At 64.7% G+C, this 230,686-nt stretch carries 194 protein-coding genes and 1 tRNA gene; 81 read left to right on the top strand and 114 right to left on the bottom strand.

Translation table 11 applies throughout. The features are described from left to right. Window positions 1–238: 238 nt before the first annotated feature. The 13 genes from KUW00_RS07715 to KUW00_RS07655 form a co-directional block, all read right to left on the bottom strand. On the bottom strand, window positions 239–1,576 hold the full coding sequence (locus KUW00_RS07715; RefSeq protein WP_222568729.1) for a VOC family protein: 1,338 nt from the start codon (window positions 1,574–1,576) through the stop codon (window positions 239–241). Between the two features lie 283 nt (window positions 1,577–1,859). After that, complete coding sequence (locus KUW00_RS07710; RefSeq protein WP_045993549.1) at window positions 1,860–2,588, bottom strand: amino acid ABC transporter ATP-binding protein; 729 nt, start codon at window positions 2,586–2,588, stop codon at window positions 1,860–1,862. A gap of 77 nt (window positions 2,589–2,665) precedes the next feature. Then, window positions 2,666–3,742, bottom strand: coding sequence for an amino acid ABC transporter permease (locus KUW00_RS07705; RefSeq protein WP_213229428.1), 1,077 nt, complete (start codon window positions 3,740–3,742; stop codon window positions 2,666–2,668). A gap of 159 nt (window positions 3,743–3,901) precedes the next feature. Then, on the bottom strand, window positions 3,902–5,077 hold the full coding sequence (locus tag KUW00_RS07700) for an amino acid ABC transporter permease (protein WP_222516371.1): 1,176 nt from the start codon (window positions 5,075–5,077) through the stop codon (window positions 3,902–3,904). Between the two features lie 155 nt (window positions 5,078–5,232). Continuing rightward, window positions 5,233–6,270 carry an amino acid ABC transporter substrate-binding protein gene (locus KUW00_RS07695; RefSeq protein ID WP_045993511.1) on the bottom strand — a complete coding sequence of 346 codons (1,038 nt, stop codon included), beginning with the start codon at window positions 6,268–6,270 and terminating at the stop codon, window positions 5,233–5,235. Window positions 6,271–6,710: 440 nt separating this feature from the next. After that, entirely contained in the window at window positions 6,711–8,306 is a 1,596-nt protein-coding gene (locus tag KUW00_RS07690; protein ID WP_222568728.1) for a nitrite reductase, read from the bottom strand. Beyond that, window positions 8,303–9,106 (bottom strand): uroporphyrinogen-III C-methyltransferase, encoded by an 804-nt coding sequence (gene cobA / locus KUW00_RS07685; protein ID WP_222568727.1) that lies wholly within the window; start codon window positions 9,104–9,106, stop codon window positions 8,303–8,305. Before cobA ends, KUW00_RS07690 begins: the two co-directional genes overlap by 4 nt. Window positions 9,107–9,119: 13 nt before the next feature. Beyond that, on the bottom strand, window positions 9,120–10,298 hold the full coding sequence (nirJ, locus tag KUW00_RS07680; RefSeq protein WP_108132131.1) for a heme d1 biosynthesis radical SAM protein NirJ: 1,179 nt from the start codon (window positions 10,296–10,298) through the stop codon (window positions 9,120–9,122). Next, window positions 10,286–10,834 (bottom strand): AsnC family transcriptional regulator, encoded by a 549-nt coding sequence (locus KUW00_RS07675; protein ID WP_222568726.1) that lies wholly within the window; start codon window positions 10,832–10,834, stop codon window positions 10,286–10,288. The genes nirJ and KUW00_RS07675 overlap by 13 nt, the downstream gene beginning before the upstream one ends. Further along, complete coding sequence (locus KUW00_RS07670) at window positions 10,809–11,345, bottom strand: Lrp/AsnC family transcriptional regulator (protein WP_222568725.1); 537 nt, start codon at window positions 11,343–11,345, stop codon at window positions 10,809–10,811. Before KUW00_RS07670 ends, KUW00_RS07675 begins: the two co-directional genes overlap by 26 nt. 16 nt (window positions 11,346–11,361) lie before the next feature. After that, entirely contained in the window at window positions 11,362–11,898 is a 537-nt protein-coding gene (locus KUW00_RS07665) for an Lrp/AsnC family transcriptional regulator (RefSeq protein ID WP_222568724.1), read from the bottom strand. After that, window positions 11,895–12,386 (bottom strand): Lrp/AsnC family transcriptional regulator, encoded by a 492-nt coding sequence (locus tag KUW00_RS07660; protein WP_222568723.1) that lies wholly within the window; start codon window positions 12,384–12,386, stop codon window positions 11,895–11,897. The genes KUW00_RS07665 and KUW00_RS07660 overlap by 4 nt, the downstream gene beginning before the upstream one ends. 62 nt (window positions 12,387–12,448) lie before the next feature. Continuing rightward, entirely contained in the window at window positions 12,449–14,173 is a 1,725-nt protein-coding gene (locus KUW00_RS07655; protein ID WP_083970485.1) for a nitrite reductase, read from the bottom strand. A 570-nt stretch (window positions 14,174–14,743) separates the two neighbouring features. Between KUW00_RS07655 and KUW00_RS07650 the strand changes: the two genes are divergently transcribed. From KUW00_RS07650 to KUW00_RS07625, 6 genes are all read left to right on the top strand, one after another. Further along, entirely contained in the window at window positions 14,744–15,214 is a 471-nt protein-coding gene (locus tag KUW00_RS07650) for a cytochrome c (RefSeq protein WP_315901114.1), read from the top strand. Then, entirely contained in the window at window positions 15,211–16,536 is a 1,326-nt protein-coding gene (locus KUW00_RS07645; RefSeq protein WP_315901113.1) for a cytochrome D1 domain-containing protein, read from the top strand. The genes KUW00_RS07650 and KUW00_RS07645 overlap by 4 nt, the downstream gene beginning before the upstream one ends. Before the next feature lie 16 nt (window positions 16,537–16,552). Beyond that, window positions 16,553–17,023, top strand: coding sequence for a hypothetical protein (locus tag KUW00_RS07640; RefSeq protein ID WP_222568722.1), 471 nt, complete (start codon window positions 16,553–16,555; stop codon window positions 17,021–17,023). 83 nt (window positions 17,024–17,106) lie between these two features. Continuing rightward, entirely contained in the window at window positions 17,107–17,673 is a 567-nt protein-coding gene (locus KUW00_RS07635; protein ID WP_261392034.1) for a cytochrome c oxidase subunit 3, read from the top strand. Between the two features lie 5 nt (window positions 17,674–17,678). Then, window positions 17,679–18,098, top strand: a complete 420-nt coding sequence (locus KUW00_RS07630; RefSeq protein WP_222568721.1) for a hypothetical protein — start codon at window positions 17,679–17,681, stop codon at window positions 18,096–18,098. After that, window positions 18,095–18,442, top strand: coding sequence for a hypothetical protein (locus tag KUW00_RS07625; RefSeq protein WP_222568720.1), 348 nt, complete (start codon window positions 18,095–18,097; stop codon window positions 18,440–18,442). The genes KUW00_RS07630 and KUW00_RS07625 overlap by 4 nt, the downstream gene beginning before the upstream one ends. A gap of 40 nt (window positions 18,443–18,482) precedes the next feature. On the opposite strand, the gene KUW00_RS07620 is transcribed toward KUW00_RS07625, so the two are convergent. The 8 genes from KUW00_RS07620 to norR form a co-directional block, all read right to left on the bottom strand. Beyond that, window positions 18,483–18,683 (bottom strand): hypothetical protein, encoded by a 201-nt coding sequence (locus KUW00_RS07620; protein ID WP_222568719.1) that lies wholly within the window; start codon window positions 18,681–18,683, stop codon window positions 18,483–18,485. Window positions 18,684–18,688: 5 nt separating this feature from the next. Next, window positions 18,689–20,674: a nitric oxide reductase activation protein NorD gene (locus KUW00_RS07615; RefSeq protein ID WP_222568718.1), complete on the bottom strand. Its 1,986-nt coding sequence runs from the start codon at window positions 20,672–20,674 to the stop codon at window positions 18,689–18,691. 8 nt (window positions 20,675–20,682) lie between these two features. Next, window positions 20,683–21,510, bottom strand: a complete 828-nt coding sequence (locus KUW00_RS07610; RefSeq protein ID WP_213229271.1) for a CbbQ/NirQ/NorQ/GpvN family protein — start codon at window positions 21,508–21,510, stop codon at window positions 20,683–20,685. A gap of 52 nt (window positions 21,511–21,562) precedes the next feature. After that, complete coding sequence (locus tag KUW00_RS07605) at window positions 21,563–22,903, bottom strand: cbb3-type cytochrome c oxidase subunit I (protein WP_222568717.1); 1,341 nt, start codon at window positions 22,901–22,903, stop codon at window positions 21,563–21,565. Between the two features lie 82 nt (window positions 22,904–22,985). Continuing rightward, window positions 22,986–23,438: a c-type cytochrome gene (locus KUW00_RS07600; RefSeq protein ID WP_045993522.1), complete on the bottom strand. Its 453-nt coding sequence runs from the start codon at window positions 23,436–23,438 to the stop codon at window positions 22,986–22,988. A 286-nt stretch (window positions 23,439–23,724) separates the two neighbouring features. Further along, window positions 23,725–24,114, bottom strand: coding sequence for a SirB2 family protein (locus KUW00_RS07595; protein WP_222568716.1), 390 nt, complete (start codon window positions 24,112–24,114; stop codon window positions 23,725–23,727). A 6-nt stretch (window positions 24,115–24,120) separates the two neighbouring features. Further along, the gene (locus tag KUW00_RS07590; RefSeq protein WP_222568715.1) at window positions 24,121–25,305 is read right to left on the bottom strand and encodes an NnrS family protein; all 1,185 of its coding nucleotides are present in this window, start codon (window positions 25,303–25,305) and stop codon (window positions 24,121–24,123) included. Between the two features lie 186 nt (window positions 25,306–25,491). Then, window positions 25,492–27,081 (bottom strand): nitric oxide reductase transcriptional regulator NorR, encoded by a 1,590-nt coding sequence (gene norR, locus KUW00_RS07585; protein ID WP_222568714.1) that lies wholly within the window; start codon window positions 27,079–27,081, stop codon window positions 25,492–25,494. A gap of 489 nt (window positions 27,082–27,570) precedes the next feature. Here norR and hmpA point away from each other — a divergent pair, with 489 nt between their 5' ends. Further along, the gene (hmpA, locus tag KUW00_RS07580) at window positions 27,571–28,755 is read left to right on the top strand and encodes an NO-inducible flavohemoprotein (RefSeq protein ID WP_222568713.1); all 1,185 of its coding nucleotides are present in this window, start codon (window positions 27,571–27,573) and stop codon (window positions 28,753–28,755) included. Window positions 28,756–28,959: 204 nt separating this feature from the next. On the opposite strand, the gene KUW00_RS07575 is transcribed toward hmpA, so the two are convergent. The 11 genes from KUW00_RS07575 to KUW00_RS07525 all read right to left on the bottom strand — a co-directional run bounded on the left by KUW00_RS07575 (window position 28,960) and on the right by KUW00_RS07525 (window position 40,741). Continuing rightward, the gene (locus tag KUW00_RS07575; protein ID WP_045993526.1) at window positions 28,960–30,474 is read right to left on the bottom strand and encodes a tripartite tricarboxylate transporter permease; all 1,515 of its coding nucleotides are present in this window, start codon (window positions 30,472–30,474) and stop codon (window positions 28,960–28,962) included. 3 nt (window positions 30,475–30,477) lie between these two features. After that, on the bottom strand, window positions 30,478–31,017 hold the full coding sequence (locus KUW00_RS07570) for a tripartite tricarboxylate transporter TctB family protein (protein ID WP_222568712.1): 540 nt from the start codon (window positions 31,015–31,017) through the stop codon (window positions 30,478–30,480). Between the two features lie 46 nt (window positions 31,018–31,063). Beyond that, window positions 31,064–32,035: a Bug family tripartite tricarboxylate transporter substrate binding protein gene (locus KUW00_RS07565; RefSeq protein ID WP_222568711.1), complete on the bottom strand. Its 972-nt coding sequence runs from the start codon at window positions 32,033–32,035 to the stop codon at window positions 31,064–31,066. A gap of 472 nt (window positions 32,036–32,507) precedes the next feature. After that, on the bottom strand, window positions 32,508–33,947 hold the full coding sequence (locus KUW00_RS07560) for an amidase (RefSeq protein ID WP_222568710.1): 1,440 nt from the start codon (window positions 33,945–33,947) through the stop codon (window positions 32,508–32,510). Next, a complete protein-coding gene (locus KUW00_RS07555; protein ID WP_222568709.1) occupies window positions 33,944–35,236 on the bottom strand; it encodes a Zn-dependent hydrolase in 1,293 nt (430 codons plus the stop codon). The genes KUW00_RS07560 and KUW00_RS07555 overlap by 4 nt, the downstream gene beginning before the upstream one ends. Before the next feature lie 27 nt (window positions 35,237–35,263). Further along, a complete protein-coding gene (locus KUW00_RS07550; protein ID WP_108132114.1) occupies window positions 35,264–35,959 on the bottom strand; it encodes an ABC transporter ATP-binding protein in 696 nt (231 codons plus the stop codon). Continuing rightward, window positions 35,959–36,711 carry an ABC transporter ATP-binding protein gene (locus tag KUW00_RS07545; RefSeq protein WP_108132113.1) on the bottom strand — a complete coding sequence of 251 codons (753 nt, stop codon included), beginning with the start codon at window positions 36,709–36,711 and terminating at the stop codon, window positions 35,959–35,961. The genes KUW00_RS07550 and KUW00_RS07545 overlap by 1 nt, the downstream gene beginning before the upstream one ends. Beyond that, a complete protein-coding gene (locus KUW00_RS07540; RefSeq protein WP_231498583.1) occupies window positions 36,704–37,738 on the bottom strand; it encodes a branched-chain amino acid ABC transporter permease in 1,035 nt (344 codons plus the stop codon). The genes KUW00_RS07545 and KUW00_RS07540 overlap by 8 nt, the downstream gene beginning before the upstream one ends. A gap of 1 nt (window position 37,739) precedes the next feature. Continuing rightward, complete coding sequence (locus tag KUW00_RS07535; RefSeq protein ID WP_108132112.1) at window positions 37,740–38,600, bottom strand: branched-chain amino acid ABC transporter permease; 861 nt, start codon at window positions 38,598–38,600, stop codon at window positions 37,740–37,742. 59 nt (window positions 38,601–38,659) lie between these two features. Beyond that, window positions 38,660–39,853 (bottom strand): ABC transporter substrate-binding protein, encoded by a 1,194-nt coding sequence (locus KUW00_RS07530; protein ID WP_261392032.1) that lies wholly within the window; start codon window positions 39,851–39,853, stop codon window positions 38,660–38,662. A 108-nt stretch (window positions 39,854–39,961) separates the two neighbouring features. Beyond that, the gene (locus KUW00_RS07525) at window positions 39,962–40,741 is read right to left on the bottom strand and encodes a FadR/GntR family transcriptional regulator (RefSeq protein WP_231498582.1); all 780 of its coding nucleotides are present in this window, start codon (window positions 40,739–40,741) and stop codon (window positions 39,962–39,964) included. 277 nt (window positions 40,742–41,018) lie between these two features. Between KUW00_RS07525 and KUW00_RS07520 the strand changes: the two genes are divergently transcribed. The 4 genes from KUW00_RS07520 (at window position 41,019) to KUW00_RS07505 (ending at window position 46,261) form a co-directional block, all read left to right on the top strand. After that, window positions 41,019–42,299, top strand: coding sequence for an aminotransferase class III-fold pyridoxal phosphate-dependent enzyme (locus KUW00_RS07520; RefSeq protein ID WP_261392047.1), 1,281 nt, complete (start codon window positions 41,019–41,021; stop codon window positions 42,297–42,299). Window positions 42,300–42,469: 170 nt separating this feature from the next. Next, window positions 42,470–43,966 carry a CoA-acylating methylmalonate-semialdehyde dehydrogenase gene (locus KUW00_RS07515; RefSeq protein WP_222568707.1) on the top strand — a complete coding sequence of 499 codons (1,497 nt, stop codon included), beginning with the start codon at window positions 42,470–42,472 and terminating at the stop codon, window positions 43,964–43,966. Window positions 43,967–44,336: 370 nt separating this feature from the next. Continuing rightward, a complete protein-coding gene (locus KUW00_RS07510; protein WP_222568706.1) occupies window positions 44,337–45,332 on the top strand; it encodes a peptidase U32 family protein in 996 nt (331 codons plus the stop codon). An 11-nt stretch (window positions 45,333–45,343) separates the two neighbouring features. After that, window positions 45,344–46,261, top strand: coding sequence for a U32 family peptidase (locus KUW00_RS07505; protein WP_222568705.1), 918 nt, complete (start codon window positions 45,344–45,346; stop codon window positions 46,259–46,261). A gap of 100 nt (window positions 46,262–46,361) precedes the next feature. On the opposite strand, the gene KUW00_RS07500 is transcribed toward KUW00_RS07505, so the two are convergent. The 4 genes from KUW00_RS07500 to hemN form a co-directional block, all read right to left on the bottom strand. Then, window positions 46,362–46,922, bottom strand: a complete 561-nt coding sequence (locus tag KUW00_RS07500; protein WP_261392031.1) for an SCP2 domain-containing protein — start codon at window positions 46,920–46,922, stop codon at window positions 46,362–46,364. A 213-nt stretch (window positions 46,923–47,135) separates the two neighbouring features. After that, complete coding sequence (locus KUW00_RS07495) at window positions 47,136–47,912, bottom strand: ribonucleoside-diphosphate reductase (RefSeq protein WP_108132105.1); 777 nt, start codon at window positions 47,910–47,912, stop codon at window positions 47,136–47,138. A gap of 93 nt (window positions 47,913–48,005) precedes the next feature. Continuing rightward, window positions 48,006–50,117, bottom strand: a complete 2,112-nt coding sequence (locus KUW00_RS07490) for an adenosylcobalamin-dependent ribonucleoside-diphosphate reductase (protein WP_222568704.1) — start codon at window positions 50,115–50,117, stop codon at window positions 48,006–48,008. A gap of 234 nt (window positions 50,118–50,351) precedes the next feature. Then, the gene (hemN, locus tag KUW00_RS07485; RefSeq protein WP_222568703.1) at window positions 50,352–51,737 is read right to left on the bottom strand and encodes an oxygen-independent coproporphyrinogen III oxidase; all 1,386 of its coding nucleotides are present in this window, start codon (window positions 51,735–51,737) and stop codon (window positions 50,352–50,354) included. A gap of 399 nt (window positions 51,738–52,136) precedes the next feature. Here hemN and KUW00_RS07480 point away from each other — a divergent pair, with 399 nt between their 5' ends. From KUW00_RS07480 to KUW00_RS07440, 9 genes are all read left to right on the top strand, one after another. Further along, entirely contained in the window at window positions 52,137–52,454 is a 318-nt protein-coding gene (locus KUW00_RS07480) for a c-type cytochrome (protein WP_222568702.1), read from the top strand. A 55-nt stretch (window positions 52,455–52,509) separates the two neighbouring features. Next, the gene (locus KUW00_RS07475; protein WP_261392030.1) at window positions 52,510–54,729 is read left to right on the top strand and encodes a NosR/NirI family protein; all 2,220 of its coding nucleotides are present in this window, start codon (window positions 52,510–52,512) and stop codon (window positions 54,727–54,729) included. Window position 54,730: 1 nt separating this feature from the next. Next, window positions 54,731–56,617: a TAT-dependent nitrous-oxide reductase gene (gene nosZ / locus KUW00_RS07470; RefSeq protein ID WP_253554425.1), complete on the top strand. Its 1,887-nt coding sequence runs from the start codon at window positions 54,731–54,733 to the stop codon at window positions 56,615–56,617. Window positions 56,618–56,728: 111 nt separating this feature from the next. Then, entirely contained in the window at window positions 56,729–58,045 is a 1,317-nt protein-coding gene (locus KUW00_RS07465) for a nitrous oxide reductase family maturation protein NosD (RefSeq protein ID WP_222568701.1), read from the top strand. Beyond that, window positions 58,042–59,091 carry an ABC transporter ATP-binding protein gene (locus KUW00_RS07460; RefSeq protein ID WP_222568700.1) on the top strand — a complete coding sequence of 350 codons (1,050 nt, stop codon included), beginning with the start codon at window positions 58,042–58,044 and terminating at the stop codon, window positions 59,089–59,091. Before KUW00_RS07465 ends, KUW00_RS07460 begins: the two co-directional genes overlap by 4 nt. Continuing rightward, the gene (locus KUW00_RS07455) at window positions 59,091–59,912 is read left to right on the top strand and encodes an ABC transporter permease (RefSeq protein ID WP_222568699.1); all 822 of its coding nucleotides are present in this window, start codon (window positions 59,091–59,093) and stop codon (window positions 59,910–59,912) included. The genes KUW00_RS07460 and KUW00_RS07455 overlap by 1 nt, the downstream gene beginning before the upstream one ends. A 142-nt stretch (window positions 59,913–60,054) precedes the next feature. Beyond that, the gene (locus KUW00_RS07450) at window positions 60,055–60,558 is read left to right on the top strand and encodes a nitrous oxide reductase accessory protein NosL (RefSeq protein WP_222568698.1); all 504 of its coding nucleotides are present in this window, start codon (window positions 60,055–60,057) and stop codon (window positions 60,556–60,558) included. 303 nt (window positions 60,559–60,861) lie between these two features. Further along, window positions 60,862–61,329, top strand: a complete 468-nt coding sequence (locus KUW00_RS07445) for an Rrf2 family transcriptional regulator (RefSeq protein ID WP_222568697.1) — start codon at window positions 60,862–60,864, stop codon at window positions 61,327–61,329. Window positions 61,330–61,422: 93 nt separating this feature from the next. Next, window positions 61,423–62,016, top strand: a complete 594-nt coding sequence (locus tag KUW00_RS07440) for a hypothetical protein (protein WP_124804642.1) — start codon at window positions 61,423–61,425, stop codon at window positions 62,014–62,016. A 186-nt stretch (window positions 62,017–62,202) separates the two neighbouring features. On the opposite strand, the gene KUW00_RS07435 is transcribed toward KUW00_RS07440, so the two are convergent. The 5 genes from KUW00_RS07435 to phnD form a co-directional block, all read right to left on the bottom strand. Further along, complete coding sequence (locus KUW00_RS07435; protein WP_222516345.1) at window positions 62,203–65,088, bottom strand: EAL domain-containing protein; 2,886 nt, start codon at window positions 65,086–65,088, stop codon at window positions 62,203–62,205. A gap of 413 nt (window positions 65,089–65,501) precedes the next feature. Further along, window positions 65,502–66,305 (bottom strand): phosphonate ABC transporter, permease protein PhnE, encoded by an 804-nt coding sequence (gene phnE / locus KUW00_RS07430; RefSeq protein ID WP_045994838.1) that lies wholly within the window; start codon window positions 66,303–66,305, stop codon window positions 65,502–65,504. After that, on the bottom strand, window positions 66,299–67,096 hold the full coding sequence (gene phnE, locus KUW00_RS07425; protein ID WP_045994839.1) for a phosphonate ABC transporter, permease protein PhnE: 798 nt from the start codon (window positions 67,094–67,096) through the stop codon (window positions 66,299–66,301). The genes phnE (KUW00_RS07430) and phnE (KUW00_RS07425) overlap by 7 nt, the downstream gene beginning before the upstream one ends. Continuing rightward, complete coding sequence (gene phnC, locus KUW00_RS07420; RefSeq protein WP_222568696.1) at window positions 67,096–67,881, bottom strand: phosphonate ABC transporter ATP-binding protein; 786 nt, start codon at window positions 67,879–67,881, stop codon at window positions 67,096–67,098. Before phnC ends, phnE (KUW00_RS07425) begins: the two co-directional genes overlap by 1 nt. Before the next feature lie 70 nt (window positions 67,882–67,951). Next, window positions 67,952–68,938, bottom strand: a complete 987-nt coding sequence (phnD, locus tag KUW00_RS07415) for a phosphate/phosphite/phosphonate ABC transporter substrate-binding protein (RefSeq protein ID WP_083970649.1) — start codon at window positions 68,936–68,938, stop codon at window positions 67,952–67,954. A gap of 317 nt (window positions 68,939–69,255) precedes the next feature. Between phnD and KUW00_RS07410 the strand changes: the two genes are divergently transcribed. The 5 genes from KUW00_RS07410 (at window position 69,256) to KUW00_RS07390 (ending at window position 82,092) form a co-directional block, all read left to right on the top strand. After that, window positions 69,256–69,855, top strand: coding sequence for a histidine phosphatase family protein (locus KUW00_RS07410; RefSeq protein WP_231498578.1), 600 nt, complete (start codon window positions 69,256–69,258; stop codon window positions 69,853–69,855). A 415-nt stretch (window positions 69,856–70,270) separates the two neighbouring features. Further along, window positions 70,271–71,533 (top strand): capsule biosynthesis protein, encoded by a 1,263-nt coding sequence (locus KUW00_RS07405; RefSeq protein ID WP_222516344.1) that lies wholly within the window; start codon window positions 70,271–70,273, stop codon window positions 71,531–71,533. A gap of 103 nt (window positions 71,534–71,636) precedes the next feature. After that, the gene (locus tag KUW00_RS07400; RefSeq protein ID WP_222568695.1) at window positions 71,637–73,250 is read left to right on the top strand and encodes an LTA synthase family protein; all 1,614 of its coding nucleotides are present in this window, start codon (window positions 71,637–71,639) and stop codon (window positions 73,248–73,250) included. Beyond that, window positions 73,247–80,752: a type I polyketide synthase gene (locus tag KUW00_RS07395; RefSeq protein ID WP_222568694.1), complete on the top strand. Its 7,506-nt coding sequence runs from the start codon at window positions 73,247–73,249 to the stop codon at window positions 80,750–80,752. The genes KUW00_RS07400 and KUW00_RS07395 overlap by 4 nt, the downstream gene beginning before the upstream one ends. Then, window positions 80,749–82,092, top strand: a complete 1,344-nt coding sequence (locus tag KUW00_RS07390; RefSeq protein WP_222516341.1) for an aminotransferase class I/II-fold pyridoxal phosphate-dependent enzyme — start codon at window positions 80,749–80,751, stop codon at window positions 82,090–82,092. Before KUW00_RS07395 ends, KUW00_RS07390 begins: the two co-directional genes overlap by 4 nt. A gap of 280 nt (window positions 82,093–82,372) precedes the next feature. On the opposite strand, the gene KUW00_RS07385 is transcribed toward KUW00_RS07390, so the two are convergent. From KUW00_RS07385 to fliE, 20 genes are all read right to left on the bottom strand, one after another. Next, complete coding sequence (locus KUW00_RS07385; protein ID WP_222568693.1) at window positions 82,373–83,425, bottom strand: glycosyltransferase; 1,053 nt, start codon at window positions 83,423–83,425, stop codon at window positions 82,373–82,375. A gap of 12 nt (window positions 83,426–83,437) precedes the next feature. Then, the gene (locus KUW00_RS07380; RefSeq protein ID WP_261392029.1) at window positions 83,438–85,765 is read right to left on the bottom strand and encodes a glycosyltransferase family 2 protein; all 2,328 of its coding nucleotides are present in this window, start codon (window positions 85,763–85,765) and stop codon (window positions 83,438–83,440) included. 216 nt (window positions 85,766–85,981) lie between these two features. Next, window positions 85,982–86,947 (bottom strand): sulfotransferase family 2 domain-containing protein, encoded by a 966-nt coding sequence (locus tag KUW00_RS07375; protein WP_045992418.1) that lies wholly within the window; start codon window positions 86,945–86,947, stop codon window positions 85,982–85,984. 118 nt (window positions 86,948–87,065) lie between these two features. Next, window positions 87,066–88,256, bottom strand: coding sequence for a glycosyltransferase family 2 protein (locus KUW00_RS07370; RefSeq protein ID WP_124804635.1), 1,191 nt, complete (start codon window positions 88,254–88,256; stop codon window positions 87,066–87,068). Between the two features lie 2 nt (window positions 88,257–88,258). Further along, window positions 88,259–89,185: a sulfotransferase gene (locus tag KUW00_RS07365; RefSeq protein WP_124804634.1), complete on the bottom strand. Its 927-nt coding sequence runs from the start codon at window positions 89,183–89,185 to the stop codon at window positions 88,259–88,261. A gap of 55 nt (window positions 89,186–89,240) precedes the next feature. After that, window positions 89,241–92,045: a glycosyltransferase family 2 protein gene (locus KUW00_RS07360; RefSeq protein ID WP_222568692.1), complete on the bottom strand. Its 2,805-nt coding sequence runs from the start codon at window positions 92,043–92,045 to the stop codon at window positions 89,241–89,243. A gap of 108 nt (window positions 92,046–92,153) precedes the next feature. Continuing rightward, window positions 92,154–92,696, bottom strand: coding sequence for a dTDP-4-dehydrorhamnose 3,5-epimerase (gene rfbC / locus KUW00_RS07355; protein WP_108132204.1), 543 nt, complete (start codon window positions 92,694–92,696; stop codon window positions 92,154–92,156). A 30-nt stretch (window positions 92,697–92,726) separates the two neighbouring features. Further along, on the bottom strand, window positions 92,727–93,614 hold the full coding sequence (gene rfbA / locus KUW00_RS07350; protein ID WP_108132084.1) for a glucose-1-phosphate thymidylyltransferase RfbA: 888 nt from the start codon (window positions 93,612–93,614) through the stop codon (window positions 92,727–92,729). 44 nt (window positions 93,615–93,658) lie between these two features. Next, on the bottom strand, window positions 93,659–94,540 hold the full coding sequence (gene rfbD, locus KUW00_RS07345) for a dTDP-4-dehydrorhamnose reductase (RefSeq protein ID WP_222568691.1): 882 nt from the start codon (window positions 94,538–94,540) through the stop codon (window positions 93,659–93,661). Next, window positions 94,537–95,604 (bottom strand): dTDP-glucose 4,6-dehydratase, encoded by a 1,068-nt coding sequence (gene rfbB / locus KUW00_RS07340; protein WP_261392028.1) that lies wholly within the window; start codon window positions 95,602–95,604, stop codon window positions 94,537–94,539. Before rfbB ends, rfbD begins: the two co-directional genes overlap by 4 nt. Before the next feature lie 181 nt (window positions 95,605–95,785). Further along, window positions 95,786–96,868, bottom strand: a complete 1,083-nt coding sequence (locus KUW00_RS07335) for a chain-length determining protein (RefSeq protein WP_045992425.1) — start codon at window positions 96,866–96,868, stop codon at window positions 95,786–95,788. Between the two features lie 113 nt (window positions 96,869–96,981). Then, window positions 96,982–98,028 carry an ABC transporter ATP-binding protein gene (locus tag KUW00_RS07330; protein WP_222568690.1) on the bottom strand — a complete coding sequence of 349 codons (1,047 nt, stop codon included), beginning with the start codon at window positions 98,026–98,028 and terminating at the stop codon, window positions 96,982–96,984. Next, complete coding sequence (locus tag KUW00_RS07325; RefSeq protein WP_261392027.1) at window positions 98,025–98,765, bottom strand: ABC transporter permease; 741 nt, start codon at window positions 98,763–98,765, stop codon at window positions 98,025–98,027. Before KUW00_RS07325 ends, KUW00_RS07330 begins: the two co-directional genes overlap by 4 nt. A gap of 77 nt (window positions 98,766–98,842) precedes the next feature. Then, complete coding sequence (locus tag KUW00_RS07320; protein WP_375038063.1) at window positions 98,843–100,489, bottom strand: polysaccharide biosynthesis/export family protein; 1,647 nt, start codon at window positions 100,487–100,489, stop codon at window positions 98,843–98,845. Between the two features lie 92 nt (window positions 100,490–100,581). Next, window positions 100,582–100,869 (bottom strand): DVU3141 family protein, encoded by a 288-nt coding sequence (locus tag KUW00_RS22635; protein WP_222568687.1) that lies wholly within the window; start codon window positions 100,867–100,869, stop codon window positions 100,582–100,584. Window positions 100,870–101,105: 236 nt separating this feature from the next. Further along, window positions 101,106–103,019, bottom strand: coding sequence for a sulfate adenylyltransferase subunit CysN (gene cysN, locus KUW00_RS07310; protein WP_222568686.1), 1,914 nt, complete (start codon window positions 103,017–103,019; stop codon window positions 101,106–101,108). Between the two features lie 242 nt (window positions 103,020–103,261). After that, on the bottom strand, window positions 103,262–104,176 hold the full coding sequence (gene cysD, locus KUW00_RS07305) for a sulfate adenylyltransferase subunit CysD (RefSeq protein WP_045992429.1): 915 nt from the start codon (window positions 104,174–104,176) through the stop codon (window positions 103,262–103,264). Between the two features lie 1,393 nt (window positions 104,177–105,569). After that, entirely contained in the window at window positions 105,570–107,438 is a 1,869-nt protein-coding gene (locus KUW00_RS07300) for a methyl-accepting chemotaxis protein (RefSeq protein WP_222568685.1), read from the bottom strand. Window positions 107,439–107,636: 198 nt separating this feature from the next. Next, the gene (locus tag KUW00_RS07295; RefSeq protein WP_222568684.1) at window positions 107,637–109,292 is read right to left on the bottom strand and encodes a methyl-accepting chemotaxis protein; all 1,656 of its coding nucleotides are present in this window, start codon (window positions 109,290–109,292) and stop codon (window positions 107,637–107,639) included. A 125-nt stretch (window positions 109,293–109,417) separates the two neighbouring features. Continuing rightward, on the bottom strand, window positions 109,418–109,753 hold the full coding sequence (fliE, locus tag KUW00_RS07290; RefSeq protein WP_045992432.1) for a flagellar hook-basal body complex protein FliE: 336 nt from the start codon (window positions 109,751–109,753) through the stop codon (window positions 109,418–109,420). 254 nt (window positions 109,754–110,007) lie between these two features. On the opposite strand from fliE, the gene fliF reads away from it, so the two are divergent. The 16 genes from fliF (at window position 110,008) to KUW00_RS07210 (ending at window position 126,301) form a co-directional block, all read left to right on the top strand. After that, complete coding sequence (gene fliF / locus KUW00_RS07285; protein ID WP_222568683.1) at window positions 110,008–111,732, top strand: flagellar basal-body MS-ring/collar protein FliF; 1,725 nt, start codon at window positions 110,008–110,010, stop codon at window positions 111,730–111,732. Beyond that, window positions 111,725–112,729: a flagellar motor switch protein FliG gene (gene fliG, locus KUW00_RS07280; RefSeq protein WP_045992434.1), complete on the top strand. Its 1,005-nt coding sequence runs from the start codon at window positions 111,725–111,727 to the stop codon at window positions 112,727–112,729. Before fliF ends, fliG begins: the two co-directional genes overlap by 8 nt. 48 nt (window positions 112,730–112,777) lie before the next feature. Next, window positions 112,778–113,527: a flagellar assembly protein FliH gene (gene fliH / locus KUW00_RS07275; protein WP_045992435.1), complete on the top strand. Its 750-nt coding sequence runs from the start codon at window positions 112,778–112,780 to the stop codon at window positions 113,525–113,527. Next, complete coding sequence (gene fliI, locus KUW00_RS07270) at window positions 113,524–114,921, top strand: flagellar protein export ATPase FliI (RefSeq protein WP_045992436.1); 1,398 nt, start codon at window positions 113,524–113,526, stop codon at window positions 114,919–114,921. Before fliH ends, fliI begins: the two co-directional genes overlap by 4 nt. After that, window positions 114,918–115,370: a flagellar export protein FliJ gene (fliJ, locus tag KUW00_RS07265; protein WP_108132071.1), complete on the top strand. Its 453-nt coding sequence runs from the start codon at window positions 114,918–114,920 to the stop codon at window positions 115,368–115,370. The genes fliI and fliJ overlap by 4 nt, the downstream gene beginning before the upstream one ends. A gap of 17 nt (window positions 115,371–115,387) precedes the next feature. Continuing rightward, complete coding sequence (locus tag KUW00_RS07260; RefSeq protein ID WP_222568682.1) at window positions 115,388–116,833, top strand: flagellar hook-length control protein FliK; 1,446 nt, start codon at window positions 115,388–115,390, stop codon at window positions 116,831–116,833. A gap of 237 nt (window positions 116,834–117,070) precedes the next feature. Then, window positions 117,071–117,559: a flagellar basal body-associated protein FliL gene (fliL, locus tag KUW00_RS07255; RefSeq protein ID WP_222568681.1), complete on the top strand. Its 489-nt coding sequence runs from the start codon at window positions 117,071–117,073 to the stop codon at window positions 117,557–117,559. Between the two features lie 9 nt (window positions 117,560–117,568). Further along, window positions 117,569–118,615, top strand: a complete 1,047-nt coding sequence (fliM, locus tag KUW00_RS07250) for a flagellar motor switch protein FliM (protein WP_045992439.1) — start codon at window positions 117,569–117,571, stop codon at window positions 118,613–118,615. Then, the gene (gene fliN, locus KUW00_RS07245; RefSeq protein ID WP_108132069.1) at window positions 118,608–119,120 is read left to right on the top strand and encodes a flagellar motor switch protein FliN; all 513 of its coding nucleotides are present in this window, start codon (window positions 118,608–118,610) and stop codon (window positions 119,118–119,120) included. The genes fliM and fliN overlap by 8 nt, the downstream gene beginning before the upstream one ends. After that, on the top strand, window positions 119,117–119,530 hold the full coding sequence (fliO, locus tag KUW00_RS07240) for a flagellar biosynthetic protein FliO (RefSeq protein ID WP_045992441.1): 414 nt from the start codon (window positions 119,117–119,119) through the stop codon (window positions 119,528–119,530). The genes fliN and fliO overlap by 4 nt, the downstream gene beginning before the upstream one ends. Continuing rightward, window positions 119,530–120,324 (top strand): flagellar type III secretion system pore protein FliP, encoded by a 795-nt coding sequence (gene fliP / locus KUW00_RS07235; protein ID WP_108132068.1) that lies wholly within the window; start codon window positions 119,530–119,532, stop codon window positions 120,322–120,324. Before fliO ends, fliP begins: the two co-directional genes overlap by 1 nt. Window positions 120,325–120,394: 70 nt before the next feature. Then, window positions 120,395–120,664: a flagellar biosynthesis protein FliQ gene (gene fliQ, locus KUW00_RS07230; protein ID WP_045992443.1), complete on the top strand. Its 270-nt coding sequence runs from the start codon at window positions 120,395–120,397 to the stop codon at window positions 120,662–120,664. Between the two features lie 55 nt (window positions 120,665–120,719). Continuing rightward, the gene (gene fliR, locus KUW00_RS07225) at window positions 120,720–121,514 is read left to right on the top strand and encodes a flagellar biosynthetic protein FliR (RefSeq protein WP_108132067.1); all 795 of its coding nucleotides are present in this window, start codon (window positions 120,720–120,722) and stop codon (window positions 121,512–121,514) included. Between the two features lie 214 nt (window positions 121,515–121,728). Next, window positions 121,729–123,861 carry a capsular polysaccharide biosynthesis protein gene (locus KUW00_RS07220; RefSeq protein WP_222568680.1) on the top strand — a complete coding sequence of 711 codons (2,133 nt, stop codon included), beginning with the start codon at window positions 121,729–121,731 and terminating at the stop codon, window positions 123,859–123,861. A gap of 56 nt (window positions 123,862–123,917) precedes the next feature. After that, window positions 123,918–124,685, top strand: coding sequence for an SDR family NAD(P)-dependent oxidoreductase (locus KUW00_RS07215; RefSeq protein ID WP_222568679.1), 768 nt, complete (start codon window positions 123,918–123,920; stop codon window positions 124,683–124,685). Window positions 124,686–124,993: 308 nt separating this feature from the next. Next, window positions 124,994–126,301: an autotransporter outer membrane beta-barrel domain-containing protein gene (locus KUW00_RS07210; protein WP_222568678.1), complete on the top strand. Its 1,308-nt coding sequence runs from the start codon at window positions 124,994–124,996 to the stop codon at window positions 126,299–126,301. A 48-nt stretch (window positions 126,302–126,349) separates the two neighbouring features. Here the strand turns inward: KUW00_RS07210 and KUW00_RS07205 are convergent, their stop codons facing one another. The 22 genes from KUW00_RS07205 to flgB form a co-directional block, all read right to left on the bottom strand. Beyond that, on the bottom strand, window positions 126,350–127,411 hold the full coding sequence (locus tag KUW00_RS07205; RefSeq protein WP_222568677.1) for a glycosyl hydrolase family 8: 1,062 nt from the start codon (window positions 127,409–127,411) through the stop codon (window positions 126,350–126,352). Beyond that, window positions 127,383–127,880: a cellulose biosynthesis protein BcsD gene (gene bcsD / locus KUW00_RS07200; protein WP_108132064.1), complete on the bottom strand. Its 498-nt coding sequence runs from the start codon at window positions 127,878–127,880 to the stop codon at window positions 127,383–127,385. The genes KUW00_RS07205 and bcsD overlap by 29 nt, the downstream gene beginning before the upstream one ends. Then, complete coding sequence (locus KUW00_RS07195) at window positions 127,873–131,775, bottom strand: cellulose biosynthesis protein BcsC (RefSeq protein WP_222568676.1); 3,903 nt, start codon at window positions 131,773–131,775, stop codon at window positions 127,873–127,875. The genes bcsD and KUW00_RS07195 overlap by 8 nt, the downstream gene beginning before the upstream one ends. Further along, complete coding sequence (bcsA, locus tag KUW00_RS07190; RefSeq protein ID WP_222568675.1) at window positions 131,772–136,403, bottom strand: UDP-forming cellulose synthase catalytic subunit; 4,632 nt, start codon at window positions 136,401–136,403, stop codon at window positions 131,772–131,774. The genes KUW00_RS07195 and bcsA overlap by 4 nt, the downstream gene beginning before the upstream one ends. A 7-nt stretch (window positions 136,404–136,410) precedes the next feature. After that, window positions 136,411–137,187, bottom strand: a complete 777-nt coding sequence (bcsQ, locus tag KUW00_RS07185) for a cellulose biosynthesis protein BcsQ (RefSeq protein WP_222568674.1) — start codon at window positions 137,185–137,187, stop codon at window positions 136,411–136,413. Next, window positions 137,184–137,726 carry a hypothetical protein gene (locus tag KUW00_RS07180; protein WP_222568673.1) on the bottom strand — a complete coding sequence of 181 codons (543 nt, stop codon included), beginning with the start codon at window positions 137,724–137,726 and terminating at the stop codon, window positions 137,184–137,186. Before KUW00_RS07180 ends, bcsQ begins: the two co-directional genes overlap by 4 nt. A gap of 438 nt (window positions 137,727–138,164) precedes the next feature. After that, window positions 138,165–138,992 carry a 3'(2'),5'-bisphosphate nucleotidase CysQ gene (cysQ, locus tag KUW00_RS07175; protein ID WP_287163878.1) on the bottom strand — a complete coding sequence of 276 codons (828 nt, stop codon included), beginning with the start codon at window positions 138,990–138,992 and terminating at the stop codon, window positions 138,165–138,167. Window positions 138,993–139,156: 164 nt separating this feature from the next. Beyond that, the gene (locus tag KUW00_RS07170; RefSeq protein ID WP_108132060.1) at window positions 139,157–140,464 is read right to left on the bottom strand and encodes an arsenic transporter; all 1,308 of its coding nucleotides are present in this window, start codon (window positions 140,462–140,464) and stop codon (window positions 139,157–139,159) included. A 13-nt stretch (window positions 140,465–140,477) separates the two neighbouring features. After that, a complete protein-coding gene (arsH, locus tag KUW00_RS07165; protein WP_222568672.1) occupies window positions 140,478–141,206 on the bottom strand; it encodes an arsenical resistance protein ArsH in 729 nt (242 codons plus the stop codon). Next, on the bottom strand, window positions 141,203–141,628 hold the full coding sequence (gene arsC, locus KUW00_RS07160; protein ID WP_222568671.1) for an arsenate reductase (glutaredoxin): 426 nt from the start codon (window positions 141,626–141,628) through the stop codon (window positions 141,203–141,205). Before arsC ends, arsH begins: the two co-directional genes overlap by 4 nt. Before the next feature lie 61 nt (window positions 141,629–141,689). Then, window positions 141,690–142,052, bottom strand: a complete 363-nt coding sequence (locus KUW00_RS07155; protein WP_222568670.1) for an ArsR/SmtB family transcription factor — start codon at window positions 142,050–142,052, stop codon at window positions 141,690–141,692. 196 nt (window positions 142,053–142,248) lie between these two features. Next, window positions 142,249–143,481 (bottom strand): flagellar hook-associated protein FlgL, encoded by a 1,233-nt coding sequence (gene flgL / locus KUW00_RS07150; RefSeq protein ID WP_222516315.1) that lies wholly within the window; start codon window positions 143,479–143,481, stop codon window positions 142,249–142,251. A 12-nt stretch (window positions 143,482–143,493) separates the two neighbouring features. Next, a complete protein-coding gene (gene flgK, locus KUW00_RS07145; protein WP_222568669.1) occupies window positions 143,494–145,137 on the bottom strand; it encodes a flagellar hook-associated protein FlgK in 1,644 nt (547 codons plus the stop codon). Window positions 145,138–145,374: 237 nt separating this feature from the next. Continuing rightward, window positions 145,375–146,475: a flagellar assembly peptidoglycan hydrolase FlgJ gene (gene flgJ / locus KUW00_RS07140; RefSeq protein ID WP_239452540.1), complete on the bottom strand. Its 1,101-nt coding sequence runs from the start codon at window positions 146,473–146,475 to the stop codon at window positions 145,375–145,377. Window positions 146,476–146,633: 158 nt separating this feature from the next. Further along, complete coding sequence (locus tag KUW00_RS07135) at window positions 146,634–147,725, bottom strand: flagellar basal body P-ring protein FlgI (RefSeq protein ID WP_274601887.1); 1,092 nt, start codon at window positions 147,723–147,725, stop codon at window positions 146,634–146,636. 58 nt (window positions 147,726–147,783) lie between these two features. Continuing rightward, on the bottom strand, window positions 147,784–148,506 hold the full coding sequence (locus tag KUW00_RS07130) for a flagellar basal body L-ring protein FlgH (RefSeq protein ID WP_108132052.1): 723 nt from the start codon (window positions 148,504–148,506) through the stop codon (window positions 147,784–147,786). A 96-nt stretch (window positions 148,507–148,602) separates the two neighbouring features. Next, the gene (flgG, locus tag KUW00_RS07125; RefSeq protein WP_045992588.1) at window positions 148,603–149,385 is read right to left on the bottom strand and encodes a flagellar basal-body rod protein FlgG; all 783 of its coding nucleotides are present in this window, start codon (window positions 149,383–149,385) and stop codon (window positions 148,603–148,605) included. A gap of 73 nt (window positions 149,386–149,458) precedes the next feature. Further along, window positions 149,459–150,214, bottom strand: coding sequence for a flagellar basal-body rod protein FlgF (flgF, locus tag KUW00_RS07120; RefSeq protein WP_045992587.1), 756 nt, complete (start codon window positions 150,212–150,214; stop codon window positions 149,459–149,461). Window positions 150,215–150,273: 59 nt separating this feature from the next. Then, complete coding sequence (gene flgE / locus KUW00_RS07115; RefSeq protein ID WP_222568668.1) at window positions 150,274–151,524, bottom strand: flagellar hook protein FlgE; 1,251 nt, start codon at window positions 151,522–151,524, stop codon at window positions 150,274–150,276. 56 nt (window positions 151,525–151,580) lie between these two features. After that, on the bottom strand, window positions 151,581–152,276 hold the full coding sequence (gene flgD, locus KUW00_RS07110; protein WP_045992585.1) for a flagellar hook assembly protein FlgD: 696 nt from the start codon (window positions 152,274–152,276) through the stop codon (window positions 151,581–151,583). 4 nt (window positions 152,277–152,280) lie between these two features. Beyond that, window positions 152,281–152,685, bottom strand: coding sequence for a flagellar basal body rod protein FlgC (gene flgC, locus KUW00_RS07105; RefSeq protein WP_045992584.1), 405 nt, complete (start codon window positions 152,683–152,685; stop codon window positions 152,281–152,283). A gap of 39 nt (window positions 152,686–152,724) precedes the next feature. Further along, a complete protein-coding gene (gene flgB, locus KUW00_RS07100) occupies window positions 152,725–153,141 on the bottom strand; it encodes a flagellar basal body rod protein FlgB (protein WP_108132049.1) in 417 nt (138 codons plus the stop codon). Window positions 153,142–153,371: 230 nt separating this feature from the next. Here flgB and flgA point away from each other — a divergent pair, with 230 nt between their 5' ends. The 3 genes from flgA (at window position 153,372) to flgN (ending at window position 155,226) form a co-directional block, all read left to right on the top strand. Beyond that, window positions 153,372–154,145: a flagellar basal body P-ring formation chaperone FlgA gene (flgA, locus tag KUW00_RS07095; RefSeq protein ID WP_213230209.1), complete on the top strand. Its 774-nt coding sequence runs from the start codon at window positions 153,372–153,374 to the stop codon at window positions 154,143–154,145. A 329-nt stretch (window positions 154,146–154,474) separates the two neighbouring features. Then, window positions 154,475–154,780, top strand: coding sequence for a flagellar biosynthesis anti-sigma factor FlgM (gene flgM, locus KUW00_RS07090; RefSeq protein ID WP_222516307.1), 306 nt, complete (start codon window positions 154,475–154,477; stop codon window positions 154,778–154,780). Next, complete coding sequence (gene flgN, locus KUW00_RS07085) at window positions 154,777–155,226, top strand: flagellar protein FlgN (RefSeq protein ID WP_045994752.1); 450 nt, start codon at window positions 154,777–154,779, stop codon at window positions 155,224–155,226. The genes flgM and flgN overlap by 4 nt, the downstream gene beginning before the upstream one ends. Before the next feature lie 141 nt (window positions 155,227–155,367). Here the strand turns inward: flgN and KUW00_RS07080 are convergent, their stop codons facing one another. The 7 genes from KUW00_RS07080 to KUW00_RS07050 all read right to left on the bottom strand — a co-directional run bounded on the left by KUW00_RS07080 (window position 155,368) and on the right by KUW00_RS07050 (window position 162,456). Continuing rightward, complete coding sequence (locus KUW00_RS07080; protein ID WP_222516306.1) at window positions 155,368–157,185, bottom strand: EAL domain-containing protein; 1,818 nt, start codon at window positions 157,183–157,185, stop codon at window positions 155,368–155,370. 133 nt (window positions 157,186–157,318) lie between these two features. Next, entirely contained in the window at window positions 157,319–158,065 is a 747-nt protein-coding gene (locus KUW00_RS07075) for an SDR family NAD(P)-dependent oxidoreductase (protein ID WP_108132045.1), read from the bottom strand. Between the two features lie 3 nt (window positions 158,066–158,068). Beyond that, a complete protein-coding gene (locus KUW00_RS07070; protein ID WP_108132044.1) occupies window positions 158,069–158,920 on the bottom strand; it encodes a fumarylacetoacetate hydrolase family protein in 852 nt (283 codons plus the stop codon). Beyond that, a complete protein-coding gene (locus KUW00_RS07065; RefSeq protein ID WP_222568667.1) occupies window positions 158,917–159,915 on the bottom strand; it encodes an aldo/keto reductase in 999 nt (332 codons plus the stop codon). Before KUW00_RS07065 ends, KUW00_RS07070 begins: the two co-directional genes overlap by 4 nt. Further along, on the bottom strand, window positions 159,912–160,703 hold the full coding sequence (locus KUW00_RS07060) for an amidohydrolase family protein (protein WP_222568666.1): 792 nt from the start codon (window positions 160,701–160,703) through the stop codon (window positions 159,912–159,914). The genes KUW00_RS07065 and KUW00_RS07060 overlap by 4 nt, the downstream gene beginning before the upstream one ends. Continuing rightward, a complete protein-coding gene (locus KUW00_RS07055) occupies window positions 160,703–161,137 on the bottom strand; it encodes an RbsD/FucU family protein (RefSeq protein WP_222568665.1) in 435 nt (144 codons plus the stop codon). Before KUW00_RS07055 ends, KUW00_RS07060 begins: the two co-directional genes overlap by 1 nt. Continuing rightward, window positions 161,134–162,456 (bottom strand): L-fuconate dehydratase, encoded by a 1,323-nt coding sequence (locus KUW00_RS07050; protein ID WP_222568664.1) that lies wholly within the window; start codon window positions 162,454–162,456, stop codon window positions 161,134–161,136. Before KUW00_RS07050 ends, KUW00_RS07055 begins: the two co-directional genes overlap by 4 nt. A gap of 98 nt (window positions 162,457–162,554) precedes the next feature. Between KUW00_RS07050 and KUW00_RS07045 the strand changes: the two genes are divergently transcribed. After that, window positions 162,555–163,283: a FadR/GntR family transcriptional regulator gene (locus KUW00_RS07045; RefSeq protein WP_222568663.1), complete on the top strand. Its 729-nt coding sequence runs from the start codon at window positions 162,555–162,557 to the stop codon at window positions 163,281–163,283. A gap of 27 nt (window positions 163,284–163,310) precedes the next feature. Here the strand turns inward: KUW00_RS07045 and fucP are convergent, their stop codons facing one another. From fucP to KUW00_RS07005, 8 genes are all read right to left on the bottom strand, one after another. Continuing rightward, entirely contained in the window at window positions 163,311–164,657 is a 1,347-nt protein-coding gene (gene fucP, locus KUW00_RS07040; protein ID WP_222568662.1) for an L-fucose:H+ symporter permease, read from the bottom strand. A gap of 342 nt (window positions 164,658–164,999) precedes the next feature. Continuing rightward, the gene (locus KUW00_RS07035) at window positions 165,000–165,503 is read right to left on the bottom strand and encodes an IS30 family transposase (RefSeq protein WP_222568661.1); all 504 of its coding nucleotides are present in this window, start codon (window positions 165,501–165,503) and stop codon (window positions 165,000–165,002) included. Continuing rightward, window positions 165,412–165,774: a hypothetical protein gene (locus tag KUW00_RS07030; RefSeq protein WP_222568778.1), complete on the bottom strand. Its 363-nt coding sequence runs from the start codon at window positions 165,772–165,774 to the stop codon at window positions 165,412–165,414. The genes KUW00_RS07035 and KUW00_RS07030 overlap by 92 nt, the downstream gene beginning before the upstream one ends. A gap of 27 nt (window positions 165,775–165,801) precedes the next feature. Further along, window positions 165,802–165,993 (bottom strand): helix-turn-helix domain-containing protein, encoded by a 192-nt coding sequence (locus tag KUW00_RS22630; protein WP_222568660.1) that lies wholly within the window; start codon window positions 165,991–165,993, stop codon window positions 165,802–165,804. 312 nt (window positions 165,994–166,305) lie between these two features. After that, on the bottom strand, window positions 166,306–166,503 hold the full coding sequence (locus KUW00_RS07020) for a hypothetical protein (RefSeq protein ID WP_222568659.1): 198 nt from the start codon (window positions 166,501–166,503) through the stop codon (window positions 166,306–166,308). A 53-nt stretch (window positions 166,504–166,556) separates the two neighbouring features. Continuing rightward, complete coding sequence (locus tag KUW00_RS07015; protein WP_222568658.1) at window positions 166,557–166,841, bottom strand: hypothetical protein; 285 nt, start codon at window positions 166,839–166,841, stop codon at window positions 166,557–166,559. A gap of 241 nt (window positions 166,842–167,082) precedes the next feature. Next, window positions 167,083–167,463: a hypothetical protein gene (locus tag KUW00_RS07010; RefSeq protein ID WP_222568657.1), complete on the bottom strand. Its 381-nt coding sequence runs from the start codon at window positions 167,461–167,463 to the stop codon at window positions 167,083–167,085. An 86-nt stretch (window positions 167,464–167,549) separates the two neighbouring features. Further along, complete coding sequence (locus tag KUW00_RS07005; RefSeq protein WP_222568656.1) at window positions 167,550–168,719, bottom strand: FliC/FljB family flagellin; 1,170 nt, start codon at window positions 168,717–168,719, stop codon at window positions 167,550–167,552. A gap of 717 nt (window positions 168,720–169,436) precedes the next feature. Here KUW00_RS07005 and KUW00_RS22535 point away from each other — a divergent pair. From KUW00_RS22535 to ahpF, 26 genes are all read left to right on the top strand, one after another. Then, window positions 169,437–173,429, top strand: coding sequence for an EAL domain-containing protein (locus KUW00_RS22535; protein ID WP_222568655.1), 3,993 nt, complete (start codon window positions 169,437–169,439; stop codon window positions 173,427–173,429). A gap of 128 nt (window positions 173,430–173,557) precedes the next feature. After that, window positions 173,558–175,309 carry a PilZ domain-containing protein gene (locus tag KUW00_RS06995; protein WP_222568654.1) on the top strand — a complete coding sequence of 584 codons (1,752 nt, stop codon included), beginning with the start codon at window positions 173,558–173,560 and terminating at the stop codon, window positions 175,307–175,309. Window positions 175,310–175,427: 118 nt separating this feature from the next. Continuing rightward, complete coding sequence (fliD, locus tag KUW00_RS06990) at window positions 175,428–176,831, top strand: flagellar filament capping protein FliD (protein WP_222568653.1); 1,404 nt, start codon at window positions 175,428–175,430, stop codon at window positions 176,829–176,831. Window positions 176,832–176,867: 36 nt separating this feature from the next. Next, window positions 176,868–177,278: a flagellar export chaperone FliS gene (fliS, locus tag KUW00_RS06985; RefSeq protein ID WP_222568652.1), complete on the top strand. Its 411-nt coding sequence runs from the start codon at window positions 176,868–176,870 to the stop codon at window positions 177,276–177,278. Window positions 177,279–177,294: 16 nt separating this feature from the next. Continuing rightward, window positions 177,295–177,738, top strand: coding sequence for a flagellar protein FliT (fliT, locus tag KUW00_RS06980; protein ID WP_045994765.1), 444 nt, complete (start codon window positions 177,295–177,297; stop codon window positions 177,736–177,738). Then, on the top strand, window positions 177,735–179,075 hold the full coding sequence (locus KUW00_RS22530) for a flagellar hook-length control protein FliK (RefSeq protein ID WP_222568651.1): 1,341 nt from the start codon (window positions 177,735–177,737) through the stop codon (window positions 179,073–179,075). The genes fliT and KUW00_RS22530 overlap by 4 nt, the downstream gene beginning before the upstream one ends. Continuing rightward, window positions 179,072–179,362 (top strand): EscU/YscU/HrcU family type III secretion system export apparatus switch protein, encoded by a 291-nt coding sequence (locus tag KUW00_RS06970; protein WP_045994767.1) that lies wholly within the window; start codon window positions 179,072–179,074, stop codon window positions 179,360–179,362. The genes KUW00_RS22530 and KUW00_RS06970 overlap by 4 nt, the downstream gene beginning before the upstream one ends. Window positions 179,363–179,651: 289 nt before the next feature. Continuing rightward, window positions 179,652–179,978, top strand: a complete 327-nt coding sequence (locus KUW00_RS06965; protein ID WP_045994768.1) for a flagellar transcriptional regulator FlhD — start codon at window positions 179,652–179,654, stop codon at window positions 179,976–179,978. Beyond that, window positions 179,975–180,562 carry a flagellar transcriptional regulator FlhC gene (gene flhC / locus KUW00_RS06960; RefSeq protein WP_045994769.1) on the top strand — a complete coding sequence of 196 codons (588 nt, stop codon included), beginning with the start codon at window positions 179,975–179,977 and terminating at the stop codon, window positions 180,560–180,562. Before KUW00_RS06965 ends, flhC begins: the two co-directional genes overlap by 4 nt. 333 nt (window positions 180,563–180,895) lie before the next feature. Further along, on the top strand, window positions 180,896–181,768 hold the full coding sequence (gene motA, locus KUW00_RS06955) for a flagellar motor stator protein MotA (RefSeq protein WP_045994770.1): 873 nt from the start codon (window positions 180,896–180,898) through the stop codon (window positions 181,766–181,768). Further along, entirely contained in the window at window positions 181,765–182,736 is a 972-nt protein-coding gene (gene motB, locus KUW00_RS06950) for a flagellar motor protein MotB (RefSeq protein ID WP_083970640.1), read from the top strand. The genes motA and motB overlap by 4 nt, the downstream gene beginning before the upstream one ends. Window positions 182,737–182,759: 23 nt before the next feature. After that, window positions 182,760–184,994 (top strand): chemotaxis protein CheA, encoded by a 2,235-nt coding sequence (cheA, locus tag KUW00_RS06945; protein ID WP_222568650.1) that lies wholly within the window; start codon window positions 182,760–182,762, stop codon window positions 184,992–184,994. Further along, window positions 184,991–185,494 carry a chemotaxis protein CheW gene (locus KUW00_RS06940; protein ID WP_045992359.1) on the top strand — a complete coding sequence of 168 codons (504 nt, stop codon included), beginning with the start codon at window positions 184,991–184,993 and terminating at the stop codon, window positions 185,492–185,494. The genes cheA and KUW00_RS06940 overlap by 4 nt, the downstream gene beginning before the upstream one ends. Window positions 185,495–185,559: 65 nt before the next feature. Continuing rightward, entirely contained in the window at window positions 185,560–187,320 is a 1,761-nt protein-coding gene (locus tag KUW00_RS06935; RefSeq protein ID WP_315901112.1) for a methyl-accepting chemotaxis protein, read from the top strand. 92 nt (window positions 187,321–187,412) lie between these two features. Beyond that, the gene (locus tag KUW00_RS06930; RefSeq protein WP_222568649.1) at window positions 187,413–189,560 is read left to right on the top strand and encodes a methyl-accepting chemotaxis protein; all 2,148 of its coding nucleotides are present in this window, start codon (window positions 187,413–187,415) and stop codon (window positions 189,558–189,560) included. After that, window positions 189,557–190,429, top strand: a complete 873-nt coding sequence (locus KUW00_RS06925; RefSeq protein ID WP_222516297.1) for a CheR family methyltransferase — start codon at window positions 189,557–189,559, stop codon at window positions 190,427–190,429. Before KUW00_RS06930 ends, KUW00_RS06925 begins: the two co-directional genes overlap by 4 nt. Window positions 190,430–190,498: 69 nt before the next feature. Then, window positions 190,499–191,557 (top strand): chemotaxis response regulator protein-glutamate methylesterase, encoded by a 1,059-nt coding sequence (locus KUW00_RS06920; protein WP_222568648.1) that lies wholly within the window; start codon window positions 190,499–190,501, stop codon window positions 191,555–191,557. Between the two features lie 41 nt (window positions 191,558–191,598). Then, a complete protein-coding gene (locus tag KUW00_RS06915) occupies window positions 191,599–193,365 on the top strand; it encodes a methyl-accepting chemotaxis protein (protein WP_222568647.1) in 1,767 nt (588 codons plus the stop codon). Window positions 193,366–193,406: 41 nt separating this feature from the next. After that, a complete protein-coding gene (gene cheY / locus KUW00_RS06910; RefSeq protein ID WP_045992353.1) occupies window positions 193,407–193,796 on the top strand; it encodes a chemotaxis response regulator CheY in 390 nt (129 codons plus the stop codon). A 26-nt stretch (window positions 193,797–193,822) separates the two neighbouring features. Continuing rightward, a complete protein-coding gene (gene cheZ, locus KUW00_RS06905; RefSeq protein WP_213231734.1) occupies window positions 193,823–194,485 on the top strand; it encodes a protein phosphatase CheZ in 663 nt (220 codons plus the stop codon). 161 nt (window positions 194,486–194,646) lie between these two features. Next, window positions 194,647–195,825: a flagellar biosynthesis protein FlhB gene (gene flhB, locus KUW00_RS06900; protein WP_222568646.1), complete on the top strand. Its 1,179-nt coding sequence runs from the start codon at window positions 194,647–194,649 to the stop codon at window positions 195,823–195,825. A 79-nt stretch (window positions 195,826–195,904) separates the two neighbouring features. Continuing rightward, window positions 195,905–197,986, top strand: a complete 2,082-nt coding sequence (flhA, locus tag KUW00_RS06895) for a flagellar biosynthesis protein FlhA (RefSeq protein WP_222568645.1) — start codon at window positions 195,905–195,907, stop codon at window positions 197,984–197,986. 2 nt (window positions 197,987–197,988) lie between these two features. Beyond that, window positions 197,989–198,423 carry a flagellar protein FlhE gene (locus KUW00_RS06890; RefSeq protein ID WP_222568644.1) on the top strand — a complete coding sequence of 145 codons (435 nt, stop codon included), beginning with the start codon at window positions 197,989–197,991 and terminating at the stop codon, window positions 198,421–198,423. Between the two features lie 22 nt (window positions 198,424–198,445). Continuing rightward, the gene (locus KUW00_RS06885; RefSeq protein WP_108132021.1) at window positions 198,446–199,147 is read left to right on the top strand and encodes an RNA polymerase sigma factor FliA; all 702 of its coding nucleotides are present in this window, start codon (window positions 198,446–198,448) and stop codon (window positions 199,145–199,147) included. 221 nt (window positions 199,148–199,368) lie between these two features. Next, the gene (gene ahpC, locus KUW00_RS06880) at window positions 199,369–199,932 is read left to right on the top strand and encodes an alkyl hydroperoxide reductase subunit C (RefSeq protein WP_045992348.1); all 564 of its coding nucleotides are present in this window, start codon (window positions 199,369–199,371) and stop codon (window positions 199,930–199,932) included. 336 nt (window positions 199,933–200,268) lie between these two features. Further along, complete coding sequence (ahpF, locus tag KUW00_RS06875) at window positions 200,269–201,825, top strand: alkyl hydroperoxide reductase subunit F (RefSeq protein ID WP_045992347.1); 1,557 nt, start codon at window positions 200,269–200,271, stop codon at window positions 201,823–201,825. A gap of 242 nt (window positions 201,826–202,067) precedes the next feature. Here the strand turns inward: ahpF and KUW00_RS06870 are convergent, their stop codons facing one another. The 4 genes from KUW00_RS06870 to dctP are packed head-to-tail and all read right to left on the bottom strand — an operon-like array spanning window position 202,068 to window position 205,601. Further along, window positions 202,068–202,739 carry an RraA family protein gene (locus tag KUW00_RS06870; protein ID WP_315901111.1) on the bottom strand — a complete coding sequence of 224 codons (672 nt, stop codon included), beginning with the start codon at window positions 202,737–202,739 and terminating at the stop codon, window positions 202,068–202,070. Between the two features lie 11 nt (window positions 202,740–202,750). Then, complete coding sequence (locus KUW00_RS06865; protein ID WP_108132012.1) at window positions 202,751–204,055, bottom strand: TRAP transporter large permease subunit; 1,305 nt, start codon at window positions 204,053–204,055, stop codon at window positions 202,751–202,753. Between the two features lie 3 nt (window positions 204,056–204,058). Then, window positions 204,059–204,574: a TRAP transporter small permease gene (locus KUW00_RS06860; RefSeq protein WP_045992344.1), complete on the bottom strand. Its 516-nt coding sequence runs from the start codon at window positions 204,572–204,574 to the stop codon at window positions 204,059–204,061. A gap of 13 nt (window positions 204,575–204,587) precedes the next feature. Beyond that, a complete protein-coding gene (gene dctP, locus KUW00_RS06855) occupies window positions 204,588–205,601 on the bottom strand; it encodes a TRAP transporter substrate-binding protein DctP (RefSeq protein WP_222568643.1) in 1,014 nt (337 codons plus the stop codon). 638 nt (window positions 205,602–206,239) lie between these two features. Here dctP and KUW00_RS06850 point away from each other — a divergent pair. Further along, window positions 206,240–207,235: a LysR family transcriptional regulator gene (locus KUW00_RS06850; RefSeq protein ID WP_045992342.1), complete on the top strand. Its 996-nt coding sequence runs from the start codon at window positions 206,240–206,242 to the stop codon at window positions 207,233–207,235. 10 nt (window positions 207,236–207,245) lie between these two features. Here KUW00_RS06850 and KUW00_RS06845 read toward each other — a convergent pair whose 3' ends face one another. The 5 genes from KUW00_RS06845 to KUW00_RS06825 are packed head-to-tail and all read right to left on the bottom strand — an operon-like array spanning window position 207,246 to window position 212,514. Further along, window positions 207,246–208,964, bottom strand: coding sequence for a thiamine pyrophosphate-binding protein (locus KUW00_RS06845; protein WP_222568642.1), 1,719 nt, complete (start codon window positions 208,962–208,964; stop codon window positions 207,246–207,248). 39 nt (window positions 208,965–209,003) lie between these two features. Then, a complete protein-coding gene (locus KUW00_RS06840; protein WP_222568641.1) occupies window positions 209,004–209,747 on the bottom strand; it encodes an HpcH/HpaI aldolase/citrate lyase family protein in 744 nt (247 codons plus the stop codon). Between the two features lie 3 nt (window positions 209,748–209,750). Further along, window positions 209,751–211,034: a TRAP transporter large permease gene (locus KUW00_RS06835; protein ID WP_222568640.1), complete on the bottom strand. Its 1,284-nt coding sequence runs from the start codon at window positions 211,032–211,034 to the stop codon at window positions 209,751–209,753. Then, entirely contained in the window at window positions 211,031–211,531 is a 501-nt protein-coding gene (locus tag KUW00_RS06830; protein ID WP_261392038.1) for a TRAP transporter small permease, read from the bottom strand. Before KUW00_RS06830 ends, KUW00_RS06835 begins: the two co-directional genes overlap by 4 nt. 5 nt (window positions 211,532–211,536) lie before the next feature. After that, the gene (locus tag KUW00_RS06825) at window positions 211,537–212,514 is read right to left on the bottom strand and encodes a DctP family TRAP transporter solute-binding subunit (protein WP_222516291.1); all 978 of its coding nucleotides are present in this window, start codon (window positions 212,512–212,514) and stop codon (window positions 211,537–211,539) included. Window positions 212,515–212,912: 398 nt separating this feature from the next. On the opposite strand from KUW00_RS06825, the gene KUW00_RS06820 reads away from it, so the two are divergent. Continuing rightward, window positions 212,913–214,121 carry a M24 family metallopeptidase gene (locus tag KUW00_RS06820; RefSeq protein ID WP_222568639.1) on the top strand — a complete coding sequence of 403 codons (1,209 nt, stop codon included), beginning with the start codon at window positions 212,913–212,915 and terminating at the stop codon, window positions 214,119–214,121. 13 nt (window positions 214,122–214,134) lie between these two features. Here KUW00_RS06820 and KUW00_RS06815 read toward each other — a convergent pair whose 3' ends face one another. Further along, complete coding sequence (locus tag KUW00_RS06815; RefSeq protein ID WP_222516290.1) at window positions 214,135–215,031, bottom strand: LysR family transcriptional regulator; 897 nt, start codon at window positions 215,029–215,031, stop codon at window positions 214,135–214,137. A gap of 270 nt (window positions 215,032–215,301) precedes the next feature. On the opposite strand from KUW00_RS06815, the gene KUW00_RS06810 reads away from it, so the two are divergent. The 3 genes from KUW00_RS06810 to KUW00_RS06800 all read left to right on the top strand — a co-directional run bounded on the left by KUW00_RS06810 (window position 215,302) and on the right by KUW00_RS06800 (window position 220,407). Then, window positions 215,302–216,783 carry a sodium:solute symporter gene (locus tag KUW00_RS06810; protein WP_222568638.1) on the top strand — a complete coding sequence of 494 codons (1,482 nt, stop codon included), beginning with the start codon at window positions 215,302–215,304 and terminating at the stop codon, window positions 216,781–216,783. A gap of 335 nt (window positions 216,784–217,118) precedes the next feature. After that, window positions 217,119–219,110 carry a methyl-accepting chemotaxis protein gene (locus tag KUW00_RS06805; RefSeq protein ID WP_222568637.1) on the top strand — a complete coding sequence of 664 codons (1,992 nt, stop codon included), beginning with the start codon at window positions 217,119–217,121 and terminating at the stop codon, window positions 219,108–219,110. 166 nt (window positions 219,111–219,276) lie between these two features. Next, complete coding sequence (locus KUW00_RS06800) at window positions 219,277–220,407, top strand: polysaccharide lyase family 7 protein (RefSeq protein ID WP_222568636.1); 1,131 nt, start codon at window positions 219,277–219,279, stop codon at window positions 220,405–220,407. Window positions 220,408–220,740: 333 nt separating this feature from the next. On the opposite strand, the gene KUW00_RS06795 is transcribed toward KUW00_RS06800, so the two are convergent. After that, window positions 220,741–220,817, bottom strand: a tRNA-Arg gene (locus tag KUW00_RS06795). A 242-nt stretch (window positions 220,818–221,059) separates the two neighbouring features. Between KUW00_RS06795 and KUW00_RS06790 the strand changes: the two genes are divergently transcribed. Beyond that, complete coding sequence (locus tag KUW00_RS06790; protein WP_315901110.1) at window positions 221,060–221,914, top strand: c-type cytochrome; 855 nt, start codon at window positions 221,060–221,062, stop codon at window positions 221,912–221,914. Between the two features lie 152 nt (window positions 221,915–222,066). On the opposite strand, the gene rep is transcribed toward KUW00_RS06790, so the two are convergent. The 3 genes from rep to pyrE all read right to left on the bottom strand — a co-directional run bounded on the left by rep (window position 222,067) and on the right by pyrE (window position 225,418). After that, window positions 222,067–224,133, bottom strand: a complete 2,067-nt coding sequence (rep, locus tag KUW00_RS06785; protein ID WP_222568635.1) for a DNA helicase Rep — start codon at window positions 224,131–224,133, stop codon at window positions 222,067–222,069. Then, window positions 224,130–224,630 carry a tRNA (uridine(34)/cytosine(34)/5-carboxymethylaminomethyluridine(34)-2'-O)-methyltransferase TrmL gene (gene trmL / locus KUW00_RS06780; protein WP_222568634.1) on the bottom strand — a complete coding sequence of 167 codons (501 nt, stop codon included), beginning with the start codon at window positions 224,628–224,630 and terminating at the stop codon, window positions 224,130–224,132. Before trmL ends, rep begins: the two co-directional genes overlap by 4 nt. Before the next feature lie 98 nt (window positions 224,631–224,728). Further along, window positions 224,729–225,418 (bottom strand): orotate phosphoribosyltransferase, encoded by a 690-nt coding sequence (gene pyrE, locus KUW00_RS06775; protein ID WP_222568763.1) that lies wholly within the window; start codon window positions 225,416–225,418, stop codon window positions 224,729–224,731. A 118-nt stretch (window positions 225,419–225,536) separates the two neighbouring features. Here pyrE and KUW00_RS06770 point away from each other — a divergent pair, with 118 nt between their 5' ends. Continuing rightward, window positions 225,537–226,304, top strand: coding sequence for an exodeoxyribonuclease III (locus KUW00_RS06770; RefSeq protein WP_222568633.1), 768 nt, complete (start codon window positions 225,537–225,539; stop codon window positions 226,302–226,304). Between the two features lie 109 nt (window positions 226,305–226,413). Here the strand turns inward: KUW00_RS06770 and rph are convergent, their stop codons facing one another. After that, the gene (gene rph, locus KUW00_RS06765; protein ID WP_045992108.1) at window positions 226,414–227,151 is read right to left on the bottom strand and encodes a ribonuclease PH; all 738 of its coding nucleotides are present in this window, start codon (window positions 227,149–227,151) and stop codon (window positions 226,414–226,416) included. A gap of 212 nt (window positions 227,152–227,363) precedes the next feature. On the opposite strand from rph, the gene KUW00_RS06760 reads away from it, so the two are divergent. The 3 genes from KUW00_RS06760 (at window position 227,364) to KUW00_RS06750 (ending at window position 230,069) form a co-directional block, all read left to right on the top strand. Next, a complete protein-coding gene (locus KUW00_RS06760; protein WP_222568632.1) occupies window positions 227,364–228,227 on the top strand; it encodes a YicC/YloC family endoribonuclease in 864 nt (287 codons plus the stop codon). Window positions 228,228–228,601: 374 nt separating this feature from the next. Continuing rightward, the gene (locus KUW00_RS06755) at window positions 228,602–229,822 is read left to right on the top strand and encodes a tyrosine-type recombinase/integrase (RefSeq protein WP_035414229.1); all 1,221 of its coding nucleotides are present in this window, start codon (window positions 228,602–228,604) and stop codon (window positions 229,820–229,822) included. Window positions 229,823–229,883: 61 nt separating this feature from the next. Then, the gene (locus KUW00_RS06750) at window positions 229,884–230,069 is read left to right on the top strand and encodes a helix-turn-helix transcriptional regulator (RefSeq protein WP_035414227.1); all 186 of its coding nucleotides are present in this window, start codon (window positions 229,884–229,886) and stop codon (window positions 230,067–230,069) included. A gap of 164 nt (window positions 230,070–230,233) precedes the next feature. Here KUW00_RS06750 and KUW00_RS06745 read toward each other — a convergent pair. After that, the coding region (locus KUW00_RS06745; RefSeq protein ID WP_222568631.1) for an IS30 family transposase at window positions 230,234–230,686 on the bottom strand (453 nt) is incomplete at its 5' end.

Below are 230,686 nucleotides of genomic sequence, written 5' to 3'. Positions count from 1 at the left end.
CAAACTCCTGAGACAAGAAAAGCCAGAAGCTTACCTTTGTGTGCCATGGCTCGCACCCGCTGAGGACCCGCCCGTCAACATCGCCTCGCTACCCGCAACGCCAACGCCGATCGATCTTCCGGGCGGAAGATCGATCGGCGCGGGTACTTTCCGTGAAGGCAAGAGCCGTGACGACAGGATCAGCGATGGGCACATTCAGCGGCTGATACAGAGACCAGGCTCAGGCCAATCATCAGGATCAGCGTTTCAGGCCAAGCGCCGCCAGGGATTCGCGCTCGCGGCGGGCGTAGAGCTCGAGTTCATCGCGCACCGAGGCCCCCAGCGCCGCCTCGAAGGCGTCACGGTTGGCGTTGCCCTGCCCCACCGCACTCTCCTCACCGCCCAGGTTGGACTGGAAGATGCCCGCCGCCGACACCGGCAGGAAGTCCTCGTAGGTCAGCGGCTCGGCCACCACCTTGCCGGCGGCGATCTGTGCCTCCACAGAGGCGTCACCGTCGAACTCGTCTACCGCACGGTAGACGAAGTAGGCCAGACCCTCGCGGCGCAGGGTGGTCTCGTCATCGGGGAAGTCGGCGAAGACCTCGGCCAGGCGTGCCTGATGGGCGGCGTTGTCCAGCCCCTGGGTCGCCTTGCGGGCCTCGCCCAGCAAGCGGTCATAGAGCGCCCGGCCCTTGGGGGTCAGGGCCACGCCACGCTGCTCGATCTCGCCGAAGCGGGCGGTATGGCTGCCCTCGGCGTCACCGACGAAACGGGTGGTCTCTTCCAGCGCCTTGAAGCTGGTCTGACGCAGCAGGATCGGACAGGCGCGCCGGGGCGGGCCCTCGATCACCGCCTTGGGCGTCATGCCATGCTCGGGCATCCGGCGCTGGGCCTCGTCGATGTCCAGGGTACGCGGGGTCAGATGGTTGATGTGCGGGCCACGGAAGCACACCACATCGGCGATCAAACGGTGGGCCGAGTGCAGCCGCTCGTAGGTGGCGCGGTCCACGGTGGCGTCCTGGTGCCAGCGGAAGGTCTCCAGGGCTTCGGCGACGAAGCGCTCGGCCTGTTCCTCGGTGAGGCCACCCTGCTGCTCGAAGGTGGCGATCAGTTCACGCACCCCCGGAGTGAAGATGTCGCGCTTGGCCAGGATCTCGCTGGCCAGGGTGCGCAGCTCGACGTCCTCGATCAGCTCGAGGCGCAGCAGCGAGGTAAACAGGCGGAAGGGATTGCGTGCCAGGGCCTCGTCGGTGACCGGGCGAAAGGCGGTGGAGTGCACCGGCACCCCGGCCTCGGACAGGTCGTAGTAGCCCACAGGGAACATCCCCATCACCGCAAACAGGCGCCTCAGGGTGGCGAGTTCCTCGGCCGTGCCCACCCGGATCGCACCGTGACGCTCGACGCCCAGGCGAGCGTGCTCGCCGCTGGCCTCGAGCCGCTCGGCCAGCGCCGGATCAGCCTCGAGGGTCTGCCGATTCACCTGCTCGACCAGTGACAGCAGGGTGCCGTACTGGGGCACCTCGGCCTGGTACATGGCCGACATGGCAGAGGCAAAGCGGTCACGAATCTCGTCGGCGGTCACAAAGTCGGAAGACATCCGGGCTCCTATCGGTTGGCAGGCGGTGATGCCACCGATAAGACCAGAGCGGGGAGGCGGCGACAAACGAAAATTATCGCTGGTTGTATTCCTTCAAGGAATGCCACGGCGGTGGTCGCCGCCATCGCTCTCGACACTCCGCGCCTTTATCGGCGCAGTCTTTCTCGCAGCGACGCCATGGGAGCCACCCCGCGCTACCAGTCCTCCAGCTTATGTGCCCCGCTGCTGTCGCCCCCGTCCGCCTTGCCGCGCTCTGCGCGAGCAAGCGCGCGGCCAGGGCGCCTCAGTGCCCCAGGATCTGACTCAGGAACAGCTGGGTACGCTCCGAGCGCGGGTTGTTGAAGAACTCCTGGGGCGGCGCCTGCTCGATGATCTGGCCCTGATCCATGAAGATCACCCGGTCGGCCACGGTCTTGGCGAAGCCCATCTCGTGGGTCACGCAGAGCATGGTCATGCCTTCCCGGGCCAGCTCGATCATCACGTCCAGCACCTCCTTGATCATCTCCGGGTCCAGCGCCGAGGTGGGCTCGTCGAACAGCATCACCTCCGGGCGCAGACACAGCGCGCGCGCGATGGCCACGCGCTGCTGCTGGCCGCCGGACAGCTGGCCCGGGTACTTGTGGGCCTGGTCGGCGATCTGCACCCGCTCGAGAAACTCCATGGCGGTGGCCTCGGCCTCGCGCCGGGGTTTCTTCTGTACCCAGGTCTGGGCGATGCAGCAGTTGTCGAGCACCGACAGGTGAGGGAACAGATTGAAGTGCTGGAACACCATGCCGACGTGCCGGCGGATCTGTTCGATGCGCTTGACGTCCTGGGTCATGTGCACCCCGCCCACGGTGATGCGGCCCTGCTGGTGTTCCTCCAGGTGATTGATGCAGCGGATCAGGGTGGATTTGCCGGACCCCGAGGGCCCGCACACCACGATGCGCTCCCCTGGCTGCACGGTCAGGTCGATGTCGCGCAGCACGTGGAAGTCCCCGTACCACTTGTTGAGGCCGTCGATCTCGATCATCGGCGTGTTCGAATCCGCCGTGGTCGCCGCTTGAGCAGACATGGCTGCCTCCCGATCAAATTTGTTGTTGTGGGCCGTCAATGGCCGGTATGTAGACGCCGTTCGATATATTGGCTGTAACGTGACATGCCGAAGCAGAAGATCCAGAACATCAGCGCGGCGAACACGTAGCCCTCGGTGGCGAAGCCCAGCCAGTTGGTGTCGGTGAGCCCGGCACGGATGATCGCCAGCAGGTCGAACAGGCCGATGATCAGCACCAGTGAGGTGTCCTTGAACAGCGCGATGAAGGTGTTGACGATGCCCGGGATCACCAGCTTGAGCGCCTGGGGCAGGATGATCAGGCCCATCCGCCGCCAGTAGCCCAGGCCCAGCGCCTTGGCGGCCTCTTCCTGGCCTCTGGGGATCGCCTGCAGGCCGCCACGCACCACCTCGGCCATATAGGCGCTCCAGAAGAACATGATGCCGATCAGTGCGCGCAGCAGCTTGTCGAACTCGACCTCGCTGGGCACGAACAGCGGCAGCATCACCGAGGCCATGAACAGCACCGTGATCAAGGGCACGCCGCGCCAGAACTCGATGAACACCACCGACAGGCTGCGCACCAGTGGCATCTGCGAGCGCCGGCCCAGCGCCAGGATCACCCCCAGCGGCAGCGAGCCGACGATACCGACGATGGCCACGGTCAGGGTCAGCATCAGCCCGCCCCACTCACGGGTGGGCACCGCCGGCAGGCCGAAGTGGCCTCCCAGCAGCAACAGCCAGGCGATCACCGGAAAGCCGACCAGGGCGAAGATCACCACCCAGCGCTTGGCCGGCAACCGGGGAATCATCAGCCAGGCGATGGTGGCCACCAGCAGCGCCAGGGTGATATCGACGCGGTAGCGTTCGGCCTCGGGGTAAAAGCCGTAGACGATGGTCTCGAAGCGGGCGCTGATGAACACCCAGCAGGCGCCCTCGCCGGTGCAGGCTTCGCGGGTGGTGCCGATCCAGTCGGCGTCGATCAGCGCCCACTGCACCAGCGGGGACAGCGCCCATACCAGCACCGCCAGGGTGATCAGCGAGACCACCGAATTGAGCGGGGTCGAGAACAGCCGACTGCGCAGCCAGCCGGTGACGCCATGGCGCGCCACCGGCGCCGGGCGGGCGGCAATCATGGAATGCTCGGTGGACGCGGCAGCCGGCGCCACCTCGGGCTCACTCGGGGGCTGCACCGGGGACTGTGAAGGAGGTGTGGGACGCTCGGTCATGGCAGCAGTCCTCCAACGAAGACAGGCAAGCGGCTCATGGCAGAGCGCATGGTTGGCAGACTCATCTCAGCGCTCCTTGAGCAGGGTCCGGGCGTTGTAGACGTTCATCAACGCCGACACCACCAGACTGATGGTCAGATAGACCGCCATGGTCATGGCGATGATCTCTATCGCCTGGCCGGTCTGGTTGAGGCTGGTACCGGCGAACACCGCCACCAGGTCGGGATAGCCGATGGCGGTCGCCAGCGACGAGTTCTTGATCAGGTTCAGGTACTGACTGGTGAGCTGCGGCACGATCACTCGCATCGCCTGGGGGATGACCACCTTGCGCAAAGTGATGTTGCCCGGCAGGCCGATCGCCCGGGACGCCTCGATCTGTCCCTTGGGCACCGACTGGATCCCTGAACGCACGATCTCGGCGATAAAGGAGGCGGTGTAGATCGACAGCGCCAGCCACAGTGCCATCAGCTCCGGGATCACGGTGATACCGCCGGAGAAGTTGAAGCCCTTGAGCGACGGCACGTCCCAGGCAAGCGGGCTGCCGCTGGCCACGAACACCAGCAGCGGCAGGCCGATGATCAGGGCGCTACCGAGCCAGTACACCGGCAGCGCCTTGCCGGTACGCTGCTGCAGCCGTCTGGCGTAGATACCAAGGGCCACCACCGCCAGGATCGCTACCACCAGCGCCAGCTGGGTCAGGCCGAAGCCTGGCTCGGGCACTGGCGCCGGCACGATCAGCCCGCGCACGTTGAGAAAGAACGCCTCGAGCAGCGACATGCTCTGGCGCGGACTGGGCAGGGCCTGGAGCACGGCGAAGTACCAGAACAGGATCTGCACCAGCAGCGGAATATTGCGGAAGGTCTCGACGAAGGCCGCCGCCAGGCGAGCCAGCAGCCAGTTGGGCGACAGCCGGGCGATACCCACGGCGAAGCCGATCAGGGTGGCGGCCAGAATGCCGAGCCCGGACACCAGCAGGGTATTGAGCAGCCCCACCACGAAGGTGCGGGCGTAACTGCTGTCGCCGGAGTAGTCGATCAGGGTCTGGGGGATCGAGAACCCGGCGCGCTCACCGAGGAAGTCGAAACCGGTGGTAATGCCCCTGGCCTCGAGATTGGTCAGGGCATTGCCGATCATCATCGCGATCAGCGCGGCGAGGCCTGCCAGCAGCAGCGCCTGGATGATCAGCGCACGAAAGGCAGGACGCCGCCATAGCGGCGTCCGTTCGATAGGGGGCGTGGACATGGGCGAGCCTCTTGCTGGACGACGCTTGCCTCCGGCCCGTCTCGCGGCCGTGGGTATTCACCCGCGAACGGCAAGTGGGCCGGCGCGCGACGTCGTCGCTCTATCCGTCATGGGTCGGACGACCCCGGCCATGGCCGGGGTCGCAGCGGACAGTATCAGCGGATCGGCGGGGCGTAGAGGATGCCGCCTTCGTTCCACAGGGCGTTCATGCCACGACTGATGCCCAGCGGTGAGTTCTCGCCCACGGTATCGGCGAACACCTCACCGTAGTTGCCCACCTGGGAGACGATGTTGTAGGCCCAGTCGTTGGTCAGACCGAGCTGCTCGCCGTAGGTGCCGTCGACACCCAAAAGGCGCGCCACCTGGGGATTGGGCGGATCATTCTTCATCTGCTCGGCGTTGTCGCTGGTGATGCCCAGTTCCTCGGCATTGACCATGGCGAAGACCGTCCACTTGACGATGTCGAACCACTGGTCGTCACCCTGGGCAACCACCGGGCCCAGCGGCTCCTTGGAGATCAGCTCGGTGAGGATCTCGACGCTGTCCGGTTCCGGCAGCTGCAGGCGCAGGGCGCTGAGCTGGGAGGTGTCCGAGGTGAGCACGTCACAGCGCCCGCTGGCGAAGCCCGAGGCGGTCTGGTCCGGGGTATCGAAGGTCACGGTGTTGATGTCGATGCCCTTGGCCGGGAAGTAGTCCGCCAGGTTGAGCTCGTGGGTGGTGCCGGACTGGATACAGATGGAGGCGCCGTTCAGGTCCTCGAGGCTCTCGATGCCGAGATCCTTGGCCACCATGAAGCCCTGACCATCGTAGAAGGTGGTCGTCGTGAAATTGAGGCCCAGGGAGTTGTCCCGGGTGGCGGTCCAGGTGGTGTTGCGCGAGAGCACGTCGATCTCACCGGACTGCAGCGCGGTAAAGCGCTCCTTGGCGGTCAGCGGGGTGAACACCACCTTGTCGGCGTCACCGAAGATCGCCGCCGAGATGGCGCGACAGGTTTCCACATCGAGTCCCTGCCAGTTGCCGTTCTCGTCCGGCGAGGAAAAACCGGACAGGCCGACGTTGACACCGCATTGGAGTTCGCCGCGGGAGGTGACTTCGTCCAGGGTGGCGGCCGAAGCACTGCTCGTCACGCCCAGCGCCGCTGTGGATAGCGCGGCGAGGGAGAGGGTCAGCAACGTCTTGTTATTGTGTCGCATGGATTCAACTCCAGTAATGGATGAGCGTTGTACGCCCATTCACTATCCGAGCCTCGGCCGGCGTGGTCAATGCTGGTGTCGACGTTTGTTTTAAACGATGGATTGAAGATCGATGGCAGCCCCCATCGAAAAGAGGCCCAGGAGGAGCGTACCCGCTGGCACGCCCCCTCCGGGCAAGACGCACTGATCTCCACCACAAGCACGCCTTGTATCAGGACAGCGCCACGCCCTCGGGCGTTGTCCGTAAAGCCGCCGAGCGCAGGCGCTTTTCACATAGGCCTCTAGGCGCTGTTCGAAAAGTCGACGAGCGAAGGTTAGACAAGGCAAAAATCGTTGAGAAAGCGCAGTTTACGGGGTGTAAATGAGCATTTTGACCGGGCTGGCGCACCAGCCGATTTTTAACGCCGTATTACCGAGCGCAGGCACTTTTCAGACAAGCCCTAGTGCGAGGTGCCCTCTTCATAGTGGGTCTTGTTCCACACGTTGTACTTGCCTGACGGCTTGTCCATCGGCACCCGGGTGATCTCCTCGAGGCTATCGGCGTCGTAGGCGATCACCGCGCCGTCGCGCTCCCACAGGCTCAGCAGCAGGGTCTCGCCGTCACGGTCGAATTCCACGTGGGCAGACGTCTTGCCCGGCTCCGGGATCAGGGTGCGCACGATCTCGAGGCTGTCCTTGTCGATCACGTGGACACGATCACGGTTGGGCCCGAAGAACACGTCGGTCCAGGCGTAGCGGGAGTTTTCGTGGCTGCGCATGAAGAAGCCCGGGCCGTCGGTATGCAGCGTCTTGATCAGCGAATAGTCGTCCATGTCGATGATCGAGACTTCCGGCTTGGCCAGGTGGGGAATCGCCATCACCCGACGTCCGCCGGTCTCCCAGGTGATGCCGGAACCCAGATGGGGCATGCCCGACAACGGCAGGTCGGCCAGCTTGTCGCCGCTGTCCAGGTCGATGACCATGGCGCCATCGCCACCGCGGGAGGCGCCGATGACGCGGCGGTACTCGGGGTCGAAGAAGAAGTCGTCGAGGTAGTCCGGCACCGGCAGACGCCGGACCTCGAAGCTCTCGCCCCTGGCCTCCAGAGCCTTGCGCGCGGGATCCAGCGGCTCGTCCATATGCCCCGTGGCCACCACCGCTTCAGGCGTCACCGGCCAGGGGATCTCCCACAGCTCCTTGACGTCCTTGAGCGCGGCGATAAAGCTCGAGCGCGGCGGCGCGGCGTAGACGGCGCTGACCCGGGAGCCGTTGCCTTCGGCGTCGGCGGCGGGATAGACCCGCATGGGATCGAGCCGGTGGGCGTCGAACAGCACCAGGTTGCCGGGCAGGGTGTTGGCGGCCATCACGTAGCGGCCATCGGCGGACACCGCGATATTGCGCATATTGATGCCGGCGCGGACCTCGGCCACCACGGCGAAGTGATAGAGATCGAACTTGGTGATCCAGCCGTCGCGGGAGCCGAAATAGACGTAGCGGCCATCCGGGCTGTACTTGGGCCCACCATGCAGGGCAAAGCGAGTGGGGAAGCGCGCCAGGCGCTCGAAGGTATCGCCGTCGAGCACGCTGGAGTGGTGATCGCCGGTCTCTACCACCACGAACAGATTCTGCGGATCGGCGACGAACTCGGGCGTGTCGCCAAGACTGCCGGGGGGATGCGACACCACCTGGCTTGCGCGGATATCGTCTAGCGTCCAGTCGGGGCTCACCGGCGGGTCACTCAGCACCCAGTCGCTCAGGGCATCGACCTCGGGCCCGGTCAGCGTGCCGGCGAAGCCTGGCATCTGGGTCGCGGGGCGGCCATCGGCGATCACCCGACGAACCTCTTCGGGCTTGATGCGCCCGAGGTTCTGGGGCAGCAGCGCCGGTCCCATGGCGCCCAGACGATCGGCGCCGTGGCAGCTGGCACAGTGATCCTGGTAGAGCTGCGGCGGCGCCGAATTTGCCGTTATCGCCTCCTCCTGAGCCCCAGCCAGCGCTGGCATCAGGGATGGCATCAGCCCGATCAGGGCCGCGCCCAGCAGTCTTGCCGTGCTCATGCCACCGCCTCCGTCATGGCGTCCATATCGAGCCGCCCGGCCAGGGACACCACCTCGCCCACCACGATCAGCGTCGGCGGCTTGAGCCCCTCGGCCTGGATGGTCTCCGGCAACTGGCCCAGCCGGGTGATCACCCGGCGCTGTTCCCGGGTGGTGCCGCGTTCGATCAGCGCCACCGGCTGGTCGGCGGGCAGGCCGTTGGCGAGCAGTTCGCGGCGAATCAGCTCGGCGTTGGTCAGCCCCATGTAGAACACCAGGGTGTGGCGGCGACTGGCCAGCGAGCGCCAGTCAAGATCGAGGCTGCCGTCGGCACGGGCGTGGCCGGTGACGAAGGTCACCCCCTGGGCGTGGTCGCGATGGGTCAGCGGAAAGCCAGCGTAGGCGCTGCAGCCCTGGGCCGAGGTGATTCCCGGCACCACGCGAAAGGGCACCTGGTTGTCCACCAGCATCTCGGCCTCTTCGCCGCCGCGCCCGAAGATGAAGGGGTCGCCGCCCTTGAGGCGCACCACCCGCTTGCCGGTCACCGCCAGGCGTACCAGCAACTGGTTGGTTTCCTCCTGGGTCAGGGCGTGGCAGCGCGCCGCCTTGCCCACGTCGAAACGCTGGGCCGCCTTGGGCGCCAGCGCGAGCACCTCCGGTGACACCAGGCGATCATAGACCAGGCAGTCCGCCTGGCTGAGCAGGTACAGCGCGCGCAGGGTCAGAAGGCCGGGGTCACCGGGGCCGGCGCCGACGATGGCCACCTCGCCGGAGGCGAGCGGCGCTTCGCCGAGCTGGTCGTAGAGGGCTTGCAAGGACATGGTGATCTCCCGTTCAACCGGTCGTCAGAATCATCTTGGGCGAGACGGCTTCGGTCAGGCCGATCTCGTCATCGTCGAGGTAGCAGCCCGGGTCCTCGGCCCAGGGATCGCCCAGGGTCTTGAAGGCACGCACCCGGGTATTGCCGTTGCAGATCGGCAGGTAACGACAGGCGCCGCAGCGTCCCTTGAGCGGCCGCGGACGACTGCGAAAGCCCTGCATCAGATCGTCGTCGGCCTCGCACCAGATCTCCGAGAAGGGCCGCTCACGCACATTGCCGAGGTGGTGGTCCCACCAGAAGGAGTCCGGGTGGACATTGCCCAGGTTGTCGATATTGGCGATGTACTCGCCGCTGGCGTTGCCGCCCCAGGCGAGCAGACGCGCCTCGAGATCGGCGACCCGCTCGGGGAAGTGGCGCCTGGCCCAGTGCAGCAGGAAGGGGCCGTCGGCGTCGTTGTTGCCGGTGACGTACTCGCGCCGGATACCCGCCTCGAGCTCGGCGCGACAGCGGTCGAACAGCCGGGTCATGGCGTCGCGGGTCATCTCGTGCCAGGCGTCGTGCTTACGGTGACGATGACCGCGTCCGCCATAGTTGAGGTGTGACAGGTAGAACTTGTCGACGTCGTGCTCGGCGGTCAGCGCCAGGATGTCGTCGAACTGGGCGTAGTTGTCCCGGGTCAGGGTGAAGCGCAGCCCTACCTTGATGCCTCGTTCCTTGCACAGCCGGACTGCGGCCATGGACTCGCGAAAGGCGCCACGACGCTGGCGGATCTGGTCATGGGTCTCCTCGAGGCCGTCGATGCTGATGCCGACGTAGTCGTAACCGGCATCGGCGATGGCGTCGATGTTGTCCTCGGTGATCAGGGTGCCGTTGGTGGAAAGCCCGGTGTACAGCCCGAGTTCCTTGGCCCGGTGCGACAGTTCGAAGATGTCGGGGCGCATCAGCGGCTCGCCACCGGACAGGATCAGCGCCGGTACCCGGAAGGCCTTGAGGTCCTCGAGCACCCTCAGCGCCTCCTCGGTGGACAGCTCACCGGCGAAGTCGACGTCGGCCGACACCGTGTAGCAGTGCCGACAGGTCAGGTTGCAGCGGCGAATCAGATTCCAGATCACCACCGGGCCTGGCGGGGTGCGGGCAGGCGCCAGTGGCGTCGGCTCGAGCAGGCTGTCGATGTAGCGGGTCACTCGGAACATGGCGAGGCTCCCTTGGCGGTGGCGAGCCGTAACCCGGTCTTCTTGAGGATGCGGCTGCTGTAGAGAATACGGTGGTCGCGGCAGGCGTCGCCCAGCCATTCACGCAGCCGCTCGGCTTGGGCCTCGACTTCGTCACGGTGGTGGCCGTGCAGCATCACGAACAGGTTGTAGGGCCAGTCCGGCAAGCGGCGGGGCCGCCGGTAGCAGTGACTGACGCCCGGCCAGTCGGCCAGCTGCCGGCCGAGTTCATCGATGCGCTGATCATCGACGTCCCACACGGTCATGCCGTTGGCCAGGTAGCCCAGGCGATAGTGGTTGGGTACCGCGGCGACGCGGCGCACGACGCCGGTCAGGCGCAGGCGCTGAAAGCGTGCTAGCACCTCCTCGCCGCTCATGCCGATGGCCGCGCCCACCGCCGCCCAGGGGTCGGCCACCAGCGGCAGGCCCGCCTGGGTGGCCTCGATCAGGGCGCGGTCGCCGTCGTCCAGCACAGAGACATCGTTGCGGTCCCTAGACGGGCAGGTGGAGATGGACATGGAACTCCTCCTCCTTGGGTAGGTTGATCACCTCGAGCCCGGTGACCTCGGTGATGGCCTCGATCACCGAGGCGACGCGGCCGGGGCGATCACAGGCGATGACGAACCACATGTTGTAGTGGTGCTCGCGGCGATAGTTGTGGGCCACCTCGGGGAAGGCGTTGACGACCTCGGCGACGCGCTCGAAGTCGGCTTCCGGCACCGCCAGGGCGGCCAGCGTCAGGGCACCGCCGAGACGCTCGGCCTGGAACATCGGGCCAAAGCGACTGAGGATTCCTCGCTCGAGCAGCGACGACAGGGCGTCGAGCAACTCGCGCACCCCGAGCCCCAGCTCCAAGGCCAGGTCGCCGTAGGGGTCCGGGGTCAAGGGCACACCCAACTGCAGGCGGTTGATGATCCGACGCTCTACCTCAGACAGCGCAGCCACCGCGTCATGGCGAGCGGTGGCAGCGTCGTGTGGATGGCGGTCGGGGTCGCCGGGGAAACCCCGGGACGGTGTTTCTGAGCTCATGGCTCCTCCGGGGGTGTCATGGTTCCTCGGGCGTGTAGCGTCCGCCGCGCTGGCGATAGGCCTGGCGGCTGAACAGCACCTGGTGGTCGACGTCTTCGAGGCCATGGCGCTGGATCAGCGCACGGATCTGGGCCTCGACACGCACTCGCCGGACGCCGTGGATCATGCAGAACAGGTTGTAGGGCCAGCCGAGGCGACGCACCCGCTGGTAGCACAGGGTGACCTCGGGCTCAGCGGCCAGACGCCGGCCTACCTCGTCGACGCGATCATCGGGCAGGTTCCACACCACCATGGCGTTGGCGGCGAGGCCCAGGCGGCGATGGCGGACCACCAGGCCGAAGCGTTTGATGAAACCGCTGTGCTGCCAGTGCCCGATCCAGGTGCGGACCTCCTCGACGCTCAGGCCGGTCTGCTCGGCCAGCACCTTGAACGGCTCAGGCACCAGCGGCAGCCCTTGTTCCAGACAGGCCCTCAGCCTGATAAGGCGGCGATCCTGGGCCTGCAGCGGGCTCGCCGGACGGCGCCCGGCGGTGGACGTGACGGCCTCGATCATGCTTCCTCCAGCTCCGCCCAGGGCAGGGCGAAGGCCAGGTCGATGTGATAGCTCTGGACCATGGGCAGGCGCAGCAACGGGGTGGCCAGTTCGGTCTCCAGCCGCGTCAGGCGCAGTTCCAGGCTGGTGCTGTCCGGCGCCGTCACCACGAACCACAGGTTGTAGCGGTGCTCGCGCCAGTAGTTGTGGTTGACCCCGGGGCAGGCGTTGATGATCTGTGCCACCGCCTCCCGGCGATGGTCCGGCACGGCCACCGCCACCAGCTCGCTGGCGCCGGCCTGGCGGTGATCGAACACCGCGCCGACGCGGCCCACCACGCCCAGGTCACACAGACGCTGCAGGCGCTCGATCAACGCCTGTTCATCCAGTCCGAGCTCTTCGGCCATGGCCGCAAAGGGACGCTCCACCAACGGCAGCGATCGCTGATAGCGATCGATCAGACGCCGGTCGATGCGGTCCAGGTCGTCGACCACCTTGTCGGTTGCCATGGCCATCTCCCGAAAAGCGAAAAATTGGGGCGGGCCGCCCGTGCGAGCGGCCCGCGAGGACGTCAGTAGACGTCGTGCTGGGTGTTGTAGACGTTGAACTTGCCGGTCGGCGTGACCAGTCGCTCGTCCTTGATCACCGCTTCCAGCTGCAGCGTCTCGTCGTCGACCACCACCAGCGCGGAAGACTGATCGGCGGTGTTCCACACCGAGAACCAGACCTCGTCGCCGGCACGGTTGTACTCCGGCTGCACCACCCGCTTGGGTCCTTCGCCAAGATCCGCCCAGTCGGCGATCGGCAGCACCTGGAAGCCCTCTTCCAGGTCGTTGACGTCATACACGGCAACGCTCTGGCTGATGGCCTCGTCGGGATTCAGCGCGGTGTCCACGTAGAGGTGCTCGGACTCGGGGTGGGTCTTGATGAACAGCGAGCCGCCGCCCTGACCTTCCAGGGTGCGCACCACCGTCCAGGCCTGGTCCGGATGACCTTCCGGGTCGGTACCGATCAGCGAGATGGTGTTGTCGCCCAGATGGCTGGTGGCCCACACCGGCCCGAACTCGGGGTCGACGAAGTTGGCGCCACGTCCCGGGTGCGGGGTCTTGCCCACGTCGATGATCGCCTCGAGCTCACGCTCCTTGGCATCGATGACGACGATCTGGTTGGACTGGTTGGCGGCGGTCATGAAGTAGCGACCGCTGCTGTCCCAGCCACCGTCGTGCAGGAAGCGGGAGGTGTCGATCTCGACGCTGGACAGGGCGTCTAGGTTCTCGTAGTTGACCAGACGGACCTTGCCGGTTTCCTTGACGTTGACGATGAACTCCGGGTGCTGATGGGACGCCACGATGGCCGCCACACGGGGCTCCGGATGGTACTCCTGGGTGCCCACCGTCATGCCGCGGGTGCTGACGATCTTCTTCGGCTCCAGGGTCTCGCCGTCCATGATCACGAACTGCGGCGGCCAGTAGGTGCCGGCGACCGCGTAGGTGTCCTCGTAGCCCTCGAACTTGGAGGTCTCCACCGAACGCGCCTCGAGACCCACCTTGATCTCGGCCACGGTGGTCGGCTCTTCCATCCACAGGTCGATCATGTCGACCTTGGCGTCGCGGCCGATGACGAACAGGTAGCGCCCGGAAGCGGACATCCGCGAGATGTGCACCGCGTAACCGGTATCGATGACCTTGACGATCTCCTTGCTGTCGCCGTCGATCAGGGCGATCTGGCCGGCGTCACGCAGGGTCACCGAGAACAGGTTCTCCAGGTTCAGGTCGTTCATCTGCTCGGTAGGGCGATCTTCCGGCGCCACGAACACGGTCCAGCTGTCCTTCATGTCGGCAAGGCCGAACTCCGGGGGTACCGGTGGCTCATGCATGACGTAGTTCGCCATCATCTCGATCTCGTCATCGGTCAGCTGGCCGGAGGTACCCCAGTTGGGCATGCCCGCCGGTGAGCCGTAGGTGATGAAAGTCTTGAGATAGTCCATGCCGCGTTCACGGGTGATGTCGGTGGTCAGCGGCTTGCCGGTGGCCCCCTTGCGCAGCACGCCATGACAGCCGGCACAGCGTTCGAAGTAGATCTCCTTGGCGTGATCGAACTCTTCCCGCGTCATCGCAGGGGCGCCCTCTTCATCGGGCATCATCACCGCCGCCGGGTCGACGCCGGACGGATTGCTCTGGTAGGCCGCCTCTTCCGGAGACAGGTTCTTCTCGGCGCCATGGGCGCTTCCCAGGCCTGCAATCACGATGGCTATCGCTGCGGCAAGGGGCTTGAGAGTCGTGACGCTTCTGGTCATCTTTTCACCTCGAGTCATGATCCACGTGTCTTTCATCCTGTCGCCAATGTCGTGCCACAAGATGAAAATGTCGCCAGGTTTTCCGCTTTCTCTTGAGCGAGTTATTTCCCTTGGTACGGCAATCCCTTCCCTGGATAAGCGACACATCTTCCTTCCAGATGAAGGCCGCGAAGACGCCCGCTCTCTTCGCGTTTGCCCTGCCTACCATGGAAGCGCGCATTCCCGACGATTTCACTGGGTCTCTTGCCGACTCTTGACCCCTATCAACAATCACTCCTCCGCGCACCAGCGGAAATTTTTCCCCTTTAATTTCTTAAGCTTAATGACCAAATAAGACTTTCGGAGCTACCTCGAAAGGAGCATTTCAGTACTTTTTGATCAAGACGTTGACGCGCATCATCCAATGGCTCCAGCCGCTATCGACAGCAGGACGAAACTCGACTACTGCTTGCCACTTCAAGAAACACCAACACCTTCGGGATAAAACGACGACCCATATCAATAAATATTTTCGATGAATCAAGGACACTGTCGGGTCCTACAGGGACCTTCGCCGGGGGACACTTGTCGATGGCAACACCTATTTCCCAGCACCCTTTCAGGTGCCATGCGTGCTCAGTGCTTTTGCCACGATGGCGTGCCGCCCTCGCCTGCCTTCTGCTGATGGGAGCATGGGCTGCCGATACATCGGCGGCGCCTGCGCCCAGCGCCTCGGCGACACACAAGACCAGCGCCTCGGCGACGCAAACGACCAGCGCTTCAGCGACAGATTCGAACGGCGCAGCAGTCGACCCGGAGGCGCTCGGCAACCTGCTCCTTCAGGACTGCGGTTCCTGTCACGGCATGACCCTCAAGGGGGGGCTCGGCCCTGCTCTCACCCAGGAGCGCCTGGCGGTCTACGACGTCGACACCCTGACCACCATCATCCTCGAAGGCCTGCCCGGCACCGCCATGCCGCCCTGGCGCGATCTGCTGAGCGCCGAAGAGGCCCGCTGGATCGCCGAGACGCTCAAGCACACCGACGCTCAGGAGCTCCCATGAGGCACCGTTCTGCATTGCCCCATCCCCCCGCAGCCAAGGGTCTTCGGCACTTTCACGCCCCGGGCTTCATGCTTGGCCTGGCACTGGCCTGCGGCCTGATCGCCTGGGGTCAGAGCCCGCACGGCTCAGCCGCCGTTGCCCACAGCACCGACGCCGGCACGCCCGAGGCCAGCTGCGCCAACCTCGCCACCGGCGGACTCGGGGTCGTGGTTGAACGCGCCGATGGACGCCTGGCCCTGGTCGACCGCCGCCAGCATCGCGTGATCACTCGTGTCGAGGGACTGGGCGATCTGTCCCACGCTTCGGTGAAGTTCTCCAGCGACGAGCGCTTCGCCTACGTGTTCGGCCGCGACGGCGGTCTGACCAAGGTGGATCTGGTGTGCGCCACCATCGACAAGAGAGTGCTGCAGTCCGGCAACAGCATCGGCGGGGCCATCTCCCAGGACGGCCGCATCATCGCGGTGGCCAACTACGAGCCGGGCGGCGTGAAGCTGTTCGACGCCGACAGCCTCGAGCTGTTGGCCGAGGTACCGGCGCGCTACACCCAAGATGACGGCAGTCAGGCGCTGTCCAAGGTGGTCGGCCTGGTCGACGCCCCGGGCAACCGCTTCGTCTACAGCCTGTGGGACGCCAACGAGATCCAGGTGCTCGACGCCTCGACGCTCATCGCGGACGAACAAGGTGCCAGCGAGCTTCCCGCCATCACCCGCTTTTCCGATATCGGCGAGAAACCCTACGACGCCCTGATCGATCCCATCGGGCGCTTCTACGTGGCCGGCCTGTTCGGCGAGGACCACCTGGCGCGGCTCGATCTGTGGCACCCGGAGAAAGGGGTCGAGCCGGTCCTGTCCGGCTATCGTCAGGGCGACGACAAGCTGCCGGTGTACAAGATGCCCCACCTGGAGGGCTGGACCATCGCCAACGACCACGCCTGGTGGCCGGCGGTGGGTCGCCACGAGGTGCTGATGGCGAACCTCGACGACTGGCGCCTGGAGCGACGGATTGCGGTGCACGGGCAGCCGGTGTTCGTGATGAGCCGGCCGGACCAGCGCCAGCTGTGGGTCAACTTCGCCCACCCCGACAACGATGTGGTCCAGGTCATCGACAGTGAAAGCGGCGAGATCATCCGCACCCTGACCCCCGGCCAGGCGGTACTGCACATGGAGTTCAGCCCGCGCGGCGAGGAGGTCTGGATCTCGGCGCGGGACTCCGACCAGGTGGTGGTCTACGACACCGCCACCTTCGAGCGCCTGGCGACCCTGGAGGCCGAGTCGCCCAGTGGCATCTTCTTCACCGATCGAGCCCATCGCATCGGCCTGTAGGCCGCGGGAGAACGCCATGCACCCTGCTTCGCTGGAAACTCGCCAGTCGCAATCACAACAGAATGCCGTCGTCACGACGCCTTCCGGGCAGCGCAAGGTGCTGCTGCTCTACGCCCTGATGCTGGGCAGCGTCATGGCGGTGGTGACCGCCCCCGTCAGTGCACTCGTCGCTCATCTTTGGCTGGCCATCAGAAGACCCACCGATGCGGTACTGGTGAGCCACCTGCGCTTTCAGCTGGCGACCTTCTGGTACGGCGTGCTGGCCGGGGCGATCGGCCTTGGCCTGTGGGGGCTGATCGGCCACATCAACCTGCCGGGGCTCACCGGCTGGGCCTACGGCTATCTGGGCTTCACCCTGGCGCTCATCTGGATGGTGGGACGCTGCGCCCTGGGCATCCGCCGGCTGTTGCACCACCTGCCCGTCCCGCGCCCCCTGTCCCCGCTGCTGGGTGGCTGCCGCGTGCGCTTTACGGACAGCGACCGGTGAACCTCGATCGCGGCGCCTCTGGCATGCCGGGCTCTGGTTCTCAGGACTCTGGTTTTCAGGGCTCTGGCTTACCGGGCTCTGGCTTGCCCAACCCTGGCTGGGGGCCGCTGTCGGGCCTGCCGGGCAACCCGCTGATCTGGGTGCTGATCATCAGTGAGCTGCTGGTGTTTGCCGCCTTCTTTGGCGTCTTTGCCTGGCAGCGGGTGCTCGACCCCGTGGGCTTTATCGCCGGGCAACGCCATCTCGAGCCGCTGCTGGGTGGGCTCAATACCCTGGTGCTGCTGACCAGTGGCCTTGCCGCGGCGATGGCGGTCACCCAGTCCCAGTGTCCACCCCACGCCCTGCGCGAGCGCCGGATACGCCAGTGGCTGGGCCTGGCTGCAGCGCTGGGCATGGCCTTCTGTCTGATCAAGGCCGTCGAGTATCACCTCGAGTTCTTTTCGGGCCCACTGCCGGACAGCGGCAACTTCTTCACCTTCTACATCGGCCTGACCGGCTTTCACGCCGCCCACGTCATCTTTGGCCTGTGCCTGCTGGGCGTCGCGATATGGCGCCCGCGAGCGGACACCGTGGAGACCGTCTGCGCCTTCTGGCACATGGTCGATCTGATCTGGGTACTGCTGTATCCCCTGCTCTATCTGGTGCGGTGACGACAATGCATGACACGGACACTCAGCGCAGACGCCTGTGGCGCACCTGGGCCCTGTTGATGGGCATGACCCTCATCGCCATGGCCAGCGGCGCGCTGCATCGCGGCCCGCTGGCGCTCTGGGCCCTGGCGCTGGTACTCGTTGCCAGCCTGGTCAAGGCGCAACAGATTCTCTCCACCTACCTCAACCTGCGTATTGCCCCCGCCTCCTGGCGAGGGGGACTCTTGGTACTGGTCGGGGTGATGGGGCTTGGGCTGGCGGCTGCGGGACTGCTGCCTCGCTGGATCGAGGCTCCTGGTGCGACCGCCGGTGCGACCACCATCCCGGCCTCGATCCACAGCACCACAATGAATAACACCACTGATCGACACACTGAACGACACAACGAACGACACAACGAACGACAGGCACAGGAGCCCAGATGAACAAGGCCGTGGAAATCGACATGACCTTCGAGGAAGACCCCGGCGAGACCATTCGCCTGGTGGCGGTGGTCAACGACCGAGGCGACCTGACCTCGACACAGGTCTACGGCTTCGCCCGCGACCGCGCGGAAGAGGAACTGGTGACCTACCCCTTCGTGCTGGATCGAGCGGGCGATGATCACTACCAGATCCGCTGGGGCTACGGTGACTGCACCGAGAGTGCGCTGAACTTCTCATCCCCCGCCGTGGCCCTTGGCCAGCGCGTCTATCGCGTCGATACCTACCGCACCGGCAGCGCCCGTTTCTGCTACGAGATCACCGGCACCAACGATCTGGTGCGCTGAGCTGCTAGCGACGGACGGCCAACGGCGAGCGGCCGACCACTCAGCCCCGCAGCGCCCAGCGTTCGAGCCGGCGCCAGAGCCGCAGGGTGAGCCAGACCGCAAGGGGCACCAGCGCCATCAGCGCGATGCCCCAGTCACGGTGATGGATCAGCCAGGCCAGCGGCGTGAACAGTATCAGCGCCGCAAGGCCGGCGGTGGCGAGCGCCAGCCGCTGACGCCAGCGAGTCTGTGACGAAGACATGACGTTCATTGGGCCACCAGCTGTCGGTAGATGCCCGGCAGCGCCAGGGCGAGATGCTCCGGACGCGGCACGATGGCGTAGCCCCCTCGACCGAAGATGCGACCGAGATAGCGACTGGCCTCGCGATCGATGGTCACCCCGAATACCCGCACGTCTTCTCGCGCCGCCTCGCGCACCGCGTGGCGGGTGTCCTCGATGGCGTAGCGCCCCTCGTAGTAGTCGGTGTCGTTGGGCTTGCCGTCGGTCAGCACCAGCAGCAACCGATGCTTTCTGGAGTGCTGACCTAGTTCCTTAGCCAGATGTCGGATCGCCGGCCCCATACGGGTGTAATGCCCCGGCGTCAGCGCCGAAATGCGTCGTTCCACCCGCTCGCCCATGGCCTCGTCGAAGGCCTTCAACCGCCTGACCCAGACCCGATGCCGGCGCTGGGAGGTAAAGCTGTGGATGCTGACGTCGTCGCCGCAGCCGGCGATGCCGTGGCCCAGTACCATCAGCGCTTCCTGGGCCACGTCGAGCACGCGGCGACTTTCCAGCCAGGCATCGGTGGACAGCGACACGTCGATCAGGATGGACACCGCCAGATCACGCCCCTGGGGCCTGGCGTCGACGAACAGGCGGTCGCTGGCCTGACCGCCGGCGGCCAGGTCGCAGCGACTGCGGACCAGGGCGTCCAGGTCCAGCTCGTCACCGTCCGCCTGGCCCCGCAACCACTCTCGCCGAGGCCGCAGGGCCTCGAACTGGCGGCGTACCCGGCGTACCCGGCGCGTCGCCGCCTCGTCGCCCTGCCAGGGCTCGCCCTCCTCGATGGCAGGTTCGGCGATCACCCGGCAGTGGGCCGGCAACAGCCGGCCCTTGCGGTAGTTCCACTCAGGATAGAGGTGCTCGACGCTGGAACCGGCGGCCAGCGACTCGCCACAGGCGGCGTCGGGCGCCAGGTCCAGCGACATCTTCAGGCGTGAGGCGGCCCGTCGCCGGTTGCGGCTCAAGGTGATCTCGTCGATCTGGTCAGCCGCCTCGCGCGCGGCGTCTTCCTCCTCGTCATCCAGGTGGCGGTTGACGTTGACCATCTCCGCCCAGGACAGCATCTTTTCCGAGGCATTGAGCATCAGCGGGTCGTCTCGCTCGGCCTGATCCTGATAGCGCCGCTCGGCCTTGCGCCGGGCACCTTCCACCTCGGCGGCCTGGGGCGGAGCCGTCTCTTCGTCCTCGTCTTCCTCGTCGGTCGACCTCGAGACGCACTCGAGCGTCGACGCTTCGCCCCATAGCGGCACCGGCAGAAAGGGCCGATACCCCCGTGGCGCGCGCACCGACGGGCGCCCTTGGTCATCCGCCGCCTGCAGCCAGGACCACCACTGGCGCGCGTCGCCTTCGGGACTGTCTTGCGTCTGGGCCTCGCTATCGAAGGATCGGTCGTCGCCCAGCAGGCGCCGGACCAGTGTCTCTACCGCAGCTTCTTGCGGAGGCAGGCCGCGGCGCCGAGGACGCACGGCGAGCAGCGCCTGGCACAGCCGGGCATGGCGCCGGACGAAGCCCGGATAGCGCGCAAGCGTCACCATGGTTGAGCGCCGGGCCTCGGCCAGGCGCACCAGATCCTGTGCGAGTGGATCGTCGCAGCGCGCCACGGGACGGCGCTCGGCCAGCGACATGGCCAGCCAGCGATATAGATCGCGATTGAGCTCAACCTCAGGCAGCAGCGCCAGTCGCTGCGGCAGCAGCAGGTGCTCGTCGTCACGCCGCGAGACCTCCAGCGCCTCCTCGTCGAAGCCCAGGCGCTGACGCAGTGACAGGCGATGGCGCGAGGCGCGCTTGCCGATCGCATCCAGGGTGACGCCGGGGTCGCCGCCGCTGGCGCGAAACAGCACCCCCAGCGAGCGCGACACCTCATCGAGGGTCACCGCCGCCTCGGGATATTCAGGATAACTGGCGGCACGTGACGCCCAGCGGTGCCAGTGACGGCCGACGAACTCCTCGACCTCGAGAAACTCCAGCATGGTCGTGGCTATCCGAAGGTGGCGGTGACGACGTCCTCGATGCCCTTGAGCACGTCGGGATCGTCACTGAGTGGCTCGAGCAGGGCCGCCCGGGCGGCGTCGAGCACCGGCATGCCGGCCTGGATCAGGCTGGCGCAGTAGATCAACAGGCGAGTGGACACCCCCTCTTCCAGGTCCTGGCCCTTCATCGCCCGCAGGCGTGCGGCCAGGTTGACCAGGGCCTCGCAGCGCCCACGCGAAAGGCCGCTTTCATGGGCGACGATGTCGACCTCTGTGTCGGCATCGGGGAAGTCCAGCGAGATCGCCACGAAGCGCTGGCGGGTGCTCGGCTTCAAGGTCTTGAGAATGTGCTGATAGCCGGGGTTGTAGGACACCACCAGCATGAAGTCGTCCGGCGCTTCGAGTCGCTCGCCGGTACGTTCCAGCGGCAGCAGACGACGATCGTCGGTCAGCGGGTGCAGTACCACGGTCACGTCCTTGCGCGCCTCCACCACTTCGTCGAGGTAGCAGATGCCGCCTTCGCGCACGGCCCGGGTCAGGGGGCCGTCGGACCAGGCGGTGTCACCGCCCTTCAACAGATAGCGTCCGGTCAGATCGGAGGCGGTCAGGTCGTCGTGGCAGGCCACGGTGTGCAACGGCAGCCCGAGACGTGCCGCCATATGGCGCACGAAACGGGTCTTGCCGCAGCCCGTCGGCCCCTTCAGCAGCAGCGGCAGGCGCTGGCGGTAGGCGTGCTCGAACAGCGCGACCTCCTGGCCGGTCGGCTGGTAGAAGGGGATGTCGTCACCCACAGGGTCCTGGTGCAAGGCGCACCGAGACAGGGTTGCTTGGGTCATGAACAGGGTCCTCGAGACTATCGAGGCCGCCTGACGGCGGCCTCGATCGGGTTCAGCTGGCGGACATCACCGGCTGGCCAGAGGCCGACCGACGGGCCGGACCGAACAGCGCGTAGAGCAGCAGCACCGCGCCCACCGTCACAGCGATGCCGGTGCCCAGGCGCATGGTGTAGAACAGGCCGAGCTGGTCCTGCACCTCCATGTAGTTCATCCCCAGCACCCGCTGCAGATGGGTCTGCACCGCACCGGCAAAGGTCAGGGTGAAGGTCATGAAGCACATGGCCGAGGTCAGGATCCAGAAGCCCCACATGTTGAGCACCTGGTTGAACGGCTGGCTCCGACGCAGCTGCGGCATGGCGTAGGTGATCACGCCGAGGATCAGCATCACGTAGGCACCGTAGAACGCCAGGTGGCCATGGGCGGCGGTGACCTGAGTGCCGTGGGAGTAGTAGTTGATGAACGACAGGGTGTGCATGAAGCCCCACACGCCGGCGCCGAAGAAGGCGACCGTCGGGCAGCCCATGGTCCACAGCATCGCGGCCTTGTTGGGGTGGTTGCGCGACCCCTTCCAGAACATCACGAAGGCGAACACCACCATGGCGAAGAACGGAATCACCTCAAGGGTAGAGAAGATGCTGCCGATGGCCTGCCAGTAGCCCGGCGTACCGATCCAGTAGTAGTGGTGGCCGGTGCCCAGCAGCCCGGAGAACAGCGACAGGCCGACGATGACGTAGAGCCACTTCTCGATCACTTCGCGGTCGACGCCGGACATCTTGATCAGCAGATAGCCGAGCAGCGACGCCATGATCAGCTCCCACACGCCTTCCACCCAGAGGTGCACGACCCACCACCAGTAGACCTTGTCCACCGCCAGGTTGCCGGGATTGTAGAAGGCAAACAGCCAGAACACCGCCGCCAGCCACAGGCCCAGCATCAGCACCAGGTTGATGGTGGTCTTGCGGCCCTTGAGCAGGGTCATGCTGGTGTTGTAGAGGAAGATCAGGAAGGACACCGTGATCAGCACCTTGACGAAGAAGGGCTGCTCGAGGAATTCACGTCCCTCGTGGATGCCAAGCTGATAGCACACCAGGGCGGCGACCCCGGCCACCACAAAGATGCCCAGCTGCAGATAGGCCAGCATCGGGCTATGAATCTCCCGTTCGGCCTCTTCCGGCATCAGGTAGTAGGTGCAGCCCATGAAGCCGATCAATAGCCACACGATCAGCAGATTGGTATGGCTGACGCGGATAATGTTGAACGGCATCAACTGGGCCAGGAAGTCTGGAAAGACGTAGACCAGCGCCGCCATGATGCCAAACACCAGCTGAAGGGCAAAAAGCCCCATCGCCACCAGGAAGAAGGCGTAGGCCACCTTCTGTGTTTCATATTTCATTTTTCATGTTCCTCCACGGTTTCCCCTCACGCGACGCGTACGCCATTGCGATCTTGTCGATATGTCACGCGAACCCACCGACCTATCCCGATACGTGGGGCGGCCAGTTCTGATCATCGATAGCGTCGGTCCACTCGAGGAAATCGATCAGCGAGGTCATTTCCTCGTCGCTCAGATCGAACTGCGGCATCTTGCGCCGCCCTGGTACGGCCAGCGGCTGAGCGCGCATCCAGGCCGCCAGTCCCGCCCTTGCCGCCTCGGGATTTTCGCGCCCGTGATAGCGGGTCCAGACATTGGACAGTTCAGGCGCAAAATAGGCCCCCTCGCCCATGATGCTGTGACAGTTGATACACATGTTCTTTTCCCACACATGCTTGCCTTCGCGTACCGAATCGGTCAGCGGAAGTGCGCTGGTGGACTCCGTCACGATGTACCAGTGACTGTGAGCAGTCAGCGCTACAAAGATCAGGAAAAAGAACAGTGAGCCCCCGTAGAAGATGTTGCGTGCTGCGGATTTTGTCAGACCCTCGGCCATGACCACGTCTCCTCATTGTTTGGCCCATGGTGCCGGAGAGTCAGACCTCCCTGGCCCCGTTGACCATTGTATTGAGGAGCGCTCTTCTATACCTGAGTTAAACACTCGGAATATGACATGCATCACCAAAATTCTTGATTGATTCGCCCCATCAACCACTTAAACAGTCGCCTGAACTATCGGCGATAAACGATGAAATTGATGAGACAAGATGACGACAATGTCGCCGCTATCAGGAGAAAAAATCAACGCCATTGAGGTAAATCAATGCATTGCAATAAAGAGGCTATACCAGCCAGGACAGGACGCTGTGTCGGTGCGCGGCGCCAAGCATATAGACGAAGATCAGCAGCGCCAGACAGGCCGACAGCGCCCGCGTTCGGACGCTGGCAGCTCGTCGAAGCGCCAGACTGCCGAAGCCGACATAGGCCAGCAGGGCGGTCAGCTTGGCCGCAAGCCATGGCGTCTGGTGAGGCCACTGGGTGGTGAGCACCATCAGCGACAGCCCCGCCGCCAGCAGCAGGGTATCGAGCAGATGGGGCAGCACGCGCACCCAGGAGCGTTCGAGCCAGGGCGACTCGGTCACCGACCACAGGGCGCGCAGGGCGAAGAGGGCACCGCTGACCAGCGCCAGCGACACATGCAGGGACTTGAGGGTGAGGTAGAGCGGTAACATCTGAGCCTAGCCGTCCTGACCGTCGACACGCGAACTGCCGAGAATCGGCACGTAGTGGGCCAGAAAGATGGCGTAGCCGAGACACCACAGGAGGATGCTCAGGCTGTAGACCCAGTGGGTGACCGAGGGCCACAGCGCCAGCACCAGCGAGCGCGACAGTCCCGCCGCCACCAGCAGGCCCAGAGCCACGCCGATGCCCGGCAGACAGCGCATGGGGCGGCCGGTATGGCCCAGCGACACCCGCGACATCATCGACAGCATCATGGTGCCCATGGCACCCACGGTGATGGCGTGGACACCCAGCTCTGCCCGGCCGACGCCCCACAGCCCCAGGGCCCACAGCAAAAGCCCCAGCGGCACGAAGGCGTAGCTCAGGTGAAGGCTCCACAGCAGGGGTTCACGTCCGGTGGCACGGCCTTGCCAGCGTATCAGGCGCAGCGGGTGGGCCAGCGCCGCCGCCAGCAGCGCCAGCGCCAGTACGCTGTCGGGCAGATCGGCCCCCAGGGTGCGTGTAAGCTGCAGCACCACCGCCAGCGCCAGGCTGCCGAGCGCCAGCCCCTCTAGCCAGGGCAGCGCCGGGCGGCGCTTCAGGCCCAGCCGGTTGGCGGTGAACATCGGGATCACCCGACCGCCCAGCACCCCCATGATCAGCGTCACCAGCAGCACCGCCAGGTAGGACGACTGGCGCACCAGCTCAGGGTCACCCTGGAGCACGCCCAGGTGGCTGCCCAGGTTGGCACCGGCGAGGATCGCCAGCACCGGCACGAAGATCAGGTTGCGCCAGCGCTTCGCCCGGATCACCATCACCGCCATCACGGCGCAGACGATCAGCAGAAAGCCGACGTCCAGCGCCATCACCAGCGCCTGTGGCAAGACGGGAAAGGCCAGCCCCAGCCTGGCCGCCAGCCACAGTGCGACGAGCCCCAGCAGCGGGGCGCCATGGAGCCCCCTGAGGCCGGTCCAGGTCTGCACCGCGGTCAGCAAGAACCCCGAAACCACCGCCCCCACCACACCGAACAGCATCTCGTGCTGGTGCCACCACAGCATGCCCGCCCGGGGCGACAGCACGAAGATGCCGTGCCAGAAAGCGAGCCACACCAGCAGGGCCACCACGCTGAAGGCCGCCGCCAGCAGGAAGAAGGGACGAAAGGCGAGGCGCGCAAGAGGCAGACGAGCGGCGACGGATGACATGGCGAGTACCTGAGTAATTCACTTGGTCTTGTGAAGTCTGGCCCGCTTTGGACAACATCACCATGATGCACATCAAAGGCACTGCCGATGCCGCAAACCTGACTCACGCTGGCAAGCCCTGCATCCCCCAACCCAGCCCCAACCCCGCGACAGCCTCGCACGCCCTTGGCGATGACCAGGCCAGAATCAGGCCTTTAGCCCCAGCCGCCGCGCCAGGCGATGCAGATTGCCGGGGTCCAGCCCCAGCCGGCGAGCCGCCCCTGCCCAGTTGCCTGCAGTGTCCAGGGCCTGCCGGATGCGCTCGCGCTGAAAGGCCTCGGTAGCCTCCCGCAGCGAGGGCTCTCGATCCAGCGCCTCGCCCGCTGGCCGATCGGCCGGCGACACGGCGCTTCGAGACGTGTCGCCTTGCGCTGCGGGCGCGCCAGTGATCCGGGCTGTCGCCGGCGCCAGCCCCAGGTGTTCGACCTCGATGCGTACGCTACGGCGGCGAGCATCGGGTGTCCCCAGCACGTCCACCGAGGCCAATGCCAGCAGCGAGGCTCGTGCCAGCAGCGACTCCAGCTCACGTACGTTGCCGGGCCAGTGCCAGGCCGCCAGCGACACCCGCGCGGCCTCGCTCAGGCGCAGGTTGCCGACGCCGAGACGCACCCGGTTCTGCTCCAGGAAGTGTCCGACCAGCAGCGCCAGGTCCTCGGGACGCTGGCGCAGCGGGGGTACCTCCAGCGGAAAGGCGCTGAGCCGGTGATAGAGATCCTCGCGAAAGCGCCCCTGGGCGACCTCCAGGGCAAGATCCCGGTTGGTCACCGCGACCACCCGAACGTCGACATGCTGGAGCCGATCGCTGCCCAGCGGCTGGACCTCGCCTTCCTGCAGTACCCGCAGCAGCTTTGGCTGCAGCTCCAGCGGCAGCTCCCCCACCTCGTCCAGCACCAGGGTGCCGCCGTCGGCCATCTGGAAGTGCCCGCGATGGTCGCTGGTTGCCCCGGAGAACGCGCCGCGCCGATGGCCGAACAGGGCGCTCTCGATCAACGAGGCCGGCAGCGCGGCGCAGTTCACCACCACCAGGGGCCCATCGGCACGTCGCGAGCCGTGATGGAGGGCATGGGCGATGCGCTCCTTGCCGACGCCGGTCTCGCCCAGCACCAGCACGCTCATGTCGGTGGCGGCGACCAGTTCCACCGAGGCCATCAGCTTGCGCATGGCGCCACTGCGCCAGCCGGTCAGCCGACGTGGCAACTGGCCGTGGTCATCGCGCTGCAGGGCGAGCTGCAGGCGGGCGCCGTCCAGGCGCCGGGACAGCCGCAGGCAGGTGCCCAGCAACTCGGCCGCCGCCAGCAGGCCCTGGTCATCCAGCTCGGCCAGCGCCCCCGGGGTCAGGGCGTCCAGGGTGACCATGCCGATCAGCTCATCACCGTCGCGCAACGCCACCCCCAGGCAGTCATGGACAGGGCTAAGACCGTCATCCAGCAGCCCGTCGTAGGGATCAGGAAGGGGCGAGTCCGCGGCAAAGCGGCAGACCCCCGGCGCCTCGGCGATGGCGGCGAGGCGAGGATGCTCGCTCAAGGCGAAGGTCCTGCCGGCCACGCCCTCGGGCAGGCCGATGGTGGCCACCGGCCTGAGGCCGGAGCCCTGCGCCACCAGCAGCGCGCTGGCATCCGCCGCGGTGGGGGCCACCAGTGATTCGAGCACGCCCTGCCAGGCCTCGGCGAGCTCGGGGCCCTGCTCATCGCCCAGGCGCTGAAGCAGGGCACGCAGGCGTCGTAGAAAGCTGACCACCTAGAATGTCCTTTTGACTATCAACAGTGTCAAAACGATAGCACTTGTAGTGTCAGATCGACATGCAACCTCGATCTCGTTCACAAGAGGTACCACTGGCCTGGGCGAATACCGGGACAGAATCGGGTCGGGAACGTGGCCGGGAACCGGGCCAGAAAAAAGGAGCCGGGTAGCGTGACCAGCGCTCTCGACAAGCGCCCTGTGGATCCACACTGCCCGCTCGTTACCCGCTCTGGATCACCCGCACTGTGGCAAGTTGGCGCACCTCAAGCGAAGCGGCATATCGCTTGCTCCATACAGGGTACAGAAAGGCGACGAGCGATACGCCCCGACCCCGTGGAAGCACCGAAGGTGTCGAGGCATATCAACCGATGCTCTGTTCACAAGCTGTAGAGAAAAAGTAGGCCCAAACGAGCCAGGCCTCCGACGCGGTGAGGGTTTTTTGCCACAGTGGGAGCGCGCTGCGCCATATCCCTGACAGGAGACGCCATGACCACCGCTGCCCAAGACGCCATCATCGATGCCACCGCCCCTCTGGTCGCCGAACATCTGGACGCCATCACCGCCCGTTTCTATCCGCTGATGTTCGAGCGCTACCCGGAGGTCAAGGCAGTGTTCAACCAGGCCCACCAGGCCGACGGTGGCCAGCCGAAGGCGCTGGCGCGAGGGGTGCTGGCCTATGTCGGCCTGCGCCGCCAGCCCCAGGAGGTCATCGACTCGATGCAGACGGTGATCAGCAAGCACGTCTCGCTGGGCATCCAGCCCGAGCAGTACCCCATCGTCGGCGAATGCCTGATGGCCGCCATCGGAGAGGTGCTGGGCGAGGTGGTGACGCCGGAGATCGCCGACGCCTGGACGGCCCTGTACAACGACCTGGCCGCGCTGCTGATCGCCGCCGAAGCCGAGCGCTACCAGGCCTTCGCCGAGCGCCCCGGCGGCTGGCGTGGACTGCGCGAGTTTCGTGTCGCCCAGATCCAGCGCGAGTGCGAGGTGATTCGCTCCTTCACCCTGGAGCCGGTCGACGGCCAGCCGGTGGCCGACGCTGAGCCCGGCCAGTACATCGGCTTGCGTCTGGCGGTGGACGAGGCAATCGTGCATCGCCACTACAGCCTGTCCGGCAGCCCCAACGGCCGTAGCTATCGCATCTCGGTGAAACAGGAGCCGGGCGGTCTGGTCAGCAACTTCCTGCATCAGCAGATGCGCGTCGGCGACACCCTGGAACTGCTGCCCCCCGCCGGTGAGCTGACCTTGGACGATGGCGACGCGCCGGTGATGCTGATCAGCGGCGGTGTCGGCCAGACACCGATGCTGCCGCTGGCGCGCCAGGCCCTGGCCCAGGGACGCCGGGTCTGCTACGTCCACGCTGCCCGGAACATCGACCACCACGCCTTCCGTGGCGAGGTCGAGGCCCTTGCCCGAGACTATCCGCAACTGCTGACCCGGGTCTGCGCCTACGAGGAAGGCGACGGCGGCGACATCAAGGGCCGCCTCGAGCGTGAGCTGCTGGCCCGCCTGCTGCCCGGCGGCGACGCTCAGTGCTACTTCGTCGGCCCGCCGCCCTTCATGAGCGCCATCGACAGCCATCTGGCAGAACTGGGTATCCCCGAGCAGCGCCGTCACTACGAGCACTTCGGCCCCTCGCGTCCGCTCGACCATAGCAAGAGCGTCGCCTGAGCCGCAGCTGGCTATCTTATTCGACGTGTCTGCGCTGCGCCGCCGTCATGAAAACTTCGGTCCCTCGCGTCCGCTCAGCAACACCAGTAGAGTCGCCTGACAAGCACGTCTGACCGTCGCGTTCCACTCAGCCCACCACGACAAGGCCGCGCCCGAGGGCGCGGCCTTGTCGTGTCTTGCGGCGGTCGCTCACTGGCCAGGACATCAGGCGTGCTGTCGCGCCTCGGGCTTTCTCACCACCATGAAGTAGTAGAACACCCCGGTCAGCGCCAGGAAGAACAGGCTGTCGGGACTGGTGAGGAAGATCAGCGGGTTGCCGTCGGACAGCGACAGCGAGCGTCGGCAGTATTCCTCCAGGCTCGGGCCGAGCACGAAGCCGAGCAGCAGGCAGGCCACCGGATAGCCCTGACGCCGCAGCAGGAAGGCGAGGACCCCGAACACCAGCGCCAGTCCCATCTGGAAGATCGAGTAGGTGGCCACGTAGCAGCCGACCAGCGCGATCACCGCGATGCTGGCGTAGAGCACATCGCGGCGGATCGAGACGATGCGCACGAACCAGGGCCCCAGCACGTAGAGCGTCAGCGGCACCATCACCAGGGCCGCCACCAGCAGCGCCATGAACATCGGTGCCACCAGCGCAAGCTGGCTGTCGAGGAACTGTGGCCCGGGCTGCAGGCCGTTGATCACCAGCACGCCCAGCACGATGGCGGTGGTGGGATCGCCGGGAATACCGAAGGACAGCATCGGCACGAAGGCGCCGCTGCACATGGCGTTGTTGGCGCCCTCCGCCGCCGCGATGCCTTCCACCGAACCCTTGCCGTACTTCTCCGGGTGGCGTGAGCTGCGCATGGACTCGGCGTAGGCGACAAAGGCCGCCATGGAGCCTCCGGCGCCTGGCAGCACGCCGACGCTGTAGCCGATGATGGCGGTCTTGACGTAGCGATAGACGCCGATTTCACGCACCTCGTGCCAGGGTGGAATAAAGTCCCGGCGGCGAATGACGCTGGCCTTGATGGCGTCGACCTCGACGGTGCGCGAGGCGCGGTTCTGCGACTGCACCAGCAGCTCACTGACGGCGAAGGCGCCGATGACCAGCGGCATGATGTCGATGCCCTGCATCAGCACGCCGGTGCCGAAGGTGAAGCGGGTGACCGGCTGCATCACGTCGATACCGACGGTGGCCACCATCACCCCCAGGGTGGTGGCGACCAGGCCCTTGGAGATGGCCCCACGCTGGGAGATGACGATCACGATCAGGGCGAAGGCGATCAGCGAGAACTTGCCCGGCGTGCGAATCAGCAGCGCCGCCTCGGTGGCCAGCGGCGCCATCACCATCAGCATGATGGCACCCAGGGCACCGCCGATCATCGACGCCAGGGCGGCGTGGCCCAGCGCCTTGGCGCCCTCGCCCCGCTGCTGCATGGGGTAGCCCTCGATGGCGGTCATCATCGAGGCCGGGGCACCGGGAATATTGATGGTGGTGGCGGTGATGCTGCCACTGCACATGCCGGCCATGAAGATGGCGGCGCAGGCGACCAGCGCCGCGGTGATGTCGAGGCTGTAGGTCAACGGCAACAGCAGGGCGATGGCCAGCATCGAGGTGAGCCCCGGCACGGCGCCAAAGAAGGTGCCGATCAGGTAGCCGCCGATCAGGTAGGGCAGGATGTCGGGCTGCATCAGCACGGCAAGGCCCTTGGAGAGTTCGATCAGATAGTCCATGGGTCAGATCCAGGGCGTCGGCAGGCGAACCTGGAACACCAGCTCGAAGAGCCCGTATCCCAGCAGAGTGATCACGCCGGCCACCAGCGCCTTGAACGCCAGCGCCTGCGGCGAGGGCCGCCCGGTGGCGAAGGCCAGCGTCATGCTGAAGGCGTAGAGGAAGGTGGCGATGAAGTAGCCAAGGTGGGCAAACAGGGCGATATAGACGGCGGTGAGCAGGGTGACCGCCACCGGCCCCCGCCACGCCGCCACCTTTGCATCGCCACGGTTGTCGCCGCCCTCGTCGCTTTCCCCGGCGCCGGCCTCATCACCTGCCTCGCCACTGGCCGCCTCGCGTCGATCGGCGAGGATCACGCCACCCAGCGCCAGCAGCATGACCACGGCGAGCGCTACCGGGAAGAAGGAGGCGGTCAGGGCCCCGTTCTTGATGGGCGGGGCTATCTTGAACGCCTCGAGCAGATAGATCAGGGTCAGGGCCAACAGGCAGATGACGACACCTGTCGGCCCCGTCAGCCAGGTCCCCAGGCGGGAGAGCGATTTCATCGGGAGTCCTCCGGAAAAGAGCCGCCACCGCGGTGGCGGCGCGGGCTTACTGGCCGATCAGGCCGGCTTCCTTCAGCTCGTCCATGCGCGCGAACAGCTCACCCTGGGTCTGTTCGGCCCAATCCTCGACCTCATCGGTGCCCAGCCAGTTGGGGGTGACACCGACGTCGACCAGCCAGGTCTGGAATTCCTCGCTGTCGTAGGCCTGCTGATAGGCCGCCTCGAGGGCCGTCACGGCGTCGTCCGGCGTATTGGCAGGCGCCGCCAGGATCACGAAACTGCCCATCTGGATGTCGTAGCCCAGCTCGGTTGCCGGGGGCACGTCGGGGAAGCTCTCGCTCTGGACGTCGGTGAACTCCACCAGGCCACGGGCGTCACCCGCCGAGATCAGCGATTCGAAGTCACCGAGGCTGGTCAGCGCCAGGTCCACCTCGCCGTTGAGCAGGGCCTCCTTCTGGGGCGCCGCACCACCGGGATAGGAGACGATCTTGAACTCCACCTCGGCCTGATCCTGCAACTGCAGCAGCGTCAGGTGGGTCCGCGAGCCCATGTTCTGGATACCGGCGCGGATCTCCCCGGGCGCGGCCTTGGCCGCCTCGATCAATGCCTCGAGGCTATCGAAGCGCGAATCCTCCGGCACCACGACGGCATCCGGCTCGCTGGTGATCCGCGCGATCAGATCCAGCTTGTCGATATCGTAGCCGGCCAGCATCCCCTGCCACGGGATGGTGACGACGCTGTCGTAGGTCAGCGCGATCAGGGTGTAGCCATCGGGGCGCGCGCCCAGCGCCTGCACCAGGCCGTTGGCGCTCATGCCGCCTTCGATGTTCTCGACGTAGACGGTACCCCCCAGCGGCTCCTCGGCCAGGTTGGAGATCTTGCGCACGATACCGTCGGTACCGCCGCCGGCGCCCCAGGGCACGATCATGCGAACGTCGCGCTCCGGATAGTCCGCCGCGACCGAGGCACTGGCGACCAGCGCCAGGCCACCCAGGGTCATGCTCATCGACTTGCGCATCTCTTCCACTCCTTGCCACCGTCAGGGCAGTGCTTGTTGTTGGCTTGCGGGGACGGCCGACGCAACGCGGTGTGGCCGTTCCTGTGGGGACTGCTGCTCTTGTGGTTGCTGCTCTTGTGACGACTACTTCGGCTTTTGCACTTAAGGTATTACATCATACAAAGTATTCGTGTACCCAAGATAGCCAGAGCATGACGACTGCGAAATGCGACTTTAGTGAGGGATATCCGTCTGTCGGCGCGGCCCCGGGCGCCATCAGAAAAGCGCGGCCCCGGGCGCCACAAGAAGGCGCTTCATCAACGGGGCGCCATAAGAAGGCGCTTCATCAACTGGGCGCCACAAGACGGCGCGGCATGAATCGGGCACCATGAAAAACGACAGGGGGGCCGATCGGCCCCGCTGTCGTTTGCGGTCGACTCTCTATCACCCTCGCCGCATCGTCCGCTGTATCCGCCTTGAAGGACGGAGCGCTTTAACCGAGCCCCGGCGGGTTCAGCCGAGGCAGGCGCGCCTGCAGCAGCGCGGCCGCCTGCATGACCCTGTCATCGCGGAACTTCGGCCCCACCAGATGCAGCCCCACCGGCAGGCCCTGGTCGTCCAGCCCGCAGGGCAGCGACGCCGCCGGCTGCTGGGTCAAGTTGAACGGATAGGTGAAGGGAGTCCAGTCCATCCATTCCCGGTAGGGGCCGCCCGGCGGCACGTTATGACCGGCCGCGAAGGGCGAGATCGGCATCGTCGGGGTCACCAGCAGATCGAAGCGCCGATGAAAGTCGGCCATGCAAGCGGTCAGCTCGGCGCGTCGGCGGCGGGCGTCGAGGTACTCGGCCAGGGGAATATCGGCGCCGCGACGGGCGATCTCGAGAAAGCCGGGGTCCAGCAGCGCCTGCTGCTGTGGCGACAGCCTCGAAAGCGCCTGGGAGGCGCCGGAGAACCACAGCGTATTGAAGGTGTCGATGGGATCCTCGAAGCCCGGGTCGAGGCGCTCGACCCGAGCCCCCAGCGCCTCGAGTTCACTGGCGGCCTGCTCCACCCGGGCGCGGATATCCGGCGCCACCTGAACGTAGCCCAGATCCAGGCTCAGCGCGACGCGCCAGCCACGCAGGTCCTGCGGCGGCGGCGCGCGCCAGTCGATGGGACAGGGGCCGCCAAGGTAGCCGTCGCGAGCGTCCGGCTGCGCCAGCAGGCTCATCATCAGGGCGCTGTCCTCGACACTGCGGGTCATCGGTCCCAGATGCGACAGGGTGCTCATGGCGCTGGCCGGCCACTGGGGCACCCAGCCGAAGGTCGGCTTGATACCGAAGGTGCCGGTGAAGCTGCAGGGGATGCGGATGGAACCGCCGGCGTCGCTGCCCTGGTGCAGCATGCCGAGGTTGAGCGCCGCCGCCGCCCCGGCGCCCCCGGAGGAGCCCCCCGGGGTCAGCGCAGGATTCCAGGGATTGCGGGCGATGCCGTGGAGCGGATTGTCGGTCACCCCCTTCCAGCCAAACTCCGGCGACAGGGTCTTGCCGACGATGATCGCTCCGGCCTGGCGCAGAAAGCCGCTGACCGGGGCGTCCACCTCCATCGCGGCGTCCGGGTCGCTGGTGCGCGAGCCCATGCGGGTCGGCATGCCACGGGTCAGCGTCAAATCCTTGATGGTGACCGGGATGCCATCCAGCGGGCCGCATGGCGTGCCCTCGCGCCAGCGCCGGGTGGAGGCCTCGGCGGCACGCAGCGCCTCGTCGCCGGCGACATGGGCGAAGGCGTTGACCCTTGGGTTGTCCCGGGCGATCCGCGCAAGGCAGTCCTCGATCACCTGGCTCGGGGTCAATCGCCGCTGACGAAAGGCCTCGAGCGCCTGGCAGGCGCCCAGCTCGGCCAGGGCCGGCTCATCGCTGGCCTGACGCTCGGGGGGGAGCGTTGCCTGACTCATCGCTGCCCTCCCTCGGCCCGAGCGGCGACGCCGGCGCTGTCCAGCACCGCGTGGAGCAGCACGTTGCAGCCGGCGTGCAGGTCCTCCGGCGTGGCGTACTCGATCTCGTTGTGACTGATGCCGCCTTCACAGGGCACGAAGATCATGGCGGTGGGCGCCACCCGGCCAAGGAAGATGGCGTCGTGACCGGCACCACTGACGATGTCCATGTGCGACAGGCCATGGGCCTCGGCGCCGGCACGCACCGCCTTGACGCAGGTCTCGTCGAAGGCCTCCGGCGGGAAGTCCGCGGTGGGCGTGAGTTCCGCCCGCAGACCGTGGCGCTGGCTGACCTCGGCCACCACCTCGGCGAGCCGGGCGGCCATGTCCTCGAGGGCGTCCGATTCCAGATGGCGCAGGTCGACGGTCATCCGCACCTGGCCGGGAATCACATTGCGCGAGCCCGGGTGGGGCGTCAGTACGCCGACGGTGCCGCGCCCGTGGGGCGCCGCCTCGTTGGCCATACGGTTGACCGCCAGGGTGATCTCGGCGGCGCCGACCAGGGCGTCCTTGCGCAGGTGCATGGGAGTGGGGCCTGCGTGGGCCTCGACGCCGGTCAGGGTGACATCGAACCACTTCTGCCCCAGCGCGCCGATCACCACGCCCAGGGTGGTGGCGGTATCCTCGAGCAGCGGCCCCTGCTCGATATGGGCCTCGAAGTAGGCCTTCACCTCGTCGAGGTCCACACGGTCGCTGCCGCGATAGCCGATGGCGTCCAGCGCCTCGCCGACACTGACCCCTTGGTCGTCGCAACGGGCCAGCATCTCATCGAGGCCAAGCTCGCCGGTGAACACCCCGGAGCCCATCATGCAGGGCGGAAAACGGCAGCCTTCCTCGTTGGTCCAGGCCACCACCTCGACCGGAGCCCGGGTGGTGATGGCGTGCTGGTTGAGGGTGCGGATGACCTCGAGCCCGGCCAGCACGCCGAAGCAACCGTCGTACTTGCCGCCGGTGGGCTGAGTGTCGATATGACTGCCGGTCATCACCGCCGGCATGCCGGGCTCGCTGCCCGCCCGTCGGGCGAAGATGTTGCCGATGGCGTCGATGCGGATCTGGCAGCCCTCGGCCCGGCACCAGTCGATGAACAGGTCACGGGCCTGACGGTCGAGTTCGGTCAGCGCCTGGCGATTGACGCCCCCCTTGGGGGTCGCGCCCAGCTCGGCCAGGGTCATCAAGGATTGCCACAGGCGCTCGCCGTCGCTCTTGAGCACGGCGCCGGCAGCCTCGAATGGGGTCACGGAAACGGTCATGGGTATCGTCCTTGCAAAAGAGTGGTCTCAGGCGCTCAGGGCCAGGTAGCGATCACGCACGCCGGGATCGTCACGGAAGTCGTCGGCGCTGCCGGTGTAGACGATCTGGCCCTGCTCGAGGATGTAGTGGCGGTCGGCCACCGCCTCGCAGACCCGCAGGTTCTGCTCGACCAGCAGCACCGACAGGCCCTCCTCGCGGATCGCCTTCAAGATCTTGACGATCTCGTCGACGATGACCGGGGCCAGGCCCTCGGTGGGCTCGTCGAGCAGCAGGATCCGCGGATCGTTGAGCAGCGCCCGGGCGATCGCCAGCATCTGCTGCTCGCCCCCGGACAGGGCGTTGCCGCGGTTGCGGCGGCGCTCCTCGAGGCGCGGAAACCAGCGATAGATGTCGGCCATCTGCCAGCGACTGCCGGCGCGTACCGCGATCTGCAGGTTTTCCTCCACGCTGAGGATGCTGAAGATGCCGCGGTGCTCCGGCACCAGCGCCACGCCCTGGCGGGCGATGCGAAACGGCGGTTGGCCAAGCAGCGACTGGCCGTTGAGCTCGATGCTGCCGGCGGGGGTGTCGACCAGCCCCATGATGCTCTTCAGGGTGGTGGTCTTGCCGGCACCGTTGCGCCCCAGCAGGGTCACCAGCTCGCCCTCGCCCACCGTCAAAGAGACGCCTTCGAGCACATGGCTCTTGCCGTAGTAGCTGTGGATATCCTTGATCTCGAGCATCAGGCGGCCTCCCCCAGATAGGCGTCACGCACGCGGGCATCGCTGCGCACGGTCTCGGGGTCGCCCTCGACCAGTACCTGCCCGCGGTTCATCACGGTGATGGTGTCGCTGATCGACATCACGATGCTCATGTTGTGCTCGATCAGCAGGATGCTGTGGTCCTTGCCCAGCTCGCCGATCAGCGAGGTCATGCTGGGGATATCGTCGATGCCCATGCCCGAGGTGGGCTCGTCCAGCAGCAGCAGCTTGGGCCGCGGGCAGATCGCCATGCCCACCTCGAGGATGCGCTGCTGGCCGTGGGACAGCTCCCCTGCCGCCACCCCGGCGCGCTCGGCAAGACCGATGCGCTCGAGGATCTCGTCGGCCCGAGCCAGGTGCTCGCGGCGCTTGTTCAGGCGTTGCCAGAAGTTGAGCGCGCGCCAGCCGTCGATGCCCTGGGCGGCCAGGCGCAGGTTTTCGTGGACGCTGAGCTCCTGGAACAGGCTGGTGACCTGGAAGGAGCGCGACATGCCCAGGCCGACCCGGCCGTGGGGCGGCTCCCTGGTGATCTCGCGGCCATCGAGCAGGATGCGCCCGGCGGTGGGCCGACGCTCACCGGTGAGGCAATGGAACAGGCTGGTCTTGCCGGCGCCGTTGGGTCCGATCACGGTATGGATGCTGCCGCGGGCGATGCGCAGGCTGACCCCATCCACCGCCCGAAAGGCACCGTAGGCCAGGGCCAGGTCGCGGGTTTCCAACAGTACGTCAGTCATGGCTGGCCTCCTTGTGCGGCTCGGCGTGGTTGCCACGGCGTCGCTCCAGCAGGCTCGACAGCCCGCCCCACAGACCGCCGCGCATGAAGATCACCACCGCGATCAGCGCCACGCCCAGCAGCAGCATCCAGCGCGGCCAGATCGACGACAGCAGGTCGCCCAGCAGCACGATGGCGCCGGCGCCCAGCAGCGAACCGAACAGCGAGCCGGTCCCGCCGATGATGGTCATGATCAGGATCTGCTCGGACATCAACAGCTCGATATTCGACAGCGGCACAAAGTTCAGCAGCATGCCGTAGAGCGCCCCGGCCAGGGCGGTGATGCCGCCGGACAGCACGAACACCATGATCTTGAACAGACGGGTGTCGTAGCCCAGCGCCGAGGCGCGCTGCTCGTTTTCGCGGATCGCCAGCAGGGTGCTGCCGAACGGCGAGTCGGTGATGCGCCGGGCCACCACGTAGATCAGCGCGAACAGCGTGGCCACCAGGGCATAGAAGGCCAGCGGCGAGGCGAAGCTGATCAGGGTCGTCTCGCCCACCGCCAGCGGCGGGCGCGGCACGTCGAGCAGGCCATTGTCGCCACCGGTCCAGTCGCTCAGGGTGTAGGCCAGGAAGTAGGCCATCTGGGTCAGCGCCAGGGTCAGCATCACGAAGTAGATGCCCTTGCGCCGGATGCACAGCATGCCCACGCCGAGTGCCAGCACACAGCCCGCCACCACGGCGATCAGCAGCGCACCGATCAGTCCTGCGTCAAGGTGGATCATCGCCAGCGCGCTGATGTAGGCACCTGCGCCGAAGAAGATCGCCTGGCCGAAGGACAGAAGTCCGGTGAAGCCGAGCAGCAGATTGCAGGCCAGTGCGGCCATGGCAAAGATCAGGATCTCGGTGGCCAGGGTGGCGGAGGGCAGCACCAGCGGCAGCAGCACCATCACCGCCAGCATCGCCAGGGTGGTGCCGGCGCCGAGACGCCCCTTGAAGCGGCGCCGGCCCGGGTTGGCAGCGGCGGTATCGAGTGTCTTGGTCATCATCTCATGCTCTCCCGAACAGTCCGTGGGGACGCAACAGGATCACCACCGCCATGGCGGCGTAGATCATCAGGCTGGCGCCCTGGGGCCACAGCGAGGTCATCAGGCTCTGCACTACGCCGACGATCAGCCCCGCCACCAGGGCGCCGGTGAAGGACCCCATACCACCGATCACCACCACCACGAAGGCCAGGCCCAGCACCTCCGGCCCGATGAAGGGGTGCGCCCCCCGCAGCGGCGCCGACAGCACCCCGGCAAGCCCCGCCAGGCCCACCCCGAGGGCGAAGGTGATGGAGAACAGGCGAAAGATGTTGGAACCCAGAAGCGATACCATCTCGGTGGACTCGCTGCCGGCGCGCACCAGCGCGCCGAAGCGGGTGCGTTCGAGCAGCAGCCACAGCACCACCGCCACCAGGGCGCTGAAGCCGATCAGAAACAGCCGGTAGTAGGGGTAGGCGAAGTTGCCGATGCGTACCACGCCCTGCAGTGCCTCCGGGGTGGGGATGCTCTTGCCCACCGGGCCCCAGATCATGATCGACAGCTCCTGGATGATCAGCGCGATGCCCAGGGTGACCAGAATCTGGAAGGTATGCGGCAGGTGGTAGATGCGCTGGATCAGGCTGCGCTCCAGCGCCCAGGCCAGCAGCGCCACCAGCAAGGGGCCTGCGATCAGCGCCAGCCAGAAGTTGCCGGTCAGGCTGACCAGGGTGTAGCAGAGGTAGGAGCCCACCAGGAAAAAGGCCCCGTGGGCGAAGTTGACGAAGTTCAACAGTCCGAAGATCAGCGTCAATCCCACCGAAATCAGGAAATAGATCATCCCGAGCCCCAGACCGTTGAGGATCTGGAACAGATAGACGTTAAGCATGGTCCCGACTCCTGTCGTGCCGGGGACGCCGTCCCCGGCAGATTGGCAAGCTGACAGCCTTACAGCTGGCAGGGCGAGTCCTCAGGGGTGACGAAGGAGCGCCCGGCGCTGATCACGTCGGCGTAGTCGTCGGGGTCTTCCATTTCGCCCTCGGCCTTGCCCTTGAGCAGGTAGTAGTCCTTGATCACCTGATGGTCGGAGGCGCGGATGGTCTCCTCACCGGTGGGGCCCTGGTAGGTGTAGCCTTCCAGCGCCTCGATCAGCGTCGGACCTTCGCTGGCCCCGCTGGCGTCGGCCACTTCAAGCATCACGCGTGTCATGGTGTAGTCGGCAGCCAGGGGATAGGTCGGAGTGATGTCGTAGGCCTCGCGCACCGAGGCCACCAGCTGCTGGTTGAAGGGGGTGTCGACCTCGTGCCAATACTGGGCGCCGAAGTAGATGCCGTCGACGTTGGCTGCGCCAAGTTCCTCGAACTGGTCGAGGCCCGCCGACCACACCATCAGGATGTCCATCTGCTCGTTGAGGCCGAAGTTGCGCGCCTGGCGCAGGGCGTTGGAGGACTGGGAGCCGAAGTTCAACAGCACCAGCACGTCCGGCGCCGCCGACATGGCGTTGGTCAGGTAGCCGGAAAACTCCTGCTCCTGCAGCGAGTGATAGCTGTTGCCGACGTGCTCGACGCCGAACTCCTCGAACACCGCCTTGGCGTTGTCCAGCAGCGCCTCGCCGAACACGTACTCGGGGGTGATGGTGTAGAAGCGCTTGGCCTCGGGTAGCGCCTCGATCAGCGGCACCAGGGTCTCGCGGATGGCCCCGTAGGTCGGCACCGACCAGCGGAAGGTGGAGGCATTACACTCGCTGCCGGTCAGCTCGTCGGCGCCGGCGGGGGTCATGAACACGCCCTCGACGCCGGCGACTTCCTTGCCCACCGCCAGCGCCGTGGATGACAGGGTGGCACCGTTGAACAGTCGCCCGCCGTCCTGGTTGATCGCTTCCTGCACCTTGCGGATGGCGCGGCCGGCGTTGCCCTCGGTGTCCAGGCTGACGTACTCGATATCGCGGCCGAGGGTTTCTCGGGCCTCTTCCACCACCAGCCGGGAGCCCATCTCGGCGTACTTGCCGTAGCTGGCGAAGGCACCGGACAGGGACTTCACCCCATAGAAGGTGAGCGGCTGTTGATCCTGGGCCAGCAGCGGCTGGGTCGCCAGGCCAAGGGCCAGGGCGGAAAGCATCAGGGAGGTCTTGCGCACAGTCATTGTTGTTCCTCTTTTTTCGACGTCATCGGAGTGGATGAGGGGTCGCTGGCGTGGGGTGGCAGTTGTTGTCATTGTTGGTTGGTTTGCCGCAGGTCGGGGGCCAGGAGGCTAGCCGCCCGCCTCGCCGAGGGCGTCAGGTGAGACCAGGAACTGCTTGGCCATCTCGCCCTCCAGGGCCGACATATGGTGCTCGGCGTCACACATGTGCTCGTACATCAGGCGGCGCACCGCCTCGCGGTCGCTGGCCTCGAAGGCCTCCAGCAGGGCGATGTGATAGCGGATGTTCGATTCATCGAAGGCGTGGCGCTCCGGCTTGTAGGCCTTCTTGATGACGACCAGGTCGCGCAGCAGGTCGTTGAGGAAGGTGCTCATGAAGCGCAGCAGCGGATTGGGGCAGTACTCGGCCAGGATGTTGTGAAACTCGAGCTCCAGCATGCGGTGCTGGCGCTGGCTGAGTTCGTCCTCATGGGGCCGCTGGCACTGATCGATGTTGTCCCGCAGCCGGGTCAGCCCCGCCGCATCGAGCCGGTCCATGGCCGAGACCGCCACCTCGACCTCCACCATCCGCCGCAGCTGATAGACCTGGCTACCGTCCACGTGCTGGAAGTGCAGAAAGTTGCGCAGCGCGCGGCAGGCCGGATCGACGGTCACCTCGCGGATGATGGCGCCGCCACCGGGGCCGGTCTTGAGCGCGACCAGGCCTTCCACCTCGAGCACCCGCAGCGCCTCGCGAATGGTGCCCTTGGCGCATTCATAGCGCTCCATCAGGGCCTTCTCGTTGGGCAGGCGGTCACCCGGCGACAGGTTCTCCATCACGATCTTCTGCTTGATGTCCTCGCAGATCAGGTCCGCGAGCTTCTGTCGGCGCTGGGGAAAGGAAGTCGGCACGGATCGCCTCGGTCATTTATTCGAATAAATATAAGGATTAGACCCGTTGCGTGAATTGGTCAAGAAAAGAAATCGACGACACTAAACGTTTATCTTTACTCACGTGAACGACAACAAAGAGTGATTTTACAAACCTGAAGCCCTGTCCATGCTGAGTCCATGCCCGCCTGCGGCCCCTGACTGGAGACTCGCCATGCTGACCTTCGACACCCTCGATACCCATCCCGACGCCCACGCCGAGCGACCTGCGGGGGCCGGGCTCAACCATCACTACTGGATGCCGTTCACCGCCCACCAGGACTTCCACCAGCACCCGCGGATGATCCAGGGCGCCGAGGGCCGCTACTTCATCGACGACCGCGGCCGCCGGGTGTTCGATTCGCTGTCGGGTCTGTGGACCAGCGGCGCCGGCCACAACCGTGAAGAGATCCGCGAGGCGGTGGCCCACCAGCTAGGCAGTCTCGACTTCGCGCCGAGCTTTCAGGTGTCCCATCCGCTGGCCTTCAAGCTGGCCGAGAAGGTCGCGAGCCTGACTCCGGCCGGGCTCGACCATGTGTTCTTCACCGATTCCGGCTCCGAGTCCGCCGATACCGCGCTGAAGATGGCCAAGGCCTACTGGCGGCTCAAGGGCCGCCCGGAAAAGACCCGCATGATCGGCCGCGCCAAGGGCTACCACGGGGTCAACATCGGCGGCACCAGCCTTGGCGGCATCGGCGGCAACCGCAAGCACTTCGGCCAGTTGCTGGACTCGAGCCACCTGCCCCACACCCTGCAGCCGAACCAGGCCTTCACCCGGGGCCAGGCCGAGACCGGGGCCGAACTCGCCGATGCGCTGCTCGAGCAGATCGCCCTGCACGACGCCTCCAACATCGCCGCGGTGATCGTCGAGCCGATGTCCGGCTCAGCCGGGGTCATCGTGCCGCCCAAGGGCTACCTCGAGCGGCTGCGCGAGATCTGCTCGGCCCACGACATCCTGTTGATCTTCGACGAGGTAATCACCGCCTTCGGTCGCAGCGGCGCGCGCACCGGCGCCGAGGCCTTCGGTGTCACCCCTGATCTGATGACGGTGGCCAAGCAGATCACCAACGGCTGCGTGCCGATGGGTGCGGTGATCGCCTCTGGCGAGATCCATGACACCTTCATGCACGCCGGCGGCCCGGGACACGCCATCGAATTCCCCCACGGTTACACCTACAGCGGCCATCCGGTGGCCTGCGCCGCCGCCCTGGCCGCGCTGGACCTGCTCGAGCGCGAGGACTTCCCGGCCCAGGTCAGGGCCATCGCCCCGGCCTTCGAGGATCGCCTGCACGCCTTGAAGGGCCGCCCCCATGTGGTCGACATCCGCAACTTCGGCCTGGCCGGGGCGATCCAGCTGGCCCCGCGCGACGGCGATCCGGCCATCCGCCCGCGCGACGCCCACCTGGCGCTGTGGGAGGCCGGCTTCTATGTGCGCTTCGGCGGCGACACCCTGCAGTTCGGCCCTCCCTTCGCCACCACCGAGGCCGAGCTCGAGCGCCTGTTCGACGCCGTCGCCGAGACCCTCGACCGGCTCGACTGAGGCCGCTTGACTGGGGCCGCTCGACTGCGCCCGCTTGCCGGCACCGAGCGCCCGGCTTATCCACCTGAAACCGACAGCCTGTGGACAACCTTTACACCCACTGTTCACAGCATTATCCACAGCGCGGACGGGCCCTGCCCGTCCGCCCTTTCGACACTTGAGGACCCTCGATGGACAACGTCAATCACTGGATCAATGGTCAGGATCTCGAGGCCGGCCGCCACCTGCCGGTCACCAACCCGGCCACCGGCGAGACCATTCGCCAGGTCGCCGACGGCGACGCCGACACCGTCAAGGCCGCCATCGACGCCGCCCAGGCGGCCTTCCCGGCCTGGCGCGACACCCCGCCGGCCAAGCGCGCCCAGGTGATGTACCGCTTCAAGGCGCTGCTGGAGCGTGACGCCGATCGCCTGGTGCAGCTGATCAGCGAGGAGCACGGCAAGACCCTCGAGGACGCCATGGGCGAGCTCAAGCGCGGCATCGAGAACGTCGAGTACGCCTGTGGCGTGCCGGAGCTGCTCAAGGGCGAGTACTCCCACAATGTGGGGCCGTCCATCGACGCCTTCTCCAACTTCCAGCCGCTGGGCGTGGTGGCCGGCATCACCCCGTTCAACTTCCCGGCGATGGTGCCGCTGTGGATGTACCCGATGGCCATCGCCTGCGGCAACGCCTTCGTGCTCAAGCCCTCCGAGAAGGACCCGTCCGCCGCCCTGGCGGTCGCCCGCCTGCTCGAGGAAGCCGGCCTGCCCCAGGGCATCATGAACGTGGTCCAGGGCGGCCGCGAGACCGTCGAGGCGCTGCTCGACGCCCCCGAGATCAAGGCCGTGTCCTTCGTCGGCTCGACCCCCATCGCCGAGACCATCTACCGGCGTGGTGCCGAGAGCGGCAAGCGGGTGCAGGCCCTCGGTGGTGCCAAGAACCACGCCGTGGTGCTGGCCGACGCCGATATCGACAACGCTGCCAACACCCTGATGGGGGCCGCCTTCGGCAGCGCCGGCGAGCGCTGCATGGCGATCTCGGTGGCGGTGTGCGTCGGCGATGACACCGCCGACCGCCTGATCGAGGCCATGGGTCCCAAGATCGCCGCGCTGAAGATCGGCCCCGGCACCGACAAGGGCCTGGACATGGGCGCCCTGGTCACCGCCCAGCATCGCGACAAGGTGCTCGGCTATATCGAGAAGGGCGTGCAGGAAGGTGCCACCCTGGTGGCCGACGGCCGCGACCTGGTGGTCCCGGGCCACGAGAACGGCTTCTTCGTCGGCGGCTGCCTGTTCGACCGGGTCACCCCGGAGATGACCATCTACCGCGAGGAGATCTTCGGCCCGGTGCTGTGCGTGGTGCGTGTCGACAGCCTCGATGAGGCCATCGCCCTGACCAACGCCCACGAGTACGGCAACGGCACCTGTCTGTTCACCCGTGACGGCGAGGCGGCGCGTCGCTTCACCGACGCCATCGAGGTCGGCATGGTGGGTATCAACGTGCCGCTGCCGGTGCCGGTGGCCAGCCACAGCTTCGGCGGCTGGAAGCGTTCGCTGTTCGGCGACCTGCACGCCTACGGCCCTGACGCTGTGCGCTTCTACACCCGCCGCAAGGCGGTGTCACAGCGCTGGCCCTCGCCCTTCGAGACCACCCAGGCGGAGTTCCACTTCCCCTCCGGCGGTCAGTAGGCACCGGCATGAAGACCACGGGCCCTGCGGGGCCCGTTTTCGTTTACGACAGCGAGCGAGCCGCTGATCCACCACTGACACGCGACTTATACACCACAGTCCACAGCCCCTGCACCGCCTGCCCACCGCTTTTCACAAGGTGCCACACAGGGTTATCCACAGAACGACTCACAAGTTCATCCCCACCTTTATCTGCACGCCTGGCCCGCAAGTCGGCCCCCCGCCATCGCCAGGTTATCCACACCCGGCCCCGGTGCAGCGCGTCATCCATTCGCTCCATCCCCGACTTCATTGGCGGACACTGATACGCATCAAGCCGGCGGTGTCCGCGCGGGGCTAGCATGGCGCCTCTCTTCGCTCGGAGATCGACATGGAACTGGTCTGTCCCGCGGGTAGCCTGCCCGCTTTGAAGCGCGCCGTGGACGAGGGCGCCAACGCGGTCTACTTCGGCTTTCAGAACGCCACCAATGCCCGCCAGTTCGCCGGGCTGAACTTCACCGACAAGCGCGCCCGGGAAGGTATCGACTACGCCCACGCCCGGGGCTGTCGGGTGTTCTGCGCGATCAATACCTACCCGCAGCAGTCGAGCCTGGCCCAGTGGCGCGCGGCGGTGGACCAGGCGGCTTCGCTTCAGGTCGACGCCCTGATCCTGGCCGACCCGGGCCTTTTGGCCTACGCCGCCGAGCGCCACCCGGACATCCCCCGCCACCTGTCGGTGCAGGGCTCCGCCACCAGCCACGAGGCGCTAGCCTTCTACCACCGCGAGTTCGGCATCCGCCGTGCGGTGCTGCCCAGGGTACTGTCGATCCACCAGGTACGCGACCTGGCGCGCCACAGCCCGGTGGAGCTCGAGGTGTTCGCCTTCGGCAGCCTGTGCATCATGGCCGAGGGCCGCTGCTATCTGTCGTCCTACCTGACCGGCGAGTCGCCCAACACCCACGGCGTGTGTTCGCCGGCGGCCCACGTGCGCTGGGAGGAGACCGCCAGCGGACGCGAGTCGCGCCTGAACGGCGTCTTGATCGACCGCTACCGCGCCGACGAACAGGCCGGCTACCCGACCCTGTGCAAGGGACGCTTCGACGTCGAGGGTGATATCGGCCACGCCATCGAGGCGCCGACCAGCCTCAACACCCTGGATCTGCTGCCCCAGCTGGCGGCGCTGGGCATCAAGGCGATCAAGATCGAGGGTCGCCAGCGCAGTCCGGCCTATGTGGCCAGCGTCACCCGAGTGTGGCGCCAGGCGCTGGATCATCTGGACCGGGCCGGCGACGACTACCGCCCCCAGGCCGACTGGAGCGCCGCCCTGGCGCCGCTGGCCGAAGGCTCCACCCACACCCTCGGCGCCTACGAGCGCGACTGGAAATGACAGGAGGCGAGATGACCGCTGCTTCACTGGAATTGAGCCTTGGCCCGGTGTCCTTCTACTGGACCCGCGAGCGCTACTTCGCCTTCTATGAACAGGCCTGCCACTGGCCGCTGGCCAGCGTCACCCTGGGCGAGACCGTGTGCTCTCGGCGGCGCGACATGAAGCTCGCCGACTGGCTGGAGATCGGCCATCAGCTGGCCGCCGCCGGCAAGCAGGTGATCCTCGGTTCGCAGACCCTGATCGAGTCCAACGCCGACCTGCGCGACCTGACCAAGCTGTGCGACAACGGCGACTTCCTGGTCGAGGCCAACGACATGAGCGCGGTGCACCGGCTGTCCGAGGCGGGCCTGCCCTTCGTCGGCGGCCCGGCGCTCAACCTCTACAATGTGCCGACCCTGGAAATCCTCAAGCGCGCCGGCATGTTCCGCTTCGTCGCCCCGGTGGAGTTGCCTGGCGCCGACCTGGCCCGGCTGCTGTCTGACGCCCGCGAGGCGGGGCTGGCGCTGGACTGCGAGGTACTGGCCTACGGCCACCTGCCGCTGGCCTGGTCGTCGCGCTGCTTTACCGCGCGCCACCACCAGCACCCCAAGGATCGCTGCCAGTTCGTCTGCCAAGACTATCCGGAAGGGCTGTCGCTGACCACCCAGGACGACAGCCGCCGACTGTTCACCCTGAATGGTATCCAGACCCTGTCCGGGGCCTGTCAGGACCTGCGCCACGAGCTTGCCGAGATGGCCGCGATGGGCGTCACCACGGCCCGGCTAAGTCCGCGTTCAGAGGGGATGGATGAGGTGGTGGCGGACTTCGATCTGGCCCGCCAGGGACGCTATCCGGCGCCCTCGCCGCTGGCGCTGGTGGACGCCGAGCTGTGCAACGGCTACTGGCACGGCCAGGCAGGGATGGATCTGGCGCCGGTGCTGGAAGACTGAAAGCCCCTTCCCTCCCACGCCACCTCACTCAGGAGGCCGGTTCGCCGGCCTCCATCGCTAGATGGCTCACCCCGACAACCAGCAGGCGGTAACCAGGCGCCTAGGCCTCGCGAGGCAGCCAGCGCTGCAGCTGGCCCAGCGCCTCGAGCAGGTAGGGATGCAGCAGTTCCATTTCCTGCCCATCCAGCAGGTTCTTCACCGTCAGCCCCAGTTCGGTATCACCCTCCAGGCACAGCCGGCGCTGGAAGAACAGGCTGTCCGGGTCTTCCTCGCGGCTGGCCAGGCAGGCGAACTCGCGCCAGCCCCCCGCCACCTTCGCCTCCCAGGGCGCGTCGGTGACCTGCAGGCGACCGTGCGTGAGGGTCAGGGTGACCGCCAGCGCCAGATCATCGATGGACAGACACACCCGGCGCCCTTCAAGCACGTCGAACTCACCGTCGGCCAGTGGCTCGGCCAGGGTGCGGTTGAGCCAGGGCTCGAGACTCGTGCGCAACAGCGGCAGGGGCAGCGGGCCGAGACGGCGCATCAGTGACAGATGCAGACGATGGGGCACCCGAGTCAAGGCGCCAGACGTCAACGACGACGGCAACGAAGGAAGGGTGGGCAGGGCAGGAAGGGCAAGAGAAGGCAACGACAGCGAGCCAAGCGGCGACAGCGACATGACGGGTTCCTGGTCAAGCGGCACGACGCCGCCGGGTCATGCTAGCGATACCCCGCGCCTGTGTTCGTGATATGCATCAACACCGCCCGCGCACCAACGCTTCCACACATCGTGGTGGCAACCGCTCATCGGGTACCGCCGAGTAGCAGCGCCAATAGTGACCGACAAAAAAGGGCGCCGCATTGGCGCCCTCTTGTTCGTCCAGCAAGGCTCTCAACCACACTTCGACCAGCCGCAGCCGGCGTAGCAGGTGGGGCAGCCGTCCATCATGATCAGCTCGCCGCGACACTCGGGGCAGTTGCCGACCACGGCGGGGCCGGCGCCTTCGGCGGCGGACTCGGCAGGCTTGCCATCCAGCGGCTCGACCGCGCCGCTCGGGGTCTCGTCCTCGACCTCGGCGGGGTACCAGCCGTGGCCGGAGGCCTGGCGCCGGGCGTAGCGGCTGACCAGCTCCTCCACCGGAATCTGGTTGCCGTCGATGTCGAGGAAGCCGCGACGATAGAGGATCTGCTGGATCGACCAGGCGATGGCGGCGACCTCGGAGTCGTGGAACATCGGCTTGTTCCAGCGGTTCATGCCGCAGCGCACCAGGCCCTTGTCCCAGGCCACCTTGCGCAGATCCGCCACCGCCTGGGTGACGTAGCCGCCGCGGGCGGCCAGCGACAGGCTGCGCATGGTGGCGGTGATCCACTGGTGTTCGCTGGACAGCTGGCCGGAGGGGAAGAAGAACTCCACCGGGCGCTCGATAATCACCCGCTGGCCGTTGAGCACGCCTTCCACCGGCATGAAGGACACCAGCAGGTAGACCTTCTTGCGGCCTTCGGCGCCGACGTAGGAGATCTTCTCGGATACTGCCTCCAGCGTTCCCTCGGGGCGCGAGGGGATGCGCATGGTCAGCGGGTTTTCCTCGGGCAGCGGGGCCGGCGCGGGGGCGGCCTCCTCGCTCTTGACGCGGTAGCCCACGATCTTGGAATTGATTTCGACAGCCATCAGCGGGCTCCTCCAGAAAGATGATGCGGGCGTGACACGCTCACGACCCAGGCATGATGTTGCGGCTCGCCGACCGGCTCGCCGCTGGTCCGATTACCACTTGCCATAGGTCCCCTCCTTCAAGCCGTCGTAGAGGTTGGCGGCGTTGTGTTCCTCGCCGTCGTAGATCACCGTCTCGTCGCCCTTGAGCTCGAGGGTCTCGCCGTTCTCCAGCTCGAAGATATAGGTGGTGTTCTTGAGGTCATCCTCGCGCACCAGCACGCCCTGGAAGGCCTCCGGGTTGAAGCGGAAGGTGGTGCAGCCCTTGAGGCGGCTCTGGTAGGCGTCCAGGTACAGGTCCTTGAACGCCTCGAAGGCAAAGTCGGTGGGCACGTTGACGGTCTTGGAGATCGCCGAGTCGACCCAGGCCTGGGCCGCGGCCTGCACCGCCACGTGCTGCTTGGGGGTCACCGCGTCGGCGGTGATGAAGTACTCGGGCAGGTCGCTTTCCACCGCGTCGGCGTGCATGAAGTGACGGTAAGCGGCAAGCTCGAAGGACACCACCTCGACCTGCTCCTTGGTCTTCTTGCCGGCCTGGATCACGTTGCGGAAGTAGCGATGGGAGAACGACGGCTCGATACCATTGGAGGCGTTGTTGCCCAGCGACAGGCTGATCGTGCCGGTGGGGGCGATCGACGAGTGGTGGGTGAAGCGCGCGCCGTGCTCGGCCAGCTCCGCCACCAGCTGCGGCTCGACCTCTGCGATCTTCTGCATATAGCGGCTGTAGCGGGCGTGCAGGATGCGCCCGGGCACCTTGTCGCCGACCTCGTAGCCGTCGCGGCCGAGCTCGGGGCGCTCGCGCAGCATCTTCGGCGTCAGCTCGAACTCCTGCTCGAGGATCGGGGCCATGCCCTTCTCGCGGGACAGCTCCAGCGCCTGCTTCCAGCCCTCCACGGCCAGCACTCGGCTGACCTCCTCGGTGAAGCCCAGCGACTCGGCCGAGCCATAGGGCATCTTGAGCATGGTCATGGTCGAGCCGAGGCCCAGGAAACCCATGCCGTGGCGGCGCTTGGCCTCGATCTCGCGACGCTGGCCGGACAGCGGCAGGCCGCTAATCTCGACCACGTTGTCGAGCATGCGGGTGAAGATCGCCACTACTTCGCGGTACTTGTCCCAGTCGAAGCGCGGCTTGTCGCCGAACGGATCGATCACGAAGCGGGTCAGGTTGACCGACCCCAGCAGGCAGGCGCCCTCCGGCGGCAGCGGCTGCTCACCGCAGGGGTTGGTGGCGCGGATCTCTTCGCAGAACCAGTTGTTGTTCATGCGATTGACCTGGTCGATCAGGATGAACCCGGGCTCGGCGTAGTCGTAGGTGGAACGCATGATGGTGTCCCACAGCTCGCGGGCCTTGATCACCTCGACCACGCGGCAGGCCACGCGACCTTCGGCGTCCTGGGTGTAGCCATCCTCGATCACCGGCCAGTCGCGGTAGATCAGCTCGCTGTCGTCGACGTCGCCCTTCTCGCACTCGTGCAGCGGGAAGGCCAGCGGCCAGTCGGCGTCCTGCTTCACCGCTTCCATGAACTCGTCGGTGATCAGCAGGCTCAGGTTGAACTGGCGCAAGCGACCGGCCTCACGCTTGGCCTCGATAAAGTCGCGCACGTCGGGATGACCGACGTCGAAGGTACCCATCTGGGCGCCGCGACGGCCGCCGGCGGAGGCCACCGTGAAGCACATCTTGTCGTAGATATCCATGAACGCCAGCGGGCCGTTGGTGCCGGCTCCGGCGCCGAACACGAAGGCGCCCTTGTGGCGCAGGGTGGAGAACTCGTAGCCGATGCCGCAGCCGGCCTTGAGGGTCATGCCCGCGTCCACCACGCTGTCGAGGATGTCGTGCATGGAGTCGCGGATGGTCCGCGATACCGTGCAGTTGATCAGGCTGACCGCAGGCTTGTAGCCCTCGGCCCCGGCATTGGAGGTGATCCGGCCTGCCGGCACGGCGCCGTTTTCCAGCGCCCAGCGAAACTTCGGCAGCCACTTGTCGGCGGCGTCGCCCTCGACGGCGGCCAGCGCCTTGGCCACGCGGTCCCAGGTGGCCTGAAGGTCGGCGTCGACGGGCTGGCCGTGGCGGTCCTTCAAGCGATACTTGGCGTCCCAGATGTCATACGAGGGGCCCTGCATGGGAACCTCCTGCGACAGGGCGGCGGCCTTGGCGGATGTGGTCATGAAAGCTTGTCTCCGATGAAGTTACCGGCAAATAAACGGGGTCGTAAAGGGTCGGATGCGCGCTCCGGATAAGCTCGGGCACCCTACCAGATATAGTAAAATTTTCGACCGGCGGCACAATATAAACGAAAAATCGGGCCATGGAAGACCCGATCGTTAATTCGGCTTTGGCGCATAAAAGGTAGCGCGGGCTACCCCGGGCGTCTCGCCCAGAGGCCTCCGAGGCAGAGCAGGCTAGACGGTGCGCGAGAAGCGCCCGCTGCCGGGGACCAGGTAGGCATCGAAGGCCATGGCCACGTTGCGCATCATCAGGCGTCCCGCCGGCAGCACCCTGAGCACGTGTTGCTTGATCTCGATCAAGCCGTCGGCCTGCATCTCGTCGAGCTGGTCGAGGGCGCAGGCGAAATGCGTGCGGAAGTCGATAGCGTGACGGGCCTCGAACTCGGCGAAGCGCACCTCGCCGTGACACATCAGCGAGGTGATCAGCTCGGCACGCAGCTGGTCTTCGTCGCTCAGCCGATAGCCCCGCAACACCGGCAGCCGCCCGGCTTCGAGGTGCTCGGCGTACTCGGCGGTGGTCTTGACGTTCTGGCTGTAGGCGTCGCCGACCTTGCCGATGGAGGTGACCCCGAGCCCGATCATGTCGCACTGGGCGTGGGTGGAATAGCCCTGGAAATTACGCTGCAGGGTGCCATCGTGGCGGGCTCGGCTGAGTTCGTCCTCGGGCAGCGCAAAGTGATCCATGCCGATATAGACGTAGCCCGCCTGGGTCAGCCGCTCGATTGTCAGCTCGAGCAGCTCGAGCTTGCGCCCGGGCGGCGGCATGTCCTCGTCGCGAATCAGCCGCTGGGCCTTGAACAGCGACGGCAGGTGGGCGTAGCTGTAAGCGGCGATGCGGTCGGGTCTCAGCGCCACCACCTTGGCCAGGGTGGCGTCGAAGCTGTCGCGAGTCTGCAGCGGCAGACCATAGATCAGATCCACCGACACCGAGGCGAAGCCGGCGTCCCGGGCGGCGTCCACCAGCGCCGCCACCTTGGCCTCGCTCTGCACGCGGTTGACCGCCTTCTGCACCAGCGGATCGAAGTCCTGGACGCCAAAACTCAGACGGTTGAAGCCCATCTCGCGCAGTTCATGGATCTGGGCAGGCGTCACCGTACGCGGATCCACCTCCAGCGAGAATTCCCGGCGCTGCTCAGGGGCGAAGCGGAAGTGGCGCGCCAGGGCGTCGATCAGCCCCTTGAGCTGGTCGTTAGACAGAAAGGTCGGGGTGCCACCCCCCAGGTGCAGCTGGTTGAGCTCCCGGGACTCGTCGAACAGCGCCGCCTGCAGGGCGATCTCGCGCTTGAGCAGCACCAGGTACTCGGCGGCACGCTCGCGATTGTGGGTAATGATCTTGGAGCAGGCACAGTAGTAGCAGAGGCTTTCGCAGAAGGGCACATGGACGTAGACCGACAGCGGCTTCGGCTCCCCCTGCTGGCTGCGCTCCACCGCCTGGCGATAGTCGGAGACGCCGAAACCGTCGTGGAAGTGCGGCGCGGTGGGATAGGAGGTGTAGCGCGGCCCTGGACGGTCGTACTTCTCGACCAGCGCACGCTGAAACGGCAAAACATCGGATGACATCGACAAGGCCCCTCATGACACGACCGCCCGACGGCGGCATCTGTCGGCATTGTCGCACGTCGAATCCGCCCGTCCCGGCAAGACGAAGCCAGACATGATCTGCATCAAATCACGGCAACGACGTCCCGGCGCTCACCCTTTTTGAGCTTTTCTCGCTGGAGGTAGTGCAACCGCGAGCCGACCGCAATGATGCCCCTGCCACGCCAGTGATCCCGATCAAGCATAGTACGGAAGACGTACCTCTCCCCGCCTAAAGTTGACCAACGTCATAGGGTATTGTCGCTAAGCGCTCCAATACTCGAGAGTCCCAAGGGACATCCCGCGGAAACGGTGATGCCTGACCCAAGCAGCACGCCGCTTGCGTCAGGCATCACGCCCCAAGACCGAGGAGCGCTCATCATGAAATGGATCCCCCTGGCCGCGCTTGGCGCCGCCTGTCTGTTCAGTCTCAACGCCCAGGCCGCCGGCGACGCCGCCGCAGGTGAAACCAAGATCGGCGCCTGCGCCGCCTGCCATGGCACCGACGGCAAGGCCACCGGACCGATCTATCCCAACCTGGCGGGTCAGAACGCCGCGTACCTGGAAAGCGCGCTCAAGGCCTATCGCGAGGGTCAGCGCGGCGGTGGCATGTCCGCCATCATGGCGCCCCAGGCAGCGGCCCTGTCGGATCAGGATATCGCCGACATCGCCGCCTACTTCTCGTCCCTGACGCCCTGATCCCACCCTGGTGCGCGAAGCGTCCTCGGGGCGCTTCGCGCCTCGAGGTCATGCCATGACCCAAGCCCCCCGCCATTTACTCCGCCACTGGTCTTCCTCTCTGCGCCTGTTCATCGCCCTGTTGGTGATGTGCATGAGCCTGCCCGCCCTGGCGCTGGAATTCGATCAGTATCCCGGTGACCTTGGCAGCGCCAAGGGTGACATCGCCCTGTTTCAGGAGGCCTTTCCCGGTACGGACAGAGTCGAGCCGGTGGCCGACCTGCCGTGGCCGGTCAATGCGCTCTACCGTGGCGACGAGCTGGTCGGCTACGCCTTCGAAAGTGCCGAGGTCGCGCCGATCCCCGCCTACTCGGGCAAGCCGGTCAACCTGCTGATCGCCATCGATCCTTCCGCCAGCCTGCGCCTGGCCAAGGTGCTCAATCATTCCGAGCCGATCATGCTGGTCGGTATCCCGTCAGAGCGGCTGGACGACTTCGCCGGCCAGCACCTGGGTACCTCGGTGACGTCGCGCCTGGAGGTGGGAGAGGACGTCGATGCCATCTCCGGCGCCACCGTGACCGTCATCGTGGTCAACGACACCATCATGCGGGCAGGACGCCTGGTCGCCGCCGCCCTTGGGCTGATCGAAGACCCCGCGGCAGCGCCAATCGCCCGTGTGCGCGACGAGGTCTACGCGCCCGCCGACTGGCAGGGCTTGCTCGACCAGGGGGCACTGGGTCACCTGACCCTGCGCCAGGGAGAGGTCGATGACGCCTTCGCCGGCACCCCGGCGGAGCACTACCTGAGCGGCCAGCGTCCGCCCCGCGACGCCACCTTCATCGATCTTTACCTGGGCTACCTCAATGCGCCGAGCGTTGGCCGCAATCTGCTCGGCGAGCGCGGCTACGACCAGTTGATGGCGAGCCTCGCCCCCGGCGAACACGCCGTTGCCCTGCTCGCCGATGGCAGCTTTTCCTACAAGGGGTCGGGCTACGTGCGCGGCGGCATCTTCGATCGTATCGAGCTGGTCCAGGGCAACGCCTCGATCAGCTTCCACGACAGCGACCAGCGCCGCCTGCCGCGCCTGGCCATCGACGGAGCCCCCGCACTAAGCGAACGCGACATCTTCGTGATCCACGAGGACGCCCACTTCGACCCGGGCACGCCCTGGCGGCTGAACCTGCTGGTGCGCCGGGCCTCGGGGCCGCTGACCCAGGAGTTTACCCGCTTTCATCTCGACCAGGCGCTGCCCGAGGCCTTTATCGAGCGCCCCGAGCCGGTGGAGCCCGCCCCGCTGTGGCTCGAGATGTGGCAGCAGAGTCGGCTAGAGCTGATCGGGCTTGGTGCTGGACTGGTGACGCTGTCACTGATCCTGGCGTTCCAGGACGCCCTGGCGCGTCGCCCGCGCCTGCTGCGCCCGCTGCGCAAGGCCTTCCTGCTCTACACCCTGGTCTATATCGGCTGGGTGTCGCTGGCCCAGCTCTCGGTGGTCAATGTGCTGGCGCTGATCCATGCCGTCATCCCTGCCGTCGCCAATTCCGCCAGCCATGGCTTCAGCTGGTCGGCCTTCCTGATCGACCCGCTGATGTTCGTGCTGTGGGTCTTCGTGGCGGTCACTCTGGTGCTGTGGGGCCGCAGCATCTTCTGCGGCTGGCTGTGCCCCTTCGGTGCGCTGCAGGACCTGGTCAACCAGCTCGCCCGTCACCTGAAGGTGCCGCAACTGACGCTGCCCTTCGCCGTGCACCGGCGGCTGTGGGTGGTGAAGTATCTGATCCTGTTTGGCCTGGTCGGGGTGTCCTTCTACGACCTGGGACAGGCGGAGCGGCTGGCCGAGGTCGAGCCGTTCAAGACCGCCATCACCCTGCACTTCCTGCGCGACTGGGGCTATGTGCTCTACGCCGTGGCACTGATCGCAAGCTCGGCCTTCATGCACAAGGCCTACTGCCGCTACGTCTGCCCGCTGGGCGCGAGCCTGGCCATCGCCGGTCGCCTGCGCCTTTACGACTGGCTCAGGCGGCACCGTGGCCAGTGCGGCACGCCCTGCCAGATCTGCGCCAACGACTGCGAGCTGGTGGCCATCCATCCCGACGGTCGCATCGAGGCCTCGGAGTGCCACTACTGCCTGGACTGCCAGATCACCTACGACGACGACCGTCGCTGTCCGCCCCGGGTCAAGCGCAGAAAGCGCCTGGAACGGAATGCGGCGAGGACGCACGGCGACGTGGGTGACGCAGAACCCCGCGGATCAAGCCAGGACGGCGACCCGCGGCGTATACCCTGCCTTGAGGAGAACTGAAGTGAGTGACGATTCCCGCAGTATCCAGAATCTGGCCCGACGCCACTTTCTACGCAACAGTGCGGTGACCGGCGTCGCCGGCGCCGGCCTTGCCAGCGGAGTGGTCGGCGGTGTTGGCACCAGCGCCCTGCTCGGCAGCCGCAGTGCCCGCGCCAGTGAAGGCGATGCCATGGTGGCCCCCGGTGAACTCGACGAATACTACGGCTTCTGGAGCGGCGGCCACTCCGGCGAAGTGAGGGTGCTGGGCATCCCCTCCATGCGCGAGTTGATGCGCATTCCGGTGTTCAACACCGAGAGCGCCACCGGCTGGGGCATCACCAACGAGTCCAAGCACATCCTCGGCGAGTCCGCGCGTTTCCACAACGGCGACGCCCACCACCCCCACGCCTCGCTCACCGACGGTCGTTATGACGGCAAGTACCTGTTCATCAACGACAAGGCCAATACCCGGGTGGCGCGGATCCGCCTCGACATCATGAAGACCGACAAGGTCACCACTATTCCCAACGTCCAGGCCATCCACGGCCTGCGTCTGCAGAAGGTGCCCTATACCAAGTACGTCTTCGCCAACGCCGAGTTCCCGATCCCCCAGGTCAACGACGGTCGCGACCTGGAGAATCCTGCGAACTACTACACCATGTTCAACGCCATCGACGCCGAGACCATGGAGGTGGCCTGGCAGGTGATCGTCGATGGCAACCTGGACAACACCGACGCCGACTACACCGGCCGCTTCGTTGCCTCGACCTGCTACAACTCCGAGAAGGGCATGACCCTGGCCGACAGCATGCGTGCCGAGCGTGACTGGGTGGTGGTGTACGACGTCGAAGCCATCGAGGCCGCCGTCGAGAAGGGCCAGTTCGAGACCCTGGGCGACTCCCCGGTGCCGGTGCTGGACGGACGCAAGGGCTCACCGCTGACGCGCTACATTCCGGTGCCCAAGAATCCCCATGGCCTGAATACCTCACCCGACGGCAAGTACTTCATCGCCAACGGCAAGCTGTCGCCGACGGTGTCGATCATCGCCATCGACAAGCTGCCGGCGCTGTTCGCCGACGAGATCGAGCCGCGTGACAGCGTGGTCGCCGAGCCGGAGCTGGGCCTGGGGCCGCTGCATACGACCTTCGACGGTCGCGGCTTCGCCTACACCACCCTGTTCATCGACAGCCAGGTGGCCAAGTGGAACATCGAGGAGGCGATCCGCGCCTACAACGGCGAGGACGTCAACTACATCCACCAGAAGCTCGACGTGCACTATCAGCCGGGCCACAACCACGCCAGCCTGTGCGAGACCCGCGATGCCGACGGCAAGTGGCTGGTGGTGCTGTGCAAGTTCTCCAAGGACCGCTTCCTGCCGGTGGGACCGCTGCACCCGGAAAACGATCAGCTGATCGACATCTCCGGCGACACCATGAAGCTGGTGCATGACGGCCCGACCTACGCCGAGCCCCATGACGCCATCATGATGCGCGCCGACCAGCTCAACCCGATCCAGGTGTGGGATCGCCAGGATCCGTTCTTCGCACCCACCCGCGCCATGGCCGAGGCCGACGGTATCACCCTGGAGAGCGACAACAAGGTCATCCGCGACGGCAACAAGGTGCGCGTCTACATGACCTCTGTCGCGCCCCAGTACGGCATCACCGAATTCAAGGTGAAGCAGGGTGACGAGGTCACGGTGGTGATCACCAACCTGGATACCGTCGAAGACCTGACCCACGGCTTCTGCATGGTCAACCATGGCGTGTCCATGGAGATCGGTCCGCAGCAGACGTCCAGCGTCACCTTCACCGCCGAACGCGCCGGGGTGCACTGGTACTACTGCAACTGGTTCTGCCACGCGATGCATATGGAAATGTTCGGTCGCATGCTGGTGGAGAAGGCCTGAGGAGCGGCCGGGCCGGGCGCCGATGGCGCTCGGCCCGGCCCAGGCGACATCACCATGTTTCGAGCTCTCTCCTTTCCTGCAGGTTGCTCGGCATCCGACCGAGCAACACCGATGGCGCTGGCCCTGACCGCAGGGCTGGCGCTGCTGGCGGCACTGAGTCCCAGCGAGGTGCTGGCCGCTGAGCTGAAGGTGACCGCGGGCACACCGCTCAAGCGCTGGGTCGAGCAGGCCGAGCCCAACGATATCCTGCGGCTCGCACCGGGCCACTACACGACAGGCCCGGTGATCATCGACAAGCCACTCAGCTTGGTCGCCGACGGTGCCGGTGTGGTGATCGATGGCGGCGGCAGCGGGACCCTGCTGACCTTGCGCTCACCTGGCATTTCCCTGTCCGGGCTGACCCTTCAGCACTGGGGCGCGGACCTGACCGCCATGGATGCGGGCGTTCACGTGGAAAGGACCGCCCATGGCGCCAGCATCGAGCGCTGCCGGCTGTCCGGCCCTGGCTTCGGTATCTGGCTCGATGGCGTCGATGACGCCCGGGTCCTCGACAATCAGATTCGCGGCGATACTCGGGTACGCTCCCAGGATCGCGGCAACGGCGTGCAGCTGTTCAACGCGCGTCGGGCGCTGGTCTCCGGCAACGATATCCGCCAGGTGCGCGACGGCGTCTATATCGACACCAGCAGCGACAGCGTGATTGACGGCAATCTGCTCGAAGACCTTCGCTACGGCGTCCACTACATGTACGCCCACGACAATAGCGTGACCAACAACCTGACCCGTCACACCCGCACCGGCTACGCCCTGATGCAGTCCCGTGGACTGACGGTGAGGGCCAATCGCTCCATCGAGGATCGCAACTACGGCATCCTGATGAACAACATCACCGATAGCCGGATCATCGACAACGACATCATCGGCGTGCGCCAGGCACGCGACGCCCATGACCGGGGCCTGGTCAGCGGTGGCGATGGCAAGGCCATCTTCGTCTACAACGCCCAGTTCAACGTGATTCGCGGCAACCGCCTCGAGGACAGCGACATCGGGCTTCACCTCACCGCCGGCTCCGAGGACAACCGCATCAGCGGCAACGCCCTGATCCACAATCGCCGCCAGGTGAAGTACGTGGCCACTCGACAGCAGGAGTGGTCCGAGAACGGTCACGGCAACTACTGGAGCGACTACCTGGGCTGGGACCTGGACGAGGACGGCATCGGCGACACCCGCTACCAGCCCAATGACGCCATGGACCAGCTGCTGTGGCGACACCCGGAAGCCAAGGTGCTGATGGCGAGCCCGGCGGTGCTGGCGCTGCGTTGGGTACAGCGCGCCTTCCCGGTATTTCGCCCCGCCGGCGTCAGCGACAGCGCCCCCCTGATGACGCCTTCGAGACCTCGTTCCGCCACACGGACATCCTATCCATGACCCGCGCCACGACCTGCGCCACGACCTGCGCTATCGCCTTTGACGACGTCAGCCTGGAACACGGCGGCGTGACCCGCCTGTCGCACCTCAGCCTCGAGGTGAACAGGGGCGAGGTGCTCGGCCTGCTCGGCCACAACGGCGCCGGCAAGACCACCAGCATGAAGCTGATGCTGGGACTGCTGTCGCCCACCCAGGGAAGCCTCAGCGTGCTTGGACAACGGCCGGATCGAGCCGGTGACCGTACCTTTCGCCAGCACCTGGGCTACCTGCCCGAAAATGTCCGCTTCTACCCCAACCTGAGCGGGCGAGAGACCCTCACCTACCTGGCCCGACTCAAGGGTCGGCCCGCGACAGAGGTGGACGAGCTGCTGGTGCAGGTGGGGCTTGGTGGGGCCGCCGACCGACGCCTGGCGACCTGGTCCAAGGGCATGCGCCAGCGCCTGGGGCTGGCCCAGGCGTTGCTTGGCGAGCCTCGGCTGCTGCTGCTCGACGAGCCCACCAGCGGGCTCGACCCCGCCGCCACCGAGGCGGTCTACGCCACCATCGGAATGCTGAAGGCGCGTGGCGTGACGGTGGTGCTGTCTTCCCACCTGTTGCCGGGGGTCGAGCCGGTGATCGATCGTGCGCTGATCCTCGGCGAGGGCAAGTGCCTGGCGCTGGGCGACCTGGCGAGCCTGCGCGAACGCTTTGCGCTGCCCTACGTGATCGAGATGCGGGGTGCTCCCCAGGATCTGGCACTAAGGCTGATTCGCGAGGGCATCCCCGCCCGCTCTTCGTTGGCGGACGGTGGTCGACTGCGACTGGAAGTGGCCCCGGAGCACCGCATGAATGCCTTGAGGCTGTGCACTGCCTTTCAGGGGCTCAAGGACCTGGAAATTCGCCCCCCCAGCCTCGAGGCACTGTACCGACGTGTCCAGGACCCCAGCGGCCGCGATCCAGGCAATGGCAGTGAAGGGAGCAGCGAGAGCGACGCCAGCGACCGCTACCAGGTGATCGACGAGTCCGACCACACCACCGTCTCACCATCCGCCGAGGACACGCCCTGATGCGCCTTTTGCTGACCATCGCCCACAAGGAATTCCGTGACGGCCTGCGCCACCGCTGGGTGCTCGGGATCGCCGTGCTGCTGGGGGTACTGGCGCTGGGTATCGCCGCCTTCGGTGCTGCCGCCAGTGGTGGTACCGGCTTTACCGGCCTGTCCACCACCCTGATCAGCCTGTCGACGCTGTCCATGCTGCTGATCCCGCTGATCGCCCTGATGCTGGCCTACGACGCCATCGTCGGCGAAGACGAGGGCGGCACCCTGCTGCTGCTGGCCACCTACCCCATGTCGCGACGTACCTGGCTGCTCGGCAAGTTCATGGGCCACGCCTGGGTGCTGGGCCTGGCCACCCTGTGCGGCTTTGCGGTCGCTGGCGTGGTCATCGCTTTCGCCACACCTGAAGCCGCGCTGGCCGAGGTCGCCGCAGGGCTCACTACCCTGATCGTCTCCAGCGTGCTGCTGGGCTGGTCGTTTCTGGCCCTGGCGTACTGGATCAGCGCCCGTGCCGGCAGCAAGCAGGCTGCTGCCAGCCAGGCCCTGATCACCTGGTTCGTGTTCGTGCTGGTACTGGACCTGGCGCTGCTCGCCCTGCTGGTAGGCGTGCGCCAGGGAGGGGCCTGGCTGCCCTGGCTGATGCTGGCCAACCCGGCCGAGTGCTTCCGACTGCTGGTGCTCTCGGCGGTCGAGCCTCATCAGGCCTCCGCGATCACCGCCCTGGCCAGCGCCACCCCCAGGTCGCCCTTGCTGCTGGCGCTGCTGCAGGTCGTCTGGGTGCTGCTACCCCTGGGTCTGGCGATCAAGCGATTCGAGCATCGAGCGCTGTAACCCGCGCGCCTAGCTCATCGGAAAGCCGGCGCTGCCTGCCAACCATTACTGCGGGTTATTGCTGCTGGCTTTTGCTGCCAGCGGCCCCCCCACTCCGTCCGCCAGGACGCTCGCCTGGAGAACTCCCATGTCCCTTCCTTCTATGCTGCAACGCTTTGCCATCGGTGGCCTGATGCTGTTGTTGATCGGCTGCAACGACGGCACCTCTGACACGACTATCGGACCCGCCCCCATCGGTGATGACGACATCTGCCATGTATGCGGGATGTTGATCGAGGCCATGCCAGGTCCCAAGGGAGAACTCGCACTCGATGGTGACAGCGAGGTCACCAAGTTCTGCTCGGCGGCGGAAATGCTGGTCTTTCTTCTTCAACCCGAAAACGTCGAACGGCTTGCCCATGCCTGGGTTCATGACATGGCTCGCACCGACTGGGACCACCCCGGAAACGATGCCTTTATCAGTGCACAGGAGGCCTGGTACGTATCTGGTCATTCGCGGCCCGGCGGCATGGGACATCCGCTGGCGACCTTTGCCACAAGAAGCGACGCGGAGGCTTTTCAGCACGAATATGGCGGCATCATCGAGCGCTTTGATGAGCTAGACATCGACCAGCTAACCCATATGAGCCGAGCAAGCCACCCTTGAATAGGTATAGAAAATCCCGCAAATATGCAGCGACAAAAGCCGACCAAAAAAATTGCTAAATTTATGGATTTACCATGCTAAATTCAAGAGACAATAAGATGAATGGAACATCCATGACAAGGAGTTAAACCGCGCATGTTATCTCATTGATATAGGTCATCTGGCGTAGGAATAATCGCACATCGCTACGCTTTAATGCGCCAAGCCTGCGTGAGATTTCTCGTCCCTTGCTAGAGTCGAAAGCATGAGCGAAAGCCTCCCTTCTCTTTACCAAGTCGCCCAAGGGGCGCCGGGGCACGACCAATGCATCTGACACGATTTACCGACTACTCATTGCGCGTTCTGATGTACCTTGCCGAATCCGGCAGCGAACGCACCACGATCGCCGAGATCGCCTCACGCTTCGAGGTCTCACGCAACCATCTGATGAAGGTGGTTCAGGAGCTCAGTCGCCTTGGCTATGTCTCCGCCGTCCGTGGCAAGCACGGGGGACTGTCGCTCAAGCAGGCGCCGGGCAGCATCCACCTCGGCGCCCTGGTCAGGGATACCGAACATAGCCTCGCCCTGGTGGAGTGCGAAGGGGACGACAGCGCCTGCTACATCGCGCCCATCTGCCGCTTCAAGCAGATCGCCAACGAAGGGTTGACCGCATTTCTGGATGTCCTGGATCGCTACACCCTGGATGACCTGATGACCCCTCAGTGCCGCCAGCGCCTGCACACCCTCAAGCTGATCGAGCTCGAGCCGGAGCCTGAAGCCGAGCCCGCCTGACGCGCCGAGGCAAGACAGGGTAACGCCACGACAGCGTACTCCGAGAATGCTAGCCTCCTGACCTCTGAGTTCTCTCGGTCGTCAGGAGCCAGCATGCCGATTCCGCCATTGTTTTCACCTCGCCGCGCCCGCCTTCTTCGCCTGAGTGTCGCCGCCGCACTGGTCTCCGTACTCGGGCTGACAGGCGTCAGCAGCCAAGCCATGGCGGTGGATTTCGACACCTCGGCCCACCAGACCCACCAGGACTGGCAGACCTTGATCGCGACCCTCGGCGACGAGTCCCATGTGCGAGCGGTCCAAAGGACCAGCTACAGCGACGCCATGCTCAGCGTCAACGCCACGCCAGGGCATTGCCGCACGCCCTGGATCGAGGTCAGAAGCGACCTTGGCCAGCGCCAGGCCGTGAGCGAAGTGGTCAATCGCGTTCCCATCGACCTGCTGGTAGACGAGCAACGTGCCCAGACCGGCACGGCGGTGCTGTCCACCCAACGCGGTGACGACGGCCTCTACGTGCGCGTGAATGGCATCGACATGGACCTGCTGGCCTCGCGTCTCGCCACCGGTGAGCAGCTGCATCTGCGCCTGCGCATGACGCCCGATACCAGCGACTACTGGTTCATGAGCTTTTCACTGAATGGCGCCTTTACGGCATGGCAGCGGATGAAGACCCTGTGCAGGGCTTCCTGATCCGGCAGCAATTCCAGAGGCAATATAAAGGTGCGGGCGTCATGATCCCTGCGAGGGCTAGCGGCGCGCCTGCTTCGGGGGACCTTCTTCGGGGGACCTTCTTCGGGGATCTGCTTCGGGGACCTGCTTCGGGGACCTGCTTCGGGGACCTTCCCCGAATACCTGAACCGGGTCCCCTGAGGCCGCTCAGGCGGGCCGCTCCATCGCCTGCAAGGTATCTCCCAGACCATCTTGCCGCTGCCCATCGCGGCTCAACCAGCGCCGCGCGAAGTCATCACCGCTCAAAGGCCGTGACAGCAGATACCCCTGCCCAAGATCGCAACCCAGGGCACGCAGTGCCTCGAACTGCGCCGGCGTCTCGATGCCCTCCGCCACCACCGTCAGTCCCAGACGATCGGCCATGGCGATGATGGTGGCGACGATGGCGTGATCGTTGCTGTCGGTCAGCATGTCGCTGACGAAGGACATATCGATCTTGACCGCCTGTACGGAAAAGCGCTTGAGGTAGGCCAGCGAGGAATAGCCGGTCCCGAAATCGTCGATGGCCAGGGCGAATCCCTGCTGGCGCAGGGTGTCGGTGATGCGTATCGCCTGCTCGGGATCCTTCATGAAGCCGCTTTCGGTGATTTCCAGCCCCAGCAGCGAGGGGGAGACGCCAGCCCGGGCGGCGATCTCGCAAAGCTTGATTGCCAGCTCGGGGTCCTCGAACTGGGCCGCCGCCAGATTGACGTAGAGTCGCTCGGGAAGCCGGTCCAGCGATGCCTGCTGCCACTGCTTTAGCTGTCGGCAGGTCTGCTCCATGACCCAACTGCCGAGGGCCTCGATCATCCCCTGTTCCTCGGCCACGGCGACGAATTCCATCGGGCTTATCCATCCCAGTTCGGCGTCGTGCCAGCGACACAGTACCTCGGCGCCGATCAGGTCCCCGCTCTTGAGGTCGACGCAAGGTTGAAAGCGGAGCTCGAGACGTTTCGTGTCCAGCGCCTCACCCAGTCGAGAAGCAAGCACCAGTCGGCGCCGCAGATCACGTCCCATCTCAGGTGCGTAGAAGCGATAGCCGCTACGGCTTTCCTTGGCATGGTACATGGCGATGTCGGTGTGCTTGAGCAGTTCCCGGGAACTATCGCCATCGTCGGGGAAGAAGGCGACGCCGATGCTGACGTCGACGTTGAATCGATGCCCCTCATGCACCACTGGATCATTCAAGGCGCTGAGCAGACGCCCCACGACCTGGGCGGCTCCGATCTCGTCGGTCTGCTCCACCATGACGACGAACTCATCGCCCCCCATCCGCGCCAGGCTTTCCAGCCTGCCAAGGCAACCGCTGAAGCGAGCGGCCACCTCCTTGAGCACTTGATCACCGACGTCGTGGCCCTGACCGTCGTTGATCTCCTTGAAGCGGTTGAGGTCGAGGAACATCAGTGCCACCCGATATTGCTCGGTGCGAGCCCGGACAATGGCCGCCTGCAGACGCTCCATGAAGTGGACCCGGTTGGGTAGACCGGTCCCGGGATCGAAGAAGGCCAGATGCCGTATATGGGCGTCGCTGCGGCGCCGTTCGAGCTCCGCCGAGGCGCCTGCGGCAAAGATCCGCAACAGATGACAGATGGGTTCAGGATCATGCAGCGGCTGGCGATACAGCGCAAACAGGATACCGACGGCGTCGCCGTTGGCGTCTTCCAGGCGTCGGCCGACGTAGGCTTCCACAGCGAAGCCGACCATCTCCTCGGCGCGGGGATAGCGTTGGCTCATGCCTCGAGCAATCACATGCTCGCTGTCGCGAAAGGACCTCTCGCAGGGCAGCCCTTCGAAACTGTAGTGAAAGGGCTCCACCGGCTGGCCCGATACCAGGCCGGCGATCAGCGTCGCCTGCAACGGGACGCTTTCCTCGACGCGTGACACGAACACGGCGTCCGCGCCGAGGGCGTCGGTCAGACGTCGCACCAGCAGGGTAAAGAAGGCGTCGTCGCTGCGCGCCGTCACCAGTTCGGCCATGTCCAGCACCGCCTGCTGGGTGTTCTGCTGGTGCTGGTGGGCACGCATGGCCTGCAAGCCAAACGACAGGTTGTCCGCAAGCTCCCTCAGCAGCGCCAGTTCGTCGGCGCCAGCGTGGTAGGGCTGATCCATCAACAGCACCAGCACGCCCCGTCGCTCGCTTCCCAGACTCAGCGGTAAGGCCACCTCCGCCACGACCCCGAATCGCTCGGCCCAGGGCGGAGGCGCTACCGTACCTGTCGTATAGTCGGCTACCCGTTGCTCCTTGCCTTCATGCACCGCTTGCCCGCTGGGACCCAGGCCCTCAGGCGTGGTCACATCCCAGCTGAAACGCGCGTGACGCAACAAATCATCGGCGCCACCGGCGCTGACCAGCGGCAGGATGCTGCGCTCGGGGTCGTCCTGGGCCAGCCCCGCCCAGGCGTAGCGGTAGCCGCCCTGCTCCACCGCCAGCCGACAGGCCTCCTGGAAGATTGCCATCTCGTCGGAGAGCCGAATCACCGCACGGTTGACCAGTCGCAGCAGGGTCAAGGCGCGGTGGGCGCGCTTGAGCTGTCGGTTGGTCGTGTCCAGTTGGGTGGCGGTCTTCTCCAGCGCCTGCTCGGTGCGCCGATTGGACAGTTCGGCCCCGCAGCGCGCCGCGGCAATTCTCAGCACCTCCTCGACCAGGCGACGCTGGTGCAGTCGATGGCGGTGCAATGCAACCAGAACACCATGCAACTCACCTTCGGGCCCTCGCATCGCCACACCGGCATAGGCTTCTGCACCAAAATCTCGCAGCAGGACGTCGTCCGGAAAGGCACTGCAGACGTTCTCCGGATAGATGCAGGCTCCGCCGTCCAGGGCATCGCGACAGGGGGTGCCGGCAGTCTCGTACTCGACGTCTGGCTGATGCTTGCCATCTGCCATCAGCACCATGGACCGCAGGCGTGAGCCGTCCGCGACAGGGGTCGCTATCATCATGGCGTCAGCGTTGAGGATTACCGCCAGCCGATCGACCAGATGCATGAAGAAGTCATCACCGATATCCCGCGACAGGCTGTCGGCTAGGCTTTGAAAGGCTCTGCGGGCATCCATCTTCATAGGCCGGGCGACGATCCACTGAACAAGGTAATCAATGGTATCGAGGATAGCTTAACTTCGGGGCACCCCGCCGCCTCGCCCTGGCATTCTGTGCCGTTTCCCCCAGGACCAGACACCATCCGGCACCAGAAAACGGCGACAACTCCAAGACAACTGTCCCAGAAAACAGAACGTTAGTACTAAGTCGCAAGCATCAACGGTTCATGCCGGTAATCGCACAGATTCGTACATCCTTCCGTCGTACGAGCCTAGGCGCTGTCCGAAAAGTCGACGAGCGAAGGTTAGACAAGGCAAAAATCGGTGAGAAAGCGCAGTTTACGGGGTGTAAATGAGCATTTTGACCGGGCTGGCGCACCAGCCGATTTTTAACGCCGTATTACCGAGCGCAGGCACTTTTCAGACAAGCCCTAAAGCACCCGGCTTCTCAACCATCCGGTCAACACCTCTCCCAGCAACACCAGAATGACGATGCCACAGAGAATGGTGGCCACCGTCGGCCAGGCAAAGGTGTCGATGGCCCCCTGGAGGATAACGCCGATACCGCCGGCCCCGACCAGCCCCAGCACGGTGGACTCGCGAATATTGATGTCCCAGCGCAGGATGATCACGGCAAAGAAGGCCGGAACGACCTGAGGCACCACCGCGTAGAGGATGACCTTGGGCCGACTGGCGCCCACCGCTTCCATCGCTTCGACCGGCCGTCGGTCGATTTCCTCGATGGCCTCGCCCATCAGCTTGCCGACGAAACCGATGGAGCGACACATGATCGCGAGGATGCCCGCCAGCACGCCGGGGCCGAAGATCGCCACGAACAGCAGCGCCCAGATGATGGTATTGACCGAACGACTGGCCACCAGCACGAAACGGGCAAACCACAGGCAGGCACGATTGGGCGTGGTGTTCTGGGCCGCCAGGTAGGCGACGGGCAGGGCCACAAAGATCGTCGAGAACGTGGCCAGGGTGGCGATATGGACGGTCTCGACCAATGCCTCGACAATCTCGCCGAGGCGCCGCGGGTCGGGTGGCCACATGCGGTCGGCCAGGCTGTAGATCTGGGCAGGCGCATCCCACACCCAGGGCCAGAAGATATCGACATCCCTGGCCGCCCAGCTCAACACCGCCACGACCAGCAACAGCAGCACGAAGCGCGTCCAGCGCTCCCGTCGGCTGTAGCGCTGCCATACCCGTTGTTCTGTCGGCGTCGCTACCATAGTCGTCTCCTGACCCAGCCACTGATGCCCTCACTGACCAGAATCACCGCGATGATCACCAGCAGGATGGCGAAGGCAAAGTCATAGTCGTAGCGCCCGAAGGCGTTCATCAGGGTGCCACCGATACCACCGGCGCCGACGATACCGACCACCGCCGAGGCGCGCAGATTGCTGTCCAGCTGATACATGGAAAGCCCCAGCTGGCGTGGCAGGATCTGGGGGAAGACGGCGTACAGCAACGTGGACATGAACCCTGCACCGACCGACCTCATGGCCTCCACCTGCCCCCAGTCGATCTCCTCGATCTCTTCGGCCAGCAGTTTTCCGACAAAGCCGATGGAATAAAGCGTCAGGGTCAGGATCCCGGCCAGGGGTCCGAACCCCACCGCCTTGACGAACAGAATCGCCACGATGACCGGGTGAAAACTGCGCGACACGATGATCACCGCTCGCCCCACCAGATAGACCGGACGCGGGGCGATATTGCGCGCCGCCATCACCGCAAAGGGGATCGACAGTGCCACCCCCAGCAGAGTCGCCAGCAGGGCAATCTGGAAGCTTTCCTTGAAGCCGGTCAGCAGCAGTTCGAAGCGCTCGAAACTGGGCGGAAAGCCGCCGCCGAAGATGCGCGCGGCCCGCGGCAGCCCATCGCTGATCCGCTCCCAGTCGAACGGCAGGGTGGCCAGAGCCCAGCCCAGGTAACCCAACACGCCCAGCGCCAGCAGCAGGCGCACCACAGGACTGGCGATAAAGGGCGGCTTGCGCCAGGTCCGAGCCTTGTCGTTGACCATCAGCGTTCCCCTTCCGCGACGGTCGATGCGGAGGTCTCGTCCGGGGCCTCGATGCCACCGTAGATCTCCTCCAGCGCTGCGGCATCAAAGCGCTCCGGCGTGCCATCGAAGATCATGCGACCGTGGCGCAAGCCGACGATACGCTCGGTGTAGGCCCTGGCCTGGGCCACATTGTGAATGTTGATCAGCACCGGCAATGACAGCTCGCTGGCCAGGGCTCTCATCAGCTTCATGATCTGCTCGCTGGTGACGGGGTCCAGCGAGGCGGTCGGCTCGTCGGCCAGCAGAATGTCCGGCTCCTGCATCAAGGCTCGGACGACCCCGACGCGCTGGCGTTCGCCGCCGGACAGTTCGTCCGCGCGCTTGTCGGCGTACTGGGCGATGCCCACTCGCTCCATCAGGTGGAAGGCGCGTTCGATATCCTCCGGCGGGAAGCGCCGCCGCCATGCCTGAAAGAAGCCGACGTAGCCAAGCCGACCGGCCAGCACGTTCTCCATCACCGTCAATCGGTCGATCAGGTTGAAGCCCTGGAAGACCATGCCGATGCGCCGCCTGGCCTGGCGCAGTGGTGCGCCCTTGAGGCTGGACAACTCCTGGCCATTGAGCCTGATCGACCCCGAGGTGGGTTCGATCAGCCGATTGATGCAGCGGAGCAAGGTGCTCTTGCCCGCCCCGGACGCCCCCACGATGGACACCACGGAGTTGCCTTCCACGCGCAGATCCAGCCCCTTGAGCACGGGGTCATCGTGGCCATAGCGCTTGACCAGCTGGCTAATCTCGAGCATTGCACATCCTCGTTCCCCGGGAAGGCCGAGCGCCGTGCGCCGGCCCTCCTGTCCCTGGGATACCCTGTCGTCACTCCAGATTGTCGGCGGTGTAGCTGACGCCGTTCGAGGCCTGGATGGTGCGAATGACCTCCCACTGGTCCTGGTAGGTGATCGGGATGAACTTCTCGACGCCTTCGAATTCCTCACCCAGCGCGGTACCGGCGAAATCGAAGCTGAAGAAGGCTTCCTCGATGCGCTCGACCAGATCCGGCGCCAGGTCATGGGCGTAGGTATAGGAGGTGGTGGGGAAGGGCTGGGACTCGAAGATCATGCGCACGCTGTCTTCGTCATACAGCCCCCGTGCGGCCATGCGCTCCACCACCTCGGACGCCACCGGTGCAGCGTCGTAGTCACCCGCTACCACTCCCAGCATCGACTGGTCGTGACTGCCGGAATACACCACCTCGTAGTCCTCGTCCGGCACCACGCCTTCCTCGGGGAACAGCGCACGCGGCGCCTGATTGCCCGAGTTCGAGGTGGGTGAGGTGTGGGCGACCCGCTTGCCGGCCAGGTCGGACAGCGACTGGATATCCGAATCGGCCTGGGTGTAGACCTGCAGGGTATAGCCGAAGCGTCCGTCGTCGGAGCCCATCAAGGCAAAGGGAACGGCGCCGGCCAGGTTGACGGCGAAGGGCGTGGGGCCGGTGGAAAAACCTGCAATATGCAAACGCCCGCTGCGCATGGCCTCGACCTGGGCCGAGTTCGACTGGACCGCGAAGAAACGAACGTCCTTGCCCGTCACCTCCCGGAGGTGATCGATGAAGGGCTCCCAGATATCGGCATAGATGGCGGGGTCTTCCACCGGGGTGTAGGCGAAGATGAGGGTGTCGGGGTCGACCAGTTCGTCCTGATTGGCGGGCGGGTCGGCCACCAGATCGCCATTGCGGTCGCAGTAGAGCGCATCCAGATCACCTCGGGGGCAATCCTCCGCGACAGCGACGGATGCAACAGCGCCGAAAGTGAGCAGGAGACCTGCGTTGAGGACCTGACGTCCCCGGCTTGAGCGTTGTGTCATGGCGTGGCTCACCTATGCTGAGTCTTGTTATAGGGTGGGAATCGACCCCGGCCTCTCGCGCCGACATCGCGGGTCCCGGCGGCAGCGGACAGCCTGGCGGTCGACGACTGGCGACTTGGGGAAGGCTCTGTCAGATGGGCTGAAGGCTTCACTCGTTACGCTGAAGGCTCTGCCACATGGGCTGAAGACTTCCCGCGTTACGCTGAAGGCTCTATCACATGGGCTGAAGGCTCTGCCAAGTGCGAAGACGAGCGCCAGCGACGCAGCGATGTTCGAAAACAAACATCGTTGAGTTCAATCTAGGAGGTGACACTTTTATGTCAAACGTTGAGGCCAACGACTTTCCACGCTGCCGCAATCACTACCTGCTGATGCGCCACGGCCATAGCCAGGCCAATGCCATGGGCCTGATCGTTTCCTCCCCCGAGCAGGGACTCGAGGGCTACGGTCTTTCGCCCAAGGGGCAGGAACAGCTGCACGAACGGCTGACCGGCTGGCACCTGGCCGCGCCTGACCAGGTCTTCCATTCGGACTTTCTGCGCACCACCGAAACCGCAGCACTGGTCGGGCAACACTTCAACGTCACCCCACACCCTGAACCGCGCCTGCGAGAGCGCTTCTTCGGTGACTACGACCAGGGGCCGGACCCGGCCTACGCGGACGTCTGGGCAATGGATAGCGAGAATGCCGAACACCGCACCCACGGCGTCGAAAGCGTCGGCGACGTCTCCCGCCGACTCATCGACCTGATCATCTCGCTGGAACAGCGCTTCGATGATGCCACCATCCTGCTGGTCGGCCATGGTGACCCCCTGCAGATCCTGCTGACCGCAGCCAGCGGAAGTCCATTGAGCGAGCATCGAAGCCAACCACCGCTGGCACCGGCAGATGTCCGGCCGCTGATCTTCGCTCGCTGATCACCGCTCGCAGCCCCTCTCTTGCAGCCGCCCCTGTCAGGGCTGTGAACAACTCGGTGGAAAAGTTCTCCACCCGCTGTGGATAGGCTCTTGACAAGCCGCCGCTCCCCCCATGAACCGTGGCGCTGTGCCGCTACATGCCACCTGTAATGACTGTGGGCAAGTTTTCCATTTCCCCGGCTCGACGCTGCGAAGTTCGTCAGCCGGACTCGGCGGGGCACGTGCTATGTTCCTCGTAACCTCTGAAAGACCCATTCAACTAATGCTTGGCAAATGATCTTGAGCGGTGCTTGAGAACGATCATTCCCCATGCTCCTCATTGCCACAGGAGCCCACCCGTCCGCATGATGGCATCTTCATTTCTTTTCCTGAGTCGACGCCCGGCGTCTCTTGTGCATGGGGGCGAGGTCTGAACATGGGCCCGTTCAAGGCGCGTCAGTTTCTGCTGCTTCAGGGGCCATGCTCTCCCTTCTTCACGCAACTGGCTCGCACCCTTGCTGACCAGGGACACGGTGTTCATGTGCTCGACCTGTGTGGTGGAGACCTGCTCTATCGTTGGCGCCTCGGGGGCCAACGCTACCGTGGCGACGCCGCAGGCTTTGGCGAGCTGATCGATGATTTTCTCGGTCAACGGGGAATCTCCGACCTGGTGGTCTTCGGCGACCAGCGCCCTCTGCATCGGCTCGCTGTTCAGGCCGCAGAGCGTCAACGGCTGCGGGTCCATGTATTCGAGGAAGGCTACCTGCGTCCCCACTGGATCACCCTGGAGCCCCAAGGTGTCAACGGATGTTCCCGTTTTCCCAGGGACCCGGCCTGGGTCTTCGAGGCCGCCCATTGTCTTGGGCCGGCAGAGCCTCCCGTTCCTTGCATCAGTCCCTTCTTGACCCGTGCCACCCACGACGTGATCTACCATCTGGCAGGCGTCCTTAACCCTCTGCTGTTCCCGGGCTATCGCGGCCACGCCCCGGTCAGCGCTCCCCGGGAGTACGCCGCCTATGCGCAGCAACTGACGCGCAAACGCCTGCTGGCTGGCCTTGAAGCTAACCGCATCATGGCATTTCTTTCGGCGCCAGCGCCCTACTTCGTGTTGTTGCTACAACTGGACAGCGACGCCCAGATCCGCTGCCACTCGCCCTTTCCCGACATGGCCCGGGTACTCGAAGAAACCATGACGTCCTTTGCTCGCGACGCGCCGGCCCGGACACGTCTGTTGATCAAGAACCACCCTCTCGACCCCGGCCTCAGCGCACACCATCGTCGCGCTCGCCGACTGGCACGAGAGTTGGGTATCGACCGGCGGGTACTGTTCATCGAGGGCGGTGACCTCAATCACCTCCTGCCGGGCGCCACTGGCGCCATCACCGTCAACAGTACTTCCGGTTTCGTGGCCCTGGAGCACGGCTGTCCGTTGCTGACCCTGGGCGAAGCCATTTACACCATGCCCGGACTGGCGACAGGCCGGCAACGGGTCCCCGCGGGCTTCTGGCACGATCCACCGGCACCGAACGCCGCCCTGTATCAGGCGCTCAGGACCACCCTGCTGCGAACCGTTCAGCTCAACGGCAGCTTCTACTGCCGCCTCGGTATTCGTCTCGGTGTGCACCACAGCGCCAGGCGACTCGTCGCCGAACGCTCTCCCCTGGAGGAGTTACTGTCATGCCTGCCCGCCGCCGCCTGACCCTTGTTTTCCCCGTGCCAGATACGGCTTTGGCGGTTTCAGGGGCCGACTCGCGGCACGTCGTAGCTGCTCGGCTCGCTGGCCCGCTTCTTTCTGACCGCCGATGCTGACGTGGATCGCGTCCCGAGACCTGGCGTTCATCCTGTGCGTACTGGGACTCCCCCTCGGCACGGGACTAAGCCTCGCCATGGACGCCATAGGCTGTCGAGGCTTGGGCAACTGGCGCGACCGCCCTCCGGCCCCCTGGCTGGTCCATGCGGGCACCTGGGGGCTGTGCTACGTACTAGCCGTAGCGGTGCTGCAACGAGGTGCGCTGGCCCTGGCCACGGTGCTTACCCTGCAATGGGTGGTGCAGCGCAGCCATCAGGCGAAGTGGCAGAGCCTGAAGGAGCCCTTCCTGGTGCAGGACTTCGAGTACTTCCTCGATGCCATCCGACATCCAAGGCTCTACCTGCCGTTCTTCGGTATCGGCCTGGCCCTGGGTGCCAGCCTCGCCGCCCTGATGGCGGTGTCGGTCTTCGTCTTCCTCGAACCCTGGCTGCTGGATCAGCTCTCCCTATCCTCCATGGCGCTGCTGCTGGGCGGCCTGGCACTGGGGCCAGCCACTGCTCTGGGGCTTGGCCTGCGGCGACTCCCGGCGGCCTCCCTGGTTCCGTGCCAAGACCACCACCACTTGGGACTGTGGAGCTGCTTCTGGGCCTACGCCCGCTTCCCCGATACCCCCATCGACACCACCCAGGCTCCAGCGCTCCTGCGCCAACCGCCATCACCAGTCTCCCAGGAGTCACTGCCACACCTGGTGATTGTCCAGGGCGAGTCGTTCTTCGATCCACGCCCCTGGTACGACCAGATACCCCTGGATGTGCTCGCCCACTGGGATCGCCTGAACGAGCAGTCCATCACCCACGGCTACCTCAAGGTGCCGGCCTGGGGCGCCAACACCATACGCAGCGAAACGGCCTTTCTGTGCGGGCTGGACGAGGATGCTCTGGGCATGCATCGCTTCAATCCCTATCGTCAGCTGTCCCGCCAGCCGGTTCCCAGTCTGGCCAGTGCCTGCGCTCACCTGGGTTACCGCACACTGGTGCTGCACCCCTACCCCGGCGACTTCTACCAGCGCGACCAGGTCATGCCTCGGCTGGGATTTCAGGCATTCGAGGACATCGAAAGCTTCAGGCATTGCCGTCGAGATGGCCCCTTCATCGCCGACGTCGAGCTCGCCAGGCGGGTCACACAAGCCCTGGATGATCCAGACCCGCGCCCACTGATGGTGTTCGTGATCACCATGGAAAGCCACGGCCCCTTTCTGCTGGAGCCAGCGCCCGATCCACTGCGCTGGCTCGCTGCCGACGCCTCGCGCCCCATGGCCGTGACCCACGAACTCGATATCTATCTCCATCACCTGGCCAATACCGACGCCATGCTCGGCGCCCTGGCGGCGACCCTCACCAGGCAATCGCGCCCGGGCCTGTTGTGCGCCTATGGCGACCACGTCCCTATCCTGTCTCCCAGCTATCGCTGGCACGGAGAGCCCGATGGAACAACGCCTTTCATGATCTGGAGCAACCGACCCCAGACCACACGACGGCCGGAGCCACTGTCCGACCTGTCGCAACTGGCCGAAGCACTGCTCCACACCATCGGGTGCCAGACCACGACCGTCGCCACAGGCTCCCTCGGGCGCTCCCTCCACCGCCATTGCAAGGAACCGCTATGACCAGGCGCGTCGCCATCATCGGAAACGCTACCCGCTTTCCTGGAGTCCCCGGAGAAACCCTGTGGCAGAGCCTGCTGGCGGGTCGGGATCTGGTCACAGAGGTGCATGCATCGCGCTGGGACTGGCGCCGGTTCTATCATCCCGACCGTCGTTCGCCCGGTACCAGCGTGACCTTCGCCGCCGGATCACTCGGCGACATCGGCGGCTTCGACGCCGACTTCTTCGGAATTTCTCCCAGGGAAGCGGCGACCATGGATCCCCAGCAGCGCCTGCTGCTGGAGCTGACCTGGGAAGCGCTCGAGCACGCGGGCGTCCCCCCCTCGCGCCTGCGCGGTAGCCGCTGCGGGGTCTATATCGGCATCTCCAGTCCTGACTTCGCCTATCGGCATACCGCCGACCTGGCCTCTCTGGGCAATCTGTTCGCCACCGGCAACACCTTCAGCATCGCCGCCAATCGATTGTCTTACGTGTTCGATCTCAAGGGACCCAGCATGGCCATCGACACGGCCTGCTCGTCTTCCCTGGTAGCCTTTCATCAGGCCTGTCAGGCCATTCGCGCCGGTGAATGCGACACCGCCCTGACCGGCGGCGTCAGCCTGCACCTGCATCCCTTCGGCTTCGTCGCCTTCTCCAAGGCCGGCATGCTGTCGCCGCGAGGCCGTTGTCGCGTGTTCAGCGAAGACGCGGACGGCTACGTGCGCTCGGAAGGGGCCGGCATCTTCGTGCTCAAGGCGCTCGATCAGGCGCTCGCGGACGGCGACCCCATCCTCGCCGAAGTCGCCGCCAGCGGCACCAATACCGACGGACACAAGTCAGGACTCACGGTACCCAGCGCTCAGGCTCAGGCCCAACTGTTGACCGAGGTCTACGCCCGGGCGGGGATCGATCCCGACGGACTGGACTACCTGGAAGCCCATGGGACCGGCACCGCCGTCGGAGATCCCATCGAAGTCACCGCCATCGGCCAGGCCCTTGGGCGACATCGTCACCACCCATTGCCGATCGGCTCGGTCAAGAGCAACATCGGCCACCTGGAGACAGCGGCCGGCATCGCCGGACTCTACAAGGCGCTGGGTTGCCTGACCCAGCGCTTCGTCCCCGCCACCATCGGTGTCGATCGCCTCAATCCTGAGCTGCACCTCGACGAGGCCAATGTGGACGTGGTGCTGACACCGCGGACGCTCCCCGAAAGCGGCCCCTTAACCGTCGGTATCAACAGCTTCGGTTTCGGGGGGGCCAACGCCCACGTAGTGCTGACCACGCCGCCGCCACCGTCACTGGTGCGATCGCGACCGACGCCACGAGTCTCTTTCGAGCAGCCGCTACCGCTGCTTGTCTCGGCCCACGACGAGGAAGCGCTGGCTGCACTGGCAAGTCGGCTAAGCGACCACCTCGAAACGCACCAGCCAGCCCTCGATGCCCTGACCTGGACCCTGGTTCACCACCGCGAGCGCCTTGACGAACAGGCGCTGACCCTGGTGCGGGACCATGACGAGGCCAAGGCGGCCCTGGACTCGCTGAAGGACACGACGACCGCTCCCCACAGCAGCGCCCCCAGGGTGTGGCGCCAGCGACGCCTGGATGCGCCCCAGGGGCCGGTATTCGTCTACACCGGCAATGGGTGCCAATGGTTTGGCATGGGGCGTGACCTGCTCTCGACCAGTCCCACCTTCGCCGATACCGTCGCGCGGGTGGATGAGCACTTCCTGCCCATCGCCGGCTTCTCGTTGCTCGAGGTACTGGCCAGCAGCGATGATCCGGCCCTGCTCGAAGACACCGTGGTGGCCCAACCGGCGCTATTTGCGATTCAGGTCGGGATCACCGCCTGGCTTGACGAGGCGGGGATCACGCCCACCGCGGTGGTCGGTCACAGCGTCGGTGAGGTCGCGGCGGGCTGGGCCTGCGGCGCACTATCACTGGCTGAGGCGGTGACCGTGATTGCCCACCGCAGCCGCCTGCAGGGCAAGATCCGTCATCAGGGAGGCATGACCGCGGTGTCCTGCTCCGCTGACACCATCGCCACCTGGCTCGCACAGCCACGCTTCGCCGAGATTTCCCTGGCCGGGGACAACAGCGAAGGGAATGTCACGCTGGCGGGACCGTTGCCGGCGCTGGCCGAACTGGAAGACGCCTTGCGGGCCGCGGGCCATCGATACCTTCGCCTGGCGTTGGACTACCCATTCCACAGCCCACTGCTGGATGGCTTGAAGACCCCGCTGCTCGAGGCGCTTGCCGATCTGGACGGATCAATTCCACGCTTGCCGATGATCTCCACCGTCGAGGGTGGCGAGACCCACCGCCCCCTCGGCGCTGACTACTGGTGGCAAAACCTGCGGGCGCCTGTGCGCTTTCGCCAGGCCATCGAGTCGCTGATCGATCGCGGTGACTCGGTGCTGGTGGAAATCGGCGCCCATCCATTGTTGAAGCGATACATCGAGGAGCAGTGTCGCCTGCGGGGGCATCAGGTCCTGCATATCGCTACCCTGACACGCCAGGGCCGGGCCCTGGACGAACTCACCGAAGCACGGGCGCGTCTGTGGCTCAGTGGAGCCCTGGATGGCTTTTCCCCCTGGTTCGAACGGCCCCTTGCCCCCATCGAACTCCCCGCCTACCCCTGGCAACGTCGCCACCACTGGACCCGCCCGAGTGGCCTGGGCCACAACCCGCTGGAGCAGCGTGACGAACATCCCCTGCTGGGGGCTCGCCAGGCCCCGGACGAGTCGACGTGGATCCAGCGTCTGAGTGTTGCCACGCAGCCCGCTCTCGCGGACCACCGGGTCGGGGAGACACCGGTGCTGGCCGCAGCGGCGCACGTCGAGATGGTACTGGCTGCCGCCATCACTTCGTCGCCAGACACCACCTTCGAAATCAACGACCTGGAGATCCTGGCGCCGCTGGTACTGGACGCCTCTGTGGGCAAGCTGGCGCGGCTCACCCTGGCCGATCAGGGGCGTGTTCAGTTGACGGTACGCGACCTCGACCCGGCAGCCGCCTGGCAGTTACACCTCAGCGCCCGCCTGGCCCCTGCCTGCCAGGGCAGTCTGCTGCGTTCGGCCCCTCCGCTTGAGCCGGCCAGTGAGGAGCACCTGGATGGCGAGACCTGGCTGGATAAAAAGGCCTGCATAAACAGCGACGCCCACCTGGCGCTCGCCAGGTCGATGGGGCTCGACTACCGCGGCGAGTACCGTAGCCTGGGCCGGATCTGGTGCCAGGACGATGAAGCCATCGGCGAGTTCACCGTCAGTGAAGACACTCCTTGCTGGTGGTTGCCACCCGGTCTGCTCGATGGCGCCCTGCAACTGTGCCTGCCACTGATGAACAACGCTCAGACGCCGCCGACGCAGGGCTACCTGCCCGTGCGCCTGTCGCGCATGCAGTTCGACAAGGACGGCGGTCGACCGACCCACGCCCGCGCCGTCATTACGCGACGCTCACCACACTCCTTCACCGCCGACCTTTGGCTGTACCGCAAGCATCGTTGCGTTGCTGCCCTCGAGGAGGTCCGCTTCGCGACAACGCCACTAGCCCTGCCAACCTCCTCGTCCACCGAGTGGCTGACCACCCGCCTGACCCCGGCGCCACTGGTACCTACCCCCTTGGGCGAAGAAGGCAGGCGACTGGCCAATGCCCTTGCCGGCATCATGTCAGGCCCAGTGGGGCGCGACCTGGAGGAGCTCAGCCTGCTGTTCGAGCGTCTCAACGTTGCCTGGCTCGAGGAGGCCTTCGTCGCCGCTCGGCCCGATATCGAAGGCGACGGCCTCGGCAATAATGAACTCTACCGTCGACTTCTGGCTCAGTACCCGACAGACGCGACAGTGACCTCCTCGGAGGTGCAAGCGTCTCCTGCGGCGGTCGATATCTGGCGCCTGCTGCTGGCGGAGTACCCTCGGCAGTTCCCTCTGCTTGGCTCACTCGGGCGTTTTGGCCTGCATCTTCCCGGCCTGCTGGAGGGCTCGGTCGAGCACATCGAAGGGCTGACCCTCGACGCCGCTTCGCTGATCCCGGAAGCGTTGTGGCAGGCCCTGCACGACGAGGTTCTCGCCAGCGTTTCCCGGATCCTGTCGACGCTACCCTCGGCACAACGGCTGCATCTGGTCGAGGCGGGATGCGCGGCGCCTCGGTTGGGCGAGGCGTTGAGCCAGACACTGGACCCCGATCGCCTCATGGTGGACATCCTGCCCCCAGATGATGGCTCCAGCCAACGCACCCAACCGCTGATCGAAGCGTCCAACGGTGCCGCATCGCTGCCCCCCTTCCATACCGCCCCCGGCGCCCAGCTGGCCTGGGTGGTGAGCACACCGACGGATCTCGAGGTCAGCATCGAGGCAATCGACAAGGCCACGGCGCGCCTGGCACCGCACGGGCAACTGCTGATACTGGTCCTGCCCCCTACAGGGTGGTGGCGAGCGCTGGGCTCCCTGCGTCCTGACGCCAGACCGGCCACTGTCGAGGCGATCTGCCACCACCTGAGCCAGGCCGGGTTCAGCGTCGAGGCGCGTCCCCCGACAGAGGCCTCCCATCTTCCGACTCTGCTGAGTGCCGTGCCCTCGGCAAGCGCTCGCCCCACCACCGAGACCGGTTCGGACGAGCCTCTTGCACAGCGCGACGCAGCCACCTTGCTGGTGGTGGATGCTGCCAGTCGTGCTCTGGGTGAGCGGCTTGTACAACACATGCCCTCGGGTGCTACCCGCTGCGTGACATACAATGATCTCGAGTTGACGCTTGCCGCCCCGTCCTCGCTTGCGGAGGTCACCTCAGCGCGCGCCTCGAACGCGCAGCAAGCGCCGAGTGCCCGGAAAGTGGTCGCCCCGCAAGTTGTCGACCTGCGAGCCGCCGTACCGTCTCGGCAGACAGGCGGTGACCTCGAGACCCACCAGGCGGGCCTAGATGCCCTTGAGCGACTGGGTGACTGGGCAAGGACATTGGCGGATCGCCACGGGACGCTGGTCGTGGTGACTCGCGATGTCGCCGCGCTGTTCGGCGCTGATACCCCCGATATCGACCTGTACCAGGCTGGCTTGTGGGGGGGCTGTCGCTCCCTCGACAACGAACTGCCGAACACCCGCGTACGGCTGGTCGACCTGGCCTCGGGAGAAGCGGCGTTGGTGGCCTTGGCGCAGGATCTGCATCACGACGATGGCGAGGATGAGGTGGTCATCGACCACCACGGACATCGCCGGGCACTGCGCGTGCGTCCTGTCGCCGACACACCGCCAGCGCTCACACCCCCCCCCACGCCAGACCGAGTAGCGTCCAGGGTGACCCTGGAAATCGCTCATCCCGGTCAGCTCTCGCGCCTGCAGTGGCGAGCCCACCCGGCACGGTCGACGCTCGCCAAGGACCAGGTCCGAGTAAGGGTCCTGGGCACGGGTCTGAACTTCCGTGACGTCATGTATGCTCTCGGCGTGCTCACCGATGAGGCGCTCGAGCAGGGCTTTTCCGGCGCCACCCTGGGGCTCGAGTTCTCCGGTATCGTCGAGGCGCTGGGCGAAGGGGTCACCCAGTTCGATATTGGTGACCCGGTGGTCGGGCTGGGGTCGGCCTGTTTCTCTAACCATCTGGTGGTCGAGGCCGACTCGCTGGCCAGGGTGCCGACAGGTCTCGACCCGGTGGCCGCTGCCGGGTTGCCCACGGCGTTTCTCACCGCCTGGTACAGCCTCGAGCATCTGGCTCGGCTATCGCCCGGGGAACGGGTGCTGATACACGGCGCTGCCGGCGGTGTCGGTCTGGCTGCCGTACAGTTGGCCCGGTGGCGAGGGGCTGAAGTGCTGGCCACCGCCAGCAGCCCGCACAAGCGTGATCTGCTGACACTGCTGGGTGCCGAGCGCTGCTACGACTCACGCAGCCTGGCCTTCGCCGAACAGATCCTCGCAGACACCGATGGCCAGGGTGTCGATGTGGTGCTCAACTCCCTGTCCGGCGACGCCATCCATCAGAACCTGCGTGTGCTGGCGCCTTTCGGGCGCTTTCTCGAGCTTGGCAAGCGAGACTTCTACCAGGATACCCCGATGGGGCTACGCCCCTTCCGTCACAACCTGAGCTACTTCGGCATCGACTCCGATCAACTGCTGTCACATCGTCCCGCGCTCGCCCGCCAACTGTTCCGACAGGTCATGGACCGTTTTGCCGAGGGCGCCTTCAGCGCCCTGCCCTATACCACCTTCACGACCACCAGAGTGGTCGAGGCCTTCCGCCATATGCAGCAGGCGCGGCATATCGGCAAGATCATCGTGACGCACCCTTCAGCCGCTGCCAGTCCGTCTCCTGACACACTCCGCACAGGCTCAGCCTCCAAGACCACCATGCACCCGCATGGCGGTCCGAGAAACACCACCAATAGCTCTACCAATCCGGCTTGCATGGCGCTGGATACCGAAGGCTGTTACCTGGTGAGCGGTGGGTTGTCCGGCCTGGGCCTGGCCAGTGCAGAGCGACTGGTGAGGCGCGGCGCTCGCCATCTGCTGCTGCTGAGTCGCTCGGGCGTCAGCAGCCCGGAGGCCAGTGCCGCTATCGCCGCCATGGAAAGACAGGGCGTCACGGTAGAAGCGCCAGCGCTGGACGTCACCGATGAGCAGGCCCTGGCTGGACTGATCGAGGAATGCGGTTCCCGGCGCCCACCGCTACGTGGCGTCATTCACGCCGCCGCCGTCATCGAAGACGGCCTCGCGCGACAGCTGACTCGCGAGCAGCTGGACGCGGTACTCGGCCCCAAGCTGTTGGGCGCCATCCTGCTGGACCGCCTGACCCGCCATCACGACCTGCAGCACTATGTGCTCTACTCCTCGGCCACCACCCTGTTCGGAAGTCCCGGGCAGTCCGCCTATGTGGCGGCCAACCTTGGCCTGGAAGCGCTGGCCGTGCGGCGCCGTCAGGCGGGGAAACCCGCCACCTGCCTGAGCCTGGGCATCATCGAGGACACCGGCTTTCTGGCTCGTCACCAGACCAAGCGTCAGGCCCTGTCCCAGCGTATGGGGGGTGGGCAGCTGAGCGCAGAGCAGGCGCTGGACGCGCTGGAACGAGCACTCGCGGCAGGCGTCAGCAACGCCGCCGTCATCGGTGCCATCGACCATGGCTTCATCCAGCGGCGCTTTATCGAGTTGCGCCAGAACTCCGGTGAAGCGGACCGCCAGGCAAGTAGCAACGACGACCTCGATCTATCGGCGCTCGATGAATCGTCCCGCCGCAAGGCCGTCGAAGCCATCCTGCGTCGACAGTTGGCGAGCATCCTGATGCTGGACCCGGAACGCATCGACAGTGGGCGCAGGCTCTCCGAGTTCGGTTTCGATTCGCTGATGGCCGTCGAGCTAGTATCGGCCATCGAGACCCGGCTTGGCGTGAAGGTGTCCGCATTGGCCCTCGCCGACGCCGCGACCCTGCATCGCACCACCCTGTTGATCTGCGACCTGCTGGAAAGCCCCGAGCTCGATGCAACCGACGAACACGCTGCGCTGGCCTACAGCCACGCAGTCTCCCCTCCTGCTCCTGCACGGGAGGTGACATGAATCCTGATGACCGGAAGGCATTGAAAGACCGCCTGCTCAACCAGGCCAGGGCGATCGACAGCGCTCGTCATGCCCAGGCAACGCCCATCGACCGCGCTGTTTCAACCTCAGAGCACTACCCGCTGACCGAAACACTCGTCACAACCACCGACTTCCGCAGCCTCGAAGGCTATCGCCGCATCGCCATGATGAGGACGCTAGGGGACTCCCTCGGTATCACCAGCCCCTTCTTTCGCTGTCATCAGCGTAGGGCGGGGGCTACCAGCCGACTCGGCGATCAGGACGTCATCAACTTTGCAAACTACGACTATCTCGGCCTGGCCGGCGATCGACGTGTCCTGGACGCCACCCATCAGGCGATCGAGTACTACGGCACCTCGGTATCGGCCAGTCGCATTGTCGCCGGCGAACGCCCCTTTCACGGGGCCCTGGAGCGTGAGCTGGCACACTGCTACCAAAGTGATGATGCGCTCGCCTTCGTCAGCGGCCACGCTACCAATGTCTCCACCATCGCCATGCTGGTGGGCACCAGGGACCTGATCATCCACGACAGCCTGATCCACAACAGTGTGGTGGTGGGCGCCAGCGTATCCGGCGCCACTCGCATGAGTTTCCCCCACAACGATGCCCAAGCCCTGGATCGTCTGCTGTTCGACCATCGCGATCGCTTCGAGCGCGTACTGGTGGTAATCGAAGGCCACTACAGCATGGACGGTGACACCCCGGACCTGGCACGTTTCGTTGAGGTGAAGCGCAGGCACCACTGCTGGCTGATGGTGGATGAAGCCCACTCGCTTGGCGTGTTGGGGGCAACCGGGTTAGGTCTTCACCAGCATTGCCGAGTGGCTCCGGGAGATGTAGACATCTGGATGGGCACCCTGAGCAAATCCCTTGCCTCCTGCGGAGGCTATATCGCCGGGTGCCAAGCACTGGTGGATACGCTGCGCTACCTTGCGCCAGGGTTTCTCTACAGCGTCGGGCTGGCACCGCAACTGGCCGCACCAGCACGCCGCGCTCTGCAAGTGCTGCAGGAAGAGCCCTGGCGAACCGCCAGGCTGACGCAGAACGCTCGACGTCTGCTGGACGGTATCCAGTCCCTGGGGCTGAATACCGGCAGCAGCGAGGGACATGCCATCGTGCCACTTATTCTCGGCAGCTCCGCCAGGGCAGCCAAGCTGTCCCATGCGTTGCTGGCGGCGGGTATCAATGTGCAACCCATCCTGCACCCTGCAGTGCCAGAACGTAGCGCTCGGCTGCGCTTCTTTGTCAGCTGCGAGCACCAGCCGGACCAGATCGATCAGACCCTGTCGGCCCTGGGAGGGCTGATCAACTCAGATTGACGCTCCCCCACCTTGCAGGCAGCCCAGCCACAAAAACAGATAGCGAGCGGCGGCCACGGATGGGGAGAGGGAATAGGGATAGGTACCAAGCTTCAATGAAAGAACAGGAAGCAGGGCTAGATAAGGAAGAGAGAAAGAGAGAGTAAGAAAGGAAGGAAGTTAGGAAGGAAGGAGGTTAGAAAGGAAGGGGGGAGGAAGGAGAGAAGGAGAGAAGGAGAGAAGAAAGCACCAATCACTGTTGTCTATACAGCATTTGCTCCCTTGGAAACTGTTGTCTGTTTCAGCACTGACGCTCACCCCAGAAGGCATGGTGGTGGGCCGCACTGCCGATATCCCGGGCCTTTTCCAACGCCCGTTGGGCCATGCGATGGGTTTCCCGTGGAGACTCCAGCAACCGGACGAGGCAGCGCTGCCAATCCGCGGGATCATCATCGACCAGCAGTCCATCTTCCCCGTCGCTCACGATATTGCTGTAGGGGGCACGCCTGCTGAAGAGGCCCACACCCCCCATGGCGGCAATCTCCAGAAACTTGATATGGGACTTGGCAGTGTTGAACGTTGTCGGCCACAAGGGAGCCAGCCCCAGATGCAACCGCGATCCTTTCAAGTGCCTCAGATAGGTATGCCAGGCCATGGGCGCGAGCGCGCCCACACGATCATGCTCACGCAAGGATTGCGGAGTGTAGCGCCCCATTGCCACTTCCAGCATCAAACCAGAGTGGGCCTTGAGAACGCTGACCAGTGCCGAGCTGATTTGCTCCAGATCCCGCCGGTGGGCCCGCGTACCGTGGTAACCCAATCGCCATCCCGTCGATGTTGCCTCGGGGGTGGCCATCTCCGGGGAAAAAAGCAGCGCAGGTGCCAGCGTCACCACCCGGGAGTGGCGCGGCCTGATTCGTGCCGCCAGCTCCTCGTTTGGTACGACGACTTCGTCGGCCAGGACCAGTAGCCTGGGCATAATCCGGCGCGACACCCACCCCATACGCTCACGATAGTCCATCGGTAAGCCAGGATCCCTGGCGGCAGCATCAAGATCATCATCCAGCAGGTAATGCACGCTGGCGACCTGAGCTCGGCGCGTCTCCAGCAGATCGATCCAGGCTTCGGACAAGCTTCGACAAACGATGACATGTGCCCCGGACAAGGTGCGATCCAGCCAGGGCCAGCACAGCAGAGGAGACGCCCACCGACGGGTATCAAGGCGAGTCACTGTCGCACCTGCATAGCGAAGCCAGGGCGCAGCCGTCGCCATGAAGTAGATGTCCTCGGTGGGCAGAGCCCCATCACTCAGCAACAGCCAGCGAGAACCACAAATGCCAGAACCCCGGGCCATGGTGAACGCCTCTCAACGCAGAGAAAAATCCTCGTGAACCAGCGTCAGATTGGGGTTGTAGGCCGGATCCCGATCAAGCTGCTCACCCCAGGTGTGGCGCATGTAGAGTACCTCTCCGATGGCCCTGGCTCGCTTGCTGGCATTGTCATCGGCACCACGCGACTCGGATTCGTGGTGATAGAGTTCAGCGTCGGGCGTCCATACGTTTCGATAACCCGCCTCCCGAACCTTTAGACACAGGTCCACATCATTGAAAGCGATCGGCAAATCTCGCGCGTTGAGGCCGCCCACCTGCCGATAGAGCGCCTTGCGGATCAACAAGCAGGCACCGGTCACCGCAGAGTAATTCTGCGCTAGCGCCAGGCGAGAAAAATACCCGTTGGCATGGCGGCTGAAATACTTGTGAGCGTGGCCCGCAACGCCCCCGATACCCAACACGACACCGGCGTGCTGAATGGTATCGTTGGGATAATAGAGCTTGGCGCCGACACAACCGATGTCCGGCCGCACGACGTGCCGCACCATTTCCTCGAGCCACTCTTCGTTGATGGGTTCAATATCGTTATTGATAAGTCCGAGCACATCACCACGTGCGTGATACGCTCCGAAATTGTTGATGCCGGAATAGTTGAAGCGATGGTTCCAGGCCAGAATCCTGACCCGGGGGTCTCCCTTGCCGATCTCGGCCAGATAAGCCAGTGTCTCCTCGCATCGCGTCCCGTTGTCGAGGATCAGCACCTCAAGCCTGGAATAGCAGGTACGGGACAGGATCGCATCGACGCATGGTGCCAACAGATCGACACGATCACGCGTAGGGATCATCAGGCTGACCAGCGGGAGCGGATCCGGCAGAGGCCAGCGGACACGATAGGTATTGGGCAGGCGCCCAAGCTCGACGGTGGCACCGGGACTGCTTCGTGCCAGATGGTCGGCGACCGCTCGCAGCCCTGCACGGGACGTATAATCCTTGGCGTTACTGGTCATCGCCGTGGAGCCAGGACTGGCACGCCAATGATAGAGAATCCTGGGAATATGGACGATGCGATCAGGCTCTGTGTGGGCACAGACTCTCAGGGCCAGATCATGGTCCTGGCTGCCCTCCAGCCCCTTGCGGAAACCTCCCAGTTGCCGTACCAGCGCGGTGTCGAAGACACTCAAGTGCGCCATGTAGTTCTGGGCCAGCAGCAGATCAGGATTGAAGCAGGGCTTGAAGTGAGGTTCGCAGCGCACACCACGCTGATCCACCTTGTCTTCGTCGCTGTACACCAGCACCGGTCGTGGTGAGCGACTCAGCGCCTCGGCAACATAGCTCAAGGCACACGGAGTCAGCAGGTCATCATGGTCCAGTAGCGCCACGTAGGGCCCAGCGGCCATGCTCAAGGCCGCGTTGGAGGCCTCACAGACATGGCCATTAGTTTTCTGGCGACGCAGAACTATTCGAGAATCACGAGCCTCAAATTGCTCCAGCAACGCTATGACTTCGCGGTTTCTGGAGGCGTCATCAACGATACAGAGTTGCCAATGATCATAGTCCTGGCGAAGCACAGACTCGAGACAGTCTTTCAGATGTTCCGGCGCAGGATCATGTACCGGCAGCAAGATCGACACAATCGGCCTGAACGTATCCGTCCTGGCTGCTACTGCGGTGTCCACACATGACTGCGCAGCTCGCTCGGCAGCAGCACAGCGACGCTCAAGCGCCAGGCTACGGCGGCGTTCATCCTTGCCTCGCCACCCGTCAAGCCCACCACGAATCTCGTCCAGCTCAGCTCTTCTATTCCTGGAACGCCACCCACCTTCGAGCGCCGAGACCATAGAGGTCTTGTCGCAATCATCCGAACTTCTATCCGAACTACTATCCGAACTACTATCTGAACTGCTATCCGAAATCTTATCCCATCCGCGCTCACGCAGCCATTGCACATAGCTTCGACCCGAGCAGAATCGTTCGAACGTTTCCTCGTAGTCCGACAGGGCAAGGTCGCGCCAACAGGTACCGTCCTGGAGGGCGCGGTGGCGAAGCACTCCCAGCACTTCCTGCTTCGACACATCACGCCAGCGATGGTGCATATTGACCAGACGATGGCTGAGGCGATCATGCGCGAACCAGGGGGAGAGCCAGACGACGCGAAAGTGGCGAATCGCAAAGTATCCCGGCGACTCCATCGGGTCGAATCTCAACCGGCGCAGTCGCCGCTTCACGTAGATCAACCGCTTGGTAACACGTCCACCCTTGAGCGGAAGGGTCAACGACTCGTCTTCACTGAAGCCTTCCCCCGTATCGAAGTAAAGCCTGACAGCAACGCTATGCTGGTCGTGGTCCAGGTCCAGCTCCACCATATGCCAGCCAGGCAACGGTAGGTGCCGACACAGCAGAAACTGGGGGTCTTCATCCAGCGACTCCCACTCCCAGTCCCCTCCACTCGCCTGCTGTCTCAGGCCATGATGAGGCTGCCAGTGTCGCTGAGGCTGAACGACCAGGTGGCACAGATCGAGAAGACCTTTCAGCCACGATCGTGTTCCGCCACCTCGATTGGCACCTTCCATACCTGCCGCTCAGTTGCTGGCCACAGCGACTCGACGCGGCCCCGGCGGGAACCATTGTCCGGTCTCGGCAACACGACACTGGACCCTGTCACCCGCAGACAGATTCACCTTCAGCTGGAAGCCGACATAGCCGCCACGGGGAAGCTTCAAGCGAGCCATGGACGGACGGAGCTGGGTGGCCGACACAGTGTCGCGATGTTCGTCATTGACCCAGACTTCGACGTCCACCGGGGTATCAGCACCACCTTCCCACCAGGCCCACCCCCCCACCCGCTCGGCATCGAACTGCGTCAGTCGAGCGTGAGCAAAGGGGAGATTGTCGCGATAGAGCTGGATGCGCGATTCGAATAGCTTGCGACAACGCTCGTAGAGCGCCAGATCCAGCGGGTTGAGTTTGCGGAACTCCTGTTCATCCTCTGGCGCGATGTCATGCAATTCGCCCACCTGCGGCTTTCCCCGGTTGTCCTCACGCTGGGCGATATCGATGCCAAAGCGAGCATTGATCAACTCCAGGCTCTCCGAGTAACGTTCGGTCAAGCCGACCATCCCGATCGCCTCGACATCGACCCCCTTGAAGATGCTCGACTGGCGATCAAGCATCAGAGGAATCTTCATGAAGTCGCGGAAGCTGCCCTTGTACTGATGAATCCGCTGAAAGTGCGAATACTCGGAAGCCGCCCGCTGCAACGGTTCGCGAACAAAGGTCACCGCGCGATCGACGCCGCACAGCGGGACATACTTGGCCGCGGTGACGTGTCCTGCCAGCATCATCGCCTGGTTGTCCAGGCTCCTGCGATACAGGCGCCAAGGATCGGGGGACTCGCCATACATGCACTCGCGTGTCAGGACGCTGGTCTGAGATGCATCCTGGCCGTAGTCATAGACGATCTTGTCGAAGCCAAAGGCGCGCTCAGCACCGTGACGAAAACTGGTTCCCGCCGTCTTGGGTATATGTACGAAAAACAAGGGTTTCATGGTGGAGTCTCCTGACAAAAGCGCCGCAGGAATCAGTCCTGCGGCGCGGCGTGGCAAAAGGGATAGGGGAAGACGACACGGGATCCGGTGGCGGAGCCACCTCCACACTCCAGACGCGTCACGATGTGCCGACAACAAGATCACTCCCCCCCACCAGCACTGAAGCATTGGCATGGAGAGAAACGGTCACATGATCGCCTTCTTTCAAAGGCGCCGGATGCAGCCAGCGAAACCCGCAATAACCATCCACGGATTTGCCGGAACGTCGTAGATCGGGACGATAGAACCCCACCCTTGCACGCCCCGCGTGAACACCATTGACGAAGATGTTCACTGCCAGACCACTGGCCTTGCCGTTGCGGTCCGTCACCCAACCACAGACTGCGTTGGCGTCAAAATGATCGATGGCTCCCACCAAAGGGCGATCTAGCACGGTGTGCTCTGCCAGACGCTGTTTCAGCGCCGACATCTCTCGAGCCAGGCGGGCAAGCTTGCCGGCCTGGAACTCATGAGCAACGTCGTTGATGTCGTAACGTCCGAAATATGCCTCGCCCTTGTCGAAGTTGGCGCCTCGCGTAGCACTCCCCCTCAATCGCTTGCGCGAGAACTCCTCACGCGACTTCACCGCGTAATGGTGAACCCGAAGCGGTCCCTGATGGATCGACCGCGTACGCCCACCACGTGGGTCCGACTCACCACTGCCGTCCGGCGAGCCAACGAAGTCCTCGATCACGTCCCCTGTGGCATCGACATATTTCCAGGCCGATACCAGGGTAGAGGAATGACAATAGGGCGCCTTGACATGGTCGACGCGTACCAGGCTCTTGGTGTGACAATCTGCGCTCGCGCCTGGTGCAGTGCCACAACGGGTGAAACGTTGCAGTACCGGTTCAGATCGCGCCTCTTCAAGCCCCGAGGAGCCGAAGCATTTCCAGTTCACGCTGACGCTTCCCACATCACCCGACGCCACCAGCCTTTCCAGCTCGCGACATTCCTCACCGTGACGCTGGCTTTCGTGCACAAGAAACTCATCGGCATCGAGAAACATGACGTAGTCATGCTTTCCCAGAGCCAGCCCAAGGATGCGACGATAGGCCAACTGCTGCGACCTGCGCTCAAGCACCGGCTGGTACAGCAGGCTGACCTCTCCCAGATCTGCCAGCGCTTCGAGCAAAGAGCGGGTGCCGTCGTCGGAACCGTTGTCGGCCAGAATGACATGCCCAAACCCGGCAAGCCGATGCCAAGCTACCCACTCGACAAGGTAATCCACCTCATTGCGGACGATACCGGCAACACAGAACTTCGCCATCTCTAGCCCACCCTGACCGGAGAGTTGCCAAGATCGACAACGTCGTTCACTACTCTGGCTCTGACACTGGCGTCCTCGCTCAAGCTTTCACCGGCAGGAAGGGTGAAGGTGAAGCCACATGGCTCGTTCGCGGGAGCACCGCCACCGGGGTTCGGTTCGTTCGCCACCACCACACCCACGGACCGGTCATCAACAAAAACTTCTACCTCAGCATGCTGTTTCTTGTGTACATAGCGCGCCCAACCGCTGACACGTCGTGAATCACATGAAAGAAGTTTTCCCTGTGACTTGGTGATCCGGGTTGCCTCTATATAGTCTTCTGGTTCAGGATCGATAAAGGCCAGTGCCGTCTGGTGTTCCTCCTGCGAGGGAGAAATTCCGCAAAAGGACTCGAGAGTGGAAAGAAAGGCTTCGGGATAAGCACTGGCCTTTTCGTAGGAGACGAGCATGGCACGCGGAGACTTCTGCCTGACAAAGCGAAGCGTCTTTCTATACTGTGACAGCGCTCTGTCCATGCCCTCGGTAATTTCGGCCAACATGGAAATAGAATTCCGCTGCGCTATTGAAAGAATATCCTTGTAGATAAACACATACCTGGCATTCGGCAATAGAGCGTCTACTTCATCCAGATGGTCGATGATGGAAGGTCGCTTCCAGCCCCAGCGGGTGTACCTGGTCTGGTACTCCTTCACAATCAAAGCTGTCTGAGCCATGTCCTGCTTTTCGAAAGCCTCGGAAAGTCTGACGTCTTCGTACACAGGGTGTGAGGCACGGTCGCCCATGAAGACGCCAAGCTTGGCCAACACGCCAGCGACCATCGAGGTCCCGCCTCGCGCGGTTCCAATGACGATGATAGGAGATGGCATCTTGTCATCCTGGTCCCCTATGACCACGACTCCCTTGTTGATCAAGGCATCATTCTTGGGCATGTCCCCTCCTGGGATATGTAGTTTCTCCGAATACGACGACCCATCAAGAAAGCCATCAACGACCTCCGATGGAGAAGTCTTCTCGGCTTCTTGTGAGGCAAGGGCTGTAGCTGGGGTCGTGTTCGATTATTTTTCCCCAGGCCTTCTGCATGTAATCTATCTCGGTGTTGAATCTGGCAACTTTTTCTGGGTTATCTTCTGCTCCACGACTGATGGATTCGTGGTGATACAATTCAGCGTATGGGGTCCAGATATTACGATACCCGGCATCGAGCACCTTCAGGCAGAAATCAACGTCATTGAAAGCGACCTTGAGGTCCTGTTCGTTCAGGCCTCCGACTTCCTCATACACCGACTTTCTCACGAGCAGACACGCCGCTGTCACAGCAGATACAGACTGGACCACCTTCAAACGGTTGAAATAACCGCCGGACTCTCGAGGAAAGTGCTTGTGAGAGTGCCCTGCTACTCCGCCAAGCCCAACGATGACGCCTGCGTGCTGAATGGTGTCATTCCCATAGTATAGTTTTGCGCCGACACAGCCGACATCCTCGCGACAGGCATGAGAAACCATCTCCCGGAGCCAGTCTCCATTGATCACTTCAACATCATTATTTACCAAACCAATGATGCTTCCCTTGGCATGCTCTGCACCAAAATTATTGATAGCTGAGTAGTTGAAGGGGTGGTCGTACCTGAGAACGCTTACCCTGGAGTCTTCAGCCTGAATTTTTTCAAAAAATTCATGCGTCTCAGGCTCTACACTGCCATTATCAAGGAGAATAATCTCGTAGTCTGTATAACGTGACTTCTCCAGGATGCTGCGCACTGCCAGCTCTGTGACGTCCTTCTTGTCTCTCGTAGGAATCAACATGCTCACCAACGGTGCCGGCTCAGGAATAGGCCAACGCACACGATAGGTATTTCCCACAATCCCCTGCTCTACAATCGCACGCCCATCTGCTATTCCTTCAATATGGTCTTTCAGCGCCTTTACACCAGCTGAGGTCGTGTAATCCTTGCCCTCTTCAGCCAGTGCTGTCGAACCCTCGATAGCGCGCCAGTGATAGAGAACTCTGGGAACGTGGGAAATTGAGCCAGCGGTCAGGTGTGGTATGCAACGCAGCACCAGATCATAGTCTTGCGATCCCTCTACCCCGACTCGAAAACCCCCAATTTTCTCGATCAACGAGCGTCGATATACGCCCAGATGAGAAACATAGTTTTGCGAATAGAGAAGGTCGATGTTCCAGTCTGGCTTGAAGTGAGGCTCGCAGCGCATGCCCTGAACATCGATCTTGTCTTCATCACTGTAGATCAACTGGGCATCGGGATTCTTTTCCAGCTCTTTTGCAATAAAGTACAACGCATCTCTGGCCAATTCATCATCGTGATCGAGCAATGCCAGATAGTCACCAGTGGCCATCGACAGGGCGTCATTAGTTGTCTTGGAAATATGCCCATTATCCGGCCGAAAATGTATTTTTACGCGTTTATCTTTGCTGGCATAGTGCCTGAGTACTTTTTCGACATGTGGTGATGGAGAGGCATCATCCACAAGGCAAAGCTCCCAGTGGGGATAAGACTGTGCGATGACCGAGTCGATGCAAGCTTTCAGAAGCGTTTCATCGGTATTGTAAACCGGCACCAACACCGAAATTAATGCAGGACTCTCAAGGCCCTCAAGATAGCTGCGGATGGTTTCAGAGCTCGGCAGGCCATTGACTTCTACCTCATCTATCCATTTCTGGTAGGAGAGTTCGGCCTCGTTGACAATAAAGGTTTCCGCGTACTCTTCGAGAAGACGGGCCTCGCGTGCGGCGTCGTCCTCGGCATCCGCCAACTCGGCTTTCTTTGCCGACCCGCCACCTTCATCCGTTTCCGGAGCAGACCTACCCACTCCCGCAAGGACCTCGGCCTTTTTCAAGTGCGTGTACTCAGGAGCAGTCTCGACAAGACGCCCGGCAATCGCATCCCAAGCCTCTTCGGCATCGACATTGTCGATGCATAGTCGCTCCAGCCGGAAGCTTCCTTCCCGCTCCCATGGGTCAAAGCGTATGTTGACAATACTTCGCTCAAGCTGAATCACCCTTGTCGCCAGTTTCCCTGACTGGAAGGGTATGGGATAGGCGTGGGTTTCACTGAAGCCCTCTCCATGATCGATATATAGCTTGGCGACCTGGTGCTGATACTCGCCACTGAGAACGAATTCGATACGACACCACCCAGGCTCGATGACTCGACCTCGGCGATGACGAACGACGAAGGCCGGATCGGTACCGTGGGAACGCCAATGGAACTCCCCTTCCAGGCGACGCTCGAGCTGCTGGGCAGCGGCAAGCGTAAATTCACAGCCTTCGCAGCACTTCAGATATCCATCCAGCCCCGACCAAGGGTGCGGGATCTGTGGCGTCTCGATCTTTTTCAGCACCGGATCCTCCAACCGGAACTCTCCAGGTCGAGTCATCGGATCCAGCCGCAATGCCTGTGTTCCCATCGGCAAGTAAATGACCAGGCTCTGGTGGCCGCTCTTTTCCACATGACGGGCCCACACGATATCTGCCTGGAAACCATCGCCATAATCAATATAGAGACACTGATCCACTGCCTGAGTCGCCGAAAAGTCGTATTCGAGACTGAACCATCCACCTTGGCGAAGCACAGCGGGATTGATCGGGGTGAGCAGGAACTGTGGATCTCCACCGCGAGATACCCAGACCACCTTGTTATTGCGGGTCATCAGCTCCAGTTCATGGATCGGCAGCAAGTCCATGCGGGAGCATTTTTTGATGTACTTGTGATACAACCCACCGAGATCTCTCAGCGGTTTGGTCGCTCGCCAACTGAAGGAAGTCTGCATTCGCCTCAGGCGTGCCGACAACGCCAGTGTAGCCAAGTGTGGTGATTGCGAAGAGGGAGGGCCGCTTCTTGGTTCATGTTCTACCACGTCTACTTCCTCAGGCAATTACTAGTAGCCAGGAGCCTCGACAAACGACATCCCTCGAGCATCCTTATCGGAAACTCGTGGCTCAATGTTGTCCAATGGCCAGTCGATTGACAGGATAGTATCTGCCCAGTGCACCGACATTTCGTCTGAAGGCGCGTAATAGTCAGTACACTTGTATACAAACTCGGCATCGTCACTGGTAACGTAGAAACCATGTGCAAATCCAGGTGGTACCCAGAGCATCTGCCGGTTGTCTTCGTTCAAGAAAACGCCTACCCACTTACCATAGGTGGCACTGGACGTTCGCATATCAACGGCTACGTCGAATACCTCTCCCCTGACTACTCTCACCAGCTTTCCCTGGGGATGCTTCAGCTGATAATGCAGTCCCCTGAGTATCGAGCGACTCGACCTACTATGGTTGTCCTGAACAAACTTGTGTTCACCACAGACTTCATCAAATGTTTCCTGGCGAAAGGTTTCCATAAAGAAACCTCTTTCGTCACCGAACACTTTTGGCGTAAATAGCACGACATCAGGAATAGCCAGCCTTTCAACTTTCATGCACGTCACCTCCACCATCAGGTAGCCTTGTCACTGACCAACAGCCTTCGCGGCCAGAAGCTGTAGCAGGTATTCCCCGTATCCTGTCTTGGAAAGGCTGTTTGCCTGTGAAAGCAGGAACTCGTCACTGATCCAGCCTTGAGTCCAGGCAATCTCTTCCAGACAGGCTATCTTCAGCCCCTGTCGATGTTCGACTGTCTGCACGTACTGCGCTGCCTCAAGTAAACTGTCATGAGTACCTGTATCCAACCAGGCAAATCCTCTCCCCAAACGCTCTACGTGAAGTTCACCACGGTGTAGATATTCATTGTTGATCGAGGTTATCTCCAACTCTCCCCGAGCCGATGGCTTGACGCTCCGCGCGATGTCCACCACGGAGTTGTCATAAAAGTACAAGCCCGTCACCGCATAGGATGACTTTGGTTTTTTGGGCTTTTCTTCAATAGAAACCGCACGCCCTTTCTCATCAAACTCGACAACACCAAAGCGTTCCGGGTCTTTGACAAAATAGCCGAATACCGTGGCACCTCGAGCCTGGTCGGAGGCTCTAAGAAGTTGCTCGGAAAAGTGTTGTCCGTGGAAGATATTATCGCCAAGGACAAGACAGACGGGAGAATCACCAATAAACTTCTCGCCGATAATAAAAGCCTGGGCCAGTCCCTCTGGCTTTGGCTGCTCTGCGTAGGACAAGGAAACACCAAATTGGTCACCGGTACCGAGCAGCTGACGGTAGACTGGTAGATCATCCGGTGTAGATATCACCAGTATTTCTCTTATTCCGGCCAACATTAGCACCGAGAGCGGATAGTAGATCATCGGCTTGTCGTAGACAGGGAGAAGCTGTTTTGAGACCCCATGGGTAATGGGGTGAAGTCTCGTACCGGAGCCTCCGGCAAGGATGATTCCCTTCCGATTCATGGCGGTAACCTCTAGTTTTCGGACAACGCCTTGCGGCGGCAGGCCTACCTTAGGTAGTCCTTCATGGTGAGAGACAACTGTCCCCTCCAGTCAGGGAGCGAGATGTCGAAGGCGTTCTCAAGACGAGAGACCGACAGCCGGGAGTTGGGTGGACGCTTTGCTGGTGTGGGATAGTCCTTCGTCGCCAGACGAGACAGCTGGTCGTCGCAGAGCATGAGAGGAAGGCCGTGCAGACGGGCGAGACGAAAAATCTCTCGGGCAAAGTCATACCAGGACACGAAGCCCCGAGGTGCCAGATGGTAGAGCCCGGTCAGTTCGGGACGAGAGCGGTAGACTTGCCACGCATGCAAGGTCACGTCAGCAATCAGGCGTGCGGGCGTAGGGGCCCCCACCTGATCGTCGACAATTGCCAGGGACGCCCGCTCCCGCCCCAGACGCAGCATGGTCTTCATGAAGTTGTTGCCCCTGGCGCTGTAAACCCAACTTGTCCGGAAGATTTGTGCGTCGCATCTACTGGCGAGCACCGCCTCGTCGCCGGCAAGCTTGGACTGGCCGTAGCACGATAAAGGGTCGGTTGGACTATCTTCCGTCCAGGACCGAATGCCATCGCCTGGATAGACGTAGTCGCTGGAATAGTGCGTCAACAGTGCCCCGTGATCGGCACAATAGCGTGCGAGACAGCCAGGCAGCTCTGCATTGAGTCGAAAGGCAGTCGCTGTATCGGTCTCTGCCTGGTCCACCGCGGTGTAGGCAGCAGCATTGATCACCCACTGGGGGCGATAGTGGTCCAGACAGCGTTTCACCGCATCAAGGTCGGTCAGATCCAGGGTCCTGCGGTCAGGCGCATGAAGATCCAGATGAATGGCTAGCGCCTTGTGAAGCTCATGGCCCACCTGGCCCGAGGCACCAAGCAAGAGCCCACTCATGACAACACCCCCAGGCGCTCGGCCCGGTAGCTACCATCCTGCACCGCCTTCCACCACGACTCGTTGGCCAGATACCAGGACACTGTCTTGCGAAGGCCAGACTCGAAAGTCTCTCGTGGCTCCCAGGCCAACGTGTGCTGAATGTAGGATGCATCGATGGCATAGCGCCGGTCGTGTCCAGGCCTGTCGGTGACGTAGGTGATCAGATCACGATATTCGCCCTTGTCCGGAGCCATTTCCGTCAACAGGTCACAGATTGTGTGTACCACTTCGAGGTTGGTTTTCTCGTTATGGCCACCAATGTTGTAGGTCTCTCCAACCTTTCCCTCGCTGGCAACCAGCACGAGGGCGCGCGCATGGTCCTCGACATAGAGCCAGTCTCGTACCTGTCCACCATCACCGTAGACAGGAAGAGCCTCTCCGTGCAGCGCATTGAGGATCATCAGAGGAATCAGTTTTTCAGGAAAGTGAAACGGACCATAGTTGTTTGAACAATTGGTCACCAGGCAAGGCAAGCCATAGGTGCGCGTCCACGCCCGCACCAGGTGATCCGATCCCGCCTTGCTGGCCGAGTAGGGCGAACTAGGCGCGTAGGGGGTCTGTTCGGTGAACAGGCTGCCATCATTCTCGAGGTCTCCGTAGACTTCGTCGGTGGAGATGTGGTGAAACCGAAAGCCATCGGCCTTGTCGCTGTCCTGTTGCCTGATTCCTTCCCAGTACCCGCGTACCGCCTCGAGCAATACCAGAGTGCCCACCATATTGGTCTGAATAAAGGCGCGAGGCCCGTCGATGGAGCGATCAACGTGGCTTTCTGCGGCCAGATGCATCACCACATCGGGGCGGTACTTGTCCAGAATTCTGCTCATTGCCGCGCCATCGCAGATGTCCGCTCTCTCGAAGATATAGCGAGGATCGGAGGCGACAGACGCTACGGATGCCAGATTGCCGGCATAGGTCAGCTTGTCCACATTGACGACACGATGAGGGGTGTGGGTAATCAACTCCCTCACCACGGCCGAGCCGATAAAACCGGCACCACCGGTCACGAGAAACGTCTTGATCATGAAAGAACCCCGAGAGGACTGGAAATTCTGCCCGCCCCGTCAGGGAGGACGCTAGAAATGGCGTACGGGCGGGAAGGAAGAGAGGATGACAGGAAGCGTGAGCCCTGAGCTCTTCAACATGAAGGGCTTCATTGCGGCAGCCGTCCGACGACAGCTATCGGTAGTTGCATCAGGAAGAGCGTCAGTCTCTGTGGTCCTGGACGATCAGCCACAGCATGCTGGCAATGAAGGCAAGGAACAGAGTGACGATCACAAAGATGGTCAGGTTGTAGAGGCGCTCTGGACGCGTGGCGTACTCGGGCAATAGAGGGCTCTGCAAGATACTGATCTGCTTAAGCTTGCGAGCAGCCTCGATGCGCGTGCCCTCCAATGCACCGAGAGCGCTGGCATAGGTCTCCTGGGCAAAGCGAGCCCGCAGCTCGAGCCGCTGATACTCGGAGGACAGGCGGTTGAGGGAGTCTCCTGTGGCCTTTGCCAGTCGCTCACGCTCCTGATCGATCTGACGACGCAACGCAGTGATTTCGCTCTCGACTCTCACCATGTCCGATGAACGCTGGCTGGAAAAGCTGGCCAAGGCGCTACGCCGGGCTTCCAGTCTTGCCAGCTCACCTTCCAGACTGGCCACCACCTGGTTGAGGCTGTCCACCGTCGAGGTAGGAGACACCAGACCATGCTCGTTCTGATAGTCCAGGAGATCCGTGCGCGTCTGATCCAACCGATCGGACAGGCGCTCTACCTGAAGCTCGAGGAACCGTACCTGATCCTGAGCCAGGCGCTGCCCCATGGCATTCATGTGCGCTTCACCTTCCGCCAGTAAAAGCGAGGTCAGTTGCTGGGCAAACTCGGGAGAGAAGCCCTGGACCTCCAGCTTCAGGACCCCTGCGTAGTCATCGAGCGTTACCTCTACGCGACTCAGGTAATACTCATGAAGGTCTTCGATGGGAGCCTCGGCGTCCCACAGACGAGCAGGAAAGTCACCGTTCTCACTGTAATGAGACCTCAGGTCGAGCCGTTCATCAGCCTTCTTGAGCATATCCACAGAAAGCAGATACTCCCGCAAAAGCAACATATCGCTATCGACGCTGGCACCGGAAAGCAGGCTCGAGAAGTCGAAGGTTGGGGCAGCGATCTGTGGGCTTTCAAGTACCACGACGGCCTCGGATACGTACCGATCCTCGGCCCAGACTAGCCAGTAGAAGGACATGGCCAATATCGACAGGCAGGCAAATGCCCAATGGGGCTGCCGAGCAATCCATCGCAACATTATCTTGGCTTCCTTGCTGGAGCGACGTCGCGGGGCATCCGGACGCCTCTGAATGCGAGCACCACCGTCGGGATCTAGTCCTCAGTGAGCGACGCCTTGCCATCGCCTGGTGGCTACCGTTCTTTCTTCTCGGACCCCTTCTCCGAATCCTTCCCCGAATCGTCCTTGCTGCTCGCGGGTGCGGCCCGCTTTTTCGTCTGTACCGCGCGACGAACCTCATGCAAGCGCTGCTTCGCCAGGTGAAGGCGAGCGATGAGCTCCTGACGGACCCTCGGGTCGACCAGTTCGTCTGCGTTCTCACGCCCCATCTCCAGAGCATCGAGGCGCTTCTGGATACGCTCCAGCTGCTGTCTGCGCTTGCCCAGCAATGCCTTGAGCGTATCCAGGGACATTGTGTCGATACCCGGTGTCGGCGCAGGTGACTGATACCGGGGTGCTTGCGGCTCGCCATCGTGGCGTGGCCCATTGCCGGGGCCGCCGGTGGCCTTGGCCTTGGCCTTGCTGTCACTGTCCTGGTGATAGCTGCGAATGGCGTCTCTGATATCGTCAAACCAGAACGCCTCGCCATGCTTCAGATAGATGCCTGCCTGGCACAGTTCGCGCAGTATGCCTTCGCTGTGGGAGACCATGACCAGGCTTGCGCGATTGACCCTGTCCTTGAAGGCACGGGTCGCCTTGGCCTTGAATACCCGATCGCCCACCGAGGTCGCCTCGTCAGACAGATAGACATCGAAATCAAACGCCAGCGACAGACCAAAATTGAGTCGCGCACGCATCCCGGAGGAGTAAGTACGAATCGGGTCATCGAAGGCCGGCCCGAGCTCTGCAAATTCCTGCACCTTGTCGATGATGGCTCCGACGTCACGACCACCACCATGGACACGGGCAACAAACTTGACGTTCTGACGGCCACTCAAGGCCCCCTGAAAACCTCCGGCCAGTCCCATCGGCCAGGAGACCCGAGCATCGCGCCGGATAGAGCCCCTTTCAGCCGTATCCATGCCGGCAATCAATCGCAGCAGGGTCGACTTTCCCGCGCCATTTCTCCCCAACACTCCAACGCTTACGCCGTGGGGGATGGTCAGGTTGATATCCTTCAACACCCAGTCCCTGACCTTGTGATGGTGATAGCGCTTGTAGAGGTGTTCTATCTGGATCATTGCGCCATCAGCCGATGTCGAAACCGAAGGTGTAGCATCAATCCTAGTGACAGCAGTGCCAGCGTCACCATCCAGTAATAGGGGGCACTGGTACCAGGGACCTGCCAATACCCTTCAAAAAAACCGCCACGTAGTCGCTCCAGACCATGAACAATCGGGTTGAGCAACAGGTACTCACGCATCCAGTGGGGCATGTGATGGATCGGGAAAATGACACCGGATAGGATCAACAATGGCATGATCATCATCCGTAGCACGATCGCCACCTCGGCGATGAGGGTGGCAAGCACGGAGACAATTAGCCCAAGCGCCAGGCCCAGCAGCCAGAGCGAGAGCCACCACGCCAGTGCCAACAGGGCGTCGTCAGGTGCCAGCGCCTCGACCTTGAGCAACATGCCGCCGAAGATGAACAAGAGAAATATCAGTGATCGCAGAAGCCCCTCCAGGGCGTTGCGCACCAACACCGGGTCCACGGGCCTGACCTGCCGATAGGCGAACAGCGCCTGGTTGGCCTTGATGGCTCCCAGCCCTCTAATCATCCCTTCGCGAACCAGAAAGAATCCCATCAGTCCGACCACCATCCATGGGATGAAAGGGGCTCCCACGATAAGGGCGTCTCCGCGGATGAGACTGCGGATGGCCACCATGATCAGTGTGAAGAACACAGGTTCCGCGATCATCCAGAACCAGCCCAGGCGATCCGACATGGTGCGCGCAATGGCCTCTCGCAGGAACATGGCGTACCAGACGCTACGCGTCACCGCCCAGGGGTGGCGTTGCACGGAGTTGCCAATCATCGACATGCTGCCCCCCACTAGAGATCGATCGCCACCTTGGTGGCCACGGCAATCTGATAAAGGATCTGGGTCAGGCTGGTTGCCAACTGAAGATTCTTGGTGGGGACAGCCGGCATCACCAGAATCTCGTCTCCTGCACGCAGGGTGATATCGTCGGCATTCCGCACCGCGCCGTTCTGGCGAACCACCAATATGTTGTCCTCATCGCCACGCTGGGTAAGACCACCTGCGGCATCAAGATAGTGGTCGAGACCAGAACCCGGCTGATAGACCACCGCCTGTGGCACGACCACCTCTCCGCTGATGAGCACCGAATCCATGGCCTCCGGCAACGTGATGACGTCACCGTCCTGCAACCGAATGTCGGCAACCCCTTGATCACTGGCGACCACCAGTCGACCGCTGGGTTCGAGCTGTCGCGCCCGCGCCACAAACATCTGAATCAGCTCGGCCTCGCGAATCCTGATTCTGGCCTCCTCATCGGTGGATGACGATGTTCCCAGATAGGTCGTCTCCAGGCGGCGGAGACTATCCTCGAGCGCCTCTTTCTGCTGCCGTGCTACGCTTTCTCGGCGAATCGACACATTGTGGCTGGCCGACATGTCGGACAGGATGGCGACGGCGTCCAGCAACTCTCCGAGCCGGGCATCCCGCGGCAGGGCAAACCTCGACGGGCCCAGAAAACTCCCCTCCAGGGCAACCACGATGGTGCCTTCCTGATGATCTGCATTGAAGATCACCTCATCACCAGGCTGAACCTGGCGCGCGAGAAATTCGTCGAGCGTCAGGTAGGTGGCAACCGGGCCTGTTGCACGCTCTCCGCGCAGCAATACGTGAGACACACCACTCTTCAGGCGGGCCAGGCTTACCAGATCGCTGCCACTCAACTGGCCAGACTGTAGTTCGTATCGGTAGGCGCGTTCCACATCACCGGTCACCGCGATGGAGGGGCCTCGTTCACCCACCACGATAGTATCGCCGTCGCGCAACTGAGGCCGAGCGATCCTGCCATCCAGCAAAAAGTCGTAGAGATCGAAGCTTGCCAGGCGTTGCCCCTGACGCATCAGGCTGATGCTGCGATAGCTGCCAAGGGCGTTGTCGATCCCCCCGGCCTGATCGAGAAAGTACAGAATCGAATCCGAGGGGGTGCCCGCGTAACGTCCAGGGCTGTGCACATAGCCGGTGACATAGACACCGACGGGCTGAACGCCTTGCAGGTTGGTGTACACCTGCACGTTCTCGGGATAGATGCTCTGGATCGCTTCTCGAACCCGAGCATCCAACTGGCCATGACTCATTCCCTGCACGGCGAGGGGGCCGATCGACGGGAGAAAGATATTGCCCTGGGCATCCACGGGCACCACTCGATCGAATTCCACCGCCCCCCATGCTCTCAGGGTGACCTGATCGCCAGGTTTGATGCGATAGTCACGGTTGAGCCCATCTGCCATGGTGCCTCGAAACCCACCGGTAAAGAGGTTGGCGCCAAAGGGAGGAAGCAGTTCCACATCGATCGGTGACGGTATCGAGGGCGGCCCGTAGCGATCGTTGCTCCAGTTGGCGCGAGGCGAGTCATTGATCGTCCCCTCATCCGTCTGCTCCCGGGCCTGAGGCAAGATATCGTCCGGCAGGGCAATACCCTGCGCAGCGACCGAGTTCGCCATCGACCAGCTCACCATCAGCAACAACACAGGCAACGACAGCCGTCTTGCCAGATACAGCAGCGCCCTGCCGAGCCGTTCATCCATGATCGTCATCACCAGGTCTCCGCTCCGTTGTACAGCGCCGTTACCAGGCGACTGGTAAACCAGGCGCCTTCTCCCGACTTGCAGGCAACGGCCCCCAGTCGATCCCCGTTGCTCCGGCGAGTCACTGTCAAGTGACGACATATGCGCCTGCTGGCAGAGAAGTAGGGGGAGTCAGCCACCACCTCCACATTCGCTCCCCAGGGGCTACTCGATAGTGTGGTGGCGCTCCCGGCGGGGGTTTGGGCAAGAAACCGCGACAAGTCGCTGGAGGCAGGGATCCCGGAAGGCTCGCTCATGATCCCCTGGGCACTGTTCGGCTGAGTAAGCGGACGCTGAACACAGCCAGTGATCAGCACCGTAGCAAGAAGAAGCGTGACCGTGGCACCCCGGCGAAAGACGCTTTTCCTCGAAAGACCCGCCCCCCTTTCAGGCGCCCTTCCATCGGCTGGATTCGACCTTAAAAACGTGCAATATCGAAGCATAATCATAGCGAAATTCCCGACGTCGTCATGCGATAAACGACGAATAACTGTTACAGATGTTTTAGCAATTTCGCAATAATATCTTGCTCGCTCATTATCTCGGTATTGACGGAAACCTCTGGCTTCACAGGCGCCTCATAAGGACTATTGATGCCAGTGAAATCCAGAATCTTGCCTTCCCTCGCCTTCTGATACAGTCCCTTAGGGTCTCTCTCTTCACAGACATCCAGGGGCGTATCGACAAACACCTCGACAAAATCATCGCTAAGAAACAGCGCCCTGGCCGCCTCTCTGTCTGCTCGAAACGGCGAAATAAATGCGGTAATAACGATCACCCCAGCCTCTGCGAACAGCCGAGCAACCTCACCGACTCGCCGAATATTCTCCGCCCTGTCCTGCTCCCCCATGCCAAGGTCCTTGCATAGCCCATGCCGGACATTGTCGCCATCCAGCAGCATGGTGTGATACCCGCGTCGATTGAGCTCCACCTCCAGAGCATTGGCGAGGGTCGACTTGCCGGAGCCCGATAACCCGGTAAACCAGACGCAGCAGCCACGGTGGCCATTGATCCTCTCTCGCATGGTCTGGGTTACCGTGGTGCGGTTCCACACCACGCTGGCCTTGCTGTCGTGTTTGCGGAATTCGCAGGGCAGCTCCGCATCCGACGGACTGTGGATCATCCCGGCACCGACGGTAAGATTGCTCAATCGGTCGATCAGAATGAAGCAGCCCGTGCCAGGGTGGGTACGATAGTCGTCGACAGGTATCGCGGTGGTGAGCTCGACACGGCAACGCGCGATAGCATTAAGATCCAGCTGCTCCCCATGCCGTTGCTCCAGGGTGTTGACATCCACCAGGTAGTCGATGGCGACAACCTTTCCCGCAAGGTCCCGAGTGGCCAGCTTGATGTCATACAATTTCCCGGGTTCCAACGGGGACTCGTGCATCCACACAATATCGGCCACGAATTCCGACCGAAGCGGCACCTGATCATCGACCCCGACGATCCAGTCTCCGCGCGATGCATCGATCTCGTCGCACAAGGTGATGGTCACCGCTTGTCCGGGAAATGCCGCATCGAGATCACCATCCATGGTAACGATGCGCTTCACCTGACTGGTGGTACCGCTCGGCAGCACCTTGACCGCCAGTCCGGGAGTCAAGACACCGGAGCTGAGGGTGCCCGCGTATCCCCGGAAATCCAGATTGGGGCGGTTGACGAACTGAACCGGCAAGCGCACATCTCGCAGATTCTGGTCGTGCCTGATCTCGACCTCTTCCAGCAGCGTGAGCAGGCTGGGGCCGTCATACCAGGGCATCTCGCTGCTGGGCTCGACCACGTTGTCGCCTTTCAGCGCAGACAGCGGGACAAAATGTATATCCCGGGCCTCGAGTCGATCCATGACGAGCCGATACTCGTCGACGATCTGCAGATAACGATCTTCGTCATACGCCACGAGATCCATCTTGTTGACCGCTACCACAAGGTGCTCTATGCCCAGCAGGTCGCAGATGAAGCTATGGCGACGCGTCTGGGTCTGCACACCGTGTCGAGCATCAATCAGTATGATCGCAAGACTGGCCGTGGAAGCGCCGGTCGCCATGTTGCGGGTGTACTGCTCATGCCCCGGCGTGTCGGCAATGATGAACTTGCGTCTATCGGTGGAGAAGAATCGATAGGCCACATCGATGGTGATCCCCTGCTCACGCTCTGATTGCAGGCCATCCACCAGTAGCGCGAGATCCACCTCGTCACCGGTGGTGCCGCTGGTGCGAGATGCCTGGGTGATGGCGGCCAGCTGATCCTCGTAGATCATCTTGGAGTCATGCAGCAGGCGCCCGATCAGAGTGGACTTGCCATCATCGACACTGCCGCAGGTAATAAAGCGCAGCAGGTCCTTGTTCTCGTGTTCCTTCAGGTAGCGTTCGATGTCGCTGGCGATCAGCTCGGATTGATGGGACATGACGAATTCCTGGTAGAGGCGCAAGCCACAGCACCCGGACAAGGATGCCGAGGAGACTAGGGCTGAACCGGAGTGCAATCTGGAGACTGGAAGAGCGGAGCGTGGAGGAATGCGGCGAGCCACGCAGTCGCGGCCTTTGCCGTCTGGTGAAGCGATGGGTGTAGCCGCCTTCCCGGGAACACCCCCATCGGCAATCCGCGAATTCAGTACAAGACGGCAGGCGAACATTCATTACAACTAATTTAGAAATACCCCTCGCGCTTCTTCTTTTCCATCGACCCCGCCTGATCATGATCGATGGCTCGACCGCTGCGCTCGCTGGTCCGCGTCAGCAGCATTTCCTGGATGATTTCGGGGAGAGTCGCGGCTCGAGATTCCACCGCACCGGTCAGGGGATAACAGCCGAGGGTACGGAATCTTACCCAGCGTTCCTGGGGCGTCTCGCCCTTCCGCAGCGGTAGTCGGTCGTCGTCGACCATGATCGTCATGCCATCCCGCTCCACCACTGGCCGCGGTGCGGCGTAGTACAACGGCACAATGGGGATTCCCTCGAGATAGATGTATTGCCAGATATCCAGTTCCGTCCAGTTGGAGAGAGGAAAGACGCGAATCGACTCCCCCTTGTTCACCTTGGCGTTATACAGGCTCCACAACTCGGGACGCTGGCTCTTCGGCTCCCACCGATGATGCCTGTCACGGAAAGAGAAGATGCGCTCCTTGGCACGACTCGCCTCCTCATCCCTGCGGGCACCCCCAAAGGCTGCGTCGAATCCATGGTGATCAAGTGCCTGCTTGAGAGCGGCGGTCTTCATCACATCGGTATACTTGGCGCTACCGTGATCAAAGGGATTGATATCGGCCGCAACCCCCTCCTGATTGATATGCTCGATCAGCTCCATGCCGGACTGCTTCGCCATGAGATCACGAAAGGCGATCATCTCGCGGAACTTCCAGGTGGTGTTCACGTGCATCAACGGAAAGGGGGGCGTGCCGGGAAAGAAAGCCTTGCGCGCCAGATGCAGCATCACCGATGAATCTTTGCCGATCGAGTACATCATGACCGGAGAACGGAACTCGGCTGCGACTTCTCTGATGATATGGATCGATTCGGCCTCCAGCTGTCGGAGGTGTGTCTGGCGATCGGGTAGTAGTTCCATGACGGATCGAAGTCCTCGGAAAGGGAAACACTCGCCGGCTGAATGCGTGGACTCGGCCGACTCGACCCGCGTGACGTAGCCGCAGCCGTTGGCCCGAATAGCCCACAGCAGCACCAAGGCTCCAGGCACCGGAGAGTGGGCGCGGCATGTGATCCGCGAGTTGGTGCAGGAGAGGGGCACTGGACCTGATGGCGATGAAGCACGCTACCGCCCCGGGATGTCACGGACGCCTTCCCATGCCCTGCTTCAACGAATTTTGCCCTCGACCGTGGTAGCAAACAGACGAGTAACATTGATAACGGTTCATTAACACTTGATCACAATCATCGATACTAATGTTTTTGTACTTCTCCATCCAGACACGGGCGAGGTTATTGGCGGGCAATAAACGGTTACTGCATAGAGAGTAATCCGCCTCCCTTTAACTATGCTGCAATACAAAAAAATATCTAAAAGGCCATAATCCACACACGCCAAAAAAATCAGCAAAAGATCAAAAAAATCAAAGGCATAACAAAAAAAACAAGGACCAGAAAAAGCATGCTCATTGCAATAATTTCGTTGCGGCACATTTAAAAGCTTCGTGCCTAGTTCTTCGGTACAATAATTAAAGTAAGCATTGGAGAATTTAGGTTAGGTGTGAGGCACGGCCGGCATAGAACTTTATTAATTAACTTCGACGGTATTGTTTTTCATTAAAACTTCACCATCTTGGCGCAGAACATTTCTTGATCGTCAGAAGTGCCAGCATCCAACAAATGTAAGCTTCTAACGTCCCGACTCGGCGCCAAGGTCATGAGGGGGCGCCCAGAGGCCCGCTTTTATGAGGGAGTTGCCATTGAGCAGGGCAATTAACTGTGCCGAACTTTAGCTCCCAGGCCGCTCCAGGCGCGCGCTTCCTCCAGTCTGATCCTTCTCAAGGAGGCCCTCCTGGCCCCCAATCGACGTTCCGCCGTCACCGGGCACGTGGTGACGGGCGCCCTGCAGGGCGCGGAGGAACACAAGAATCAGGAGGCAGAGAGGGACAGAGGGAGGGACAGAGGCAGAGAGGGACAGAGGGACAGAGGGACAGAGGGACAGAGGGACAGAGGGACAGAGGGACAGAGGGACAGAGAAAGGTAGAGGCAGAGAAAGGTAGAAAGTAGATAGCGTGGGGCCTGTCATGGGAGAGACCACCAAGGGACACCGCGCGCCCCGGCATCTCTCGTCGAGAGGAGGCCGGGACGCAGAGTGCCTGCTGGCCTGGGGTGACAAGCAGGGCAGGGAACAGCTCAGGCTCTGCGCCGCCAGGGGGAAGAACCTGGGCTGGAACTGGAGGGTTGAAGTGGAAGGTTGAAGTGGAGGGTTGAAGCGGGGGCCGGAAAGACCCGGCCCCCGACCCACGACCAGGGCATCAGGCGGGGGTTGGCGCGGCAACCCGCTCGGGGTGATTGGCCTGCGCTGAGGCAGAGCTGGCAGCCTCACTCAGGGTAAATCCTGCCACCATCCGCCCCAGTCGGTCGGCCTGTTCCAGCAGGTGCTCGGTGGCAGCAGAGGACTCTTCGACCAGACTCGCGTTCTGCTGCGACATGCGGTCCAGCTCCGCCACCGCGATATTGACCTGTGCGATACCTTCGCTCTGCTCTTCCGCCGCCACGCTGATCTCGTCCAGGCTCAACGTGACGCGCCCGACCTGTTGAACGATCTCGCCCATGGTCTCGCCCGCCCGGCGCACCAGCTCGGTACCGCTGGCCACGCGCTCGCCGGAGGTCTCGATCAAGCTACGAATTTCACGGGAAGCCTCGGCGGATCGGGTGGCCAGTTGGCGTACCTCACTGGCCACCACGGCGAAGCCACGGCCATGCTCCCCGGCCCGGGCCGCCTCCACCGAAGCATTGAGCGCCAGCAGGTTGGTCTGGAAGGCGATACCATCCATCACCTTGACGATGGCGCCGATCTGCACAGAGGACTCGGTGATCGACTCCATGGTATCCACCACCTGGTCCACCACCTCACCGCCTCGCTCGGCGACGTCGGTGGCCTCCCCCGACTGCCGCCTGGCATCGCGCGAGGCCGCCGCCGTATGCGCCACGGTGCTGGTGATCTCCTCGATCGATGCCGAGGTCTGCTGCAGGCTCGATGCGGTCGTTTCGCTGCGCCGCGACAGGTCCTGCCCTCCCAGTGCGATCTCGCCGGCGGCAACCCGCACCGACTCGCTGCTGTCCCGGATGGTGATCATCACCGCCTCCATGCGCGACACGAAGCGATTGAACGCACTCGCGATCTGGGCCACCTCATCCTTGCCGTCCTCCGGCAGGCGGCGGGTCAGGTCTCCGTTGCCACTGGCGACGTCGGCCATGGCATCCCGCGCAATCGACAGTCGCTTGAGCGCGAGGGTCAACAGCACGCTCAGCAGCAGCAGTGCCACCAGGCCGACGATCACCAGAGTCCAGAGCGCTGCCTGTGTCACCTGCTGAAGGCTGGCACCGGCCTCCCGGCTGTCCAGGGCAATCACCAGTCGCCAGTCGGTACCGCTGATGGGCGTGGCGAGAAGCTCGCGCTGCCGTCCGCCGATGTCTACGGTGACAGGGCGTGCCTGGTCACCCAGCTGCGTCAGGAAATCCGGCGTCAGACGCGCAGACAGCTCGGTCGCCGGCGCCAGGCTCAGCGTGGCATCAGGATGCGCCACCAGGGCTCCCTCACCATCGACGAGGAAGGCAAAACTGCTCGGCGTCGGCGCGATGTCGGCCACCACATCGATCACACCGTCGATGGTGATATCGCCACCCGCCACCGCCTCGAGCCTGCCCTCATTAAAGAAGGGCGTGGCGAAGGTCACCACCAGCCCCCCCGTGTTGGCATCCTTGTAGGGAGGGGTCACCACGGTCGCTTCAGCCTCAACGGCCTGCTGATACCAGGGGCGCTGACGCGGATCATAGTCTGCGGGGGCATCCCAGCCGTCGGAGAAGATCGCATCTCCGCTCGCGGCCTCGGCCAGATAGGTGGTGAGAAAGCCGCCACCGGCCTGCAACTGCAGCAGCGCCGCCAGGGGATCGGCATCGGACACTGCCGGCGCCAGTGCCTCGAGCTGGCGTGCGTGGCTCGACACCCACTCATCGATGGCCACCCGATTGCCTTCGGCGACCGAGGCCAGCTGCTGCGCATCCTGGCGCTCCTGATGGTGATGCAGAATGCTGAGGTTGACCGCTCCATTGATGGCCAGGGCCACCACTATGACGGCCACGGTGGTCAGCAGGAGCCGAAATCTCAAGGAATGAATCATGTCGCTCTCTGTCAAGGGTTACGCCTTGCGGCTGCAAGGTCGACACAAGCGACTATCGGCCATCGAGAATGCCTCTTTAGCCCAAGTTTGACGATTACCCCCTTTCGCCTTCCGAATGGCTCCCGAATGGCTCCCGAGCGACTCATCGACGATAGGGAAACGGGCCGCGCCCCGTCAGGCGCTGACACCCTGCGTGAATCATCTGGCCTGCCGGCGCTCGCGCCAGGCCTGCAGCCCCCGCCACCACGAGCGTTGCGTTCTTACCGTCATCTCGCCGATGCAGGTGTCGTCGTCTTCGTCGGACAGCTGCATGTGCGCGCTGGACTGCCCCAGCGCCAGGGCAGTGCCGGTCAGACGTTCGGCTTCCTCCCGTGAGCGCTCGACCATCTGGGCGTTGCGCTGGGTGACAGCATCGATCTCGGCCATCGCCCGATGAATCTGATCGAGGCCCTGATGCTGCTCCCCGGCGGCCTGTTCCAGTTCTGCGATTCGGCCCCCCAACTGCCCGACTGCCGCCGCTATCCCCTGGATCGACAGATCGGCGGCGCGGGACTGCCTCGCGCCATCGGCCACGCTCTTGCTGGAAGCACCGGTCAGGCTGCGAATCTCGCCGGCCGCTTCGGCGCTGCGCGCCGCCAGGCCGCGCACCTCCGCCGCCACCACCGCGAAGCCTCTGCCGTGCTCGCCGGCACGGGCAGCCTCCACCGAGGCATTGAGGGCCAGCAGGTTGGTCTGAAAGGCAATATCGTCGATCAGCTTGACCATCGCCTGCACCTGGTCGGCGTGGCGCTGGATCTCGTCCATGGCCGCCGCCACCGCTGCGACGCCCTCGCTGCCCTTGCTGGCACGCTTGCCCACATCGCCCGCCAGGCGGTTGGCGTCCCCCAGATGCTGCACCGTCTGGGCCACCGTCGCCGTCAATTGCTCGAGGCTGGCGACCGTCTGCTCCAGGGCCGATGCCTGGCGCTGGGTACGGGTGGCCAGTTCGCGACCATCATCGAGCATGCGTTCGGCATTGTGACGCAGGTCATCGCTGGTCTCGCGAATCCCGCGAATGTTCTTCACCAACGCCCGTCGCAGTGACTCCACGCCCCGATACAGCTGGCCCACTTCGCTGCTGCCCATATCGGGCAGGCGACGCTCGAGTCGGCCCTGGGCCATCGCCTCGAAGTGTTCCAGCAGCTGCTTCAACGGGACCAGCAGGTAGCGTCGAACCGTCAGAGCCATTGCCATGGCCAGCACCAGAGCCAGGGTGAGCGCCGCCGCCAGGGCGAGGTTCATGCTGTCTGCCAGGTGCCTGAAGCCGGCAGCCAGTCCCTCTTCCTGCTCCAGCGCCAGGGTGGAAAAGGCCTCCACGCTATCGACAAAGGCCTGGCTCATGCTGGTCAGTCGAGCCTGGCCCGAATCATAGGCGCCAAGGTCTTCCTCCTTGAGCAACATCAGCTGCAGTTCCAGGCCGGTGGATACCAGCGAGCGGAAGTGGCGCTCGAGCGTCGCCTTGTTGTCTGCCTGAGCCTCGCCGACATCGATTGCCATGAAGGCCTCGAAGGCCTCCCTGGCCTCGCTCAGCAGCGTCTCGGCAGAAGCGATCACCGGACCCGGTCGATCGAAGGACGGCACCCGCGTCAGCCTGGCCGCCCGATCCATCTCGACGCGTGAACGAAAGACCCTGGTCTGGGCAAGATTGAGCAGACGGAACTGACCGACGTGCTCGTCGCGCATTACATCGAAAGCCTCTCGTCCCTGCTGGTTGGCATAGAGGCCCAGTCCACCCAGTCCGACCATCAATATCAGAAAGAGAGACAACGCCAGCAGCCCGCTGGCACGTATGGAGAGCGTTCGAAAAGACGTCATGGAGCGAATATCCCTGGTTGCCCCGCTTCTCGGGCGAGCGGGTGCCGAAGGAATATCAGCAAAACATTACATAAAGATGTCGGCAGACGATGGGGGATCGCCGAGGGGGTAGCCGAGCGCGGCACCTACACCTGCATGTTCATCACATCCCTGTAGGCCGATACCAGGCGATTGCGCACCTGCTGGCCCATCTGAAAGGCCACGCTGGCCTTCTGCATGTCGACCATGACGTCGTTGAGCTCGACCCCCGGCACCCCGGCCTGGAAGGCCTTGGCCTGCGAATCGGCGGTGGCCTTGAGCTCGTTGATGCGCTGGATCGACGACTTCAAGGCGTCGGCGAAGCCGGCGTCGGCCTGGGCCGCCTCGGTGTTGCCCCCCAGTGTCGGGGACGACACCTGGCTGGCCTCGCGGGCCATGGTGGTCATCTGGGCAAGGGCCGATTGCATCGCGGGAGTCGACATGACGGGTCCTGTGTCTCGTTGGCCTGTGACGGAGGCGCATCGCCTCCACGACAGCAAGCCTAACAAGAGCGAGCGCACCGTCATCGAAGCAAATGGCCGTCAAAACATGGGCTATTTCGATCATTGGCTGGCCACAGCCCCGGGATAATGGGCATCAACACAGAACCGGGCACCGCCCGCGGCCACCCGACCCACGGACCACCGGTCATGCCAATGAACAACCCCCATTTGCCGTCCCCCGACGGGAGTCGTCCATGAGCTCAGCGGCCTCCGCCTCAAGCTCCGGCCCGCTGTCCGGGCTAACGTCCCGTTTACGCGGCAAACCCCTGATTCTCTTGATGATCGGGGGCGCCGCCGCGATTGCTCTGATCATCGCCCTGGTGATGTGGGCCTCGCGCCCACAGTACCGAGTCCTGTTCAGCAATCTCAGCGAAGCCGACGGCGGCGCCATCATCACCGAACTCGATAGCCGCGGGGTGCCTTATCGCTTTTCCGCCGGCGGCCACGCCTTGATGGTGCCGGACGACCAGCTGCACACCCTGCGCCTGCAGCTTGCCGAACAGGGCCTGCCCCACGGCGGCAACGTCGGCCTCGAACTGATGCAGGATCAGGCCTTCGGTATCAGTCAGTTCGCCGAGCAGATCAACTACCAGCGTGGCCTGGAAGGCGAGCTGGCCAGATCCATCGCCTCGTTGGGACCGGTGGCCAACGCCCGTGTCCATCTGGCCCTGGCCAAGGACTCGGTGTTCGTACGCGAGCGTCAGCCGGCCAAGGCTTCGGTGGTGCTGACACTCGAGCCTGGCCGACGTGTCGGCGAGGGTCAGGTGGCCGCCATGGTCCACCTCGTCTCTTCCAGCGTGCCCGACCTGGCCGGTGAAGACGTCACCGTGATCGACCAGAACGGGCGCCTGCTGTCATCTGCCGACGCTGGCGGCCTGGGGCTGGACGGCTCGCAGCTGGACTACGTCGCCGAAATCGAGCGTTCCTACCAGCGGCGCATCGAGGACATCCTGGCGCCGCTGGTCGGCCATGCCAACGTGCGTGCCCAGGTCACCGCCCAGATCGACTTCTCCCAGCGTGAAGAGACCCAGGAGCGCTACACCCCGAACCAGCCGCCCGCACAGGCGGCGGTCCGCAGTCGCCAGACCAGCCTGGACATCAATGGCCAGGGTGACCTGGCCAGCGGCATTCCCGGCGCCCTGAGCAACACCGCGCCAGGTACCGCCGCGTCACCCATCGACAACGGTGATGCCGCGCAGCAGGACAACGACGAGGCCGCCGCCGATACCGCCGAACAGGAAGAGGCGTCACCGCAACGCCTGCGGCGCGATGACGTCACCAACTACGAGCTGGATCGACAGGTATCACATGTGCAGTACCAGAAGGGAGGCATCGAACGCCTGTCCGCCGCGGTGGTGGTGAACTACCAGGACGGCGTCGATGAGCAAGGCGAAGCCACTCTCACCCCCCTGTCAGCGGAACAACTCGCCGAGATCGAGGCACTGGTGCGTCAGGCCATGGGCTTCTCGGAAAGCCGCGGCGACGCCCTGTCGGTGGTCAACAGTGCTTTCGCCCAGGCACCCGAGGTCGCAGCCCCCACCTGGTGGCAGGACCCGATGGTCCATCAACTGGCCAAGGAACTCGGTCGCTATCTGCTGATCATCCTGGCCGTCGCTCTGCTCTACCTGCTCGTGCTGCGCCCGCTGATCCGTCGTTATACCGAGGCTCCGGTGGCCCCGGCCCCCATGCCCAGCGCCTTCTCGGCACGGGTCGGCGACGACGAGAGCGACGACGAAGAGGCGTCCGAGGGTGACAGCGAGACGACCGACGGTGAGGACGCCACCTACGGCCGCGACAACCGCCGCCGGCGCAAGGCCAGCGCCTACGAACAGAACCTCAACGACCTGCGCGAGCTGGCCCAGGAAGATCCCCGCATGGTCGCCATGATCGTACGCAGCTGGATGAACGCCAATGACTAACATCGAAGCCTCGAGCGGCATCCGCCGCAGCGCCGTACTGCTGCTGGCCCTGGACGAGGACAGCGCGGCGGAAGTGTTCAAGTTTCTCAACGCCAAGGAAATCCAGCAGCTATCGAGGGAGATGACCCAGCTCGGGCAGATCTCCCACGAAGAGATGCGTCGCGTGCTGCACGACTTCCACACCGAGACCGAGGAGTTCATCGGTCTCAACATGAACTCCAGCGAGCACATCCGCTCGGTGTTGACCAAGGCGCTCGGCACCGAACGGGCCTCCAGCCTGATCGAGGACGTCCTCGAAACCGCCGGCACCAGCAGCGGCATCGACGCCCTCAATTTGATGGAGCCGTCCATGGTGGCGGAGCTGATCCGTGACGAGCATCCGCAGATCATCGCCACCGTGCTTGTGCACCTCGAGCGCCACCAGGCAGCCGACGTGCTCGAGCTGTTCGACGACAAGCAGCGCAACGACGTGGTACTGCGCATCGCCACCTTCAGCGGCGTCCAGCCGGCGGCACTGCAGGAACTCACCGAAGTGCTCACCAGCATGCTCGACGGCCAGAACCTCAAGCGCAGCAAGATGGGCGGTGTACGTACCGCGGCGGAGATCCTCAACCTGATGAACACCACCCAGGAAGAGGCCGCCATCGACACCGTGCGCGCCCACAGCGAGGACCTGGCTCAGAAGATCATCGACGAGATGTTCCTGTTCGAGAACATCGGCGACCTGGACGACCGCAGCATCCAGCTGTTGCTCAAGGAGATCGAGACCAACAGCCTGGTCATTGCGCTCAAGGGAGCCCCGGAAACGCTCAAGGCCAAGTTCCTGGTCAACATGTCCCAGCGCGCCGCCGACCTGCTGCAGGAAGACATGGACGCCAGAGGGCCCATTCGTATCTCCCAGGTGGAGACCGAGCAGAAGGCCATCCTGCAGGTGGTGCGTCGCCTGGCCGACAACGGCGAAATCGTGCTCAGCGGAGGCGACGAAGCCTATGTCTAGGACACCTCGATTCAGTGAACCTGGCACGCCGGCGAGGAGGGTCTCGGCATGAGCCAATGGCGCCGCTGGAACATGGGCGAGCTGCCCGAGGAAGGCGACGACGGCACCACCGAGGCCGCAGCGACCCCGCGCCCGCCCACTCGCCAGGAACTCGACGACGAGCGCCGCCGGGCCCGCGAGACGGGCCACCGCGAGGGCCATGCCCAGGGCCACCAGAAGGGCTACGACGAGGGCTACCAGAAAGGACTGGCCCAGGGCCTCGAGCAGGGCCTGGCCGAGGGCCGCGCCCGCGCCGAGCAGGAGATCGCCGACGCCCTGAACAGACGCTGTGAAGAGGCCCTGGCACCGCTTGGCCGACTCGTCGACGAGTTCCGCACGGCACTGTCCGAGCTGGACGATGCGGTGGCCGAGGATCTGACCGATCTGGCCCTGGCCACCGGCCGGCAGCTGGCGGATGACGCCCTCAAGGCCCGGCCACGCCAGGTGGTGGAGCTGGTCCAACGGCTTTTGCACACCGATCCGCCACTGGTGGGACGCCAGCGCCTGTGGCTGCACCCGCTCGATCTGCGCCTGGTGGAGCGCCACCTGGGCGAGCAGCTCGAGGCCGCCGGCTGGACCCTGCGCGCCGACGAGCGTCTGCACCGTGGAGGCTGCCGGGTCAGCGGCGAACAGGGCGATATCGACGCCACCTGGGAGCGTCGCTGGCAGGCGGTGAATCGCCAGGTGCGCAGAAGGGCCCCGCGCCACACCCCCGAACCAGAGGATCATGGCGTCGCCCACGAGGACGATGCGCCATGAACGGCCCCCAGATCCACCAGCAGCGCTGGCAGCACGCCCTCAAGGCCGTCGCCCATCGCGTCGAGCCCCTGCCCATGACCAGGGCCACAGGCCGCGTGGTGCGCGCCACCGGCATGGTCATCGAAGCCGTCGGCCTGCAGGTGGCGCTGGGTGACAGCTGTCGCATCGAGCTCCCCGGCACGGCAGATCATACCGCTGCCGGCTCAGCGCACGACTACGCCGAGGCCGAGGTCGTCGGCTTCGCCGGCGATCGCCTGTTCCTGATGCCGCTTGGCGAGATCAGTGGACTGATGCCCGGCGCCCGGGTGCTGCCCCTGGGCGACGGTAGCGTCAATGCCTCGCGGCGTTTTCCGCTGGGCGAGAGCCTGCTGGGCAGGGTCGTTGACGGCACCGGGGCTCCGCTGGACGGTCTCGGTGAGCTGGATGACGCCCCCCGGGCGCCATTGGCCACACCGCCGCTCAACCCCCTGTCTCGTGCTCCCATCGAGGAACAGATCGACGTCGGCATCCGCGCCATCAACGCCCTGCTCAGCGTCGGCCGAGGCCAGCGCATGGGCCTGTTCGCCGGCTCCGGCGTCGGCAAGTCGGTGCTGCTCGGCATGATGGCGCGCTACACCCGAGCCGACGTCATCGTGGTCGGACTGATCGGCGAACGTGGCCGCGAGGTCCAGGACTTCATCGACAACATCCTCGGGCCCGAGGGCCGGCGCCGTGCCGTGGTAGTGGCGGCCCCCGCCGACACCTCGCCACTGCAACGACTCAAGGGCGCCGCCTATGCCACCCGCCTGGCCGAAGGCTTTCGCGACGACGGCAAGAACGTGCTGCTGATCATGGACTCCCTAACCCGCTACGCCATGGCCCAGCGCGAGATCGCCCTGGCCATCGGCGAACCTCCGGCGACCAAGGGCTATCCGCCCTCGGTGTTCGCCAAACTGCCGGGGCTGGTGGAGCGCGCCGGCAACGCCGAGCCCGGTGGGGGATCGATTACCGCCTTCTATACCGTGCTGACCGAAGGCGACGACCAGCAAGACCCCATCGCCGACTCCGCCCGCGCCATCCTCGATGGCCACGTGGTGCTGTCGCGCAGCCTGGCGGAATCCGGCCACTACCCCGCCATCGACATCGAAGCCTCGATCAGCCGAGCCATGAACGCCATCGTCGACGACGGCCAGCGCCGCCAGGCCCAGGGCTTCAAGGCCATGTTCTCGCGCTACCAGCGCAACCGTGACCTGATCAGCGTGGGCGCCTACCAGCCCGGCCACGACCCTCGCCTGGACGAAGCCGTGCGCCGCTATCCGGATCTGGAAGCCTTTCTGCAACAGCGAATCGACGAATGCGCCACCCTCGAGGCCTCGCGTCAGGCGCTCTCGTCCACCCTGGGAGGAACCCCATGAGAACCCCTCTGGACACCTTGACAGAGCTGGCCCGGGACGCCCGCGACCAGGCGATGCAGCACCTTGCCAGCGCCCGCCGAGACGAGCGTCAGGTCGCCGATCAGCTGTCGTCGCTGGAACACTACCGACAGGAATACGCCGAGCGTCTGCACCAGAACATGCGCAGTGGCATCGATCCGGCCACCCTGCACAATACTCAGCGCTTCCTGCTGTCGCTTGACGATGCCCTGGCCACCGCACGACGAGCGCTCCAGCAACAGCGCCAGAAGGTCAGCGACAGCCAGCGCGAGTGGCAACACGAACAGCAGCGCCTCAGCGCCTACGACACCCTGGCCGAACGCCGTGCCCAGGAAGGCCTGCGCCTGCAGGCCCGCCAGGAACAGCGCTCCAGCGACGACCTGATCAACAGCCGACTGCAGCGCGGCAGCGCCATGCCCGGCGGCTACTGACCTTAAAGGAACTCACCATGGACCTCACCCTGTTGGGCCTGGCAGGCCCCGTTTCTTCCCAGGCCAGTGGCAGCAAGGGCGCCGCCGCACCGGTCGGTGGCGACTTCGCCCAGCGCCTGGCCGCACTCGGCGGCCAGGCGGCCCCCCTCGACAATACCGGGCGTCCCGCCAATGGCCAGGCCAGCGACAAGGCGTTCAGTGATCAGGACCATAGCGAGCCCCAGGACTGGACACTGGCACTGCTGGCCGTTGCCTCATCGGCCCCGGGCCCCCACGGGCAGCCCGCTGCTGGCGCAGACCAGCTGGCGTCATCAGGACTCGGCGCACCAGGCTTGAACGGCGCACCGCGGGACGCTACAGGCGCAGCGCTTGCCGGGCAGCTGCCCGGCGGGGCGCATGCACTGCTGACACAAGGCGGCGCCGCAAGTCAGCAGGCACTGCCGCTGGACGTCGCAGCCCAGGCCACACCGGCGCTCTCGACGTCTCCGCTATCAGGGCCGTCGGCGCAGTCTCAGCTTTCGCCCCAGGTTCGGGCCCAGGTCCAGGTCCAGGTCCAGGTCCAGAATCAGGCCCCAGCACTGCAGAGCGCCGCCCTCGACGCCACCGCCGCCACGGAAAATGCGCCCGCCCAGTCACGCCTGGCACAGGACGCGCTCCCGGCGCTGCATCGACTCCCCAGGGCCGAGCATCCGGTGGATCGCGCTCCCTCGGCGGCGCAGCAGGCAGCCATGGCCGCCGGCAGCAATGCGCAGGGTAATTTACAAGGACAGGCACCCGTTGCCCCGGCGGGCCTCGCACCCGGCGCCCTGGCTCCAGACACGGCCGGCTGGATGGCCCAGGGCACAGGGTCAGGCGCTGCGGAACTGCGTCCCGGCGAGATCCTTGCTGGCGCTGCCCGGGGCGAGGCCGACGCTTCGCTGGATGCCGTGCTCTCGCCCACCGCCTCACAGGCACGGGGCGCGTCGCCCTTTGGCTCCTCCCTGGCCGCCGCCATGCCCCCGGGTACCAATGCCTCACTGTCATTCAACCAGGCCGCCTGGCCGCAGCAGCTCGGCCAGACCCTGGCAAGACTGTCCAGCCAGGGCGGTGCGGGCGAACAGCAGGTCGAGTTACGCCTGCACCCTGCCGAACTCGGCTCGCTGGGGGTGACCCTCAAGCTGGGCGAGCACGGTGCCCAGGCCCAGTTCTTCTCGGCCCACGCCCAGGTGCGCCAGGCCCTTGAGCAGGCCATTCCCCAGCTTCGCGAAGCCCTGGCCGAACAGGGCATCCAGCTCGGTGACGCCTCGGTGAGCGACCAGGGCGCACAGTTTGGCGGCCAGCAACCCTCGGACTCTCGCGGCCAGACATCGCTGGCAGCCTCCGGCCAGGGCAAGGGCGAGTCGATGGAGCCGGCCACCACGGCAAGCTCTGCCCCTGACCAGCGCCACGACTCAGACGATGGCCGCGTGGACATCTACGCCTGACGCATAGGGCTGGGTACGCGCCTGGCCTGCGCCTGACCCACGCCCTTCCAGGCACCCCCTGCCGCTACACAGCGTGAGCGGCGGGGCTCTCCCTCACAAATACCCAAGATAGGCACGAACTCGGTGCCTGTTCTCGCCATCGATCGCCGATGCCTGACGGCATACTAAAGATGTGGCACGCCCGCACGCTAGTACATTACCGCCCCTCGAGGGGCCACAGGCTCAGGACTTCAGGACATGGCGAAATCTCGACGGCTCATCTGGTGTCTGGTGCTCCTGGTCATCCTCGCATCCTTCGGTGCCGCGGCCGGGTTCTACCTGCTGTACCAGGAAAAGGCGCACGCAGAATCAGCAGACACCTTCGGCGAGCACATGGCCCAGGCCAGCACCGGCGCGGTCGAAGATACGGCGCCCATCTACCTGAAGCTGGAGCCCTTCACCGTCAACCTGGCCGAAGACAACGCCGGACCGCGCCTGTTGTACGCCGGCCTGACCCTCAAGCTCAGCGATGACGCTAGCCTCGAGACGCTGGAACAGCACCGCCCCCAGGTGCGTAACCAGCTGTTGTTGCTGCTGTCGGACCGCGAGGCCGAGACACTGGTCAGCGCATCGGGCAAGAAGGCCCTGGCCGAGGATATCGTCGCCACCCTGGAAGACGTGCTCGGCCCCGAGCGTCCGCGCATCCATATCGATGATGTGCTGTTCACCGAGTTCATCGTCCAATAGGTCGCCCCCATGTCTCAAGACGATCTCCTGTCCCAGGAAGAAATCGACGCACTGCTCAAGGGCGTCAGCGGCGACGACGATGCCGAGGGCGAAGACAACGCAGCTCGAGGGCGCTTGCGCCCCTTCGATCCGGCCAATCAGCAGCGCATCATCCGCGAGCGTCTGCAGGCCCTGGACATCATCAACGAGCGCTTCGCCCGTCACTTCCGCACCGGCATGTTCAACCTGCTGCGGCGCAGCGCCGACATCAGCGTCGACGCCGTGCGCTACCTCAGCTACAGCGAGTTCTCGCGCAACGTGCCGGTGCCCACCAACATCAACATCATCGCCATGAAACCGCTCAAGGGCTCGGCCCTGATCGTGTTTCCCCCGAGCCTGGTGTTCATGGTGGTGGACAACCTGTTCGGCGGTGACGGCCGCTTCGTCACCAAGTCCGAAGGGCGCGAGTTCACCAATACCGAACAGCGCATCATCCAGCGCGTGCTGAACATGGCCATCGATGGCTACAGCGAGGCCTGGAAGTCCGTCTACCCGCTGGACATCAGCTACCTGCGCTCGGAGATGCAGTCCAAGTTCGCCAACATCACCAACTCGCCCAACGAGATCGTGGTCAGCACCAGCTTTCATCTGGAGGTCGGCAACCTCTCGTCCAGCTTCCAGATCTGCATGCCCTACAGCATGATCGAACCGCTCAAGGACCTGCTGACCAACCCGTTGAGCGAGAACAGTCGCGACAAGGACGGCGCCTTCCACCGGCGCATGGCCGGCGAGCTGCGTCATCCAGAGGTAGAGCTGGTGGCCAACTTCGCCACCATCGACTCGCGCATCGCCGAGGTGATGGCGCTGAAGGTCGGTGACATCCTGCCGCTCGAACTGCCCGATACCGTCACCGCCCAGGTCGACGAGGTGCCGGTGATGGAATGCGAATACGGCAGCCAGCGCGACCAGCGCGCCCTCCGAGTCCTGCGGATGTTCGACCACGCCGCCGGTCACCAGCCCAGCAACGCCTTCGTCAAAGGCTCTCGGCCTCCTTCCAAGGAATCGCACCATGACTGACCCCAATAAACCCGACTCCCCTGTCGGCGACGACGACTGGGCCGCCGCCATGTCCGAACAACAGGACGATGCCACCAGCGATGGCGCTGGCGAGGACGACCCCTGGGCCGATGCCATGGCCGAACAGCAGGCCGCCGAGGAGAACCCGGGCGAGCAGGCCTCAAGCGATACCCCTGCCGCAGCGCGCGCCGCAGGAGACAGCGTGTTCCGCCCGCTCGGTGAAAGCACCTCCTCCAGCGCTGCCCGCGAGCTCGACATGATCATGGATATCCCGGTCAAGCTGACCGTGGAGCTTGGTCGCACCCGCCTGACCATCAAGCAGTTGCTGGAACTGGCCCAAGGCTCGGTGGTGGAACTGGAGGGGCTGGCCGGTGAGCCGATGGACATCCTGATCAACGGCTACCTGATCGCCCAGGGCGAAGTCGTGGTGGTCGAAGACCGCTACGGCATCCGTATCACCGAGATCATCACCCCCTCAGAGCGGGTGCAGAAGCTCAACCGATGAACGAGACCACCTCCAGCGCCGCCGTCGACGGACTGGCCCAGGGAGGCGACAGCCTGCTGGGGCTGGCCATGCTGGGCAAGACCGCCGCCGCCCTGGCACTGATCATCGCCATCCTGCTGGGGCTTTCCGCCTGGCTGAAGCGGCGGGGCGGCGGCTTTCACGGCCAGCAGTCCCGACTCAAGGTGGTCGGCTCCACCGCCGTCGGTCAGCGCGAGCGCGTGGTGGTGGTCCAGGTCCAGGATCGCTGGCTGGTGCTCGGCGTCGGCGGCGGTCAGGTCAATCGGCTGGACAGCCTGCCCGCTCCGACCGACGAGGCGACGCCCGCCCAGCCGGACGCGCCGCAGGGTGACAGCTTTGGCGAGCGCCTGGGCCAGGCTCTCAAGGCCAACCTTGGTCGGCGAGAGCGGTGATGCGACAGTTGATACTTCTTCAGCGCAACCTCTCCTCCCGTCCCTGGACGCCACTTGTGGCCAGCCTCGGACTGGCCCTGGTTGTCTGTCTGCTGGCTGCCGGCCCGGCCCAGGCCCAGCAGATCCCGGGCCTGATCAGTGAACCCATGGCCGACGGCGGGCAGAAATGGTCGCTGTCGCTGCAGACCCTGCTGCTGCTCAGCGCCATGGCCTTTCTGCCCACGGCGCTGCTGATGATGACCAGCTTTACCCGCATCATCATCGTGCTGAGCCTGCTGCGTACCGCCATGGGCACCGCCTCGACGCCGCCCAACCAGGTGCTGCTGGGCCTCGCGCTGTTTCTGACCGCCTTCATCATGTCTCCGGTGCTCAGCGACGTATACCAGGACGCCTGGCTGCCGCTGTCCACCGACGCCATCGATTTTGGCCAGTTCATCGAGCTCGCCCAGCAGCCCTTTCGCGAGTTCATGCTGGGCCAGACCCGAGAGCCGGACCTCGCCATGTTTGCCCGCCTGTCCGAGGTCGGCCCCCTGGCCGGTCCCGAGGACGTGCCGTTGCAGGTGCTGGTACCGGCCTTCGTCACCAGCGAACTGAAGACCGCCTTCCAGATCGGCTTCACCATCTTCATCCCCTTTTTGATCATCGACCTGGTGGTCGCCAGCGTGCTGATGTCACTGGGCATGATGATGGTCCCGCCGGTGACCATTTCGATGCCGTTCAAGCTGATGCTGTTCGTGCTGGTGGACGGCTGGCAGCTGATCATCGGCTCGATGGCGGAAAGCTTCTATTTATAGGCCCCCGACGACAGGGCCCCGGCACAGGCCTACGGGCCCAGACAAGGCGGCGCCAGCAAGGAGACTCGTCATGCATCCCGAAACCGTCATGAGTTTGGCCTACCAGGGCATGCGCGTGACCCTGCTGCTGGGTGCGCCGCTGCTGCTTACCGCGCTGTTCACCGGCCTGCTGGTCAGCCTGTTCCAGGCCGCTACCCAGATCAACGAGATGACGCTGTCGTTCATTCCCAAGATCCTGGCCGTGTTTGCCGTGCTGGTGCTGGCCGGTCCCTGGCTGCTGCAGCTGATCATCACCTTCACCCGGGAGCTGTTTACCAGTATCCCGGCGCTGGTGTCCTGAGCCGGGCCACCTGCGCTGAAGCCACCGGCCCTATCCCCGAGGCGCCCGCGTCCTGATGGTCGAGATCACCTTCACCCAGCTGCATGCCTGGCTCAGCCTGTTCCTGTGGCCGTTCATGCGCATCACCGCGCTGATGCTGAGCGCCCCCCTGTGGGGCCACAGCGCGGTGCCTACCCAGGCCAAGATCGGGCTAGCCGGTGCCATCAGTGTGGTCATCTCGCCGATGCTGCCACCGCTGCCCGATGTCCCGGTGGCCTCCTGGGCGGGCTTCGGCCTGGTGGTCGAACAGCTGATCATCGGCGTGGCCATGGGCCTGTGCGTGCGGGTCATTCTGGTGGTGGTACAGGCCACCGGTGAATTTATCGGACTGCAGATGGGCCTGGCCTTCGCCACCTTCTTCGATCCTTCCAGCGGTACCAACATGGTCGTGATCTCGCGCTTTCTGTACATGATCACGCTACTAATGTTCCTGGCGGTGAATGGCCACCTGATCGTGCTGGAACTGTTGATCACCAGCTTCGAGACCCTGCCCATCGGCATCCAGCGCTTCAACCCTGAAGCCTTCATTCTGCTGGCCCGCTACGGCGGCACCATCTTTGCCACCGGCCTGCTGCTGGCGCTGCCGCTGGTCGCCCCGCTGCTGACCATCAACCTGGCACTCGGCATCCTCAATCGCGCAGCACCCCAGCTGACCGTATTCAATATCGGCTTCCCCACTTCTCTCAGCGTCGGCCTGGCACTGCTGATGGTCCTGATGACCGACCTCGGTCGCTTTCTGCAGCGCCACTTCCACCAGGGTCTGGATTTCCTGCAGTCGCTGCTCGACACCCTGGCGCCCCTGGCGAGCTGACGCTACCAGAAGCGACTGGAAGCGACTGGAAGCGACTGGAAGCGACTGGAAGCGACTGGAAGCGACTGGAAGTCAGGCGCAATATCAGACTCGAGAACGACCTCGATCAAGCCGAGACTCAACGGGGCTGCAGGCAGCGGCACACCCGAGGCCAGGGCGGCTAGCGCCACGCTGATACGATGGACCCCCGATCATCGGCGAGATGCAGGCACGCATGGGCGCTTCACCACACACGGACGAGCAGGACAGGCAGCCCACCGCCCTGACGACGAACTATGCCTCGACAGACAACCAGGCCCTGACAGACAACCAGGCCCCCACAGACAACCAGGCCCTGACGGCGACCGATGCGCTGGCCCGGCTGCCGATACTCGCCCCCTGCCTGCCGGAATTTTCCCGCATACGGCCCTGGCGTCAGCGCCACCGTTGCCGCCCCGCCGCGGTGCTCGGCTGGGGCAACCGGGGGACCACCCGTCGCGCCAGGCGCCTGGCGACGGACAAGGGTCTGCCCTTCGTCGCCCTGGAAGACGGTTTCCTGCGCTCCTGGGGGCCCGCCGATGAAGGCTTCGCCAGCCTCTCCCTGGTGGTGGATCATAGCGGCATCCACTACGACGCCTCCCGGCCCTCCGATCTCGAGACCCTGATCAACCACGCCGACATCGACGCCACCGAAGAGGTACGGGCCAACGCCTTGATGGCGCGCCTGCGGCTCGCCCGACTATCCAAGTACAACCACGCCCCTGACATTCGACTGGAAGATTCGTCCCGCTCCCGGGTACTGGTGGTGGACCAGACCCGGGACGACGCTTCCATTGTCGGCGGCGGGGCCTCGGAGGCCACCTTTGTTCGTATGCTTGAACAGGCCCTGGAAAGCCATCCCGAGGCCGAAATCCTGATCAAGATCCATCCGGAGGTGATCGCCGGGCGACGCCAGGGCCACCTGCTGGGGGCCGCCGGCCGTCCCCGCTGCCGCCTGATCACCGACGACATCAATCCCTGGGCCCTGTTCGACGTGGTCGAGGCGGTCCATGTGGTCACCAGTCAACTCGGCTTCGAGGCGCTGCTGGCGGGCCTGCCGGTCACCTGTCACGGCCTGCCGTTCTATGCCGGCTGGGGCCTCACCCAGGACCGACAACGCTGTGCGCGGCGTCAGCGACCGGCATCCCTGGCCCGGGTATTCGCCGCCGCCTACCTGCGCTACACACGCTACGCCAACCCCTATACCGGCGAGCCAGCGACGCTGGACGACACCCTGGACCTGCTGGAGGATCAGCGCCGTCAGATACAGCGCGGTGCCGGGCACTGGCGATGCTACGGTCTGTCGCGATGGAAGCGCGGCTTCGTGACGGACTTCCTCGGCCCCCTGTCGCAGGTCGAACAGCTGCCACTGAGCTCGCTGAAATCGACCGATTCATCGTCTGAAACGGCATCCGACCCAGCACCCACGCCAGTGAATCATCTGGTGTGGGGCAGCCAATATCCCCGAAGAGACGATGTCCATCGCATGGAAGACGGTTTCCTGCGCTCGGTGGGCCTCGGCATCGATCTCACTCGGCCGCTGTCGCTGGTCATCGACGGGGCCGGCATCCACTACGACCCCACCCGTCCCAGCGAGCTCGAGGAACTGATCGAGAATGGCGAGTTCAACCCGCGGGACCACCTGCGCGCACGCAGGCTGATCTCGCGGCTGGTACAACGGGGTCTGTCCAAGTACAACGACGGCCACGACGCCTCGCCCAAGCCCGGTTTGCCGGCGCTGCCCAGCGATCGTCCCCGGCTGCTGGTGATCGGCCAGGTGGAAAGTGACGCTTCGGTACGTCACGGTGCCTGCGAGATCCGCACCAATCGCGCCCTGCTTGCAGAGGTGCGCCGCCGCCACCCCAACGCCTTCCTGCTCTATCGTCCCCATCCGGACGTGGTCGCCGGCGTACGCCAGGGCGAGCAGGTTCCCGCCGAGGCCTACGGTGTGCTGGCAGCAGAGGGCAACATCACTGCCCTGATCGATCAGGTCGACGAGGTTCACACCCTGACCTCCCTGGCGGGCTTCGAGGCGCTACTCCGCAATCGCCCGGTGATTACCTATGGCCTGCCTTTCTACGCCGGCTGGGGACTGACCCGGGATAAGGCAGCGACGCCCCCTCGGCGATGTCGGCGCGCCACCCTGGAAGTACTGGTCGCAGCGGCGCTGATCCACTACCCCGGGTACGTGGACCCCGCTACCCGCCAGCCGATCAACGTCGAGACCGCGATCACCTTGCTCGAACGCCAACGCCAGCAAGGGCCAAGGCTGAGGCTGTGGCAACGCCTCTACCGACACGTCCGGCGCTATCTGTACGGGCGCTATTGAGACGGAGCGCCAGTCCTTGCCCCTTGCCCCTTTTCCACCACAGGAGGACTCGACAGATGACGGCCCCCCAGCGCCTGATCCTGATTACCGGTGCCACCGGCGCCATCGGCGGCGCCTTGGCGCGCCACTACGCCAGGCCAGGGCATCATCTGGTGCTTCATGGGCGTCGCCAGGACACGCTGGCAGAGATAGGGCAGCGCTGTCGCGACCAAGGCGCCGAGGTCAGCCTGGCGAGCGGCCCCCTGGAAGACAACGACGCCCGACAGGCCTGGCTTGCGGGGCTGTCACGGACGCCGGATATCGTGATCATGTGCGCCGGCATCAACACCGGCGTGGTCGATCGCCGCGACGGCGAATCGCTTCAGGCAGGACGTCAGCTGATGGAAATCAATCTACGCGTGCCGATGGAAATGGCGCGCCAGCTTGCCCCTGCCATGCAGCGTCGAGGCCGTGGCCAGCTTGTCTTCATCAGCTCACTGGCCGCCTGGCATGGGCTGCCGGTCACCCCCAGCTACAGCGCCAGCAAGGCTGGCATCAAGGCCTACGCCGAGGCTCTGCGCGGAGGACTCGCCAGCGATGGCGTCGGCGTCACCCTGGTGATGCCAGGCTACGTGGATTCGGCCATGGCCCGGGCGATGCCCGGCCCCAAGCCATTCATGTGTTCCCCCGAAAGGGCGGCCCGGCGCATTGCCAGGGCCATCGATGCCAATCGTCCCAGGGTCAGCTTCCCACTGCCACTGTGCCTCGCCACCCAGGGACTGACCCTGTTGCCGCCGAGGCTGGCACAGGCCTTGATGCGATGGTTCGGCTACGGCGTGCCCTGATGTCGTCGGCGCAAGACACCAGGGAAGCAGTGGCCACATAAGCCCCTGCTGATGACGCCCGAATTTCATCAATCACGTCGGTTTTGACACCAAAACTTGCCGATAAAACGCCAACTTTCCCTCGCACAGGCATTATCTGCACAGGATTTCGCACCCCACGCCCCTTGATGCTTAACAATGGCCGTCACTCATGCCAACCCCTGAAGTCGACGTCATCGCCCCCTGATCTTCACGATCGCCCCGCCAGCGTCAGACGCTACGCCAGACATCCTGGCAAGAAGCCGGCTTCGCCCATCAAGGATGATCCCATGCACGAGCCACAGTTCTCCCCGCCCCGCAGGACTCCCCGCCATGCCGCCTCGATGCTGCGTGCCTGGCGATACCTTCCCCTCGCCCTGATCCTTGGCAGCGCCTCGTCGAGTGCCCTTGCACTTGACGTCGACCTCGCGCCACTCGACCAGAGCGCCACCACCTTCGTCGGCACCCTGGAAGATCGCCCCCTGACCCTGGAGTTGCTCGGCCAGCAGGCGGTGACAGGAGGAAGCCGCGTGTTCGTGCGCATCAATGACAGACCCGTCACCCTGAGGCTACCTGCGGGCATCACCCTGGCAGAGGTCGATGGTCAGACCCCGGTGGTGCTCACCGACGGCGAAGGCAAGGTGCTGCTCGCCGGGCGCCTCGATGCGCTCGGCCGTGACCGCACCCTCGCCCTGGCCGATGCACTGGGCCTGCTGGAACTCGACCAGACCCTGTACGGCGCCCAGAAACAGGCTATGGCCCAGAACTTTCGGCCGGTCACCCAGCGCATCGACGCCACCATGGCGCCACTCGGCGACGGTCCCTATCAGCGTCCGCCGGGGATAAGTGTCTGGAGCACCGCCGAGATCGGTGATCTCGACGGCGACACCCGAAGTTCGGACTACTCCGGCGATGGCAAGGTCGCCCTGCTGGGCATCGACTACCGCTACCGCAACCTGCTGGTCGGCGTGGCCGCCGGCAAGAGCGAGATGTACCTGGATGGAAAAAGTGGTGGCCACACCGACCTGGGCGGCGAGATGGTCGCGCCCTACGCCGCCATCGCCCTGCTGAACGACCGCCTGGTGCTGGACGCTACCTTGCTGTTTCAGGACCTGGACGGCAGCGCACGACGCGACTATCTGGTCGAGGGCATCGATCTCGACGGCGATCGCTGGGGAGCGCGCGGCGCCGCCACCTACCACCTTCCGAGCTATCAGCTGACGAGCCAGCACCGGATCGACTCAAGCCTGACCCTGGGCGGGACCTATCTGGATGACGATGTGGATGGCGACTACCTGCAGGGGGAAACCGACTACGGCGAAGAAACCGGCGAAGTCTTTGCCGGCGTTCGACTGGGTGCCGACGTCTTCACCGGCCGCCTGTTCGGTGGCCTGCTCTACCACTACGACGTGTCCAGCGACGTGGACGACGACGCCGACTTTCTCGAAGGGAGCGATGACGATCGTACCGTGCTGGAGCTCGGTGCCACCCAGCGACTAGGCCGCGGCGTGGACGTTACCCTCGCGGGCCAGACGACACTGGGCAGCAGCGCTACCGAATACGACGTGATCAGCGCCTCGCTGTCCTACGACTTCTAGGCCTTCCGGGACCGCCTGGCGCACAAGGCGTAGGCCCGACTATTCAGACTAGTCCGGTGCAGGGGCAGACTCGCGCTGGGCCAGTCGCGCCAGCAGCAGCAGCGAGGCCGAATAGTAGTCGTCGCCGGGTGCCAGGCCCGCAGGCATCGCCCGGCGGTCGCGACCGGCCAGCGCGCGAATCGCCAGCACCCCGCGGGAGGCGGCGTACTCCGCCCGGGCCTCGCTGTAGACGTCGATCCAGGCCGGCGGTGGCTGGCGAGCGGGATCGTTCCACAAGGCCAGGATCGGCGAGACACCGGGACGATCGAGCTGGTCTGCCCAGGCCAGGTAGAGCGGGATACGCACCGCATCAAAGCCGAAGCGGGGCGGCCAGCCCGGCGCCGGAGCCAGGCTGCCGTCGGCGTCAAGCCGCAGCCAGTCGGTGGGCAACCGATAGCGACCGAAGCGGCCTTGCTCGAGCAAGCTCAAGCCGTCTTCCACCAGCGTTTCCCAGCCCGCATCCGGCTCCGCCTGCGCAAACTCGAGCAACGCCGGCATCACCCAGTAGGACAGGTTGAGGTCGACGTAATCCTCGCCACGAAACCCCTGCACCCCCGGCAGCAGCACCCGGTAGCCGCCGCGCTGCACCACCAGATACTCGGCGATGGCCTCGCGGATCATGGCGGCCGCCTGGGCGTAGCGGGATTCCTGCCAACGGCTGGCGGCGCGCTGCAGCGCCCAGGCGATCAGGATGTCGCCATCACTGGCATTGTTGGGGTCCGCCACCGGTGGCACGTTGGTGGGGTCGTAGCGCCAGGAAAACAGCGCCACATCGGTCCGCGCCAGATGCAGTCGGGTCCACTGCCACAGCCGATCGAAGGCCTCGCGATCCCCCTGGGCCTCCGCCAGCAGCATGCCGAAGCCCTGCCCCTCCGAGTGGCTAACGTCGCCGTTGCCGCTGTCGAGAATGCGACCGTCGGCGCTCATGAAGCGGCTCTTGTAACGCTCCCAGCTCTCGTCGGCCGGCGCCGCGAGGGCAAAGGTCAAGGAGGTCACGGCGACCAGCAACATCGCCATCAATCGGCGCCAGCACAGGCCGGCATCAGTGGCCGGCAACTTCTTCCCTTGCATAGACGAACTCCAGAGGTTTTCCCGCCTCTGCCGTCACCACCCGAAGGGGCACCGAGCTATCGCCCCCCTGGCGTTCCAGCCATACACCATAGGCCCCGGCCAGCAGCGCACTGGCGGCACGGGCGCCGCGGGCTCGCTCTGCCTCGCTGTGACCGGCAACGGGGTAGGCACCATGCTCGATGGTCAGCCGAGTTTCCCCGGCGGTCAATGACACCCAGCCCCAATCGCGCGCACGCCAAAGCTCGTTGAGAGTGCGCTCGAGCCCCTCCAGGGTCTGCTGGTCGGGCAGCGTCAGTTCACTGGCCATTCTGGCCCCGATATGGCGCAGAAAAGCGCCTGCATCCTGCTCGCCGCCGGAGACATACAGCTCTTCCAGCAGGAAGCGCAGCACATCGTTCCACTGTGACGCACAGTGGGTGCTGTCGAAGTACGCAAGCGAACGGCGCCGGGCCGCGTCAAGGTCACTCATCTGCTCCCCCAAGGGTGTAGTCCAGGTACAGCCATGCCGAGGTCTCGTCGTAGTCGCCGAAGGTGTCGTAGCCCAGGCGGCCGCCCACCTTCATGTCATTGGTCAGCTGGTAGGAGGCGTCGCCTCCCAGGGTCAGGCCAAAGCCGCTTTCGCTGGAGGCGCTGTAGCGCGACTCCACCGCCGCGTCGGCATCGGCCAGGTCATCGAGCAACGCCTGGGATTCGCCATCGGTGGGGAAGAAGTCCTCCGCCGCCTCGGAGTAGCTCTGGAAGCCCGGCGACACCCTGGCGGAATAGGACCAACGCCCACGCTGCTCGCTGAAGCTGACCGGGAAGGCCACGCTGATATGGTCCTGCGGGCTGAAGTAGCCCCCGTGCCCGAACGAGTAGCGACTCAGGTTGCGATCGAAGTCGAGGTAGTTGACGTGCACCCCGGCCTTGAGCTCGCGGTCACGCTCGTTGATCGGCCTCAGGTAAGCCCCCATGCCCGCCTCCAGCGAGTCGTTGTCGGCCACGTTGTCACCGGTGTAGCGATAGCCGCCCAGGCTGACGTAGGCACCGCTGTCGACATTGTCGAAGCTGTAACCCAGCGCCCCCCCGGTCTTGACCACGCCGCCCCAGTGCTCGCCGCTGACCGGATCACGGGTGCCGGCGTAGGACAACAGGCTATCCTTCACCGCGCGGCGTTCCGCGGTCAGGGTGAACTCCCCGGAATCGCCTACCTTCGGGTGCAGGCGCAGGCCCCCGACCAGTTGGGACTGGTCGAAGCCCAGCGGAGTGGTGCCGACGTCCACGTCCAGCAGATCGCTGCGAAAGCCCAGCGACAGCCCCACCCCGGCGTCGCTCTGGGAATCCGCCGACACGTCCAGGCCGTCGCCCCCCACCTGCCCCAGCCGGGACAGGTAGTCGCCGGTGACCGCGGCGCTGACATCGTCATCGCTTGCCAGCTCACCGATGGCCTCGACGATCGCCATGCGGCCGAAGCGGCGCTCGGCGTCGCCGGAGGGAGTACCGGCGGAACCGTAGGCCGGGGTCAGCGTCAGCTCAGCGCGGGAGCGACCAAAGACCGATGAAAAATCGCCGGAGGTGAAGGTGGTGGGCGTTTCCACCCGATCGAACTGACTCAGGCCTTCCTCGCCACTGCGCACCACCAGGGCAAGCCCGCCCTGTGCCTTGGGCGATACCGCGCGGCGCACCTCGGCCATCATCCGCTCGACCTCATCGATCAGCGGCGAGGCCTGGGGAGCTACCCCATCGGCCGAGGCCCCAGCTCCTGATCCCGTCCCTGAGCCAGCGCCCGCGGACAACGAGCCACCAGGCAGCCAGGCGGGTCGTCCGCCACCAGCGCCACCACTGGCGTTCTCGAAGGGGTTGTCGCCGATGGTCGAGGCCAGCGCCAGCGACTGCTGCGGATCGGCGCGCAGCTCGCTGCGCGCCTCACGCAATAGCGCCAGGGCCTGGCGGTCCTGTCCCTGGGCCCGGGCCAGCCCCGCCCGCGACAGCAGCCAGCGAGGTCGATCCTGAGCGTTGGCCGGCGGCGCCACCAAAAGCCGCGACGCTCGCACGCTATCGCCCTGGGCCAGGGCCGCATCCGCGGCCCCCAGGCGGGCGTCATCGCTCTCGGGAAAACGGCTCAGCGTGTAGTCGTAGAGCTGCCCCGCCTGACGCTGGCGCCCCCCGTCCTGATACAGCCGCGCCATCGCCAGCAGTAGCGCCTGATCCTCGGGGCGCTCGCGCAGGGCGCTGGCCAGCACATCATAGGCGCTGGCCAGCTGGCCCTGCTGGCGCAGCCGGTCCGCCTGGGCGACCCGGGCGCCGATCATCGCTTCGTCCAGCGCCGCACGCGCCGCCAGGCCAAAGTCGTCGCGCGCCTCGAGTCGCTGCACCAGCGCCTTGGCCTGGCGGTCGCGGCCGGCGCTCGCCAGCACCGCCACGTAGCCTATGTAGGCTTCCACCGGCGCGTCCAGCTCGCCGGCGGTATCAGCCTCGACCAGCTCGAGGGCCCGGCTGGTCAGGCCCATATGCTGATAGCGCTGGGCCACCTGGGCGCGGACTCCCGGATCGCTGGTGCTGGTCAGTACCTCATCGAGACGCTCCAGCGCCGAGGCGCGATCCCCCCGGTTCCAGGCCGCTTCGGCGGCCGCCAACGCCGACTGAGCCTCGGCCTGATCGGCCAGTCGCTGGATGTCCTCGTCGCGCAGTGCCAGCGGGATCGCCGCCAGATACCGTCGGGTCTGGTCCCAGTCGCCCTGTTCACTGGCATACAGCGCCGCGGCCTGAAGCTGGGGCGCGCTGGCCTCGCTCAGGTTGAGCGGGCGAACCAGGTGGCCAGCCTCTTCGACGCGCCCCTGGCGGTCCAGCAGCCGGGCCAGATCCAGACGTACCCAGGGATCCGCGGGTGCCAGCGCCAACGCTTCGCGAAGGGTCGCTTCCGCCTCGCTGGCGCTCTGACCGGCGGCCTGCTGCCGCAGCGCCTGGGCCCGGGCGGCGCCCAGGTCGCCAAGCTGGGCACGAGCGCTGGCCGGCAGACTGGCGGCCAGCGCCTCGGCCTCGGACCAGCGCTGCTGGCGTCGATAGACGTCGACCAGACCGAGCCGTGCCGAGGTGTCATTGCCCAGGCTGAGATAACGTTGTTCGGCCTGATCGAGACGTCCCTGGCGCTTGAGCAGATCGGCCTGCAGCAAGGTCGCCGCCCGCGCCCCGTCGCCGCCACCACGGGTCAGCGGCGTCACCAGTTCGAGCGCACGATCCAGTCGTCCCGCCCTGGCCTGGGCCCGCGCCTCCCCCAGTCGAGCATAGAAGGCCGCGCTTTCGTAGGCGGCCTGCCATTGGTCGCGTCGCTCGGGTGCCAGCCGGATCGCCTGCTCCAGCGCGTCTCGCGCCTCGGCGAAACGTTGCTGACGCAGCAGGGTCAGCCCCAGCCCGCCCTGGGCATCGGCGTCGTCCGGGGTCTGCTCGAGCACCTGCTGGAACTGCGCCTCGGCCTGGTCCAGCCGCTGCTGCTCCAGGCTGTCGTACCCCTGAGCCCTGGCCTGGGCCGCCTCACGTTCCGGCGGCAGGGTCATCTTGTCGGCGAACAGCTCGGCGATCTGGCTATCCTCAGGATGCGCCTGCTGATAGGCGGCATACAGGTGCTCGTCTGCGGGGGTCGCCTCGAGCCACTCCAGCGCCTGACGCCAGGCGCGATCGGCGGCCGCATCGCCGGTCGCAGCGCGCTCGGCCAGGCGCTCGATACCCTGGCGACGCGTGGCTTCACGATAGCTCAGCACCTGGCCCAGCGCGGTGGCCAACGCCGGCTCGTCGGGATGTTCACGCGCCATCGCCGCCAGGCGGTCGCGAGCCTCGCTCCAGCCATTGTCGGTGCCGGCCAGGGTCAGGTAGACCTCAGGCGCCAGCCTCGGCGGAACCGCGTCGCCCTCGAGCACCGCCCGATAGCTGGCCATGGCCTCGGCGTAGTCGCCCGCCGCCGCCTGGGAGCGGGCCTCGGCCAGCCGCTGGCCGTCGGCACGCCGCAGCTTCTGTTCCTGCGCCAGCGCCTCGACCCGGTCATCCTCCGGGGCCACCTCGGCCAACCGTGCCTGCCAGCGGCTGGCCTTCTCCATATCGCCATCGGTCAGCGCATATTCCGCCAGCAGGTACAGGGCACGCCGGTTGCCCGGGTCGGCATCGAGCACCCGCTCGAGGGACTGTTCGGCCAGATCGGCGCGCTGCCGATCCCGCCAGAAGCGAGCCTGCTCGAACAGCGGCGCCAGGGCCTGATCGGTCCCCTGGGCCGGGGCCGGACTCTGGTCCTGCGCCAGCACCGGAAGGGAAGACAGCGTCAATGACAGCAGGGAGCACGACAGCAGTCCTGCCGCACCGGCGCTGCGAACCTTGAACAAACGCAAGTGTTTCATCGGCGTGGCGCTCCCCTGGTGTTGTCACTCTGTCCCTTGCCGTCGGCCACCGGGATGTCGACGCGGCCTCCAGGAGCGTCGGCCTGGGCTTCAGGATCGTCGGCCTGGCCGCTTGAGCCTTCGGCCTGGCCCCCCTGCAGGCGCCGTGCAGCACGGCGAGCCAGTCCCCGGTGGCAGACCAGCCCCAGCAGTGTCACCACCACCAGCAGCAGAACCGCCATGGCCACCAGGTTCTGGCCCAGCATCCAGCGCAACCTCATGTGCCAGGGCATCTCGCCGACGCCCTGACGCGGCCCTGCGCGAAAGCTCTCGGCACTGCCCTCGGCGGGGATCAGCGCCAGATCGCCATACACCGAGCGGCTTACCTCATCGTCGCCCAGTCGCGCCACCAGCGACGGCAGCGCCTCGGCGTCGTCGGCGACCGCCGCGACCACGAAGCGCGAACGGTTCAAGGGTGACGGCAGGCTGACCAGCCCCTGGGACACCTCGCTGTCCTGCAGCGCCTGGGCGACCTCACGCCACAGCGGCCGCCAGTCACCCAACAGCCAGTAGCGCCAGCGCTCCATCCAGGGCACCTCGGCCACCGCCAGACGCCCTTCGTCGGCCCGGTAAACGCCGGCGTCGAACAGCGACGTCTGCGCCAGACTGTCGAGGTCGGCGACCACCAGCAGATCCTTGTCGACCAGATCGCCGGTGAGGGAAAGCCCTCGACGCACCTCGATGCCAAGGGCGGGATAGCCAGTAGCGCCGGCGATACGGCCCACGCTGGTCAACAGCGCCGATAACTCGCTCTCGTCGGGGGCCTCGGGCACCAGCGCCACGCTGGCGCCAAGATCCGCCTGACGCGAGAACGGAAACCCCGCGCTGACGAAGGACGACAGCGACGGCATGACGCTGAAGTGCTCTGCCCGCCGCAGGTCCAGCGTGGTGGTGGGCAGGATTCGGCTGATGGCGTCCTCACCCAGCCCGGGCGCGCAGTCGACCCCGTCTGCCACCACCAGGTGAAAGTAGAACTGCAGGCGATTGTTGCCGTAGAGCAGATCCCTGGGCAGCAGGACCTCGGCGCTCTGCTCCCGGCCGGCGCCGACCAGGCGTTGCCACAGCCGCTCCAGCGCCTTGCCCGACTCCACCGGCAAGGCCGCGAGATATTCGCCGTTGAGGCTGACATCGAGGCTCGAGGCGATGGGATCGAGCCAGGGCTCGTCGGGAAAACGATAGTCGACCCTCAGTCGATAGTTCTGACCGGGCCACAGAAACAGATCCGGCGGCACCCTCAGGCTCAGGGCGTGCTCCCGGGCGGACAGCCCGCGTGCCACGAAGCCCTCGGGTTCGCCCAATGAGGCCAGGCTGGCCGGGGTTTCGACATCGACCCAGCGCGGCGCGTCATAGGGCTCGCGAGGGGCTGGCGGGCTCAGTCGTTCGTCATCCAGGCGCAGCCGTTCGCCGCTCAACGTCACCGGCGCTGCGCTATCGAGACTCTCCCCGAGTCCCGACAGCGCCAGGCCGCGTGCGGCCCGGGCCACCTCGACGTCACTGTTGCCCACCACCAGCAGCAGCTTGAACAGCGGGTTGCGCGGATTGGGACGCATCAACAGGGTCGGCCCCTCGACCTGCGGCAGGGTCAATCCCGCCAGACGTTGCCCCGAGCGCCCGATCACCACCGCGTTGTCCAGCGGCAGGCGATCGTAAAGTGCATCGACCTGTAGCTGCCCGGCCTCGGCGTAGCGTCCGAAGTGCGAGGCAATGATGGCCGCCCCGCGCAACTGGGCCTCAGACGCATCGCGGGCCATCACCATCGCCACCCGACTGACATCCGCCGTCGCGGCATCGATAAAGGGCCTCGGCAGGCGGGCCAGCTCGTCGGGGGTCGGCAGCCGCTGCAGGGTCAAGGCCAGCCTGGATTCGGGGGCGATCTCCACCCTGCCGACGGCCTGGTCATCACCGTGGCACTGCTGGGTCGCCTGCCCCAGCAGGCGAAACTCCAGGCGATTGAAGGGCAGGATCAGGGCCGAAGGGATATCCAGGCGCTGGGTCATGCCGCCGGCGTTGAACTGGTCAAGGTCGATGGTCTGAAGCGTCTCGCCGTTGAGCAGCACCCCGAGTTGGCTGTCGGCCGGCAGGTCACTGTGTGACAACGACAGCGACAGCGACGCAGCCACCGCCACCTCATCATCGCGCAGCGAGAATGCAGTGCCCGAAAGCCGGGTGTTCGGGGTCAGTCGCAAGGTCTCATCGGAGGCCAGCAGCGGGATCGACAGCTCGCGCCGGGTCGGTTGCAGCGGCTGGCTGACGCTGTCCAGATCCAGCCGGCCGTCTTCGCCGAAACGCAGCGGAGGCAACGTCTCGCCCGATACCGAGGTGTCACCCGGCACGTCACCAAAACCGCCGGCCTCGTGCGTCACACCGTTCGTCGGCGCCGGAGCCTGGGCCCAGACCCGGTGCGAGACCATCAATACCCCGAGCACGATGGTGGCCACCAGCATCACCGGCGCCAGCCAACCTCGGCTAAAGCGCCCCTGGGTCAGCCCCCGCACCGGGCTACGGAAGTGCAGCCCCTTCTGCTGCCACTGGTGGAAGAACAGTCCCACCACCGAGCGCACCACATGCCACAGTGACGCCAATGGCCGGTCCTGGGGATGCGGTGCCTCGGGAATCCAGGCGTCGGCACGCCCCATGACCACCCGCACCAGTTCTCTGCGCTGGCGCAGTGGCAACTCATCAAAACGAAAGCGCAGTGAGTCATCTGCACCGGAAGCATTGACCGAACACACGGGGAACATCAGCCCCCGTCGATTGAAGGTGATCTCCAGGCACTCTACCTCGCTGCCCAGGGCCGAGCGCTTGCCCTCCACCAGGGCGCCCCCCATGGACAGGTTGGCGGTCCAGCTCTGCACCGCATGGCCACTGGCCAGATGCAACACCACCGGAAGACGCGCCTCGACCCGCACTGAGCGCCGCAGCTGGCGCGTTTCCCGTGCCACCGCGATGGCCGCCAGCAGCACCAGAATGCTGACGGAGGCCCACATCACGTTGAACAGCATGACGCTGGTCTGGACATCGAACAGATCATTCCAGAAGACCCGCACCAGCCCCCACACCACCGCCGCCACCAACAGGCCAAGCACGAACAGATGGGGACGCACCGCCTCACCGTCGAAGTAGCCCTCCTCCAGCAGTCCGCCCTTCTCGGTGACATTGAACTTGCCCCGACGCGGGCTGAGCAGAGTCACCAGGGTCGGCTTGAGCAAGTGAAAGGCCAGCACGCTTTCGTAGATCTCGCCCCAGAAGGAGTAGCGGAAGCGCCCCACCAGCCGCGAGTTGGTGTAGATCGCGTGAAACAGATGCGGCAAAGCGTAGACGGCGATCATCTGCGGCGACGAGGCAATGACGTGCAGATCAAACAACAGGTAAGCCAGGGGTGCGGTCAGGAACACCAGGCGAGGCATGGCGAACTGGAAATGCAGCATGGCGTTGAGGTAGCAAAGCCGCTGCGGCAGGCGCAGGCCACGCCCCCACAACGGATTGTCCAGCCGGAAGATCTGGGTCATGCCCCTGGCCCAGCGGGCCCGCTGGCCGATGTGCAGAGACAGTCGCTCGGTGGCCAGGCCAGCGGCCAGGCGCACCCCCAGGAAGGCCGTGTTCCAGCCACGCCGCTGCAGCTTGAGGGCGGTATGGGCATCCTCGGTCACGGTTTCCACCGCGAAGCCGCCGATCTCTTCCAGCGCGCTACGCCGCATCAGTGCACAGGAACCGCAGAAGAAGGCCGCATTCCAGTAGTCGTTGCCCTTCTGCACCGGCCCATAGAACAGCTCCCCTTCGTTGGGGATGTCCGCCCCGGGGACGAGGTTGCGCTCGAACGGATCCGGGGAATAGAAGTGGTGAGGCGTCTGCAGCAGTGCCAACCGCTCATCGGCGACAAACTCCCCCACCGTGGCCTGCAGAAAGGCCCGGGTCGCCACATGGTCGCAGTCGAATACGCAGATCAGCTCGCCGTCTGTCAGCCCCATGGCGTGATTGAGGTTGCCCGCCTTGGCGTGGCTGTTGTCTTCCCGGGTGATGTAGCCGACGCCCACCGCCGCGGCGAAGGCGCCGAACTCGGGTCGCTTGCCATCGTCCAGCACATAGATACGCATGCGATCCGCCGGGTAATCGATGTTCTGGGCGGCCAGCACCGTGTCCCGCACCACCTCGAGACTCTCGTTATAGGTGGGGATATAGATGTCCACCGTCGGCCAGCGCGTCGCATCCGGCGGCATCGGCCGGATCGTGCGCTCCAGCGGCCAGGCGATCTGGAAGTACCCCAGCACCAGGATCACCCAGGCGTAGCACTCGGCGGCCAGCAGACCGTATCCGAACACCGCCTCGAGCTGGGTATCGAACACCAGCGTCTCGCTCAGACGCCAATACAGGTAGCGGGTAGAAACCAGCACCGACAGCAGCATCATCGCCTGGCGTACCCAGCCACCACGAAGGCGAGCCAGCACCAGCAACGCCAGCATGCCGACACCGGCGAACACCAGCTGGCGCTCCAGGGTCAACGGCGTGGTGACAAGCAGAGCAGCCAGGGGCGCCCCCAGGATCAGCGCCAGCAGACGCGCGCCCAGTGACGCAGAGGAAGAGACGTTCATGGGCATCCTATAGCGCCGGGGCGACCACCCCATGGGACTGGAGTGAGGGGAGCAGACGACTGACGCTGCGGGCCAGGGTGTCGATATCGTGGGCCGCCGCCGAGGCTGGCGCGTAGTCGAAGATCGACTGCTCACAGGCCAGCGCCTCGGGAATCGCCTCGTCACGATGCACGTTGCCGAGCAACGGACTGCCCAGACGATCCTGCAGGAAGTCGGCCACGTCGCTGGAAAGCCTGCGGCGTCGATCCACCTGATTGATGATGTAGTAGGGTCTGACACCAGGCCCCATGAAGTCGCCGCCTTCGATACGCGGCAACACCGACAGCGAGGCACTGTCGGCCAGCAGCACCGCCACCTGGATGGCATCGGCAGCGCCCATGGCGGTTAGGCTCGGCGACGGCCCAGGCGGTAGATCCGCCAGCACCACACAGCGTGGCTCGTTCAGCAGAGGCCCCAGACGCTGGGCCACCGCTTCGGGGTGCGCGCCGAGCCAGGACTCGAACGCCAGGCGCTGGGCGTCGCTGACCTCGCCATAGGGCAACAGCTCGATACCGCTGGCACTGGGCACCAGCAGGCGTCGCCAGTCATCGATCTCCACGGCCTGGGCGACAAAACCTCGCCCCTCGCCGAATCCCAGCCCGAAGTGCAATCGCAGAGCGTTCTGCACGTCGAAGTCGATGACCACCACCCGGTGCCCGAGGCGCTTGAGGGCGTGAGCCAGATTGGCGGTCAGCGTTGTCTTGCCGACGCCGCCCTTGGGCGACGACAGGGAAACCAGATTCATTGAGAGATTCGTTTGAGCAGAGGTTTCAGCGGCGTTTCCTTGCCGATAGCGGCCTCGGACGACGCCTTGTCCGGGGCACTGCGAAACAGATGGCCAAAGCGCCCGGCAGGCGGCACACGTGCCTCCCCCGGAGGCGAGGCCTCACCCACGCTCAAGGCGTTGGTGGCAGGCGCCTGGTGCTCGACCCGCCGCCCAGCGGGTGGTTCGCTGCGCTCAGCGACGGCCGAGGGGGCGGGCCGGGCGGCAGGACCAGAGGCAGGCTCAGGTGCCGGGGCTGCGGGAAGCTTTTCCAGCGTCGCCCAGGCCTTCCCCTTGCGCGCAGGGGCCACCTCGGCTGCCGTTTGCAAGGGCTCTGGGCGAGCACCTGGCTCGGCGCGTGACGGCCTGTCACCAGGATCGACGTCGTGGCCCGAGAGCTGGCCAAGCAGCCCCCAGCGTGGCTGCCCCGCCTCCTCATTGGTGCGACCAAACGCCTGGTAGCCTGCGGTATCGGAACCGGTCTTGCGCAGGAAATCCTGGATATCGTCCGATGCACTCATCTTCCGTCTCCAACGGGCCAAGGCACGCATCTCCCATGCCTGGTCCGTCACGGCACCGGCAAGAGAGAATGCGGGAAAGATACTTCAACCAACGAAGCACATGTCGACCAAAGAGGCATATTACTACCACTTTTGTGCCGCTACCGCAGCAAGCGATCTCTCAACGCGCCTTGCGACAATTGCCTGATTCCTCGTCACTTCTCAAGCATAGCCACGCCACAGCCTGCCTGCAGACGGACCAGCGGCCGCGCAGCAAGCAAACAAAAACTCAGGAAAATGATTGAGAAACCTATGGGGCCAGGACAGCCAGGGATAGGGCGCCGCCAAGGGCCACAGCCCTCGGGACACCTGAAGCCACAGAAAGAAAACGCCCTATGTGGCAAAAAAGGCCGATCCGAGCCACGGCCCGGATCGGCATAAAATTCTAGAATTCAAGCGCTACTGTGCCAGGGCAGCAACCAATGCCTGCTCCCAGCGCGCGTCGCGCTGGCCACACACGACAAAGAACGGATTGAGCAACGACTCACCACGATTGCAGCGCAGCGGCTCAAGGGTCTCTGCGTCCAGCACCTGTCCACCGGCGGCGGTGACCACCGCCTGGGCAGCGGCGGTGTCCCATTCACAGGTCGGCGCCAGGCGCGGGTAGAGATCGGCCTTTCCCTCCGCCACCAGGCACAGCTTCAGCGAGCTACCCATCGAAGTGCACTCGGTGGCCGGCAAGCGTGCACAGAAAGCCTCGAAGGCCTCGGCACCGTGGCGGCGGCTACCCACCACCACCCAGGGGGCCTCTGCGGGGTCCGGCAGTTCACGCGCATGGATCGGCTGGCGCGACTCGCCCTCGGATCGCCAGGCGCCATTGTCCTGATCACCGAACCAGGTCACCCCCAGCACCGGCGCGTGGACCACCCCCAGCACCGGGACGCCATGCTCGATCAGCGCCACATTGAGGGTGAATTCACCGTTGCGATTGACGAACTCCTTGGTGCCATCCAGCGGGTCCACCAGCCAATAGCACGACCAGCCGAGACGTGTCTCGGTGGCAATCTCCCCGGATTCCTCGGACAGCACCGGCACCTCCGGCGTCAGTCGTCCCAGCAGCGCCACCAGGGCGTGGTGGGCGGCCAGATCGGCCTCGGTCAATGGGCTATTGTCGTCCTTGTGCTCGACCTCGAAGTCGCGCTGATAGATCTCGAGCACCAGTCGACCGGCCTCTTCCACGCCGGCGACCAGGGCATCCTTGTGTTCACTGCTCAGAGAAACGGGCACGCAAGACTCCTTGATACAAGGCCCGGTCGGGGTCGACACGACGGGCCGATACAAAGTACCGGGAAGGCCAGGCCTCCCCGGGAATCGATGGTGCAAAGCTTAGCGTGAGTGGCGTATTGAGCGCAGGGCTGCAAGCGGATCGGCACGGGTCCGACGCCGCACCCTCAGGACGATACCAGCGGTAGCCACAGCCATAGCGCCAGCAGCGCGGCCAGCAGCACCGGCGGGGTCAGCTTGAGCCCGACCTTCATGTACTGGCCCCAGCTGATGTGGGTGCCCTTTTCCGCCAGCACGTGCAACCACAGCAGGGTGGCCAGGCTACCGATGGGGGTGAACTTGGGCCCCAGGTCGTTGCCGATGACGTTGGCGTAGATCATCAGCTCCCGGGTCAGGTCGCCGACCTGGGCCTGGTCGATGGCGAGTGCCCCCACCAGGGTGGAGGGCATGTTGTTCATGATAGAGGCCAGCAGCGCCGAGGCCACACCGGTACCCAGCGTCGCCACCAGGGTGCCCTGCTGGCCCAGCCAGGTCAGCAGGGCACTGGCGTCTTCGGTCAGCCAGGCGTTGCCGAGCCCGTAGACCACCAGATACATGCCTACCGAGAACAGCACGATCTGCCAGGGCGCGCCCTTGAACACCCGCGACAGCGAGATCACCGTGCTGCCCCCGGCCTGGTGCCAGCGACCGGCCAGAGCGACCAGCACCAGCGCCGCGCTGCCGGTCACCAGCGCCACCGGCACGCCCAGCGGCGCGGTGACGAAGAACGCCACCAGCAACGTCGCCAGCACCGGGAAGGCGGCGCGGAACACCAGCGGGTCGCGGATGGCGTGGCTCGGCGCCTCGAGGCGTTCGACGTCGTACTGCTCCGGTATATCGCTGCGAAACATCCAGGTCAGCACCAAGAGGGTCGCCGCCAGCGAGACCAGGTCCACCGGCACCATCACCATGGCGTAGTGGTTGAACGAGATATCGAAGAAGTTCGCGCTGACGATATTGACCAGGTTGGAGATGATCAGCGGCAGACTGGTGGAGTCGGCGACGAAGCCGGTGGCGATGATGAAGGCCAGCGACGACTGAGGCGAGAACTTCAGGCGCAGCAGAATCGCCATGACGATGGGGGTCAGCAGCAGCGCGGCCCCGTCATTGGCGAAGAAGGCCGCGATCACCGCCCCCAGCAGCACGATCAGCGGAAACAGGCGGCGTCCGTTGCCACCGCCCCAGCGCGCCACGTGCAGCGCCGCCCAGGAGAAGAACCCGGCCTCGTCGAGGATCAAGGAGATCAGGATCAGGGCGACGAAGGTGAAGGTCGCGTCCCACACGATGTCCCACACCACCAGCACATCGGGCAATTGCACCACCCCGACGGCCAGGGCCACCGCGGCGCCCCCCAGGGCGCTGGTACCGATACCGAGGCCCTTTGGCTGCCAGATCACCAGCACCAGGGTCACGACGAAGATGGCGAATGCCAGCATGGAAAACTCCCTGTCAGAGACTGTCCTGATTGACCCGCGAAGACACCTGCTCGGCGCTTTCGACCCGCTCGGAGTAACGCTGGGTCAGGTAACCGTCACGGCCACGGTTGAGCCAGGTGAACTTCATCAGCTCCTCGCACACGTCGACCACGCGCAGATACAGCGGGGACAAGCGCATCCGCCCCGCCTCGTTGAACTCGTTGAAGGCCTTGGGCACCGACGATTGATTGGGGATGGTCAGCATGCGCATCCAGCGTCCCAGCTGGCGCATCTGGTTCACCGTATTGAAGCTCTGGCTGCCACCACACACCTGCATCAGCGCCAGGGTCTTGCCCTGGGTCGGGCGAACCCCGCCGAGCGACAGCGGAATCCAGTCGATCTGGGCCTTCATCACCGCCGTCATCGCACCGTGGCGCTCGGGACTGACCCACAGCATGCCCTCGGCCCAGCTCGCCAGATCGCGCAGCTCGGCGATCTTGGGGTGGTCGACCTCGGCGCCATCGGGCAGCGGCAGCCCCTGAGGCGAGAAAGTACGCACCTCGGCGCCGAAGGCCGCGAGCAAGCGCCCGGCCTCCTCGGCCAAGTGCCGCGAGTAGGAACGTTCGCGCAGCGAGCCGTACAGCACCAGGATGCGAGGCGCATGGCGTGGCGCGCTGGGTGGGGCCAGCTCGTCCACGGCGATGGGCCGCCACAGCTCCGGGTCGATGTTGGGCAGATCCTTGAGCAGGGTATCGGGGGTCATGTGCGGTTTGCCTCCAGCGTGACGGTTTCGCCGTCTTCCTTGGTGAAGCTGTCGCCCTCGATGGCCGACAGCGGCGCCTCGACCAGCGCCAGTACCCGCTCGGAGGGACGACACAGCGCCACTCCCCTGGCGGTCACCACGATGGGTCGGTTGATCAGGATGGGGTGAGCCATCATGGCGTCGATCAATGCCTCGTCGTCGAGGCGGTCATCGTCGAGGCCCAGCTCATCGTAGGGCGTGCCCTTCTGGCGCAGCAGTGCCCTCGGCGTGATGCCCATGGCCTCGATCAGCTCGACCAGCCGCTCGCGGCTGGGCGGTGTCTTCAGGTATTCGATGACCTCGGGCGATTCGCCGGAGGCCTCGAGCATGGCCAGCACGTTGCGCGAGGTGCCGCAGGCCGGGTTGTGGTAGATCAGCGTCATGGGGGCTCCGGGAGGCGCTCTTGGCTGTCGTGGCTGTCGTCACTATCGAGGTTACCGTGGCTCAGCGGGTCCTGGTGTCGTCGCAGGTACCGGGGCCCAGCAGGTCGGCCAGGGGGTTGCACACCTCCGGCCGGCTGGCGCAGCAGTCGCGCACCAGAAAGTCGAGGGTGGCCACCATGTGCGCCAGGTCCGCCCGATAGACGATGGAGCGGCTTTCCCGGCGCTGGCTGACCAGCCCCGCCCGGCTGAGCACGCCAAGGTGGGCCGACAGGGTGTTGTGGGGCACCTCCAGGCGGCGGGCCAGCTCGCCGGCAGGCAGGCCTTCGGGCTCGTGGCGCACCAGCAGGCGAAAGGCAGCGAGCCGGGTAGGCTGAGACAGTGCAGCGAAGGTGTCGAGGGTCGGTTGCAGATCGTCTTTGTCCATATGTCCGGAATTATGGACATATTGATGTGCGGGTCAAGTACTTCTTGATCCAGGGCATCTCACTTGCCGTCACCCTGGCCAAGAACGACAAAGCGGCGACGTCCAGCAAGGACGCGCCGCTTTTTGGTTGAGGGGGCTGTCACACGACGACGATCGAGTCGTGCTACCTGCACGCCATACCAGCGCTACATCGACCCTACATATAGTTGAACAGCGACAGGTCGCGAATGCCGATAAAGGCCTGCTGGGCGGCCTGCATGCCCACCTGACGCATGCTGTACTCGGAGATCGCCTGGTTGTAGTCCAGGTCGACCAGGTCCGACATGGTCTGGGCGTAGTTGAGCTCGCGGTTGCCGCTGACCGAGTCGATCACGTCCAGCTCGTTGAGCCGCGCGCCGACCGAGGCCCGCTTGGTCAACACGTTGTCGAGGCTGGCGTCCAGTTCGCGCATGGCGCCGTTCATGGTGTTATGCAGCGTCGCCTGCTTTTCGGGGGTGTCGGCGGGGGCTTCCAGCACCGACAGCACCTTCTCGAAGGTGGTGAAGACGTTGGTGTTCATGGTGTCGGCGGGGCCGAAGGTCACGCTGTCGCCGGTCGCAGGCGCGCCTTCAAGCTCCAGGCGCAGGCCACCCACCTCGACGCTGGTGCCTTCGGGGTCGTAGGGCTGATCTTCCAGGGCCGCACCGGCGCTGACCCAGGAGCCATCGTCTTGTTCGACCTTGACGCTGTAGGTGGGAGCGTCGTCGGTACCACCGAACTCCACCTGGTAACGCTTGCCGTAGCCGGCGTCGCTGTTGTCGACCACATCGGGGCCGGCGAAGGTCACACTGCCGCTGTTGTCACCCTGCTCGGCCACGTAGCCCGCACCGCTGGGCACGCTGGTGAAGATGTCGGCGCCGGTATCCCCCACCGACATCAGTCGCGAGGCGTCCACCTGCTGCTCGCGCACCTTGTCACCGCCCACGTACTCGATGCCGTTACCGCTGTCGGTGAAGGGCTCGGCGCCATCGGCGTAGCCACCGAACAGGTAGCGACCGTTGCCGTCGGTGGCGTTGGCCTGACCGATCAGCGTCTCGTAGACGCCGCGCAGTTCACTGGCGATGGACTGCCGGTCGGCGTCGCTCAGGGTGTCGTTGGAGGCCTGGATCACCAGCGCCTTGGCGCTGGCCAGGGCGTCGCTTGCGCTGTTGAGCACGCTTTCTTCCTGGGACAGGGCGTTGCGCGCGCTGACCCGGGCATCGGTGTACTGCTGGGTCACCGCCTGGGCCTGGCTGACCGCCACCGCCCGGGACGCCGCCTGGGGGTCGTCGGAGGGATTGACCACCCGCTTGCCGCTGGCGAGCTGCTGGCTCAGGTGAAGAAACTCGGACTGCTGACGGTTGAGCGAGCTGACGCTCTGGTCGTACATGGTGACGGTGCTGATACGCATGCTCTGCTCTCCTTAGCCGCGCAGTCCGAGGATGGTGTCGACCACCGAGGTGGCGGTGTCGATGACCTTGGCGTTGGCCTGGTAGTACTGCTGATAGCGGATCAGGTTGGCCGCTTCCTCATCCAGGTTGACCCCGGACTCGGACAGCTTCACCGCGCTCAACTGCTCGGTCAGCCCCTGCTGGGCCGCCAGATTGACCTGCACCACGTTGGTACGGTTACCCACGTCTCCGACCAGCGAGGCGTAGGCCTGGCTCAGGGTGGCACTGCCGCCCACGCTCATCTCATCCTGCAGCCCCTGCAGGGCCAGGGCGTTCTCGTTGTCGCCGCTAGCGCCGGTTTCCCCGGCGGCGGCGATCTTGTCGGGATCGCTGATGGCGGTATCGAAGCCACCCGCGGCGCGGCGCACCGGCTGCACCTCGAAGCGATCGCCGTCGGCCAGGGCGCTGGGGTTATCGATGCCGAGCGTCACGCCGCCAAAGGTCAGGGTGTTCTCGGTGGCGTCGAAGCTCGCGTCCACCGCCTCGCCGGTGTCCTTGCGGGTGACCTCGAAGGTCGGCGGCGAGGCCGAAGCGTCGCTGACCTTGACCTCGTAGTCGGCCGCCTCGAGGTCTTCGATCTTGTCGATGTTGAAGCTCGCGGTGACCGTGGCGCCGCCGCTGTTGGCGTCGTTGGCAAAGACCCGCGGTTCGCCGATGTCGAACATGTCGCCACCGCTATTGCCATCCAGATCGTAGCCATCGGCGTGCTGTTTATTGAAGGCCACCGCCATGGACACCGCCAGCTGGCCGATCTGGTTCTGGGTGCGATCCAGGGTCTCGGAGCGGAACTGGATCAGCCCGCCGAGCGAGCCGCCCTCGAGGCTGTCCTCATCGAGTCGCTGCAGGCCGCCGCCGGGGTCCTGGTAGCCCACCACCACCCGCTGGGGATCGCTGGCCGAGGCCACCGCCTTCAACTGGTAGGACTCGGTGCCGGCCACCAGCGGCTGTCCGCCGGGCAGGCTGACCCGATAGGAGGAACCGTCCTGCACCGTCAATTCCACCCCGATACGCTCGCTCATCTCGGTGACCAGCTGGTCACGCTGGTTGAGCAGCGCGTTGGGGGCCTCGCCGGTCTTGGCCTTGGCCAGGGAAATCTCGCGGTTGAGCGAGGCCAGCTGCTCGCTCTGGTTGTTGATCTGGGTGATCTCGTCGCGGATCTGGCTGTTGATACCGTCCTGCATGTCCTGCAGGTAGCTGTCGAAGGCGCGGAACTGGGCGCTCAGGGTGTCCGCCGCGCCCAGCACGCCCTGACGGGCGGCAGGGTCCGAGGGGGCCGAGGCCAGGTCTTCCAACGACGAGAAGAAGTTCTGCATCAGCGGTGCCAGACCGGCGTCCTGATCGGCCAGCAGGCTGTCGATCTGGTTGATCTGGGTCTGGTAGGCGTCCAGCGCCGAGCTTGAGCTCACCGCACCATTGAGCTGGTCGGCCACGTACTGGTTGAACTGACGCTCGATGTCGTTGACCTGGACGCCCTGGGTCCCGCCGCTGCCCTCGCCCAGCACCGTGATCTCGCGGTTGTAGCCCGGTGTATAGACGTTGCTGATGTTGTTGCTGGTGGTGGTCAGGGCGTTCTGGGCGGCATTCAGGCCGCTCAAGCCGATGGAGAACATGCTCATGGTGGAATTCCTTTCGCCGATAGCCTGTTTATCGGCCGAATGGCCGCTGGCTTGAGAGCCTCGGTACCGCAAAAACCATTAATTTTCCGGGCGACTAGGCGCTGTCCGAAAAGTCGACGAGCGAAGGTTAGACAAGGCAAAAATCGGTGAGAAAGCGCAGTTTACGGGGTGTAAATGAGCATTTTGATCCGATTTTTAACGCCGTATTACCGAGCGCAGGCACTTTTCAGACAAGCCCTAGAAGACCTGGGTGGGGTTGGCGCTTATATCCGCCCTGGCCAGCCAGTCGCTGCCACGCTCACCCGCGGTGGCACCCGCATCCACCTTCTCGGCGGCACCGGTAGGCGATGCGCCGACATTCGCGGGTCGAGCCTCGCCGGCCGCCACGCGGGTGGCGCCTGCGCCGTCATCGATCGGGCCGAAGGTGTGCATCACCGCGATCAGCTTGGCGGCGTAGGCCGGGTCGGTGGCGTAGCCGCCCCGCTGCAGCGCGTGGGCCGCGGCCTCGGCGTCCGGCGCGGTGGTGACCTCGGCGTAGCGGGCGTTGTTGCTGATCAGCCTGGCGTAGTCGGTGAAGGCTTCCTCGAAGGAGCCGTAGACCCGGAAGTCATCGCGAATACGCTGGCGTTGGCCGTCTTCCACCTCATGGGTGGTAATACGGGTGGTGGGGCCGTCCCAACTGCTGCCGGCCTTGATGCCGAACAGGTTGTGACTGTTGTTGCCGTCGGCGGTGGCGATCTCGTGGCGGCCCCAGCCGGTCTCCAGCGCCGCCTGGGCCAGGATCAATTCCGCCGGCACGCCGGAGGCGCGGCTGGCGGCCTGGGCCGGGGCGGCCAGCTTGTCGAGGAAGGCCTGGACGTGGGCCGGGGTGTCGCGGGCCTCGCGTCCGCTGATGCGCTCTTCGGCCTGGGCGGTGGTCATGCCCTGGCTGACGGCGCCCAGCTCGTCGAGGAAGTTGGTCGGCGCCTCGACCTCGCTGTCTGCCGGCGCGTCCGCTCTCAGGGCGTTGGACAGCGGACGCGGCGTGCCACGGGGAATGCCCGCAATCAGTGCCTCGACATCCTTGGCCTGGCTGGCCTCGGGGCCACGTAGCTGGGCCATGAGCTGGTCGGCCAGGCCGATGCCGCGGCTGGCCATGGTCTGGGACCACTGCTGGTCGAGCAGCGTCTGGTAGAACTGGGTCTGCTTCGAGTCGGTCAGGCCAGAAGACGGCACGGCGTCGCGCATGCTCTTCATCATCATGTTGATGAACATCGCCTCGAACTGGCGCGCCGCCTCCGCCGCCGCCGCCGGGTCCTGCTGGCGGGCGCTGGTCTTGAGTCGCGCCAGCCCCTGCATGTCCAAGGCGAAGCCGGCCTGGCCGACGCTGCCGGTGGCCCGGCTGGCGCCGGACAGGGCAGAACCCGAGAGTCCTGTTGTGGGCCCCGACGCCAGCCCTGTCATGGGCCCCGAAGCCAGCCCTGTCATGGGCCCAGATGAAAGATCAGAGATAGCCATCAGATGATCTCCAGCTCGGCTCTGAGCGATCCCGCAGCCTTGAGCGCCTCGAGGATCGACATCAGGTCGTTGGGGGTCGCGCCGAGGGCGTTGAGGGCGTCCACCACGTCGAGCAGATTGGCGCCTTCGACCACCTGCAGGGTGCCCTGGCCCTCGTCGATGGTGATATCGGAGTCCGGTACCACCGTGGTCTCGCCGCCACGGCTGAAGGGCGCCGGCTGGCTGACGCCGAAGGCGGTGTCGATGACGATGGACAGGTTGCCGTGAGCCACGGCGGCGCGCTTGAGCGTCACGCTGCCGTTGAGCACGATGGAGCCGGTGCGCGAATTCAGCACCACCTTGGCCCGGGCCGGCATCGGGGTGACGTCGACGTTCTCGACACGGGCCATGAAGTTGACCCGGGAGTTGGCGTTGGTCGGCCCGTTCAGGGCGATGACCCCGCCGTTTCTGGCCGAGGCCACCGGGTAGTCGAAGGTGTCGTTGATCGCACGGACCACGCGCTCGGCGGTACCGAAGTCGGCCTGGTTGAGCTGCAGCTCCAGCACGCCATCACGGCTGCCCAGCGCCAGCGGTACCGTCTGCTCGACCATGGCGCCGCCGGCGATACGCCCGGCGGCCTGGTGGCTGATCTGCACGCTGGAGCCGGCGGACTCGGCGCCGGCACCGTTGATCAACAGGTTGCCCTGGGCCAGGGCGTAGACGTCGCCGTCGGCGCCCTTCAATGGCGTCATCAACAGGGTGCCACCGCGCAGGCTGCGGGCATTACCGATGGAAGACACCACCACGTCGAGGCGCTGGCCGGGCTGGGCGAACGGCGGCAGATCGGCGGTGACCATCACCGCCGCCACGTTGCGCAACTGCATGTTGGTGCCCGGCGGCACGGTGATGCCGAGCTGGGACAGCATGTTGTTGAGACTCTGGCCGGTAAACGGCGCCTGCATGGTCTGGTCACCGGAGCCGTCCAGGCCCACCACCAGGCCGTAGCCCACCAGCTGGTTGTCGCGCACCCCGGCGAAGCTGGCCAGGTCGCGGACCTTCTCGGCACGGGCCAGGTGGGAGAAGGCCGACAGCGCGATCAGCAACACCAGCATCAGGCTGCCGAGGGTCAGGGTGGGGCGACGGGAGACAGGGTTTCTCATCATGCTCGGCCTAGAAGGGGGAAACGTTCAGGAAGAACCGCTGCATCCAGCCCATGTGCTGCGCCTCGTTGATGTAGCCGTTGCCCACGTACTCGATGCGCGCATCGGCCACCGCCGTGGACGGCACGGTGTTCTGGGTGGTGATGAAACGCGGATTGACCACCCCGCCGAAGCGGATGAACTCGGTGCCCTGGTTGATCGCGATCTGCTTCTCGCCGCGTACCCTGAGGTTGCCGTTGTTCATCACCTCGATCACCGAGACGGTGATGGTGCCGGTAAAGGAGTTGTTGGCCTCGGAGCCACCGCCGCCCTCGAAATCTGTATCGCCGTCGATCTCGAAGCCGTAGTCCATCAGTTCCTCCAGGCCTTCCGGCACCTGGGAGAAGGTCAGGCTGGAGCCGCCGTCTCGGTCGGCGTTGGAGCGGGAGTTCTTGCTGGCGCTGACCTCTTCGTCCAGCACGATGGTCAGGATGTCGCCGACGCTGCGCGGACGACGATCCTCGAACAGCGGCTGGTAGCCCCGGGCCTTCTGGAAGATCGATCCATTGGCCACCGGCAGCGGCCGATCGGGAATCTCGATCTGCTCCTGCTCGCCCACCACCGAGGCGTGGGGAATCTGGGCGCAGCCGGCAAGCGTCAGCAGCACCAGGGCCAGCGCCAGCGTCGCCAGGCGCAGCACGGCGTGAATACCACCGTATGGCGCGCCAGATGATGAGGTCGTGTCAGGGTGCATGGCCGTCTCCAGTGCCACCGCGGAATTTATTATCAGAGTCGTGACTAGGCGCTACCCGAAAAGGGTCGATGAGCGCAGGCACTTTTCAGACAAGCCCTAGAGTTGCGCCAGGCGTGCCAGCATCTCATCACTGGTCTGCACCGCCTTGGAGTTGATCTCGTAGGCGCGCTGGGTCTGGATCATGCTGACCATCTCCTCCACCACGTTGACGTTGGAGGTCTCCACATAGCCCTGCAGCAGTCGGCCGGCACCATTCATGCCCGGCATCAGTTCGTTGCGCGGCCCGGACGAGCTGGTCTCGAGGTACAGGTTGCCGCCGATGGACTGAAGGCCGGTGGCGTTGACGAAGGTGGAGATGGTGATCTGGCCCACCTCGTCGGACTCGCTGGTACCGGGCTGGGTCACCGAGACCACGCCATCCTCGCCGATGTCCACCGACAGGGCGTTGTCGGGGATGATGATGGCCGGCTCCAGCGGATAGCCGTTGGCGGTGACCATCTGGCCGTTCTCGTCGAGCTGGAAGCTGCCGTCACGGGTGAAGGCGGTGGTACCGTCGGGCATCAGCACCTGGAAGAAGCCCTTGCCGTTGATCGCCAGATCACGCGAGTTCTCGGTGGCCTCGAGCCCACCCTGGGTGTGCAGGCGCTCGGTGGCCACCGGACGCACGCCGGAACCGATCTGCATGCCCGAGGGCAGGCGGTCCTGGACGTTGTTCTGGGCGCCGGGCTGGCGCATGTTCTGGTACAGAAGGTCCTCGAACACCGCCCGGGACTGTTTGAAGCCGTTGGTCGAGACGTTGGCCAGATTGTTGGAAATCACGTCCAGCTGGACCTGCTGGGATTCGAGTCCGGTCTTGGCCGTCCACAGCGACTTGATCATGGTTCTTCTCTCCCTCGGTCAGGAGACTCTCCTGACCGCTCAATAATTCGGCCCTGGCTGTCGGTTGAAGGGGTCAGCCGTTCAACGACAGCAGGCTGTTGGCCTTCTGGGCGTTCTCGTCGGCGGTGCTGATCATCTTGGTCTGCAGCTCGTAGCGCCGCGCCACATCGATCATCGCCACCATGGACTCCACCGGATTGACGTTGCTGCCCTCCAGCGCCCCGCTGACCACCCGTACCTGGTCGGAGGCCGCCAGGGCGGCAGGCTCGCCATTCTCACCGATGGAGCGAAACAGACCGTCGCCGCCACGGGTCAGCTCGCCGGGCTGCGGCTCGACCAGCTTGAGCCGGCCGATCTCGGCCAGGGCGTCGGGGTCCTGGCCCATGCCGATCGCACTGATGGTGCCGTCGGCACCGAGGAACAGCTCGGCCTCCAGCGGCACCTGGATAGGTCCGCCCTCGCCGATCACCGGGCGCCCCACCGAGGTCAACAGGCCGTTGCCGTCCACCTGCAGGTCGCCGCGGCGGGTGTAGGCCTCGCTGCCGTCATCGCTTTCCACCGCGAAGAAGCCATCACCGTCGATGGCCACGTCCAGGGTGCGACCGGTGCGGGTGATGGCCCCCGGGGAAAAGTCCGCTCCCGGGGTCGAGGCGGCGGTGGACACCCGGGTGTCGAGACGCGCCTCGCCCTCGACCGGCACCGCGCGCATGGCGTGAAGCTGGGCGCGAAAGCCGGTGGTCGAGGCGTTGGCCAGGTTGTGGCTGACCACCGACTGCTGCTCCATGGTCTGGCGTGCGCCGCTCATGGCGGTGTAGAGCATGCGATCCATCTACGACTCCCCTGGAAGGTATGAGAGGCCGCCGCCCGAGGCAGCGGCCGGCGTGGTCATCAGCGCAGGTTGATGGCGGTCTGCAGCACTTCGTCCTGGGTCTTGATGGTCTGCGAATTGGCCTGGTAGGCGCGCTGGGTGACGATCATGCTCACCAGCTCCTTGGCCATGTCGACGTTGGAGGTCTCGATGGCGCCGGACTGGATGCCGCCCAGCAGGCCGGTACCCGGGGCACCGACCAGCTCCTGGCCGGAGGCGTCGGTGGCGGCCCAGGTGTTGTCACCGGCGGGTGACAGGCCCTCGGGGTTGCGGAAGCTGGCCAGGGCGATCTGGCCGGCCGGGCGGGTCTGCTCGTTGGAGTAGCTGCGCACCACGGTGCCGTCACTGTCGATGCTGATACCGACCAGGGCGCCGGAGGTATAACCGTTCTGGTTGAGCGAGGTGGTGCTGGCATTGTTGCCGAACTGGGTGGAGCCGGAAATATCGAAGGTCAGCGCCATGTCGTTGGCGCCGCCCAGGAAGGGGTCGTTGGGAAAGGTCAGTGCGAACTGGCCGTTACCCGGTGTCGTCAGCTGGCCGTTCTCGTTGAACTCCATGTCCATGGTCTGCGGCTCGGCCGGGGTGGCACCATCCATCAGCACCATGCCATCCATCGCGGTGGTGGCGGTCCACTCGTTGTCGCCGGTCTTCTCGTAGTAGACGGTGACATTGCGCGGGTTACCCAGCGAGTCGTAGGCGGTGAAGTTGTTGGAGTAGTGGTAATCGACCGGGACACTGGCGGAGCCGTCGGAGCCCGCCAGGGTGACGCTGTTGAGGTCTTCGCCGACAACCTTGCGTGAGTCGAGGTTGAAGGTGGTGGACACCTCGGTGGTGGCGCTGGCCGGCATCTCGTCGGCCTCGATCTGCAGCACCTCGGGCTGGCCGCCCACCTGGACCGCACCGGCGGCGTTGACGCCGTAACCCATGATGCGCGCGCCCTGAGCGTTCTGCAGGTAGCCGTCCGGGGTCATGGTCAACTGGCCGTTGCGGCTGTACACCACCTGGCCGTTCTGCTCCATGCGGAAGAAGCCGTCGCCGCTGATGCCCAGGTCCAGCGGTCGGTTGGTGGACTCCAGGTTGCCGCCGCTGAAGTCCTGCAGCACGGTGGAGACCTTGGTACCCAGGCCGATCTGGGAGTTGGCGAAGACGTCGGCGAACTGCGCACTACCGCTCTTGTAGCCCACGGTCTGGGAGTTGGCGATATTGTTGCCCAGCACGTCCAGGCTATCGGCGGCGGCGTTCAGACCACTCAGCGCTTGTGAAAAACCCATGTCACTCTCCTTATACGTTTCCCTGCGTCGATGACTCGACGGTCGTCCTGCATTCGCTACAGAATCTGGCGGATATCGCTCAGCGCCACCTGCCCGTAGACGGCACCCAGGTCGAGTTGCACCTGGCCGCTGTCATCCGCCGGGGACACCCCGCCGACCTGGGCGTAGTTGAGCGCGGTCACCGCAAGCTCCTCGCCCTCGACGCCGGTGGCCTCGATGCTGACGTGATAGGCACCTTCGGGGGCCGCCACGCCTTCACCTGTCATGCCGTCCCACTGGAACGACTCGGTCCCGGCGGAGGCCGGGCCCAGGTTGTAGCTGTTGATGACCTCGCCGGACTCGTTGGTGATGGTCACCTTGACCTCGGCGGCGGGGCTTTCCAGCTCGACGCCAAAGGGCGTGGAGACCGGCGCGCCTTCATCGTTGTGGGCCATGACGATGCGATCCCCCGGCACCAGCACGCCCTTGCCGATCAGCCCGGTGGCCTGCAGCGCCTGGCCGGCGTTGATCTGACCGGTGATCGACGACATGGTCTCGTTGAGCGACTCGATACCGGAAACCGTGTTGATCTGGGCCAACTGCGAGGTCATCTCGCTGTTGTCCATGGGATTGAGCGGATCCTGGTTCTGCAGCTGGGTCACCAGCATGGTCATGAAGTTGTCGCCGAGCTCGTCGGACGCCTGCTTGGAGCTGGCCTGAGCGGTGGCGGCGTTGACCGATTGGTAAACGCTTGCATCGATGGTGTTGGCCATGGGATCAGCCCTCGCCCAGGGTCAGGGTCTTGAGCATCAGCTGCTTGCTGGTGTTCATGACCTCGACGTTGGCTTGATAGGAGCGGGAGGCGGAGATCATGTTGACCATCTCGCCCACCGGGTCGACGTTGGGCATCGCCACGTAGCCGGCGTCATCGGCCAGCGGATGCTCGGGGCGATACTCCTGGCGCAGCGGCGAGGGGTCCTCGACCACCTCGCGCACACCGACGCCGCCGATGCCGTCGCTGGCGGCGCGGGACTCGAACACCGCCTGGCGGGCGCGGTAGGCCTCGCCGTCGGGGCCGGCCACGCTGTCGGCGTTGGCCATATTGCTGGCGGTGACGTTCATGCGCTGGGCCTGGGCGGACATCGCCGAGGCGGAGATATCGAAGATCGAAAACATCGACATGGGGCGCTCTCCCTGCTTGGAAACTGAGATGGACCGGGCTTACTGCTCGGGCTGCATGGCCTGCTTGAGGCCCTGGATGCGACTATTGAGGATCGTCAGCGCGGCCTGGTAACGCACCGAGTTGTCGGTGAAGGCGGCCCGCTCGCGGTCCATGTCCACGGTGTTGCCGTCGAGGCTGGCCTGCTCCGGCACGCGGTACTTGAGCTCGCTGCCGCCAAGCGACATGGCCTGGCCATGACCCGACAGGTGGTGACTGGACGTCCGCGCCAGGGCCAGACCGGGCTGATTCGCCCCCTTGGTCGCGGCTTCCAGGGCCTGGGAAAAGTCCATGTCGCGTGCCTTGTAGCCGGGGGTATCGGCATTGGCGATATTGCTGGCCAGGACCTTCTGGCGTTCCTGTCTAAGCGACAGGGCCTGCTGGTGAAAAGCGAGCGAGGCCTCGAGCTGATCAATCATCCCGGTGCGCTCCGTAAGCAAGGGAACAAAGAGACAAGGGGTTCGACGATGAAGAATACCCAGGCCTCTGTCTGCACAAAGCCGTGAACAGCCCCCATTACCACGCCCATTTCAGACCATGCGTCGATGCCAGCTTCTCTACACTGGTGTGCCATGGCCCTTGAATGGCCAGGAAAGCGCCCTTCAATCGGCCCCGGGCGCTAAAGATCGCACCGACCACCGGTATCCCGATGTCTCGATCCTCATCTCTTGTACAAGCCACTGCTTCCCTGTCCTGGGTCATCGCCCGGGCGGCGCTGGTGCTGTGTGTCAGCACGGGCTTTGCCGCCAGCACCGCCCAGGCCAGCGGCCAGGCGGTCGATGACGGCGGTGTCGATGCGGGCACCGGGGAAGCGCTGACACGGGTGGAGAGCTTTCTGTTCGAGCAGGCCCTGGCCGACGGCGCCCGTCCGGGCGATCTGGAGATCCAGGTATTCCCGCCGGCGGCGAGCCTGGCCGACTGCCGCCAGCCCGAGCCCTTCCTGCCCCGGGCGGGGAGTCGGCTGGCCGGACGCGTCTCGGTGGGGCTTCGCTGCGAGGGAGAGCGTCATCGCAGCCGCTATCTGCAGGCCGAGATCACCCGGCTGGGCGAGCGACTGGTGGCGGCGCGGGACATCGCCCCCGGCGAGCGCCTGAGCGCCGACATGCTGACCAGCGAGCGCTTCGACGTAAGCCGTCTGCCGTCCCAGGCGCTGACCGATCCACAAGCGGCCATCGGTCAGATCGCACGACGCGGGATTCGCCAGGGTCAGGCGCTGTCGGCCCATCAGCTGACATCACCCAAGCTGGTGAGACGCGGCGAGCAGGTCGCGGTGGAAGCCAGTGGCCGGGGCTTTCGCATCAGCCGCCAGGGCGAGGCGCTGGAGGCCGGCGGCCTCGGCGATATCGTGCGGGTAAGGGTGGATCGGCGCCAGATCCTCGACGCCCGGGTGGTGGAACACGGCCGGCTGGCGGTAACCTACTAGGACATTGATGAAAAGTGCCTGCGCTCGGTAATACGGCGTTAAAAACCGGCTGGTGCGCCAGCCCGGTCAACATACTCATTTACTGCTAGTAAACTGCGCTGTCTCTCCGACTTTTGCCTTGTCTAACCTTCGCTCGGCGACTTTTCGTAAAACGCTCAGGACATGTCCACGAAGCGGCTGCGCTCGGCAATACGGTGTTAAAAATTTGGCTGGTGCGCCAGACCTAAAGTTCTTGTTCTTGCGGCCGATGATGTACATAGACGCAGACATTCGGATCAACGGCGACAGCCAGCGCCTGGTCCCATCGCCATTCTCGTGAGGCCTTGCCCGTGAAGATCGATTCGCAACATCCTCTGACCCGCCCCGCCCAAAGCGAGGGGCCGCAGCAGAGCGACAAGCTCCAGCAAAGCGAGACGCAAAAAACCGCTGGCGCCGGCGTCGAAGCCGGTGCCCAGGCCCACCTGAGCCGCCCGGCGGCGGACTCCAGCCAGGACATCGACAGCGCCCGGGTCGAACAGATTCGTGACGCCATCCGCGAGGGACGCCTGGAAATCCATCCTGAACGCATCGCCGACGGCCTGATCGACAGCGTCCGCGACATGCTCGGCGATGGTTCAGAGGGCTCGCAGTCGTGAGTCTGGCCCGACTGCTCGACCAGCAGCGTGAGCGACTCGCCGAGCTGCTGGCCCTGCTGGGCGAGGAACAGGAGTGCCTGGTTCAGGGCCAGGTCGACAGCGAGGCGCTGGTGGCGCTCGCCGGCCAGAAGTCCGAGATCCAGCAAAGGCTTGCCGAGACGGAAGCGCGCCGCCATCAGGTGCAGTGCCGACTGGGCTACCCCGATGACCGCGAGGGCACCCTGCAAGCCGCCCGTGACGCCGGCTGCGAAGCCGCCTGGCAGGCCACCATGGCACTCGCCAGGGAAGTCTCCCGCGCCAATCTGCGCTGTGGCGAACTGCTGGCCCTACGCATGGAGCACAACCAGCGCATGCTCGACCAGATCCACCGCATCGCCAACGCCAGCGTCTACCAGCCCGACGGCCGCACCCGGCTGCAGCCCTCTCGGCTCAACGTCTCGGCCTGATTTCCTGGTTCAAGGTCCTGGCTCGCAGCTTAGGCTCGCAGCTTGGACTCTCGACATCGGGCCTGACGCCTCCTCTCGGAAACACCTGCCCGGCTCTGCCACCTTGCCGGCACCGCCACCTTGGCGGCATCAATGGCTGGCTCAGATCGCTATCGCGGGATGCGCGCCGGAGGCCGCCCAGCCCACCAGGGCCTCGCTTTCCAGCGGCGCACCGACAAGACGCCCCTGAATCCGGACAAGCCCCAGCGCCTTGATGGTATCGAGCTGTTCGGCGGTCTCGACCCCCACCGCCACCGCGACGAACTCCAGCGCCTCGAGGCAGCGCATCAGCGCCGCCACGCTCTGGCGCATGCTGGTGGAGGGATCGGCCAGGGTCTTGAGGGTCTCCGGCCCCAGCTTGCCCAGGGTCACCGGCAGCGAGGCCATGCCGAACAGGTCCACCGGGGAGCGGCCCAGCCCATCGACGCCGAGCCGCACGCCCAAAGCGACGATACGCCTTAACAGGTGGGACTGGCGGTGGCCCACCTCGAACAACCCCGCGCCATCCACCTCCAGGCACAACCAGTCGAGGCACTCGTGGCGATAGTGGCCGCCCGCCTCCTTCTGGGCACCCGCCTCCCCCTTTGCGCCAGACTCGCATAGCTGGCGCAGGTAGAGATCCAGGGCGCGGCCATCGAAGCCGTCCTGATCCAGCAGGCAATGGTGAATGTTCACCGAGATATCCCAGTCACCCAGCTCGGAGCCGGCCTCGCGCCAGCGCCTGCGCTGGGCCATGACTTCCTTGAGCACCCAGCGATCTAGCCGGTCGACCAGCTGCATTTCGGCGGCGAGTGCGACAAATTCCCCCGGCGCGACCTCGCCACGCTGGGGATGGCGCCAGCGCACCAGCGCCTCGAGCCCGCAGCAGCGCCGGGTGAGCAGATCGAACTGGGGCTGATACACCAGATAGAGCTGCTGATCGGGGAACATCAGCGCTTCCTGCAGCTCGTGACGGAAGCGCTGCTGGCGCTCCATCAGACGCTGCAGGCTGCCGTCGTAAAAGGCCAAACCACCAGGCACGGCCTCTTCCAGCGCCTTTTCGGCGTGGGCCAGCAGCTCTCCGGTTTCCTCGCCATCTTCCGGGCACAGGACGATGCCGATACGCGGCTCGATCAGGGCGGGCTGATAGCCGGACAGGGTAAAGGGCGGTTCCAGCGCCTCGAGGCAGCGGTCGGCCACCAGTTGCAGGGTCTCCGGCGTGACGGGGTGCTCGAGCAGCACCCCCCAGCGTTCGCGATCGACTTGCACCACGCTGTCTTCCCGGCGCAGCACGTTGACCAGTCGGCGTCCGGCCCGGCGCGACACCCGCGACGCCATCTCGCCACCATGGTCCACCAGGATGCGCGACAGGCCGTGTAGCTCGACCAGCATCACGCCCAGGCGCTGACCCAGACGGTCGGCACGATCGAAGGCGTGGGACAGGCGGTCCTCGAAGATCCAGGTACTGGCCACGTTGCCGATATCGGCATGGCGGCGATCCAGTACCGCGTCGGCGTCGGCGTCGAGATCGACGAAGGTGACCAGCCACATCAGCGGATCGGTGCCACTGTCCAGAGCCGCATCGGCGCCTCGGTCGAAGGCCACGCAGGACATCAGCCCCAGCCGGGCGCTGGCGCTGTCATCCACCGCAAGCCAGGCCTGCTGCCAGTCCTCGCCGGGTGACAGGGTATGGTAGCTGCCCCGCTCGCCCAGCAGATTGACGAAGGGGCGAAACAGCTCGTTGAGATTGCGGCCCTGCAGCTCGCCACCGGTGGGACAGGCCAGCTCCGTCAGCGCGGTGTTGGCCCATACCAGGCGGTCGTTGGCATCGATCAGCGCCAGCCCCACCGGGGCGCGGTCCAGCACCAGCCCCGCCACCACCGAGGGGTGATGGGCGACCTTGCCGGCGGAGGCCGCCTGCAACAGCGTCGTCGGGCCCAAGCCCGCTGATCGATCCTTAGCCATGAGCCCTGCCCAGATAGAGGTAAGCGGTGCGCATTACCTAATATAACCACTATCGGCTAGGCCGGCGTACTCTTGAGGACCGAGATGAACGGTTTTTACATGAACAGGGCTAGCGCGGACGCAGGCGCAGGGCGTCCATGCCACCGTCCACCGGCAGACAGACCCCCACCGTCGAGCGATTGGCAGGATCGGCCAGATAGGCCACCGCCTGGGCCACCTCGGCGGCGGCGACCAGCCGTCCGTGGGGCTGGCGGGCCTCCAGCGCCGCACGCTCGGCCTCGGGGTCAGGCGCCTGCGCAAGCAAGCGGCCGATCCAGGGGGTATCCGCGGTGCCGGGCGAGACACAGTTGACCCGAATGCCCTGTTGCAGGTGATCGGCCGCCATGGCTCTGGTCAAGGCCAGCACGGCGCCCTTGGTCGCCGAGTACAGGGCCCTTTGCTGAATCCCCGCGGTGGCGGCGATGGACGCCATATTGACGATGGCGGCGGCGTCCGACTCGCGCAGATGAGGCAGCGCCGCCCGAGACACCCGCGCCATGCCGGCGACGTTGACCTCCCAGGCACGCGCCCACTCCTCATCCGGGTTGCCCGCGACATCGCCCTGGGCGCCGATGCCTGCGTTGTTGACCACGATATCGATACGCCCCAACGCACTGGCGACCGCCGCCACCGCACGCTCTACCTGCTCGCTGCTGGCGACATCGCACGCTTCCCAGTGGTGTTGATTGGCGGGATCTTCGCGATCCAGCACGGCGACGCGGGCGCCTTCAGCGGCCAGGCAGTCGGCGATCGCCGCGCCGATGCCCGAGGCGCCGCCGGTGACGATAGCCACCCGTCCTTCGAATCGAGCTGTCATGGATTAGCCCTCCCAGGCACGAAATGTCTGACGCTGGCGGCCCAGGCCGTCGATCTCCACCTCGACCACGTCGCCCGGCTTGAGGTAGTCGAAGCGCCCCGAGACCGCCACCCCTTCGGGAGTACCGGTGGAGATGACGTCGCCGGGCTCGAGCTGCATGTACTGCGACAGATCGCGCACGATCTCGGCGCAGCCGAAGATCATGTCCGAGGTGCGGGAGTCCTGGCGCGGCTCGCCGTTGACCCAGGAGCGCAGGCCCACATTGGCGGGATCGAAGGCGTCGGCGGTCACGATCCAGGGGCCCAGTGGCATATAGCCCGGGCTGCACTTGCCCTTGCTCCACTGGCCGCCGGAGACCTCGAGCTGGAACTTGCGCTCCGACAGATCGTTGGCGAGCACATAGCCACCGATGTGACTGGCCGCTTCCTCCAGCGAGTCGCAGTAGCTGGCGGTGCTGCCGATCACGATGGCAAGCTCGACCTCCCAGTCGGTCTTTTCCGAACCGCGCGCGATGGTGACGGTGTCGTCGGGGCCGGCGACGGTGTTGGGCGTCTTGAAGAAGACGATGGGTTGCTTCGGCGGCTCGGCGCCGGACTCGGCGGCGTGGGCGGCGTAGTTCTGACCGATACAGATCACCGAGCCCACCGCCGCCACCGGCGAGCCGTGGCGCACCTCGTCGGCAAGCTCGACGGCGGTCAGCCGTCCGGCGTCCAGCAGCCGGCGAAGACGCGCCACGCCGTTGTCCTTCCAGAAGCCTGGCCCGAAGTCGCCCACCGGCGAGGCGTCGTAGAGTACGCCTTCGACCTCGACCAGCGGCATCTCGTTACCCATCGTTCCACGGCGCAACAGCTTCATGTGTTCTCCTTCAGCAGGCCTCGCGCCTGCAGTTCGTTCCAGAAGGCCTCGGGAATATGGCACGAGGCCAGTGCATGATTTCGCTTCACCTGCTCAGGCGAGCGCATTCCGGCCATGACGTTGACCACGGCGGGGTGGCGCCACGGGAAGGCCAGCGCCGCCGCCGGCAGGCTGACGCCGTGGGCTCGCGCCACCGCGGCGAGTTCGCGGGCACGTTCGAGCACCGCCTGCGGTGCCTGGCCGTACTCGTACCAGGCATCGGCGGGAGGCTCGTCACGCGCCAGCAGGCCCGAATTGAAGGCGCCGACGGCGACCACACCGACCTTGCGTTCCAGGCAGGCGCTCATCAGTCCTGTCTGTTCCTGCTCCAGCAGGGTGTAGCGACCGGCCAGCATGATCAGGTCAGGCCTTGCCTGATCGACGAAGCGCTTGAGCATGTCGGCGTCCTTGGAGCCCACGCCCCAGGCCGCGATCCGGCCCTGCTCGCGCAGGCGTTCGAGCTCGGGGACCGCCCCCGCCAGGGCTTCCTCGAAGCGATCCGAGGGCTCTTCCGGGTCATGGATCCAGAGGATGTCCACCGACGTCATGTCGAGGCGCGCAAGCGAGGCCTCCAGGCTCTGCCTGACGCCCTCGGCGGTGTAGTCACGCCGCCGGGTCAGGTCATCGGCCACGTGGAAGCCGTTGGCCTCGTCGCTGCCCTGCGGGGCAGGATTGGGCTCCAGCAGGCGCCCCACCTTGGTGGAGATGACGTAGTCGTCCGGCGAACGCCCCTTGAGCGCCTTGCCCAGGCGCTGCTCGGACAACCCGAGCCCGTAGTGCGGGGCCGTGTCGTAAAACCGCAGCCCCAGCTCCCAGGCGGTGTCCACGGCGGCCAGGCAGTCCTGTTCGGGGGTGACCTTGCCCATGTTGCCGAACTGCGCCGCACCGACGCCGAGGCCTTCGAAGGCACGGCGCAGCTTGGGTGGCAGACGGCTGGCGATCGGCGATGTGGTCATCGGGCATCTCTCCTGTGATAGATGTTCAAGGCGTTGTCCTCGGCAACGGCCTGGCGCTTTTCTGCGGGCACCCGCGCCAGCACCCGCTCGCACCAGTCCTTCGGGTCCTGACTGATCGGGCTGTCGCTGCCGAGCAGGCAGCGCTCGGCACCGAAGGTCTCAAGCGCCACGTCGACGATGTCTGGGGCGTGGCGCTCGAGCTCATCGGCGTCGCGGCACTCCGCCGGCAGACCGGACAACTTGCAGTGGACCCTGTCGAGCTCGGCCAGGCGCGCCAGATTGCGCTGCCAGGCCTCTCGCGCGACGCCATCACGCGGGTTCGGCTTGCCCATATGGTCGAGTACCACCGTCAGCTCCGGTACCCGCTCGAGCAACGCCAGCAGGCGCGGCAGCTCCCGGTCCTTGACGCAGGCATCGAAGGGCAGGCCCCGGTCGGCCAGACGCTTCAGGCCCTCGACCAAGGCGGTCGAATCAAACAGCTCGCGGTCCTGCAGCAGGCGTCTGACGCCGACCACCTGGGGCACCTCGGCCAGACTCGCCAGCGCCCGCTCGGCCAGGGGAAGCTCCAGCGCGACGCTCGCCACCACACCGTGGACCCGTGGGTCCTGCTGGGCCAGCGAGATCAGCCAGGCGGCTTCCTCGGCGGGGTCCGGGGCGTCGGCCTCGACCAGCACGTAGCGGCGGTCCTGGCCATCGGGAATCGGCGCCCTGGCGGGCAGGCCCGCATCGGCGAGCCAGGGAATCCGCACCGCACCGGTGTCCCAGACGTGAAGGTGGGTATCGATCATCACGGAACGCCTATCGTCAGCAGAAAGTTGGAGTAGGGGCGGCACTCGCCGGTGGCCACCACCAGGCACACCTCAGGTCCGCGGCAGGCGTCATAGAAGGCCCAGCGATCCAGGCTCGACCAGGCGATCTGCTGGCCTCCCCCATGTCGGTGGCCGGCCAGCCGCTGGCGGCACTCGACCACCGATTCCGAGGCGCCGCCCTCGGCGTCGGCCATGTAGGTGACCTCTTCCACGAACACCGCCTGGGCCAGCGTCTCCATCACCGACAGCACCGGCACCATGCCCTCGCACAGGTTGAGGTAGACCCGGCTCGCCGCTGGCGGCGCACCGGTCGAATGCGGATAGAGCGCGTCGGCCACCAGCACCCTTGCGCCGTGTCCGGCGGCGGCCAGGCCCTCGAGCAATGGCGGATTGAGCAGCGGGCCGCGGATCATGCCGGCACCGCCTGGCGCCGACGGGTCCACTCGGTGCCGTTCGGCCAGGCCCAGGCCGCCAGCGTCTCGGCCTTGATCTCGGCGGAATACCCCGGCTCACGCGGCAATGTATAGGCGCCATCTCGCACGACGCAGGGGTCGACGAAGTGTTCGTGCAGGTGATCGACGAATTCGGCCACCCGCCCGTCCACGGGCCCCGACACCGCGATGTGGTCGATCATCACCAGGTGATTGACCAGCTCGCACAGCCCCACCCCGCCAGCGTGGGGGCAGACGGGCTTGCCGAACTTCCTGGCCATTAGCAGCACCGGGATGATCTCGTTGACGCTGGCAAGACGGCAGGAGTCGATCTGCACGTAGTCGACCGCGTTGGCCTGCAGCAACTGCTTGAACAGCACCCGGTTCATGCCGTGCTCGCCGGTGGCGACGCCGATACCGAGCGGGCGCACGCCATCGCCGATGCTGCGATGCCCCAGCACGTCATCCGGGCTGGTGGGCTCCTCGATCCACAAGAGGTCGTGATGGGAAAGCGCCTCGACCCGCTCGATGGCCTCGGGCACCTCCCATATCTGGTTGGCGTCGATCATCAGCGCCACGTCGGGGCCGATCACCGAGCGAGCGATCCCCAGGCGACGCTCGTCGTCCTCGGGATTGGCGCCGACCTTGAGCTTGATATGGCGGTAGCCCTCGTCCATGGCTTCCCGGCACAGGCGGGCCAGCTTCTCGTCCGAATAGCCGAGCCACCCCGCCGAAGTGGTGTAGCAGGGGAAGCCCTGCTCGCTCAGCTCGGCGATGCGCTCCTGCTGGAAGGGCCGCTGTTCCTTGAGCATCGCCACCGCCTCCTCGGCGCTCAGCACGTCACCCAGGTAGCTGAGATCCAACTGCTCGACGAGCACCTCCGGCTCCATCTCGCAGACAAGACGCCACAGCGGCACTCCCGCATGCCGGGCCGCCAGGTCCCAGACGGCGTTCATCACCGCCGCCCGCGCCAGGTGCACCACCCCCTTGTCCGGGCCCAGCCAGCGAAGCTGTGAATCCGCGGCGAGTTCACGATAGACCGCCCCCGGAGACCGGCAGACCTCGGCCGCGTCCCGGCCGACCAGCGGCTGGGCGAGGGCCTCCATGGCCTGCAGGCAGATCTCGTTGCCGCGACCGATGGTGAAGGTGAAGCCGCACCCATAGAGCGCGCTGTCATCGGTGACCAGCCTGAGATAGGCCGCCGAGTAGTCGGCGTCCTTGTTGACCGCGTCGGAGCCGTCGCTGCTGTCCGAGGTGGGAAAACGCAGATCCACCAGTTCGATTGAGGTAATGACGGACACGTATCGTCCTCCAGATTCATCAGATGTATTAAAGTGCTGCCGAAGTTTTCGATAGAATGGCGGGATTCGATCACCCCTTCCGAGCCGGAGCCCCTGCCATGACGCCGCCGCCCCCGTCCGAAAGCGACCAACGCCGCCCCTCCCAGTACGAGGTGGTGGTGCAAGGCATCCAGGAGATGATCGTCTCCGGTGAAATCGCTTCCGGCGACCGCCTGCCCGTCGAGTCGATCCTCGCCACCCGCTTCGCTGTCTCGCGCAGCTCGCTGCGTGAAGGGGTCAGGGCGCTGGTCGCCATGGGCATCCTCGAGACCCGCCAGGGCTCCGGCACCACCGTCACCTCGCTGGACCCGGGGCTGCTGCTGAAGCCCCTAGAGTTCTGGGCCGGCATCCAGGCCGGGACCTCGTCCCGCGACCTGCACAATGTGCGCCAGGCACTGGAGGTGGAGGCCGCGGCGGTGGCGGCGCTGCGCCGAACCGACGAGGACATCGAGCGCCTGAAGGCCGTACTGGCCGAGGCCGAGCCCGCCATCCAGGCGCTGGACCACGAAGGCGCCATGGCCGCCGACCTGGAGTTCCACCTCAGCCTGGCGAGGATTTCCCGCAACCCCGTGCTGGTCGCCCTGCTCGAGGCACTGTCGCGGCCGACCCTGCGGATGCGGCTGTGGCAATCGATCCACCTCGGCGGTCGTATCGCCATCACCCACCAGGAACACCTGGCCATCCTCAATGCCGTCGTCGCCGGCGACCCCAGGGGCGCCCATGCCGCCATGCAGACTCACCTCGCTCAGGTCGCCGTGGTGCTGCGGGACACCCCCGATTCGCGTTAAGGCGCTGCCAGTTCAAGAGACGCCAGCTCAGGCCAGATCACCCTCGTTGCTGGTCTCGGGCCGCGGATGACGCTGCACATAGACGCCGAAGGCCACGATCACCGCGAAGCACACCGCCACCACCAGGTAGCTGGTCTGGGCCGAGGTGATATCGATCAGCCAGCCCTGGGCCAGCGGCACCAGGGCGCCACCGACGATCGCCATCACCAGGCCGGCGGCGCCGTACTTGGTGTCCTGCCCCAGCCCTTCCAGCGAGATGCCGTAGATGGTGGGGAACAGCAGCGAGATACAGGCGCTCAGCAGCACCAGGGCCACCGCGCCGAGCAGGTTGCCGCTGAACACCGCCACCAGCGACAGCGCGACGCCGAGCACGCACATCCCGGTCATCAGCTTGCGCGGGTCCACCCGACCCATGACACCGACCATGACGAAGCGCGACACCAGGAAGACCAGCAGGGAAGCCTGCAGCCAGTAGCCGGCCTCTTCGCTGCCGACGCCCAGCGCCTCGGTCACGTAGTGGATGGTGAAGGTCCAGGTGCAGGTCTGGGCGGCCACGTTGAAGAACTGCGCCACCACCCCGAAGGCATAGCGACGGTTGCGCACCAGCCGGCCGAGGCGACTTCCCGACAGCGCCACCGTCTCGCTCTTGCGGTCCGCCATCAGCGCCTCGTGGCGCGGCACCCGCACCATGGCGATGGCTATCGCGATCACCACATAGACCAGTGCCAGGGTGATGTAGGGCCCCATCACCGCCTGCAATTCCGCCGACTGCATCTCGGTCAGCGCCTCCTGGGTGAGCGAGGCGCGCTGCTCGGCGGTGGCCGGATTGACGTGGGGCAGGATAAACACCGCGGCCAGCAGCACCCCCAGGTTCGACCCCACCGGGTTGAACGACTGGGCGAAATTCAACCGCCGAGTGGCGTTCTCGCGCGGGCCCATCGCCATCACGTAAGGATTGGCCGAGGTTTCGAGGATCGACAGCCCCGCCGCCAGGGTGAACAGCGCCACCAGGAACATCGAGTAGGTCATCATCTGGGAGGCCGGCATGAACAGAAGCCCCCCGGTGGCCGCCAGCAAGAGGCCGATCAGCACGCCACCCTTGTAGCCCAGGCGCGAATTGATCCAGGCCGCCGGGATCGCCAGGGCAAAATAGGCACCGTAGTAGGCGAACTGCACCAGCGACGCCTGCAGCGCGCTCATCGAGAACACCGAGCCGAACACCGACACCAGAGGATCAGTGAGGTTGCCGGCGAGCCCCCAGGCGGCAAAGCAGGTGACGATAAGCACAAAGGGCAAGGTCATGCCCCTGTGCAGAAAAGAGGACTTTTCCGGCGCCGACTGTTGCTCAGCCGCCGCGGTAGAGGATGCATCCACAAGTGACTCCTTGTATGTATTTGTATGTGGTTATCGAGACAATTGATCAGATGAATTTAGCTAGTGAGGGAGAAGCTAGTCGAGGTGCCACGTGAATACAAGAAATGAGAGATAAGACAAACGTCTTAGGGGATACGGCAGAGGTTATTACAATGCTCTGTTTTAAATGAATTTTTTGTCGCTGCGACGTGGAGCAGAAAAAGCTCAAGACAGAGGCAGCACCAGGGGCGTCAGGCGAATGGCTTAGGCGCTGCCCACCGCCCTTTGCGAAAGATAGATACGATGAATAGGTCAGCCCGGCTGGCTATCGCTATGGGGGGGAAAGAGGAGAGAAACCTGAATTCAAGCAACAAGCGCAGCAGCTGCGGTATTCAGGGCTCCTGAATATTCCCCCAGGAAAACCTGTGCCGGTGTGCGATAGCCGAGACGCTTTCGGGGGCGGTCATTCAGCTTCTCGACCCCCTTGCGCAGCTTGGCATCGGTGACCTGTCGAAAGTCTGTTCCCTTGGGAAAGTACTGTTGTATCAGGCCATTGGTGTTCTCATTGGTCCCACGCTGCCCGGAGCAGTAGGGATCGCAGAAGTAAGTCGCTGCCGTTACCGCATTGGCCACGATCTCGTGATCCGCGAATTCCGAGCCTTTGTCCAGGGTGATGGTTAGGACAGCACCGCGGCGAGGTTTTAGCAGCTGAATCATGGCCTTTTGCGTCAGCTCAGCCGAAAGCTTGGGCAACCGTGCCGCCAGCAGATAGCCGCTACGGCGCTCGACCAGCGTGTCCAGGCCCGACTGCTTGTGCCCCCTGGACCACGGTGTCGCCCTCCCAGTAGCCAATGAAGCGCCGTTCATCGATCTCAGCCGCGCGATGCTCGATGCCCACGCGGTAGGGAATCTTACCAAGACCTGCGCTCTTGGCTTGAGCCCGGTGCTTGCTGCGCCGTTTGGGCTGGCGGAGGTGCTTCCAGAGATCGCCACCGGAGGCCTTGTCATCCCAGATCAAGGAGTAGAACCACTGGGGACTGACGCCGACACCAGACAAGGGCGACATGAAACCGCTGATTTGCTCTGGACTCCATTCCTCTCGCAGCCGGTCGACGACAGCGGCAATCATGCTGGGCAAGCGCTTTGTCCTCTTCCAGGCAGTGCGTCACCGATGATCACTGCAGGATGGCGCTATCTCAGGATCGTAACCGCTGTCGATGGCGTTCCGACGCAACTCCCGGCTGACCGTGCTGTTGTCGATGCCAAGCTCTCTGGCTATCTGGCGTCGGCTCACGCCCAGGTCATAACGGACATAGATCTGGTATCGTTGGGTCTGGGTCAGTTGTCGGTATCCCATGCACTGCTTCACTTTGGACGGTGTGCCGAGATGAGTACCGGCGCTGCCCCTCCTGCCTCTACCTCGCGGGCCAAAGTGCTGCGGTTAATTTATGAATCCAGGTATTAAGTGGCGAAAAAAGTTTGTGTTAATGATAGTCAATACTATTCAATACCAAGCCAAAGCATGCAGATGGTAAGCCGACCTTTCAATATGGGGGATATACAGCCATATCGCCTTGAGTCGGCGCCTCAGCCGAAGGGAAGAACAGGCAGAGGCAGGTAGCAATATAGAAGGAAGAAGGCGTAGAGAGCCGCCTGAGCCGATCTTGATCTATTTTTCGTCCAGCATCGCCAGCGTATGTACCTTCTGGTCGCGGACGGCGCGATCGAGGATGGCGTGAAGCTGTTCAACGTCCTCAGGCATCTCGGACGCCATCCCGGTCGCCTCAAAGCGTTCGAGGGTCTGGTGGGTATCGTCGATGACCGCTTGAAGTTCATCGATTACTTGCTGGCATTCGTCTGTTGTCATATTTGCCTCAAGCTACCCATCAAGTTCTGTCAGAATATTATGTCGAGTTGGCACTACTCATAGCCGTCCAGAAAGCGACATAGCTTCTCGCCAAGCAGGAGAAATAGCGTGATGACCACGGTGATGCCAAGACGCAAGCCAGCAACTTCATAGGCCGCACTACCAACAATCGAAGCCGCTTGTAGGGCCTGAAAGAAGAGATAGACCCCTGCCACCACACTCAGCACTGCGGCCGAACGAAAAGCATTGGCCAAGGTAAAGGGGCTGGATGTCGCGAAAGTGCCGGGCTCATCTTCCTGTGAATGAGACTCGCTTTCGTGAATTTTATCGTTTTGCATATGCTAGCTACTTCTCTATTCAACTTGAAAAAAACGACTTTCCGGAAAGGTCGGCTATCAGTCGTTTCATGTGAATCAAGCGTCCACCATCGTCAGCGTATACTTCCGCTACTGAGTCACAGCTTTTCTTAAACCTCAAGCATCTCAGTACCTATACTCGCTCCCTCGATGCGTCGAGCATGCTGAGTATCTTCGATGGCGGTTTGTAGTTTATCGATGACTTGCTAATAGTCAGTGCTGGTCATTTTTTCTCCAAAATAACTTCCCCTTCAAACACCGAGCCATCGGGTGCCGTATACTTCCCCTTTCCTTTGATAGAGTAACCGTTATAAATCAGGAAAATCAGACTGGCACTCAGGCTTAGGGCCAAAACCGCTGGGGTTAGCGTCGCTCCACCTGCTGCAATTCCCACTGCTCCGGCGGTCCACCCTACAGGGTTCCAGAAACTCACTGCCGCAAAACCGGCACCGCCCACCACTGCGACCAAAGCCACCTTTGATGCTGTTTTTATACGGACAACATTAGCGGCCAAGGACTGGTTGGTAATGATTATGTTTCTTGTCTCAGATTTTAAGGCCTGCTTCAGCTCTTCCTTGCTACTGACCAAAGCATATTCCGTCATGTTGTCACCTGAATAGCTAATAGCATAAACGGGGCCTTTCGGCCCCGTCGTTACTTACCACTTCAGCCTTGCGGCCAAGCCTTAGCTTAGCCCAGCAGGGACAGCACGGACTGCGGCACCTGGTTGGCCTGAGCCAGCACAGAGGTACCGGCCTGCTGCAGGATCTGCGCGCGGGTCATATTGGCCACTTCCACCGCGTAGTCGGCGTCTTCGATACGCGAACGGGCGGCAGACAGGTTGGTCTCGGTGGTGCTCAGATTGGTGATTGCAGACTCGAAACGATTCTGGATCGCACCCAGTTCTGAACGCTGCTCATCGACCATCTTGAGCGCACTATCTATAGTGCCAAGCGGATTCGCTGTTGAAGAAAGACCTGCTGCAACGTCATCGTCATAGGCAGTTGCCAAACTATCAAGATCCGCGGAGTCGGTCGCGTCAATGTTAGCACCGATAGCGAATGTACCAGCCGAAGCATCAAAGGCAATATCATCGGCGGCTGTGCCTGTTGCATCGAGTTTATACAAGTTACCATTATCATCTTCGATGGCATAATTTGCATAGGTCCCGGCGTCCGCATCGAAATCACCGTAGCCACGCAGCGTTAAACTTTGTCCATCCAAAGCCCCACCTGACGCGGTGAGAGCACCTAGCCCAGAGAAGTCGACAGGCGTGGTAGTCTCCACACCTCCCGCACTTGTAGAAGTGATTTCGGTGATGGGACCAGACAAAGCACTGACGTTGAACCCATCAAGCCCAAGGCTTGCACGATCAGTTTTTTCCAAGTTGACACTGATGTTCTCACCATCGTTAGCACCAACTTGGATACTGAGATTTTGCGTACTAGCAAGAACCTTTACGCCATTGAAGTCAGTTTCTTCAGAAATACGATCAATCTCATCGAGACGCTGGTTAATTTCGTCCTGAATGGATTGTTTATCTTCAGTAGAGTTTGTTCCATTCTGGGCCTGAACGGTCAGTTCACGCACACGCTGCAGGTTATCGTTAACCTGGTTGAGCGCGCCTTCAGCAGTCTGGGCAACGGAGATACCGTCGTTGGCATTGCGCTGGGCCTGGGACAGACCAGTGATCTGGGAGGACATGCGGTTGGCGATGGCCTGGCCGGCGGCGTCGTCCTTGGCGCTGTTGATGCGCAGGCCGGAGGACAGGCGCTCCATGGAGGTGGTCAGGGCGCTCTTGGACGCGTTGAGGTTCTGCTGACCAATCATGGAAGTGATATTGGTATTGATCACGGACATGGTGTCATCCTTCCTTAAAGGGTTGGGCTCCATTGGCGGACCGTCTTGGCCTGCCGCAACGGCGCCGTTGGCCGTTACCCTCTTTATCGGTGGCTCGTCGAAAAGCTTTAGCCCTGGCGGGCAAATTTCTTTGGAAGGCTCTTGCCTGGGGGCTTGCTTGACCGCCTGCTGGGCCGCCTGCGGCTGCTTTTCACCGGGTCTGCGCCGGCTCTTTACCGGGGCTGCGCCGCTTTTCATCAGGTCCGCATCAGGCCTGCACTCGCTCTTCACTCGCTCGCCCCCCTCACCGGCTCTTTATCGGCTCTTTATCGGCTCTCCATCGGGTCTTCACCCGCGCTTAATCGGGTCTGTGACTGTTCTGCATGCTTTCCTGTGCCCTCTTTGTGCCCATTCGCTGAAGCATGCCCTCTACGGTTGTCCCCCTCGCGCCCTTGCTGGACGCTGACTCTGGTAGTGGATGCTGACATCAGGGGCTAGCACTCGCGGGTGATTGAGGTATGTTGAAGACTGTTTTGGTGCCATTTCGAGCAAACGCGTCCAGGGATACCGGACCGCCCGTCCAAAGGCGCCTTTGCCTCGGGCGGTAGACGCACCACGGTGGCCGCTATCAACGCTGTCGCCTGCCATGCTGTGAGGATGGCGAGTCTTCGTCATAGCGTCGGAAGGACAAGGAAATGAGCGCCCGGAAGCAGGGTCGCCAAGGGGGTCGTGGGTAGGATGCCGTTTAGACTGCGCGATGTGGCGGAAGATGCCTGGCTGCTGATGGCCTCCAGCGGACTGCTGATGGTCGGCGCTGCGGGTCTCGCCGCCTGGTTGATCCACCCGGTGGAACAGCCGCTGCTGGTCCCCGATGTGGCGCTGGCAAGCCTCGCTGGCGGCGGCGGCGTTCTGCTGCAGGTACTGCGCAGACCGCGTGGCCGCAGCGTCTGCGGCCTGATGATGCTGCTGCTGGCGCTGTACGCCATCGTCCATGACCTGGTCGCCAGCGGCCCTGCCGACGTGCAGTCGCTGCTGACCGGCGGTCCGCGCATGACCAGCTGGGCGGGCCTGGCGATGCTGCCGGGCTGCGTGGCCCTGATGATCGGGGTGGAGCATCGCCAGGGCTCCTTCTGGTGGCGGTTGTCGGGGGGGCTGCTGCTGCTGATCGGCGCGATCTTTACCGTCTGGCTGGTGATTCCTGGCCAGGCACCCAAAGTCTGGGAGGTGACCCGCAGCACCTCGCCCATGGCGGTGTGTCTGCTCTACCTGATCGCCGGCCCGGCCTCGCTGGTGGCTGCCTCACGCCCGCCCAACCGCCCGCTGCGCCTACAACGCGCCAGCATCGCGGTGGCCTGTGCCGGGGTACTGCTCAGCAGCCTGGCCTGGCTGTCGCTCAACCATGTGCGCCAGAGCCACGTCCAGCAGGACGCCGCCAATACCCTGACCAACATCGAAGAGCGCGCACGCGGCCAGATGGCGCTACACCAGCGCTGGCTCGACCGCCTGGCCAACCGTGCCGGCGAGCAGACGACCGACGCCAATACCCTGGCCGACGTCATCACCTTCTATCTGCGAGACGTACAAAGCCTGGAGAGCCTGGCGCTGTATCGCGGCGACCAGCGGCTATGGCTGCGCTCACGGCGTGCCCAGGACAGCGTCTGCCGCTTGAGCGAGGCACTGCCCAGGCCGGCCCGCGGCGAACTACGGCTGGAGTTGCCCGACAACCCGCTGGCGACGTCGGCACGCATGGTCAGGACCCTGGCCGATGAGGATCTGCGCCTGGTCGCCTGCATCGATCTGCCCGGCACCCTGGCCCCCAGTCACCGCAGCGTTGCCGACCGCACCCTGCTGGCCGTCACCGACAGCCAGGGCGTCTGGTGGTGCGGTTTTGGCGAAGACACCTGGCAGGTCAAGGACCCGACCCTACCCAGACTGGCCGAGCAGACCCTGGAGCTGGACGGGCGCACCCTGACCCTGCGCGCGCTGCCAGGCCCCGACAGTGACTGGTGGCTGGCCGGCAGCCTGCCGGCAGTGATCACCTTGATCGGATTGATCATGTCCTACAGCCTGGCCATCAGCCTGTCGTTGATGCGCACCCTGCTGTGGCAGACCCAGAGCCTGGTGGCCGCCCAGGACCAGCTCGAAAGCTACCAGGGCATCCAGTCGATGATCGCCCGGGAGGCGCCACTGACCGAGACCCTGGAGGCCTGCTGCAGGCTGTTCGAGGGCCACCTCCCCAATGCCATCGCGACCGTGTTGACCCTGGACCCCGGCGGCGAGACCCTGAGCCTGACCGCGGGCCACAGCCTGCCATCTGAGATGGCACCACTGCTCGCCAGAACCCCGGTGGGCGGCACCTTCGGCACCTGGGCCAGCGCCGCCGCGGCGAGGGCCCCCCGGGCCAGCGACGACATCACCGAGGACCCGGCCTGCGCCGGCGTGCACCCGCGCCTGCGCGACGGCGAGTTGATGGCCTGCTGGGCCTACCCGGTCATCGCCAGCGATGAACGCCTGCTGGGGGTGGTCAGCCTGTTCTTTCGACACCCGCCGGCACAACAGGCCGAGCCCAGCAGGCGTATCGAGCGCTGCCTGGAGCTGGTCGCCCTGGCGGTGGAACGCGACCAGGACCGCCAGGCGCTGTTCCAGAGCGAACAGCGCTACCGCTCGCTGTTCACCTACAACCCCGACGCCATCTACTCCCTCGACCACGAAGGCATCTTCGTCGCCGCCAACACCACCTGCTCGACCCTTACCGGGGTGCCGCTGGGTGACATCCTGGGGCGGCACTACGAGGTCTTCGTCAAGGAAACGGATCGCTCCTGGGTGCGCGACGCGGTGCGCAAGACGCTCAAGGGCGAGGTGACCCGCTACACCCTGCCCATCACCACCCCCCTGGGCAGGCGGGTGATGGACATCACCAACCTGCCGATCATCATCGACGGCGACATCAGCGGCACCTTCGGCATCGCCAAGGACGTGACAGAGCGCCACGCCCAGGAGACCCAGCTGCGCATCCTGCAGCGCAGCGTCGAGGCCAGCATCAATGGCATCGTGATCGCCGATGCGCGCTCGCCGGAGCTGCCGATCATCTACGCCAACCCGGCCTTCATGCGCATGACCGGCTATCCCGAGGAAGAAGTGCTGGGGCGCAATTGCCGTTTCCTGCAAGGTGAGGAGAGCGATCCACAGGTGGTGGCACGCATTCGTCGCCAGCTGGCAAACCACAGCGAAGTCCGCGCCACCCTGCTCAACTATCGCAAGAACGGCGAGGCCTTCTGGAACGACCTCTACATCTCGCCGGTGATGGACAGCGAAGGTGAGGTCTCTCACTTCGTCGGCGTCCAGCACGACATCTCCGAGCACAAGGCCTACGAGGAGAGCCTGGCCTACCATGCCAGCCACGACGCCCTGACGGGCCTGGCCAATCGCGCCCTGTTCGAGGATCGCCTGCGCCACGATTTCGCCCTGGCCAAGCGCCAGTCCCACCATCTTGGCGTGCTGTTCATCGACCTGGACGAGTTCAAGCCGATCAATGACAGCCTCGGCCACGACGTCGGCGACAAGGTGTTGATCCAGGTCGCCCAGCGGCTCACCGAGGCGCTCAGGCCCGGGGATACCGTGGCCCGCTTCGGCGGCGACGAGTTCGTGGTGCTGCTGCCGGACCTCGACGAGCCCGAGCAGGCGGTGACCCTGGCCGAACGTCTGCTGCCGAAGGTGGCCCAGGCCTACCGGGTCGGCGAGCATGAGCTGCACGTTACCGCCAGCATCGGGGTGGCGGTGTCCAGCGACGTCACCATCGAACCGATGCAGTTGCTGCAGCAGTCCGACATGGCCATGTACCAGGCCAAGCACCAGGGACGCAATGCGCTGCAGCACTTCAGCCAGGACATCACCTGGGGGGTAAACGAGCGGGTGGCGATGCGCCATGACCTGCAGGCCGCCATCGACGGTGAGCAGCTACGCCTGCACTACCAGCCGGTGTTCGACAACCACCGGGCGATCATCGGAGTCGAGGCGCTGTTGCGCTGGGAACATCCGGTACGCGGCCAGGTGCCGCCCCAGGACTTTATCGCCCTGGCCGAGGAAACCGGCCAGGTCATCGCCATCAACCACTGGGTGCTGACCCGCGCCTGCAGCGACCTGCAGCTCCTCAACGAGGCCGGCCTCGAGGGCCTGGCGGTGGCGGTCAACCTGTCGCCGCTGCAGTTCCGCCGGGCCAACTTCCTCGAGACCGTACGCGACACCCTGAACCAGACCGGGATCGAGGCCCACCAGCTCACCCTCGAGCTGACCGAGGGCATCCTGATGCACGACACCCCGAATGCCATCGAGACGCTGCAGTCGCTGCGCGACATGGGTGTCGAGGTGGCCATCGACGACTTCGGCACCGGCTTCTCGAGCCTTGGCTACCTCAAGCACCTGCCGGTCAGCACGGTGAAGATCGATCGCACCTTCGTCCAAGGACTGCCGGACAACCAGGAGGATGGCGCCATCCTCCAGGGGATCATCGCCATGGCCCACCACCTGGAACTGATGGTAGTGGCCGAAGGCATCGAGCACGAGGCCCAGCACGAGTTCCTGCTGCAGCATCACTGCGACGCCTTCCAGGGCTTCCACCTGGCCCACCCCATGCCCTTCGAGCGCTTGACCCGCTTTCTCGGCGAGCATCGCCTGGCCAGCCAGCGCGACGCCATCGACCGCTCGCGGCGCAAGCGTCACTCCCAGGCCTGACAACGCTTGATCGGTGTCACGCCCCCGCCGAGTGTCTAGCCTGAACAAGGTTGTCAGCCTAAAGATCCGGCACATTCTGCCGATACTCCGAGACAACGTATGCCAGATGTCGTCGAGGAGTCCCGCTGGTGCCGGACCAACAAGAATTCGAGGAAGTACGCGCCCCCCAGGAAATCGCCAGGCTGCTGGACTGCTTGAGCGGCCCCCAGGGGGCCGCACTGGCGTGGGAGGAAGGCAATGGAACGCCGACACCGGTGCTGCTGATGGAGATTGCCCCGGGGGAGTCCATCACCCTGGACATCACCGCGGTGGAGGGGCTTCACCGCCAGCTTAAGCAGGGCAAATCCTTTCGTCTGGTCGGCTACTGCGAGGGCATGATCACCCGCACTCCGGCGATCACGGCCGCCGACGGCGAGATGACCACGGCGCCGAGCGAGGCGGCGCTGTCGCGGGAAGCCAGCCGCTCGCCCGGCCAAGGCGTTCCGCTGCGCCGGCTGTGGCGCTGCCCCTACCCGGACCAGCTGGAGCGGCTACAGCGCCGTCAAAGCTTTCGCGCGCGCCTGCGCCTGGGCATGGCCGCCGAGGCGGTGCTCAGAGACGGCGATAGCCAGGACTTGCACGGCGACCTGATCGATCTGTCGGTGGACGGCTGTCGCCTCGACCTCCCGCGCACCGCCGCTCCTGTGCTGACCAACAGAGAGCTGCCGGTGCCGCTGGAGCTGGGCTTTCCCGATGGCACCCGTCTGGCGCTCCAGGCCGTCGTGCAACATCATCGCTTCGACCCCGAACGGCGGCTGGTCGAGGCCGGCTTTCGCTTCGTCGGCGTCGGTGCCCACCAGGATCGCACCCTGTGGAAGCTGGTACGCGAGGTCGAGCGCGAGGCCGCGCGCATCGCCGAAGGGGTGGATTCCAGGCGACCGCCTTCGCCGCTGTTTCAGCTACCGGCAGGGCGCCGCGGCCCGCGCCTTGGCCGTCGCGAGGCGGAAGCCTACCCCACCGTCATGACCCAGCGGCTGTCGCGCGTAGCCGGCTACCTGCACGCCCAGGCGATGGAGCTGATTCAGGGCGGCTGCATCCACGGCCCGCGCCTGTCGCGCCAGGCCGACCATCTGCTGGCCCTGTACGACGAAGACCGCGACGGCGTGCTGTTCGCGCTGAGGTTCCTGACCCGCGAGTCCTGGCCGGTACGCCACGGCCTGTCGGTGGCGATCCTGTTGATCGACCTGCTGGAAGACAGCCTGCCCGGCGAGTTGCGCAAGTCCATCGTCGCCAGCGCCATGATTCATGACCTGGGCAAGGTGCTGCTGCCCGAGCCCCTGCGCCTGACGCCGACCTTCGGCGACGCCGAACGCAATCGTCTGGTCCAGCACGTGGGCTGGCTGCGCGAGCGCCTCAGCCACTGCGCCTGGATCAACGCCTCGGTGTTCGAGGCCACCGCCTGCCAGATCAACGAGCGCCTCGACGGCAGCGGCTATCCCGCCGGCATCCGCGACGACGAGCTACGTGAGCTGGCCCGGGCCAGTGCCGTGGTCGACGCCATCGATGCCATGCGTGCCCAGCGCCCCGACCGTCCGCCCTGGCGTCTCGCGGCGATCTACCGCTACCTGCTCGACCACCCCGACAAGTTCGACACCAGCTGGGTCAAGCGCTTTATCCGGCGCTTCGGTCTGTACCCGATCGGCTCGCTGGTGCGCTTTGACGACGCATCGCTCGGCTGGGTACTGGCGCTGGACGACCAGGGCCGGCCCTCGCGGGTACAGCGCATGGCCGGCAAGCCGCCCAGCCAGGTCCCGCGGGAGCCGCTGATCGGCCCGCTGGTAGAAGGCGAGACGCTGGCCGCGCTGGGCGAGATCCAGGCCGAGGTGATCATCGGCGCCTGACGCTCAAGTCCGATGAGCACCCGCCGATAACCCGATATACCAAGCACAAGGACGCCTGTTCGAGCCACTGGCCTGCCGGCGTTCTGTCACACTGCCCCCATCACACAGGAAGGACGACATGGCCTCGATCTCATCGCTCGGCATCGGCTCCGGTCTCGACCTCAACGGGCTGCTCGATCAGCTCGAGGCGGCGGAGCAAAAGCAGCTGGAGCCCATCGTGGCCCAGCAGGCGAGCTATCAGGCCAAGATCTCCGCCTACGGCACCCTGGAAGGCGCGCTGAACAGCTTCCAGGAAGCGGTCGACAAGCTCGGCGACCCGGCGCTTTACCAGAGCCTGTCGAGCAGCGTCGAGGGCGAGGGTATCAGCGCCAGCGCCAGCGAGCTGGCGAGCCCCGGCCGCTACGACGTCGAGGTGACCCGGCTGGCCCGAGCCCAGAGCCTGGCCAGCGACGGCTTCGACGCCAGGGACAGCGAGCTGGGCGCCGGTACCCTGAGCCTTACCGTGGGTGGCGAAGACGTCAGCATCAGCCTGAGCCAGGAAGACAGCACCCTGGAGGGACTGCGCGACGCCATCAATGACGCCGAGGCCGGCGTCAGCGCTTCGATCATCAATACCGGCGACGCCGACAACCCCTACCGTCTGGTGCTTTCGAGCGACAAGACCGGCGCCGAGGCGTCGATCAGCGCCGTGAGCTTCGTGCCGGATGACGCTGCCGATACCGAGCTGCAGACCAAGCTGGCGTTCGACATCTCAAGCCCCGACCCCGACGACACCGGCGCCGGCATGCACCAGTCGGTGGCCGGTGAAGACGCGGCACTGACGGTCAACGGCATCGCTATCACCAGTGCCTCCAACAGCGTCGAGGGGGCCATCGAGGGCGTCGACCTGACCCTGACGGACGTCGGCGAGACCACGGTCAAGGTCGAGTACAACAACCTGGCCCTGCGTGAAGCGGTCAGCGGCTTTGTCGACAGCTACAACGAGCTCAAGGACACCATGGGCACGCTGACCAGCTTCGACGCCGAAAGCGGTGCCTCGGGCGAACTACTTGGCGACGCCACCCTGCGCAGCATCGAATCGCGGCTGCGCGGCACCCTGTCCGGCGGCGTGGCCCAGGGTGACTTCCGCACCCTCAGCGATATCGGCATCACCCTGCAGCTCGACGGCACCCTTGAACTCGATGACGAGCGCCTCGACGAGGTCATCTCCAGCCAGCGCGGCGACCTGGCCGACTTCTTTACCGGTGGCGAGGACGGGGTAGGTCTTGCCGACAGCCTCGACGACACCCTGGGCGCCATCCTCGATGACGGCGGCCTGCTCGACAATGCTACCAGCGGGCTCGAGACCCGCATGGAGAGCCTCGACCGCCAGTACGAGCGCACCGAGCAGAGCATCGAGGCCACCGTGGAGCGCTACCGCAGCCAATTCGGACAGCTGGACAGCATGATCGCCAGCATGAACCAGACCAGCAGCTACCTGACCCAGCAGTTCGATGCGCTGAACGCCCAGCTGAACCAATAGCCCTGAGCCCGCCAGACCCAGCCGAGGAGACAACCAATGACACAAGCACAGGCCACCTATGGCCGCGGCGCCGGCGCCTACGCCCGCATGGGGGTGGAGAGCGGCGTGATGTCGGCCAGCCCCCACCAGTTGATCGTGATGCTGTTCGACGGCGCCCAGGCGTCGATTCGCGCCGCCCGCCTGCACCTGGAAGACGGTAATATTCCGGCCAAGGGCGCCGCCATCTCCAAGGCACTGGATATCGTCAACAGCGGCCTGCGCGCGGTGCTGGACGGCGAGCAGGGCGGCGAGGTGGCACTGCAGCTCGACAGCCTCTATGACTACATAGCGCGCCGCCTGCTCGACGCCAACCTGCGCAACGACGCCAGTGGCCTCGACGAAGCCGAACGCCTGATCGAGGATATCGCCTCGGCCTGGCGCGAGATCGGCACCACCACCCACCCCTGAGCGCTTGAGGTCCTAGATGCCACCGCTTGCCGAGTACCACGGTCCAGATACCCAAGGCCCAGATACCCAAGGCCCCCTGCTGTCTCGCTACGAGGCACTGCTGGCGATGACCGAACGGATGCTGTCGCTGGCCGCCGACCACGCCTGGGACGAGCTGATTGCTATTGAGGGCGACTATGTCAGCCAGGTTGCCGCTCTCGACAGCGCTGCACGTGATGGAGCGACACTCGATGGCGCGGCACCGATGGCAAGCCTCGACGCCGACGAGCGCCAGCGCCTGGGCAGCCTGCTGGAGGCCATTCTGGTCAATGATCTGGCGCTGCGAGAAAAGCTGGTTCACCGCCGCGACGAACTCGGCGAACTGCTCAAGGTGTCGCGCAACCAGCAGGACCTGCACCGCGCCTACGCCGGTGGCCGGGTGGTCAACGCCGGCACCCGCTTTCGACGCGAGACGCCGTGAGCGGCATCACACCGCTGATCGATACCCTGCTCCACCAGGTGCTGGGCAAGCGTGTCGACGTGCCCCCGACCAAGGACCCCAACGCCCCGGTCCAGCCGGTGGACCCGGGACGGGGGCCAGGCGCGGTCCATAGCGACTCGCGCCTGGACGCACGGCGGCCCCAGCAAGCCGCCGCCACCACCGGCCAGCGCCCGGCAACACCGAACGCCGAGGTCCCCACCGACAGCGATCGTCCCGCCTCCACCATCACCCGATTGAGCGCACCGGGCGCTCGCATCGCCGAGCTGCTGGCGCGTTTTCCGGCGCCGCCCTCGGCGTTGACATCGACGGGTCCCCTGCTGACGGCGAGCCCCGCCCAACAAGCGCCCCAGAGCGGGGCGCCGTCGACTCAAGGCGCCACACACGGCGCCCCGGCAACCACGACAACCACGGCGACCAGCGCAACGGCCGGGCTGGCCACTGGCCCGTCGGGGCCCGCCGTCACGATGCTCGCCGAGCGCCTGGGCGAGCGCGTGCGCGACAGCGGCCTGTTCTACGAGTCTCACCTCAATCGCTGGTTTCACGGCAACCTGGACCGCGCCCAGCTGGCACGGGAGCCCCAGATGTGGCGCGCCCTGGTGTTTCGGCCAATGGCCAGCGAGGCGAATGCTCAGACCTCTGGGCACTCCCCCGCTTCAGGCTCTGGTCGGCTCTCTACTCAAGCGGGCGCAATGGCCGGGCAACCGAGCGCTCAACCGGGCTCTCAATCGAACATTGCGCCCGCCTTCCCGCTGGCGCCCTGGCGCAGCTCCCAGCCGGCCGGCTATCTGCCCAGCCTGGCGACGACAATCGCCGCCAATGCCCAGGGCGCCCAGGGCGTCTCGAGCACGTCGGACGATGCCGCCGCCGCCCGTCGCGAGGGCGCATCCCCAAGCGGCGTCCACGAGAGCCTCGCTCCGCTGGTGCGCCACCAGCTCGAGATGCTGGCCACCCCGGTGCTGCGCTGGGAAGGCGATGTCTGGAGCGGACTGTTCATGGCGCTCGCCATTCATCCGCCGCAACGGGAGCCGGATCATCAGGGCGGCGGCAAGGGCCGCGACGACAGCAAGGACGAGGAACACGCCTGGCGTACCGAGCTGGAACTCGAGCTGGCCGAACATGGCTCGCTCAGAGTGTCCGCGCTGCTCGGTGAAGAGCACCTGAGCCTGCGCCTGGCGACGTCCGCCGAGGGCCTGAGGGATCGACTCGAGCAGGGGCGCGAAACACTGATACAGCGCCTTGAGGGTCATGGCTTCGCCCGGGTGGAGCTGACCATCACCGAAGGTGACAGCAGGTCTGCCGAGGAGCTTCCCAAGTGAGCGATGACCAACCCGCACCCTCACGCCGCCATGCAGTAGCGCTGAGCTATGGTGAAAATGATCAGGCACCGAGGGTGATCGCCAAGGGCTACGGTGATATCGCCGAGCGCATCATCGACGAAGCCCGCCGCCAGGGAATCCACGTCCATGATGAACCGGCGCTGGTGGGCCTGTTGATGCAGCTCGATCTGGACGAGCAGATTCCGCCTCGTCTCTACCAGGTGATCGCCGAACTGCTGGTGTGGGTAGGCGAGCTAAATGCGAGCGACTCGCGAAACAGAATGTAATAAAATGTACAAGACTAATTAAACTTGGGTTTTTTTGGCGTCGTAAATATCGGTTTTCTTTGAATATTCACTTTTCTTGATACACATCATACGGACACCGTTGAAGCTTTTTCCTCCCTCCTGGCTTGCGCCACACTGATAGCAATCGACAATACTTCGAATGGTGGACACGGACCTGACACTTAAACGTCAAAAAGTTCCGATAGTGTCCGTCCGCACCTATTCAGGTATATCGGCAATACCTAAAGCTGGCGATGATCAGCAAAAAAACGATCAAGGCAGGGAACCCATGAGCAATCAGTCACTGATCGACGAGATTCAGGAGTTGAATCTTGCCTATCTTCTGCTGGCCCAACGTCTGTTGGCCGAAGACCGCACCACCGCCCGTCTGCGTCTGAACATCAGCGAAGAACAGGCCGAGCTGCTGGAAAGCTTCAATGCACGCCAGCTGACCCGGCTGTCACGCACCAACCAACTGCTCTGCCAACTGGGGCTCGGCTCCACCGAGCAACTGCGTCAGGTGGTGGACAACCCGCGGGAACAGGGCCTGGCTCACCTCCACTCCTCGCTGTTGATGGCCTGCAGCGCGGCCTCTACCGGAGGCGCGCTGACATGAGCACCAAGAGCCTGGTCCAGGAGATGCATCAGGTGCAGCTCGCCATCGACCTGATCGAACTCGGTGCGCGTCTGCAGGTCCTGGAAACCGAGACCGACCTCAGTCGGGCCCGCCTGATCCGGCTGTTCAAGGAGGTCCGCGGCATGTCACCGCCCAAAGGCATGCTGCCGTTTTCCACCGACTGGTTCATCACCTGGCTGCCGAACATCCACTCGTCGCTGTTCTACGCCTTCTATCAGCGCCTGCAGGACCAGGGATGCGAGCGCATGGAGGCCTTCGTCAAGGCCTACCGGCTGTACACCGAGCAGATCGACATCGACGCCGCCGAGCCGGTGCTGGGGCTGACCCGGGCCTGGACGCTGATCCGCTTTTTTGAAAGCGACCTGCTGCAGTTGACGCCCTGCACCCGTTGTCATGGCAACTTCGTGGCCCACGCTCACTCGCCGAGCCACGACTACGTCTGCGGCATCTGCCAGCCACCGTCCCGCGCCGGCAAGACCCGCCGTCGCCAGGCGCAGAAGGACGAGGCCGCCAAGGCGGCAGAGACGCCAGCGATTGCAGGGCCGGTCAAGCATCTGGCTTGACCCCTCTTTACCACCGCAGGCCGCAGGGCGACTCCTTGTCGGGGCGCCCTGCGGCAGTCCAGTCTGCGTTTATCCGCCCTGTTTCACTCGCCCTACTCCCTTCTCGCTAGGCCCCACCCCCTCGCCCTCTCACTCTCTTACCCTCTCTTTCTCCGCTCTCTCCCTCTCTACCTCTCTACCTTCACTCTGTCTTTACTCTCTCCCCCTTCTTCCTTGGGCCCACCGATCCTGCATATTTTTTCGTTGAACGGTGATTTCACGGCTCAAGTCTGTCGCCGGCACGCCGATAACTGAAGCAGAACGTCTTCCACGTCTCTGCAAAGGATAGTCGTCGTGCTGATACCTATTGGATTCGCGGTCGTGCTGCTGTCGGTATTCGGGGGCTTCGTGCTCTCCGGCGGCAGCCTCGGCCCGCTGTTCCAGCCGACCGAACTGCTGATGATCGGTGGCGCCGGCGTTGGCGCCTTCATCGCCTCCAACCACGGCAAGGCGCTCAAGGCGACCTTCCGCATCTTTCCTCGCCTGAGGCGTTCCAAGCGCTACGACAAGGCTATGTACATGGAGCTGATGGCGTTGCTTTACCGGCTGCTGGCCAAGGTGCGCCGCGACGGCATGCTGGGCATCGAGCGCGACATCGACAATCCCGCCGAAAGTGCGCTGTTCAGCGAGTACCCCAAGGTCGTCGCCGACCCGATGATCATGAACTTCCTGACCGACTACCTTCGCCTGATGGTGGCCGGCAGCATGGACCCGATGGAAATCGACGAGCTGATGCTCCACGAGATCGAGATGTTCGAGCAGGAGGCGCATATTCCTGCCGACGCCATCGCCAAGGTCGGCGATTCCATGCCCGCCTTCGGGATCGTCGCCGCGGTGATGGGGGTGGTGAAGGCGCTGAGCGTCACCGCCGCCGATCCCGCCGAGATGGGGGTGATGATCGCCCACGCCCTGGTCGGCACCTTCCTCGGCATCCTGCTCGGCTATGGCTTCATCAGCCCGCTGGCCTACCGCATCGAACGCCAGACCGGCGAGTCGATCAAGATGCTGCAGTGCCTGAGGGTTACCCTGCTGGCCAGTCTGCACGGCTATCCGCCGCAGCTGGCGGTGGAGTTCGGCCGCAAGGCGCTGCACACCAGCGAACGCCCGAGCTTCAAGGAGCTCGAGGACCATGTGCGTGACGCCAAGGCCAGCGCGGGGGCCGCATGAGCAGCCCCAACCAGCGCCGACCGATCATCATCCGCCGCAAGAAGGTGGTGCATCGCCACCATGGCGGTAGCTGGAAGATAGCCCTGGCTGACTTCATGACGGCGCTGATGGCGCTGTTTCTGGTGATGTGGATCCTGTCTTCCGCCAGCCGCGAGACCCGCGAGGGCGTGGCCGACTACTTCAGCATGCCGCTGCTGGCCGCCATGACCAATGGCGACAGCGTGGCCATGAGCCCCCAGGTCATCCCCGGTGGCGGGCCCGACGTGACCAGCCAGCAGGGCGAGCGCATGCGCATCGACCTCAAGCGCCAGACCCGCCCCAGCGAGCAGCAACGACGCGCCTTCCGTGACCTGCAGCAGCGCATCGAGCTGGCCATCCAGCAGGACCCCAGCCTGCGCGGACTGCGTGACCAGCTGCGCTTCGACATGACCCAGGAGGGGCTGCGCATCCAGTTGCTGGACGACGAGCAGCGGCCAATGTTTGCCCTCGGCAGCGACCGCGTGGCGCCCTACCTGCGCAATCTTCTGCGCACCATGGCGCCACTGCTCAACGACCTGCCCAACGACCTGAGCATCAGTGGCCATACCGACAGCCTGGCCTACCTGAACGGCCGGGGAGGCTACAGCAACTGGGAGCTTTCCTCGGACCGCGCCAACGCCTCGCGCCGGGAGCTGCTCGATGGCGGCCTCGAGGGCGACAAGCTGCTGCGGGTGGCAGGCCTCGCCGACCAGGTGGTGATGCCTGGCACCGACGCCGATGACCCGATCAATCGACGTATCGAACTGGTGGTGCTGTTTCCCAGCGTCGCCGAGCTGATTCGCCACCCCGGCACCCTCGATCCGCGAGCCCCCAGGCCCGCCAGGGGCGGCGGTGAGGCCCAGCTCGCCGGTCCCCTCGAGGACATCGAGGCACGCTTTCACACCGCCCTGGCCAATTCCCCAGCGTCGCCGCCAGACGAGCCGCACTGAACCAGAACAAGGGTGACACAGGCATGGATATCACCGACTTCTACGACACCTTCTTCGAGGAAGCCGAAGAACTGCTGGCGGACATGGAACGCCATCTGCTGGAGCTGGATCCAGCAGCGCCGGACACCGAGCAGCTCAACGCCATCTTCCGCGCCGCCCACTCGATCAAGGGCGGCGCCGGTACGTTCGGCTTCGAGATCCTGCAGCGCACCACCCACCTGTTCGAGAACCTGCTCGACCATACCCGGCGCGGCGAGCTGCGCCTTCGCCCCGACATCGTCGACACCTTTCTGGAAACCAAGGACATGCTCAACGACCAGCTCGACGCCTACCGCAACGAACAGGCGCCGGACCAGGAGGCCTACGAGCGCATCTGTCAGACCCTGAAGACCCTGGCACTGGAGGAGATTGGCCAGGCCTTGGACGGCGGCGCCGAGCCTGCGGCACCTGCGGCGGCGGAAGCGGCTGATCCGGCCCCCGCCCCGGCGGCGACGGCTCCGCCCGCCGACTCGCCCGCGGATCAAGCCGCCACCAGTGAAGCGCCGGCACAGGACGACGGCACGGCCCTGGTGGTGGCGCTGATCGGCGTCGCCGACAAGGACCGCGAGCTGCTGGTGGAAGAGCTGGCCCAGCTCGGCGAGGTGCTGGAGCGACGCGGCGACGCCCAGCGCCATGAGGTGGTGCTGTCCACCAGCGTCAGCGCCGAGGATATCGAGGCGGTGATGTGCTTTATCGCCGAGGCCGACCAGGTCGAGATAGGTCCCTGCCAGAGTGTCGCTGACACAGCCCCCGTTACCGGCACTGACAGCGCCCCGGAAAGCGCTGGCGCCGGCGATACCGCAGAAAAAGCCCCCGCCGCCCCAGCGCCTGCGGCCGAGCCAGTCGCTGCGACGCCCGGCGCTGATGCCGGCCCCGCCGCCGCTGCTGCCACTGCCCCCGCCGCCGCCACTACCGCGGATGCCGGCTCGTCCCCGCCGCGCCAGCAGCGCAAGACCAGCGCCAAGCCGGTCAAGGAGGCCAGCTCCATCCGCGTCTCGGTGGACAAGGTCGACCAGATCATCAATCTGGTCGGTGAGCTGATCATCACCCAGTCGATGCTCGACCAGACCGTCAGCGAGCTCGACGCCGCCGCCGATCCGCGCCTGCTCAACGGCATGAGCCTGTTGCAGCGCAATGCGCGGGATCTGCAGGAGGCGGTGATGTCGGTACGCATGGTGCCGATGGACTACGTCTTCAGCCGCTATCCGAGGCTGGTCCGTGATCTGGCCTCCAAGCTCGACAAGGACGTGGAACTGACCACCGAGGGCGAGTCCACCGAGCTCGACAAGAGCCTGACCGAGCGCATCATCGACCCCCTGACCCACCTGGTACGCAACAGCCTGGACCACGGCATCGAGTCGCCCGAGGCGCGTCTTGCCGCCGGCAAGCCGGCGACCGGGCGGCTGACCCTGTCGGCCCAGCACCAGGGCGGCAACATCCTGATCGAGGTGATCGACGACGGCGCCGGCCTGGACCGCGAGCGCATCCTGGCCAAGGCCCGCGAAAGCGGCCTGAACGTCTCCGACGCGATGAGCGATGACGAGGTGTGGCAACTGATCTTTGCCCCCGGCTTCTCCACCGCCGCCCAGGTCAGCGACGTGTCCGGCCGCGGGGTCGGCATGGACGTGGTCAAGCGCAACATCCAGGCCATGGGCGGTCACGTCGAGATCCTGTCGCGCCAGGGCCAGGGCACCACCACCCGCATCGTGCTGCCGCTGACCCTGGCGATCCTCGACGGCATGTCGATTCGGGTCGGCGAGGAGACCTTCATCCTGCCGCTGTCGGCGGTGCTGGAGTCGCTGCAGCCCTCCCGCGACAACCTCTACGCCATGGCCGGCGACGACCAGGTGCTGCAGGTGCGCGACGAGTACCTGCCGGTGGTGGCGGTCCATTCGGCGCTGGACGTGGCCAACGCCCGCACCGAGATCACCGAGACCATCGCCGTCATCGTCCAGGGCGAAGGGCGCCGCTACGCCCTGCTGGTGGACGACCTGATCGGCCAGCAGCAGGTGGTGGTCAAGAACCTGGAAACCAACTACCGGCGAGTGCCGGGCGTGTCCGCCGCCACCATCCTGGGTGACGGCAGCGTGGCGCTGATCCTGGACATCGCCGACCTGCACCGCCTCGACCGCGAGAAGAAGCAGCGACGCCACCACGATACTCGCGGCGCCCACCTTTTGCCTGAATCCCAGCCCCTGACGGAGGACCTTTCAGCATGAACCAGCACACCGATCTGGCCGCACAGGCGGCCACCGACCTGAGCCATCGTGAATTCCTCGTGTTCTCCCTGGGCGACGAGGAATACGCCATCGACATCCTCAAGGTCCAGGAGATCCGCGGCTACGAGAACGTCACCCGCATCGCCAACGCCCCGGCCTTCATCAAGGGCGTGACCAATCTGCGCGGGGTCATCGTTCCCATCGTCGATCTGCGCATCAAGTTCCGCCTGGAGCGGGTCGAGTACGGCGGCCAGACCGTGGTGATCGTGGTCAACGTGGGTACCCGCGTGGTGGGCATCGTGGTCGATGCGGTATCCGACGTGATGACCCTGGCCCCGGAACAGATCAAGCCGGCCCCGGAGTTCGGCGTGACCCTGTCGTCGGACTACCTGAGCGGCCTGGGCAGCCTCGAGGACCGCATGCTGGTGCTGGTGGACATCGACAAGCTGTTGACCAGCGACGAAATGGCCCTGGTCGAACACGCCGGTGACGGTGCCTGACGCCCTCTGCTCCCGATCTATCCGGTCCCTGGACCCTTGAAACGACGCCCGTACAGGAAAGGCACGTGAAGCGACTCAATGACATGACGGTAAGGCTGAGCTGGACGCTGGTACTGGGCACCTTCGCCCTGCTGGTGGCGCTGCTCAGCGCCCTCGGCCTCTATATCACCTCGCTCAGCGAAGACTCGATCCAGCGCCTGAACGAGGTCAACGTCGACCAGCAATCCGCCCTCAACCGGGCCAACTCCCAGCAGCTGTTCCTGCAGCTCGAGCTACGCGACATCCAGGCCGGACTGCTCGACGCGGTGTGGCCGGAGGAGCGCGAACCGCTGATCGAGGCGGCGGCTGCCCTCGACGACGACCTGGCCACCCTGGAGGCCACCTTCGCCGAGTTCATGGCGCTGCCGAGCCGCCCCGAACAGGCCGAGCGCATCGCCGGGGTGGAAGCGGCCTTCCGCGCCCTGATCGACCAGGGGATGATCCCGCAGCGGGCGGCGCTGGCAGAGGGCGACACCGACGCCTTCACCCAGAATCGTGAAGGCCTGATCGCGCTCAGCGACGCCTTCTACCAGGCAGCCGTGGACTTCTTCGTCGCCGCCGAGAGCAACGGCGCCGCGCTCTACGACACCTTCCTCGAGAACATGGGTCTGCTGCAGTGGGCCATCGTCGCCGTGCTGATCGTCGCCGCCCTGACCATCGGCGGCGTGCTGTGGGGTGTCACGGTCAACGTGATTCGTCCGCTGGGGCGGCTGGTCGGCTACTTCGAGGCGGTGGAATCCGGCCGCCTGGACCTGCAGATTCCCGAGCGCGGCAATAACGAGATCGGCCGTCTCTACGCCTCGCTGGCCAAGATGCAGGCGGGGCTGGCTGGCACCGTGGGCGCGGTACGCGACAGCGGCAACCTGATCTACCAGGGTGCCCAGCATATCGCCGGCGGCAACAACGACCTGTCCGCCCGCACCGAACAGCAGGCCGCCTCGCTGGAGGAGACCGCCTCGAGCATGGAGGAGCTGTCCTCCACCGTCAGCCAGAACGCCGACAACGCCCGCCAGGCCAGCCAACTGGCCAACGAAGCGAGCAGCGCCGCAGGCCGCGGCGGCGAGGTGATGCAAAGCGTGGTCACCACCATGCACGACATCCGCTCGGGCTCTCATCGCGTCGCCGACATCGTCGGCACCATCGACGCCATCGCCTTCCAGACCAACATCCTGGCGCTGAACGCCTCGGTGGAGGCGGCGCGTGCCGGCGAGCACGGCCGCGGCTTTGCGGTGGTCGCCGAGGAGGTGCGCAAGCTGGCCAGCCGCTCGTCGGAGGCGGCCCGCGAGATTCGCGAGCTGATCGACGCCTCGCTGAATCAGGTCGGCTCGGGCACGGAGCTGGTGGATGAGGCCGGCCAGGTGATGCAGGAACTGGTCACCTCGGTCACTCGCGTCAGCGACATCATGGACGAGATCGCCTCGGCCACCAGCGAGCAGAGCCACGGCATCGGCCAGGTCAACGACGCCATCAACCAGATGGAACAGGTGACCCAGCAGAACGCCCAGATGGTGCAGCAGGCCGCCTCGGCCTCCAACCAGCTCGAGGCCGAGGCCAGCCGTCTGACCGCCACCATGAGCCGCTTCCAGCTGGCCGACAGCGGGGCCGATGCCGACCACAGCCAGGACGAACTGGCCCGCTGGATGCCGGCACTGCGATCGAGCCAGCGCGACGCCGAGGCCAGCCGCCACGCCGGGCAAAGACCCGGAGCCGGCCAGACCAACAGCAACACCAGTACCAGCACCAGCCAGCACGACAGCAGCAGCGACGACGAGTGGGAGTCGTTCTGACGACCTCACTCAGGGCTGCCCGGGGACACCCCTAATGACCTCGGGCAGCACCCGCGACAACCACACAAGAAAACGACCATGCAGGGGGCAAGATGCGAAACAATCAACCGACCACCCAGCGGGAATTCGTGCTCGACGACGATCATTTCCTGATCTCCCGCACCGACCTCCAGGGCCGGATCACCTACGCCAACCCGGCCTTCGTCGAGGTCAGCGGTTTTTCCCGCGACGAACTGATCGGCGAACACCATAACGTGGTGCGCCACCCCGAGATGCCGCCGGCCGCCTTCGCCGACCTGTGGAAGTGCCTTCAGGCCGGCAGAACCTGGCAGGGACTGGTCAAGAACCGCCGCAAGAACGGCGACTACTACTGGGTCAGGGCCAGCGTCTCGCCGCTGGAAGAGGGCGGCGAGGTGGTCGGCTATGCCTCTGTGCGGGTCAAGGCATCGAGTGACGAGATCGCCCTGGCCGAGCGCGCCTACGCCGAGTACCGCGCCGGCAAGCGCCGCCCCCGCTACGCCCTGCGCCAGGGCCAGCTGCGCCGGCGCGGGCTTTTCGGCGCCCTGGGACGGCTGAACCTCAAGAGCATGAAGGCGCGTCTGATCGGGCTGATCGGGGTGGCGGCGGTGCTGCTGGCGGCCAGCGGTGCGATCGGGCTCTACGCCGAGCGTCAGTCGGTGGGCTATCTGGCGTCCATCCACCAGGACGGCCTGCAGGACGTGGCCAGCCTGCAGCGCATGGACCAGCTGATCACCCAGGGGTATTCGTCGCTGGTGGGCAAGGAGCGCATGGCGCTGATGGACAAGCGTGATGAGCACGCCGCCGAGCTTTCGGTGATCCAGCAGAGCCTCGGCGGACTGTGGGAGCGCTATCGCGAGCGCGAAGTCAACCAGACCGCCCTGGCCGACATCTTCGAGCGCCAGCTCAATGAGTACCTGGAGAACTCCCTGGGCAAGTCGATCGAGATCCTCACGGGTGAAGACAGCTATGAGGTGTTCGTCGCCCTGCCCAACCACATCGGCGTGGTAGAGGCCGAGGGCAAGGCGCTGTCCGATCGGGTCACCACCCTGATCCAGGACAAGCAGGCCGCCGCCAACGCCCTGGCGGCAAAAGCCAGTCAGATGCAGCAGACCATGCTGATGGTGCTGGCCGGGGTGCTCGGTGCGGGCCTTTTGCTGCTGGTGCTGATCGGTGGCCTGACCATGCGTGCCATGCTCAAGCCGCTGCGCGAAGTGGAGCGTTTCAGCCTGCAGATCGCCTCGGGCAACCTGGGCGCCGAAGTGCCCAGCGCCCGGCGCGACGAGATGGGCCGCGTGATCGCCGGCCTCGACGTGATGCGCAAGAGCCTCGGCAGCATCATCGGCGACGTCAACAAGGCCATCGACCAGGTCACCCCGGCGGTAGCCGATATCGCCAGGGGCAACGAGGACCTGTCGGCGCGTACCGAGCAGCAGGCGTCGTCGCTGCAGCAGACCGCCGCCAGCATGGAAGAGATGACCACCACCGTCGCCCACAACAGCGACAACGCGCGTCAGGCCAGTGGTCTTGCCTCGGACAACGCCGAGCGCACCCAGGCCACCAGCGAGCTGATGCAGCGCCTGGTGGGCAACATGGGCGAGATTACCGAGGGCTCGCGCAAGATGGCGGAGATCATCTCCACCATCGATGCCATCGCCTTCCAGACCAATATCCTGGCGCTGAATGCCTCGGTGGAAGCCGCCCGGGCCGGCGAGCAGGGTCGTGGCTTTGCGGTGGTGGCCGGCGAGGTGCGCAAGCTGGCCGGCCGCAGCGCCGACGCCGCCAGCGAGATCCGTGGGCTGATCGACGACGCCAACCAGCGGGTCGACGGCGGCGCCGAGCTGGTGCGCCAGGCCGAAGCCTCCATGACCGAGGTCATGGAAGCCACCACCCGGGTCAATGACATCATGGCGGAGATCACCGCCGCCTCCAACGAGCAGAGCAACGGCATCGTCCAGATCAACCAGGCGGTGACCGAGATGGACCAGGTGACCCAGCAGAACGCCGCCCGTGTCCAGACCTCCGCCGCCGCCGCCTACCAGCTGCGCGCCCACAGCGAGGCACTGGCCTTCGCCATTCGCGCCTTCCGCCTGAAGGGCTCGGCCCAGGAAACGGTGAGCGAGAAGCGCGAGCGTCAGGACCCACGCACCGACGACAGTGCGCCGCGACGCGAGCCGGCGCCAGCCGCCCAGACACACCATGAGGAGTGGGAAGCCTTTTGAACGAGCCCCTGGCACCACCAGGCAGCTGGAGCACGAGCGAGGGGATCCCCTCGCTCGAGCGTGACCTGCTGCTGACCGAGCGCGACTTCAGCCGCATTCGTCAGCTGATCCATGAGCGGGCCGGCATCGTGCTGGCCGAGCACAAGCGCGAGATGGTCTACAGCCGTCTGGCCAAGCGCCTGCGCCATCATGGTCTGACCCGCTTCAGCGACTATCTGGAAAGACTCGAACGACGTCCGGATGCCAGGGAATGGGAGGCGTTCACCAATGCCTTGACCACCAATCTGACGGCCTTCTTCCGGGAGGCCCACCATTTTCCGCTGCTGGCCGAGCACGCCAGTGGCCGTACCGGCGGTTACCGAGTGTGGTGTGCCGCCGCCTCCACCGGCGAGGAGCCCTACTCCATCGCCATGACGTTGAGCGACGTCTTCAGCGGCAATACCGGCAAGTTCGAGGTCATCGCCACCGATATCGACACCGACGCCCTGGCCCGGGCCCGCGCCGGGGTCTACAGCATCGAGCAGCTCGCGCGGCTGGACGAGGGCCTCAAGCGGCGCCACTTCCTGCGCGGCAAGGGCCGCCACGAGGGCATGGCGCGGATTCATCCCGACGTCAGCCAACGTGTTGCGTTCCAGTCGCTCAACCTGCTCGCCCCGAGCTGGGGCCTGGAAGGCAAGTTTGACGCGATCTTCTGCCGTAACGTGATGATCTACTTCGACAAGCCGACCCAGACGCGGATCCTCGAACGCTTTGCACCGCTGCTCAAGCCCGACGGCCTGCTGTTCGCCGGCCATTCGGAAAACTTCTCCCAGATCAGCGACGCCTTCCGTCTGCGTGGCCAGACCGTCTATCGACTGGCCGGGCGCTGAACGACGCCTAAAGATCCCTCCCCGGCAGCCGATAACACAGATACTGGCCCATCCCCCTAGGAGAGCTGCTTGAGCGCCCCCAAGATCAAGGTGTTGTGCGTCGATGACTCGGCCCTGATTCGCAACCTGTTGAAGGAAATCATCCAGTCCCAGGCGGACATGGAGGTCGTGGCGGTGGCGCCCGATCCGCTGGTGGCGCGGGATCTGATCAAGCGCCATAACCCGGACGTGCTGACCCTGGACGTGGAAATGCCGCGCATGGATGGCCTCGACTTTCTCGAGCGGTTGATGCGGCTGCGCCCGATGCCGGTACTGATGGTGTCGTCGCTGACCCAGGCCGGCTCCGACATCACCCTGCGCGCGCTGGAGCTGGGTGCGGTGGACTTTGTCGCCAAGCCGACCCTGGGCATCCGCGACGGCATGCTCGACTACGCCAATGACATCGCCGCCAAGATCCGCGCCGCGGCACGCTCGCGCCCCCGCCAGACGCGCCCGAACCAGGAGCCGCCCAGGCGCCTGTCGGCACCCATCATCGGCAGCGAGAAGCTGGTCGCCATCGGCGCCTCCACCGGCGGTACCGAGGCCATCCGCCAGGTGCTCGAGCCGCTGCCGGCGGCGAGCCCCGCCATCATCATCACCCAGCATATGCCCGGCGGCTTTACCCGCTCCTTCGCCGAGCGCCTGGACCGGCTGTGCCAGATCTCGGTCAAGGAGGCCAGCGACGGCGAGCGCCTGCTGCCCGGCCACGCCTACATCGCCCCGGGTGACATGCACCTGGAGCTGGCCCGCAGTGGCGCCAACTACATCGCCCGGCTGCACGACGGACCGCCGGTCAATCGCCACCGCCCCTCGGTGGACGTGATGTTCGACTCGGTGGCACGCCTGGCGGGCGCCAACGCGGTGGGCGTACTGCTCACCGGCATGGGCAAGGACGGAGCCGCCGGCCTTGTGAAGATGCGCCAGGCCGGCGCTGCCACCCTGGCCCAGGACGAAGCCAGCTGCGTGGTGTTCGGCATGCCGCGGGAAGCCATCGCCCTGGGAGGGGCGGACGAAACCGTCGCCTTGCCTGAAGTGGCGCCGAGGATTCTCGCGCTGGTCGCCGCCGCTGGCCGTGCCCAGCGCGTCTGATGGTCGCCCAGGGACGGGCGTATTCGCTCAAGGAGTTCACCGTGTCACTACTACGCAATATTCGCCTGCACACCCTGATGGTCGTGATGCTGGCCAGCCTGCTGGTCGCCTCGGTCATCGGCCTGGGGATCGGCATGCTGAGCAGTCACAAGGCTGCCGACACCCTGTCGCTGCTCAACCGCATCAACGTCGAGCAGCTCAACGCGGTCAATCGCGGTGACGCCCTGCTCAATGAGGCACTGCTGGAGATCGAGGTCGCCGCCACCAGCCAGCAACTGGATCGGCTGGACAAGGCCCAGGAGCTGATCGTCAGTGCCGAGTCCCACTTCGACCGTTTCGCAGCGGTGCCGCGCACCCCCCAGGGCGAGGCCGTCGGCGGGCGCATCGAGGACCGCTACCCGGTGGTCATGGACGGCGCCGTCAAGCTGATCGAGGCACTGCGCGAGGGCAACAGCGAAGGCTTCGAGGCCGGTAGCCTGGCGCTTGCCCCCGAACTTGCCGAGCTCAACCAGGCACTCGATGCGTTCAGCAGCTACGCCGACGCCCGCGGCAACACCATCGTCAGCGACTTCGAGCGTCAGTCACGCCTGGACCGCGGGCTGGAGCTGGCGGCCCTGGCGATGATCCTGCTGGCCATCGCCGGCGCCTACCTGCTGTTGAAAAGCCTGGTGATCAAGCCGCTGGCACGGGCGGTGGAGAGCCTGGACGCCATCGCCCACGCCGACCTGTCGCGACCGATCCAGGTGCGGGGCGACAACGAGATCAGCCAGCTATTTCGTGCCATGCAGGAAATGCAGCACAAGCTTGGCCAGACCGTCAGCGAGGTTCGCCGGGGCGGCACCCGCATGGCCAGCGGCAGCCACGAGATCGCCTCGGGCAATGTCGATCTGGCGACCCGCACCGAACAGCAGGCGGCCTCCATCGAACAGACCGCCGCCAGCATGGAGCAGCTCACCACCACGGTGTCCCAGAACGCCGACAACGCCGGCCAGGCACGCCATCTGGCAAGCCAGGCCTCGACCACTGCCGAACAGGGTGGCCAGGTGGTCAGCCAGGTGGTGGAGACCATGGAAACCATCAGCCAGGACTCGCGCCAGATCAGCGAGATCACCGGGATGATCGATGCCATCGCCTTTCAGACCAACATCCTGGCGCTCAACGCCTCGGTGGAGGCGGCACGGGCCGGCGAACAGGGCCGCGGCTTCGCGGTGGTCGCCGGCGAGGTCCGCAGCCTGGCCAGTCGCAGCGCCGAGGCCGCCGGTCGCATCAAGTCGTTGATCGAGACCTCCACCAGCCGCGTCGACGGTGGTACCCGACTCGCCCGCCAGGCCGGCGAGACCATGGCAGAGGTGGTCAGCTCGGTGCGCCGGGTGCTCGACATCGTCGACGAGATCGCCGTGGCCTCCCGCGAGCAGAGCGACGGCATCGGACAGATCGGCCAGGCGGTAGTACAGATGGACCAGACCACCCAGCAGAACGCCTCGCTGGTGCAGCAGGTGTCACGCGCCGCCGAAGACCTGGCGCTGCAGGCGCGCCAGCTGGCCGCCGCGGTGGAAGTGTTCCGCCTGCCAGCAGGGCTCGAGACAGATAGCCCCGTTGCGCTGGCAAGCGCGCCGGGACAGCCGCTGACGCCGAGCGCCAGCACCAACGCCGGCCCGGAAACCGGCCCTGAAACCGGCTCTGGCAACGACCCTGGCAACGACACACGCCCCGGCTCTCCCCACGGCTCCCCCTACGGCGATGGTCGCCGCGAGCCTGAGGCCCGCGTAAGCCAGCGACACGACGAAACCGAATGGGAGGCCTTCTAGGCCTCCACCCCAAGCGACAACGACGACGAGGACCCGTATCAATGGCCGACAAGAACATGCGCATCCTGGTGGTGGACGACTTTCCCACCATGCGCCGCATCGTGCGCAGCCTGCTCAAGGAGCTGGGCTTCACCAATGTGGAAGAGGCCGAGGACGGCCAGGACGGCCTGGCAAAACTGCGTGAAGGCGGTTTCGACTTCGTGGTCTCCGACTGGAACATGCCCAACCTGGACGGCCTGGAAATGCTCAAGGCCATCCGTGGTGACGATGCCCTGAAGTCACTGCCGGTCCTGATGGTGACCGCCGAGGCCAAGAAGGAAAACATCATCGCCGCGGCGCAAGCCGGCGCCAACGGCTACGTGGTCAAGCCGTTCACCGCCGCCACCCTCGAAGAAAAACTCAACAAGATCTTCGAAAAGCTCGGTATGTGACGCCCTGGCGCCACGAGGAGACAACGATGACACAACAGCAGATCGCCAGCGCCGCCCCCGGGCCCAACGCCCAGGGCGACGACCTGGTCCAGCGCATCGGCCAGCTGACCCGCATGCTGCGTGAAAGCATGCGCGAGCTGGGCCTGGACAAGGAGATCGAAAAGGCCGCAGAGGCCATCCCCGACGCCCGTGACCGCCTCAGCTACGTTGCCACCATGACCGAACAGGCGGCAGAACGCTCGCTCAACGCCATCGACCGCGCCCAGCCGCTGCAGGATAGTCTGAGCGAACACGCCAAGGCGCTGGACGATCGCTGGCAGCAGTGGTTCGACGCCCCCAAGGAGCTCGACGAGGCCCGCGACCTGGTCAGCGACACCCGTGCCTACCTGACGATGGTGCCGGAAAACACCCAGGCCACCCAGAAGGAGCTTTTGGAGATCCTGATGGCCCAGGACTTCCAGGACCTGACCGGCCAGGTGATCAAGCGCATGATGGACGTCATCCGCGAGATCGAGGACCAGCTGGTGCAGGTGCTGATCGACAGCGTGCCCGAGAGCGAAGCCCGTGACAGCCTGCGCCGGCGCAACGAGGATTCATTGCTCAACGGCCCCCAGGTCAAGCCTGAGAGCAACGACGTGGTGGCGAGCCAGGACCAGGTCGACGACCTGCTCGACGAACTGGGTTTCTAGCCGCCTCGCAGAGGGCCGCGCGCCTACCATCCCTTCCCGGGATCAGACAGGGCTTCCCCCATCAGGGGGTAAGCCCTCTTTCTCGTCACCTTTTCGGGCCTTTGAACTGGCCTGCCCAAGGGACAATGGGCCATACCAGAACTTGTGCCCGTTGATCCCCCATGGCCGACAGCTCCAGCGATCAGGAAAAGACCGAAGAGGCCACCCCGCGACGCCTTGAGAAGGCGCGCGAGGAAGGCCAGGTAGCGCGTTCGCGGGAACTCGCCACCTTCATGCTGCTGCTCGGCGGCGTGGTCGGGCTGTGGTCCATGGGTGCCATGCTCTACGGCCAGCTGGGCAGCGTGATGGAGCAGGCCTTCCTGTTCGAGCGCCGCGAGGCCATGGAGACCATGCCGATGCTGTCCCAGGCGCTGGACCTGGGCAGTCGCACCCTGCTTAGCCTGATTCCGCTGTTTCTGCTGCTGACCCTGATCGCGCTGGTGGCGCCGGCGCTGCTCGGCGGCTGGCTGGTATCGGCCAAGGCACTCAAGCCCCAGGCGTCGAAGCTGAACCCGGTCAAGGGCCTCAAGCGCATGTTCTCCACCCAGGCCCTGGCGGAGCTGGGCAAGGCCATCGCCAAGTCGGTGCTGGTGGGCGGGGTCGGCCTGGGCTTCGTCTACCTGCATCGGGGCGAGGCGCTGAGCCTGATGGAATTGCCCATCGCGGCGGCGCTGGCGGCATCGATGAAGCTGGCCGCCGAGGCCAGCGCGCTGATGGTGCTGACCCTGGTGGTGGTGATCCTGATCGACGTGCCCTACCAGCTATGGAGCCACGCCAAGAAGCTGCGCATGAGCAAGGAAGAGATCAAGCAGGAGCACAAGGAGTCCGAGGGCGACCCCCAGGTCAAGGGCCGTATCCGCCAGCAGCAGCAGGCCATGGCCCGAGGCCGCATGATGAGCCAGGTGCCCGACGCCGACGTGGTGGTCACCAACCCCACCCACTACGCGGTGGCGCTGAGCTACCGCGAAGGCAGCATGGGCGCACCACGGGTCGTCGCCAAGGGCGCCGACGCGGTGGCCGCGCGCATCCGCGAGCTGGCCGGTGAGGCCGGCGTGCCACTGCTCGAGGCGCCGCCCCTGGCGCGCACCCTGTACCGCCACGTGGACCTGGATCGCGAGATTCCCATGGAGCTCTACACCGCGGTGGCCGAGGTGCTGGCCTGGGCCTTCGGCATCAAACGCGCCGCCAGCGAAGGCGAGACACCGCCGCCCGCCCCAGAATCCATCCAGGTGCCCGCCGAACTGGCCGTGGCCGCCTCCACGCCAGAGCGCAATGTGACAGCAGACGAGAGACAACCATGACCCCAGCGCCTGACCACAGCGCCATCGCCAACTCAGGCCTCGGCGCTTGCCGCTATCCTGGCCCAGGGGGAGACCACGGATGAAGCCGTTGTCCCAGTACCTGACCCGCCGCGACTGGATGGCCGAGATCCCGATGAAGGTGCTGGCCGGCCCGCTGTTGATCATCATGATCCTGGCGATGATGATCCTGCCGCTGCCGCCCTTCGCCCTGGATGTGCTGTTCACCTTCAACATCGCCCTGGCGGTGATGGTGCTGCTGGTCAGCATGTTCACCGAAAAGCCGCTGGACTTCGCCGCCTTCCCTGCGGTGCTGCTGTTCACCACCCTTCTGCGGCTATCGCTCAACGTGGCCTCCACCCGGGTGGTGCTGATGAATGGCCACGAAGGCGGCGACGCCGCCGGCAAGGTCATCGAGGCCTTCGGCCAGTTTCTGGTCGGCGGCAACTTCGCGGTGGGTCTGGTGGTGTTCTTGATCCTGGTGATCATCAACTTCATGGTCATCACCAAGGGCGCCGGGCGCATCGCCGAAGTGGGCGCACGCTTCATGCTCGACGCCATGCCGGGCAAGCAGATGGCCATCGACGCCGACCTCAACGCCGGTCTTATCGGCGAAGAAGACGCCAAGCGACGGCGCGCCGAAGTGGCCCAGGAGGCCGACTTCTACGGTTCCATGGACGGCGCCAGCAAGTTCGTGCGTGGCGACGCCATGGCCGGCCTGATCATCATGGTGGTCAACGTACTGGGCGGGCTGATGATCGGCCTGATGCAGTACGACATGGCCTTCTCCGACGCCGCCCGCACCTACATCCTGCTGACCATCGGCGACGGACTGGTGGCCCAGATCCCGGCGCTGGTGATCTCCACCGCCGCCGGCGTCACGGTGTCCCGGGTCAACACCGACCAGGACGTCGGCCAGCAGATGATCAGCCAGCTGTTCGTCAATCCCAAGGTGCTGATCCTGGCGGCCGGGGTGATGGGCCTGCTGGGCCTGGTGCCGGGCATGCCCAACCTGGTGTTCCTGCTGTTTACCGGGTTGCTTGCGACCCTGGCCTGGTGGCTGACCCGCCAGTCCGAGAAGCGCCTGGTCGAAGAGCAGGAAAGCGCCGCACCGGCGCCACCCCCGGAAGCCCCGGAGGCGAGCTGGGACGACGTCCAGCTGGTCGATACCCTGGGCCTGGAGGTCGGCCACCGGCTGATTCCGCTGGTCGACGCGCGCCAGCAGGGCGAACTGCTTGGCCGGATCAAGAGCGTGCGCAAGAAGTTCGCCCAGGAGGTCGGCTTCCTGCCACCGGTGGTGCATATCCGCGACAACCTGGAGCTGGAGGCCTCCACCTACCGGGTCACCCTGAAGGGCGCCGAGATCGGCCGCGCCGAGGCCTGGCCCGGGCGCTGGCTGGCCATCGACCCCGGCCAGGTGTCCGGCGAGCTGGACGGCACCCCGACCCAGGACCCGGCCTTCGGCCTGCCGGCGGTGTGGATCGACGCCAGCCAGCGCGAACGCGCCCAGGTCTACGGCTACACCGTGGTCGACGCCAGCACCGTGGTCGCCACCCACCTGAACCACCTGCTGCACCGCCACGCCTCCGAGATGCTGGGGCGCCAGGAGGTGCAAAAGCTGCTCGACAAGCTCAGCGCAGAGCAGAAGTCGCTGGTCGAGGAGGTGGTGCCCAAGGCGCTGTCGCTGACCGCCTTCACCCGGGTACTGCAGCAGTTGCTGGACGAGGACGTGTCGATCCGCGATCTGCGCACCATCCTCGATACCCTGGCCGAGCACGCGCCCCATCAGCAGGACCCCAGCGAGCTGACTGCCCTGGTGCGCATCGCGCTCGGCCGCGCCATCACCCAGCAGTGGTTCGCCGGACAGGAATCGCTCAACGTCATCGGCCTCGAGCCCCAGCTCGAACAGGTGCTGCACCAGGCCATGAACGGCAACGGCGCCCTGGAGCCGGGCCTGGCCCAGACCCTGATGGACCAGACCGAGGCGGCGCTGGGCCGCCACGAGGCCACCGGCGAGCCGCCGGTGCTGGTGGTCACCCCGAGCCTGCGCCCGGTACTGGCACGCTTCCTGCGCCGCCGTCTGCGCCACCTGGTGGTGATGTCCCAGGCCGAGATCCCCGACGACCGCATGCTGCGCGTCACCCATCAGGTCGGGGGAATGTGACCATGCTCCCAGCCTTGATCCTTGCCCGGAGAACCCAGTGTGCGCCGAGACGCCTGGCGACACTCGCCCTGCTGGCGCTGTGGCTGATCGCCGCCGGCGCCCAGGCCTTCCCCGGTGCCTGGACCGCCAACGCCCCGCGCATGACCGTCGCCTCGAGCCAGCTCGATCAGTCGTCGCGACCGCTGACGCCGCCCTCCGCCAACGTCGAGGGCGTGATCGAACGGGTGGTGTGGCGCTATCGCACAGCGCCTGGCGCCCGCCTGGTGGGTCGCCTGTGCCATGGACAGCGCTGCCTGCGCCTGAAGGCCGCCCACGGCAGCACCGAACACTTCGCCGGCCTCGACGCCGCCGGCCCCTTCGTCTTTCGTTTTCGTCTCCTGGATGGTGAGTCGCCGCTCGTTGTCGACGGCATGAGCGTGATCGTCAACCACCGTTGAGGCTGTCCCAGAGGAAAGTGCCATGTACACCGCACAAGGCAGAATGGAGCATCAGTCCCAGCTCGAAGCCTACCTCCCCATGGTGCGTCGCCAGGCCCTGGCGCTGCAGGTCAAGCTGCCCGCCGGGGTCGACCTGGATGACCTGATCCAGGCCGGCATCGTCGGCCTGCTGGAGGCGCTGGGGCGCTTCGATGCAAGCCAGGGCGCCCAGTTCACGACCTTCGCCAGCCAGCGGGTGCGCGGCGCCATGCTCGACGAACTGCGCAGCCGCGACTGGCTGCCGCGCAGCGTACGCCGCCAGGCCCGGGCACTGGACGAGGCCACCCGCGAGCTGCAGCAGCGCCTCGGCCGCCCCCCGGAGGAACACGAGATCGCCGAGGCGCTGGACATGGACCTGGTCAGCTACCGACGCCTGTTGAGCGACGTCAACAACGGCCAGCTGATGCCCTTCGAGGAATTGCTCGCCGAAGGCAACGAGCATCGCTTCAGTGACCAGATCGGCATGGCACCGCTGGCCGAACTGCTCGACGGCGAACGCCGCGAGGCGCTGGTCGCCGCCATCGCCGAGCTGCCCGAGCGCGAAAAACTGCTGATGGCGCTCTACTACCAGGAGGAGCTCAACCTCAAGGAGATCGGCGCCGTGCTGGGGGTCAGCGAGTCCCGGGTGTGCCAGATCCATAGCCAGGCGGTGAGCCGACTGCGCGCGCGATTAAGCGAGCACTGAGCCGCTCCGACAACTCAGCGAAGAAAGCGAAAGAAGAAAACGAAAGAAGATAACCACTGACAAAACGGCAGGTTAGAAAGAGCGGCCGACTAGAGGGAACAGCCACCCCATAGCCATCTCTTATCAGGATTATCGGACCATTCAATTTATCCAATTGCTCGTTTCTGCGTAAGGTGAGCCCTGTCTTCAGACAATACACCCATCGCTCAAAGGAGACGGGAATGTCCCTGATCAACACCGAAGTCAAGCCGTTCAAGGCCACCGCTTACCACAACGGCGAGTTCGTCGACGTCTCAAGCGACGACATGAAAGGCCAGTGGAGCATCGTCTTCTTCTACCCGGCCGACTTCACCTTCGTCTGCCCGACCGAGCTTGGTGACCTGGCGGACAACTACGAAGAATTCAAGAAGCTGGGCGTCGAGATCTACAGCGTCTCCACCGACACCCACTTCACCCACAAGGCCTGGCACGACAGCTCCGAGACCATCGGCAAGCTGCAGTTCCCGATGATCGCCGACCCGACCCTGACCATCTCGCGCAACTTCGAGGTGCTGATCGAGGAAGACGGCCTGGCCGAGCGTGGCACCTTCGTCATCGATCCCGAGGGCAAGATCCAGATCGTCGAGATCAACGCCGGCAACATCGGCCGCAACGCCGAAGAGCTGCTGCGCAAGGTCAAGGCTGCCCAGTACGTCGCCGCCCACCCCAACGAGGTGTGCCCGGCCAAGTGGAAGGAAGGCGAAGAGACCCTGGCGCCGTCCCTGGACCTTGTGGGCAAAATCTAAGCCTTGTCCGCCAGATCTGACACTTGTCCGCCAGATCTGACACTTGACCGAAAGTGTCTTGAGCAAGATGTGACTGCGCCAAGGCTGGCTGACTCAGCCTTAGTGTCCCTTGTCGCAGTCACGGCGCCTCGCCAGAGGCGCCCGTCACCCCTGAGGTGACACCCTTTTCCCCACCGGGTCGTTCGTCTCGGTCGTCCTACCAGTCGCTTATGCGAGATCGGGCCCTTCGGCCCGGTGGGGATTCTGCGGCCCAATGATCGGCCAGTTCGCCGATACCGGCACTACGCCCCCGCCGCAGACTACCATTTTCCGATTTTTATCAGGATTGCCGCTGTCATGTTGGACGACTCTCTCAAGCAACAGCTGAAAGCCTATCTCGAACGTGTCACCCGCCCCTTCGAGCTTGTCGCCACCCTCGATGACGGCGACAAGTCCAGGGAACTCCACGGCCTGCTCAGCGACATCGCCGCGCTCAGCGACCACATCAGCCTGTCCACCGAAGGCACGGACCCACGCACGCCGTCGTTCGCCCTTTATCGTGATGGCGCCCCCACCGGGGTGGTGTTCGCCGGCATCCCCATGGGCCACGAGTTCACCTCACTGGTACTGGCGCTTCTGCAGGTCGGCGGGCATCCGCCCAAGGCCAGCGCCGAGGTGATCGAACAGATCCAGGCGCTGGACGCGGACATGCACTTCGAGACCTACTTCTCGCTGTCCTGCCAGAACTGCCCGGACGTGGTCCAGGCGCTGAACCTGATGGCCATCCTCAATCCGCGGATCTCCCACGACGCCATCGACGGCGCCCTGTTCCAGGACGAGGTCGAGGCCCGCGAGATCATGTCGGTGCCGAGTGTCTACCTCAACGGCGAACCCTTCGACCAGGGCCGCATGACCCTCGAGCAGATCCTGGCCAAGGTCGACACCGGCGCCGAAAAGCGTGAAGCCGAGAAGATCAGCGCCAAGGAGTCCTTCGAGGTGCTGACCATCGGCGGCGGTCCCGCCGGAGCAGCCGCCTCCATCTATGCCGCGCGCAAGGGTATCCGCACCGGCGTCGCCGCCGAGCGCTTCGGTGGCCAGGTGCTCGACACCATGGCCATCGAGAACTTCATCTCGGTGCAGGAGACCGAAGGGCCCAAGCTTGCCACCGCGCTTGAAGAGCACGTCAAGCAGTACGACGTCGACATCATGAACCTGCAGCGTGCAGAAGCTCTGGTGCCGTCAAGCGAGCCGGGCGGCGAGCACGAGGTGCGCTTCGCCTCCGGCGCCAGCCTGCGCGCCAAGACGCTGATCCTGGCCACCGGCGCCCGCTGGCGCGAGATGAACGTGCCCGGCGAGGCCGAGTACCGCAACCGCGGAGTGGCCTACTGCCCGCACTGCGACGGCCCGCTGTTCAAGGGCAAGCGCGTCGCGGTCATCGGCGGCGGCAATTCCGGCGTCGAGGCGGCCATCGACCTGGCCGGTATCGTCGCCCACGTGACCCTGTTCGAGTTCATGGACGAGCTGCGTGCCGACGCCGTGCTGCAGAAGAAGCTGCGCAGTCTGCCCAACGTCGAGATCATCTCCGGCGCCCGCACCACCGAGATCAACGGCGACGGCAACCGCGTCACCGGCCTGAGCTATGAAGAGCGCGCCAGCGGCGAGCTCAAGCAGGTCGAGCTGGAAGGTGTGTTCGTGCAGATCGGCCTGGTGCCCAACACCGAATGGCTCAAGGACTCGCCGATCGAGCTCTCCGAGCGCGGCGAGATCATCACCGACGCCCACGGCATGACCTCGGTCCCCGGCATCTTCGCCGCCGGCGACGTCACCACCGTGCCCTACAAGCAGATCGTCATCGCCGTGGGGGCAGGTGCCACCGCCGCCCTCGGCGCCTTCGACTACCTGATTCGTCAGTAAGGTCGAGCCCTCGACCACGACAAAGCCGTGTTCCCTGAAGACACCGTCTGGCTTTCCTGGCCGCGGTGTCCACGACCAGGAAGGTCGTGACTAGCCTGCCGCCCTTCGGGGCGGTTTTTTTTGGTCTGTTGGTCGTGCAGGAGAGACCAATGTCAGTTCGATGGTGTCAGTCGATGTTCGACCATGGCACTTGCGCGACCCGAATGTCAGCGGAAGACAGCTTGCCGACGGCGTCAGCGTCGTTAGTTCGACGGCGTCAGCCGGTTTTCGACCATTGAACTTGCTCCGCTGATGTCCGGAAGGCACTCGCCCTGGGCGAGTCGCTCGAGGATGCGTTCTTCCTGGCGCTGCAGTTCCAGGGTGTGGTCGATCACCGCGTCGACCTCCGAGGGCGGCAGCACCACCACGCCGTTCTCGTCGGCCAGCACCACGTCGCCGGCGGATACCACCACCCCACCGACGCTGACCGGCAGGTTCATGGCCCCGCCCTGGTCGGCGAGCTTGGTGGTCAGCGACGAGACGCCGCGGCTCCACACCGGGAAGCGCTTTGCGCGCAGGGTTGAAAGGTCGGTGGCGGTGCCGTCGATGATCACCCCGGCCAGTCCCAGGTGCGAGCCGACCTCGGTCAGCACCCCGCCCCAGCAGGCGTGACGACGATCGCCCTGGCGATCGATCACCAGCACATCGCCGGGACGCAGAAGGCGCATGGCGTGGTTGAGCAGGGTGCCGTCTCCCGGCGGCAGCGACAGGGTCACGGCGACCCCGGCTACCCGCACCGCGTCGAGCTGGCAGCGGATCTCGGGGTCGATAAAGCCCTCTTCGCGGAAGTGGCCGATGGTGGCGGTCTCGCACTCGAGCAGGCGCTGATGGCGGGCGGGGTCCAGCGGGGCGGGCAGGTCAGCGATGGTGTACACAGCGTTTTTCCTTATATCAGGCTCGGCAGCCAGGTGATCAGTCCCGGCACCCAGTACAGCATCAGCATGCCGAACAGGAAGCACAGCACGATCGGCCAGGCGGCGGCGTAGATGGTCGGCATCGACACCGAGGGTGCCCCGCCCTTGACCGCGAACAGGTTGTAGCCGAACGGCGGGGTCAGACTGCCCACCGCCAGGTTGATCAGAAACAGCGTCCAGAACCACACCGGGTCGAACCCGTAGGCCTTGACCAGCGGGGCGTAGATCGGGATGACCACCATCATGAAGGCGATCTGGTCGATGAACATGCAGGCGATAAGCGGGATCAGCATCAACAGCAGCAGCATCAGGCCGGTGTCCAGATCCATGGCGGTGGCGGCGGCCACCAGCCCGGAGGTGGCCCCGGTAAAGGACAGAAGCTGACTGAACAGCTTGGAGCAGGCCAGGATGGTGATGATCATGGCGCTGATCGACAGCGACGACAGCAGCGCCTGGCCGGCCATCTTGAGGCTGAACTTGCGGTAGTAGAAGGCCACCAGAATGGCCCCGAGCACGCCGGTGGCAGCGGACTCAGACGGCGTCGCCACCCCCAGCATCATCAACCCCAGCACCGAGAAGATGATGATCGAGAACGGCGCCATGTTGGCCAGCGCCCGACCGCGCTGGCGCCAGTTGCCGCCGCCCGAGTCGTCCACCGCCGGTGCCCGCGACGGGTCCAGCATCATGCGCACCACCACGTAGGTCACGAACAACCCGGCCAGCAGCATGCCCGGAATGATGCCGGCGATCAAAAGGCGAGCGATGGAAACGTCGACCATGGAGCCGATGATGATCACCAGAAGGCTCGGCGGGATGATCGGTGCAAGGCCGGCGCCGCCGAGGATCAGGCCGATCGACAGACGGTCGTCGTAGCCACGCTGCTGCATGGTCGGCAGCGCCGAGCGGCTGAGCATGGCGGTCACCGCCAGGGCCGAGCCGGACAGCGCGCCGAACAGCGTCGACAGGGCCACCACGAAGAAGTACAAGCGGCCCTTGATGCGTCCCATCAGGGTGTCGAGGGAGTCGAAGATGACGTCGATGGAGCCCGATCGGAACAGCAGCTCGCCCATCAGCACGAACAGCGCGATGGTGGTCAGCGTCTCCGAGGTGACGGTGTCATAGACGCTGTTGGCAAACAGGCCGAAGCCGGCGCTGCCCATCAGCCAGAAGGTGCCGGCCACGTTGATCGCCAGAAAGGCCACGAACACCGGCACGCCGAGGGCGAACAGCCCCATCAGCAGGGCGACGGCCAGGCCCAGGGTGACATACCACTCCATCGTCTACGCCTCCTGCCGTGGACTGTCGCTGGGCCACTCGACGGTGGCGGGCAGCAGCGCGCGCCGCAGAAAGTGCAGCGCGGTATTGGAAAAGCCGTAGCCGATAAAGCTCGACACCCACACCTTGGGGATATCGAGCCCCATGGCGGTGGTGGTGCCGCTGGCCAACTGGCGAAGGCTCTCGCTGATCAGCATCCAGGCCGCCAGCGCGCACACCGCCGCGGTCAGCAGCGAGGTGAAGCGCTCGAAGCCCTGCCGCCGGGCGGCGGGCAGGCTGTCCTGCAGCACGCTGATGGCGATGTGCCCACGGGTACGGGCGAGTTCCGGCATGGCCAGGCTGGCCGACAGGCACAGACAGTAGGCGACGATGGAGCTCGACCACAGGGTCGGGGCGTTGAAGAAGTAGCGGGCCACCACTTCGATCCAGAAACACACGACGATGCCACACAGGGTGGCACCGCCGAGGTAGAAGCCGAATCGCGTGAGGCCATCGTGCCAACGGGCAAGGGTAGCCAGCATGGGAGCGATCCGATCAGGGGGTCATGTCGTTGCTTTCGGCGATCTCGCGCATCTTGGCCACCGCCTCCGGCGACTTGTCGAGGCCGAGCTGCCAGATGCCTTCGGTCACCAGTTCGTCGAGACGCTCGGCGTCTTCCGGGGCGAACTCGGTTTCGTGCATGCCGAGCTCCCGCAGGCGCGCCCATTCCTCGACCGCCAGTTCGTCGAGCACCCCGGCGATCTCGCTTTCCAGCGCCTCGCCCTGGGCCAGCAGCACCGACTGCTCCTGCTCGTCGAGGCCATTGAAGGTGTCGAGGTTCATTAGCAGGTAGGTGTAGGTCTGGCCGAAGGTGGGCTTGGAGAAGTAGCCCGCCACCTCGTGCCAGCCAAGATCCTCGACGCCGTTGAGGCCCCAGGCAGCGCCGTCGATGACGTTACGATCCAGCGAGGAGTAGACGTCGCCGCTGGACATCAGCACCGGCGTGCCACCCAGGCCCTGGGTCACGTTGGTGTAGGTGGGGCTGCCGCGCAGACGACGTCCCTCGAGGCCCGGCGAGCCTTCGATGGGCTCCTTGAGCACGTACTGGAAACCGCTGGAGCCGAGCGGCGGAATCGCCAGCAGCTTCAGGCCGAGCTCGTTGTAGTGGCTGTCGATGAAGTCCCACAGGCCAGACTCACGGGTCTTGGCGGGATCGACGAAGACCCCGTCCATGGCCGCGCCGACACCGGTGGTGTTGGTGTGGTAGGCGCCGTGGGTGTAGAGCAGGTCGAACACCCCTACCGAGACCGGCTGCAGCTGTTCGAACGGCGGCACCACGTCGGGGCCATTGAGGCTGATGGAGACCTCGCCGTCGCTGGCGCCCTGGACCTTGTCGATGTAGCGCTGGGCGACTTCGCGGGTGTAGGCCGAGGTCAGGTCGTAGCTCGACAGCATGCGCAGATCGGTGGCCTGGGCATCGGGTGACAGCGCCGACAGTGACAGGGCAGACAGCGACAGCGCGGACACGGTCAGGATGGAGCGGGAGAGTCGGGACAGGGAGCGATTCATGGTCTTCCTCGCGTTTATGGTTGTTATCATCCGTGGCCGAGGCGGGATGCGTCCGGCAGAAGGATCTTCGATACCACTTCAATCTAGTCAGGCCGACACACCGGGGTCAATGGAAAGGCACCGATCGAGTTTTTCGATTTTTAATATGTAGAATTTACGGAATTTATACAACAAAATGAAAATATAAAAACCAGAAAAATAAAGAGCACTATCTTATGAAAAATCTCGTATTAAAGGGCTATTACCTCGAAGTATTTTACGCCAAACATGATGAGACAAAACCCCAATAACGCCTGATAAACCATATAATACAACGACCTATATAAAACACCCTCTTTCGTATAGACGCCCGCCAAGCTCCATCGTCGTTATTGCCACAGGCGACAATTTCGACACCCTATCGGCCACCTTTCAGCAGAAGAACAGCTCTTTCCAGCAAGAAGGGATCGACTCGCCTGGCCGGTTACCCTCGACCAGGCCGGAGCTGGCAGGAGGTAACCCATGCCCGGCAACGGCCGACGGTGTATTCTCTGACAACAGCTTGGCCAACCATACACAGGCCAACATCAGGGCGCCTTCGGCGAGGACAGATCGCCCGCACGAGCGCCTCTTGCTGACAGAAATGAAAGGAGCCGGTGATGCGGCCGATTCACGACACCCTGGACTGGAACCTGCTGCGGACCTTTATCGTCATCGTGCAGGAAGAGAGCGTGAGCAAGGCGGCGGTGCGCCTGTACCTGTCTCAGCCGGCGGTGAGCCTGTCGCTGAAACGGCTGGAAGAACGGCTGGGCCAGAAGCTGATCGAGCGCGACAGCCATCGCTTTCGGGTGACCCAGGCGGGTCAGCTGGTGTACCGCGAGGCGGTGGATATCTACGCCAATGTGGCACGCCTGGCGGCCTCGGTGGGGGAGTCGGACCCGGAGGTGGCCGGCCACGTCTCGCTGGCCTTTATCACCGGTATCCAGTGTCGCTTTCTCGACAGCGTGCTGGCGGCCTTCCATCGTCGCTATCCGCAGATCACCTTCGAGATCGAGGACATGTCGAGTCAGGAGGTGCAGCACGCCCTGTCACAACGCCAGAGCGCGCTGGGTATCTGTCTGGCCCAGAGCTGCCCGGACAACCTCGACAGTCAGGTGCTGGCGCGCCAGCGCTATCGGCTGTACTGCGGGCGCAGCCATCGCCTGTTCGGCCGCGACAGCCTGCCCATGGAAGAACTCAAGCAGGAGGCCTACGTGTCCTTCGGCAGCGAGCAGCTCGACGGGGTGCTGTCGCCGCTGGCGGTGTTCCGCGCCCAGCACGGCCTCAAGGGCCCGGTGGTGGGGCAGTCCAGTCGTCTGCAGGAGATCCAGCGCATGGTCATGGCGGGCTGGGGCATCGGCTGCCTGCCGGAGCACCTGGTAGCCCGGCAGGTGGCGGACGGCGAGCTGTGGCCGCTGCCGCCCTACGACGGCGTGGCCGACATCGACCTGCACCTGATGTGGCACCGCGAAGGCCGCGCCAGCGTGGCGGAGACAACCTTTATCGAGTTCTTCCTCACCAGCATGGCCAAGGTGCCCATGGAGCACCGCCTGACCACCGGTATCGACGTGGCCGACGCCGCCCAGGCACCCCTCGCTTTTGACGATACGCCATAGGGCAGCCTGTTCAACGCGCCAGGGCAGCCTCGCGGATGGCACTCAGGCGCTTGCCCGGGGCGATGCCGTCGGCCTCGTAGCGCAGTTCAATCAGCGCCGGACGGCGTTCGCGCTCGGCGAAGGCCAGGGCGCGCTCGAAGGCGGCGTCGAAGTCCTCGTCCCGCTCGACGATCTCGCCCAGGCCGCCGTAGGACTCGACCAGGGTGGTGAAGGCCGGGTTGGTGAAGGTCAGGGCGATCTCGCGGCCGGGGAAGTCGTTTTCCTGGTGGGCGCGGATGGTGCCCCACATGCCGTTGTTGAACAGAAGGATCACCAAGCCGACGTCGTACTGCAGCGCCACCCCCAACTCCTGCAGGTTCATCTGGAAGCAGCCGTCACCGGCGAAGCACACCGCCGGGCGGTCGGGGTGCTCGAGCTTGAACGAGATCGCCGCCGGCAGGCCGTAGCCCATGGAGCCCACCGTCGGCGCCAGCGAGCTGCCGAGCCCGGCGAAGCGCACGTAACGGTGGGCGTACAGCGCATAGTTGCCGGCCCCCACGCTGATGCAGCCCTGGCCGTCCAGGCGACGATCAACGCTGGCGGCGACCTTGTCGAGACTCAGCGGCCCCGGGGCCGGCTGGGGCTCAAGCGTCGCCAGGTAGTCGGCGCGCGCGGCGCGGGTCTGGTCGGCCCAGCGCGGTGAGGTGTCCGGCGCCAGTCCCTCCAGGGCGGCGGCGAAGCCCACCACGTCGGCGTTGATGGCAAGCTCGGCATGGTAGACCCGACCCAGCTCTTCGGGATCGGGGTAGACGTGTACCAGCGCCTGGCGCGGGGTCGGCGACTGGATCCACGAGTAGCCTTCGCTGGTGGCCTCGCCCATGCGGGTGCCGACGGCGATCAGCAGGTCGCTATGCTCAAGCCGCTCGCGCAGGGCGTCGTCCATGGCGAAGCCGACGTGGCCGACAAAGCGCGGGTCGCGCTGGTCGAAGCACTCGAGCCGCCGCCAGGCCACCCCCACCGGCAGTTCGAAACGCTCGGCGAAGGCCGCCATCTGGGCCTGAGCCTGTGCCGTCCAGCCGCTACCACCAATCAGCAGGAAGGGCCGCTCGGCCTCGGCCAGCCGCGCCTTGAGCGCCTCGAGCTGAGCCGCGCCGGGGTGGGAATGCAGCTTGGCCATGGGCTGGGCGTCGGCCACCTCGGCCTCGCCCCACAGGGTGTCTTCCGGCAACGCCAGCACCACCGGACCGGGACGCCCGCTGGTGGCGACGCGATAGGCCCGGGCGATGTACTCGGGGATACGATCGGTGGCGTCGATCTGGGCGACCCACTTGGCCATGGGGCCGAACATGCGGCGGTAGTCGATCTCCTGGAAGGCCTCGCGCTCGACGAAGTCGTTCCCTACCTGGCCGATGAACAGGATCATCGGGGTCGAGTCCTGAAAGGCGGTATGTACCCCGATGGAGGCGTTGGTAGCCCCCGGGCCACGGGTCACGAAGCAGATGCCCGGCTCGTTGGTCAGCTTGCCGTAGGCCTCGGCCATGTAGGCGGCGCCGCTTTCCTGACGGCAGACGATGGGCTCGATGGCGCCCCGATGCTCGTTGAGGGCGTCGATGCAGGGCAGGTAGCTTTCCCCCGGCACCAGGAAGACCCGGCGGGCGCCGTGGGCGCGCAACTGGTCCATCAGGATCTGGCCGCCATTGCGGCGCGCAAGGGACGTGGTTGGCGAAAGCGTGGAGGCTGGCAGGCTCATGTCAGGGTTCTCGATATCGTTGTTGGTGGTAAAGGCGGTTCAGGCGTCTGTCAGGGCGCGGTGCAGCGGGGCGATCTGTTCGGGCAGCACCACGCAGCGGGCACGAAAGCCCTGCGCCATGGCCCACTCGAGGTCTTGCTCGAAGCCCTCTCGGTAAGGCCAGGGGCCGTCGATGGCCAGACACTCGGCCTTGGCGCAGGCGTCGACGAAGCGCTGGCGCCAGGGCGCCAGGGCGCTAGTCCGTTCGTCTGGCGCGGCGTCGGCGGCGATGCCCAGATCACGCGACAGGTCGCCACTGCCGAGAAGCGCCGCGCTCACCCTCGGGCTTGCCTTGAGGATCTCCGCTGCGGCGCCCACACCGGCGACGCTCTCCAGCGTCGGTATCAGCGCGGTACAGCCCTGTTCGAGGCCGACGCGACGCTCTTCGCGGGCCAGAGCCAGGGCCAGCAGCACGATGTCCATGGAGGACTCGACCTGGGGCAGGAAGATGGCCGCTGGTCGTGCCCGCATCAGCGCCGCCAGCTCGCCCTTGCCGCCCTGGGTCAGCGGGTTGATGCGCGCCATGGGCAGCCGCTGGTGCTGCCGGCAGCGCTCGGCGAAGGCGACAAAGTCGTCGCAGGCCTGGCGGCGATCGGCGGCCGGGGTGAACTCCTCCAGGTCGACGATGATGGCCTCGGCGCCGCTATCCAGCGCCTGATCCAGGCGTGCCGGGTCATGCCCCGGCACGAACAGCCAGCTGCGACACTGGGTCAGGGACAAAGGAGTCGGAATCAAGGACGCCATGGGTCACTCCATCAGGTTCGGCAGGAACAGCACGATGTCGGGCACGAAGGTGATCAGCAGCAGTACCGCGATCATCGCCCCGAGCATCAGTCCCAGGTAGCGCAACGACTCCATCACGCTGATTCCGGCGATGCGGCAGGCGGCCATCAGGTCGACCCCCAGCGGCGGGGTATTGGCGCCGATCGCCAGGTTCACCGTCAGCAGCACCCCGAAGTGCACCGGGTCGATGCCGTACTGCACCAGCAGCGGCATGACGATGGGGGTGACGATGATGATGATGGCGATGCTTTCCATGAAGGAGCCGAGCACCAGCAGCACTATGGTCAGCAGCAGCAGTACGCCGTAGCGACTGTCGGTGATCTCGCCGATCAGTGTGGCGATGGCCTGGGGCACCTGTTCGTAGGTCAGGCCCCAAGCGAACATGCCGGCGGCACCGATGATGACCAGGATGGCGCCGGAGGTCTCCGCGGTGGCGATGACGCTGTCGACGATGTCCCGAAGGCTCAGGCTGCGATAGACCAGGGTGCCGACGATCAGCGCATAGACGATGGCCGAGGCGGCGGCTTCGGTGGGGGTGAAGACGCCGAAGCGGATACCACCGATGATCAGCACCGGCACCAGCAGCGCCGGCAGGGCGGCGATAAAGGCACGCTTGCGCTCGCCGGGCTCGGGCCGGGTACCACCGGACCAGCCGTTGCGGCGTGACACATAGATGGCCACCCCCACCAGCGCCAGGGTAAAAAGCAGGCCGGGGATCACGCCGCCCATGAACAGCTTGCCCACCGAGGTGTTGGAGGTGGTGCCGTAGACGATCATCACGATGCTCGGCGGGATCACCGTGCCGATGGAGCTGGCGGTGCCCACCAGGGCGCTGCTGAAGCCGCGGTGATAGCCGCTGCGCTGCATCGCCGGCAGCAGCATGCTGCCGATGGCGATGACGTCGGCCACGCCGGAGCCTGACAGTGCCCCGAACATCATGCAGGCCAGCACCGCGACCACCGCCAGGCCGCCACGGATGTCGCCCACCAGCGCCATGCACAGACGCACCAGACGCTGGGTCAGTCCGGCGTGATTCATCAACTGGGCGGCCATCACGAACAGCGGAATGGCCAGCAGGGTGAAGCTCTCCATGCCCGCCACGAACTGCTGGGCAGAGACCATCATCGGCGCCGCGCCGAACATCAGCAGATAGGACAGCACCGCCAGGATCAGGCCGAAGGCGATGGGAATGTCGATCAGGATCGCCAGGGCGAAGACGCCCACCAGGGTCAAGGCACCAAGGGTCATGCGTCGCCCTCCTGTGGCAGCGGCTGGCGCGCCAGCAGATGGTCACACTGCGCCAGCGCCATGCCGGCGCAGCACACCGGCACCGACAGATACACCAGCCCCGCAGGCAGCTGCAGCGCCGTGGTGGTCTGGCTCATGGTCAACCAGGCCAGGTCCCAGCCGGCCTTGGCCAGCAGCAGTAGCATCACCAGCAGTAGCAGGTCGGTGGCCCGGGTGATCAGCCGGCGAATGGCAGGGGAGCCGACCAGCAGCGACATCAGTCCGGCGCTCAGGTGGCTGCGCTTGTAGGTGCAGGCCACGCCGGCCAGCAGCGCGGTCCACACCAGCACCAGCTGGGGCAGCTCTTCGGCCCAGTGGGGCGGCGCCCCCACCACCCAGCGCATGAACACCGAGTAGGCGACCAGCGCCGCCAGCAGGGCGGCGCCGATGCCGGCCAGCGCCAGGCACAGGCGCGAGACGAGACGCGCCACGGGATGCAGCAGGCCGTGCACGGTCATCGCGCTCACTGCCCTTCGCGGTAGCGCTTCACCAGCGCCATCAGGTCGCTGCCGAAGACGTCTTCGTAGTCGGCCCAGACGCCCTGGACGGCGGCATTGAACGGCGTGGTATCGACCTCGTTGACGCTCATGCCTTCGGCCTCGAGCTCGGCCACCAGGCGCGAGTCGTCCTCCTGGGTCATCCGGCGCTGTTCGTCACGCCAGGCGTCGGCCAGCTGCTGGACCGCCGCCTGGTCGTCCTCGGACAGGCGCTGCCAGACGTTGTTGGCGACGGTCAGGCAGGCCGGTGCCCAGACGTGCCCAGTCAGCGAAACGTAGTCCTGGACCTCGAAGAAGGACGAGGAGTGGATGATCGACAGCGGGTTTTCCTGGGCGTCAAACACCCCCTGCTGCAGCGCCGAGTAGAGCTCGCCGAAGGACAGCGGAGCCGGGCTTGCGCCAAGCGCGGTGAAGGTATCCAGTCGCATCTTGTCCGGGGTTACCCGGATCTTCAGACCGGCCAGGTCCTCGGGGGTCTCGACCGGGCCCTGGTTGTTGGTGACGTGGCGGAAGCCGTTCTCCCACCAGGACAGGATCTTCATGTTGTAGTCGGAGGCGATGGCTTCCAGCGCCTCGCCCAGCTCACCGTCGTAGGCGGCGTAGGCGTCCTGGCGGTCCGCCCAGGAGTAGGGCAGCTCGACGATGCCGAAGCGGGCGTCCAGCGGCTGGAAGGAGCCGCAGCCGATCACCCCGGCGGGCACGCTGCCGATCTGCATGCCTTCGACCATGGTCTTTTCGTTGCCGAGCTGGCCGCTGGGGAAGACCTGGAAGTTGACGCGACCCTCGGTGGCCTCGCGCACTTCGTCGGCGAAGCCTTCAGCGGCGATATGCCAGCTATGGGTAGGGGCCAGCACGTGGCCGAGCTTGATGTCGAGGGCTTGGGCCGAGGTGGAAAGACCGGCGAAGGCGCCAAGCGCCAGCAGGGGGAGCATCCTGGAGGTCATGGGGGTACCCGTTGAGTCATTGTGATTGTGATCTGGGCCCGCCACCGCTTTATTAACGGCAAGACAGGCGTCACTTGAGACTCGGCCAGGTAGGCGTATTAGACAATTTTCAAGATTTTATGCTTTGCATAAGCCTGATTTATGCAAAGCCATTGGACAGTGGTCAGGGTGGCCCTTCGACAGGCCTCGGGCGGCAACCACAAGCGCTTCCAGACACTCCTTTAACGCACTGTTCAAGAACCATTTTTCTGGCGCAAATGGGGGCATTTGCGGTTGTGATTGGCGCCGTTGACGGCTCCACGGCGATAGTCGATCCAGCGTGGTGGTCAGCGTCGAGGCTGGCGCCAGCGCAGGATGAGAACCACCGCCCTGTCGGCCAAGAATTACAAGGAGCCCCTATGCAACTGCCCTCTCTGATCGAGATCCCCAACGGTGAAAAGGTCACCCCCACCTTCAGCGACGCCGAGATGCAGGGCCGCCTGGCCCGTCTGCGCCAGCACATGGCCGAGCAGCAGGTCGATGCCGTGGTCCTGACCTCCTATCACAACATCAATTACTTCAGTGACTTCGTCTATTGTCGCTTCGGCCGCGACTACGGACTGGTGGTGACCCAGGAAGGCTTTACCAGCGTCAGCGCCAACATCGACGGCGGCCAACCGTATCGGCGCAACCGTCTGGGCGACAACATCGTCTACACCGACTGGCAGAAGGACAACTTCTTCAAGGCCATCATGCGGCTATGCGAAGGCAAACGACGCATCGGGGTCGAGTTCGACCATCTGACCCTGGCCAACCGCGACAAGCTGGAAAGCGCCCTTGGCGAGGTGGAGCTGGTCGACATCGGCGTACCCACCATGCAGATGCGCATGATCAAGTCCGCCGAAGAGATCGCGCTGATCCGTCAGGGGGCGCGTATCGCCGACGTGGGCGGTGTCGCGGTACGCGACGCCATCGCCGCCGGGGTGCCCGAGTACGAAGTGGCGCTGGCCGGCCAGAGCGCCATGGTGCGCGAGATCGCCAAGACCTACCCGCAGAGCGAGCTGATGGACACCTGGGTATGGTTCCAGTCCGGCATCAACACCGACGGCGCCCACAATCCGGTCACCAGCCGTCGCGTGCGTCCCGGCGATATCCTGAGCCTGAACACCTTTCCGATGATCTCGGGCTACTACACGGCGCTGGAGCGCACCCTGTTCTGCGAGCACGCAAGCGATGCCCATCTGCGGCTGTGGGAGATCAACTGCGAGGTCCATGAGCGCGGACAGCAGCTGATTCGCCCCGGAGCCCGCTGCAGCGACATCGCCCACGAGCTCAACGAGATCTTCGCCAGACACGACGTCCTCAAGTACCGCACCTTTGGCTACGGGCACTCCTTCGGCACCCTGAGCCACTACTACGGCCGCGAGGCGGGTCTTGAACTGCGCGAGGACATCGATACCGTACTGGAGCCCAACATGGTGGTGTCGATGGAGCCCATGCTGATGATTCCCGAAGGCCAGCCCGGCGCCGGTGGCTACCGCGAGCACGACATCCTGGTGGTCAAGGAAGACGGCGCCGACAATATCACCGGCTTCCCCTACGGGCCGGCGCATAACATCGTGGGTTGAACCGATCCGGCGATCACCGGCCGGGACGTGACATGGGGGGCCGCTCGCCCCCCATGTCGGCGAGCCCGGCCCTGAGGTAGTCCAGCACGTGGTGCGCCGCCACGGACAGCTCGCCGGTCTGGTAGTGCAGGCCGAAGGTGACGCGCCCAAGCTCGGGCAGCCGGTCCGCCCCATCCACGCAGTGCAAGTGGTCGGGGCTGACGCTGCGCGCCAGGGCGGTCACGCCCAGGCCCTCCTCCACCGCGGTGAAGATACCGAGCAGGCTGGTACTGGCGTAGCTCACCCGATAGGGCATCGCCCTGGCCCTCAACGCCGCTTCCGCCGCCGAGCGGTACAGGCACCCCAGGGGATAGGTGACCAGAGGCAGCGGCGCTTCACCCTCCAGCAATGCCGTGTCGCCGACCACCCAGACCAGGTCATCTACCCGGATATCCCGAGCATCGCGATCATCGTCGACCCTTTCCGGCTCCATCACCAGGGCGATATCGTAGTGGTGCCTGTGAAAACGCTGGAGTATGACCCTGCTGATCTCACAGTCGACCTCGACCTCGATATTGGGGTAGACCCGCGCCAGATTCCTCAGCACTCGCGGCACAAATGCCAGCTCGAAATCGTTGGGAATACCTAGCCTTACCTTGCCACTGACGCCCCCTCCGCAAAGCTTCTCCACCAGCCGGTCATTGATCGCCAGCATGGCCCTGGCTTCCTGGTAGAGATAGTCACCATCCTGGGTCATTTCCAGCTGACTTCCGCGCAGAAACAGGCGAGTACCCAGCATCTCCTCGAGCTTCTTCATCTGCAGGCTGATGGCGGGCTGGGAACGCCCCAGGCGCTCTCCTGCCGCGGTAAAGCCTCCCAGCTCATTGATGGTCACGAAGGTACGCAATAACTCACTCGGTATCGTCTTCAACCTGGGGCCTCATTGGCATAGATCATGCATCGATTTGTCGTTCTTATTGGTCGCATCAGCGGCAAGAAAATACCTTGAATCTGTCGATGGAAATCGACGCTACCTCTCGACGACTGCCGATTGTCGACGTCCAACAACAAACAATAGAGGCTTCCTCATGAACTCCTGGGTATTGACCACCTTTGCCATTCTAACGCTCTACATGCTGATTCACACCGGTGCAGCCTACCTGCGTCGAGAACTCAAGGCCCGCCAACCGAGGTGACGCACATGGACTCCTTTACCCTGTTCAATTGGGCGCTTCTGCTGATGACCTTCGGCCTGATGCTCTATCTGGGCTACCTGTCCTCGCGGCGCATGCACAAGGATGACGCTGCGGGCTTCCTGGTCGCCGGGCGCTCGCTGGGGGCCTTCGTCGGTGCCGGTACCATCGTTGCCACCGGATTCAGCGGCTGGGGCTTCATGGGCTCGCCTGGGGTCACCTACCAGTTTGGTGCCATCGAGGTGCTGGGCAACTTCTTCTTTGCACCGGCGATGGTCATCGCGGTGCTCTACTTCGCCCGCTTCATGCAGCGCAAGGCGATCGAGATGGGCAGCAACACCATCCCCGAGTACATCGGCCAGTCCCACGGCGGCGGCGCCATGGGGCGAGTACTGCAGGCGGTATCGGCGATCATCACCGTGGTGCTGCTGCTGGTCTTCCTGACCAGTCAGATCAAGGCGGTGGGGCTTCTGGGGGCCAGCTGGCTGGGCATCGAGCTCGACCAGAGCGCCATGCTAATGGTCGGGGTGATCATCCTCTACACCATGCTCGGGGGGCTGGCCGCGGTGGCCTGGACCGACACCATCATGGTCTGGGGCATGGCCCTGGCGGCGGTCATCATCGTCATCCAGATGCTGACCACCATTGACGTGAACGAGTGGGAAAGCGGCTTGAACGCCATCGACCCGGAGCTGTTGAACCCGACCAACGGGGCCCACTACGGCGCCTCCAGAGGCAACGTCTTCCTGGTCCTGCCCTACGCCTTTCTGTTCGCGGCGGTGCTGCCGTTCATGGCGATCCGCTTCCTGGCCTTCAAGCCCGAGGTCAAGCTGCACAAGGTCGGTATCTACGTCGCGGTGCTCGGCGGCCTGCTCAGTCTGATTCCGCTGGTCGGGCTCTACGTCAGGGTCAAGCTGCCGGGACTGGCGGACCCCGACAGCGCCATGCCGGTCTATCTCGAGCAGTTCATGCATCCGGCGATCCAGGGCGTCATCACCTTGTTCATCATCTTCGCCATGAAGTCCACCGCCAACTCCCTTTTGCACACCGTGGCCTCCAGCGTCTCCCACGACCTGCGCCTGGCGATCTTTGCCGAACGCCAGCCTTCGGCACGGCGTGTCCTGGGCCTGAACCGGGCCGCAGTGCTGGTGCTCGGGGTGCTGGCGCTGCTGATGATGCTCTACGCACCGCCCTTCATGCTGTCCTGGCTCGGCATCCTTGGCACCGGCACCCTGCTCGCCAGCCTGATCGGACCGGTGTTCATCTCGACCTTCTGGCAGGGCTCGGCCTGGGGGGCGCTGGCGGCCATGCTCGGCGGCTTCTTCACCAGCGGCTACATGATGCTGTTCGCCGATGTGGGCTGGTTGATCGGTCCGCTGACCGGCTGCGTGGTGTCGTCGGCTCTGTATATCGGCGTGACCCTCGTCGGCCGTAGCCATCGCGCCCATGCCCGCCATCCGAACGCATCCCTCCCTGACCACCCTGCTTGACCGAAGCCCCCCCGACTCGCCTTCAGGGCTAGAGCTCTGAGGTTCGGGCAAAAAGACAGGCCGCCTTCCGAGGCGGCCATTCTCTTGAAACCTCCGTCACCCAGCGAATAATCGCGGTCGAACCTGAGCATCAGGGCCGAGAACCGGCTGCTCTCATGACCCAGATCATTGGCGCGAAGCGCTTTAGCATATTCCTCTAAACTTGACGCTTTCATGGGTCGATAACCCTGGCATCGCTGCTAATCGGAGGCAGTCCGAGCGATGAGCAAGCCAGGATATGACTTCGCTCATGCCATGACTGCCGGTTGGCCCCTCCCAGCATGAGCCCTCTGCCAATGACATCACTCCTTGATCGCCTGACCATGGGAAGAAAGTTCTTCCTGGTGCTTTTCTTGCCGCTGCTTTCCATCCTGTGGATGACGCTCTCCACGGTGCTGGAACGTCAGGCGGTCGTTACCCGGATGGACAATCTTCAAGAGGTGGCGATCCTCGGGCGTCATTCGGCCAATCTGGTGCACGAACTTCAGCGCGAACGGGGGATGACGGCCGCCTTTCTCAGCAGTCAGGGCCGCAACTATCATACAGAGCTACCGGTGCAACGTGAGGCGACCAATACCCAGGCCGAATCATTTGACCGCTACATCGCTGACATCGATTTTTCCCACCACGACCCTCGAATCGAAGCACAGGTCGATCTAGCAAAGCGTCTGCTTGAGGAGAAGGATGACCTACGGCGTAAGGTCGATGGTCTCGACATCTCTGCCGAAGCATCGACGGACGCTTATACCAACATCAACGAGGCGCTGATCGATATCGTCGCCAAGCTGACCTTTGGCGTCGATCAAGGAGAAGTCGCCCGTCAGCTGACGGCCTATTACGACCTTTTGAACATCAAGGAGCTGGCCGGCATAGAACGGGCGGTACTGGCGGCATCTTTCAGCGCCGACGCGATATCGCCAGTAATGTTCAGGAAGCTGCTTTCGTTGATCGTGAAGTCCGATGTGCACAAGAAGAACTTCTTCGAGCTTTCATCACCGAGGGTTCAGGAGGAGCTCAAGACGCTGACCGACAGCGCACTTGGCGAGCGTTTGAATGCCATGCGCAGCGTGGTCCTCGAAAAGGCCTCAAGCGGCGGCTTCGGTATCGATCACCAGGAGTGGTTCGAGGCCCAGACCGAGTATATCGATGGCATTCAGCAGATCTCCCGGTCGGCAGAGCAGTACCTCCTGGCACGTATTGACGACTTGCAGAAAGCGTCCTTCAGCTACCTGCTCAAGCACGCCCTGGTCATGCTTGCCGTCCTGCTCGTCACCCTTGCCTTTTCGATCATCACCGCCCGCAGCGTGGTGCGTCCTCTAAAGATTGCCCTGATGGACATCAGCGAGCAGAAGGATGATCTGACCAAGCGACTGGCGGTCCCTGGCAAGGACGAACTATCGCAGCTTTACCGCGCCTTCAACGACTCGCTGAGCAATATTGCCAGCCTGGTGGTCAACCTGAAGAAGAGCGCCAGCGCCGTCGAGGCGGTCAGTGGAGAAATCACCAGGGGCAACCAGGACCTGGCGAGCAGAACGGAGCAGCAGGCGGCCTCACTGATCCAGACCGCTTCCAGCATGGAGCAGATCACCGCCACCGTGAAGCAGACCTCGGACTCCGCTCGCCAGGCGCAGGAAATGACCCGTGAAGTCGCCTGCCGCGCCAACGATCTGAGCCAGACCGCCGCCCAGACCCACACGGCCATGGAACAGATTCGCGACGCCAACCAGGAAGTCACCAGGATCGTCGAGGCCATCGACGACATCGCCTTCCAGACCAATATTCTGGCCCTGAACGCTTCGGTGGAGGCGGCACGCGCCGGCGACCAGGGTCGAGGGTTTTCGGTGGTGGCCTCGGAGGTGCAGAAACTCGCCAGCCGCTGCGCAGAGGAAGCCACCCTGATCCGCCGGTTGATCACCACCAGTACGCAGCGGGTCGACAAGGGGGAGCGACTGGTGGCTTCCACCAGCGAGGCACTGGTCACCATCTCCGAGCATGCCCAGCAGACGGCGACCCTGGTGTCGGAGATTTCCACCGCGGCGACCGAGCAGTCGCTGGGTATCGAACAGATCACTCAGGCACTGGCGCAACTCGAGGACGTCACCCAGCGCAACACCGGCCTGGTCGAACGCGTTGCCACCGCCAGCGAGTCCCTCGACAAGCGGGCTCGCGACATGGCCTCGCTGGTGGGCCGCTTCAAGGTTGATGTGCCAACGGCCCTTCACGCCACGTCGGAAGACGGGCTGCTTATCGGCTCACCCCAGGACACCCTTGTCGACTGCCACGCATAGGCCCTACAGGTTCCCCGCCTTGCCGCCCTTCCGGGCGGCTTTTTTTATCAGGCATGGAACCCATTCAAACAAAACCTCGTTTTATTTTTAATGAATCATCTTTGACAATATTGAAACGCAATTCTAGCCTTGCTGATGCCACCCCTGCACAACAAGGAACAACGCCGTGCTCGAACACGACCATCTCAGCCGTTTTCACTCCCACCGCCATTCCCTTTGCCAGCCCCTTTACCAGTCTCTTCGACACCCCCTTCGCAAGCCCCTGATCGTCGCGCTGTCGGCCCTGGCCGTCTCCTCCTTCGGTGTATCCTCCATGGCCGCCGACGAGGGTACGCCACCGGCGCAAGTCTTCGACCTGACGACCTGGAAGTTGACCCTGCCCATGGACGCTGACGGCGACGACGACGTCGACGAGATATCGGTCGGCGAGCTTCAGTCCTATCAACATCCGGACTACTACTATCTGAACGACAACAATCATCTGGTCTTCGTGACCCCCAATAGCGCCTTCACCACCCCCAATTCCAGCAATGCACGCACGGAACTGCGCCAGATGCTGGCCGGCGCCGACGACGCCTTCGGCCCCAAGGCACCTGAGCAGAACTTTGCCCTCGCCTCTCACCCCGAGGCTGACCGCTACGCCCAGATCGGCGGCTACCTCGATGCCACGCTGCGGGTCGATCACGTCGCCGAGCGCACCGACAAGCCCGACCGGGCGGCGGCCTACTCGGTGGTCATCGGCCAGATCCACGCCGGCAAGGACGAAGCGGTGCTGGCCCAGGACAATGGCTTCGGCCACGGCAACGAACCGCTGAAGATCTACTACAAGAAGTTTCCCGACCACGAGACCGGCTCGGTGTTCTGGAACTACGAACGCAACCTCGAGAAGGATGACCCCGAGCGCATCGATATCAGCCACGCGGTGTGGGGCAACGACTGGAGCGGCAGCGAGGATCCGGGCGAAGAGGGCATCGCCCTGGGCGAGAGCTTCCGCTATCGGGTCGAGGTCAAGGACGACGTCATGCACCTGACCTTCGCGTCAGACGGCCACCCCACCCGCACCTTCGAGCAGAACCTGGCCGACAACGTCGGTCCCGACGGCGAGGTCGACGAGGCCGACCATCCGCACGGCTACGCCGGTGACTGGATGTACTTCAAGGCGGGGTCCTATAACCAGTGCAACACCAAGCCGGAATCTGGCGCCTGCCTGGGTACCGGGGTGTGGGAGACGGACCAGCAACACGGCAACTACGCCCAGGTCGTGTTCAGCGAGCTGGATAGCGGCCCGGTCGAGTAAGAGTCCAGCGAGCGCCCGGTAACGTCCACGCCAGAGAAGAGAAACGTCCACGCCAGAGAAGCGTAACGTTCCCGCCAGGGGAGAAGCTGCCGCTCGCTCCTGGCCTACGGCGCTCGGCAACAAAGGCCGACTTGATCCAGATCAGCAAAGGCGCTTTCGCCTCAAGGGCGAACTTCGGCAGAAAACCGTGCACTTTCAAGCATGTGCTCGTGCAGCAATGGGCAAATTCAACGGCAGTGAATGGCCCGATTCGAGCGCTCGATGCCCCCCTGCCGACCTACCATCCAGACATGAAAAAGGGCCTACGACAGCGTCGTAAGCCCTTGAATTCTATGGCGCGCCCTAAAGGATTCGAACCTTTGACCTTTGCCTCCGGAGGGCAACGCTCTATCCAGCTGAGCTAAGGGCGCGCGGTGCCGCCTGAACCTGTCACGCGGCGAGCCATATCCTACCTTGCGCACCCGCCGGTGTCCACCCAAGGGCATGCCCAAGCCCCGCAGCGCCACCTTCCCGGCGACGGGCGACATTTTCCCGTCTCGAGCGATCTCGCTATACTGCCGGCACAGCGTGACGCCCGGCGATAGGGACGATGGCCGTGCTCGGCGCCACCAACAATAACTTCCATCAAGCGACCGTTACAGAGGTGGTGAGAGTGAAATCCAGCAAGCTGATCATGGGGTGTCTGATCACCCTGGGCCTGGGCTCCGGCCAGGCGATGGCACAGGACGATGCCGAGCGTGACGCCATGGCCGAGCGCCTGGCCCCGGTAGGTTCTGTGTGCCTCGAAGGCCAGGAATGTGGCAGCGCCATGGCCGCCGCGTCAGGCGGCGGTGACGCCGCAGCGTCGGGCGGTGGCGTCGATGGCGAAGCCGTCTACGGCGGCATCTGCATGGCCTGCCACGATACCGGCGTCGCCGGTGCACCCAAGCGCGGCGACGAAGCGGCCTGGGCCGAACGCACCACCAAGGGCTTCGACACCCTGCTGGATCACGCTCTTAACGGTTTCAATGCGATGCCGGCCCGTGGCGGCAACCCGAACCTGTCCGATGAAGAAGTCCATGCGGCGGTGGCCTACCTGGTCGAGCCGGTGATGGAAGTGCCGTCAAGCGACGCAGGCGCCAGCGAGGCGGCCCCCGCCGAAGAGACAACATCGGACGACAGCGCCGCTGCCAGCGACGAAGCAGCAGGTGAGGACGCTGCCGCTACCGATGCGGCTGGCGACGACGCCGCTGCGGCCGATGCAGGCTCTGCCGAGGTCGACCCGGCGGTGGCGGCCATCGATGGTGAAGCGGTATACGGCGGCATCTGCATGGCGTGCCATGAAGCCGGTGTCGCCGGCGCCCCGGTTCGCGGTGACGCCGCCGCCTGGGAGCCGCGCCTGGCCAAGGGCATGGACACCCTCTATGACCACGCCATCAACGGTTTCAACGCGATGCCGCCCAAGGGTGGCAACCCGAGTCTGTCCGATGACGAGATCAAGGCGGCCGTCATTTACATGACCCAGTAAATCGACTCACGCGATATAGCAGCGGGGCGCCCATGGGCGCCCCGTTTGCGTTGGTCTGCTGGCGAGGCCTGGTCCTGCACTCGGGTCGTGCCAAGCCTTGATGCCATCGGGCTTATCCACAGCCTGTGGCGATCCAGCGACTGTGGATGGATTCAGTCCAGCAGCGAGCGCAGCCCGGCGATGGCGCTCTTGCCCCGCTCCTGCTTGCGCTCGGGGTCTTCCCGATCGGCGCGCCCTTCCCACTCCAGATCATCCGGCGGCAACTCGTCGAGGAAGCGGCTGGGGGCGCAGTCCATCAGCTCTCCGTAGGCCTTGCGCTGGCGCGCCAGCGTCATGGTCAGGGTACGCCGGGCACGGGTGATGCCAACGTAGGCCAGGCGGCGCTCCTCCTCCACGGTGCCGGCCTCGATGGAGTTGCGGTGAGGCAACAGCTCTTCCTCGAGACCCATCAGGTAGACGTGGGGGAACTCGAGGCCCTTGGAGGCGTGCATGGTCAGCAATTGAACACGATCCGAGTCATCTTCTTCCGCCTGTTGCTCGAGGATATCGCGCAATACCAGGCGCGAGATCGCCGATTGCACATCGTCGGTTTCGGTATCGGTGCTGGCGGTGTTCTCTTCCGGATCAGCCTGCATCGACTTCTCGAGCTGGTCGATCAGGATCCACACGTTGGCCATGCGCCGCTCGGCGATGGTGGGGGCGCTGGCGTTCTGGTAGAGCCAGGCCTCGTAGTCCATCTCGCGCATCATCTCACGGATCGCGGCGATGGCATCGCCCTGATCCATGCGACGGCGCACGCCATCGATAAAGTGGGTGAACCGCGTCAGGCGCTCCACCGCGCGGGCCGGCAGCTGCTCGGCCAGCCCCAGCTCGTGACAGGCGGCAAACAACGAGACGCCGCGCTCGGTGGCGTAGTTGGCGAGCTTCTCCAGGGTGGTCGGGCCGATCTCGCGACGCGGCACGTTGACGATACGCAGGAAGGCGTTGTCGTCGGCCGGATTGATCAACAGCCGCAGGTAGGCCATGGCGTCCTTGATCTCGCCCCGGGAAAAGAACGAGGTACCGCCGGACAGCTTGTAGGGAATCTGGTAGTGCTGCAGCTTCAATTCCAGCAGGCGCGCCTGGAAGTTGCCGCGGTAGAGCACCGCGAAGTCACGCCATTCGGCGCGCTCCTTGATCCGGCGAGTCAGGATCTCGCTGGCGACCCGCTCGGTCTCGGCCTCCTCGTGGCGCGTGACCACCACCCGGATCGGATCGCCCTGGCCCATGTCCGACCACAGGGTCTTGTCGTAGACGTGGGGGTTGTTGGCGATCAGGGTGTTGGCGGCGCGCAGGATGGTGCCGGTGGAGCGGTAGTTCTGCTCCAGCTTGATCACCTTGAGCCGCGGAAAGTCCTCGCCCAGGGTCACCAGGTTCTCCGGCCGGGCACCGCGCCAGGCGTAGATCGACTGGTCATCGTCGCCGACCACGGTGAAGGTCTGGCGCTCGGCCATCAGCATGCGTACCAGCATGTACTGGCTGACGTTGGTGTCCTGATACTCGTCCACCAGCATGTAGTGGATCTTGCGCCGCCAGCGGGCCAGCGCCTCGGGGTCGTCGCGCAGCAACACCACCGGCAGCAGGATCAGGTCATCGAAGTCCACCGCGTTGTAGGCCTTGAGGTGGCGAACGTAGGCCTCGTAGACCCGGGCGGCGTACTGCTCGTCTTCGGTGGCGGCGTGGGACAGCGCCTGGCCGGGCAGGATCAGGTCGTTCTTCCAGTTGGAGATCACTCCCTGGACCTGATTGATCTGGTCGGCGTCGACCTGGGCGTCCTTGTTCATCAGGTCGCGCAGCAGCGCCTTGGCGTCTTCCGGGTCGAACAGCGAAAAGCCCGGCTTGTAGCCCAGTGCCTTGAGTTCGCCGCGAATGATGTTGAGGCCGAGCGTGTGGAAGGTCGACACCGTCAGGCCGTGGCCTTCACGCCCCTGCAGCATCGAGCTGACCCGCTCCTTCATCTCGCGGGCAGCCTTGTTGGTAAAGGTCACCGCGGCGATGCGCCGGGCGCTCATGCCGCACTCCTGGATCAGGTAGGCGATCTTGGTAGTGATCACGCTGGTCTTGCCGGAGCCTGCCCCGGCCAGCACCAGGCAGGGACCGTCGATGAAGTGCACGGCCTCGCGCTGACGCGGGTTGAGGCCGCGGATACGTTCGCGGATCGTCTTCACGGGTGCGTTCATGCGTCGTCCTGGGCGCCGGGCTGGACATCGAGTCGCGCCGCGCCGTCGAAATCGAGTTGTCGCCAGGCCTCGAACACCAGCACCGCACAGGCGTTGGACAGGTTCAGGCTGCGGCTGTCCGGCAGCATCGGGATGAGCAGGCGCTGCTCCGGCGGCAGTGCATCGAGCATCGCCTGGGGCAGGCCACGGGTCTCGGGGCCGAACACCAGGGCGTCGCCGGAACGATAGTCGGGCTCATGGTAACCACGCCGCCCACGGGTCGAGACGGCGAAGACCCGAGAGGGCGAAACCTCGTCGAGGAACGTCTGCCAGTCGGCGTGGACCCGGACCCGCGCCCACTCATGGTAGTCCAGCCCCGCGCGCCTGAGGCGCTTATCGTCTAGGGTAAAGCCTAACGGCTCAATAAGGTGCAGGCGAAATCCGGTATTGGCGCACAGGCGTATCAGATTGCCGGTGTTCGGCGGAATCTCGGGTTGATAGAGCACCACGTCGAGCATTGGACATCACCAGGATCGCGGCGGAGGACGATGTGAGGCAGGGAGATCACCGAGGCCCTCCAGGGAGGAAGACCTCGGCGCAAGGAAGCCATAGCGACTCAGGCGCTGACGCCGTAGCGTTCGCGGTAGGCGCGGATGGCGTCGGCGTGGGGTTTGAGGGTATCGCCCCCGCTCTGTTCGAGGTAGGCCAGCACCTGGTCGAGGCCAACGATGCTGACCACCGGGATGCCGAACTCGGCCTGCACCTGCTGGATGGCGCTCTTGTCGGTGTCGTCACTGGCGCGCTCCTGCCGGTCCAGCGCCACCACCACCCCGGCGGCCTGGGCGCCGGCGCCGTCGATCAGCCCCATCACCTCACGGATCGCCGTACCGGCGGTGATCACGTCATCGATGATCATGATACGACCGTCGAGCGCGGCCCCGACGATGTTGCCGCCTTCGCCGTGGTCCTTGGCCTCCTTGCGATTGAACGCAAAGGGCAGATCACGGTCATGATGGTCAGCCAGCGCCACGGCGGTGGTCGCCGCCAGCGAAATGCCCTTGTAGGCCGGACCGAACAGCACGTCGGCCCCGATCCCGCTTTGCTCGATGGCCTTGGCGTAGAAGCGCCCGAGGCGCGCCAGGGCGCGGCCGGTCTTGAACAGGCCGGCGTTGAAGAAGTACGGGCTCACCCGCCCCGACTTCAGGGTGAACTCACCGAAACTGAGCACGCCCTCGCCGATGGCGAACTCGATGAACTCCCGCTGGTAGGGATGAAGGCGCGCCGCGCCTGGCGGTTGAGGTGCCATGTCAGCCACGAGGCCTCCTGTCCAATTGCCTGGCCTTATCACGTTTTTCTCGACCGGCCATTTACCCAAACGTCGAAACGTCGGGTATCATACACGCGCGACGCAAAAGGGACCACGTATGAAAATCGCCACCATCAATGTAAACGGCATCCGCGAGGCCGTCGGTCGAGGCTTTCTCGACTGGCTCGCCAACCAGGACGCCGACGTTGTCTGCGTCCAGAACATCAAGGCCAAAAGCTTCGAGCTGGACGACAGCATTCTTTATCCTGAGGGCTACGAGGGTTACTTCCTCGACGCCGAACAGGACGGTTTCTCAGGGGTCGGCCTCTACTGCCGCAAGATCCCCAAGGCCATCATGTACGGCCTGGGCTTCCCCCAGTGCGACCATGAAGGACGCTTTCTGCAGGCCGACTACGATCGCTTCTCGATCGCCAGCTTCCTGATGCCCGACGGCAGCGATCCTGACGCCAAGCAGGCGTTCATGGCCCAGTACCAGGAGTACCTGTCGAAGATGGCTCGCAAGCGCCGCGAGTACATCATCTGCGGCACCTGGCACATCGCCCACAAGACCATCGATCTGGCCAACTGGGCCGACAACCAGACGACGCCCGGCTTCAAGGCCGAAGAGCGCGCCTGGATGGACCAGGTGTTCGGCCCCACCGGCTTCATCGACACCTTCCGCGAGATCAACCGCGACGGTGACGAGTACACCTGGTGGCCGGCGCTGGACCAGGATCAGCCGCGCTCCCGTCAGGACGGCTGGCGCCTGGACTACCAGATCGTCGGGCCGAACTTCCGTCGCCATATCACCGACGCCTGGATCGACTACGACGCCACCTTCTCGGAGTTCGCGCCGCTGATCGTCGAGTACGACCTGCAACTGTAAGCCTCCCTTCGTCGCCGTCTGGCCCGGGTCCGGGGCCGGACACGAAAGCGCCGGCCCCTCAGGGGGCCGGCGCCTTCGTTCATGCGACTCATCTCGTCACGGCGACCGCTCAGGCACGATTGCCGAGCGCCTCACGCTGGTGCTCGAACAGCTCGTTACCGGCCTTTTCGGCCAGATCCAGCATGGCGTTGAGCTGACCACGGGTGAAGGTGCCGGACTCCGCGGTGCCCTGGACTTCGATCAGCTCGCCGGATTCGCTCAGCACCACGTTCATGTCGGTATCGGCGCTGGAGTCTTCCGGGTAGTCGAGATCCACCACCGGCTGACCGCGATAGAGCCCCACCGACACCGAGCTTACCAGCTGCGAAAAGGGGTCGGTCTTGATCAGCTTCTCGCGCTGCAGGTAGCGGATGGCGTCGATCAGTGCCACGCAGCCCCCGGTAATCGAAGCGGTACGCGTGCCACCATCGGCCTGGATCACGTCGCAGTCCACGGTGATGGTGAACTCGCCAAGCTTCTTCAGGTTCACCGCCGCGCGCAGCGAACGCCCGATCAGACGCTGGATCTCCAGGGTGCGACCGCCCTGCTTGCCGCGTGACGCCTCGCGCCCGCTGCGCGAGTGGGTCGCTCTCGGCAGCATGCCGTACTCGGCGGTGACCCAGCCCTGCTTCTTGCCCCGCAACCAGCGCGGCACGCCGGCCTCGACGCTGGCGTTGCACAGCACCTTGGTATCACCGAACTCGACCAGCACCGAGCCTTCGGCGTGGCGGGTGTAGTCACGGGTGAGACGAATCTCGCGAGTCTGGTCAAAAGCGCGTCCGCTGGGACGACGGATGTCCGTGGACATGGCACCTCTCTTGGTCGACACGCCTCTTGCCGCGGCATCGCCTGGCGCAGCGAAGGGGACGACGTCGATCATGGAATGGAAAACGAAGGCCGCCCATTCTACACGCCTTGGCCGATGAATCGGGTACACTGCGCTCACCGGTGTCGAGCCCACCCTCGACGGCCCTGCGACACCACCGTGCCCGACACCAGGAAATCGCCAGGAGACCCGCCATGGTTCACAGCATGACCGCCTTTTCGCGCCAGAACCTCGAGGCCGAGTGGGGCAGCCTGCAGCTCGAGCTGCGCAGCGTGAACCAGCGCTACCTGGAGCCGCACTTCCGTCTGCCCGAGGCCCTGCGTGACCTCGAACCCGGCTTCCGCGACGCCCTGCGCAAGCGCCTGGCCCGGGGCAAGATCGAGTGCACCCTGCGCTTCGATGCCAGCGACAAGAGCGACAGCCTGAGCGTCAACCACGAGCGCCTCACCGCCCTGTCATCGGCACTGGCCGAGGTACGCGCCACCCTGCCCGAGGTGCACATGCCCGACGCCCTGGCCATGCTCGGCCATCCTGGGGTGCTCGAAGGCGGTGGGCTCGATCTGGACGCGGTCAAGCAAGCCGCCAACCAGATGTTCAAGCAGGCCCTGAATGACCTGGTGGAAGGCCGTGCGCGGGAAGGCGAGCAGCTCAAGGCGCTGATCGAGGAGCGCCTGGCGGCCATCCATGAGCTGGTGGCCGAGGTACGCGAAAGGATGCCGCAGATCCTCGAACGCCAGCGCACCCAGCTCGAGGAGAAGCTCGCCAACCTCAACGTCGAGCTCGACCCCCACCGGCTCGAGGCCGAGGTGGTGCTGATGGCCCAGAAGGCCGACGTCGCCGAGGAGCTCGACCGCCTCGATACCCACGTCACCGAAGTCGGCCGCCAGCTCAAGCAAAAGGGCCCCATCGGCCGCCGCCTGGACTTCCTGATGCAAGAGCTGAACCGCGAGGCCAACACCCTGTCATCCAAGTCCGTGGTCGCCGACACCACCCGCTGCGCGGTGGAATTGAAGGTGCTGATCGAGCAGATGCGCGAGCAGATTCAGAACATCGAGTAGAATCCACCAAAGGCCATCAAAAACCATTAAACCAATGTTTTTAAATGGAAAAAAGGTGCAAGAAGTCCACCAAGTTCCACCAACCTCCCCGGAAATCCAGATCATATAGGGGAGTAAAACGGGGAGAAAAAGTATTGCCTCTCCTCCCTCCGACACATACCCTTACAGATACTCCCCAGCTATGTCGATCCGAGTGCATGACCGGGAGCAAGTGGGGGGGTGCCCGCTGGCACTCTAAATGCCGTTGGAAAAAGGCCCACTAGGCGCCAGTGACGAGCTCATATGACATTAAGCCGACTATCTAGCCCAAGCCTAGCCCGAGTAGTTATCAAACGGTCGTTTGTTTTATTTTCCGCGGGGGACGAGAGGAAATAATGGGAAGCCTTACCGCCAAGAAGAGCCAGTCGCTTGTCAAGGAGGGTAAAGCAGGGCGCTACAGCGACGGCAACGGCCTATACCTGATGATACCGAGGAAAGGAACTCCTTACTGGATGTTGCGATACACGCTGTTTGGCAAGCGGCGTGAGATGACGCTGGGCAAACATGCCCACCTCTCTCTCGCCGAGGCTCGGACGAAAGCGGTTGAAAACCAGAAGTCTATACGCGAAGGCCTTGACCCCATCGAGGAACGCAAACGCGATAGCCAAGCCTTGATCAGGACAGTGGAGGACCTGTTTGCTGACTGGTACCCAGAGCTAGAGAGAAGACTCAAGCACCCAGCTATCCCAAAGCGGATATACAAAAAAGAAGTGGCGCCCCTCATCGGGGGTAGATCGCTGGATGCTGTCACCCCAATTGATATCCGTGAAATAATTAGAAGAGTAACAAATAGCGGTAGGCCGACAATAGCTAATGACACACTGATGTATCTTAAACAGATGTTCAACCACGCCATAAAACTGGGAATTTTAACTTACAACCCAGCATCCGCTTTCAACGTCAACGACGCAGGCGGTATTGAGAAAAGCCGCGATAGGGTTTTGAGCCTCGATGAGATTCGCAACGTTTTCCAAGCCTTCAGAGACAATAGCGACAGCTTCAGCCGCGACAACTACCTCGCCTGCGCGCTACTGCTCGTCCTGGGGGTACGTAAGACCGAACTTACCGAAGCCCAGTGGTCAGAATTCGACCTTAAGAACGGCCGGTGGAACCTGAGCGGTGAGCGCAGTAAGACAGGCGCCGGGATCGTCATTCCCCTCCCACCGCAAACCATCGGCTGGCTGGAAGAGCTCAAGATCCGTGCCTGCGGCTCGGACTATGTCTTTCCTAATCGCCGCAGCAGTAAGCGGGCCCACATGGGCAAAGACACGCTGAATCGTGCCATTGCCAAGCTATTTGGCAAGGAGCCTGGCAAGAAGCCGCAACCAGAGAACCGGATGGGCGATATCACCGAGTTTACTGTGCATGATCTACGCCGCACCTGCCGCAGCTTGCTCGCTGCCGTTGGTGTACCGGGGCATGTCGCGGAGCGTTGCTTGAATCACAAGCTCAAGGGCGTCGAAGGCATCTACGACCGTTACGACTACTTCGACGAGCGAAAAGAAGCGATTATCAAGGTCGCAAATCTTCTTGGCCCTGCAATAAATCTTCCCTAACTCACAACGTAAATTTCTACACACCAACAACATCTCATGAGCCAATTCTGGAGAAAGCGCCATGAGACTAATCAAGCTTAAAGATGTCACCAGCCTTACAGGTCTTGCACGCTCCACCATTTACAAATACATTTCCGAAGAAAGATTCCCAAAACCAGTATCCTTGGGAGAAAGAAATGTCGCCTGGGTAGAGGAAGAAATTCAGGACTGGATCCTAGAAAAAATAGCCGAAAGAGACCTTGCATAAATAGGGTAAAAAAACACGCTCGTCATTCCACCTAGCCGCAACATTCCCGCCGACTAAAAAAATACCGCTCCACCAGCCGACACAGCTTCCTAAGCAGGAAGCTGTGTCGGCATTATCATGTTATTTTTTCAAAGGCATGGCGGTCTCAACCTACAAGCGCAACACTATTGGAGTGCCGGAGATCCGGGCACTGACTTCTGGAGAACCTCCGCGTATACCTCCAGAGGCGTCTTGGCGTTCAACGTCTCTCTAGGCCTGGTATTGAGTGAGTCTGCGATCTCATCGAGCTCCTCCTGGGTGTAGGTCGATAGGTCCGTTCCTTTGGGCAGATACTGTCGAAGCAGACCATTGGTATTCTCGTTAGACCCACGTTGCCACGGGCTGTGTGGATCGGCGAAGTAGATGGCTGTCCCGGTACGTTGGGTTATTTCGGCATGCTTGACCATCTCGCTCCCTTGGTCGTAGGTCATCGACAGCCGTAGTGAGCGTGGAACATGGTTCAATTTGTCACTAAAGCCGACCATCGCATCCGTCGCGGTCGTACCGTCCATTTTCACCAGGATGACGAAGCGTGTCGTGCGCTCAACCAACGTGCCTACGGCAGAACGGTTGCTGGC

The sequence above is a fragment of the Halomonas sp. DP5N14-9 genome, assembly GCF_019802175.1.
Classification (GTDB): domain Bacteria; phylum Pseudomonadota; class Gammaproteobacteria; order Pseudomonadales; family Halomonadaceae; genus Halomonas; species Halomonas litopenaei.
The sequence above is the reverse complement of the archived record's forward strand: the minus strand, read 5'-3'. Positions and strand labels throughout refer to the sequence as shown.

What these genes read in the sequence shown, in the direction of transcription:
- KUW00_RS07650 (WP_315901114.1), top strand. Translation starts at nt 14,744, where the DNA reads ATGGCAACACCTATTTCCCAGCACCCTTTCAGGTGCCATGCGTGCTCA.
- KUW00_RS07365 (WP_124804634.1), bottom strand. Translation starts at nt 89,185, where the DNA reads ATGCCCAAGAATGATGCCTTGATCAACAAGGGAGTCGTGGTCATAGGG.
- KUW00_RS07460 (WP_222568700.1), top strand. Translation starts at nt 58,042, where the DNA reads ATGACCCGCGCCACGACCTGCGCCACGACCTGCGCTATCGCCTTTGAC.
- KUW00_RS07330 (WP_222568690.1), bottom strand. Translation starts at nt 98,028, where the DNA reads ATGATCCAGATAGAACACCTCTACAAGCGCTATCACCATCACAAGGTC.
- bcsA (WP_222568675.1), bottom strand. Translation starts at nt 136,403, where the DNA reads ATGAACGTCTCTTCCTCTGCGTCACTGGGCGCGCGTCTGCTGGCGCTG.
- trmL (WP_222568634.1), bottom strand. Translation starts at nt 224,630, where the DNA reads ATGCTCGACGTGGTGCTCTATCAACCCGAGATTCCGCCGAACACCGGC.
- pyrE (WP_222568763.1), bottom strand. Translation starts at nt 225,418, where the DNA reads ATGGCACCTCAACCGCCAGGCGCGGCGCGCCTTCATCCCTACCAGCGG.
- phnE (WP_045994839.1), bottom strand. Translation starts at nt 67,096, where the DNA reads ATGGTCAACGACAAGGCTCGGACCTGGCGCAAGCCGCCCTTTATCGCC.
- KUW00_RS06770 (WP_222568633.1), top strand. Translation starts at nt 225,537, where the DNA reads ATGAAAATCGCCACCATCAATGTAAACGGCATCCGCGAGGCCGTCGGT.
- KUW00_RS07505 (WP_222568705.1), top strand. Translation starts at nt 45,344, where the DNA reads ATGACCGCTGCTTCACTGGAATTGAGCCTTGGCCCGGTGTCCTTCTAC.
- KUW00_RS07510 (WP_222568706.1), top strand. Translation starts at nt 44,337, where the DNA reads ATGGAACTGGTCTGTCCCGCGGGTAGCCTGCCCGCTTTGAAGCGCGCC.
- KUW00_RS07655 (WP_083970485.1), bottom strand. Translation starts at nt 14,173, where the DNA reads ATGACCAGAAGCGTCACGACTCTCAAGCCCCTTGCCGCAGCGATAGCC.
- KUW00_RS07055 (WP_222568665.1), bottom strand. Translation starts at nt 161,137, where the DNA reads ATGATCCGCGGCCCGCTGCTCAATCCGCCATTGCTCGAGGGCCTGGCC.
- ahpF (WP_045992347.1), top strand. Translation starts at nt 200,269, where the DNA reads ATGTTGGACGACTCTCTCAAGCAACAGCTGAAAGCCTATCTCGAACGT.
- KUW00_RS22635 (WP_222568687.1), bottom strand. Translation starts at nt 100,869, where the DNA reads ATGAGCGAGCCTTCCGGGATCCCTGCCTCCAGCGACTTGTCGCGGTTT.
- KUW00_RS07450 (WP_222568698.1), top strand. Translation starts at nt 60,055, where the DNA reads ATGCTGCAACGCTTTGCCATCGGTGGCCTGATGCTGTTGTTGATCGGC.
- KUW00_RS07260 (WP_222568682.1), top strand. Translation starts at nt 115,388, where the DNA reads ATGGACCTCACCCTGTTGGGCCTGGCAGGCCCCGTTTCTTCCCAGGCC.
- rfbA (WP_108132084.1), bottom strand. Translation starts at nt 93,614, where the DNA reads ATGAATCGGAAGGGAATCATCCTTGCCGGAGGCTCCGGTACGAGACTT.
- phnE (WP_045994838.1), bottom strand. Translation starts at nt 66,305, where the DNA reads ATGGTAGCGACGCCGACAGAACAACGGGTATGGCAGCGCTACAGCCGA.
- KUW00_RS07385 (WP_222568693.1), bottom strand. Translation starts at nt 83,425, where the DNA reads ATGGCCCGGGGTTCTGGCATTTGTGGTTCTCGCTGGCTGTTGCTGAGT.
- KUW00_RS07455 (WP_222568699.1), top strand. Translation starts at nt 59,091, where the DNA reads ATGCGCCTTTTGCTGACCATCGCCCACAAGGAATTCCGTGACGGCCTG.
- fliN (WP_108132069.1), top strand. Translation starts at nt 118,608, where the DNA reads ATGACTGACCCCAATAAACCCGACTCCCCTGTCGGCGACGACGACTGG.
- KUW00_RS07550 (WP_108132114.1), bottom strand. Translation starts at nt 35,959, where the DNA reads ATGCTCGAGATCAAGGATATCCACAGCTACTACGGCAAGAGCCATGTG.
- rep (WP_222568635.1), bottom strand. Translation starts at nt 224,133, where the DNA reads ATGAACGCACCCGTGAAGACGATCCGCGAACGTATCCGCGGCCTCAAC.
- fliH (WP_045992435.1), top strand. Translation starts at nt 112,778, where the DNA reads ATGAGCCAATGGCGCCGCTGGAACATGGGCGAGCTGCCCGAGGAAGGC.
- KUW00_RS06835 (WP_222568640.1), bottom strand. Translation starts at nt 211,034, where the DNA reads ATGACCCTTGGTGCCTTGACCCTGGTGGGCGTCTTCGCCCTGGCGATC.
- KUW00_RS07660 (WP_222568723.1), bottom strand. Translation starts at nt 12,386, where the DNA reads ATGGCAACCGACAAGGTGGTCGACGACCTGGACCGCATCGACCGGCGT.
- fliS (WP_222568652.1), top strand. Translation starts at nt 176,868, where the DNA reads ATGACACAAGCACAGGCCACCTATGGCCGCGGCGCCGGCGCCTACGCC.
- KUW00_RS06845 (WP_222568642.1), bottom strand. Translation starts at nt 208,964, where the DNA reads ATGAGCCTGCCAGCCTCCACGCTTTCGCCAACCACGTCCCTTGCGCGC.
- KUW00_RS07475 (WP_261392030.1), top strand. Translation starts at nt 52,510, where the DNA reads ATGACCCAAGCCCCCCGCCATTTACTCCGCCACTGGTCTTCCTCTCTG.
- KUW00_RS06805 (WP_222568637.1), top strand. Translation starts at nt 217,119, where the DNA reads ATGACATCACTCCTTGATCGCCTGACCATGGGAAGAAAGTTCTTCCTG.
- KUW00_RS06965 (WP_045994768.1), top strand. Translation starts at nt 179,652, where the DNA reads ATGAGCAATCAGTCACTGATCGACGAGATTCAGGAGTTGAATCTTGCC.
- KUW00_RS07060 (WP_222568666.1), bottom strand. Translation starts at nt 160,703, where the DNA reads ATGATCGATACCCACCTTCACGTCTGGGACACCGGTGCGGTGCGGATT.
- KUW00_RS06830 (WP_261392038.1), bottom strand. Translation starts at nt 211,531, where the DNA reads ATGACCGTGCACGGCCTGCTGCATCCCGTGGCGCGTCTCGTCTCGCGC.
- KUW00_RS06940 (WP_045992359.1), top strand. Translation starts at nt 184,991, where the DNA reads ATGAACCAGCACACCGATCTGGCCGCACAGGCGGCCACCGACCTGAGC.
- KUW00_RS07555 (WP_222568709.1), bottom strand. Translation starts at nt 35,236, where the DNA reads ATGACCGTTTCCGTGACCCCATTCGAGGCTGCCGGCGCCGTGCTCAAG.
- flgG (WP_045992588.1), bottom strand. Translation starts at nt 149,385, where the DNA reads ATGATCAAGTCGCTGTGGACGGCCAAGACCGGACTCGAATCCCAGCAG.
- KUW00_RS07400 (WP_222568695.1), top strand. Translation starts at nt 71,637, where the DNA reads ATGCTGACGTGGATCGCGTCCCGAGACCTGGCGTTCATCCTGTGCGTA.
- KUW00_RS07540 (WP_231498583.1), bottom strand. Translation starts at nt 37,738, where the DNA reads ATGATGACCAAGACACTCGATACCGCCGCTGCCAACCCGGGCCGGCGC.
- flgD (WP_045992585.1), bottom strand. Translation starts at nt 152,276, where the DNA reads ATGGCCAACACCATCGATGCAAGCGTTTACCAATCGGTCAACGCCGCC.
- flgK (WP_222568669.1), bottom strand. Translation starts at nt 145,137, where the DNA reads ATGAGCATGTTCTCCATCGGCTTGAGCGGCCTGAATGCCGCCCAGAAC.
- phnC (WP_222568696.1), bottom strand. Translation starts at nt 67,881, where the DNA reads ATGCTCGAGATTAGCCAGCTGGTCAAGCGCTATGGCCACGATGACCCC.
- KUW00_RS06840 (WP_222568641.1), bottom strand. Translation starts at nt 209,747, where the DNA reads ATGGCGTCCTTGATTCCGACTCCTTTGTCCCTGACCCAGTGTCGCAGC.
- cheA (WP_222568650.1), top strand. Translation starts at nt 182,760, where the DNA reads ATGGATATCACCGACTTCTACGACACCTTCTTCGAGGAAGCCGAAGAA.
- fliO (WP_045992441.1), top strand. Translation starts at nt 119,117, where the DNA reads ATGAACGAGACCACCTCCAGCGCCGCCGTCGACGGACTGGCCCAGGGA.
- KUW00_RS07645 (WP_315901113.1), top strand. Translation starts at nt 15,211, where the DNA reads ATGAGGCACCGTTCTGCATTGCCCCATCCCCCCGCAGCCAAGGGTCTT.
- KUW00_RS07575 (WP_045993526.1), bottom strand. Translation starts at nt 30,474, where the DNA reads ATGGACTATCTGATCGAACTCTCCAAGGGCCTTGCCGTGCTGATGCAG.
- fliJ (WP_108132071.1), top strand. Translation starts at nt 114,918, where the DNA reads ATGAGAACCCCTCTGGACACCTTGACAGAGCTGGCCCGGGACGCCCGC.
- KUW00_RS07170 (WP_108132060.1), bottom strand. Translation starts at nt 140,464, where the DNA reads ATGCTGGCATTCGCCATCTTCGTCGTGACCCTGGTGCTGGTGATCTGG.
- KUW00_RS07215 (WP_222568679.1), top strand. Translation starts at nt 123,918, where the DNA reads ATGACGGCCCCCCAGCGCCTGATCCTGATTACCGGTGCCACCGGCGCC.
- KUW00_RS07620 (WP_222568719.1), bottom strand. Translation starts at nt 18,683, where the DNA reads ATGTCTTCGTCACAGACTCGCTGGCGTCAGCGGCTGGCGCTCGCCACC.
- KUW00_RS22630 (WP_222568660.1), bottom strand. Translation starts at nt 165,993, where the DNA reads ATGGGATACCGACAACTGACCCAGACCCAACGATACCAGATCTATGTC.
- KUW00_RS07595 (WP_222568716.1), bottom strand. Translation starts at nt 24,114, where the DNA reads ATGTTACCGCTCTACCTCACCCTCAAGTCCCTGCATGTGTCGCTGGCG.
- KUW00_RS07395 (WP_222568694.1), top strand. Translation starts at nt 73,247, where the DNA reads ATGACCAGGCGCGTCGCCATCATCGGAAACGCTACCCGCTTTCCTGGA.
- flgB (WP_108132049.1), bottom strand. Translation starts at nt 153,141, where the DNA reads ATGATTGATCAGCTCGAGGCCTCGCTCGCTTTTCACCAGCAGGCCCTG.
- KUW00_RS07480 (WP_222568702.1), top strand. Translation starts at nt 52,137, where the DNA reads ATGAAATGGATCCCCCTGGCCGCGCTTGGCGCCGCCTGTCTGTTCAGT.
- KUW00_RS07295 (WP_222568684.1), bottom strand. Translation starts at nt 109,292, where the DNA reads ATGACGTCTTTTCGAACGCTCTCCATACGTGCCAGCGGGCTGCTGGCG.
- flhC (WP_045994769.1), top strand. Translation starts at nt 179,975, where the DNA reads ATGAGCACCAAGAGCCTGGTCCAGGAGATGCATCAGGTGCAGCTCGCC.
- KUW00_RS06750 (WP_035414227.1), top strand. Translation starts at nt 229,884, where the DNA reads ATGAGACTAATCAAGCTTAAAGATGTCACCAGCCTTACAGGTCTTGCA.
- motB (WP_083970640.1), top strand. Translation starts at nt 181,765, where the DNA reads ATGAGCAGCCCCAACCAGCGCCGACCGATCATCATCCGCCGCAAGAAG.
- KUW00_RS07445 (WP_222568697.1), top strand. Translation starts at nt 60,862, where the DNA reads ATGCATCTGACACGATTTACCGACTACTCATTGCGCGTTCTGATGTAC.
- arsC (WP_222568671.1), bottom strand. Translation starts at nt 141,628, where the DNA reads ATGACGCTGATCTACCACAACCCGGCCTGCGGCACCTCGCGCAACGTG.
- flgC (WP_045992584.1), bottom strand. Translation starts at nt 152,685, where the DNA reads ATGTCGATGTTTTCGATCTTCGATATCTCCGCCTCGGCGATGTCCGCC.
- KUW00_RS07015 (WP_222568658.1), bottom strand. Translation starts at nt 166,841, where the DNA reads ATGCAAAACGATAAAATTCACGAAAGCGAGTCTCATTCACAGGAAGAT.
- KUW00_RS07715 (WP_222568729.1), bottom strand. Translation starts at nt 1,576, where the DNA reads ATGTCTTCCGACTTTGTGACCGCCGACGAGATTCGTGACCGCTTTGCC.
- KUW00_RS07375 (WP_045992418.1), bottom strand. Translation starts at nt 86,947, where the DNA reads ATGAAACCCTTGTTTTTCGTACATATACCCAAGACGGCGGGAACCAGT.
- KUW00_RS07710 (WP_045993549.1), bottom strand. Translation starts at nt 2,588, where the DNA reads ATGATCGAGATCGACGGCCTCAACAAGTGGTACGGGGACTTCCACGTG.
- KUW00_RS07440 (WP_124804642.1), top strand. Translation starts at nt 61,423, where the DNA reads ATGCCGATTCCGCCATTGTTTTCACCTCGCCGCGCCCGCCTTCTTCGC.
- KUW00_RS07675 (WP_222568726.1), bottom strand. Translation starts at nt 10,834, where the DNA reads ATGTCCATCTCCACCTGCCCGTCTAGGGACCGCAACGATGTCTCTGTG.
- dctP (WP_222568643.1), bottom strand. Translation starts at nt 205,601, where the DNA reads ATGAATCGCTCCCTGTCCCGACTCTCCCGCTCCATCCTGACCGTGTCC.
- flgJ (WP_239452540.1), bottom strand. Translation starts at nt 146,475, where the DNA reads ATGCAGGGGCTGGCGCGACTCAAGACCAGCGCCCGCCAGCAGGACCCG.
- KUW00_RS06810 (WP_222568638.1), top strand. Translation starts at nt 215,302, where the DNA reads ATGGACTCCTTTACCCTGTTCAATTGGGCGCTTCTGCTGATGACCTTC.
- KUW00_RS07020 (WP_222568659.1), bottom strand. Translation starts at nt 166,503, where the DNA reads ATGACAACAGACGAATGCCAGCAAGTAATCGATGAACTTCAAGCGGTC.
- KUW00_RS07075 (WP_108132045.1), bottom strand. Translation starts at nt 158,065, where the DNA reads ATGACAGCTCGATTCGAAGGACGGGTGGCTATCGTCACCGGCGGCGCC.
- KUW00_RS07300 (WP_222568685.1), bottom strand. Translation starts at nt 107,438, where the DNA reads ATGATTCATTCCTTGAGATTTCGGCTCCTGCTGACCACCGTGGCCGTC.
- KUW00_RS07070 (WP_108132044.1), bottom strand. Translation starts at nt 158,920, where the DNA reads ATGAAGCTGTTGCGCCGTGGAACGATGGGTAACGAGATGCCGCTGGTC.
- KUW00_RS07130 (WP_108132052.1), bottom strand. Translation starts at nt 148,506, where the DNA reads ATGCACCCTGACACGACCTCATCATCTGGCGCGCCATACGGTGGTATT.
- KUW00_RS07530 (WP_261392032.1), bottom strand. Translation starts at nt 39,853, where the DNA reads ATGACTGTGCGCAAGACCTCCCTGATGCTTTCCGCCCTGGCCCTTGGC.
- KUW00_RS07065 (WP_222568667.1), bottom strand. Translation starts at nt 159,915, where the DNA reads ATGACCACATCGCCGATCGCCAGCCGTCTGCCACCCAAGCTGCGCCGT.
- KUW00_RS07220 (WP_222568680.1), top strand. Translation starts at nt 121,729, where the DNA reads ATGGGCGCTTCACCACACACGGACGAGCAGGACAGGCAGCCCACCGCC.
- KUW00_RS07210 (WP_222568678.1), top strand. Translation starts at nt 124,994, where the DNA reads ATGCACGAGCCACAGTTCTCCCCGCCCCGCAGGACTCCCCGCCATGCC.
- KUW00_RS07135 (WP_274601887.1), bottom strand. Translation starts at nt 147,725, where the DNA reads ATGCTGGTGTTGCTGATCGCGCTGTCGGCCTTCTCCCACCTGGCCCGT.
- bcsD (WP_108132064.1), bottom strand. Translation starts at nt 127,880, where the DNA reads ATGAGTGACCTTGACGCGGCCCGGCGCCGTTCGCTTGCGTACTTCGAC.
- KUW00_RS07670 (WP_222568725.1), bottom strand. Translation starts at nt 11,345, where the DNA reads ATGAGCTCAGAAACACCGTCCCGGGGTTTCCCCGGCGACCCCGACCGC.
- bcsQ (WP_222568674.1), bottom strand. Translation starts at nt 137,187, where the DNA reads ATGAATCTGGTTTCCCTGTCGTCGCCCAAGGGCGGCGTCGGCAAGACA.
- KUW00_RS07570 (WP_222568712.1), bottom strand. Translation starts at nt 31,017, where the DNA reads ATGAAATCGCTCTCCCGCCTGGGGACCTGGCTGACGGGGCCGACAGGT.
- cheZ (WP_213231734.1), top strand. Translation starts at nt 193,823, where the DNA reads ATGACACAACAGCAGATCGCCAGCGCCGCCCCCGGGCCCAACGCCCAG.
- KUW00_RS07005 (WP_222568656.1), bottom strand. Translation starts at nt 168,719, where the DNA reads ATGTCCGTGATCAATACCAATATCACTTCCATGATTGGTCAGCAGAAC.
- KUW00_RS07630 (WP_222568721.1), top strand. Translation starts at nt 17,679, where the DNA reads ATGCATGACACGGACACTCAGCGCAGACGCCTGTGGCGCACCTGGGCC.
- cobA (WP_222568727.1), bottom strand. Translation starts at nt 9,106, where the DNA reads ATGTCCTTGCAAGCCCTCTACGACCAGCTCGGCGAAGCGCCGCTCGCC.
- KUW00_RS07035 (WP_222568661.1), bottom strand. Translation starts at nt 165,503, where the DNA reads ATGAACGGCGCTTCATTGGCTACTGGGAGGGCGACACCGTGGTCCAGG.
- KUW00_RS07045 (WP_222568663.1), top strand. Translation starts at nt 162,555, where the DNA reads ATGACGCCGCCGCCCCCGTCCGAAAGCGACCAACGCCGCCCCTCCCAG.
- flgL (WP_222516315.1), bottom strand. Translation starts at nt 143,481, where the DNA reads ATGCGTATCAGCACCGTCACCATGTACGACCAGAGCGTCAGCTCGCTC.
- flgE (WP_222568668.1), bottom strand. Translation starts at nt 151,524, where the DNA reads ATGGGTTTTTCACAAGCGCTGAGTGGTCTGAACGCCGCCGCCGATAGC.
- KUW00_RS07665 (WP_222568724.1), bottom strand. Translation starts at nt 11,898, where the DNA reads ATGATCGAGGCCGTCACGTCCACCGCCGGGCGCCGTCCGGCGAGCCCG.
- KUW00_RS06825 (WP_222516291.1), bottom strand. Translation starts at nt 212,514, where the DNA reads ATGACCTCCAGGATGCTCCCCCTGCTGGCGCTTGGCGCCTTCGCCGGT.
- rfbD (WP_222568691.1), bottom strand. Translation starts at nt 94,540, where the DNA reads ATGAGTGGGCTCTTGCTTGGTGCCTCGGGCCAGGTGGGCCATGAGCTT.
- KUW00_RS07705 (WP_213229428.1), bottom strand. Translation starts at nt 3,742, where the DNA reads ATGATTGCCGCCCGCCCGGCGCCGGTGGCGCGCCATGGCGTCACCGGC.
- KUW00_RS07335 (WP_045992425.1), bottom strand. Translation starts at nt 96,868, where the DNA reads ATGTTGCGATGGATTGCTCGGCAGCCCCATTGGGCATTTGCCTGCCTG.
- KUW00_RS07565 (WP_222568711.1), bottom strand. Translation starts at nt 32,035, where the DNA reads ATGCGCAAGTCGATGAGCATGACCCTGGGTGGCCTGGCGCTGGTCGCC.
- rfbC (WP_108132204.1), bottom strand. Translation starts at nt 92,696, where the DNA reads ATGAAAGTTGAAAGGCTGGCTATTCCTGATGTCGTGCTATTTACGCCA.
- KUW00_RS06850 (WP_045992342.1), top strand. Translation starts at nt 206,240, where the DNA reads ATGCGGCCGATTCACGACACCCTGGACTGGAACCTGCTGCGGACCTTT.
- KUW00_RS07600 (WP_045993522.1), bottom strand. Translation starts at nt 23,438, where the DNA reads ATGGCCGAGGGTCTGACAAAATCCGCAGCACGCAACATCTTCTACGGG.
- hemN (WP_222568703.1), bottom strand. Translation starts at nt 51,737, where the DNA reads ATGTCATCCGATGTTTTGCCGTTTCAGCGTGCGCTGGTCGAGAAGTAC.
- KUW00_RS07180 (WP_222568673.1), bottom strand. Translation starts at nt 137,726, where the DNA reads ATGAGTGCATCGGACGATATCCAGGATTTCCTGCGCAAGACCGGTTCC.
- KUW00_RS07690 (WP_222568728.1), bottom strand. Translation starts at nt 8,306, where the DNA reads ATGAGCACGGCAAGACTGCTGGGCGCGGCCCTGATCGGGCTGATGCCA.
- fliF (WP_222568683.1), top strand. Translation starts at nt 110,008, where the DNA reads ATGAGCTCAGCGGCCTCCGCCTCAAGCTCCGGCCCGCTGTCCGGGCTA.
- KUW00_RS06755 (WP_035414229.1), top strand. Translation starts at nt 228,602, where the DNA reads ATGGGAAGCCTTACCGCCAAGAAGAGCCAGTCGCTTGTCAAGGAGGGT.
- KUW00_RS07360 (WP_222568692.1), bottom strand. Translation starts at nt 92,045, where the DNA reads ATGCAGACTTCCTTCAGTTGGCGAGCGACCAAACCGCTGAGAGATCTC.
- KUW00_RS06930 (WP_222568649.1), top strand. Translation starts at nt 187,413, where the DNA reads ATGCGAAACAATCAACCGACCACCCAGCGGGAATTCGTGCTCGACGAC.
- KUW00_RS07500 (WP_261392031.1), bottom strand. Translation starts at nt 46,922, where the DNA reads ATGTCGCTGTCGCCGCTTGGCTCGCTGTCGTTGCCTTCTCTTGCCCTT.
- KUW00_RS07155 (WP_222568670.1), bottom strand. Translation starts at nt 142,052, where the DNA reads ATGGACAAAGACGATCTGCAACCGACCCTCGACACCTTCGCTGCACTG.
- KUW00_RS07610 (WP_213229271.1), bottom strand. Translation starts at nt 21,510, where the DNA reads ATGACCCAAGCAACCCTGTCTCGGTGCGCCTTGCACCAGGACCCTGTG.
- cysN (WP_222568686.1), bottom strand. Translation starts at nt 103,019, where the DNA reads ATGTCCCATCAATCCGAGCTGATCGCCAGCGACATCGAACGCTACCTG.
- fliG (WP_045992434.1), top strand. Translation starts at nt 111,725, where the DNA reads ATGACTAACATCGAAGCCTCGAGCGGCATCCGCCGCAGCGCCGTACTG.
- KUW00_RS06820 (WP_222568639.1), top strand. Translation starts at nt 212,913, where the DNA reads ATGCAACTGCCCTCTCTGATCGAGATCCCCAACGGTGAAAAGGTCACC.
- arsH (WP_222568672.1), bottom strand. Translation starts at nt 141,206, where the DNA reads ATGACCCCCGATACCCTGCTCAAGGATCTGCCCAACATCGACCCGGAG.
- KUW00_RS06885 (WP_108132021.1), top strand. Translation starts at nt 198,446, where the DNA reads ATGTACACCGCACAAGGCAGAATGGAGCATCAGTCCCAGCTCGAAGCC.
- KUW00_RS07490 (WP_222568704.1), bottom strand. Translation starts at nt 50,117, where the DNA reads ATGACCACATCCGCCAAGGCCGCCGCCCTGTCGCAGGAGGTTCCCATG.
- KUW00_RS07195 (WP_222568676.1), bottom strand. Translation starts at nt 131,775, where the DNA reads ATGAAACACTTGCGTTTGTTCAAGGTTCGCAGCGCCGGTGCGGCAGGA.
- KUW00_RS06760 (WP_222568632.1), top strand. Translation starts at nt 227,364, where the DNA reads ATGGTTCACAGCATGACCGCCTTTTCGCGCCAGAACCTCGAGGCCGAG.
- cheY (WP_045992353.1), top strand. Translation starts at nt 193,407, where the DNA reads ATGGCCGACAAGAACATGCGCATCCTGGTGGTGGACGACTTTCCCACC.
- fliI (WP_045992436.1), top strand. Translation starts at nt 113,524, where the DNA reads ATGAACGGCCCCCAGATCCACCAGCAGCGCTGGCAGCACGCCCTCAAG.
- KUW00_RS06860 (WP_045992344.1), bottom strand. Translation starts at nt 204,574, where the DNA reads ATGCTGGCTACCCTTGCCCGTTGGCACGATGGCCTCACGCGATTCGGC.
- KUW00_RS07495 (WP_108132105.1), bottom strand. Translation starts at nt 47,912, where the DNA reads ATGGCTGTCGAAATCAATTCCAAGATCGTGGGCTACCGCGTCAAGAGC.
- fliM (WP_045992439.1), top strand. Translation starts at nt 117,569, where the DNA reads ATGTCTCAAGACGATCTCCTGTCCCAGGAAGAAATCGACGCACTGCTC.
- KUW00_RS07405 (WP_222516344.1), top strand. Translation starts at nt 70,271, where the DNA reads ATGGGCCCGTTCAAGGCGCGTCAGTTTCTGCTGCTTCAGGGGCCATGC.
- KUW00_RS07700 (WP_222516371.1), bottom strand. Translation starts at nt 5,077, where the DNA reads ATGTCCACGCCCCCTATCGAACGGACGCCGCTATGGCGGCGTCCTGCC.
- KUW00_RS07625 (WP_222568720.1), top strand. Translation starts at nt 18,095, where the DNA reads ATGAACAAGGCCGTGGAAATCGACATGACCTTCGAGGAAGACCCCGGC.
- nirJ (WP_108132131.1), bottom strand. Translation starts at nt 10,298, where the DNA reads ATGTTCCGAGTGACCCGCTACATCGACAGCCTGCTCGAGCCGACGCCA.
- KUW00_RS07325 (WP_261392027.1), bottom strand. Translation starts at nt 98,765, where the DNA reads ATGTTCCTGCGAGAGGCCATTGCGCGCACCATGTCGGATCGCCTGGGC.
- flgA (WP_213230209.1), top strand. Translation starts at nt 153,372, where the DNA reads ATGTCTCGATCCTCATCTCTTGTACAAGCCACTGCTTCCCTGTCCTGG.
- KUW00_RS06865 (WP_108132012.1), bottom strand. Translation starts at nt 204,055, where the DNA reads ATGGAGTGGTATGTCACCCTGGGCCTGGCCGTCGCCCTGCTGATGGGG.
- KUW00_RS07560 (WP_222568710.1), bottom strand. Translation starts at nt 33,947, where the DNA reads ATGAGTCAGGCAACGCTCCCCCCCGAGCGTCAGGCCAGCGATGAGCCG.
- KUW00_RS07520 (WP_261392047.1), top strand. Translation starts at nt 41,019, where the DNA reads ATGCCGTTCACCGCCCACCAGGACTTCCACCAGCACCCGCGGATGATC.
- KUW00_RS07320 (WP_375038063.1), bottom strand. Translation starts at nt 100,489, where the DNA reads ATGGCGAACTCGGTCGCTGCGCAGGGTATTGCCCTGCCGGACGATATC.
- flhB (WP_222568646.1), top strand. Translation starts at nt 194,647, where the DNA reads ATGGCCGACAGCTCCAGCGATCAGGAAAAGACCGAAGAGGCCACCCCG.
- flhA (WP_222568645.1), top strand. Translation starts at nt 195,905, where the DNA reads ATGAAGCCGTTGTCCCAGTACCTGACCCGCCGCGACTGGATGGCCGAG.
- fliD (WP_222568653.1), top strand. Translation starts at nt 175,428, where the DNA reads ATGGCCTCGATCTCATCGCTCGGCATCGGCTCCGGTCTCGACCTCAAC.
- KUW00_RS07615 (WP_222568718.1), bottom strand. Translation starts at nt 20,674, where the DNA reads ATGCTGGAGTTTCTCGAGGTCGAGGAGTTCGTCGGCCGTCACTGGCAC.
- flgF (WP_045992587.1), bottom strand. Translation starts at nt 150,214, where the DNA reads ATGGATCGCATGCTCTACACCGCCATGAGCGGCGCACGCCAGACCATG.
- KUW00_RS07695 (WP_045993511.1), bottom strand. Translation starts at nt 6,270, where the DNA reads ATGCGACACAATAACAAGACGTTGCTGACCCTCTCCCTCGCCGCGCTA.
- KUW00_RS22535 (WP_222568655.1), top strand. Translation starts at nt 169,437, where the DNA reads ATGCCGTTTAGACTGCGCGATGTGGCGGAAGATGCCTGGCTGCTGATG.
- fliP (WP_108132068.1), top strand. Translation starts at nt 119,530, where the DNA reads ATGCGACAGTTGATACTTCTTCAGCGCAACCTCTCCTCCCGTCCCTGG.
- KUW00_RS07435 (WP_222516345.1), bottom strand. Translation starts at nt 65,088, where the DNA reads ATGGATGCCCGCAGAGCCTTTCAAAGCCTAGCCGACAGCCTGTCGCGG.
- KUW00_RS07465 (WP_222568701.1), top strand. Translation starts at nt 56,729, where the DNA reads ATGGCGCTGGCCCTGACCGCAGGGCTGGCGCTGCTGGCGGCACTGAGT.
- fliL (WP_222568681.1), top strand. Translation starts at nt 117,071, where the DNA reads ATGGCGAAATCTCGACGGCTCATCTGGTGTCTGGTGCTCCTGGTCATC.
- KUW00_RS07590 (WP_222568715.1), bottom strand. Translation starts at nt 25,305, where the DNA reads ATGTCATCCGTCGCCGCTCGTCTGCCTCTTGCGCGCCTCGCCTTTCGT.
- rfbB (WP_261392028.1), bottom strand. Translation starts at nt 95,604, where the DNA reads ATGATCAAGACGTTTCTCGTGACCGGTGGTGCCGGTTTTATCGGCTCG.
- KUW00_RS07410 (WP_231498578.1), top strand. Translation starts at nt 69,256, where the DNA reads ATGTCAAACGTTGAGGCCAACGACTTTCCACGCTGCCGCAATCACTAC.
- KUW00_RS07010 (WP_222568657.1), bottom strand. Translation starts at nt 167,463, where the DNA reads ATGACGGAATATGCTTTGGTCAGTAGCAAGGAAGAGCTGAAGCAGGCC.
- rph (WP_045992108.1), bottom strand. Translation starts at nt 227,151, where the DNA reads ATGTCCACGGACATCCGTCGTCCCAGCGGACGCGCTTTTGACCAGACT.
- hmpA (WP_222568713.1), top strand. Translation starts at nt 27,571, where the DNA reads ATGACCACCGCTGCCCAAGACGCCATCATCGATGCCACCGCCCCTCTG.
- KUW00_RS07370 (WP_124804635.1), bottom strand. Translation starts at nt 88,256, where the DNA reads ATGGCGAAGTTCTGTGTTGCCGGTATCGTCCGCAATGAGGTGGATTAC.
- KUW00_RS07515 (WP_222568707.1), top strand. Translation starts at nt 42,470, where the DNA reads ATGGACAACGTCAATCACTGGATCAATGGTCAGGATCTCGAGGCCGGC.
- ahpC (WP_045992348.1), top strand. Translation starts at nt 199,369, where the DNA reads ATGTCCCTGATCAACACCGAAGTCAAGCCGTTCAAGGCCACCGCTTAC.
- fliQ (WP_045992443.1), top strand. Translation starts at nt 120,395, where the DNA reads ATGCATCCCGAAACCGTCATGAGTTTGGCCTACCAGGGCATGCGCGTG.
- fliE (WP_045992432.1), bottom strand. Translation starts at nt 109,753, where the DNA reads ATGTCGACTCCCGCGATGCAATCGGCCCTTGCCCAGATGACCACCATG.
- KUW00_RS06890 (WP_222568644.1), top strand. Translation starts at nt 197,989, where the DNA reads ATGCTCCCAGCCTTGATCCTTGCCCGGAGAACCCAGTGTGCGCCGAGA.
- KUW00_RS07640 (WP_222568722.1), top strand. Translation starts at nt 16,553, where the DNA reads ATGCACCCTGCTTCGCTGGAAACTCGCCAGTCGCAATCACAACAGAAT.
- KUW00_RS07205 (WP_222568677.1), bottom strand. Translation starts at nt 127,411, where the DNA reads ATGCAAGGGAAGAAGTTGCCGGCCACTGATGCCGGCCTGTGCTGGCGC.
- phnD (WP_083970649.1), bottom strand. Translation starts at nt 68,938, where the DNA reads ATGACACAACGCTCAAGCCGGGGACGTCAGGTCCTCAACGCAGGTCTC.
- KUW00_RS07545 (WP_108132113.1), bottom strand. Translation starts at nt 36,711, where the DNA reads ATGACTGACGTACTGTTGGAAACCCGCGACCTGGCCCTGGCCTACGGT.
- cysD (WP_045992429.1), bottom strand. Translation starts at nt 104,176, where the DNA reads ATGGAACTACTACCCGATCGCCAGACACACCTCCGACAGCTGGAGGCC.
- KUW00_RS07535 (WP_108132112.1), bottom strand. Translation starts at nt 38,600, where the DNA reads ATGCTTAACGTCTATCTGTTCCAGATCCTCAACGGTCTGGGGCTCGGG.
- KUW00_RS07605 (WP_222568717.1), bottom strand. Translation starts at nt 22,903, where the DNA reads ATGAAATATGAAACACAGAAGGTGGCCTACGCCTTCTTCCTGGTGGCG.
- fliT (WP_045994765.1), top strand. Translation starts at nt 177,295, where the DNA reads ATGCCACCGCTTGCCGAGTACCACGGTCCAGATACCCAAGGCCCAGAT.
- KUW00_RS07380 (WP_261392029.1), bottom strand. Translation starts at nt 85,765, where the DNA reads ATGGTGGAGCTGGACCTGGACCACGACCAGCATAGCGTTGCTGTCAGG.
- fliR (WP_108132067.1), top strand. Translation starts at nt 120,720, where the DNA reads ATGGTCGAGATCACCTTCACCCAGCTGCATGCCTGGCTCAGCCTGTTC.
- KUW00_RS07390 (WP_222516341.1), top strand. Translation starts at nt 80,749, where the DNA reads ATGAATCCTGATGACCGGAAGGCATTGAAAGACCGCCTGCTCAACCAG.